At 69.9% G+C, this 172,374-nt stretch carries 155 protein-coding genes, 1 tRNA gene and 2 riboswitches (1 of these 158 cut by a window edge); of the genes, 86 read left to right on the top strand and 70 right to left on the bottom strand.

Annotated elements, in window-relative coordinates; translation table 11 throughout:
- Positions 1-733, bottom strand: a 733-nt coding sequence (locus AC3WLB_RS11920; protein WP_492506192.1) for a PucR family transcriptional regulator ligand-binding domain-containing protein, incomplete at its 3' end; no start/stop codon positions are given.
- Positions 734-858: 125 nt separating this feature from the next.
- Here AC3WLB_RS11920 and AC3WLB_RS11915 point away from each other — a divergent pair.
- Positions 859-2,325 (top strand): NAD-dependent succinate-semialdehyde dehydrogenase, encoded by a 1,467-nt coding sequence (locus AC3WLB_RS11915; RefSeq protein ID WP_492506190.1) that lies wholly within the window; start codon positions 859-861, stop codon positions 2,323-2,325.
- A gap of 18 nt (positions 2,326-2,343) precedes the next feature.
- Here the strand turns inward: AC3WLB_RS11915 and AC3WLB_RS11910 are convergent, their stop codons facing one another.
- Positions 2,344-5,874 carry an aminotransferase class III-fold pyridoxal phosphate-dependent enzyme gene (locus AC3WLB_RS11910; RefSeq protein ID WP_492506188.1) on the bottom strand — a complete coding sequence of 1,177 codons (3,531 nt, stop codon included), beginning with the start codon at positions 5,872-5,874 and terminating at the stop codon, positions 2,344-2,346.
- Between the two features lie 88 nt (positions 5,875-5,962).
- On the opposite strand from AC3WLB_RS11910, the gene AC3WLB_RS11905 reads away from it, so the two are divergent.
- Genes AC3WLB_RS11905 through AC3WLB_RS11895 form a run of 3 tightly spaced genes read left to right on the top strand, consistent with a single transcriptional unit; the run spans position 5,963 to position 7,985 of the window.
- Entirely contained in the window at positions 5,963-6,319 is a 357-nt protein-coding gene (locus AC3WLB_RS11905; protein ID WP_022896010.1) for a GntR family transcriptional regulator, read from the top strand.
- Complete coding sequence (locus tag AC3WLB_RS11900; protein WP_492506185.1) at positions 6,316-7,203, top strand: ABC transporter ATP-binding protein; 888 nt, start codon at positions 6,316-6,318, stop codon at positions 7,201-7,203. Before AC3WLB_RS11905 ends, AC3WLB_RS11900 begins: the two co-directional genes overlap by 4 nt.
- A complete protein-coding gene (locus AC3WLB_RS11895) occupies positions 7,200-7,985 on the top strand; it encodes a hypothetical protein (RefSeq protein ID WP_492506183.1) in 786 nt (261 codons plus the stop codon). The genes AC3WLB_RS11900 and AC3WLB_RS11895 overlap by 4 nt, the downstream gene beginning before the upstream one ends.
- Positions 7,986-8,036: 51 nt before the next feature.
- On the opposite strand, the gene AC3WLB_RS11890 is transcribed toward AC3WLB_RS11895, so the two are convergent.
- Both AC3WLB_RS11890 and AC3WLB_RS11885 read right to left on the bottom strand, forming a co-directional pair.
- Positions 8,037-9,923 carry an ABC transporter ATP-binding protein gene (locus tag AC3WLB_RS11890; RefSeq protein ID WP_492506181.1) on the bottom strand — a complete coding sequence of 629 codons (1,887 nt, stop codon included), beginning with the start codon at positions 9,921-9,923 and terminating at the stop codon, positions 8,037-8,039.
- Positions 9,924-9,963: 40 nt separating this feature from the next.
- Complete coding sequence (locus AC3WLB_RS11885) at positions 9,964-10,179, bottom strand: hypothetical protein (protein ID WP_022896008.1); 216 nt, start codon at positions 10,177-10,179, stop codon at positions 9,964-9,966.
- Positions 10,180-10,262: 83 nt separating this feature from the next.
- Here AC3WLB_RS11885 and AC3WLB_RS11880 point away from each other — a divergent pair, with 83 nt between their 5' ends.
- Positions 10,263-11,315 (top strand): radical SAM protein, encoded by a 1,053-nt coding sequence (locus AC3WLB_RS11880; RefSeq protein WP_492506179.1) that lies wholly within the window; start codon positions 10,263-10,265, stop codon positions 11,313-11,315.
- A gap of 57 nt (positions 11,316-11,372) precedes the next feature.
- Here AC3WLB_RS11880 and AC3WLB_RS11875 read toward each other — a convergent pair whose 3' ends face one another.
- Positions 11,373-12,770, bottom strand: a complete 1,398-nt coding sequence (locus AC3WLB_RS11875; RefSeq protein WP_492506177.1) for an MFS transporter — start codon at positions 12,768-12,770, stop codon at positions 11,373-11,375.
- A 117-nt stretch (positions 12,771-12,887) separates the two neighbouring features.
- Between AC3WLB_RS11875 and AC3WLB_RS11870 the strand changes: the two genes are divergently transcribed.
- The gene (locus AC3WLB_RS11870) at positions 12,888-13,682 is read left to right on the top strand and encodes a PfkB family carbohydrate kinase (RefSeq protein ID WP_492506175.1); all 795 of its coding nucleotides are present in this window, start codon (positions 12,888-12,890) and stop codon (positions 13,680-13,682) included.
- 78 nt (positions 13,683-13,760) lie between these two features.
- Here the strand turns inward: AC3WLB_RS11870 and ribH are convergent, their stop codons facing one another.
- The 5 genes from ribH to AC3WLB_RS11845 form a co-directional block, all read right to left on the bottom strand.
- On the bottom strand, positions 13,761-14,240 hold the full coding sequence (gene ribH / locus AC3WLB_RS11865) for a 6,7-dimethyl-8-ribityllumazine synthase (RefSeq protein WP_492506173.1): 480 nt from the start codon (positions 14,238-14,240) through the stop codon (positions 13,761-13,763).
- A 14-nt stretch (positions 14,241-14,254) separates the two neighbouring features.
- On the bottom strand, positions 14,255-15,577 hold the full coding sequence (ribA, locus tag AC3WLB_RS11860; protein ID WP_492506171.1) for a GTP cyclohydrolase II: 1,323 nt from the start codon (positions 15,575-15,577) through the stop codon (positions 14,255-14,257).
- A complete protein-coding gene (locus tag AC3WLB_RS11855; RefSeq protein WP_492506169.1) occupies positions 15,574-16,200 on the bottom strand; it encodes a riboflavin synthase in 627 nt (208 codons plus the stop codon). The genes ribA and AC3WLB_RS11855 overlap by 4 nt, the downstream gene beginning before the upstream one ends.
- A gap of 4 nt (positions 16,201-16,204) precedes the next feature.
- Complete coding sequence (gene ribD / locus AC3WLB_RS11850; RefSeq protein ID WP_492506167.1) at positions 16,205-17,263, bottom strand: bifunctional diaminohydroxyphosphoribosylaminopyrimidine deaminase/5-amino-6-(5-phosphoribosylamino)uracil reductase RibD; 1,059 nt, start codon at positions 17,261-17,263, stop codon at positions 16,205-16,207.
- 72 nt (positions 17,264-17,335) lie between these two features.
- Positions 17,336-17,492: riboswitch (FMN riboswitch) on the bottom strand.
- 69 nt (positions 17,493-17,561) lie between these two features.
- Complete coding sequence (locus AC3WLB_RS11845) at positions 17,562-18,302, bottom strand: polyprenol monophosphomannose synthase (RefSeq protein WP_492506165.1); 741 nt, start codon at positions 18,300-18,302, stop codon at positions 17,562-17,564.
- A gap of 216 nt (positions 18,303-18,518) precedes the next feature.
- Between AC3WLB_RS11845 and AC3WLB_RS11840 the strand changes: the two genes are divergently transcribed.
- The 3 genes from AC3WLB_RS11840 to AC3WLB_RS11830 all read left to right on the top strand — a co-directional run bounded on the left by AC3WLB_RS11840 (position 18,519) and on the right by AC3WLB_RS11830 (position 21,869).
- Positions 18,519-18,983: a GtrA family protein gene (locus AC3WLB_RS11840; RefSeq protein WP_492506163.1), complete on the top strand. Its 465-nt coding sequence runs from the start codon at positions 18,519-18,521 to the stop codon at positions 18,981-18,983.
- A gap of 57 nt (positions 18,984-19,040) precedes the next feature.
- A riboswitch (glycine riboswitch) is annotated at positions 19,041-19,140 on the top strand.
- A gap of 151 nt (positions 19,141-19,291) precedes the next feature.
- Positions 19,292-20,695 (top strand): L-serine ammonia-lyase, encoded by a 1,404-nt coding sequence (locus AC3WLB_RS11835; protein WP_492506161.1) that lies wholly within the window; start codon positions 19,292-19,294, stop codon positions 20,693-20,695.
- Positions 20,696-20,723: 28 nt separating this feature from the next.
- A complete protein-coding gene (locus AC3WLB_RS11830) occupies positions 20,724-21,869 on the top strand; it encodes an FUSC family protein (RefSeq protein ID WP_022895295.1) in 1,146 nt (381 codons plus the stop codon).
- A gap of 29 nt (positions 21,870-21,898) precedes the next feature.
- Here the strand turns inward: AC3WLB_RS11830 and AC3WLB_RS11825 are convergent, their stop codons facing one another.
- A complete protein-coding gene (locus tag AC3WLB_RS11825) occupies positions 21,899-24,424 on the bottom strand; it encodes an MMPL family transporter (RefSeq protein ID WP_492506159.1) in 2,526 nt (841 codons plus the stop codon).
- A gap of 96 nt (positions 24,425-24,520) precedes the next feature.
- On the opposite strand from AC3WLB_RS11825, the gene AC3WLB_RS11820 reads away from it, so the two are divergent.
- Positions 24,521-25,099, top strand: a complete 579-nt coding sequence (locus AC3WLB_RS11820; RefSeq protein ID WP_492506157.1) for a TetR/AcrR family transcriptional regulator — start codon at positions 24,521-24,523, stop codon at positions 25,097-25,099.
- A 197-nt stretch (positions 25,100-25,296) separates the two neighbouring features.
- Here the strand turns inward: AC3WLB_RS11820 and trpS are convergent, their stop codons facing one another.
- The 9 genes from trpS to AC3WLB_RS11775 all read right to left on the bottom strand — a co-directional run bounded on the left by trpS (position 25,297) and on the right by AC3WLB_RS11775 (position 34,759).
- The gene (trpS, locus tag AC3WLB_RS11815) at positions 25,297-26,313 is read right to left on the bottom strand and encodes a tryptophan--tRNA ligase (RefSeq protein ID WP_492506155.1); all 1,017 of its coding nucleotides are present in this window, start codon (positions 26,311-26,313) and stop codon (positions 25,297-25,299) included.
- 63 nt (positions 26,314-26,376) lie between these two features.
- The gene (locus AC3WLB_RS11810) at positions 26,377-27,213 is read right to left on the bottom strand and encodes an exodeoxyribonuclease III (RefSeq protein WP_492506153.1); all 837 of its coding nucleotides are present in this window, start codon (positions 27,211-27,213) and stop codon (positions 26,377-26,379) included.
- A 55-nt stretch (positions 27,214-27,268) separates the two neighbouring features.
- Positions 27,269-28,570, bottom strand: coding sequence for a YihY/virulence factor BrkB family protein (locus tag AC3WLB_RS11805; RefSeq protein WP_492506151.1), 1,302 nt, complete (start codon positions 28,568-28,570; stop codon positions 27,269-27,271).
- Positions 28,571-28,808: 238 nt separating this feature from the next.
- Positions 28,809-29,729, bottom strand: a complete 921-nt coding sequence (locus AC3WLB_RS11800) for a hypothetical protein (protein ID WP_492506149.1) — start codon at positions 29,727-29,729, stop codon at positions 28,809-28,811.
- Positions 29,730-29,935: 206 nt separating this feature from the next.
- Positions 29,936-30,706, bottom strand: a complete 771-nt coding sequence (locus tag AC3WLB_RS11795; RefSeq protein ID WP_022895302.1) for a succinate dehydrogenase iron-sulfur subunit — start codon at positions 30,704-30,706, stop codon at positions 29,936-29,938.
- Entirely contained in the window at positions 30,706-32,505 is a 1,800-nt protein-coding gene (sdhA, locus tag AC3WLB_RS11790) for a succinate dehydrogenase flavoprotein subunit (protein WP_031281179.1), read from the bottom strand. Before sdhA ends, AC3WLB_RS11795 begins: the two co-directional genes overlap by 1 nt.
- 20 nt (positions 32,506-32,525) lie before the next feature.
- The gene (locus AC3WLB_RS11785; RefSeq protein WP_492506146.1) at positions 32,526-32,981 is read right to left on the bottom strand and encodes a succinate dehydrogenase hydrophobic membrane anchor subunit; all 456 of its coding nucleotides are present in this window, start codon (positions 32,979-32,981) and stop codon (positions 32,526-32,528) included.
- Positions 32,981-33,388 (bottom strand): succinate dehydrogenase, cytochrome b556 subunit, encoded by a 408-nt coding sequence (gene sdhC, locus AC3WLB_RS11780; protein WP_492506206.1) that lies wholly within the window; start codon positions 33,386-33,388, stop codon positions 32,981-32,983. The genes AC3WLB_RS11785 and sdhC overlap by 1 nt, the downstream gene beginning before the upstream one ends.
- Positions 33,389-33,592: 204 nt before the next feature.
- Positions 33,593-34,759 carry a glycosyltransferase family 4 protein gene (locus AC3WLB_RS11775; RefSeq protein ID WP_492506144.1) on the bottom strand — a complete coding sequence of 389 codons (1,167 nt, stop codon included), beginning with the start codon at positions 34,757-34,759 and terminating at the stop codon, positions 33,593-33,595.
- A gap of 138 nt (positions 34,760-34,897) precedes the next feature.
- Here AC3WLB_RS11775 and AC3WLB_RS11770 point away from each other — a divergent pair, with 138 nt between their 5' ends.
- The 9 genes from AC3WLB_RS11770 (at position 34,898) to AC3WLB_RS11730 (ending at position 45,272) form a co-directional block, all read left to right on the top strand.
- Positions 34,898-36,019 (top strand): mannose-1-phosphate guanylyltransferase, encoded by a 1,122-nt coding sequence (locus AC3WLB_RS11770; RefSeq protein WP_492506142.1) that lies wholly within the window; start codon positions 34,898-34,900, stop codon positions 36,017-36,019.
- 190 nt (positions 36,020-36,209) lie between these two features.
- Positions 36,210-37,283, top strand: a complete 1,074-nt coding sequence (locus AC3WLB_RS11765; RefSeq protein ID WP_492506140.1) for a BMP family lipoprotein — start codon at positions 36,210-36,212, stop codon at positions 37,281-37,283.
- A 168-nt stretch (positions 37,284-37,451) separates the two neighbouring features.
- Positions 37,452-38,534 (top strand): BMP family lipoprotein, encoded by a 1,083-nt coding sequence (locus tag AC3WLB_RS11760; protein ID WP_492506204.1) that lies wholly within the window; start codon positions 37,452-37,454, stop codon positions 38,532-38,534.
- 92 nt (positions 38,535-38,626) lie between these two features.
- Positions 38,627-40,165: an ABC transporter ATP-binding protein gene (locus tag AC3WLB_RS11755; protein ID WP_022895310.1), complete on the top strand. Its 1,539-nt coding sequence runs from the start codon at positions 38,627-38,629 to the stop codon at positions 40,163-40,165.
- Positions 40,162-41,463, top strand: a complete 1,302-nt coding sequence (locus AC3WLB_RS11750; RefSeq protein WP_492506137.1) for an ABC transporter permease — start codon at positions 40,162-40,164, stop codon at positions 41,461-41,463. The genes AC3WLB_RS11755 and AC3WLB_RS11750 overlap by 4 nt, the downstream gene beginning before the upstream one ends.
- The gene (locus AC3WLB_RS11745) at positions 41,460-42,800 is read left to right on the top strand and encodes an ABC transporter permease (protein WP_492506135.1); all 1,341 of its coding nucleotides are present in this window, start codon (positions 41,460-41,462) and stop codon (positions 42,798-42,800) included. Before AC3WLB_RS11750 ends, AC3WLB_RS11745 begins: the two co-directional genes overlap by 4 nt.
- Positions 42,787-43,236, top strand: coding sequence for a cytidine deaminase (locus AC3WLB_RS11740; protein WP_492506133.1), 450 nt, complete (start codon positions 42,787-42,789; stop codon positions 43,234-43,236). Before AC3WLB_RS11745 ends, AC3WLB_RS11740 begins: the two co-directional genes overlap by 14 nt.
- An 84-nt stretch (positions 43,237-43,320) precedes the next feature.
- Positions 43,321-44,613: a thymidine phosphorylase gene (locus AC3WLB_RS11735; protein WP_492506131.1), complete on the top strand. Its 1,293-nt coding sequence runs from the start codon at positions 43,321-43,323 to the stop codon at positions 44,611-44,613.
- A 140-nt stretch (positions 44,614-44,753) separates the two neighbouring features.
- Positions 44,754-45,272, top strand: coding sequence for a DinB family protein (locus AC3WLB_RS11730; protein WP_492506129.1), 519 nt, complete (start codon positions 44,754-44,756; stop codon positions 45,270-45,272).
- A gap of 96 nt (positions 45,273-45,368) precedes the next feature.
- Here the strand turns inward: AC3WLB_RS11730 and uriH are convergent, their stop codons facing one another.
- Entirely contained in the window at positions 45,369-46,304 is a 936-nt protein-coding gene (gene uriH, locus AC3WLB_RS11725) for a uridine-preferring nucleoside hydrolase UriH (protein ID WP_492506127.1), read from the bottom strand.
- Positions 46,305-46,352: 48 nt separating this feature from the next.
- Between uriH and AC3WLB_RS11720 the strand changes: the two genes are divergently transcribed.
- Both AC3WLB_RS11720 and AC3WLB_RS11715 read left to right on the top strand, forming a co-directional pair.
- A complete protein-coding gene (locus tag AC3WLB_RS11720; protein ID WP_492506125.1) occupies positions 46,353-47,084 on the top strand; it encodes an IclR family transcriptional regulator in 732 nt (243 codons plus the stop codon).
- Between the two features lie 37 nt (positions 47,085-47,121).
- The gene (locus AC3WLB_RS11715; protein WP_022895542.1) at positions 47,122-48,243 is read left to right on the top strand and encodes an adenosine deaminase; all 1,122 of its coding nucleotides are present in this window, start codon (positions 47,122-47,124) and stop codon (positions 48,241-48,243) included.
- 19 nt (positions 48,244-48,262) lie between these two features.
- Here the strand turns inward: AC3WLB_RS11715 and AC3WLB_RS11710 are convergent, their stop codons facing one another.
- Genes AC3WLB_RS11710 through AC3WLB_RS11700 form a run of 3 tightly spaced genes read right to left on the bottom strand, consistent with a single transcriptional unit; the run spans position 48,263 to position 50,503 of the window.
- Positions 48,263-48,652 (bottom strand): glyoxalase superfamily protein, encoded by a 390-nt coding sequence (locus AC3WLB_RS11710; RefSeq protein ID WP_022895541.1) that lies wholly within the window; start codon positions 48,650-48,652, stop codon positions 48,263-48,265.
- A gap of 13 nt (positions 48,653-48,665) precedes the next feature.
- On the bottom strand, positions 48,666-49,490 hold the full coding sequence (locus tag AC3WLB_RS11705; protein WP_492506123.1) for an ABC transporter permease: 825 nt from the start codon (positions 49,488-49,490) through the stop codon (positions 48,666-48,668).
- On the bottom strand, positions 49,487-50,503 hold the full coding sequence (locus AC3WLB_RS11700) for an ATP-binding cassette domain-containing protein (protein ID WP_492506121.1): 1,017 nt from the start codon (positions 50,501-50,503) through the stop codon (positions 49,487-49,489). The genes AC3WLB_RS11705 and AC3WLB_RS11700 overlap by 4 nt, the downstream gene beginning before the upstream one ends.
- A gap of 61 nt (positions 50,504-50,564) precedes the next feature.
- On the opposite strand from AC3WLB_RS11700, the gene AC3WLB_RS11695 reads away from it, so the two are divergent.
- From AC3WLB_RS11695 to AC3WLB_RS11685, 3 genes are read left to right on the top strand one after another with little or no spacing between them, the layout of a single operon-like run.
- Entirely contained in the window at positions 50,565-51,560 is a 996-nt protein-coding gene (locus AC3WLB_RS11695) for a helix-turn-helix transcriptional regulator (RefSeq protein ID WP_492506119.1), read from the top strand.
- Positions 51,561-51,575: 15 nt separating this feature from the next.
- Positions 51,576-52,052 carry a PTS sugar transporter subunit IIA gene (locus AC3WLB_RS11690; protein ID WP_492506117.1) on the top strand — a complete coding sequence of 159 codons (477 nt, stop codon included), beginning with the start codon at positions 51,576-51,578 and terminating at the stop codon, positions 52,050-52,052.
- Positions 52,053-52,056: 4 nt separating this feature from the next.
- Positions 52,057-52,329, top strand: coding sequence for a PTS sugar transporter subunit IIB (locus AC3WLB_RS11685; protein ID WP_022898203.1), 273 nt, complete (start codon positions 52,057-52,059; stop codon positions 52,327-52,329).
- Between the two features lie 31 nt (positions 52,330-52,360).
- On the opposite strand, the gene poxB is transcribed toward AC3WLB_RS11685, so the two are convergent.
- The 3 genes from poxB to AC3WLB_RS11670 are packed head-to-tail and all read right to left on the bottom strand — an operon-like array spanning position 52,361 to position 56,760.
- Positions 52,361-54,094, bottom strand: a complete 1,734-nt coding sequence (poxB, locus tag AC3WLB_RS11680; protein ID WP_492506115.1) for a ubiquinone-dependent pyruvate dehydrogenase — start codon at positions 54,092-54,094, stop codon at positions 52,361-52,363.
- A gap of 60 nt (positions 54,095-54,154) precedes the next feature.
- Positions 54,155-55,888, bottom strand: a complete 1,734-nt coding sequence (locus tag AC3WLB_RS11675) for a phospho-sugar mutase (RefSeq protein WP_492506202.1) — start codon at positions 55,886-55,888, stop codon at positions 54,155-54,157.
- A gap of 38 nt (positions 55,889-55,926) precedes the next feature.
- Complete coding sequence (locus AC3WLB_RS11670; RefSeq protein ID WP_022898206.1) at positions 55,927-56,760, bottom strand: purine-nucleoside phosphorylase; 834 nt, start codon at positions 56,758-56,760, stop codon at positions 55,927-55,929.
- Positions 56,761-56,861: 101 nt separating this feature from the next.
- Here AC3WLB_RS11670 and AC3WLB_RS11665 point away from each other — a divergent pair, with 101 nt between their 5' ends.
- The gene (locus tag AC3WLB_RS11665) at positions 56,862-58,298 is read left to right on the top strand and encodes an NAD(P)H-quinone dehydrogenase (RefSeq protein WP_492506112.1); all 1,437 of its coding nucleotides are present in this window, start codon (positions 56,862-56,864) and stop codon (positions 58,296-58,298) included.
- A gap of 538 nt (positions 58,299-58,836) precedes the next feature.
- Here AC3WLB_RS11665 and AC3WLB_RS11660 read toward each other — a convergent pair.
- Together AC3WLB_RS11660 and AC3WLB_RS11655 are read right to left on the bottom strand one after the other, a co-directional pair.
- On the bottom strand, positions 58,837-60,624 hold the full coding sequence (locus AC3WLB_RS11660; protein ID WP_492506110.1) for an acetyl/propionyl/methylcrotonyl-CoA carboxylase subunit alpha: 1,788 nt from the start codon (positions 60,622-60,624) through the stop codon (positions 58,837-58,839).
- A 120-nt stretch (positions 60,625-60,744) separates the two neighbouring features.
- Complete coding sequence (locus tag AC3WLB_RS11655) at positions 60,745-61,413, bottom strand: Maf family protein (protein WP_492506108.1); 669 nt, start codon at positions 61,411-61,413, stop codon at positions 60,745-60,747.
- A gap of 31 nt (positions 61,414-61,444) precedes the next feature.
- Between AC3WLB_RS11655 and AC3WLB_RS11650 the strand changes: the two genes are divergently transcribed.
- The 4 genes from AC3WLB_RS11650 to AC3WLB_RS11635 all read left to right on the top strand — a co-directional run bounded on the left by AC3WLB_RS11650 (position 61,445) and on the right by AC3WLB_RS11635 (position 65,914).
- Positions 61,445-62,842, top strand: coding sequence for a class I SAM-dependent RNA methyltransferase (locus AC3WLB_RS11650; RefSeq protein WP_492506106.1), 1,398 nt, complete (start codon positions 61,445-61,447; stop codon positions 62,840-62,842).
- 63 nt (positions 62,843-62,905) lie between these two features.
- Complete coding sequence (locus AC3WLB_RS11645; RefSeq protein WP_492506104.1) at positions 62,906-63,610, top strand: response regulator transcription factor; 705 nt, start codon at positions 62,906-62,908, stop codon at positions 63,608-63,610.
- Positions 63,600-64,853: a sensor histidine kinase gene (locus AC3WLB_RS11640; protein WP_492506102.1), complete on the top strand. Its 1,254-nt coding sequence runs from the start codon at positions 63,600-63,602 to the stop codon at positions 64,851-64,853. Before AC3WLB_RS11645 ends, AC3WLB_RS11640 begins: the two co-directional genes overlap by 11 nt.
- Positions 64,853-65,914 carry a DUF8320 family protein gene (locus AC3WLB_RS11635; RefSeq protein ID WP_492506100.1) on the top strand — a complete coding sequence of 354 codons (1,062 nt, stop codon included), beginning with the start codon at positions 64,853-64,855 and terminating at the stop codon, positions 65,912-65,914. Before AC3WLB_RS11640 ends, AC3WLB_RS11635 begins: the two co-directional genes overlap by 1 nt.
- Positions 65,915-66,137: 223 nt before the next feature.
- Here the strand turns inward: AC3WLB_RS11635 and AC3WLB_RS11630 are convergent, their stop codons facing one another.
- Complete coding sequence (locus AC3WLB_RS11630) at positions 66,138-66,389, bottom strand: acyl-CoA carboxylase epsilon subunit (protein ID WP_492506098.1); 252 nt, start codon at positions 66,387-66,389, stop codon at positions 66,138-66,140.
- Positions 66,390-66,436: 47 nt separating this feature from the next.
- Here AC3WLB_RS11630 and AC3WLB_RS11625 point away from each other — a divergent pair, with 47 nt between their 5' ends.
- Together AC3WLB_RS11625 and galE are read left to right on the top strand one after the other, a co-directional pair.
- Positions 66,437-68,953 (top strand): phosphatidylglycerol lysyltransferase domain-containing protein, encoded by a 2,517-nt coding sequence (locus AC3WLB_RS11625; RefSeq protein ID WP_492506096.1) that lies wholly within the window; start codon positions 66,437-66,439, stop codon positions 68,951-68,953.
- A 43-nt stretch (positions 68,954-68,996) separates the two neighbouring features.
- Positions 68,997-69,965 carry a UDP-glucose 4-epimerase GalE gene (galE, locus tag AC3WLB_RS11620; protein ID WP_492506094.1) on the top strand — a complete coding sequence of 323 codons (969 nt, stop codon included), beginning with the start codon at positions 68,997-68,999 and terminating at the stop codon, positions 69,963-69,965.
- A 101-nt stretch (positions 69,966-70,066) separates the two neighbouring features.
- Here galE and AC3WLB_RS11615 read toward each other — a convergent pair whose 3' ends face one another.
- Both AC3WLB_RS11615 and AC3WLB_RS11610 read right to left on the bottom strand, forming a co-directional pair.
- Positions 70,067-71,485, bottom strand: coding sequence for a M1 family metallopeptidase (locus tag AC3WLB_RS11615; RefSeq protein ID WP_492506092.1), 1,419 nt, complete (start codon positions 71,483-71,485; stop codon positions 70,067-70,069).
- Between the two features lie 492 nt (positions 71,486-71,977).
- Positions 71,978-73,612: an acyl-CoA carboxylase subunit beta gene (locus AC3WLB_RS11610; protein ID WP_492506090.1), complete on the bottom strand. Its 1,635-nt coding sequence runs from the start codon at positions 73,610-73,612 to the stop codon at positions 71,978-71,980.
- An 85-nt stretch (positions 73,613-73,697) separates the two neighbouring features.
- Here AC3WLB_RS11610 and AC3WLB_RS11605 point away from each other — a divergent pair, with 85 nt between their 5' ends.
- The 6 genes from AC3WLB_RS11605 (at position 73,698) to AC3WLB_RS11580 (ending at position 78,920) form a co-directional block, all read left to right on the top strand.
- A complete protein-coding gene (locus tag AC3WLB_RS11605) occupies positions 73,698-74,579 on the top strand; it encodes a biotin--[acetyl-CoA-carboxylase] ligase (protein ID WP_492506088.1) in 882 nt (293 codons plus the stop codon).
- Between the two features lie 11 nt (positions 74,580-74,590).
- Positions 74,591-75,298 (top strand): PH domain-containing protein, encoded by a 708-nt coding sequence (locus tag AC3WLB_RS11600; RefSeq protein ID WP_492506086.1) that lies wholly within the window; start codon positions 74,591-74,593, stop codon positions 75,296-75,298.
- A 32-nt stretch (positions 75,299-75,330) separates the two neighbouring features.
- The gene (locus AC3WLB_RS11595) at positions 75,331-76,467 is read left to right on the top strand and encodes a 5-(carboxyamino)imidazole ribonucleotide synthase (protein WP_492506084.1); all 1,137 of its coding nucleotides are present in this window, start codon (positions 75,331-75,333) and stop codon (positions 76,465-76,467) included.
- Positions 76,468-76,616: 149 nt separating this feature from the next.
- Positions 76,617-77,117, top strand: a complete 501-nt coding sequence (gene purE / locus AC3WLB_RS11590; protein ID WP_492506082.1) for a 5-(carboxyamino)imidazole ribonucleotide mutase — start codon at positions 76,617-76,619, stop codon at positions 77,115-77,117.
- Complete coding sequence (locus tag AC3WLB_RS11585; RefSeq protein WP_492506080.1) at positions 77,114-78,493, top strand: LCP family protein; 1,380 nt, start codon at positions 77,114-77,116, stop codon at positions 78,491-78,493. Before purE ends, AC3WLB_RS11585 begins: the two co-directional genes overlap by 4 nt.
- A 10-nt stretch (positions 78,494-78,503) precedes the next feature.
- Positions 78,504-78,920, top strand: coding sequence for a DUF805 domain-containing protein (locus AC3WLB_RS11580; protein WP_492506078.1), 417 nt, complete (start codon positions 78,504-78,506; stop codon positions 78,918-78,920).
- A 97-nt stretch (positions 78,921-79,017) separates the two neighbouring features.
- Here AC3WLB_RS11580 and AC3WLB_RS11575 read toward each other — a convergent pair whose 3' ends face one another.
- The 5 genes from AC3WLB_RS11575 to AC3WLB_RS11555 all read right to left on the bottom strand — a co-directional run bounded on the left by AC3WLB_RS11575 (position 79,018) and on the right by AC3WLB_RS11555 (position 82,950).
- Positions 79,018-80,157, bottom strand: coding sequence for a glycosyltransferase family 4 protein (locus AC3WLB_RS11575; protein ID WP_492506076.1), 1,140 nt, complete (start codon positions 80,155-80,157; stop codon positions 79,018-79,020).
- Between the two features lie 3 nt (positions 80,158-80,160).
- The gene (gene rfbD, locus AC3WLB_RS11570) at positions 80,161-81,012 is read right to left on the bottom strand and encodes a dTDP-4-dehydrorhamnose reductase (RefSeq protein ID WP_022898316.1); all 852 of its coding nucleotides are present in this window, start codon (positions 81,010-81,012) and stop codon (positions 80,161-80,163) included.
- Between the two features lie 17 nt (positions 81,013-81,029).
- Positions 81,030-82,016 carry a dTDP-glucose 4,6-dehydratase gene (gene rfbB, locus AC3WLB_RS11565; RefSeq protein WP_022898317.1) on the bottom strand — a complete coding sequence of 329 codons (987 nt, stop codon included), beginning with the start codon at positions 82,014-82,016 and terminating at the stop codon, positions 81,030-81,032.
- 93 nt (positions 82,017-82,109) lie between these two features.
- Complete coding sequence (locus AC3WLB_RS11560; RefSeq protein WP_492506074.1) at positions 82,110-82,619, bottom strand: hypothetical protein; 510 nt, start codon at positions 82,617-82,619, stop codon at positions 82,110-82,112.
- A 1-nt stretch (position 82,620) separates the two neighbouring features.
- Positions 82,621-82,950: a helix-turn-helix domain-containing protein gene (locus AC3WLB_RS11555; RefSeq protein ID WP_492506072.1), complete on the bottom strand. Its 330-nt coding sequence runs from the start codon at positions 82,948-82,950 to the stop codon at positions 82,621-82,623.
- An 80-nt stretch (positions 82,951-83,030) separates the two neighbouring features.
- On the opposite strand from AC3WLB_RS11555, the gene AC3WLB_RS11550 reads away from it, so the two are divergent.
- The 8 genes from AC3WLB_RS11550 to AC3WLB_RS11515 all read left to right on the top strand — a co-directional run bounded on the left by AC3WLB_RS11550 (position 83,031) and on the right by AC3WLB_RS11515 (position 92,480).
- Positions 83,031-83,561, top strand: a complete 531-nt coding sequence (locus AC3WLB_RS11550) for a GtrA family protein (protein WP_492506070.1) — start codon at positions 83,031-83,033, stop codon at positions 83,559-83,561.
- A complete protein-coding gene (locus AC3WLB_RS11545; RefSeq protein ID WP_492506068.1) occupies positions 83,561-84,403 on the top strand; it encodes a glycosyltransferase family 2 protein in 843 nt (280 codons plus the stop codon). Before AC3WLB_RS11550 ends, AC3WLB_RS11545 begins: the two co-directional genes overlap by 1 nt.
- Positions 84,400-86,211, top strand: coding sequence for a hypothetical protein (locus tag AC3WLB_RS11540; protein WP_492506066.1), 1,812 nt, complete (start codon positions 84,400-84,402; stop codon positions 86,209-86,211). Before AC3WLB_RS11545 ends, AC3WLB_RS11540 begins: the two co-directional genes overlap by 4 nt.
- Positions 86,212-86,225: 14 nt before the next feature.
- Complete coding sequence (locus AC3WLB_RS11535) at positions 86,226-87,341, top strand: glycosyltransferase (RefSeq protein WP_022898323.1); 1,116 nt, start codon at positions 86,226-86,228, stop codon at positions 87,339-87,341.
- Positions 87,331-88,470, top strand: a complete 1,140-nt coding sequence (gene rffA / locus AC3WLB_RS11530; RefSeq protein WP_492506064.1) for a dTDP-4-amino-4,6-dideoxygalactose transaminase — start codon at positions 87,331-87,333, stop codon at positions 88,468-88,470. Before AC3WLB_RS11535 ends, rffA begins: the two co-directional genes overlap by 11 nt.
- 35 nt (positions 88,471-88,505) lie before the next feature.
- A complete protein-coding gene (locus AC3WLB_RS11525; RefSeq protein WP_492506062.1) occupies positions 88,506-89,117 on the top strand; it encodes a dTDP-4-dehydrorhamnose 3,5-epimerase family protein in 612 nt (203 codons plus the stop codon).
- Entirely contained in the window at positions 89,117-89,986 is an 870-nt protein-coding gene (gene rfbA, locus AC3WLB_RS11520) for a glucose-1-phosphate thymidylyltransferase RfbA (protein ID WP_022898326.1), read from the top strand. The genes AC3WLB_RS11525 and rfbA overlap by 1 nt, the downstream gene beginning before the upstream one ends.
- 88 nt (positions 89,987-90,074) lie before the next feature.
- Complete coding sequence (locus AC3WLB_RS11515) at positions 90,075-92,480, top strand: cell wall-binding repeat-containing protein (protein ID WP_492506060.1); 2,406 nt, start codon at positions 90,075-90,077, stop codon at positions 92,478-92,480.
- Positions 92,481-92,528: 48 nt separating this feature from the next.
- On the opposite strand, the gene AC3WLB_RS11510 is transcribed toward AC3WLB_RS11515, so the two are convergent.
- From AC3WLB_RS11510 to AC3WLB_RS11490, 5 genes are read right to left on the bottom strand one after another with little or no spacing between them, the layout of a single operon-like run.
- The gene (locus tag AC3WLB_RS11510; RefSeq protein WP_022898329.1) at positions 92,529-93,317 is read right to left on the bottom strand and encodes a hypothetical protein; all 789 of its coding nucleotides are present in this window, start codon (positions 93,315-93,317) and stop codon (positions 92,529-92,531) included.
- A gap of 9 nt (positions 93,318-93,326) precedes the next feature.
- Positions 93,327-94,286 carry an NAD-dependent epimerase/dehydratase family protein gene (locus AC3WLB_RS11505; RefSeq protein ID WP_492506057.1) on the bottom strand — a complete coding sequence of 320 codons (960 nt, stop codon included), beginning with the start codon at positions 94,284-94,286 and terminating at the stop codon, positions 93,327-93,329.
- Between the two features lie 5 nt (positions 94,287-94,291).
- Positions 94,292-95,497, bottom strand: coding sequence for a glycosyltransferase family 2 protein (locus AC3WLB_RS11500; protein WP_492506055.1), 1,206 nt, complete (start codon positions 95,495-95,497; stop codon positions 94,292-94,294).
- Positions 95,498-95,549: 52 nt separating this feature from the next.
- Entirely contained in the window at positions 95,550-96,434 is an 885-nt protein-coding gene (locus AC3WLB_RS11495; RefSeq protein ID WP_492506053.1) for a glycosyltransferase family 2 protein, read from the bottom strand.
- On the bottom strand, positions 96,431-97,627 hold the full coding sequence (locus tag AC3WLB_RS11490) for a glycosyltransferase family 4 protein (protein ID WP_492506050.1): 1,197 nt from the start codon (positions 97,625-97,627) through the stop codon (positions 96,431-96,433). Before AC3WLB_RS11490 ends, AC3WLB_RS11495 begins: the two co-directional genes overlap by 4 nt.
- A gap of 237 nt (positions 97,628-97,864) precedes the next feature.
- On the opposite strand from AC3WLB_RS11490, the gene AC3WLB_RS11485 reads away from it, so the two are divergent.
- Positions 97,865-99,247 carry an HNH endonuclease signature motif containing protein gene (locus AC3WLB_RS11485; RefSeq protein WP_492506048.1) on the top strand — a complete coding sequence of 461 codons (1,383 nt, stop codon included), beginning with the start codon at positions 97,865-97,867 and terminating at the stop codon, positions 99,245-99,247.
- Between the two features lie 133 nt (positions 99,248-99,380).
- On the opposite strand, the gene AC3WLB_RS11480 is transcribed toward AC3WLB_RS11485, so the two are convergent.
- The 4 genes from AC3WLB_RS11480 to AC3WLB_RS11465 form a co-directional block, all read right to left on the bottom strand.
- Complete coding sequence (locus tag AC3WLB_RS11480) at positions 99,381-100,463, bottom strand: glycosyltransferase family 2 protein (protein ID WP_492506046.1); 1,083 nt, start codon at positions 100,461-100,463, stop codon at positions 99,381-99,383.
- Positions 100,463-101,677 (bottom strand): ABC transporter ATP-binding protein, encoded by a 1,215-nt coding sequence (locus AC3WLB_RS11475; RefSeq protein WP_492506043.1) that lies wholly within the window; start codon positions 101,675-101,677, stop codon positions 100,463-100,465. The genes AC3WLB_RS11480 and AC3WLB_RS11475 overlap by 1 nt, the downstream gene beginning before the upstream one ends.
- Positions 101,677-102,588: an ABC transporter permease gene (locus AC3WLB_RS11470; RefSeq protein ID WP_492506041.1), complete on the bottom strand. Its 912-nt coding sequence runs from the start codon at positions 102,586-102,588 to the stop codon at positions 101,677-101,679. Before AC3WLB_RS11470 ends, AC3WLB_RS11475 begins: the two co-directional genes overlap by 1 nt.
- Before the next feature lie 114 nt (positions 102,589-102,702).
- The gene (locus AC3WLB_RS11465; RefSeq protein WP_492506039.1) at positions 102,703-105,270 is read right to left on the bottom strand and encodes a glycosyltransferase; all 2,568 of its coding nucleotides are present in this window, start codon (positions 105,268-105,270) and stop codon (positions 102,703-102,705) included.
- A gap of 63 nt (positions 105,271-105,333) precedes the next feature.
- Between AC3WLB_RS11465 and AC3WLB_RS11460 the strand changes: the two genes are divergently transcribed.
- The 5 genes from AC3WLB_RS11460 to AC3WLB_RS11440 all read left to right on the top strand — a co-directional run bounded on the left by AC3WLB_RS11460 (position 105,334) and on the right by AC3WLB_RS11440 (position 111,803).
- Entirely contained in the window at positions 105,334-105,855 is a 522-nt protein-coding gene (locus AC3WLB_RS11460; protein ID WP_492506037.1) for a hypothetical protein, read from the top strand.
- Between the two features lie 83 nt (positions 105,856-105,938).
- The gene (locus AC3WLB_RS11455) at positions 105,939-106,178 is read left to right on the top strand and encodes a hypothetical protein (RefSeq protein ID WP_022898341.1); all 240 of its coding nucleotides are present in this window, start codon (positions 105,939-105,941) and stop codon (positions 106,176-106,178) included.
- Positions 106,178-106,993, top strand: coding sequence for a rhamnan synthesis F family protein (locus tag AC3WLB_RS11450; RefSeq protein WP_492506035.1), 816 nt, complete (start codon positions 106,178-106,180; stop codon positions 106,991-106,993). Before AC3WLB_RS11455 ends, AC3WLB_RS11450 begins: the two co-directional genes overlap by 1 nt.
- Before the next feature lie 15 nt (positions 106,994-107,008).
- Positions 107,009-109,060, top strand: a complete 2,052-nt coding sequence (locus AC3WLB_RS11445; RefSeq protein ID WP_492506033.1) for a glycoside hydrolase family 99-like domain-containing protein — start codon at positions 107,009-107,011, stop codon at positions 109,058-109,060.
- A gap of 82 nt (positions 109,061-109,142) precedes the next feature.
- Entirely contained in the window at positions 109,143-111,803 is a 2,661-nt protein-coding gene (locus AC3WLB_RS11440) for a hypothetical protein (RefSeq protein ID WP_492506031.1), read from the top strand.
- An 18-nt stretch (positions 111,804-111,821) separates the two neighbouring features.
- Here the strand turns inward: AC3WLB_RS11440 and AC3WLB_RS11435 are convergent, their stop codons facing one another.
- Positions 111,822-113,528: a hypothetical protein gene (locus AC3WLB_RS11435; RefSeq protein WP_492506029.1), complete on the bottom strand. Its 1,707-nt coding sequence runs from the start codon at positions 113,526-113,528 to the stop codon at positions 111,822-111,824.
- Between the two features lie 62 nt (positions 113,529-113,590).
- Here AC3WLB_RS11435 and AC3WLB_RS11430 point away from each other — a divergent pair, with 62 nt between their 5' ends.
- Positions 113,591-115,348, top strand: a complete 1,758-nt coding sequence (locus tag AC3WLB_RS11430; protein WP_492506027.1) for a hypothetical protein — start codon at positions 113,591-113,593, stop codon at positions 115,346-115,348.
- Here the strand turns inward: AC3WLB_RS11430 and AC3WLB_RS11425 are convergent.
- Genes AC3WLB_RS11425 through AC3WLB_RS11405 form a run of 5 tightly spaced genes read right to left on the bottom strand, consistent with a single transcriptional unit; the run spans position 115,280 to position 121,026 of the window.
- Complete coding sequence (locus AC3WLB_RS11425; protein WP_492506025.1) at positions 115,280-116,662, bottom strand: hypothetical protein; 1,383 nt, start codon at positions 116,660-116,662, stop codon at positions 115,280-115,282. The two genes, AC3WLB_RS11430 and AC3WLB_RS11425, sit on opposite strands and share 69 nt — an antisense overlap.
- Positions 116,659-117,999 (bottom strand): hypothetical protein, encoded by a 1,341-nt coding sequence (locus AC3WLB_RS11420; RefSeq protein ID WP_492506023.1) that lies wholly within the window; start codon positions 117,997-117,999, stop codon positions 116,659-116,661. Before AC3WLB_RS11420 ends, AC3WLB_RS11425 begins: the two co-directional genes overlap by 4 nt.
- Positions 118,000-118,012: 13 nt before the next feature.
- Positions 118,013-119,038, bottom strand: coding sequence for an NAD-dependent epimerase/dehydratase family protein (locus AC3WLB_RS11415; RefSeq protein ID WP_492506021.1), 1,026 nt, complete (start codon positions 119,036-119,038; stop codon positions 118,013-118,015).
- Positions 119,039-119,068: 30 nt separating this feature from the next.
- Entirely contained in the window at positions 119,069-119,824 is a 756-nt protein-coding gene (locus AC3WLB_RS11410) for a glycosyltransferase (protein ID WP_492506019.1), read from the bottom strand.
- The gene (locus tag AC3WLB_RS11405; protein ID WP_492506017.1) at positions 119,821-121,026 is read right to left on the bottom strand and encodes a nucleotide sugar dehydrogenase; all 1,206 of its coding nucleotides are present in this window, start codon (positions 121,024-121,026) and stop codon (positions 119,821-119,823) included. Before AC3WLB_RS11405 ends, AC3WLB_RS11410 begins: the two co-directional genes overlap by 4 nt.
- A gap of 148 nt (positions 121,027-121,174) precedes the next feature.
- On the opposite strand from AC3WLB_RS11405, the gene AC3WLB_RS11400 reads away from it, so the two are divergent.
- A complete protein-coding gene (locus tag AC3WLB_RS11400; protein WP_492506015.1) occupies positions 121,175-121,756 on the top strand; it encodes a GtrA family protein in 582 nt (193 codons plus the stop codon).
- A gap of 27 nt (positions 121,757-121,783) precedes the next feature.
- Here the strand turns inward: AC3WLB_RS11400 and AC3WLB_RS11395 are convergent, their stop codons facing one another.
- The 5 genes from AC3WLB_RS11395 to AC3WLB_RS11375 are packed head-to-tail and all read right to left on the bottom strand — an operon-like array spanning position 121,784 to position 125,834.
- Positions 121,784-122,101 (bottom strand): hypothetical protein, encoded by a 318-nt coding sequence (locus AC3WLB_RS11395; protein ID WP_492506013.1) that lies wholly within the window; start codon positions 122,099-122,101, stop codon positions 121,784-121,786.
- Positions 122,095-123,750, bottom strand: a complete 1,656-nt coding sequence (locus AC3WLB_RS11390; RefSeq protein WP_492506011.1) for a DUF2142 domain-containing protein — start codon at positions 123,748-123,750, stop codon at positions 122,095-122,097. Before AC3WLB_RS11390 ends, AC3WLB_RS11395 begins: the two co-directional genes overlap by 7 nt.
- Positions 123,747-124,130: a DUF2304 domain-containing protein gene (locus tag AC3WLB_RS11385; protein ID WP_022898129.1), complete on the bottom strand. Its 384-nt coding sequence runs from the start codon at positions 124,128-124,130 to the stop codon at positions 123,747-123,749. The genes AC3WLB_RS11390 and AC3WLB_RS11385 overlap by 4 nt, the downstream gene beginning before the upstream one ends.
- Positions 124,127-124,870: a glycosyltransferase family 2 protein gene (locus AC3WLB_RS11380; RefSeq protein WP_492506008.1), complete on the bottom strand. Its 744-nt coding sequence runs from the start codon at positions 124,868-124,870 to the stop codon at positions 124,127-124,129. Before AC3WLB_RS11380 ends, AC3WLB_RS11385 begins: the two co-directional genes overlap by 4 nt.
- Before the next feature lie 40 nt (positions 124,871-124,910).
- Positions 124,911-125,834, bottom strand: coding sequence for a glycosyltransferase (locus AC3WLB_RS11375; protein WP_492506006.1), 924 nt, complete (start codon positions 125,832-125,834; stop codon positions 124,911-124,913).
- 56 nt (positions 125,835-125,890) lie between these two features.
- Between AC3WLB_RS11375 and AC3WLB_RS11370 the strand changes: the two genes are divergently transcribed.
- Both AC3WLB_RS11370 and AC3WLB_RS11365 read left to right on the top strand, forming a co-directional pair.
- A complete protein-coding gene (locus AC3WLB_RS11370) occupies positions 125,891-127,183 on the top strand; it encodes a polysaccharide biosynthesis protein (protein WP_492506004.1) in 1,293 nt (430 codons plus the stop codon).
- Positions 127,180-127,998 carry a glycosyltransferase gene (locus AC3WLB_RS11365; protein WP_492506002.1) on the top strand — a complete coding sequence of 273 codons (819 nt, stop codon included), beginning with the start codon at positions 127,180-127,182 and terminating at the stop codon, positions 127,996-127,998. Before AC3WLB_RS11370 ends, AC3WLB_RS11365 begins: the two co-directional genes overlap by 4 nt.
- On the opposite strand, the gene manA is transcribed toward AC3WLB_RS11365, so the two are convergent.
- Positions 127,955-129,208 carry a mannose-6-phosphate isomerase, class I gene (gene manA, locus AC3WLB_RS11360; protein WP_022897775.1) on the bottom strand — a complete coding sequence of 418 codons (1,254 nt, stop codon included), beginning with the start codon at positions 129,206-129,208 and terminating at the stop codon, positions 127,955-127,957. The two genes, AC3WLB_RS11365 and manA, sit on opposite strands and share 44 nt — an antisense overlap.
- A 221-nt stretch (positions 129,209-129,429) precedes the next feature.
- On the opposite strand from manA, the gene AC3WLB_RS11355 reads away from it, so the two are divergent.
- Genes AC3WLB_RS11355 through AC3WLB_RS11340 form a run of 4 tightly spaced genes read left to right on the top strand, consistent with a single transcriptional unit; the run spans position 129,430 to position 134,227 of the window.
- Positions 129,430-130,608 (top strand): acyl-CoA dehydrogenase family protein, encoded by a 1,179-nt coding sequence (locus tag AC3WLB_RS11355; RefSeq protein ID WP_492506000.1) that lies wholly within the window; start codon positions 129,430-129,432, stop codon positions 130,606-130,608.
- A 39-nt stretch (positions 130,609-130,647) separates the two neighbouring features.
- Entirely contained in the window at positions 130,648-132,030 is a 1,383-nt protein-coding gene (locus AC3WLB_RS11350; protein WP_492505998.1) for an O-antigen ligase family protein, read from the top strand.
- A complete protein-coding gene (locus tag AC3WLB_RS11345) occupies positions 132,027-133,349 on the top strand; it encodes an O-antigen ligase family protein (RefSeq protein ID WP_492505996.1) in 1,323 nt (440 codons plus the stop codon). The genes AC3WLB_RS11350 and AC3WLB_RS11345 overlap by 4 nt, the downstream gene beginning before the upstream one ends.
- Positions 133,346-134,227 (top strand): glycosyltransferase family 2 protein, encoded by an 882-nt coding sequence (locus AC3WLB_RS11340; RefSeq protein ID WP_492505994.1) that lies wholly within the window; start codon positions 133,346-133,348, stop codon positions 134,225-134,227. Before AC3WLB_RS11345 ends, AC3WLB_RS11340 begins: the two co-directional genes overlap by 4 nt.
- Before the next feature lie 35 nt (positions 134,228-134,262).
- On the opposite strand, the gene AC3WLB_RS11335 is transcribed toward AC3WLB_RS11340, so the two are convergent.
- Positions 134,263-135,219 (bottom strand): GlxA family transcriptional regulator, encoded by a 957-nt coding sequence (locus AC3WLB_RS11335; RefSeq protein ID WP_492505992.1) that lies wholly within the window; start codon positions 135,217-135,219, stop codon positions 134,263-134,265.
- A gap of 187 nt (positions 135,220-135,406) precedes the next feature.
- Between AC3WLB_RS11335 and AC3WLB_RS11330 the strand changes: the two genes are divergently transcribed.
- The 3 genes from AC3WLB_RS11330 (at position 135,407) to AC3WLB_RS11320 (ending at position 140,579) form a co-directional block, all read left to right on the top strand.
- Positions 135,407-135,727 carry a WhiB family transcriptional regulator gene (locus AC3WLB_RS11330; RefSeq protein ID WP_083890240.1) on the top strand — a complete coding sequence of 107 codons (321 nt, stop codon included), beginning with the start codon at positions 135,407-135,409 and terminating at the stop codon, positions 135,725-135,727.
- A gap of 84 nt (positions 135,728-135,811) precedes the next feature.
- Positions 135,812-139,153, top strand: a complete 3,342-nt coding sequence (locus AC3WLB_RS11325; RefSeq protein ID WP_492505989.1) for a glycosyltransferase — start codon at positions 135,812-135,814, stop codon at positions 139,151-139,153.
- Complete coding sequence (locus AC3WLB_RS11320; RefSeq protein WP_492505987.1) at positions 139,143-140,579, top strand: DUF5719 family protein; 1,437 nt, start codon at positions 139,143-139,145, stop codon at positions 140,577-140,579. The genes AC3WLB_RS11325 and AC3WLB_RS11320 overlap by 11 nt, the downstream gene beginning before the upstream one ends.
- Positions 140,580-140,603: 24 nt before the next feature.
- Here AC3WLB_RS11320 and AC3WLB_RS11315 read toward each other — a convergent pair whose 3' ends face one another.
- The gene (locus AC3WLB_RS11315; protein WP_022895393.1) at positions 140,604-141,044 is read right to left on the bottom strand and encodes a metallopeptidase family protein; all 441 of its coding nucleotides are present in this window, start codon (positions 141,042-141,044) and stop codon (positions 140,604-140,606) included.
- A 79-nt stretch (positions 141,045-141,123) separates the two neighbouring features.
- Here AC3WLB_RS11315 and AC3WLB_RS11310 point away from each other — a divergent pair, with 79 nt between their 5' ends.
- Both AC3WLB_RS11310 and ahcY read left to right on the top strand, forming a co-directional pair.
- Positions 141,124-141,327 carry a DUF3499 family protein gene (locus AC3WLB_RS11310; RefSeq protein ID WP_022895392.1) on the top strand — a complete coding sequence of 68 codons (204 nt, stop codon included), beginning with the start codon at positions 141,124-141,126 and terminating at the stop codon, positions 141,325-141,327.
- A gap of 84 nt (positions 141,328-141,411) precedes the next feature.
- On the top strand, positions 141,412-142,896 hold the full coding sequence (gene ahcY / locus AC3WLB_RS11305) for an adenosylhomocysteinase (protein WP_492505985.1): 1,485 nt from the start codon (positions 141,412-141,414) through the stop codon (positions 142,894-142,896).
- Between the two features lie 6 nt (positions 142,897-142,902).
- On the opposite strand, the gene AC3WLB_RS11300 is transcribed toward ahcY, so the two are convergent.
- Positions 142,903-143,784 carry an RDD family protein gene (locus AC3WLB_RS11300; RefSeq protein WP_492505983.1) on the bottom strand — a complete coding sequence of 294 codons (882 nt, stop codon included), beginning with the start codon at positions 143,782-143,784 and terminating at the stop codon, positions 142,903-142,905.
- A 17-nt stretch (positions 143,785-143,801) separates the two neighbouring features.
- Between AC3WLB_RS11300 and AC3WLB_RS11295 the strand changes: the two genes are divergently transcribed.
- Entirely contained in the window at positions 143,802-144,797 is a 996-nt protein-coding gene (locus tag AC3WLB_RS11295; RefSeq protein WP_492505981.1) for a stage II sporulation protein M, read from the top strand.
- A 210-nt stretch (positions 144,798-145,007) separates the two neighbouring features.
- Here AC3WLB_RS11295 and AC3WLB_RS11290 read toward each other — a convergent pair whose 3' ends face one another.
- Genes AC3WLB_RS11290 through AC3WLB_RS11270 form a run of 5 tightly spaced genes read right to left on the bottom strand, consistent with a single transcriptional unit; the run spans position 145,008 to position 150,632 of the window.
- On the bottom strand, positions 145,008-146,315 hold the full coding sequence (locus AC3WLB_RS11290; RefSeq protein WP_492505979.1) for a DUF58 domain-containing protein: 1,308 nt from the start codon (positions 146,313-146,315) through the stop codon (positions 145,008-145,010).
- A 13-nt stretch (positions 146,316-146,328) separates the two neighbouring features.
- On the bottom strand, positions 146,329-147,333 hold the full coding sequence (locus AC3WLB_RS11285; protein WP_492505977.1) for an AAA family ATPase: 1,005 nt from the start codon (positions 147,331-147,333) through the stop codon (positions 146,329-146,331).
- A 49-nt stretch (positions 147,334-147,382) separates the two neighbouring features.
- Positions 147,383-148,615 carry a DUF4350 domain-containing protein gene (locus AC3WLB_RS11280; RefSeq protein WP_492505975.1) on the bottom strand — a complete coding sequence of 411 codons (1,233 nt, stop codon included), beginning with the start codon at positions 148,613-148,615 and terminating at the stop codon, positions 147,383-147,385.
- A complete protein-coding gene (locus AC3WLB_RS11275) occupies positions 148,612-149,292 on the bottom strand; it encodes a DUF4129 domain-containing protein (RefSeq protein WP_492505973.1) in 681 nt (226 codons plus the stop codon). The genes AC3WLB_RS11280 and AC3WLB_RS11275 overlap by 4 nt, the downstream gene beginning before the upstream one ends.
- On the bottom strand, positions 149,289-150,632 hold the full coding sequence (locus AC3WLB_RS11270) for a DUF7847 domain-containing protein (protein WP_492505971.1): 1,344 nt from the start codon (positions 150,630-150,632) through the stop codon (positions 149,289-149,291). Before AC3WLB_RS11270 ends, AC3WLB_RS11275 begins: the two co-directional genes overlap by 4 nt.
- A gap of 200 nt (positions 150,633-150,832) precedes the next feature.
- Between AC3WLB_RS11270 and mtrA the strand changes: the two genes are divergently transcribed.
- The 6 genes from mtrA (at position 150,833) to secA (ending at position 159,559) form a co-directional block, all read left to right on the top strand.
- Complete coding sequence (gene mtrA, locus AC3WLB_RS11265; RefSeq protein WP_492505969.1) at positions 150,833-151,510, top strand: MtrAB system response regulator MtrA; 678 nt, start codon at positions 150,833-150,835, stop codon at positions 151,508-151,510.
- Positions 151,511-151,526: 16 nt separating this feature from the next.
- Positions 151,527-153,215 (top strand): MtrAB system histidine kinase MtrB, encoded by a 1,689-nt coding sequence (gene mtrB / locus AC3WLB_RS11260; protein ID WP_492505967.1) that lies wholly within the window; start codon positions 151,527-151,529, stop codon positions 153,213-153,215.
- On the top strand, positions 153,208-154,890 hold the full coding sequence (locus AC3WLB_RS11255) for an LpqB family beta-propeller domain-containing protein (protein WP_492505965.1): 1,683 nt from the start codon (positions 153,208-153,210) through the stop codon (positions 154,888-154,890). Before mtrB ends, AC3WLB_RS11255 begins: the two co-directional genes overlap by 8 nt.
- 63 nt (positions 154,891-154,953) lie before the next feature.
- Positions 154,954-155,697 carry a ComF family protein gene (locus AC3WLB_RS11250; RefSeq protein ID WP_492505963.1) on the top strand — a complete coding sequence of 248 codons (744 nt, stop codon included), beginning with the start codon at positions 154,954-154,956 and terminating at the stop codon, positions 155,695-155,697.
- Between the two features lie 77 nt (positions 155,698-155,774).
- Positions 155,775-156,491, top strand: a complete 717-nt coding sequence (gene hpf, locus AC3WLB_RS11245) for a ribosome hibernation-promoting factor, HPF/YfiA family (RefSeq protein WP_022895362.1) — start codon at positions 155,775-155,777, stop codon at positions 156,489-156,491.
- 125 nt (positions 156,492-156,616) lie between these two features.
- Positions 156,617-159,559, top strand: a complete 2,943-nt coding sequence (gene secA, locus AC3WLB_RS11240) for a preprotein translocase subunit SecA (protein ID WP_492505960.1) — start codon at positions 156,617-156,619, stop codon at positions 159,557-159,559.
- A 742-nt stretch (positions 159,560-160,301) separates the two neighbouring features.
- Here secA and AC3WLB_RS11235 read toward each other — a convergent pair.
- The gene (locus AC3WLB_RS11235; RefSeq protein WP_492505958.1) at positions 160,302-160,706 is read right to left on the bottom strand and encodes an Rv3235 family protein; all 405 of its coding nucleotides are present in this window, start codon (positions 160,704-160,706) and stop codon (positions 160,302-160,304) included.
- Between the two features lie 360 nt (positions 160,707-161,066).
- Here AC3WLB_RS11235 and AC3WLB_RS11230 point away from each other — a divergent pair, with 360 nt between their 5' ends.
- Entirely contained in the window at positions 161,067-162,560 is a 1,494-nt protein-coding gene (locus AC3WLB_RS11230) for a PAS domain-containing sensor histidine kinase (RefSeq protein ID WP_022895365.1), read from the top strand.
- Between the two features lie 13 nt (positions 162,561-162,573).
- On the opposite strand, the gene AC3WLB_RS11225 is transcribed toward AC3WLB_RS11230, so the two are convergent.
- A complete protein-coding gene (locus AC3WLB_RS11225; RefSeq protein ID WP_077055322.1) occupies positions 162,574-162,822 on the bottom strand; it encodes a WhiB family transcriptional regulator in 249 nt (82 codons plus the stop codon).
- A 189-nt stretch (positions 162,823-163,011) separates the two neighbouring features.
- Here AC3WLB_RS11225 and AC3WLB_RS11220 point away from each other — a divergent pair, with 189 nt between their 5' ends.
- Positions 163,012-163,461, top strand: coding sequence for a hypothetical protein (locus tag AC3WLB_RS11220; RefSeq protein WP_492505955.1), 450 nt, complete (start codon positions 163,012-163,014; stop codon positions 163,459-163,461).
- A 6-nt stretch (positions 163,462-163,467) separates the two neighbouring features.
- Here AC3WLB_RS11220 and bcp read toward each other — a convergent pair whose 3' ends face one another.
- Positions 163,468-163,950, bottom strand: coding sequence for a thioredoxin-dependent thiol peroxidase (bcp, locus tag AC3WLB_RS11215; protein ID WP_022896748.1), 483 nt, complete (start codon positions 163,948-163,950; stop codon positions 163,468-163,470).
- Positions 163,951-164,057: 107 nt separating this feature from the next.
- Between bcp and AC3WLB_RS11210 the strand changes: the two genes are divergently transcribed.
- Positions 164,058-164,130: transfer RNA gene (locus tag AC3WLB_RS11210), tRNA-Lys, on the top strand.
- Here AC3WLB_RS11210 and AC3WLB_RS11205 read toward each other — a convergent pair.
- Entirely contained in the window at positions 164,096-164,422 is a 327-nt protein-coding gene (locus AC3WLB_RS11205; RefSeq protein ID WP_492505952.1) for a helix-turn-helix domain-containing protein, read from the bottom strand. The genes AC3WLB_RS11210 and AC3WLB_RS11205 overlap by 35 nt on opposite strands.
- A gap of 101 nt (positions 164,423-164,523) precedes the next feature.
- Between AC3WLB_RS11205 and AC3WLB_RS11200 the strand changes: the two genes are divergently transcribed.
- The 12 genes from AC3WLB_RS11200 to AC3WLB_RS11145 all read left to right on the top strand — a co-directional run.
- Positions 164,524-164,733: a MerR family transcriptional regulator gene (locus AC3WLB_RS11200; protein ID WP_492505950.1), complete on the top strand. Its 210-nt coding sequence runs from the start codon at positions 164,524-164,526 to the stop codon at positions 164,731-164,733.
- The gene (locus tag AC3WLB_RS11195; RefSeq protein ID WP_492505948.1) at positions 164,730-165,371 is read left to right on the top strand and encodes a helix-turn-helix domain-containing protein; all 642 of its coding nucleotides are present in this window, start codon (positions 164,730-164,732) and stop codon (positions 165,369-165,371) included. The genes AC3WLB_RS11200 and AC3WLB_RS11195 overlap by 4 nt, the downstream gene beginning before the upstream one ends.
- Positions 165,368-165,661 carry a hypothetical protein gene (locus AC3WLB_RS11190; protein ID WP_492505946.1) on the top strand — a complete coding sequence of 98 codons (294 nt, stop codon included), beginning with the start codon at positions 165,368-165,370 and terminating at the stop codon, positions 165,659-165,661. Before AC3WLB_RS11195 ends, AC3WLB_RS11190 begins: the two co-directional genes overlap by 4 nt.
- Positions 165,658-165,948 carry a hypothetical protein gene (locus tag AC3WLB_RS11185; RefSeq protein WP_492505944.1) on the top strand — a complete coding sequence of 97 codons (291 nt, stop codon included), beginning with the start codon at positions 165,658-165,660 and terminating at the stop codon, positions 165,946-165,948. The genes AC3WLB_RS11190 and AC3WLB_RS11185 overlap by 4 nt, the downstream gene beginning before the upstream one ends.
- Complete coding sequence (locus AC3WLB_RS11180; protein ID WP_492505942.1) at positions 165,945-166,262, top strand: HNH endonuclease; 318 nt, start codon at positions 165,945-165,947, stop codon at positions 166,260-166,262. The genes AC3WLB_RS11185 and AC3WLB_RS11180 overlap by 4 nt, the downstream gene beginning before the upstream one ends.
- 66 nt (positions 166,263-166,328) lie before the next feature.
- The gene (locus AC3WLB_RS11175) at positions 166,329-166,697 is read left to right on the top strand and encodes a hypothetical protein (protein ID WP_492505940.1); all 369 of its coding nucleotides are present in this window, start codon (positions 166,329-166,331) and stop codon (positions 166,695-166,697) included.
- Positions 166,678-168,126 (top strand): terminase large subunit domain-containing protein, encoded by a 1,449-nt coding sequence (locus tag AC3WLB_RS11170; protein WP_492505938.1) that lies wholly within the window; start codon positions 166,678-166,680, stop codon positions 168,124-168,126. Before AC3WLB_RS11175 ends, AC3WLB_RS11170 begins: the two co-directional genes overlap by 20 nt.
- 230 nt (positions 168,127-168,356) lie before the next feature.
- Positions 168,357-169,484, top strand: coding sequence for a phage portal protein (locus AC3WLB_RS11165; RefSeq protein WP_492505936.1), 1,128 nt, complete (start codon positions 168,357-168,359; stop codon positions 169,482-169,484).
- Positions 169,481-171,223, top strand: a complete 1,743-nt coding sequence (locus AC3WLB_RS11160; protein WP_492505934.1) for an HK97 family phage prohead protease — start codon at positions 169,481-169,483, stop codon at positions 171,221-171,223. The genes AC3WLB_RS11165 and AC3WLB_RS11160 overlap by 4 nt, the downstream gene beginning before the upstream one ends.
- A 78-nt stretch (positions 171,224-171,301) precedes the next feature.
- On the top strand, positions 171,302-171,622 hold the full coding sequence (locus tag AC3WLB_RS11155) for a hypothetical protein (protein WP_492505932.1): 321 nt from the start codon (positions 171,302-171,304) through the stop codon (positions 171,620-171,622).
- A 2-nt stretch (positions 171,623-171,624) separates the two neighbouring features.
- On the top strand, positions 171,625-171,996 hold the full coding sequence (locus tag AC3WLB_RS11150) for a hypothetical protein (RefSeq protein ID WP_492505930.1): 372 nt from the start codon (positions 171,625-171,627) through the stop codon (positions 171,994-171,996).
- A gap of 6 nt (positions 171,997-172,002) precedes the next feature.
- Positions 172,003-172,374, top strand: the 5' portion of a protein-coding gene (locus AC3WLB_RS11145) for a hypothetical protein (RefSeq protein WP_492505928.1). Its footprint extends 72 nt past the window's final position; the window shows 372 of its 444 coding nt (coding positions 1-372); its start codon is at positions 172,003-172,005; its stop codon lies off the right edge, out of view.

Raw genomic sequence — 172,374 nt, 5'->3', positions numbered from 1 at the left:
CCAGCACGCCCCGGATGCGGCCGGTGCCGCCGAGCGTCTGCGCGATGGCGTGGTCGTCGTCGCCGTCGGTGTCGGCCCGCGAGCGGCGGCCGGCTCGCAGCAGCCGCGTCACCTCGGGCACCAGGTCGCCGAACCGGTCCGATGACCCGCCGGCGCGGCCGGTGGAATCGGATGCGCCGGGCGGTGACGAGACGATCACCTCGGCATCCGGGTCGAAGACCGCGATCGCGCACTCGAGCCGCTCGGCCGCCTTCGCGACCGCCGCCATGAGTCCGCCGTCGCCGAGTGTGGCGAGCGACACGGCGCGCTGTGCTTCCAGCGCCCAGTCGAGGCGGGCGCGGGCGTCGGCGGCTTGGGCATCCGCCACCCAGCGGCTGATGGCGATGAAGGGAGTGCGGTAGGGCACTTCGAACAGCGGCAGGCCCGCCTCGCGGCAGGCGCGCACGAGCGCGGCCGGGGTGCCGCTCTGCACCACGTCGGCCCCGAAGCCGAGGGCCACCACGCCGGCGGCGACGAGGCGGGCGACGTAGTCGTCGATGGGGGTGGGGTCGGCGCCGGAGAACTGGCGGCCGGTCGTGAGCAGGAGCTGACCCGGGCCGAGGAAGGGTGTCGGGTCGTCGAGGTCGGAACCGTGGGCCCAGAGCACCTCGCGGCGAGCGGCGTCGGCCGACGGCACAACCACGCGCAGGCCGAACGCGGCATGGGCGAGCAGGGCGCTGAGCGGGGCGGGCACGCACCGATCCTACGCCGTTGTGCCATGGTGGCATACAGTGTGGTGCGGATTGCCGGATCGGCACCCCACGCCGCGTCGTGTGCGGCGTACGGTCATCCCAGATGACCCTCTCGAAAGGAAACGACATGAGCGCAGCATCCGAGGCCGACGTTCTCGCAGCCGTCCCCGGCCGTCTCTTCATCGGCGGCCAGTGGGTCGAATCGTCGAGCGGCAAGACCATCGACGTCTACGATCCGGCGACCGGTGCCGTGCTCAAGTCGATCGCCGACGCCACTCCCGAAGACGGCATCCGGGCGCTCGACGCGGCCGTCGCAGTGGCCGACGAATGGGCCGCCACTGCCCCCCGTGCGCGCGGCGAGATCCTGCGCGGCGCCTTCGATCTGCTGCAGCAGCGCAAGGACGACGTCGCCCTGCTCATGACGATGGAGATGGGCAAGCCCCTGGCGGAGGCCGCGGGTGAGGTCGCCTACGGCGGCGAGTTCCTCCGCTGGTTCAGCGAGGAGGCGGTGCGCATCTCGGGCCGCTACGGCAGCAACCCCGAGGGCACCGGCACGATGGTGGTCTCGCAGCGGCCGGTCGGCCCCTCGTTCCTCATCACCCCGTGGAACTTCCCGCTCGCCATGGCCACCCGCAAGATCGCTCCCGCGCTCGCGGCCGGCTGCACCGTCGTCATCAAGCCCGCGACACTGACCCCGCTCACCACGCTCTACGTCGTGCGGCTGCTCGAGGAGGCGGGCCTCCCCGCCGGCGTCGTGAACGCCATCACCACGTCCACCTCGAACGCCGTGTCGGCCCCCATCATCGCCGACCCGCGGCTGCGCAAGCTGTCGTTCACCGGGTCGACGCCGGTGGGCCGGGCGCTCATGAAGCAGGCATCCGAGAACGTGCTGTGCACCTCGATGGAGCTCGGCGGCAACGCCCCGTTCGTCGTGTTCGACGACGCCGACCTCGACAAGGCGGTGGAAGGCGCGCTGCAGGCGAAGTTCCGCAACATCGGGCAGGCCTGCACCGCTGCCAACCGGTTCATCGTGCACCGCGCGGTGTCGGCCGAGTTCTCGCGCCGGGTGGCCGAGCGGGTGGCCGCGTTCCGCATCGGTCGCGGAACCGAGGAGGGCGTGAACATCGGCCCGTTGATCGACGACGACGCGGTCGACAAGGCCGACGAGCTGGTTCAGGACGCGGTCTCCCGCGGAGCTACCCTGGTGGCCGGCGGCAAGCGCGTGGAGGGCAAGGGCAGCTTCTACGAGCCGACCGTCGTCACCAACGTGCCCGCCGGCAGTGAGATCCTGCGCGAGGAGATCTTCGGCCCGGTGGTCAGCGTGGTCGAGTTCGACGACGAAGACGAAGCCGTGCGGCTCGCCAACGACACCGAGTACGGACTGGTCTCGTACGTGTTCACCGAGGACCTGGCCCGCGGGAAGCGGATGATCGAGAAGCTCGACACCGGCATGATGGGCCTCAACGTCGGCGTCATCTCGAACGCCGCCGCCCCGTTCGGCGGTGTGAAGCAGTCGGGTCTCGGCCGCGAGGGCGGCTCGGAGGGCATCCACGAGTACCTCTCGACGAAGTACACCCTCATCCCCAACTCCTGAGGGGGCGGGGGCGCGGGGCTACCAGCCGTCGGTGAGTACGGCGTGGAGGGTGTCGACGAAAAAGTCGGCACCCTCGCGCGTCAGGGTGAGGGGCGGCTTGATCTTCAGCACGCACTGGCGGTCGGAGGTGGGCTGCACGATGACGCCGAGTTCGCGCATCCGCTCGCAGATCAGCAGGGTCTCCTCGGGGGCCGGCTCGCGGGTGCTGCGGTCGCGCACGAGTTCGACGCCGAGGTAGAGGCCGAGGCCGTGCACGGCGCCGATCAGCTCGTGCTGCTCGGCCAACGCCTCCAGGCGGCGCTTCAGGTGGGCGCCGACGACGCGGGCGTTCTCCTGCAGGCCCTCGTCGCGCAGGATGTCGAGCACGGTCGTGCCGACCACCGAACTCACCGGGCTGCCGCCGGCCGACGAGAAGAAGTACCCCTGTGACCGGTAGCGCTCGGCGATCGCGCGGGTGGTGATGACGGCGCCGAGCGGATGCCCGTTCCCCATCGCCTTGGCCACGGTGACGATGTCGGGGCGCACCCCCTGCTGCTCGAAGCCCCAGAAGTACTCGCCGAGACGGCCGTAGCCGACCTGCACTTCGTCGGCGATGCAGAGGCCGCCCGCGGCGCGCACGGCGGCGTAGACCGACTCGAGGTAGCCGTCCGGCAGCGGCATCCCGCCCGCGTTGCCGTAGAACGCTTCGGCGATGAAGCTCGCCGGGGCGCGGCCTGCCGCCACGAGCTCCTCGATGGTCGCGACCGCATCGACGGCGTAGCGCGCTGCGTCGGCGCCGCGGTATCGCCCGCGGTACGCGTTCGGGGCGTCGAGGGTGTGCACCCAGGCCGGGCGCGTCGACAGGGCGCCGGGGTTGTCGGCGACGGAGGTCGAGACCGCGTCGGCCGCATCCGACCAGCCATGGTAGGCCTCCCGCACCGCCACCACGTCGCGCCGGCCCGACCAGGCCCAGCCGATCCGGAGCGCGAGATCGACCGCCTCGGTGCCGCTGTTGACGAGGAAAACGGTGTCGAGCGGATCGGGCAGCAGAGCTGCGAGCCGCTCGGTGAGCTCGGCGATCGCGGCGTAATTGAAGCGCGAGTTCGTGTTGAGCAGGGTGAGCTGACGGGCGACGGCGTCGGCGATCCGCGGATGCGCGTGGCCGACCGCGGCGACGTTGTTCACCATGTCGAGATAGGGCCGGGCGTCGGTGTCGAAGAGGTGGTGCCGCCAGCCGCGTTCGATCTCGGGGGGATCGGCGTAGTAGTGCTCCTGCACGTCGGCGAGGTGCCGCTCGCGGCGGCGCAGCAGGGCGGCGGCGTCCTGCTGCGCCGCGGGGGAGTGGGCGGCCGGCGCCGGGTCGCCTGCGTGCACCGCGGGGGCGGAGGTGTGGGTGGCCGCGGCGGCGGGATCGCCGGCGTGCAACGCGCGGGCGGAGGTGTGGGTGGCCGGGGCGGGATCGCCTGCGTGCACCGAGGGGGCGGGGGAGTGGGCGGCCGGGGCGGGATCGCCGGCGCTCGTCGTGACGGCGGGCGCTGTGCCGGCGGTGAGGAGCGGGGTCGGGTCAAGCACGAACGGTCGCCAGCCCGGGAGGAGGTCGGCCGTGGTGAACCAGGGCGTCTCGTCGGGTGCGAGGTCGGGGCGCAGAAGCCGCACGCCGAGCGTGCTCCCGGCCGCCAGTGACCCGAGCACGCCGCCCGCGAGGGTTGCCGCCGTGGCTTCGGCGGACGCGGCGTGGCGAGTGGCGTGCGCCGCGCGCCCGTCGTCGGTGAGGTCGGCGGCCGATTCGGCGGTCGCGGTGTCGGGAGCGGAGTGCGTCCCGATCGCGTTCCCGGCGAGGGCGCCGCCAGCGGGCTCGGCGGTGGCATCACGTTCGGCGGCCGGCGAGTGCGTGGGCGGGTGCAGCCCGCTCAGCTCCAGCACGAGGCCGTCGTCGGACACGAGGCGCAGGACCCCCGCGGGGTGCTTGCCGCGCTCGGTCGCGGTCGGTGCGGCGTCGGGCAGGAGTTCCGGGAGCAACTCGGCCGAGAGCCAGGTGCTGGTGCCGCTCCAGGGTGCGTGCACCGAGAGGGTCGCATCGGCCGTGACCGCCACGCCGAGGGCGGCGCACGGGTGCGGGTGCGGCGACTCTCGGAACGAGCGGGTCAGTCGCCGCTCCGCGAAGCGCGTGCTGACCGCCCGCGCCGAAGCGAGGTGCGCGGCCTCGCTCGCGGCAGCTGCCTCCCCATCGGCCGCGCCGAGCTCGACGGTCCCGACGGGGTTGGAAGCGGTTCCCGCGGTCGACGAACCGCTGCGCGCTGCGGCGTCGGGAGCGGCGCGGAGGGCCTCGGCGACGAGGGCGCGCTCGGCGTCCGGCTCGGCGAAGCGGCCGGCCGCGAGCAGCGGGCTCGTGCTGGACAGGTCGACCGCCACCACGGCGTCGGCGCGCAGCCCCGGCAGCAGCGGATGCGCAGCCGCAGCCGCGACCGTCGCGGGCGCGGGGGCGGCGAATCCGGCGGCCTCCCGCACCAGAGCCGTCATCACGGCAGTCGGCACGCTTGTCGCGACCTCGAAGATGCGGTGCTCGTGGGCGGCGTTCGCGCGGGTGTAGTCGTTCTGCGGGTCGATGGCGGCCGCGTGGTGCGCGCTCACGACGAGGGTTGCGGCGCGCGCCACGATCAGTGGCCAGAGCGCATCGGCCTCGGCGGGAGAGAGCGGTCGCAGCGCGCAGAACGCGCGCACCGCCGGCAGGATGGACACCGCCGACGCACCGCGATGATGCAGCACCGACGAACAGGTCACGGCCAGTTCGGCCACCGCCCAGGAGTGCACCACGTCGCCGAAGTCGATGATCCCGGTCGGGTCGAGCCGCCCGCCGCCCGCCCCGACCGGGCGGCCCACGGTGTTGTCGTCGGTGAGATCGCCGTGGATCACCTGGCGCGGCAGCTCGGCGTCGAGCCCCCGCACCACCTGGTTCGCGCTCGCCGACGCGACTCGAACCCGGTCGGCGAGCGCCGCATCCGTCACCGCCGGCAGCAGGGCGGTCACCAGGGCGTCGGCGTTCCGGAGATCCCACGACAGCGTCCGCTGTGCGCCCGGATGCTCGAATCCGGCCAGCGCGAGCACCGACCGCGCGGCGAACGACCCGAGCGCCGCGACGGCGGCCGGCGCCAGATAGCGCGGCCCGGAGAGCGGGGTGCCCTCGACGAAGTCGAGCATCCGCACCAGGAGCGGGCCGCCCGCGCCCGACACCTCGACCGACCCCACCGACACAGGGTCGCGCGCACCGTCGAGCGCGGCTCGGGTGCGGGGCGTCGCAATGCCGGTCGAATCCCCGACGAGCGCTGCCGCGAGCGATTGGGCGATGAGTTCCTCCGCCGTGGTCGACGGATGCGCGAACTTCAGCAACGCGCGCGGGCCCCCGTCGGCCGGCGTCAGCACGAAGTTGGCGTCGTACTGGCTGCCGAGCGCCTCTGCTCGACCGGCCACACCGAACACGCGAACGGCGACGGCCTCGGCCTCGGCCACCGACACGACGGGTGCCGGAGTGACTGTCTCGGCGAACGACGACGGATCGGGCAGGGCGCTCACGAGCCCATTCTGGCATCGGGACTTGACACCGTACAGTCGACCTGGTTGGTTAGTTACATGAGTAATGAACCAATGAACGGCACGCAGCGTGGATGAGTCGCGGCCGATCTTCGTTCAGATCGCGGAGCAGATCGAGAACGACATCATCGGCGGCAGCCTGCCCGAAGAGAGTCAGGTGCCGTCGACGAACGAGTTCGCGGCATTCCACCGCATCAATCCGGCGACCGCCGGTAAGGGAGTGAACCTCCTCGTCGACGACGGGGTGTTGTACAAGAAGAGGGGAATCGGCATGTTCGTCGCCACCGGGGCGCGGGAGCGCCTGGTCGCCAAACGCCGCGATCAGTTCCAGAACGAGTACGTGAAGCCGCTCGTGACCGAGGCCGGCAAGCTCGGCATCTCGGAGTCGCAGCTGGTCGAGATGATCCGGCGGGAGGGCACCGAATGAGCGCCGTGATCGAGGTCGAGCACCTCACCAAACGCTTCCGCTCCGTGGTCGCCGTCGACGACGTGTCGTTCGGCATCGAGGAGAACACCATCACGGGGCTCCTCGGCCGGAACGGCGCGGGCAAGACCACCGTGATGCAGCTGCTGACCGGGCAGGACTTCGCCACCCACGGCGACATCCGGGTGTTCGGCGAGCGCCCGGTCGAGAACCGGCAGGTGCTGCAGCAGGTGAGCTTCATCAAGGAGAGCCAGAAGTACCCCGACGACTTCAAGCCAAAGCACGTCTTCCGCACCGCGCCGTGGTTCTTCCCGCACTGGGACGCCGAGCTCGCCGAGCGCCTGATCGACGACTTCCGGCTGCCGCTGAACCGCCGCATCAAGAAGCTCTCGCGCGGCCAGCTCTCCGCCGTCGGCGTCATCGTGGGCCTCGCGAGCCGGGCCGCCGTGACCTTTTTCGACGAGCCGTACCTCGGTCTGGATGCGGTGGCCCGGCAGATCTTCTACGATCGCCTCCTCGAGGACTACGCCGAGCATCCGCGCACCATCGTGCTCTCGACGCACCTGATCGACGAGGTGTCGAACCTGCTCGAGCACGTGATCGTGATCGATCAGGGGCGCATCCTGCTCGATGCCGACGCCGAATCACTGCGCGGGTCGGCCACCACGGTGGTCGGCACGCGGGCGCTCGTCGACTCCTTCGTGGCCGGCCGCGAGGTGCTGCACCGCGAGGGCATCGGCGGTCTCGCCTCGGTCACCGTCGGCCGGCTCGACCCGGCCGAGCGACGGGAGGCCGGCGAACTCGGCCTCGAACTCGCCCCCGTCTCCCTCCAGCAGCTGGTCGTGCAGAAGACCGGCGCCTCGACCGGAATCGAGCAGAACGCATGACCGCCCTCGACACCTCCACCCGTCCCGCATCGGCTGCCGCGCACGGCGCGGGCCGCATCCTGCCCGTCGCACGCCTGCATGTCGTGAACCGGCTGCAGGTGCTCGTGATCCCTGCCCTCATCCTGCTGTTCATCCTGGCGGTGAACATGGTCATCTGGTGGCTGATCCTGCGCTCGATCACCGATCCGGCCGATCGCGCCGACGCCCAGGAGGGGCTGCAGTACAGCGGGGCGTCGTTCTACGTGTTCGTCTATGCCATCGTGATCGGGGTGCAGGCGGTCGCCTACGCCTTCCCCTACGCCCTCGGCATGAGCGTGACCCGCCGCGACTTCTGGCTCGGCTCCGCCCTTGCCTTCGTGGGGCTCTCGGCCGTGTACAGCGCGTTCATCACGCTGCTCGCCGTGATCGAGCAGCTCACGAACGGCTGGGGCCTCGGCGGCCGGATGTTCACGGTGCTCTACTTCGGAGGCACCGATGCTCCCTGGTACGAACGGTTCCTGCTGTTCTTCGCCGCGTTCCTGTTCTGCTTCTTCGTCGGGGCGATGGTCTCCACGCTCTACCAGCGCTGGCGCGTGAACGGCATGCTGGTGTTCTTCGCCGGGCTCACCGTGCTCGTGCTCGGGGGGATCGTGCTCACCACCCTCACCGACAGCTGGCCCGCCGTGGGAGCGTTCTTCGTGGCGGCCGGACCGGGTGGCCTCGTCGCCTGGAGCCTCGTGATCACGGCGCTCGCGGCCGTGGTGGGCTTCGTGGTGCTGCGGCGGTCGACGCCGAAGAACTGAGCCCGCGCTCGACGGGAGGGGCGGTCCGCGATGCGCGGTCCGCCCCTCCCGCTACACGAGCAGCTGGTGCTTCGCCAGGTCGCGGTAGAGCGGCGTCGAGGCGACGAGCTCGGAGTGGGTGCCCACGCCCACCACGCGGCCGTGGTCGACGACCACGATCTGGTCGGAGTCGACCACGGTCGAGAGCCGGTGCGCGATCACGATCAGCGAACGGTTCTCGGCCACCGCGTCGATGGCCTCGCGGAGCATCTGCTCGTTCAGGCCGTCGAGCGACGACGTCGATTCGTCGAGCAGCAGCACCGGTGGCGCGGCCAGCAGCGCCCGGGCGATGGCGAGGCGCTGACGCTCGCCGCCGGAGAGCATGACGCCGTCTTCGCCGACCGCCGCATCCAGCCCCTCGGGGGAACGCTCGAGCACCTCGCCGAGGTTCACCGCGTGCAGCACCTCGACGCACTCGGCGTCGGTGGCGTCGGGGGAGCCGAGCAGCAGGTTCTGGCGGATGCTCCCCGCGAGCACCGGCGCATCCTGCTCCACGTAGCCGATCTGCGAGCGGAGCTCGACGCGGTCGAGCTGCCGCACGTCGACGCCGCCGAAGCGCACGGCGCCGGAGGTGGGGTCGTAGAACCGCTCGATCAGGGCGAGGATGGTCGACTTGCCGGCGCCCGACGGGCCGACGATCGCGGTGCGCTTCCCGCGACCGGCCGCGAAGCTGATGCCGTGCAGCACGCCGGTCTCCACCTCTTCGGTCTCCGGATGTTGCTCCGACGAGTCGCCCGGGGCGACCTTCTCGTCGTAGGCGAAGTGCACGTCGACGAACTCGATCGCCGGCGCATCCGCCGAGGTCTGGCCGGGCGCGGCGAGGGCGGCGATCGCCCGGTCGTCCTGACCCTCGACCGGCAGCTGCACGATCTCCTGGATGCGGCCGAGCGCGCCGAGCGCCTGATTGACCGAGTTGATCGCGCCGAAGGCCTGCCCGAGCGGCATGATCATCATGAACAGGAAGAGGATGAACGACACCAGGCTCGCGATCGTGATCGCACCGGATGCCACACGGAAGCCGCCGACCCCGAGCACCACGAGGAACGAGACCTGCAGGGCGATGCCCGCGATCGGTACGACGAGAGCCGAGATCTTCGCGACCCGCACGCCCTGCTCCCACGCGCCCTGCGCATCCTTCTCGATCGCGGCGATCTCGCGCTCGGTGGCGTTCGCGGCCCGCACCGTGCGAATGGCGCCGATCGAGCGCTCGACCGCCGCCGCCAGGTCGCCCACCTTCTCCTGCTGCTTGCGGCTTGCCGTGCGCACCCGACCTGAGATGGAGACGACGGTGACCACCGAGACGGCGATCACCAGCACGGTGAGGCCGAGCAGCACAGGGTCGATGATGAGCATCGCGATCAGGGCGCCGAAGAACACGAGCGAACCGCCGATCGCGTCGACGAGACCCTGCGTGATGACGGCGTAGAGCAGCGTGGTGTCGGAGCCGACGCGCGAGACCAGGTCGCCCGTGCGGCGGGTGTCGAACTGCGAGATGGGAAGGCGGAGCATCCGCTGCACCAGCTGGCGGCGCGCCGAGAGCACCACGCTCGTGCCGGTGCGCTGCAGCAGGTAGTGCTGAAAGCCCGAGATGAGGCCCGAGACCACGACGAGCGCGACGAGGGCCAACACGAGCAGGCCGAGGGGGTTGCCCGCCTGCACCACGGTGATGACCTGACTCACGAGGAGGGGCTGCGCGAGGCTCGTCGCGGCGCCCACGATGCTGAGCGCGATCACCACCGAGAGCACCTTCTTGTGCTCGAACAGGAACGGCAGCAGCTGGCTGAACTTCGCGCGCGGGCCGTCGTCGGGCTTGCCGCCGCGACCGCGGCCGAAGGGGCTGCGGGACCGTGGGGCCGGTCGGGGGTCGTCCTTCGCGGGGGTGGACGTGGTGGTCGACATGGTCTTCTTTCTCTGCGGGGTGACGGATGCGCGGGCCGGCTCAGTGCCGGCCGTACTTCTTGTGCACGGCCTGGCGTGACACGCCCAGGGCGAGCGCGATCAACTGCCAGGAGGCGTTCGCGTTGCGGGCGCGGCGCACGGCGACGGCCTCGATGCGATCGAGCTCGTGCCGGAGCTTCGCCACGGCGCGCAGCGACACGATCGGGTCGTTGCTGCCCGCGTCGGCGGCCAGTGTGTGCACGTCGGTGACATCCATGCTGTCAACCTACGTTGACGCATCCGCTCTGTCAACTTGGGTTGACGCGCGGGCGTGTCGGTGGCGGCGCTTACACTCAGGGCATGAGCGACGCGATGCGGTGGGCGGGTCAGCGCATCGACGCCCTCGCCCCCGGCACGCTGCCCGGGCTCGCGCGGGTGAGCAACCTCGTGCAGAGCGTGCGGTCGCCCGAGTTCGCGGGCATCACGTTTCACGAGATCCTGGCGAAGACCGCGCTCAACCACGTGCCGGCCACGGCGAAGATGCTGCCCGACGAGTGGACCATCAACCCCTACCGCGGCTGCACGCACGCCTGCGTGTACTGCTACGCCCGGCCGACGCACGAGCACCTCGGGCTGAACGCGACGAGCGACTTCGACAGCCAGATCATCGTCAAGACGAACATCGTCGAGGTGCTGCGGGCCGAGCTCGCGAAGAAGCGGGTGCTGCCACCGCGGGTCGCGCTCGGCACGAGCACCGACCCCTACCAGCGGGCCGAAGGGCGCTACCGGCTGATGCCGGGCATCATCCAGGCGCTGGGCGCGGCGCGCATCCCGTTCTCCGTGCTCACGAAGGGCACGCTCATCCGGCGCGACATCCCGCTCCTGGTCGAGGCCGATCGGCGGGCGCACGTCGAGCCGGGGCTCTCCATCTCGTTCGTCGACGCCGAGCTGCAGCAGTCGCTCGAACCGGGCACCCCCACGACGGCGGCGCGGCTGGCGGCGCTCGCCGAGATCCGGGCGGCGGGGCTCGACTGCACGGTGTTCCTGGCGCCCATCCTGCCGCTCCTCAGCGATCGGCCCTGGCAACTCCAGCAGATGGTTCGGCAACTCGCCGAGGCCGGCGCGACGGCGGTGCTGCCGTCGGCGTTGTATCTCAGTTCGACCGTGCGGCCCGGGTTCTTCGCGTGGCTCGGGCGCGAGCATCCGTCGCTCGTGGGCGACTACGAGCGCATCTACGCCGGCGGCTCGGAGGCCGACCCGCGGTACCGCCGGTGGCTCGACGAGCAGCTGCAGCCGCTGCTGAGCCGGCACGGCTTCCCGGCGCCGGATGCGGGGGTGCAGGACAAGTTCGCCCTGCGCGGCCGCCGCGCCGCCCCGCCTCTGGCCGCACCGCCGCCGCCCACCCTCTTCTGAGCCCGCCGCCGGCATCCTGCCCCCGCCGCCCGGAACGACGGAGGTTCGGGTGCCGGGTCAGGTGAGGGTGTTCTCGAAGTCGATGTCGCGGGTCTCGCGGCTGATGATGAGGGCGCCGAGCGTGATCAGGGCCATCAGCGACAGGTAGTTGCCCACGAGCGCGGGGCTGCCGTCGGCGGCGGTCCAGAGCGCCACGGCGATGAACGGCGCGACCGCCGCGCCGAGGATCGACGCGACGTTGTAGCTGATGGCCGAGCCGGTGTAGCGCACGTTCGCCGGGAAGAGCTCGGGCAGTTCCGATCCCATCGGCCCGAAGGTGAGTCCCATCAAGGTGAAGCCGATCACGAGCAGCGCCATCACGCCCACGAACCCGCCGGCGAAGAGGGGCACGAAGAACAGGCCGAAGGCGGCGATGCCGATCGTGGTCCAGATGAGCGTCATGCGGCGGCCGAAGCGCTCGGCGAGCGGGCCCGCGACGAGCGTGAAGATGCCGAAGAACACGCATCCGACCACCAGCATGATGAGGAACTCGTTGCGGTTGTAACCGAGCCCGGGCACGAACGACTCGGGGTCGAACGCCTTGCCGGCGGCTTCGGCTGCGGCCTGCGCCGACTCCACCGACGACGCGGTGGTGCCGAACGTGAGCGTGAACGTCGTCATCAGGTAGAACAGCACGTAGGTGGCGAGCATGATGAAGGTGCCGAGGATGAGCGGCCGCCAGCTGGTCTTGAAGACCCGCGCGAGCGGCAGCTTGGCCACCTCGCCGGCGTTCACGACCTTCGTGAACGCCGGAGTCTCGACGAGCTTGAACCGCACGTAGAGGCCGATGATCACGAGCACGGCACTCGCCAGGAACGGCACCCGCCAGCCCCACGCGAGGAAGGCCTCGGAGTCGAGCGTGGTGCTCAGCACCAGGAACACCACGTTCGCGATGATGAAGCCGATCGGCGCCCCCAGCTGCGGGAAGGTGCCGTACACGGCGCGCCGGCCCGCGGGCGCGTTCTCGGTGGCGAGGAGGGCGGCGCCCGACCACTCTCCGCCGAGCCCGAGGCCCTGACAGAAGCGGAACAGCACCAGGAGTCCGGGGGCGAGGATCTGCCAGCCCGGCGTGAGCCCGGTGGGCAGCGCGCCGATCAGCACGGTCGCGATGCCCATGGTGAGCAGCGACGCCACCAGGGTGCGCTTGCGCCCGATGCGGTCGCCGAAGTGACCGAACAGGATGCTGCCGATGGGCCGGGCGATGAAGGCGACGCCGAACACGGCGAACGACGACAGCAGCGCGATGGTGGGATCGGAGTTCGCGAAGAACAGGGTGGGGAAGACCAGCACGGCGGCGGTGGCGTAGACGTAGAAGTCGTAGAACTCGATCGAGGTGCCGATGAGGCTCGCCAGGATGACGCGACCTCGGGTGTTCGCGGGTGCGGCGGGCGGGGCGTCGAGCGTTGTGGTGGTCATCGGAACCTTCGGTCGGCAGCAGACGGCTGAGTCGGAGCGGAAGAAGCAATTTTACGCTGCCCTAAGATGTCGGGGGTACGTCTTTCGAGGGAGTGGCACGTGGGCAGAGTGGTCGTCGTGGGTTCGTTGAACATCGATTCGACGGTGGAGGTCGAACGGCACCCGCAGCCCGGCGAGACCCTCATGGGCGGCGACCTGGTGAAGTACTTCGGTGGCAAGGGCGCGAACCAGGCGGTCGCGGCGGCGCGAGCGGGCGCCCGGGTCTCGTTCGTGGGCCGGGTCGGCGACGACGCCGATGGCGACGCCTACCTCCGCCGGCTCGCCGGGTACGGCATCGACACCGCGCACCTCTCGCGCACCACGGGCGTGTCCACCGGTCACGCCGCCATCGCGGTCTCGGCCGACGGCGAGAACACGATCATCGTCTCGCCCGGCGCCAACGGCCGCGTCACCGTGGGCGACCTCGCGTCGCTCCGCGAGCTCGGACCGGGCGACGTGCTGCTCGGTTCGCTCGAGATCGACACCGAGGTCGTGGCCGAGGCCGCGCGAATCGCCGCAGCGCGCGGGGCTCGCGTCATCCTGAACCTCGCCCCCTACGCCGCGCTGCCGGGCGACGTGCTCGACCTGGCCGACCCGATCGTGGTGAACGAGCACGAGAACGAGTTGCTCGCGGCTGACGGCTACCACCCTCGCTCGGTGCTCGTGACCCTGGGCTCGAAGGGGTCGCGCTGGGGTGAGCACGAGGTGCCGGCCGGCGCCGTGTCGGCCGTCGTCGACACCACGGGTGCCGGCGACTGCTTCTGCGGCACCCTGGCCGCGGGTCTTGCCGCCGGACTCGGCGAGCGCGACGCGATGGAGGCCGCGAGCCTGGCCGCCGCCGCCTCCGTCGGCTGGGTCGGCGCTCAGCCCTAGCCCGGACTTCGCCAAACGAAACGGCGACCGCCCCTCCCTGAGGGTGCGGTCGCCGTTTCGTTTGGAGAACTCGACGGATTACGCGCCGCGGATGGCGCGGAGCGTCAACGCGGTGGCCACAGCGGCCTCGGCGGCCTCGGCGCCCTTGTCCTCCTTCGAGCCCGGGAGGCCGGCGCGGTCGAGGCCCTGCTTCTCGTCGTCGAGCGTCAGCACGCCGAAGCCGACGGGCTTGCCGGTGAGGATGCTCACCTGCGTGAGCCCGCTGGTCGCGGCATCCGACACGTACTCGAAGTGCGGCGTGCCGCCACGGATGATGACGCCGAGCGCCACCACCGCATCCGCGCCCGCCTCGAGTGCCGCCTTCGAGACGACGGGCAGCTCGAAGCTGCCTGCCACCCGCACTTCGGTGACGGTCACGTTGGCCGCGGTGAGAGCACGCCGTGCGCCCTCGATCAGCCCGTTCGTGATCTCCTCGTGCCAGGTGCCGGCGACGATCGTGATGCTCAGGCCCGTGCCGTCGAGGTCGAGGTCGCGACTCGGGGCTCCTGCTCCGCTCATGGGTTCATGTCCTTTCAGCGCACGGTCGAGGGGAGCACATGCCCCATCCGGTCGCGCTTGGTGTCGAGGTACTTCTGGTTGAACGTGGATGCGCCCACCACGAGCGGGATGCGCTCGGCCACCGTGACGCCGTGCTCTTCGAGCTGGCGCACCTTGTCGGGGTTGTTGGTGAGCAGACGGATGCTCGTGGCGCCGAGATCCTCGAGGATCGCGACCGCCGCGCCGTAGTCGCGCGCGTCGGCGGGGAGGCCGAGGGCGACGTTCGCGTCGAGGGTGTCGAGGCCGTCTTCCTGCAGGCGGTAGGCGCGCAGCTTGTTGACGAGGCCGATGCCGCGACCCTCGTGGCCGCGCAGGTAGACGACCGCACCGCCGTGCTCGGCGATGAGATCGAGCGAGGCGTCCAGTTGCGGCCCGCACTCGCACTTCAGCGAGCCGAACGCCTCGCCGGTCAGGCATTCGGAGTGCACCCGCACCAGGGCATCGGGCGCGGTGGGGTCGCCGGCGACGATCGCCACGTGATCGGCGCCGGTCACGAGATCGCGGTAGGCGCGCATCCGGAGGGCGCCGTGCGTGGTGGGGACGGTGGTCTCGACCTCGAAGTGGACGCGGGGCGCCTCGGCGGGGACGTCGTTGCGCGCGGCGACGGCGACCGCCTCGGCCGAGGCGGGAACGGTCACGGGATCGGCGGACGCGGACGCCGCGGGCGAGGTGGCTGTGCCGCTCACCCCGTCCTGCTCGTTCAGCCACCCGATCAGCAGCTCGATCGTCGTGACCGGGAGCCCTTCGCGTTCGCCGGTGGCGAGCAGCTCGTCCATCAGCATCGCCGAGCCGTCGTCGGCGATCATCTCGCCGATCACGCCGACCGGCGCGAGGCCCGCGGCGCGCATCAGCTCGACGGCGGCCTCGGTGTGCCCGGCGCGCTGGCGCACGCCGCCGTCGACGGCGCGCACGGGCAGGATGTGCCCGGGCCGGATGAAGCTCGCGGGGGTCGACTCCGGGTCGGCGAGCAGGTTCAGGGTGCGGGCCCGGTCGTGCGCGCTGATGCCGGTGGTGACGCCTGAGGAGGCGTCGACGGTGATCGTGTAGGCGGTGCGCCGGGTGTCTTCGTTGTTGACCACCATCGGGGGCAGCGCCAGCCGGTCGGCCAGGTCGCCCGGCAGGGGCGCGCAGAGGTACCCGGAGGTGTGGCGCACCATCCAGGCGATCCACTCGGGGGTGGCGAGGGCGGCCGACATGATGGCGTCGCCCTCGTTCTCGCGGTCGGCCGCGTCGGACACGATCACCGGCTTGCCGGCACGCAGCGCCTCGAGCACCTCGGGGATGGGGGAGAGCGTCATGAGTTGCTCCTTTCGAACTGCTCGAACATCGCGAGCCGCTGCACGTGGCGCGCCAGGATGTCGGTCTCGAGGTTCACCCGGTCACCCACGTCGAGCGTGCCGAGCGTGGTGGCCGCGAGGGTCTCGGGGATGAGCGACACCTCGAACCAGTGCGAACCGTCGGGCTCGTCGCCGATGGCCGACACGGTGAGCGAGACGCCCGAGACCGCGATCGACCCCTTGTCCACGACGAGGGGCGCGAGGCCCGCGTCGAGCGAGAAGCGCAGCACGCTCCAGGCCTCACCCGGGGTCACGCTGAGCACCGTGCCGGTGCCGTCGACGTGCCCCTGCACGATGTGCCCGCCGAGCCGGTCGCCCACCTGGGCGGCGCGCTCGAGGTTCACCCGGTCGCCCACGGCGAGCGACCCGATGGTCGACATCGCGAGGGTCTGCGCCATCACGTCGGCGGTGAAGCTGTCGGCGGTCTGGTCGATGACGGTGAGGCACACGCCCGACACCGCGATCGAGTCGCCGTGCCCGGCGTCGCTCGCGGCCAGAGGGGCGCGCACCGTGATGACGGCGGCGTCCGCCGTGTGCTCGAGGGCGAGCACCTCGCCCAGTTCTTCGATGATTCCCGTGAACACCGGGTCACTCCTTCGTGGACGGCACGCCGTCCGGTCGTGCGACGATCCTGATGTCGTCGCCCAGTCTCGTGAGGTCTGTGATGCGCAGCCGGCGTTGCTCGTCGATGGTGCCGACGCCGAGCTCCGTGAGCGCGCTGCGTGGCCCACCGAGGAGCGTCGGCGCGAGGTAGACGAGCAGCTCGTCGGCGAGCCCCGCCGCGAGGAACGCGCTCGCCACCGTCGGGCCGCCCTCCACGAACACCGACCGCACCTCGTCGGCGTAGAGCTCCTCGAGCACAGCGGCGAGGTCGTGCGTGGCGAACACCCGGAGGGGCTGCGGATGCCCGTGCACCCGTGCCCCGGCCGGCACCGGGCGCGTGCCGATCACGACGGGTGCCGGCTGATGGGGCAGCAGGCCCGCCCCGCCGTCAGCGGTCGGAGCGTCGTCGCGCGCCGTGAGCGCCGGGTCATCGGCGAGCACCGTGCCCGTGCCCACCACGATCGCGTCGGCGTCGGCGCGGCGCCGGTGCACGTCGGCGCGCGCCGCCGGCCCGGTGATCCACTGGCTCGTGCCGTCCGCTGCCGCGGCGCGCCCGTCGAGGCTCGACGCCCACTTCACGGTGACGAACGGGCGGTGCAGGCGCACGGCGGTCAGCCAGGGGCGGATGGCCTCCTCGACGGCCTCGGCACCGAGGCCCTGCTCGACCTCGAGGCCGGCCGCGCGCATCCGCTCGCCGCCGCCGTGCGAGCGTTCGCCCGGGTCGGCCACGGCGTAGACGACGCGGGCGACGCCGGCCTCGATCAGGGCGACGCTGCACGGGCCGGTGCGGCCCAGGTGGTTGCACGGCTCCAGGGTCACGACGGCGGTCGCGCCCTGGGCGAGCGCGGGATGGGGGAGCTTCGACAGGGCGTCGACCTCGGCGTGCGCCGTTCCGGCGCCGCGGTGCCAGCCCTCGGCGATGACCTCGCCGGCGGGGGAGAGCAGCACGCACCCCACCTGCGGGTTCACGCCGTGGCGCGGCCCCCGCAGGGCGAGCTCGAGGGCGCGAGCCATCGCGGCGGCCTCGGTGGTGGTGGCGTTCATCCGGTCCTCGTCTGCTGACGTGGCCCCGGGGGTGCGCGAGAATGCGCCGGCCGCCCCGCGATCGCCGGGCCGCCCGTGCTTCCTCCCATCCGGACTCGACAGGCCTTGCGGCACTGCCATCACCGTCGGTTCTGGAATTCCACCAGATCAACCCGCCCGCTGCGAACAGCGGGACGAGCTCGCGGACTGTCACCGCCGGTTCAGATTCTCACTGACCCCGGAGCACGTTTCTTACAACTGTTATACCGCAACGCGCCCGGAGCGAGGATATTCCCGACCCGGGCAGGGTGAGCGCGGGCTACGGCACGATCCGGGCCGCCGGCAGCGCGAGCGGCGCGGGAGCGCGGCCGACCACGCTCGACAGACCCCAACCGGTCACCTTCGCCAGCGCCTCGACGACGATGCCGGTGGACATCTTCGACACGCCCTCCTCGCGCTCGATGAAGGTGATCGGGAACTCGCCGATCGTGCCACCGGAGCGCTCGAACAGCCAGGCCAGCTCGATCTGGAAGCAGTAGCCCTGCGAGTTCACGGTGCCGAAGTCGATCGTGCGCAACGAGTCGGCCCGGAAGCCGCGGTAACCGCTCGTCAGGTCGTGCAGCTTCGACTGCAGCATGATGCGGGCGTACGCCGTGCCCGAACGGGAGATGAGCTTGCGGTAGGCGGGCCAGTTCTTGATGACGCCGCCCGGAATCCAGCGGGTGCCGATGGCCATGTCGGCGCCGCCCCGAAGGAGGGCGGTGAGCCGGGGGAGCTCCTCGGGCTGGTGCGAGCCGTCGGCATCCATCTCGACCACGAAGTCGTAGTCGCGGGCCAGCGCCCAGCGGAACCCCGCGGCGTACGCGGCACCCAGCCCGTTCTTCTCGGTGCGGTGGAGCACGTGGATGCGCGCGTCGTCGGCTGCCAGATCGTCGGCCAGCTGGCCGGTGCCGTCGGGGGAGTTGTCATCGACGATCAGCACCTCGACACCGGTCTCGGCGGCGAGGACTCGCGCCGTGACACTGGCGATGGAGCCGATTTCGTTGTAAGTCGGTATCACCACGACAGTTTTCGCCATAGTTTCCTCAATCGATCAGGTGCTGCCGGACCGGCGGCGCTGGAAAGCGTATCGATGCTTTCTGTTCATTTTCCCCAGCTACGCTCAGCATTCTCTTGGAAGATACGAAAAGTTCCACTCTCTTAGTTCACATGTAAGAACGGTTTTCTCGCTATGACAAGTGCGCCCGTAACGAAGTCGCGCCTTCGCATTCTCGCTGTGGAATTCGTGCGGTTCGGCCTCGTGGGCGGCGTCGGTTTCGTCGTGGACGTGGGGGTCTTCAACCTCCTGCGCACCACCGTCATGGATCCGTCCCACATGCACGAGGGCCCGGTCATCGCGAAACTCATCTCCACCGCCCTCGCCATCCTCGTGAACTGGCTCGGCAACCGGTACTGGACGTTCAAAGAGCGCCGCCGCGCCGACATGCTCCGCGAGAGCATCGAGTTCTTCGCGGTGAGCATCGCGGGAATGGGCATCGGCCTGGCGTGCCTGTGGTTCTCGCACTACGTGCTGCACTTCACGTCGCTGCTCGCCGACAACATCTCCGGCAACGTGATCGGCCTGGCGCTCGGTGCGGTGTTCCGCTTCGTGCTCTACCGGATGTGGGTATTCGGCGAGCACCGGGTGCGGGTTCCGGATGCCCGGGTCGAGGCCGCGGGGAAGACCACCTCGATCTCGTGAACTGAGTCTGGTAGGTTCGGCAGCAATCAACTGGCACCAACAAATTCAACAAGCCTTCGAACAGCAGCGGGAGAGTCCGCCCGAGAGCCGTCGGGTCGGCGCCGTAGGAGCAATTCCTCTCCGGGAAACTCTCAGGCCCCAGCACCGCTGCCGTTGGGCGACTCTGGAGAGCGAGTTCCGGCGGGGCACTGCCGCCGGCGTTCCACCGACGGGGCAAGCGGCGATCGCCGTGGAATCTCTCAGGTCAGGTACAGAGCGGAGAGGGACACCCAGCGGCGCGACCACGCGCCGACCTCGAATGGAGTCCCGTGACGCTCAGCATCTTCGATCTCTTCTCGGTGGGCATCGGCCCGTCGAGCTCCCACACCGTCGGGCCCATGCGTGCTGCGGCATATTTCGTCGAGGGTCTTCTCGACGGCGGCCGCCTCGAGGCGGTGGAGGCCGTGCGAGTCGACCTCTACGGCTCGCTCGCGGCCACCGGGCCCGGGCACGGCACACCCACCGCGGTGCTGCTCGGGCTCGAAGGGCTGCGACCCGAGACCGTGACGCCGGCCGAGGTGGATGCGCGGCGCGCCGCCATTGCGGCCGACGGCGTCACCCGGCTGGCCGGGCGGCTGCCGATCGCGCTGACCGAGCGCGACGTGGTCATGCATCCGCTCACCGTGCTGCCGCGACACACGAACGGTGTGCGGTTCACCGCGTTCGGGGCGGACGGGGCCGTGCTGGCCGAGGAGACGTACTACTCGGTCGGCGGCGGGTTCGTGGAACGGGAGGGCGATGAGGGCGCGGCCGCACGGGGAGGCGGTGGTGCGGCAATCACGGCGCCCTTCCCGTTCCGCACGGCCGCCGAGCTGCTCGAGCACTGCCGGGTTCGGGGGGTCGGCTTCGCTGACGTCATGCTGGCTAACGAGGTCGCGCTGGCCGGCGGCGGCGGGGAGGGGGCGGCGGCGGAGGTGACGACGCGGCTGCTGGGCATCCGGGACGTGATGGACGAGTGCGTCGCGACGAGCCTCGCGCGCTCCGGGGTGCTGCCGGGAGGGCTCCAGGTGCGCCGGCGTGCGCCCGAGTGGCGGGAACGGCTGCGGGCGGCCGACCCGAACGGTGCGCCCGAGTTCTGGCAGGAGTGGGTGAACCTCGTGGCCCTCGCGGTGAACGAGGAGAACGCGTCGGGTGGCCGCGTGGTGACGGCCCCCACCAACGGTGCAGCGGGCATCGTGCCGGCTGTGCTGCACTACGCCCGCACGTACCTGCCGGAGAACGGGCTCGACGACGACGACGTCTGCGTGCGGTTCCTGCTCGCCGCCGCGGCGGTGGGTGTGCTCTACAAGGAACAGGCGTCGATCTCGGGCGCGGAGGTCGGGTGCCAGGGCGAGGTGGGCTCGGCGTCGTCCATGGCGGCGGCGGGACTCGCCGAAGTGATGGGCGGCACCCCGGAGCAGGTCGAGAACGCGGCCGAGATCGCGATGGAGCACAACCTCGGTCTCACCTGCGACCCGATCGGCGGGCTGGTGCAGATCCCCTGCATCGAGCGCAACGCCATCGCCGCCTCGAAGGCGATCAACGCCGCCAAGATGGCGCTCTGGGGCGACGGCAGTCATCACGTCAGCCTCGACCAGGTGATCACCACCATGCGCGAGACCGGCCGCGACATGAGCGACAAGTACAAGGAGACCGCGCTCGGCGGCCTCGCGGTCAACGTCGTCGAGTGCTGAGCCCGGGGCGCGCGGCTACTGTGGAGGAGTGAGCGCGGGCGGAACGACGGGCGGTGCCGGCGGTATGAGCGACCCCGGCCCGGGCCCCCGTGCACGCTGGCGGTCGGTGGCGCAGGCGTCGATGGCGCCGGTGCGGTCGTTCCAGGCATCCGCTCGCACGCCCCTGCTCCAGGTGCTCAAGACCGCGGCGGCCGCCATCATCGCCTGGGTGGCGTGCTCGTTCATCGCCACCGACGAGCCGCCGATCTTCGGGGCGATCGCGGCGATCCTCGTGGTGCAGCCGAGCGTGAATCAGTCCTTCAGCCGCGCGGTGGAACGCTCGATCGGCGTGATCGTGGGCGTGGTGGTCGCCTACACGGTCGGGCTGATTTTCGGGGCGCCGAGCTGGCTGATCCTCGCGGCCATCGTCATCTCCCTATTGGTGGGATGGGCGCTTCGCTTTCCGCAGTCCTCCACCGTGCAGGTGCCCATCACGGCCATCCTGGTGCTCTCGGTCGGCGCGCAGACGCCCGGCTACGCGGTCGAGCGCATCATCGAGACCGTCGTCGGCGCGGTGATCGGCGTGTTCGTGAACTGGCTGATCGTTCCGCCGCTCGCCGTGCAGCCGGCGCACGACGCCATCGCCGGCCTGGGTCGCGAGGTGGCCGCCATCATGGACAAGCTCGCCGAGGTGCTGACCGCCCCGAGCGACGAGAAATCCCGCACGCTGCTGCTGGTCGAGGCCCGGCTGCTGCGGCCCATGCAGGCCCGCGCGACCGCCACCCTCGAGACGGCCGAGGACAGCCTGCGCTTCAACCCGCGCCGCTCGGCGCACCGCCAGGTACTGACGACGGATGCGGAGCTGCTGTCGATGCTCGGCCGCGTGATCACGCGGACCCTCGGCATGACGCGGTCGATCAACGACCACTACGACGACAGCCTGCGCGACGAGCCGATGGTGACCTCCATCGCCGAGGAGCTCCGCCGGGCCGCGCACGACCTGCGGCTGGTGATGGAGAACGTGGCGCTGCCGGCCGGCGAGGAGGAGCGGCTGAGCGATTCGGAGCCCGCGCTCACGGCGCCCATCCGGGCGCTCTCACCCGATCCGGCGCACTGGATCCTCATCGGCTCACTGCTCGAAGACCTCCGCCGGGTGCGGGAGGAGATCGTCGGGGCGGTCGACGACCTGCACTGAGCGTGAGCACTGAGGGTCTGCACTGAGCGTCAGCCGGCGGTCGGCACACCGCCGGTCTGCACCCCGGGGTGGTCGCGCTCGAGGCTCGCGCCCTCGATGTCGACGTTCGGCAGCACCCGGTCGAGCCAGCGCGGCAACCACCAGGCCGAGCGGCCGAGGAGGTGCATGAGCGCCGGCATCAAGAGCATCCGCACCACGAAGGCGTCGATCAGCACCCCGAACGCCATTCCGAAGCCGAACGAGCGGATGATCGTGGAGTCCGAGAAGATGAAGCCGCCGAACACCGACACCATGATGAGCGCCGCAGCGATCACCACCGAGCGGCCGGCCCGGAAGCCCTGCGCCACCGCCAGGCGGGCGGGCGAGCCGTGCACGAACGCCTCGCGCATGCCGGAGGCGAGGAACAACTGGTAGTCCATGGCCAGGCCGAACAGGATGCCGACGAGGATGATCGGCAGGAAGCTCAGCACCGGACCGGTGTTGTGCAGCCCGATGAGCTCCGCGCCCCAGCCGAACTGGAACACCGCGACGGTGAGGCCGTAGGTGGCGAACAGCGACAGCACGAATCCGCCGGTCGCGATGAGCGGCACCAGGAGCGAGCGGAACACCACGATCATGATGATGAGCGACAGGCCCACCACCACGATCAGGTAGAGCGGGAGCACGTCGGCGAGGGCCTCGGAGATGTCGATGTTGATGGCTGCCTGCCCGGCGACGCCCAGCACGATGTCGCCGGTCGGCCCGTCGACGGCCGGCAGCGAGCGGATGCTCTGCACGAGCTGCTCGGTGCTCGCACTGTTCGGGCCCTCGGCGGGCAGCACCTGGAAGGCGAGCAATGTGTTGTCATCGGCGGTGGCGACCGGCGCCACGGCCACCACGTCAGCCTGATCGGACAGCGTCTGCGCCACGTCGACCTGGGTGCGGAGGAGATCGTCGTCGCTCAGGCCCGCGGGCACAGTGGCGCTGACCAGCAGGGGGCTGTTGGCTCCCGGTCCGAACTGGGACTCCACGATCTCGAACGAGCGGTAGCTGGTCGAGCCCGCCGGCTCGCTCGACCCGTCGGGCAGACCGAGCCGCATCGAGAGGGCCGGGATGGCGACCACCAGCAGCGCGGCGATCGTGGCCACCACGGTCACGACCGCGCGGAGGGTGCTCATCGGCTTCACCGCGACGGTGGCGTGCTTGGCGTGCCCGATGCTCGCCCGAGCCCGCCGGCTGAGCAGGCGCTCGCCGACCCGGCCGAGCACGGCCGGCGCGAGCGTGATCGCCACCAGCACCGCCACTGCGACGCAGACCGCGCCGACCGTGCCCATGAGGCCGAGGAAGGGCACACCCGTCACGTTGAGGGCGAGAAGCGCGACGATCACGGTCGAGCCGGCGAACACGACCGCGGTGCCCGAGGTGCCGGTGGCCAGGCCGATCGACTCGAGCACGGGCACACCGGCCAGCAACTGTTTGCGATGCCGGTTCACGATGAAGAGGGTGTAGTCGATGCCCACGGCGAGGCCGAGCATGACGCCGAGCACCGGGGTGACGGATGCCATGTCCACGAGACCCGAGAAGGCCAGGCTCGCCGTCACCCCGACCCCGACGCCGACCAGCGCGGTCACGATCGGGAGGGCCGCCGCCACGATCGAGCCGAGCATCACGATCAGCACGATCGCCGCGAAGACGAGACCCGCCGCTTCTCCGACCCCGAAGATCTCCGGGATGCCCTGGGCGATGTCGGTGCCGAAGTCGACCGTGGTGCCGTCGACGGGTGAGTCCTCGAAGTGGGCGATGGTGGCCTGCTTGACCTCTTCCGGCAGGTCGAGTCGCGGCTCGGTGAACGAGACGTTCACGATGGCGGCGGAGCCGTCGGCCGAGACGACGCCGATCCCGTCGGCGAGGTCGCTCAGCGTCTGCCCGAGCTCGGCCTTCGCCGCGCCGGCCTCGAGCTGCGTACGCTGCTCGTCGAGGGTGGCCTGCTGCTCGGCGAGTGCGTCGAGCTGCGCGGTGAGCTGGGCCTGCTGGGCGTCGAGGGCGGCGAGCTGCTCGGGCGGCGCGCCGCCGGCCTCGGCCTGAGTTCGGGCATCCGTCAGCTGCTGCTGCGCCGCATCGAGCTGGGCCTTGCCGGCGTCGAGCTGCGCCTGGCCGGCGTCGAGCTGGGTGCGGCCGTCGGCCAGCTGCTGCTGCCCGTCGGCCAGCTGCTGCGCCTGGTCGGCCTGCTGCTGGGCGGCGGCGAACGGGTCGAGCACGGAGGCGACGCCGTCGAGGTCGCCGGCGCTGGCGGCGAGGTCGGAGATGGCCTGCTTCTGGGCATCCGTGAACGGCTGGCCGTCGGTGGTCTGGTAGACGACCGTTCCGGTGCCGCCGGCGGTGTCGGGCAGCTTCTCGGCCAGCTCGTCGATGACCGCGCCCGAGGCCGTGCCGGGGATGTCGAAGCTGTTGCTGAGGGATCCGCCGAGGGTGAGGAACGCGGTGACAGCGAGGCCCAGGATGACGACCCAGGAGGCGATGACCGCCCAGCCGCGGCGGGCCGCGAACGAGCCCAAACGGTACAACAGCGACGCCATCTGATCTCCTCGTTCGGGCGCTCGACGGCGCTCGGTCCGTTCCCGCCCCTGAGCATACGCGACGTCTCGTCTAGAGTCTGACGATATCCTGAACCGATGAGTGACCACAGAGCCGGCCCCACCCGCAGCGCCGCGGCCCGGGAGTCGATTCTCGACGCGACCGCGCGGCTCTTCCGCGAGCAGGGGTACGACCACTTGACCATCGAGGGGATCGCGCGGGCGGCGGGGGTCGGCAAGCAGACGATCTACCGGTGGTGGCCCTCACGCGGAGCGCTGATCGCCGACTGCCTGATCGAGGGCCGCCTGTTCCCCGTGGACTTCGACGTGCCGAACACGGGCGAGCTGATCGCGGATGTCGAGACCTGGCTCGGGCGCATCCTCACCGTCCTCGAGAACCCGGGCGGCAGCGCGCTGTTGCGGTCGCTCGTCGGCGCCGCGGCCGAGGACGCCGCGGTGGGCGACCAGCTCAGCGCGAGCCTCGGAGTGGAGCGCTCGCTCGCGGAGCGGCTCGCGGCCGGTGTCGCCGACGGGCAGCTGCCCGCGTCGACGCCGGTCGAGCCCCTCGGCGACGCCATCCTCGGGGCGCTCATCGTGCAGTCGCTCAGCCGCCGAGGCGACCCCGCGCAGACCCGCGCCCTCGTGCGCCACCTGCTCGCGTCGCCGCCGCAGATGTAGCCGCAGCTGCCGCCGATGGGCGCATCCCGCGGCGGCGGGTCGGCGCAACCCACCACCCCGCACACCGCCCTCGCCGCATCAGCGAGCCCCCCCAGGGCGGAGGGCGTCACCGGGCCAGGGCATGGCGTCACGCCCCCGTAGCGGTCTGAGAATGGCTCGCCTGCTCGCCTGCTCGCCTGCCTGGCGGGCGTATTGGCTCAGCGGTGGCGGGGGAGGAAGCCGACGCGGTCGTATACGGTGGCGAGCGTGACCTCGGCGACCTCGTTCGCGCGGTCGGCGCTCACGGCGAGGATGCGGTCGAGCTCGGCCGGGTCGTCGAGCAGCTCGAGGGTGCGCTCGCGGATGGGCGCCACCGTGCCCACCACCACCTCGGCCAGCGCCTTCTTCAGGGTGCCGTAGCCGCCGCCGGCGAACTCCGCCACCACCTCGTCGACCGAGCGGTCGGTGAGGATGGCGAAGATCGTCAGCAGATTTGCCAGCCCCGGCTTGGCCTCACGGTCGAAGCGCACCTCGCCATCGGTATCCGTCACCGCACGCATGATCTTCTTCTCGGTGACCTTGGGGTCGTCGAGCAGCCAGATCAGCCCCGCACTCGACTCCGCCGACTTCGACATCTTGGCGGTGGGGTTCTGCAGGTCGTAGATCTTCGCGGTGTCTTTCAGGATGTACGGTTTCGGCACGGTGAACGTCTCGCCGAATCGCGAGTTGAAGCGCGTCGCGAGGTCGCGGGTGAGCTCGATGTGCTGCCGCTGGTCTTCGCCCACTGGCACGTCGACCGCCTGGTAGAGCAGGATGTCGCCCGCCTGCAGGATGGGGTAGGTGAAGAGGCCGACCGACGCCGAGTCCTGCCCCTGCTTGGCCGCCTTGTCTTTGAACTGCGTCATGCGGGCCGCTTCGCCGAAGCCGGTGAGCGTGTTCAGCACCCAGGCGAGTTCGGCGTGCGCCGGCACCTGCGACTGCACGAACAGCGTCGACCTGTCTGGATCGATGCCGGCCGCGATGTACTGCGCCGTGGTGCGGCGGGTGTTGGCGCGGAGTTCGGCCGGGTGTTGCGGCACCGTGATGGCGTGCAGGTCGGCGAGGAAGAAGAAGGCGTCGTGCGACTCCTGCAGCTTCTTCCAGCTGAGCAGGGCGCCGATGAAGTTGCCGAGGTGCAGCGAATCGGCAGATGGTTGCATGCCCGAGAGCAGGCGGGGCTTGACGGTGTCAGTCATGGAATGGTTCTCACAGTTCCGGTAGGAATGCTGCGCCGCAGCAGCGGCGGCGCAGCCATGAATTTACAGCTGGTAGTCGACGACGACGGGAGCGTGGTCGCTCCACCGGGCGTCGTGGGTGGCCGCGCGGTCGACGGTGTAGTTCGTGACCGTGGCGGCGAGGTCGGGTGTGGCGAGCTGGTAGTCGATGCGCCAGCCGGTGTCGTTGTCGAACGCGTGCCCGCGCTGCGACCACCAGGTGTAGGGGCCCTCGACCTCGCCGTGCCATCGGCGGCCGATGTCGACCCAGCCGAGGCCGGCGCCGTTGTTGTACGCCGGGTCGCCCTCGGCGCCGAGGAACTTGTCGAAGTAGGCCCGCTCCTCGGGCAGGAAGCCGGCGCGCTTCACATTGCCCTTCCAGTTCTTGATGTCGAGGGTGCGGTGGCCGACGTTGAGGTCGCCCACCACGAGCGAGAGCGGGTTGTGCTCGCGCAGCAGCGGCAGGTGCACGAGCATCGCGTCGAGGAACTTGTACTTCTCGTCTTGCTTCGGGGTGTCAGCGACGCCCGAGTGCACGTAGGTCGACACCACCGTCACCAGCTTGTCGCCCCACTCGTAGTCGGCCTCGAGCCACCGCCCGGCGCTGTCGAAGTCCTCCGGCCCGAAAGTCACGCGGTGGATGTTCGCCCGGTCACGGCTGGCGAGCGCGACGCCCGCCCGGCCCTTGGCGGTGGCGGGGTCGTGCAGGATGTTCCACTCCGGCCCGAGCAGGCCCTCGAGATCGCTCGTCTCGGCGCGCACCTCCTGCAGGGCCAGGATGTCGACGGCGCGGGAATCCAGCCACTCGCCCATGCCGTTCCGGAACGCGGCGCGCACGCCGTTCACGTTGACGGAGGCGACACGGAGGGGCTTCTGGGGCATGCATCTACTGTAGCGGCGGCCACTGACACCGCTGGCGGGTGCGGCCGGGCGCCGGTCAGAGCCTCTTCGAGAGTTTCACCGCATCCGCTCGGTCGAGTCGGTCGAGCCGCTCGAGCTTCTTGCGCACCCGGCGGCGGGTGAGCCCATGACTGCTCGCGAGCTCGTTCTGCAGCCGCTCGCGTTCGGCGGAGACGAGTGTGTCGCGCGCATCCGCCACCCGCTTCTGGCGCTCGATCTCCAGTTGCTCGGGCGTGAGCGCCCGCGGGTCGATGCCGGCGTCGTCCATGCCCACGGCGATCCAGGTGGCCGAGAGCAGGATGACCCGGCACACCAGGTTCAGGAAGATCATGATCCCGATGATCACCGCGAACGACGCCAGCAGCGGATTCGAGCTGGCGCCGCCGAGCAGCTGACTGCCGAGGATCTTCAGCACCCCGAGCCCGGCGCCACCGATCACCGCACCCGCGACCAGCCGGCGCAGCGGGATCTTCACGCCCGAGAGCACCCGGAACGCCACGCCGAGCACGAAGCTGTCGAAGGCGAACACCACGAGCACGCCGACGAGCCACGCGAGGAACAGGGCGACGGGGGACTCGGAGTCGACGCCCACGAGGTCGAACGCGAACGAGAGACCCTGGTTGCTGATGAGGCTCACGGCCGAGGAGAGCACGATGGCCACGCCGAAGCCGAGGGCGAGCCCGAAGTCCTTGAGCTTCAGCAGTACGAAATTCGTGGTGGGCGGGTCGAGCTTGAAGATGCGCCGGATGGAGTCGCGCGTCGACGCGAGCCAGCCGACCGCCGTCAGGACGAGTCCGACGAGGGCGATCGCGCCCGTCCAGCCGAGGATGCGCGCGGACGCAAGGGTGTCCGGGTCGATCGCGCCGTCCTTGCCGATGAGCCCGGGGATGGCGTTGCTCAGCTGCTGCACCACCGCATCCATGAGCGACGGATTCGAGGCCAGCACGATGCCGAAGATGGAGAAGCCCACCCAGATGCCGGCGAAGATGGCGAAGACGGCCTGGAACGACATCCCCGACGCCATGATCTCGCCGCCGCTCGCGCCGAACCGCAGGAACACCCGCACCGGCCGCAGCGCCATCACCCAGGCGATCAGCCGCTGGATGCCCGACTTGGGCTTCTCGGGCGCCTCGTCCTTCTTCGTCACCGCCACGGCCGGCCGCACCCCGCCCCCGCTCCGGGTGGTGGCCCGGTCGTCCGCGACGGCGGTGCCGCGCCGCGAGCCGCCCGGGTCCCGCCGCCCAGCGCCGCGCTCCGTCCCGCGCGGGTCCCGCCGTCCAGCGCCGTGCTCCCCACCGGCAGCAGTGTCCCGTCCCGCCCCGTCCCGCTCCTCACTCATGCCCACGAGCCTAGAACGCCCCCCGCCCCACCGCCCGTCCCCATCCGCGCACCGCCCGGCCCATCCGCGCACCGCCCGCCCCATCCGCGCACGGCCCGCCCCATCCGCGCCTCGCCCGTCCATATCGGCGCCCCGAGCCGTGGCCCGCCCGCACCCGCCCGCCGCCTGGCCCGCCCGTTCGCACCGGACTTGCCGCCTTGCACATGCCCCGTCCCGATTTCAGGAATATGTCCTGTATTCAGGAGCGTCGGGCCTGAAAAGGGGACAGGCGGCTGAGGGAACCTGAATCGGGGACTTGGCCGAGGGCGGCATCGCGGCCTCGGAAGAGCGTCGCCCGCGTCGCCTCCAGCACGGCTGGGCAGTCGAACATGACCTGGGCGTAATCGAAATGCAGCACGCCGAGGTCGAGCAGGAGGAGTTCGGTGTCCCGCCGGTAGTCCCGCGAGGACTGGTCGGCCGAGCCGTGGACTTCTCGGCTGTCGAGTTCGACCACGAGCCATCTGTCGATCATGAGATCAACTCGAATCTTCGACGTGATCCAGACCTGGGTGTCAGCAGCGATTCCCGCATCGGCGAATCGAACCCGCGCGACGGACTCGGTCCCGGATTCTGCCTTCGCATCGACTTGGCGCAGACATCGGGCAAGGTTGTCGGGGCATCCGGCAAACGCTGTGCGGAGCTCGGCCGCGCTGATGGTCCGGCGGTGAAGCGCGGAGTCGAGGGTGGCGATCGTGTGCCAGTGCGGCTCGTGCCGGGCGGCGGTCAGGATGGCCCTCGGCAGGCTCTCTACCGATGGGTCGGCACCCTCGACGCCTCCTCCGCCCCAATGGAGTACCACGTCGTCGCGCCGACCGAGCGGGCGACCAGAGTCGGGGTCGCGGAGCCTGCCCGCGTTGGAGGGAACCCTGACGTGCAAGCGCTCGTCGGGTGGCGTCCAGAGCTGCCAGTGCCGCAGGGCGGTGGTCGATGCCGCGCGCCCACCCAGCCGCACTGCACGCACGAGCTCGCTGGGTGCGCTCGGCAGCGCGTAGTGACCGCGACGGATCGGCACCAGGCTGGCGCTGGTCACCGCGCGACGCAGGGATGACCGGGTGTGTCCGGCGGCGACGAGTTGGGCCGTGGTGAAGATCGACTGGACGGGACGGCGTGAGGCGTGCATCCGTTGACCATCCCGCGTCGGGCGCGAGAGCGGGTAGTGAACCCTGAGACTGTGGATAAGTCAGCGGTAGCTGGAGGATGTGAACGAGGTGGGCGGTTCGCCGTGTTCAGGAGATCCGACGAGAATGTCCCGTTCTCAGGTGGTGGGCACCTGAGAACGGGACATTCGCCTGAAAACGGCAGGGCAGCGCGGCGGGGTGGGGCGGGTTAGGGCTTGCCGCGCATAATGGCCTGCTTCACCTCGGCGATGGCCTGGGTGACCTGGATGCCGCGGGGGCAGGCATCCGTGCAGTTGAAGGTGGTGCGGCAGCGCCACACCCCCTCCTTGTCGTTGAGGATGTCGAGGCGGGTCGACGCCGCCTCGTCGCGCGAGTCGAAGATGAAGCGGTGCGCGTTCACGATGGCAGCGGGGCCGAAGTACTGCCCGTCGGTCCAGAACACGGGGCACGACGAGGTGCACGCGGCGCAGAGGATGCACTTCGTGGTGTCGTCGAAGCGGGCGCGGTCGGCCACCGACTGGATGCGCTCCTTGTCTTTCGGCGGCTCGGTCGCCGACTGCAGGAAGGGCTGCACCTCGCGGTAGGAAGCGAAGAACGGCTCCATGTCGACGATGAGATCTTTCTCGAGCGGCAGGCCCTTGATGGCCTCCACGTAGATGGGCTTCGAGATGTCGAGGTCTTTGATGAGCGTCTTGCAGGCGAGGCGGTTGCGGCCGTTGATGCGCATCGCATCCGACCCGCAGATGCCGTGCGCGCACGAGCGACGGAAGGTGAGCGACCCGTCCTGCTCCCACTTGATCTTGTGCAGCGCGTCGAGGATGCGGTCGGTCGCGTACATCTGCACGTCGAAGTCCTGCCAGCGCGGCTCGGTGTCGACATCCGGGTCGAAACGACGGATGATCAGCGTCACCGTGAAGGCTTCGACCGGCGCCTCGGGTGCCGGTCCGCCGGCGGGGGCTTCGTCAACAACCAGGGACATCAGTACTTCCTCTCCATCGGCTGGTAGCGCGTCACGACGACGGGTTTCCAGTCGAGCCGGATGTGGTCGGCGGCATCACTCGAGTGCGGGTCTCCGGAGAGGTACGCCATCGTGTGCTTCATGTAGGTCTCGTCGTCGCGCTTCGGGAAGTCGTCGCGCATGTGACCGCCGCGCGACTCCTGGCGGTTGCGCGCGGAGTAGACGACGACCTCGGCCAGGTCGAGCAGGAAGCCGAGCTCGATCGCCTCGAGCAGGTCGGTGTTGAACCGCTTCCCCTTGTCTTGCACCTGGATGTTGCGGTAGCGCTCGCGGAGCCCGTGGATGGTCTTCGTGACGGAGGCGAGCGACTCGTCGGTGCGGAACACCTGCGCGTTCTTGTCCATCTCGTCCTGCAGCTCCTTGCGGATGGCCGCGATGCGCTCGGTGCCCGTCCCGTTGCGGAGTGACGCGACGAGGTCGACGATCGCCTTGGCCGGTTCGGGCGGCAGCGGCGTGAAGTCGACCGTCTGCACGTACTCGGCGGCGTTGTTGCCACTGCGCTTGCCGAACACGTTGATGTCGAGCAGCGAGTTGGTGCCGAGGCGGTTCGAGCCGTGCACCGAGACGCAGGCACACTCGCCGGCGGCGTAGAGGCCCGGCACGACGGTGTCGTTGTCGGAGAGCACCTCGGCCTTGATGTTGGTGGGGATGCCGCCCATCGCATAGTGCGCCGTCGGCATGACGGGCACCGGTTCGACCACGGGGTCGACACCGAGGTAGGTGCGCGCGAACTCCGTGATGTCGGGCAGCTTCGTCTCGAGCACCTCGGCACCGAGGTGGGTGCAGTCGAGCAGCACGTAGTCCTTGTGCGGGCCGGCGCCGCGACCCTCCGCGACCTCCTGCACCATGCAGCGCGCCACGATGTCGCGCGGCGCCAGGTCTTTGATGGTGGGCGCGTAGCGCTCCATGAACCGTTCACCGGAGGCGTTGCGCAAGATCGCGCCCTCGCCTCGCGCTCCCTCGGTGAGCAGGATGCCCAGCCCCGCCAATCCGGTCGGGTGGAACTGGAAGAACTCCATGTCCTCCAGCGGCAGGCCCTTGCGCCAGATGATGCCCACGCCGTCGCCGGTGAGGGTGTGCGCGTTCGAGGTGGTCTTGTAGATCTTGCCGAAGCCGCCGGTGGCGAAGATGACCGCCTTGGCCTGGAAGACGTGGATCTCGCCGGTGGCGAGTTCGTAGGCCACGACGCCGCTGGGCTTGTCCACACCGTCCACCGACGTCATCACGAGGTCGAGCGCGTAGTACTCGTTGAAGAAGTTGATGCCGAGCTTCACGCAGTTCTGGAACAGCGTCTGCAGGATCATGTGGCCCGTGCGGTCGGCCGCGTAGCAGGCCCGGCGAACCGGCGCCTTGCCGTGGTCGCGGGTGTGCCCGCCGAAGCGGCGCTGGTCGATCTTGCCCTCGGGGGTGCGGTTGAACGGCAGGCCCATGTTCTCGAGGTCGATGACCGCGTCGATGGCCTCCTTCGCGAGGATCTCCGCCGCATCCTGGTCGACGAGGTAGTCGCCGCCCTTCACGGTGTCGAAGGTGTGCCACTCCCAGTTGTCTTCCTCGACGTTGGCGAGCGCCGCCGCCATGCCGCCCTGCGCCGCACCGGTGTGGGAGCGGGTGGGGTACAGCTTCGAGATGACCGCGGTCTTCGCCTTGGGGCCGGCCTCGATGGCGGCGCGCATGCCGGCACCGCCCGCGCCCACGATCACGATGTCGAACTGGTGGTAGTGCACGCCGTCGATCACGGCGCCGTCTTCGAACTGGGTCACGGACTCACTCACGATAGGGACTACTGGTTGATGGTGCTGCAGAACGAGGGCAGCAGATCGGCGGGCGAACCGGCCGGGCACGGGTCGAAGGTGAAGATGACGAGCGTGCCGAGCACGATCTCGGCCACGACGGCCACGAGGATGCCGCCGAGCAGGATCTTGCGGGTGATCGCCCGGGTGGCGTAGTCGTTCACGATGGTGCGCATGCCGTTGCCGCCGTGGATGAGGGCGAGCCAGAGCATCAGGCAGTCCCACACCTGCCAGAACGGGTCGCTCCATTTGCCGCCGACGAAGGCGAAGTCGATGGCCTTGATGCCGTCGCCGAGCCAGAGGTTCACGAACAGGTGGCCGAAGATGAGGATGAGAAGCACGACGCCCGAGGCGCGCATGTAGATCCAGCCCCACTTCTCCCAGTTCACGCCGCGCGAGCGGCGGACGGTGTGGGGCGCGCGGGGGGAGTCGATCGTGGTGGCCATCAGTGCCCCACCTCGCTGAACACGTTGATGAGCTGACGCGGCGCGAAGCCGATCATCGTGACCACCCACAGGCCGATCACGATCCAGAACATCACCCGCTGGTACTTCGCCCCCTTCGACCACAGGTCGATCAGGATGATGCGGATGCCGTTGAACGCGTGGAAGACGATGGCCGCCACGAGAGCCAGCTCACCGAGCCCCATCAGCGGGTTCTTGTAGGTGTCGATGACCGCGTTGTAGGCCTCGGGGGCGACCCGCACCATCGCGGTGTCGAGCACGTGCACGAGTAGGAAGAAGAAAATCGCGACCCCGGTGATGCGGTGCAGCACCCACGACCACATGCCTTCGCGGCCGCGGTACAGGGTGCCTGCTGGCCGCCGCGGTGTCATCGTTCCCGCCGTATTCATGGCCACGAACAACCCTCCTTGGCTTCAGTAGGATTCGCGATCGCCCGCACGTCGAACGGTGCGCACTCGATCCACGACCAAGTGCAGTCTACGCTCAGAAATGGCCGGATGCTTGTAAGGCGTACCTAATTTGTATACAGCAGGGCGCATCCGTCGCTCCCGCGAAAACACAGGGCGAGAAGGCTTGCGAATACCCGGTTGTATTCAGGCGTGTGAGCCGACCGGAGTGCGCCTGCGCGCCTTCACCGGTGTGCTCACCGAGGCGTAGTGCTGCAGCAGCTCGCTGCACAGAGCCTCCCATGACTTGCCCAGCACAGCCCGCCGCCCGGCCTCGCCCATGCGCGACCGCAGCGCCGGATCGTCGACCAGCGAACGGATGCCCGCCCTCAGGTCGTCGGGGTCGGCCGGGTCGAAGAGGTAGCCGTTCTCGCCGTGCCACACGAGGTCGAGCGGGCCGCCGGCGGCCGGCGCCACGACCGGGAGCCCGCTGGCGTGCGCCTCCTGGAGCGTCTGCCCGAAGGTCTCCTCGGTGCCGGTGTGCACGAAGACGTCGAAGCTCGCGTAGGCGTCGGCGAGATGCTGGCCGGAGAGACGGCCGAGGAAGGTGACGGGCATCCCGCGCAGGAGGGAGCGGATGCGGTCGTCGCTCGGCCCGTCGCCCACGATCGCGAGGTGCAGGTTCGGCAGTCCGCGGAGCGACGCGAGCCGTTCGAGTCCCTTTTCTGGTGCCACCCTGCCGACGTAGCCCACCACGACGTCGCGGTCGGGGTCGCCCGGCCGGCCACCCGCCAGGAGGGTGTTGAGCGCGCGGGCTGCGGGGCGCATCCGGTTGTTCGGGTGGTAGCGCACGAGGTCGACCCCGCGACCCCAGAGCGCGAGGCGCTCGACGCCCGCCCGTTCGAGGTCACGCTGTGAGGCGAGGGAGGGGACGAGGGTGAGGTCGGCGCCGTCGTGGATCCAACGCACGACGCGCCAGGCGAGTTTCGACGCCGAACCGAGGCGGTTGCGCTTGGCGTAGCCCGCGACATCCGTCTGGAAGATGGCGACGGTGGGGATGCCGAGACGGTTCGCGGCCGCGATGCCCTGCGCGCCGAGGAGGAACGGCGACGCCGCGTGCAGCACGTCGGGCGCGAACTTCGCGATCAGCCGCGACACCTGGGCGTTCGGGATGCCCATCGGGAACTGGCGGTAGGCCACCGACGGCACCTGGTGCACTGGGAAGCCGCGGTAGTGCGACGGCGAACCGGCCGCGGGGGCGATCACGATCGCCTCGTGACCGTTGTCGGCGAGGTGATCGAGCACCTTGCAGACGCTGTTCGTGACTCCGTTGACGGTGGGGAGAAAGCTCTCGCTGATGATCGCAACTCGCATCGGTGCCTCCGCAGGTCGGCGTGCGGCCTCATCCGGCCACGACTCGACGGTAGGAAGACGACATGGACCGCCGGTGACATCGAGGTGGCGCGTCGGTGAGCGTCTGGGGGTGTCATCGGCGCTGGGTAGGCTGTGCGCATGAATTCGACTCCCTCCGCCCTCGACCGGCTGTACAGCGTCATCCCGGCCGGGGGGATCGGGTCCCGGCTGTGGCCGCTCTCCCGCGCCGACGCGCCGAAGTTCCTGCACGACCTGAGCGGGTCGGGGCAGAGCCTCCTGCGGGACACCTGGGAGCGGCTCGCCCCGTTGTCGGGCGAGCAGCGCATCATGGTCGTGACCGGCCGCGCGCACCGCGCCGCGGTGGAGGAGCAGCTGCCGAACCTGGCCGACCAGAACGTGGTGCTCGAGAGCGAACCGCGCGACTCCACGGCCGCCATCGTGCTGGCCGCCGCCATCCTCGAGCGCCGTGAGCCCGGGGTCATCGTCGGCTCGTTCGCCGCCGACCACGTCATCACGAACCCCGAGCGCTTCCGCGCCGCCGTGGTGCAGGCGGTGGCCGTGGCCGACGCCGGCTACATCGCCACCATCGGCATCACACCGACGGATGCGGCGGTCGGCTTCGGCTACATCCGCACCGCCGAAGAACTCACGATCGACGGGGCGCCGCAGGCGCTGCGGGTGGACAACTTCGTCGAGAAACCCGACCTCGCCACGGCGCGGCGCTACCTCAAGTCCGGCAAGTACCTCTGGAACGCGGGCATGTTCATCGCCCGCGCCGACCGGCTGCTCGCCCAGCTGGGCGAGACCGAGCCCGAGCTCCTCGCGGGCATCCTCGAGCTGGCGGAAGCGTGGGACACCCCGCAGCGCGGCGTCGTGGTCGACCGGGTCTGGCCGACGCTCAAGAAGATCGCCATCGACTACTCCATCGCCGAACCCGCGGCCGCCGCCGGCGGCCTCGCCGTCATCCCCGGCGACTTCGACTGGGACGACGTGGGCGACTTCGCCTCCATCGCCAAGCTGCACAGCGCCGGGCGGGGGAGCGAACTGGCCATCCTCGGCAAGAACGCCCGCGTGCTCGCCGACTCCTCCAGCGGCATCGTCGTGTCGCAGTCCAAGCGCGTGATCAGCCTCATCGGCGTGCACGACATCGTGGTGGTGGACACCCCGGACGCGCTGCTCGTCACCACGAGCGAGCACGCGCAGCGGGTGAAGTCGGTGGTGGACGCGCTGCGGGCGGGGGGGTCGGGGGACGTGCTGTAGCTGCACTTCTTCGGGCTCGCCCGGCCTTCGGCTGGGCGGGCCCTAACTGCTCGCGCCGCCGCTTCTGCGGCGCGAGGCGACATGTTCGCGTTCGGTCGCTTCGCGGCCGAGCGCTCACCCTGGGTCGTCGAGCGCGGCCCGCGGCCTGCGATCTCGTGCCGTGTGATGTGGGACTGCATAGGATTTGGGTATGGGTAGACGCGGGATTCTTGGGGTGGCAGCGCTCGCTGGTGCGGCGGTTGTGGTGGGGCTGGCGGGGTGTGCTCCTGCTCCGGTGAAGGGGACGGATGCGGCGACCTCGGCGGCGGGGGAGTATTGCGCTCGGATGGTGACGAACTCCGGGGGGCTCGACGACCGGTCGTTCAACCAGTCGAGCTGGGAGGGGATGCAGGCGGCCGAGAAGGAGTTCGGGATCGACGCCCAGGTGCTCGTCTCGACCGCCGAGACCGACCTCGCGCCGAACGTGACCCAGGCGGTCGACTCCGGGTGCGGGTTCGTGCTGACCGTGGGCTACGAGTTGGCCGATGCCACCCTCGCCGCAGCGGGCGAGCACCCCGACGTGCACTTCGCCATCGTCGACGAGACCGTCGACGCCCCGAACGTCAAGCCCATCCTCTTCGACACCGCGCAGGCGTCCTACCTCGCGGGCTACCTGGCCGCCGGCGTCTCCAGGACCGGCAAGGTGGCCACCTTCGGCGGCGGCAACCAGCCGCCCGTCACCCTCTTCATGGACGGCTTCGTCGACGGCGTCGCGAAGTACAACGAGGTGCACGGCACCCAGGTGCAGGCCCTCGGCTGGGACAAGACCAGCCAGGACGGCGTGTTCACCGGCGACTTCGAAGACATCAACAAGGGCAAGACGGTGACGCAGGGCTTCATCGACCAGGGCGCCGACGTGATCCTTCCGGTCGCCGGTCAGGTCGGCGAGGGCGCGGCGAACGCGGCGGCCGAGGCATCCGGGGTGTCGATCATCTGGGTCGACAACGACGGCTTCGACACCCTGCCTGCCGAATACCAGCCGATCGTGCTCACGAGCGTCATGAAGAACACCGGCGACGCCGTCGTCGAGATCATCGGCGACGACCTCGACGGTTCGTTCTCGCCCGAGCCGTTCGTCGGCACGCTCGAGAACGGCGGCGTGGCGCTCGCTCCGTTCCACGACCTGGCATCCGCCGTGCCCGCGGAGCTGTCCACCGAGCTCGACGGCCTGAAAGCCGACATCGTCGCCGGGAAGATCACCGTCGATTCGCCCTCCACTCCGTAGCGTTTCACACGGATGCGGTGGACATTTCGCGCAGATTACGTCGTGATCGCGGCTTTGTAACGCTTGCGACGCGAAGCGCGGTACCCCCTGTCCTGGGGCGTAACTTTCGGTAACGTGTCTCTCACACAGCACCTGCGCACCTTGCAGGGCAGCAACTTGGAGGACATCTTGAGCATCAACCTGCGCCGTGCCACGCTGGCCGGCTTCGCCACCCTCGGGGTGGCAGCTCTTCTCGCCGGGTGCGCATCCGCGCCGTCCGACACGGCGTCGACGAGCGGCAGCGACACCGCGAGCGACTTCGTTCCCTGCATGGTCTCGGACTCGGGCGGATTCGACGACAAGTCGTTCAACCAGGCCGGCTACGAGGGTCTCACCGAGGCCGCTGACAAGCTCGGCGTCGAGCCGGTCACCGTCGAGTCCTCGGCCGACACCGACTTCGCCCCGAACATCGACCAGCTGGTCAGCGGCGGCTGCAACCTCATCATCTCGGTCGGGTTCCTCCTCGCCGACGCCACCAAGGCCGCGGCCGAGGCGAACACCGACGTGAACTTCTCGATCATCGACGACTCGTCGATCGACCTGCCGAACGTCAAGCCCATCGTCTTCGACACCGCTCAGGCTGCGTTCCTCGCCGGCTACACCGCCGCGAGCTACAGCAAGTCGGGCACCGTCGGCACCTTCGGTGGCATGCAGATCCCGTCGGTCACCATCTTCATGGACGGCTTCGTCGACGGCGTGAACTACTACAACCAGCAGAAGGGCACGAACGTCAAGGCCATCGGCTGGGACGTCGCCGCGCAGACCGGTTCGTTCACGGGTGGCTTCGCCGCCGGTGTCGAGGCCAAGACCGCCGCTCAGGGCCTGATCGACCAGGGTGCCGACGTCATCCTCCCCGTCGGTGGACCGATCTTCCTCTCCGCCGGTGAGGCCATCAAGGACTCGGGCAAGGACATCGCGCTGATCGGCGTCGACTCCGACAACTACGAGACCGCCCCCGACCTGAAGTCGCTCTTCCTCACCTCGGTGCTGAAGGGTGTCAAGGCGGGCGTCGTCGACGTGGTCGACACCGCCGCGGCCGGCAACTTCGACGCGGAGCCCTTCATCGGCACGCTCGAGAACGATGGCGTCGGCATCGCGCCGTTCCACGACTTCGAGAGCAAGGTCAGCCCCGACCTGCAGAGCGAGCTCGACGCGATCAAGGCCGGCATCATCGACGGTTCGATCAAGGTGGAGTCGCCCTCCACCCCGTAACATCGCCTCACCATCGGTCGGGGGGACCAGCCTTGCTGGTCCCCCCGACTTCGTTAAGAAAAGACCACTCAGCAGGTAGGTAGATTGACTCTATGAAGCTCGAACTCCGGGGCATCACCAAAAGGTTCGGTGCCCTCACTGCCAACGATCACATCGATCTCACCGTCGAGCCGGGTGAGATCCACTGCCTCCTCGGTGAGAACGGTGCCGGCAAGTCGACTCTGATGAACGTGTTGTACGGCCTCTACCAGGCCGACGAGGGCGAGATCGTGCTGGACGACGTGGTCCAGCACTTCGCCGGCCCGGGCGACGCGATGAACGCCGGCATCGGCATGGTGCACCAGCACTTCATGCTCATCCCCGTGTTCACGGTCGCCGAGAACGTGATGCTCGGTCATGAGCAGACCGGATTCGCGGGCTTCCTCGACCTCAACGCGGCCCGCAAGCGGGTGCGCGAGATCAGCGACCGCTTCGGTTTCGACGTCGATCCGGATGCCCTGGTCGACGACCTGCCGGTCGGCGTGCAGCAGCGCGTGGAGATCATCAAGGCGCTCTCCCGCGACGCGAAGGTGCTGGTGTTCGATGAGCCGACCGCCGTGCTCACCCCGCAGGAGACCGACGAACTGATGGCCATCATGCGCCAGCTCAAGGAGTCCGGCACCTCCATCGTCTTCATCACGCACAAGCTGCGCGAGGTGCGCGAGGTCGCCGACCGCATCACGGTCATCCGGCTCGGCAAGGTCGTGGGCGAGGCCTCGCCCACCGCCACGAACGCCGAGCTCGCCTCCCTCATGGTCGGCCGCGCGGTCGAGCTGACCGTGCACAAAGACCCCGCGCAGCCGGGCGCCCCGGCGCTCGTCGTCTCGAACCTCTCGGTGGTGGATGCGCGGGGCCAGGTGGTGGTGAACGACGTGTCGTTCGACGTGAAGGCCGGCGAGATCCTCGCCATCGCCGGGGTGCAGGGCAACGGACAGACCGAGCTGACCGAGGCACTGATGGGGCTGCAGGAGCGGGTGACCGGTGACATCACCCTCGACGGGAAGTCGCTCCGGGGTCTCTCGGTGCGGAAGGTGCTCGACTCGGGCGTGGGCTTCGTGCCGGAGGATCGCAAGGAGGACGGCCTGGTGGGCGAGTTCACCATCGCCGAGAACCTCATGCTCGACCGCTCGGACGGCGCACCGTTCGTGAAAGCCGGTGGCCTGCAGCTGTCCTACCTCAACAGCTTCGCCGAAGAGAAGTCGAAGGAGTTCGACGTGCGCTCGCAGGGCATCGGCACCGAGGTGGGCCGCCTCTCCGGCGGCAACCAGCAGAAGGTCGTGCTCGCCCGCGAGCTCTCCCGCGGATTGCGGTTGTTCGTGGCCGCGCAGCCCACCCGCGGCATCGACGTGGGCTCGATCGAGTTCGTGCACAAGCGCATCGTCGCCACCCGCGACGAAGGCATCCCCGTGGTGGTGGTCTCGACCGAGCTCGACGAAGTCGTCGCGCTCGCCGACCGCATCGCGGTGATGTACCGCGGCGGCATCGTCGGCATCGTGCCCGGCGACACCCCCCGCGACATCCTCGGCCTCATGATGGCGGGCGAAGTCCCCGCCGGGGTCACCCCTCTCGACCCGGAAGGAGCGGCCGCGTGAGCGACTCGCCCGTCAATCAGCCCGTCGCCCCGGCGTCGTCGGCCGGGCCGGCGCCCGGTGTGCCGGTGGCCGAGCCGCCGTCGCGCTGGCGGCAGACCTTCAACGAGATCATCGGCGGCAGCGTCATGATCTCCATCCTCGCCGTCGTGCTCGCGATGGTGGCCGGCGGCATCCTGATCGCTCTCACCGACGAGAACGTGCAGAAGGCCGCGGGCTACTTCTTCGCCCGGCCCGGGGACACCTTCGCCGAGATCTGGAAGTCGGTGTCGGGGGCCTACGTCGCCCTGTTCCAGGGGTCGATCTACAACTTCAAGCGCCCCGACTTCCTCGACCAGATCAAGCCGCTCACCGAGACGCTCACCTTCGCCACGCCGCTCATCGCGGCCGGCCTCGGTGTGGGCCTCGCCTTCCGGGTCGGCATGTTCAACATCGGTGGCCGCGGCCAGATGCTGATCGCCGCGGCCTGCGCGGGCTGGGTGGGCTTCACGCTGCACCTGCCGTGGGGGCTGCACCTCATCGTCGCGATCGTCGCCGGTGTGATCGGCGGCGGCATCTGGGGCGGCATCGCGGGCCTCCTGAAGGCGCGCACCGGTGCCCACGAGGTGATCGTCACGATCATGCTGAACTACGTGGCGTTCTACCTGGTGTCCTACCTCCTCCGCACGCCCATCCTGCAGGCGCCCGGGTCGAACAACCCCAAGTCGCCGCCGATCGATCCGACCGCGGTGCTGCCCGACATCCTCGGGCCGAAGTTCAACCTGCACCTCGGCTTCATCCTCGTGATCGCCGCCACGGTGTTCGTCTGGTGGCTGCTCAACCGCTCGGCGCTCGGCTTCAAGTTCCGCGCCGTGGGCATCAACCCGAACGCCGCCCGGGTCGCGGGCATCGACGTGAAGAACATGTACGTCTACGCGATGCTCATCTCGGGCGGGCTCGTCGGCCTCGCCGGCGTCTTCCAGGTGCTCGGCACCGTCACCACCGGGTTCTCGTCGGGCATCGACGCCGGCATCGGCTTCGACGCCATCACGGTGGCGCTCCTCGGGCGGTCGAAGCCGTGGGGCATCTTCATCGCGGGCATCCTGTTCGGCGCGTTCAAGGCCGGCGGATTCGCGATGCAGGCCTCGCAGGGCATCCCGATCGACATCGTGCTCGTGGTGCAGTCGCTGATCGTGCTGTTCATCGCGGCGCCGCCGCTCATCCGCACCGTCTTCCGGCTGCCCGACCCGGCCAAACCGCGGAAGCCCAAGGCGCCCAAGACCCCGGTCGTGGCCCCGGCACGAGAGGCGGTGGCGAAATGAGCGACGCACTCCCCGAGAACGTGAGCACCTCGAACCTCGCTCCGACGGGCGCCCTGCCGCCCACCGAGCACAACAAGCCCGACTCGACGCCCGGCCTCACGACCGTGCTGGTGAAGAGCTGGAAGGCGCCGATCGCGTTCGGCATCTTCGCGCTCGGCGCGATCATCCTGTTCGTGGTGTTCGGCCGCGACGGCGAGTCGACGTTCCGGCTGTCGACCGACTCCGACCTCATCCAGCTGCCCGAGGTGGTGCTGCCCACCCGTGCGACCGGCATCGTGGTCTCGATCCTGCTCGTGCTGCTCGCGGCGCTGAGCGCGTGGCTCGTGGCGACCGGGCGCAAGGTGCGGGTGTGGCTGATGGCCGTGTTCGCGGTGCTCTTCCTCGTCGCGTTCCTCACCTGGGCCTCCGCGGGGCAGACCATTCCCCTCCCCGGGCTCCTGATCGGAACCGTCTCGCTCAGCGTGCCGCTCATCTTCGGTGCGCTGGGTGGTGTGATCTCCGAGCGGGTCGGCGTGGTGAACGTCGCGATCGAGGGTCAGCTGCTGGCCGGGGCCTTCGTGTCGGCGGTCGTCGCATCCGTCACCGGCAACCCCTTCGTGGGCCTCATCGGCGCCGTCATCGCCGGCACCCTGGTGTCGTTCGTGCTCGCGGCGTTCTCGATCAAGTACCTCGTCGACCAGGTCATCGTCGGCGTCGTGCTGAACGTGCTCGTCACCGGGCTCACCTCGTTCCTCTACTCCCAGGTGCTCACCGCGAACCCGGACCTGCTGAACTCCCCGCCGCGATTCGACCGGCTGCCGATCCCGCTGCTGTCGGAGATCCCGATCATCGGGCCGACGCTGTTCCGGCAGACGATCGTGGTGTATCTCATGTACATCGCGGTGGCGCTCGTGTTCTTCGGCTTGTTCAAGACCAAGTGGGGTCTCCGGGTGCGGGCCGTGGGTGAGCATCCGCAGGCCGCCGACACCGTCGGCATCCGGGTGAACACCACGCGGTTCTGGAACGTGTCGCTGGCCGGCGCGATCGCAGGCCTCGGTGGCGCGTACTTCACCCTGGGCTCGGTCGGCGCGTTCAACAAGGAGATGACCGCGGGCGCCGGGTACATCGCCCTGGCCGCGGTGATCTTCGGGCGCTGGGACCCCATCCGGGCCACCCTCGCCGCGCTGCTGTTCGGCTTCGCGTCGAACCTGCAGAACGTGCTCGGCATCATCGGGTCGCCGGTGCCGTCGGAGTTCATGCTCATGCTGCCCTACGTGGTGACGATCTTCGCGGTCGCCGGCCTCGTCGGGCGGGTGCGCGGGCCGGCCGCAGCCGGAAGACCGTATGTCGGATCGTAGTTCGGAGGAGACCGTGGTGTCGTCGGAGATCGACTGGGAGTCGCTGCGCGCTCGCGCGCTCGAGGCGATGGAGCACGCGTACGTGCCCTACTCGAAGTTCCCGGTGGGGGTCGCCGCGCTCGTCGACGACGGGCGCGTGATCGCCGGGTGCAACGTCGAGAACGCCTCCTACGGCCTCACCCTCTGCGCCGAGTGCGCCCTGGTGTCGTCGTTGCACATGACGGGCGGCGGGCGCCTCGTGGCCTTCACCTGCGTCGACGGGCACGGCAACACGCTGATGCCGTGTGGCCGCTGCCGGCAGCTGCTGTTCGAGCACTCGGCCGAGGGCATGCTGCTCGAGACGGTGTCGGGCGTGAAGACGATCGACGAGGTGATTCCGGATGCGTTCGGCCCCCGCACCCTCGTCGAGTACCGCGAGGAGTCCCTCGCGGAGTGAATCCTCGCGACCCGTCGTTTTTGGCCCTTCCCCGCGGGTTTTAGGGCAGATTTTGACGGGTCGCGATGCAGTTAGGAGCACCAGATGGCCACTGAAGCGTTCGACGTCGTCGACCTCATCCGAACCAAGCGGGATCACGGGACGCTGTCGACTCCCGAGATCGACTGGTTGATCGACGCCTACACCCGCGGGTACGTGGGCGACGAGCAGATGGCCGCGCTCGCGATGGCGATCCTCCTGAACGGGATGTCGCGCACCGAGATCCGCGACCTCACCCTCGCCATGATCGCCTCGGGCGAGCGGATGAGCTTCGCCGGCCTCGGCAAACCCACCGTCGACAAGCACTCCACCGGCGGGGTCGGCGACAAGATCACCCTGCCGCTCATGCCCCTCGTCGCGTCGTTCGGGGTGGCGGTGCCGCAGCTGTCCGGCCGTGGCCTCGGGCACACCGGCGGCACGCTCGACAAGCTCGAGTCCATCCCGGGGTGGCGCGCATCCCTGTCGAACGAGGAGCTGTTCGCGCAGCTGCGCGACGTCGGGGGCGTCATCTGCGCGGCCGGGTCGGGCCTCGCGCCGGCCGACAAGAAGCTCTACGCCCTCCGCGACATCACGGGCACGGTCGAGGCGATCCCGCTCATCGCGTCGTCGATCATGTCGAAGAAGATCGCCGAGGGCACCGACTCGCTCGTGCTCGACGTGAAGTTCGGCTCGGGGGCGTTCATGCAGGACATCTCGCGCTCGCGCGAGCTCGCGCAGACCATGGTCGACCTCGGCAACGACGCCGGGGTGGCGACCACGGCGCTGCTGACGAACATGAACGTGCCGCTCGGGCTCGCCATCGGCAACGCCAACGAGGTGCGGGAATCGGTCGAGGTGCTCGCGGGCGGCGGCCCGGCGGATGTGGTCGAACTGACCCTCGCGCTCGCCGCCGAGATGCTTCGGCTGGCCGGGCAGCCTGATGCCGACGTGGCGGCCGCGCTCAAGGACGGGCGGGCGATGGACACCTGGAACCGGGTGATCCGCGCCCAGGGCGGCGACCCCACCGCGCCGCTGCCCGTCGCGCGCGAGACCCACACCGTCGTCGCCGAGTCGTCGGGGGTGCTGCTGCGGCAGGAGGCGCTGCCGTTCGGTATCGCGGCATGGCGGCTCGGGGCGGGCCGGGCACGGGCATCCGACGCGGTGCAGCACGCGGCCGGCATCGACCTGCACGCGAAGCCGGGCGACGCCGTGACGGCCGGGCAGCCGCTGTTCACGCTCTCGGCCGACGAGCCGGAGCGGTTCGAACGCGCGCTCGACGCTGTGGCGGGCGCCTACGAGATCGGCCCGGCGTCGGAGTGGGCGGGCCTGGGGCCGCTGGTGGCCGAGCGCATCCAGTAGCCGCCCCTGCTGGGCACGACGGCGGGACGGGGCCAGGGTTCACCCGCATCCGCTCGCCCGGCGCACGACTGGCAGAAAAGCGGGCCCGGGTGACCGTAACGGAGTGGAAGCGCGGTCGCCGTGAGCCGTAGAGTCGGGGCATGGCGATTGTCCCCGACACGAAGAACTGGATGTGGGTGCTCGAACGCGAGTGCCCGGAGTGCGGGTTCGACTCGAGCGCCACGCCCGCCTCGGCGGTGCCGGGCCTGCTCCGCGCGAATGCGGCTGCGTGGCCGGCCGTGCTCGAACGCGCCGACGTCGCGGTGCGGCCGGACGACTCGACCTGGTCGAACCTCGAATACGCCGCCCACGTGCGGGACGTGTTCCGCATCTTCCGGGTGCGGCTCGCCCTCATGCTCGACGAGGACGACCCCGAGTTCGAGAACTGGGACCAGGACGTCACCGCCGTCGAGGAGCGCTACAACGAGCAAGACCCGGCTGTCGTCTCCGCCGAGCTCACGGAGGCCGCAGAAGCGCTGGCACGCGCGTTCGAGGCGGTTCCGGACGACGCGTGGGAACGCCGAGGCCTCCGTGGCGACGGATCGGCGTTCACCGTCGATACGCTGGCGAGGTACATGGTGCACGACCCGGTGCACCACCTCCACGACGTGCGCGGCTGAATCCGCGCGAGCGGCGCGCGATCCGTGCGCCGTGGTCCGAGTGCGTGCAGTCACTCGGGCTGCGGCGGGCGGATCGCGCCGCGGGCCGGGTGCCGCTCAGCCGATGCGCTCCAGCGCGTCGACGATCAGGCCCCAGAACCGGCCGTGGTCGAGATCGACCGCGACCTGCGTGTGGCAGTCGTCGGGGGCGGGTGCACGGAAGTCGGCGACCGTCATGCCGAGCGTGTGCGTGCCGGTGAGCTCGACGGCGAGGGGCGCCCGCCGCACGGTCATGACCGCGGGGTCGATCACCCGCGCCACGGCGCACGCGTCGTGCACGGGCGGATGCTCGAACCCCTGTGCCTCCCGGTAGCTCTCGCCGAAGAACTCCAGCAGCTCCAGCACGAACTGCGCGGGCGCGGTGCCGATGGAGCGGATGCGCTCCACGACCTCCGGGGTCGCCAGCGCCTGGTGGGTGAGGTCGAGCCCCACCATCGTGAGCGGCCACTCCTCGGCGAACACGATGTGCGCAGCCTCGGGGTCGATGATGATGTTGAACTCGCTCGTCGCGCTCCAGTTGCCGCCGTGGTAGCCGCCGCCCATCAGCACCACCTCCTTCACCCGGGGCACGATCCGCGGCTCCTTGCGCGCGGCGAGGGCGATGTTCGTGAGGCCGCCGGTGGGCACGAGGGTGACCGTGCCGGGCTCGTGCGCCATGATCGTGTCGATGATGAGGTCGACGGCGTGACGGACGTCCAACTCGATCTCGGGCTCCGGCAGCGCCGGGCCGTCGAGCCCCGATTCACCGTGGATGTCGGGGGCCACCTCGATCTGACGCACCAGCGGCCGCGGGCAGCCGGCCGCGAACGGCACGCCGGTGATGCCGGCCACCCGGGCCACCGACAACGCGTTGCGGGTGACCTTCTCGAGCGTCTGGTTGCCCACCACGGTGGTGACGGCGAGCAACTCGATGTCGGGATTCCCGTGGGCGAGCAGCATCGCGATGGCGTCGTCGTGGCCGGGGTCGCAATCGAGGATGATCTTCTGAGGCACCATCCGAGCATATATGAAAGCAAGTTTCACCTGTGCAATACTCGTGGCGTGACCTCCGCTTCCGAGTACGCGGTGCCGGCCCTCGAGAAGGCGCTCGACATCCTCGAGCTGCTCGCCGAGGAGCGCACCGGCCTCAGCCAGCTCGAGATCGCGCGCGCGACCGATCGCTCGGCGAGCCAGATCTTCCGAGTGCTCACCACGCTCGAGCGCCGCGGCTACCTGCACCGCGACCGGCAGTCGGGCCGCTACACGTTGTCGCTGCGCCTGTTCGACCTCGCCCACCGTCAAGAGCCGCTGCGCTCGCTCGACGCCGCCGCGCTCGCGCCGATGCGCCGGCTGGCGGAGGCGACCGGCCAATCGTGCAACCTCAGCGTGATCGACGCGGGGCGGGTGCGCGTGATCGCGCAGGTGGAGAGCCCCGGCGACTTCGGCTTCCGCGTGCGGGTGGGCGCGATGTTCCCGCTCGAGACCACCGCCACCGGCGCCGTGTTCGCCGCCTACCTGCCGGCGGATGCGGCCGGGCCGGGTGCGGCCCAGGAAGCGGCCGCGCGCATCCGGCACGACGGCTTCCTCGTGCGGGCCGACCCGCTGCAGCCCTCCATCACCGACGTGGTGTTCCCGATCCTCGGCCGTGACGGCCGTGACGGCCGTGACGGCCGGGCGCTCGCGGCGCTCACGGTGCCCTACGTGGCCACGAGCCTCAGCGCGCTGTCGACGGATCGGGTGCGGGACGCGGCGGAAGCGGCCGCCGCCGAGATCGCCGCCAACTTGGGGCTCTGACCTCTCGCAACGAGGGGCCAGAGCCTAGGCTGGGGGCATGACTGCAGCGCCTGAGGAATACCTCGTCCCCGGAACCGGTATCAGCTTCAACTCCCTTCCCAAAGTGTCCCTCCACGACCACCTCGACGGCGGGCTGCGGCCGGCCACCATCATCGAGCTCGCCGACGAGATCGGCCTCGAGCTGCCCTCGACCGACGCGATCGAGCTCGGCGAGTGGTTCGAAGACTCCGCCGACTCCGGCTCGCTGCCCACCTACCTCGCCACCTTCGACGTCACCATCGCCGTCATGCAGACCCGTCAGGGCCTCACCCGGGTGGCCCGTGAGTTCGTGAACGACCTCGCCGCCGACGGCGTGATCTACGGCGAAGCGCGCTGGGCGCCCGAGCAGCACCTCACGCAGGGGCTCAGCCTCGACGAGGTGGTCGAGGCCGTGCAGGAGGGCATCGAGCTCGGTGTGGAGGATGCGCGGAACGCGGGCCAGAGCATCCGTGTCGGCCAGCTGGTGACGGCGATGCGGCACGCCGACCGCGGTCTCGAGATCGCGGAGCTCGCCGTGCGGCACCGCGACCGTGGCGTCGTGGGCTTCGACATCGCGGGCGCGGAGCTCGGCTTCCCGGCCGCCAAGCAGCTCGCCGCGTTCGACTACCTGGCGCAGAACTTCTTCCCGGTGACCGTGCACGCCGGCGAGGCCGACGGGCTCGAGAGCATCCGTGGCGCCCTGTTCCACGGCCGCGCGCTGCGGCTCGGGCACGGTGTGCGCCTCGCCGAGGACATCGAGATCGAGCGGCAGGACGACGAGAACACCTACGTCTCGCTCGGCCTCCTCAGCCAGTGGGTGAAGGATCGCGAGATCGCGCTCGAGCTCTCGCCGTCGTCGAACCTGCAGACGGGCGCCATCGCCGCCTGGGGCGACGAGCTGGTCGATCATCCGTTCGACCTGCTCTACCAGCTCGGCTTCCAGGTGACCGTGAACACCGACAACCGGCTGATGAGCAACACCACGATCAGCCGCGAGCTGGCGCTGCTGACGGATGCGTTCGGCTACGACCTGGCCGACATCGAGGTGTTCCAGCTCAACGCGGCCGCCGCCACCTTCTTACCGCTCGAAGACCGCGAAGACCTCGCCGACGCCATCTCCGAGGGCTTCGACGAGGTCTGACGCGACCAGTCGCCCGCTATCAGCCCTGCTGGTTCGCGGGCGCCCACTCGGGCAGCTGCTGCAGGGCCCAGGTGTTGCCGTCGGGGTCGCTGAAGTACACGAAGCGACCCCACGGCTGCTCGTCGACCTCGCTGGCCGGCACGTCGTGCGCCACCAGGTGGGCGCGGGCCGCGTCGACGTCGGCAACGACCATCTGCACGCCCTTCTGCGACCCCGGCGCCATGTCGGTGATGCCCGTGCCGATCACGATCGAGCAGGCCGAGCCCGGCGGGGTGAGTTGCACGAAACGCAGCTCGTCGCTGATGGCGTGGTCGTGGTCGGCGACGAAGCCCACCTGGTCGACGTAGAACGCCTTCGCGCGGTCGACGTCAGTCACGGGGACGGCGACGAGTTCGATCTTCCAGTCCATGGTCATGTTCCTTTCAGCGCGATTTCGCCATCGAGCGGATGCCCACGGCCAAGCCCCCGGCCGCAACGACGAGCGCCGCGACGAAGCCCCACAGTACCGCCGGCGAGCCGAGGTCGCCGGCGAACAGCGCACGTTCGGCGCTCACCACGTAGCTGAGCGGGTTGAACGCGGCGGCCACCTTCATCCACTCCGGCACACCCTCGAGCGGCAGCAGCATGCCGGAGAGGATCATGAGCGGGAACACCGTGGCCTGTTGCACGGCCCAGAACATCCAGTCGCGGTTGCGGCTGACGAGCGCCAGAGCGTAGCTGAGCGAGCCGAAGCCGAGGCCGAAGACCGCCAGGAGCACCAACCCCACGAGCATGCCCGCCGGATTCACGCCGAAGCCGAACGGGATCGTGACGAGCGCGATCACGGCCGCCTGCACGATGATCGGCACCATCTCCTTGAGTGCACGGCCGACGAGGAGCGACGAGCGCGCGATCGGCGCCACCAGGGTGCGCTCGTGCGATCCGGTCTGCATCTCGAAGAGCAGGTTCGACCCGGTGGTGCCGGTGCCGAAGAGCGCGATCATGACGAGGATGCCCGGCACGAACCACTGCAGCGTCGCGCTCGCCGGCTGCCCCGAGCTCGCGACCAGCAGCGGCCCGAAGAGGCCGAGGAAGACGAGGGGCTGCAGCAGGCTGAAGATGAGGGAGAACGGGTCGCGCACGAGCGGACGCAACTCGCGGATGAGAACGGCGACGGTGTCGTGCGCGGGAGTCGTGGCGCGGGCGGCGTGCCGCTCGACCGCGGGGGCGCGGTTGTCGGCGGTGGCGGTGCCGGTGAGCGTGGTCATGCGGAGATCCTTTCGGTGGTGTGGGGGGCGTCGCCGCGGTCGCGGAGGCTGCGACCGGTGAGGGCGAGGAAGACGTCGTCGAGGGTGGGCTGCCGAAGGGTCGCGGTGGTGACGAGCACTCCGGCTGCGTCGAGCTCACGCAGCAGCAGCGGGAGCGCGCGCTCGCCGTGGTCGAGGACGAGTTCGAGCGTCCCGTCCGGATTCACGCTCGCGGCCCCGACCGGATGCTCGAGCACCCGCTCGGCGACGCGCCGCGCGCGCTCGGCCTCCTCGCCGACGCCGAGGGTGATGACGTCGCCCGCGAGCGTCGTCTTGAGGGCCGACGCCGTGTCGTCGGCGATCACCCGGCCGTGGTCCATCACGAGCACACGCTCGGCGAACTGGTCGGCCTCCTCGAGGTAGTGCGTGGTGACGAAGATCGTGGTGCCGTGCTGGTCGCGCAGCTCCAGGATGTGCCGCCAGAGGTTCGCCCGGCTCTGCGGGTCGAGACCGGTGGAGGGCTCGTCGAGGAAGAGCAGCGCGGGGGAGTGGATGAGGCCGAGCGCGATGTCGAGCCGGCGCTTCTGCCCGCCCGACAGCCCCAGCACCGTCCGTCTCGCCAGTGGCGCGAGGTCGAGGGATTCGAGCAGCTCGTCGGCGCGCCGGGCGGTGTCGCGCCGCGACATCCCGTAGAACGCGCCCTGGCTCAGCAGTTCGTCGCGAACCCGCTGGTTGTTGCCGCCGCTCGTGCCCTGCCCGATGTAGCCGATGCGCCGGCGCACCCCGGCGGGATCGCGGGCGATGTCGTGCCCGGCGACCACCGCGTTGCCGCGGGTCGGGGGCAACAGGGTGGTGAGCATCCGGAGGCTCGTCGATTTGCCGGCGCCGTTCGGGCCGAGGAAGGCGACGAGTTCGCCGGCCGTGACGTCGAGGTCGAGGTCGGTGACCGCGTCGACCCGGGTGCCTTTGACGGTGAACTGCTTCGTCAGGCCCCGGGCGGTGATGATGGTGTCGAGGTGGCTGGTTGAGGTCATGCGAACACGGTAGGAGCCAATCAGGTCACTTTCTGTCCGGATTGCGGGAGAATATTGCGACATGGCCGAGACGACGTCGCGCATCCTGGCGCTGCTCAATCTGCTGCAGACCCATCGGCAGTGGGCCGGCGGCGAACTCGCGCTGCGCCTCGGTGTGACCGAGCGCACCCTGCGTCGCGACATCGACCGGCTGCGCGAGCTCGGCTACCGGGTGGCCGCCACCCGGGGCGCCGCCGGCGGCTATCGGCTCGAGGCGGGTTCGCAGCTGCCCCCGCTGCTGCTCACCGACGACGAAGCCGTGACCATGGCGATCGGGCTCCGCGTCGCCGCCACCCAGGGCCTGAGCGACGGCGAACAGACCACGCTGAGCGCCCTCGCCAAGTTCGAGCAGGTGCTTCCCGCGGCGCTCCGCCAGCGGGTGAACGCGGTCGCCGGGTTCGTTCAGCCCCAGTCGGCGCGCCCGGACGACGCCCCGGTGTCGCAGGAGCTGCTCGGGCAGCTCGCGCTGGCCTGCCGCGACCGGGAGCGCATCCGCTTCCACTACGAGTCGGCCGGCGGGGTGCCGAGCGACCGGGTGGTGGAGCCGCACACCCTCGTCGCGTCGACGCACCGGTGGTTCCTCGTCTGCTGGGATCTGCAGCGCTCCGACTGGCGCACCTTCCGGGTCGACCGGATGAGCCGCTTCTTCGGCACCCGGGTGCGCTTCGCGCCGCGTGCCCTGCCGGGTGAGGATGCCGCAGCGTTCGTGGCGGGCTCGGTCGCCGCCCTGCAACGGCGGTTGAGCGCCGAGGCGCATCTGCGGCTGCCGCTCGCGACGATGCGGGAGTACTTCGGGCCGTGGGCGAACGACGCCGAAGCGATCGACGCCGAGTGGACGCGCTGGCCGATCAGCGGCGACAGTCTCGAGACCATGCTCGCCGCGCTGGTCTGGATTCCGGCCGGCGTGGAGTACACGCTGCACGGCTCGCCCGAGTTCCTGGCGTTCGCGGCGGAGGCGGCTGAGCGGATGCGCGGCGCGGTTCCAGCCAACTCACCGGTAGCGACGGAGCGCGGCTGAGATGATGGGCGCACGATGACGTTCTCGTTGCCCTCGCTCGACCAGCTGCCCGACCCGGCCATCGGCCTGCAGGTCGAGGCGGCGGATTGGCGTACGGCGGTGCGGGCGGTGGCCGCGGCCCTGACGGCAGCGGGGTACGCGGAACCGACGTACGGCGACCGGATGATCGCGCTGGTCGAGGAGTACGGCCCCTACATCGTCATCGCCCCGGGCCTCGCGATGGCGCACGCGCGGCCTGGCCCGGACGTGCTCGCCCCCGGCCTCGCCCTCGTCACGCTCGCCTCACCGGTGGCGTTCGGGCACGCCCACAACGACCCGGTCTCGGTGGTGCTCGGACTCGCGGCGACCGAGGCCGACCAGCACGTCGCATCCGTCGCCGCCTTGGCGAACGTGTTCAACGACGAGTCGGTGGTGCCGGCGCTCGCCGCGGCCGTCTCGCCCCACGAGGTGCGCCGGCTGCTGGGTGCTGCGGCGGGCGCTGACCTATCCTGATCAGATGAAGATCGTGGCCATCTGCGGTGCGGGCATCGGCACCTCCGAGATCCTGCGCGTCAACGCCGTGCGGGCGCTCGAGCGGCTCGACATCGAGGCCGACGTCTCCGCCTCCGACGTGGCGAGCGTGGGTTCGGCGGCGGCGGATGCCCAGGTCATCCTGACCTCGCCCGAGCTGGTGGGCGCGATCGGGCGCACCAACGCCGATGTCGTGGTGATCGAGAACTACTTCGACCTGGAGGAGATCACGGCGAAGCTCGAGGCCGCCGTCGGCTGACCCGGCTCGGGGCGGGGCCGGGTGGCGCGGCTCAGTCGAAGAGGCGGCGGAAGACGTTCGTGTCGGCCAGATCGACGAGTTCGTCGCCGCGGCCGGACATGATGGTGCGCATCGCGTAGAGCGTGAAGCCCTTCACCTGCTGCGCCGTGATCGCCGGCGGGATGGACAGCTCCTGCCGCGCCGTCACCACGTCGACCAGTGCCGGGCCGTCGTGCGCGAACGCGGCGGTGAGCGCGCCGCGCAGGTCGTCGGGCTTCTCGACGCGCTGCCCGTGGATGCCGAGCGCGTTCGCCACGTCGGCGAAGTTCGGGTTGTCGAGGCCGGTGCCGTAGTTCACGAAGCCCGCGGCCTTCATCTCCACCTCGACGAAGTTCAGCGAGGAGTTGTTGAACACGACGATCTTCACCGGCAGCTTGTTCTGGCGCACCGTCAGCAGTTCGCCGAACAGCATCGCCAGTCCGCCGTCGCCGGAGAGCGCCACCACCTGCCGGCCCGGGAACGCGGTCTGGGCGCCGATCGCCTGCGGCAGGGCGTTCGCCATCGTGCCGTGCGTGAACGAGCCGATCAGGCGCCGCGAGCCGTTCAGCTCGAGATAGCGGGCCGCCCACACGACCGGTGAGCCCACATCCGGAATGAACACCGCGTCCTCCGACGCCAACTCGCTGACGAGCCGGGCGACGTACTGCGGATGGATGGGCGTGCGGTTGCGGTCGTTGTCGGCCAGGTCGTCGAGTTGCTTGCGCGACTTGGCGTAGTGCGCCAGCGACGAATCGAGATGCTTCGTGTTCGTCTTCTGCTCGAGCAGGGGCAGGAGGGCGGCGATGGTGTCGCCCACGTCGCCGACCAGTCCGAGGTCGATCGGCGTGCGTCGCCCGAGCTGTTCGCCGCGGATGTCGACCTGCACGATCGTCGCCTTCGACGGATAGAACTGCTGGTACGGGAAGTCGGTGCCGAGCATGAGCAGTGCGTCGCAGCTCTCCATCGCCCGGTAGCCGGAGGCGAAACCCAACAGGCCCGTCATGCCCACGTCGAACGGGTTGTCGTGCTCGAGGAACTCCTTGCCCCGCAGCGCGTGCACCACCGGGGCGTTCAACCGCCCGGCGATCTCCACCACCGCATCGTGGGCGCCCTGCGTTCCCGCCCCTCCCAGGATCGTGACCTTCTTCGCCTGGTTCAGGATGTCGGCGGCGGCCTGCAGCGACGCATCGGAGGGGCGCACCACACTCTCGGTCGCGACGATCGGCGCCGACTTGGGCCGGCCCGCGGTGTCGGTGAGGAAGATCTCGCCCGGGATCACCACCACCGCAACGCCGCGGCGCTCGATGGCGGTGCGCATCGCGATCTCGAGCACCCGCGGCAGCTGTTCGGGAACGCTCACGAGTTCGGTGTAGACGCTGCACTCACGGAAGAGGTCTTGCGGATGCGTCTCCTGGAAGTAGCCGCTGCCGATCTCGGCCGCCGGGATCTGCGCCGCGATGGCGAGCACCGGCACCCGGGAGCGGTTCGCGTCGAACAGGCCGTTGATGAGGTGCAGGTTGCCCGGCCCGCAGCTGCCGGCGCAGACCGCGAGCGACCCGGTGAGGGCGGCGTCGGCCGCCGCCGCGAACGCCGCCGCCTCCTCGTGCCGCACGTGCTGCCAGCTGACCGCTCCGGCGCGGCGGATCGCATCCGTGAAGCCGTTCAGCGAATCACCCGGGAGCCCGTAGATGCGCTGCACCCCCGCATCCGCGAGGATCTCGACGATGGTGTCGGCGACTGTCGGCATTGCTGGCCCCGTTCTGCTCGATGATTCGTTCTCACGCTACCCGCGCGGGAACACCCCCGCTCAGGAGATGTGGTCGCGCATGCCGCCCTCGAGCTTCTGCAGCAGCTCGACCACGCGGTCCCGCCGCTCGCCGAGGCCGCCCTCGGTGCTCCAGGCGTCGAGGTAGATCTTCAGCTTGGGTTCGGTGCCGCTCGGGCGCACCATCACGCGGGCGCCGGGCAGCACGATGCGCAGCACGTCGCTGGCCGGAACGGCGCCGCCGGGGCGGTCGAGGTCGTCGATGCGCTCGATGCGCAGGCCGCCGATCTCGGTCGGCGGCTCGGCCCGCAACCGGGTCATCACCCGCTCGATCTCCGAGAGGTCGGTCACCCGCAGCGAGATCTGCGCCGAGCCGTAGTGGCCGAAGCGCTCGCTGAACTCGTCGAGGCGGTCGGCGACGGTGCGACCGGATGCGGCGAGTTCGCGTGCGAGCGCCAGGAACGCGATCGCGGCCGAGATGCCGTCCTTGTCGCGCACCGTCTCGGGGTTCACGAGGTAACCCAGGGCCTCCTCGTAGCCGAAGACGAGACCCGGGGCGCGGGACACCCACTTGAAGCCGGTGAGGGTCTCGACCCAGCCGAGGCCGTAGGCCTCGGCCACCACGCCGAGGGCGGGGGAGGAGACGATGGAGCAGGCGAGGGTGGCGCCGGCCGCGCCGCCGGGGCGCGCGGCGGCGGATGCCGCCTGCCAGCCGAGCAGCTGACCGACCTCGTTGCCGGTGAGCCGGCGGTAGCCCTCGGCGGTGGTGGGGTCGGGGATGGCGATGGCGAGCCGGTCGGCGTCGGGGTCGTTCGCCACGATGAGGTCGGCGCCCGCGGCGCGCGCCGTCTCGTAGGCGAGGTCGAGGGCTCCCGGCTCCTCGGGGTTCGGGAAGGACACGGTCGGGAAGGCTGCGTCGGGCGCGATCTGCGCGGCCACGAGCTCGGGCCGCTCGATGCCCGCGGCGTCGAGCACGCGGGCGAACGTCTCCCAGCCGACACCGTGCATCGCGGTGTACACGACGCGCGGGGCCGCGTGCCCGCCGCCGGGGGTGGTCTCCGCGTTCGCCGCGACCGCGCCAGCCGCGGTGCGGTCCGCGTCCGCGGTTCCCCGCGCATCCGTCGCGCCACCAACGGCCAGGGCGGCCGTCGCCGCCACATAGCGGTCGACGACGCTCTCGTCGGCCACCTCGTAGTCCTGCGACCGCGGCACATCGGGCAGCTGCACCTCGGCGGCCACGCGCAGGATGTGGGCCGCGATCTCCGCATCCGCCGGCGGCACGATCTGCGACCCCTCGTCGGCGTCGCCGAGATACACCTTGTACCCGTTGTCGCGCGGCGGGTTGTGCGAGGCGGTCACCATGACGCCGGCGCTCACCCCGAGGTCGCGCACGGCGAACGCCACGAGCGGCGTCGGCAGCAGCCGTGGCAGCAGCACCGCGCGCACGCCGGCTCCCGCCATGATCTCGGCGGTGTCGACAGCGAACACGCGCGAGTTCTTGCGCCCGTCGTAGCCGATGACGATCGAGGGCCGGCTGCCCGGCTGGGTGCGCTCGAGCAGGTACGCCGCGAGCCCGGCCGCCGCCTGCCCGACGAGCACCCGGTTCATGCGGTTGGGCCCGGCGGCCAGCTCGCCGCGGAGCCCGGCCGTGCCGAACGCGAGCCGCTCCCCGAACCGCGACCGCAGCTCGGCCACCGCCCCGGGGTCGCTCGACCCGACCGACTCGAGCAGCGCGCCGAGCTCGGCGCGGGTCTCCGCATCCGGATCCTGCGCCATCCACGCCACCGCCGCTTCGGCGAGGCGCTCGACGTCGTTCACAGCGCGGTCACGACCCGGGCGAGCAGGTCGCCGATCTTGCCCTCGGCGTTCTTGCCGGCTTCGATCACCTCTTCGTGGCTGAGCGGGGTCTTCTGGATGCCCGCGGCGAGGTTGGTGATCAGCGAGAACCCGATGATCTCCATCCCCGCCTGCCGCGCCGCGATCGCTTCGAGCGCGGTCGACATGCCCACGATGTGGCCGCCGATCGTCTTGGCCATCTGCACCTCGGCGGGCGTCTCGTAGTGCGGGCCGCGGAACTGCACGTACACGCCCTCGTCGAGGGTCGCATCCACTCCGCGGGCCAGGTCGCGCAGGCGCTTCGAGTAGAGGTCGGTGAGGTCGATGAAGGTGGCGCCCTCGAGCGGCGAGTCGGCGGTGAGGTTGATGTGGTCGCTGATGAGCACGGGGGTGCCCGGCGTCCAGGTCTCCTTGATGCCGCCCGCACCGTTCGTGAGCACCATGACGGATGCCCCGGTGGCCGCCGCCGTGCGCACACTGTGCACCACCCGGCGCACGCCGTGGCCCTCGTAGTAGTGGGTGCGCGCGCCGATCACGAGCGCGTGCTTGCCGTTCGGCAGCCGGATCGAGCGGAGCGACCCGACGTGCCCCGGCACGGCGGGCTCGCCGAAACCGACCACCTCGGTCGCCGGCACCGTGGCCACCGTCTCGCCGAGGAGGTCGGCGGCCTTGCCCCAGCCGCTGCCGAGGGTCAGCGCGATGTCGTGCCGGTCGACTCCGGTGCGCTCGGCGATCTGGGCCGCGGCTTCACGGGCGACCTCGAAGGGGTCGGTGCCGGGCTGGTCGAGGGGGTTCTGTGCAGGTGTCGCCATCCGTCCACTCTATTCAATCGGCGCGGCTGCGCGGCGGGCGCCCTCGGCCGTTCATCCGTGGTTGGTTTGGCGAGGGTGCGGGCCTACGGGAGAATGGCGGCATGGCCTATGAGTTCGAGCGCAAACAGAGGGTCGCCGTCGTCGGGGGAGGCCCCGGCGGGTACGACGCCGCGATCGCCGGCGCCCAACTCGGCGCCGACGTCACCCTCGTCGAGCAGGTCGGCGTCGGCGGGTCGGCGGTGCTCACCGACGTGGTGCCGTCGAAGACGCTCATCGCCGTGGCCGAGGCCACGAACGCCATCGGCGAGGCCGCCGATCTCGGCGTGCAGTTCTTCAGCCGCAACGACTCCGGCCGGCCGGTGCGCCCCGAAGTCGCGGTGAACCTCTCGGCGGTGAACAAGCGGCTGCTCGGGCTCGCGCGGCAGCAGTCCGAAGACATGCGGGCGAACCTCATCCGCGCCGGGGTGAAGATCGTGCAGGGCCACGGCCGGCTCGACGGGCCCGACTCGGTGATCGTGTCGACGGCCGCCGGCGCCGACGGCACCGACTTCGACCAGGTGGACGCCGACACCATCGTCATCTCGGTGGGCGCGAGCCCGCGCATCCTTCCCTCCGCCGTGCCCGACGGGGAGCGCATCTTCACCTGGACCCAGCTCTACGGGCTAACCGCCATCCCCGAGCACCTCATCGTGGTGGGATCGGGTGTCACCGGCGCCGAGTTCGCCTCGGCCTACACCGCCCTCGGGTCGAAGGTGACGCTCATCTCGTCGCGCGACCAGGTGCTGCCGGGGGAGGACGCCGATGCGGCCGCCGTCATCGAGAACGTCTTCAAGCGCAACGGCATGACGGTGCTGTCGAAGTCGCGCGCCGACTCGGTGGAGCGCACCGCGGACGGCGTCGTCGCGACGCTCTCCGACGGCACGAAGGTCGAGGGATCGCACTGCCTGATGGCGGTCGGCTCCATCCCCAACACGAAGGGCATCGGACTCGAATCCGCGGGCGTCCAGCTGAGCGACTCGGGGCACATCCGGGTCAACCGGGTCGCCCGCACGAGCGCCCCGAACATCTACGCGGCCGGAGACTGCACGACCTTCCTGCCGCTGGCATCCGTCGCGTCGATGCAGGGGCGAACGGCGATGTTCCACGCGATGGGCGACGCCGTGAACCCGACCGAGCTCCGCAACGTGGCCTCGAACATCTTCACCCAGCCGCAGATCGCGACCGTGGGCTGGACCCAGCGGCAGATCGAAGAGGGCATCGCCCAGGGCGACATCTACAAGCTGCCGCTCTCGTCGAACCCGCGGGCCAAGATGATGGGCATCAAGGACGGCTTCGTGAAACTGTTCGCACGCACGGGGTCGGGCACGGTGATCGGCGGGGTCGTCGTGGCACCGAACGCGTCGGAGCTGATCTTCCCGATCGCGCTCGCCGTGGAGCACCGGCTCACCGTCGACCAGGTGTCTCGGGCGTTCACGGTGTACCCGTCGCTGTCGGGGTCGATCTCGGATGCGGCTCGGGCGATGCACATCGTGCTCTAGGCGGTTGTGGGGGCTGGCGGGGAGGGGGCGGATGCTCGCACTCCCGCGTCGGGTTGCTCGGGGGGCTGGCGGGGAGGGGGCGGATGCTCGCACTCCCGCCTAAGGGTTGAGCGGAGCTCAAAGGCGGCGGGAGCACGAGCATCCGCCCCCTCCCCGCCCTTCGGGCGGGATCGGAGGGTTCTGGCGCGCCTTCGACTGGCGGAACGACGGAGTTTGGGGCGGCGGCACGCGAACGACGGAGCGAGACGCCGTCGTTCGGGCGCGACTCCGTCGTTACGGGAGTGGGTGCGCGTGCGGTGTGGTTCGGCGGGAGGTGCGTGCGGGGCGGGTGGCGCTCATCCCACCCTGCGGCATGGGGGACGGGGGCGCGAGCTGCGGGCCGTACTCGACGACCCAGGGTGAGGGTGTGGCCGAACGGTGCGACCGCAGGCCGCGCCGTTCGACCGCGCCCTCACATGTCGCGCGGCGCCGGGCAAGGACCGGCGACGCCGGTGCTGCCCGAGCGAAGCCCGGGCCGCACCGCAACCAGCACAGCCAGCTAGCTAATATCCAGCAGCACGTGCCCCGAGGAGACCGTGCTGCCCACGACGGCGGCGACGTTCGCGATGGTGCCGTCTTTGTGGGCGGTGATGGGTTGCTCCATCTTCATGGCCTCGAGCACGAGCACGAGGTCGCCCTTGACGACCTTGTCGCCCGGCTCGACCGCGAGCTTCACCACGGTGGCCTGCATGGGTGCCTTCACCGAGTCGCCGGTTGCGGTCGCGAGGGCTGCGGCGGACGCGCCGCGGCGCTTCGGGGGCGCACCCGCGGTGCGCGATCCGGCCCCGTGACCGGCGGCACGCGTGCCCGCGGCGACGAGCCGTGCGGGCAGGGCGACCTCGATCCGCTTGCCGTCGACCTCCACGATGACGGTGCGTCGCTCGGCCTCCGGCGCGGTCTCCTCGAGCGATCCGCTCCAGGGTTCGGCCGGGTTCTCGTAGTCGGTCTCGATCCAGCGGGTGTACACCCCGAACGGTTCGCCCTCGGCGGGTGCGAAGGCGGGGTTGCGCACGACGTCGCGGTGGAAGGGCAGCACCGTCGGAAGCCCGGCCACCTCGAACTCGTCGAGGGCGCGGCGGGCGCGCTCCAGCGCATCCTCTCGGCTCGACCCGGTGACGATCAGCTTGGCCAGCAGCGAGTCGAAGGCTCCCGAGATGACGTCGCCGGCCTGCACGCCGGAGTCGACGCGCACGCCGGGACCGCCGGCGGGCTTGAAGACGTGCACCGGCCCGGGCGAGGGCAGGAAGCCGCGGCCCGGGTCCTCCCCGTTGATGCGGAACTCGAACGAGTGCCCGTGCGGTGCCGGGTCGTCGTAGTCGAGCGTGCCGCCCTCGGCGATGCGGAACTGCTCGCGCACGAGGTCGATCCCGGTGACCTCTTCGGAGACCGGATGCTCCACCTGCAGCCGCGTGTTCACCTCGAGGAACGAGACGGTGCCGTCTTTGCCGATGAGGAACTCGCAGGTGCCGGCGCCGAGGTACCCGACCTCGCGCAGGATGGCCTTCGACGACTCGTAGAGCAACCGCGTCTGCTCCTCGGTGAGGTAGGGCGCCGGGGCCTCCTCCACGAGCTTCTGGTGCCGGCGCTGCAGGGAGCAGTCGCGGGTGGAGACGACCACGACGTTGCCCTGGGCATCCGCCAGGCACTGGGTCTCGACGTGCCGCGGCTGGTCGAGGTACTTCTCGACGAAGCACTCGCCGCGGCCGAACGCCGCGATCGCCTCCCGGGTGGCCGATTCGAACAGCTCGGGCACCTCTTCGAGGGTGCGGGCGACCTTGAGGCCGCGGCCGCCGCCGCCGAACGCGGCCTTGATGGCGACGGGCAGCCCGTACTCGGCCACGAACTCGAGCACCTCGTCGGCGCCGGAGACGGGGTCGATGGTGCCGGGGGCGAGCGGGGCGCCGACCTTCTCGGCGACGTGCCGCGCCGACACCTTGTCGCCGAGTTTCTCGATGGCGTCGGGGGAGGGGCCGATCCAGGTGAGGCCGGCGTCGATCACCGCGCGGGCGAAGTCGGCGTTCTCGGCGAGGAAGCCGTAGCCCGGGTGCACGGCGTCGGCACCCGAGCGGCGCGCCACGGAGAGGATCTTGTCGATCACGAGGTACGTCTCGGCGCTCGTCGTGCCGTCGAGGGCATACGACTCGTCGGCCAGTTGGGCGTGCAGCGCGTCGCGGTCCTGGTCGGCGTAGACGGCGACGGAGGCGATGCCGCTGTCGCGAGCGGCACGGATGACCCGGACGGCGATCTCGCCACGGTTGGCGATGAGGACCTTGGTGATACGAGGCATAATCCTCAAGCCTATTGCGGCGACCCATCACCGATTTGGCATGTGCCCACAAAAATCACGCGCGAACCACGCACACTCCCCACAATGCGCTGCGAAGGGTGGTTTGCGCGACCGGCGGAGTTACTCGCGGGGGGCGGGGTGGGGCGCGTCGCGCCAGAGGGTCGTCCAGTCGACGCCGAAGGAGCGGAGGAGGTCGCGGAGGACGGGGAGGGACATGCCGATGACGGCGGAGGGCGCGCCCGTGATGGAGCGGATGAACGGGGCCGCGAGCCCGTCGATGGTGAACGCGCCCGCCACCAGCAACGGTTCGCCCGAGCCGACGTAGGCGTCGATCTCGGCGTCCGTGATGTCGTCGGCGAAGGTGAGGGCGGCGTGGTCGGTGGCACCGGCCGCCCCGCGCCGGGAGCCGCCGCGGTGATCGATCAGCCAGTGCCCCGAGTGCAGCACCCCCGTCCGGCCGCGCTGGGCGAGCCAGCGTTCCCGCGCCACCGCCGGCTGGTGCGGCTTGCCGTACGCGATGCCGTCGAGCTCGAACGCGGAGTCGCCGCCGAGCACGAAGCCGTCGATCGGGGACCCGTCGGGTGCCAGTCCCGTCGCGGCCACCGCCTCGGCCTTCGCTTCGGCGAGCAGCTGCACCATCGCATCCGTCGTCAGCGGCCCGTTCGCGGCGACCGCCCGCTCGACCGCCGCATCCTCGTCGACCTCGGACGGGATGACCACCGGCTCGATGCCGACCTGACGCAGCAGAGCGAGCCGGGCGGGGGAGGTGGAGGCGAGGTACAGACGCACGGGCCGGCCTTTGCTGTGAAATGCTCGGGGGATGGAAGACCAGAACGAGCTCGTCGAGCTGGACATCGACAATGTAGCCCACGGCGGCGTCACCGTGGCCCGGCTGGCGGGGCGCGTGGTGTTCGTGGCCGACGCGATCCCGGGCGAGCGGGTGCTCGCGCGCATCGTCGACGACAGCAAGGCGTCGTTCTGGCGCGCCGACACCGTCGAGGTGCTGCGGGCGTCGCCCGATCGGCGCCTGCACCTGTGGGCGGCCGCCGCTCTCGAGCGCGATCCTGAGGAGCGCGCGGGCGGCGCCGAGTTCGGGCACATCGCCCTCGGGCGCCAGCGCGCCCTGAAGAGCGAGGTGCTGCAGGATGCGCTGCGACGCTTCGGCGGCGTCGAGCGCGCCGTCGAGGTGGAGCCCATCGGGGCGGATGCGGATGCGGATGCGGATACGGAGAGGCCGGATGCGGGCACGCGCTGGCGCACGCGGGTGCAGCTGCACGTGGGGAAGGGCGGGCGCGTCGGCCCGTACGCTGCCCGGTCGCACCGCGTGGTGGAGGTGGACGACCTGCCGCTCGCGACCGAGGCGATCGAGGCCGAGGCGCTCGAGCTGATGCGGGCGCTCCGCGGCGACCCCCAGGGCGCGGCCGCGGTGGAGTTCGTCGAGACCGCCGACGGCGAGCTGCGGGTCTCGCTCGTGGCCGAGGAGCGCTCGAAGACGGGCGGCCGCGGCGCCCGTGGTGGGCCCCGAGGCGGCCGCGGCGCGCGTGGCCCCCGCGGCGGTCGTGGCGGCCGGCCTGCCGGTGGCGGCGGGGACGCGGACGGCACCGCGCGCGGCGGCGCCACCATCGTGGAGCGGGTGGGGGAGCGGGAGTTCCGGCTGGCCGAAGGCGGGTTCTGGCAGGTGCACCGCGACGCGGCGAGCACCCTCACGCGCGCCGTGCAGGACCTCACCCGCGCCGACCTCTTCGACCCGCGCGCCGCCAACCACGACCTCTACGGCGGCGTGGGCCTCCTCGCCGCCGCGGTCGGCGACCGCTTCGGGCAGGCGACCCGCATCACGAGCGTCGAGAGCGACGCCACCGCGACCGACCATGCCGCCGAGAACCTCGCCGAGTGGGTCGGCGCCCGTGCGGTGACGGGGCGCGTCGACCAGTACCTCGCCGACCTCGAGCGGCAGGCCGGCGCCGACGACCGGCGGCGGCTCGAGGCCGCGACCATGGTGATCGACCCGCCGCGCTCCGGTGCCGGCAAGCAGGTGGTGGGCTCGCTCGTGCGGCTCGGCGTCGCCCAGGTGGTCTACGTCGCCTGCGACCCGGTGGCGTTCGCCCGCGACGTCGGCCTCTTCCGCGAGGGCGGGTACGAACTCGACCGGGTGCGCGCCTACGACCTCTTCCCGCACACCCATCACGTGGAGACGGTCGGCGTGCTCGTGCGCAGCTGACCCGCCGACCGGGTGGGAACCGGCCCGCCGTAGACTGGCATCCAGTCTCACGAGGGGTGAACGGTGCACGACGACCACGACGAAGCGGCGACGGATGCGACGGGCGAGCCCGCGCGCCCGGTGCAGATCGCGATCGTCGACGACCACGAGTCGGTGCGGTTGGGCATCCGTGCCGCCGGCCTCGAAGCGGGTTACGACGTGGTGGCCGCCTGCGCCTCGGTGAGCGAGCTCTGGGTGGCGTTGGCCGGTCGCAGCTGCGACGTGATCGTGCTCGACCTCAGCCTCGGCGACGACTTCACCGTCACCGAGAACGTGCAGCACGCGCGGTCGATGGGTGCCGCGGTGCTCGTGCACAGCATCGCCGACCGCGTGGGCCTCGTGCGGGAGGCGCTCGCCGCCGGTGCGGCCGGGGTCATCCCGAAGTCGGCGTCGACGAGCACGGTGATGGGTGCCATCGCGGCCGTCGCGCGGGGCGACGTGCTGAACAATCTCGAGTGGGCGAGCGCGATCGACGCCGACCGCGAGTTCGGCAAGGCGCAGCTCGCCCAGCGCGAGCGCGACGTGCTGCACCTCTACGCCTCCGGCCTCCCGCTCAGCCAGGTGGCGCTGAAGCTCAACATCAAGGTGTCGACGGCGAAGGAGTACCTCGACCGCATCCGCGCGAAGTACGTCGAGGTGGGCCGCCCCGCCCGGTCGAAGGTGGAGCTGCTGCGCCGGGCGGTGGAAGACGGCATCCTCGCCCTCGACGAACGCGGGCATGTCGACTAGCCCGACCCGCATGCGGCGCCGCGGCGGCGTGGCCCCCGCGTGGCGCTCCCCGCTCAGCCGGGCCAGGATCGACTCGACCCTCGCGCGGCTCGAGGGCCTGTTCGGCTTCGTGTTCGCACTGCTGTCGATCCCGGTGCTGAGCGATTCGATGCCGACGTTGCGCCCGGAGTGGGCGTGGGGTGTCACGGCGGTGCTGTTCGGGTCGATCGGGGTCGCTTTCGCGTGCTCCCTCGCCGGGCGGGGCGTGCGCGCCGCCATGGGGGTCGAGGCGGGGGTGTTCCTGGCCACCCTCGTGGTCTGGCCGCTCGCGGTGCGGTCGCCCGAGGCGGCGCTCGGCACGCAACCGTGGCTCTGGTACATCGTCATCGTCGCCATCGGGGCGGCCGCCATCTCGTTCTCCACCTTCTGGGCGGCGGTGTACACGGTGGCGGTGCCCACCATCTTCGCGGTGCTCCGCGTACTCCCCGCAGGCGGTGGCGCGCCGTGGCAGCTCGCCCTGCTCGAAGCCGTCTACGCCCTGCTCCTCGGCTCGTTCGTGCTGGTGGTCGTGACAGCGCTCCGCACGAGCGCCAGCCAGGTCGACGAGGCGCAGAGCACCGCTGTGCAGCGGTACGCGGATGCGGCCAAGCGGCACGCCGCCGAACAGGAGCGCACCCGGGTCGACACGGTCATCCACGACCGGGTGCTCTCCACCCTCCTGGCCGCCGCGCGTGCCGGCACCCCCGACGAGCGCGAGCGGGCGGTGCAGATGGCGCAGCGAGCCCTCGTGTCGTTGCAGAGCGCCGACGCCGAATCGGAGGGGTCGGCCGATCTGCCGCTCTCCGTGCTGGTCGAGCGGTCGCGGCGGCTCGCCGAGACCCTCTCCGCCGAGATCGGGTTCTCGGTCGACGGTGAGCTCGACGGCGTCGTGCCGACCCGAGTGGTGGAGGGCCTGTACTCGGCGACGGTGCAGGCGATCGTGAACAGCATCCGGCACGCCGGCGACCCGGTGGAGCGCACCATCTCGGTGCACGGCCGTGGCGCGCAGGGAGTGACCGAGGGGGTCACCGTCGTCGTCGCCGACACCGGCGCCGGGTTCGACGTCGGTTCGGTCCCGCCCGACCGGCTGGGCCTGCGCATCTCCATCCGGGAGCGGGTGGATGCGGTGGGCGGCGTGGCCGACATCCGTTCGGTTCCCGGCGCGGGCACCTCCGTGGTCATCTCGTGGCCGGCACCGGCGGCCGACGAGGGCGGGGCGGCGTGATGATCTCGATGCCGCGCATCCTGCTCGTCGGACTCGCCGCGATCTTCTCGGCCGACCACGTGGTGCTGGCGCTCTACTCGCTGTCGGTGCCGGAGTCGCCCTGGCCGGCGGTGGTGGCCATGGCGCTCTATGGCGCCGCCACCGCGGTGAGCCTCGCCCCGGCGCCCTCGATCCGCATGCCCAGCGCCCTCGCCGCCACCAACGTCGCCGTGAGCACGGTGGGCCTCATCCTCGTGCTCACCCAGCTCGACCCGCGCGACGACAACGGCTACGCCACCTGGATCATCGGTGCCGTGGGCACCCTGATGACCATCACGGTGGTGCGCCAGAGACCCTGGTTCGCGTGGGTGGGAATCGCGATCATGATCATCACGGTGCTGTTCTGGTCGCGCGACCTTCTCGAGCTGCCGGCACTCGGGGCCATCGGCGGCCCGATCTGGGTGGCGATCGGCCAGGCCACCACGGTGTCGATCGGGCGCTCCTCCCGCGATGCCCGGCTGTTCGAGCTCGCCGAACAGCGCGCCGCCGAATGGCACGCCCAGGAGGAGGCCGAGTTCTACGAGCGCCGGGTGCGCCTGGTGCAGATGAACCGCCTCGTCGAGCCGATGCTGCGCCGCATCGTCACGAGCGAAGGCCGGCTGAGCGACGACGACCAACGCGAGTGCCTGCACCTGGAGGCGGCGATGCGCGACGAGATCCGCGGCCGCCGGCTGCTCGACGACGCGGTGCGGCGAGAAGCGCTCGCCGCACGGCGGCGCGGGGTCGAGGTGACGCTGCTCGACGACGGCGGCATCGACGACCTCGACCGCGAGCAGCACGCCCGCATCACGGCGGTGATCGCCCAGCAGATCGGTGAGAGCCGCGCCGATCGTCTCGTGGTGCGCACCGCCCATCACGACGACGACGTGGCGGTGACGATCGTGGGGCTGCGCGATCCCGACCCGGCGGATGCCGAGGAGGCCGAACTCGATCTGTGGCTCGAGGTGCCGCGCGTCGTTCGCACCGTGGACGCGGGTCGAGCCGCGCATCCCCCCGCAGACGAAGAACCGGGGGCCGAATGACTTCGACCCCCGGAAAGCTTTCGAGTCAGGACGACAACCCGAATATCGCCCTGACTCGCCCCCGGAACGCAAGCCCGCTTACCCTAGTCGGCCTGCATCCGGCGGTGTCCTCCGTGAAGAGGCACACCTAGCGCTACCTATCGTGGCCGGGTTCGAGCAAGCGCACAGTAGGACTTTCGGTGGACATTTCGGCGGATGCATCCAGCCGGCATTCAGAAAAGGTTCAGCGACCGTAGCTCTGCCAGGCTCCAGGGCCCGGCTGCAGCGGGGTGCGGAGCGCACGCTGACTGCGCTCCCATGCCGAGGGGCCGATCTGCACGTCGTCATGCAACTCGGCGAGCTCCTCCGCGACGGCCGCGTCGACCACCGCCGTCACCGCGGCGAGCTCTTCGGGGCTCACACCCGCGGTCAGCACCGTCAGTGCCGGTTCGCCGAGTGCCGGTTCGCCGGCGGATGTCGTAGCCTCGTCGTTCACATCGACGAGGCTACATTAGAACCCTGGCAGCAGAGGGGATCGTCGGCATGCGGAAGTTCTTCATCTTCGCGGGGAGGTATCTCGCGACGATTCCGCTCAGCATCGGCTTCGCCGCGCTGATCCTCGTCACCGCCCTGATCACCGGCACGTTCTTCGGGGCGCCGTCGGAGGCGACGCAGAACGCGTGGTCGGCGGGCGTCACCACCGTCGTCGACCAGGGACATTGGTGGACCGTGTTCACCGCCCTGTTCATCCCGTGGGATCCGTTCCAGCTGGTGGCGGGCATCCTCGCCTCGCTGACCCTGCTCGGGGTGGCCGAGCGGTTGCTCGGGCGGGGGCGGCTCGTGCCCGTCTTCCTCGTCACCGGGGTCATCGGTGTGGGCGTCGGGGTGCTGCTGCAGTGGATCGGCTCGCTCGCCGGCGAGTGGTGGGCCGATGGCACGAGCTACGACCTCACGGTCGACCCGCTCACGCCCATCGTCGGGTCGTTGTTCGTGGCGAGCTCGTTCATGGGCCCGCTCTGGCGGCGCCGGGTGCGCCTCGCCGGCTTCGGCCTGCTCATCATGTTCGCCCTCTACGACGGCGACACCTCGACGGTCTACCGGCTGATCGCGGCCGTCGCGGGCCTCGTCATCGGCCACTTCCTCAGCGTGCGGCGGCGGCGCGGCATGGTGTTCCTCCGCAGCTCCTTCGGCGAGGTGCGGGTGCTGATCGCGACGATCGTGCTGATCACCGCGATCGGCCCGCTGGTGAGTCTGCTCGACCCAGACGGCACCGGCGCGTTCGGCCTCGCGGGCAGCCTCTACGGCGACATCTTCCCGAGCGCCTCCGACATCACGGAGTTCTGCGCCACCGCGACCACCGGGGTGTGCGACGACTTCCGCAAGCTCGGCGCGCTCGGCGGCGTGGGCCCGGTGGTGCAGACCTTCGTGCCGCTCGCGCTGCTGCTCGTCTCGGCCTGGGGGCTGCGACGCGGGCGCCGCTTCGCGCTCTGGCTCGGCATCGTCACGAACCTCGCCATGATCGCGCTCGCCCTCGTCTTCTTCGACCTGGTGCTGACGCTCGCCGAGGCGGTGACCGTCGACGACTCGACGCCGCTCCAGCCGATCGACATCGGCGAGTACGTGGTGTGGGGCGGCTCCACCGTCGCGGTGCCGGCGGCGGTGGCCATCCTGCTGTTCGTGACGCGCAAGCGGTTCGCTCTGCGCGCGCCGCGGGAGGCCTTCATCCGCTTCCTCGTCGTGGTGGTCGGCGCCTTCGTCGTGCTCTCCCTCGTGAACGTCGTGGTGGGAGCGTTCACGCTCGACAGCTACTCGCCGCCCGGCACCACCATCGTCGAGCTGGTGCTCGACCTGCCCCGGCGCTTCCTGCCGATCACCCTGGTGGGCATCACGGGCGACGTGCTCATCCCGGCCGCCGGAGTCGCGCTGTTCGTCTTCCAGTGGATCGGCCCGGTGTTCTGGGTCGTCTTCACCATCGCGTCGGTCCAGTTGCTGCTGGCCAGCGAGCACGCGGTGACCGTGGGCGACCACCAGCGCATCCGTGCCCTCCTCCGTCGTGGCGGCGGCGGGACGCTCGGCTGGATGACCACGTGGCCCGGCAACGTCTACTGGTTCAACGAGGCCCAGGATGCGGCGGTCGCCTACCGCGTGATCAACGACGTGGCCATCACGATGTCCGACCCGGTGTGCCGCGACGGCGACGAGAAGGCCACCGTCGAGGCCTTCGCCGCGTTCTGCGACGCGCACAGCTGGCTGCCCGTCTTCTACAGCGTGCACGAGAAGTACCTGCCGGTGTTCGAGGGGATGGGCTGGCAGCACATGTCGGTGGGCGAAGAGACGCTCATGCATCCGCAGACCCTCGAGATGACGGGCAAGGCGTGGCAGAACGTGCGGTCGTCGCTCAACAAGGGCGTGCGGGAGGGCATGACGACGGTGTGGACCACCTACGACGAGCTCTCCCGCGCCAAGGTGGCGCAGATCAACGCGATCTCCGAGGCGTGGGTCTCTGAGAAGGAGCTGCCCGAGATGGGCTTCACCCTCGGCGCGCTCGAGGAGATCAAAGACCCGGAGGTGGCGCTCATGCTCGCCGTCGACGCCGAGGGCCGCATCGCGGCGGTCACGAGCTGGCTGCCGATGTACCGCGACGGCGTGGTGGTGGGCTACACGCTCGACTTCATGCGCCGGGCCGACGGCTCGATGCCTGGCGTGATGGAGTACCTCATCGCCTCCTCGGCCCTGCACATGAAGGAGCTCGGCGTCGAGGTGCTCTCGCTCTCGGGCGCACCGCTCGCCCAGGCGCCCGTGCCGAAGGGGGCGGAGCCGCCGGCGCCGACGGTGATGACCGAGCTCTCCGAGTTCCTCGCCCGCACCCTCGAGCCCGCCTACGGCTTCTCGTCGCTGTTCAAGTTCAAGGCGAAGTTCAACCCGACCTACTCCACCATCTACATGGCGTACCCGGATGCGCTTTCCCTCCCCACGATCGGCGGCGCCATCGGGCGCGCCTACCTGCCGTCGATGTCGCCCAAGGAGGCCGTGTCATTGGTGCGCACCCTGGTGCGCTGAGCCGCCGGTAGGGTTTTCTCTGGGCATCGATCGAGAGGAACCCATGACCTGGCTAGTCACCGGCGGAGCAGGCTACATCGGATCGCACGTCGTGGCGGCGCTCCGCGCGGCCGACATGGCGTGCGTCGTGCTCGACGACCTGTCGAGCGGCCACGAGTCGTTCGTGCCGGCCGACGTGCCGTTCGTGCGGGGCAGCATCCTCGACGCCGAGCTGGTGCGCTCGACCCTCGCCACCCACGGTGTGACGGGGGTCATCCACATCGCCGGCTTCAAGTACGCAGGCGTCTCCGTGCAGCGGCCCCTGCACACCTACGAGCAGAACGTCACCGGCATGGCGGTGCTGCTTGCGGAGATGCAGGATGCGGGCGTCGACCGCATCGTGTTCTCCTCCAGCGCCGCGGTCTACGGCACGCCGCCCACCGACGTCGTCACCGAGGACACGCCGAAGAACCCCGAGAGCCCGTACGGCGAGTCGAAGCTCATCGGCGAGTGGCTGCTGCGCGACCAGGGCGTCGCGGTGGGCCTCCGTCACACCTCGCTCCGATACTTCAACGTCGTCGGCTCGGGCTCGCTCGCGCTCTACGACACCAGCCCGCACAACCTCTTCCCGCTCGTCTTCGACGCCCTCCTCGCGGGCCGCACACCCCGCATCAACGGCGACGACTACCCCACCCCCGACGGCACCTGCGTGCGCGACTACATCCACGTCGCCGACCTCGCGCTCGCCCACGTCGAGGCAGCGCGGGCGCTCGACGCCGGCACGACGTTGCTCCCCGCCTACAACCTCGGCTCGGGCGACGGCGTCTCGGTGCGAGAGATCATGACCGCCGTCGCGTCCGCGACCGGCATCCCCTTCGAGCCCGAGATCGCCCCCCGTCGCCCCGGCGACCCCGCCCGCATCGTCGCGACGGGCGAGCTGGCGGCACGCGACCTGGATTGGAAGATGCGCCACACCCTCGACGACATGGTCACCTCGGCTTGGCGAGCCCGCGAAGCCGCCTCCTCCGCCTGAACGCAAGAACGAGGGGTGGATGCTCGTGCTCCCGCCGCCTTTGAGCTCCGCTCAACCCTTAGGCGGGAGTGCGAGCATCCACCCCTCGTTCGACCTCGACCTCAGAGACTCGCCGGCTTCGACGTGGAGTACACCCAGGTGTCGAAGAGTTCCGTGAGGTCCTGCCCCGAGACCTGCTGGGCGTAGTCGACGAACTGATCGGTGGTGACGTTGCTGCCGGCGTTCTTGGACGCCCAGCCCTGCACGATGGCGAAGAAGGTGTCGTCGCCGACGGCGTTGCGGAGGGCCTGGAGGGTCATCGCGCCGCGGTAGTAGGTGGCGTTCGCGAAGATGTTCGCCGAACCCGGATCGGCGAGTTCGATCTGCCAGAACTCGTCGTCGGCGGGCCAGTTGGCGTACGCGCCATCGGCCTGCTGCTGCACGGTGGGCCCACCGCTGTGCTCGGCCCACAGCCACTCGGCGTAGGTGGCGAAGCCCTCGTTCAGCCAGATGTCGCTCCAGCGGTGCATCGCCACCGAGTCGCCGAACCACTGGTGGGCGAGCTCGTGCACGACCACGCTCGGGTCGTCGGGGTCGGTGAAGGCCCAGGCGCCGTAGATCGGGCGGGTCTGGTTCTCGAGCGCGAACTGCAGGTCGGGCTGGTCGGCGGCGATACCGCCGGCCTGCGAGAAGGGGTACGGGCCGAACTGCGAGGCGAGGAAGGCGATGACCTGGGGCTCGGCGGCGAAGGTCGTCGCGGCCACTTCGCCGGCGCTCGGACCGGTCGGGTCGTCCTCGTCGGCGGGAACCGCGTAGAGGTCGTGGTCGATGGCGTTCCAGTAGTCGATGCCGTCCTGGCTGAACGAGGTCAGGTCGTAGTTGCCGATCGAGGCGGTGGCGAGGTAGGGCGCCATCGGCTGGTCGGAGCGCCAGGTCCACTCGGTGCGGTCGTCGACCGGCGTCTGGGAGACGAGGTGCCCGTTGCCCACGACGGTGAGCCCGGTGGGCACCGACATGGTGACGGTGAGCGTGGCCTTGTCGGCCGGATGATCGTTGGCCGGGAACCACGTCGCCGCCACCCGCGGCTGCCCCACGATGAGCGCACCGTCGTCGGCCTGGTGGAACACACCCGAGATGCCGTAGGCGTCCTCGATGGTGGTCGGCACGCCCCCGTAGGCGACCTCCACGGTGAACGGATGCCCGTCATCCAGCCCCTGCGCAGGCGTCACCGTCACCTCGGTGCGCGGCGGCGTCGCCTCCCCGTCCCCGCTCCCGGCGACGAGCGGCTGCCCCGTCACATCGCTGATCGGAGTCGTCGCACTGCTCCAGGTCGCCGCCACCCCGTTCACCAGCACCGACGACACACTCAGCCCATCGAGGTCGAGGTTGAACGCCGACAAGTTCTGCGTGGCGGTAGCCGAGATGACCGCCGTCCCCCCGATCGACCCCGCGGTCGGATCGTACGAGAGGTCGAGGTCGTAGTCCGCGACGTCATACCCCCCATTCCCGTCGAGCGGGAAGTACGGGTCCCCGATCCCCACGGCCCCCGCCGTGTAAACCGTCGGCGGCGGCGTAATCGGGTCGGCTCCGCCCCCACCCCCGCCGGGCTGCGGAGGCTCGGCCACGCATCCGGACCCCGCATTCCCCACCGCACCAGCACTCGCGTAACTCGGCGCAGGCGCCCCAGAAACCACGAGCCCCGCGACCAGAACCGGCACAACCCCGAGCAGAGCCGCCCGCTTCTTCCCCTTCCGGGCCAGCACAGCAGCAGTCCCCACCCCGATGCCCGCCAGGGCGAGCCCCGCCAACGGTAGTGCCAAGTCAATTCCGGTAGCAGCAAGCTCGCACGAGGCCACAAAGTCTCCTTCTTGAAGGGGATGGTGGGGAGACTCTATTGGACGCGTCGCCTCTGCCGCCAGCTCGGGAGACTCCACCTGGAATGAGGGGGTGGATATTCGCACTCCCGCCTAAGGGTTGAGCGGAGCTCAAAGGCGGCGGGAGCACGAACATCCACCCCCTCATTCCATCTCGGGTCAGAGTGGGATGTTCCCGTGCTTCTTCGGCGGCAAAGAAGCGCGCTTCGTCTTCAGCGCCCGCAACGCCTTGGTGACGGCTACGCGCGTGGCGGCCGGTTCGATCACGCCGTCGAGCTCGCCGCGCTCGGCGGCGAGGAACGGGGAGGCGACGTTGTAGGTGTACTCGTTGGCGAGCTTCGTGCGCACCGCTGCGACATCCTCGCCGGCCTCTTCGGCGCGCTTGATCTCGCCGCGGTAGAGGATGTTGACGGCGCCCTGGCCGCCCATGACGGCGATCTCGGCGGTGGGCCAGGCCAGGTTCATGTCGGCGCCGAGCTGCTTCGACCCCATGACGATGTAGGCCCCGCCGTACGCCTTGCGGAGGATGACGGTGACGAGCGGGACCGTGGCTTCTGCGTACGCGTAGAGGAGCTTTGCTCCTCGGCGGATGACGCCGGTCCACTCCTGGTCGGTGCCGGGCAGGTAGCCGGGAACGTCGACGAGGGTGAGGATCGGGATGGAGAAGGCGTCGCAGAAGCGTACGAAGCGCGCGGCCTTCTCGCCGGCTTCGATGTTGAGGGTACCTGCCATGGCGCTGGGCTGGTTCGCGACGATGCCGACCGAGCGGCCCTCGATGCGGGCGAAGCCCACCACGATGTTGGGGGCGTAGAGGGGCTGGGTCTCCAGGAAGTCGCCGTTGTCGACGAGGTGCTCGATCACGGTGTGCACGTCGTAGGGCTGGTTCGGGGAGTCGGGGACGAGCGTGTTGAGCTTGCGGTCCGCATCCGTGATCTCGAGCTCGATCTCGCTGTCGTAGACCGGCAGCTCGGCGAGGTTGTTATCGGGGAGGAAGCTGAGGAGGGCGCGGGCGTAGTCGAGCGCGTCGTCCTCGTCGCTGGCGAGGTAGTGCGAGACGCCCGAGACCTTGTTGTGGGTGAGGGCGCCGCCGAGTTCCTCCATGCCGACGTCTTCGCCGGTGACGGTCTTGATCACATCCGGGCCGGTGACGAACATCTGGCTGGTCTTGTCGACCATGATCACGAAGTCGGTGAGGGCGGGGGAGTAGACCGCGCCGCCGGCCGCCGGGCCCATGATGATCGAGATCTGCGGGATGACCCCGGAGGCGGCCGTGTTGCGCCGGAAGATCTCGCCGTACTTGCCGAGGGCCACGACACCCTCCTGGATGCGCGCGCCACCCGAGTCGAGCATGCCGATGATGGGCACGCCCGTCTTGAGGGCCAGGTCCATCACCTTGATGATCTTCTCGCCCGCCACCTCGCCGAGCGAGCCGCCGAAGATGGTGAAGTCCTGCGCGTAGACCGCGACCTGGCGGCCGTGGATGGTGCCGGTGCCGGTGACGACCGCGTCGCCGTAGGGGCGCGACTTCTCCATGCCGAACGCGTGGGTGCGGTGCCGCACGAACTCGTCGATCTCGACGAACGAGCCGTGGTCGAGCAGCTGCTCGATGCGTTCGCGGGCGGTCTTCTTGCCGCGCTTGTGCTGCTTCTCGATGGCGGCTTCGCCCGACGCCGTCACGGCCTCGTGATAGCGGTTCTTCAGGTCGGCGAGCTTTCCCGCCGTGGTGTACAGGTCGGGCTCGGTCGTCGCGTCTTCACTCACGCCGTTCACTCTACCGGCCAGTCCTCGGCGCATCCCGTTGCCGAAACCCTACAAATGCGAGCTGGCTCCTTGTGCACGGATGCCCCGCCGTGCTGCACGCGTCCGGTAGCTTGGCGGCATGGACAAGCCCGCGCATCCGCCCCTCCTGCCGCTCTCGCGAGCCGTCGCGCCGCGACTGGAATGGCTGCCGCAGGCCGGCTCGACGAACGACGTGCTGGTGCAGGCCGCGGCGGGCCCGTCGACCGCCGACTGGCCGGATCTCGCAGTGGTCGCCACCGACGACCAGGTCGCGGGCCGTGGCCGTCTCGGCCGGGTGTGGACCGCGCCGGCCGGCCGGACGCTCGCGATCTCGGTGCTGTTGCGGCCGCGCGACGCATCCGGAGCCCCGATCCCGCCCGAGCGCTTCGGCACGCTGCCGCTCCTGGCCGGCGTCGCGATGGCCCGGGTGGTGGGAGGCCTCGTGCAGACGGCGCGCATCCACACCGCTCACCGCCTGGCGCGCGAGGCGGTGAGCCTGAAGTGGCCGAACGACGTGCTGATCGGGGAACGGAAGGTGTCGGGCATCCTCGGCGAACTGCTGCCGGATGCGCGGGGCCTCGTCATCGGCGCAGGCCTCAACCTCGCCCTCACCGAGGAGGAGCTGCCGACGCCGACCTCGACGTCGTTGCTCGTGGCCGGGGTGGCGCAGCCGTCGCCGGATGCGGTGCTCGCCGGGTACCTGCGCGACCTCGGCTCGCTCTACGAGCGCTGGTGCGCGGCGGGGGGTGACGCGGTGGCGAGCGGGCTGCTGGCAGACGTGACGAGGGTCACGGGGACGCTCGGGCGTGCGGTTCGGGTGGAGCTGCCGGGCGGGGAGTTCCGCACGGGGGTCGCGCGGGCGGTCGATGAGACCGGGCGGCTCGTGGTCGACCTCGACGACGGCGGGGAGCCGCTGGTGGTCTCCGCGGGCGATGTGACGCATCTCCGGCACGACGACAGGGGAAACGGAGATTCCCGGTAAAGAATGGGCTCATGGCCAGGCGCGGAGAGCAGACGGAGTCGTTCGACTCGCTGCTGCGCGGGCCGGCGGCGCCTGGGGTGCCCGGGGCGCCGGCGATGTACCCGCCCGGAGCGCGGCCCGCTCCGTCTGGTCCGCCGTCGCCGGCGTCGCAGCCCTCGCAGCGTGACCCCGCCGCCACCGAGCGCTTCGGCTGGGGCGCGGCCTCGGCCCCCGACGCGGGGTACACCACCTCGGTCGAACCGGTGCGGCCGGCGGCGCCCGAGACCATCCTCCTGCGCATCCGCCCGCACGGGCGACGGCTGACCATCCCGGTGCTCGTCCTGTTCGCCACCGTCACGGCCTACGGCTACTTCGGCGGCCGGTTCCTCGAGGAGTGGCAGAACTGGGCGGCGCTCGCCGCCGCAGCCGGACTGGTCTTCTTCGCCGTGCTGCTGCCCTTCTTCGCCTGGCTCGGGCACCGCTACACCGTGACGACGCGGCGCATCATCGCGCGGCGGGGCATCCTCGTGCGTCAGCGGCAGGACGTCTACCTCGCACGCGTGACGGATGTGCGGCTGCGGCGCACCCCGCTGCAGGCCGCGTACGCTGCCGGAGACGTGCGGGTGGTGGCGGGCCCCGACCTCACCCTCGTGCTCCGCGACGTGCCCTCGGCGCGCCTCGTCGCCGACCTGCTGGGCGAGCTCACCGAGCACCCCGTCCCCGCCGCGCAAGTCCTCTGACCGGGTCGGATGCGGGCAACTAGACTTCTCCCGTGACTTTCGTAGTGGGTGTTGTGGGTGGCGGGCAGCTGGCGCGGATGATGGTGCCGGCGGCGGTGGAGCTGGGCATCGAGATCCGGGTGCTGGCCGAGAACGAGGGCATGTCGGCGGCGATCGCCGCGACCGCGGTGGGCGACTACACCGACCTCGCGACGGTGCGCGACTTCGCCCGCGATGTCGACGTGCTCACCTTCGACCACGAGCACGTGCCGCAGGCGGTGCTGCGGGCGCTCGTCGCCGAGGGAGTGCAGGTCCACCCCGGGCCGGATGCGCTGCAGTACGCCCAGGACAAGCTGCGGATGCGCGAGCGGCTCGCGTCACTCGGCATCCCGATGCCCGACTGGGCCCGCATCGAGACCCCGGAGGAGCTGGACGCCTTCATCGCCGACCACGGCGGGCATGCGGTCGTGAAGACCGCGCGCGGCGGCTACGACGGTAAGGGCGTGCGGGTCGTGACCTCGGCGGCGCAGGCGGAGGAGTGGTTTCTGGCGCTCGATGAGGACGGCCGTGGGGGAGCGCTGCTCGCCGAGGAGCTGGTCGACTTCCGGCGGGAGCTGGCGCAGCTCGTGGCGCGGCGGCCCTCCGGCGACATCACGCTGTGGCCCGTGGTCGAGTCGGTGCAGAAGGACGGTGTGTGCGCCGAGGTCATCGCGCCCGCGCCCAGTGCCGCGGGCCGGGAAGCCGAGATGGCGGCGCGCATCGGCACCACCATCGCCGAGGAACTCGGGGTAACGGGCGTGCTGGCCGTCGAGCTGTTCGAGACGACGGATGAGCGCATCCTCGTCAATGAGCTCGCCATGCGCCCGCACAACACCGGTCACTGGACCATCGACGGTTCCACCACCAGCCAGTTCGAACAGCACCTGCGCGCGGTGCTCGACCTGCCGTTCGGGGCGACGGGGCATCGCGATCCGTGGAGCGTGATGGTGAACATCCTGGGCGGCCCCACCGTGCGCACCCTCGACGAGGCGACCGTGCTGGCGATGGCCGACCAGCCGACCGCGAAGCTCCACCTCTACGGCAAGGAGCCGCGGCCCGGCCGTAAGGTGGGCCACGTCACGGCAGGAGGCGAGGACCTCGACGAGGTCGTCTTCCAGGCGCGCGCGGCGGCCGCCTTCTTCCAGGACTAGGTGTCGAGGCCGTACCGCACCGTGGTGCTCGGTGGGCCGAACACGGTGAGCGACGGGGTGCTCGATCGGCTGCGCGGCTACCTGCCGAAGTAGGACGCTGCGCGTGCCGCTGCGGCCATCTACTCAAACGCACATTTACAGTGGGGGCTATGCCCGAAACCACCCCCGTCGTGGGCGTCGTCATGGGGTCGGATTCCGACTTCACCGTCATGAGCGACGCCGTGCAGGTGCTCACCGACTTCGGCGTCCCCTACGAGGTGCAGGTCGTGTCGGCACACCGCACGCCGGAGAAGATGATCGACTACGGCAAGACCGCCCGGCAGCGCGGCCTCAAGGTCGTCATCGCCGGAGCGGGCGGAGCGGCGCACCTGCCGGGCATGATCGCATCCGTCACCACCCTCCCCGTGGTCGGCGTGCCCGTGCCGCTGGCGCGACTCGACGGCCTCGACTCGCTGCTCTCGATCGTGCAGATGCCCGCCGGCATCCCGGTCGCCACCGTCTCGATCGGCGGCGCGAAGAACGCCGCACTCATCGCTGTCAGCATTCTGTCGACTTCGGATGATGGGCTGGCCGCACGCCTCGACGCCTACCGTACCGAGCTCGCCGAGCTCGTCGACCGCAAGAACTCGGACCTCCAAGCCCGCCTATGACCGCCTACACCGCAAGCGCCAACGCCACGGCCAGCCCCATCCGCTACCCCGACACGTCTTCACCGAAGGCGATGACGGTGCGCGGCTGGTGGCTCGTGGTGCTCAACTTCCTCATCCCGGGGTCGGCGCAGGTGCTGGCCGGCAACCGCAAACTCGGCCGGTTCGGGCTGTATTTCACCTTCGCCATGTGGATCATGGCCGTGCTCGGCCTCGTCATCTACCTCATCTGGCCGCAGGTCATCTTCTCCATCGCCACCAACCCGCTGCCCCTCGGTGCGGTGCAGGTGGTGCTGCTCGCCTACGCGGTGCTCTGGGTGGTGCTGACCCTCGACACGTTGCGGCTCGTGCGCCTGGTGCGCGTCGGCAACCGCGCCCGACCGGCGCTCGCCCTCTTCTCGGTCGTGCTGCTCGCCGTCGCATCGGGCGGGGCTGCGGCCGGCGCCTACTACGCCAACGTCGCGCAGAGCGGACTCGACGCCGTGTTCTCGGCGCAGGCCGCGGCCGAGCCGCCGATCGACGGGCGCTACAACATCCTGCTCCTCGGCGGCGACGCCGGGCCCGACCGCGACGGCATGCGCCCCGACAGCATGACCGTGGTGTCGATCGAGGCCGACACCGGTCGCGCCACCATGATCGGCATCCCCCGCGACCTGCAGCAGGTGCCGATCAAGGAGGGCTCGCCCCTCATCGGCAGTGACTACGCACCCGACGGCAGCTACGACTGCGGCAGCGACTGCCAGATCAGCTTCCTCTACCCGCGGATCATGGCGTACGACCAAGACCTCTATCCGAACGCCGACGCCGAGGGTTCGAACCCGGGCGTCGAAGCGACGAAGGATGCGATCGAGGGCGCCCTCGGCATCACCATCCAGTACTACGTCATGATCGACATGCAGGGCTTCAGCGACCTCATCGACGCGCTCGGCGGAGTCGACATCAACGTCACCGAGGCGCTGCCGATGGGCGGCGACGAAGACGGCAACGAGATCGAGGGCTGGATCTGGCCCGGCGAGCAGCACATGAACGGCTACACGGCACTGTGGTACGCGCGCTCCCGGCACACGACGAGCGACTACGACCGGATGGAGCGCCAGGGTGAACTGCAGAAGGCGATCCTCCAGCAGTTCCAACCGGTGAACGTGCTGACGAAGTTCCAGGGCATCGTCGAGGCGGGTACGCAGGTCGTGCAGACCGACATCCCGCAGTCCACGCTCTCGTACTTCATCGACCTCGCGCTGAAGACGAAAGACCTCCCGATCGACCGCATCGACCTCACGCCCCCGCTCATCGACCCGGAGGACCCGGACTGGGACACCGTCCGCTCCACGGTCGCGAACGCCCTCGTGCTCTCCACCGCCACCGACTCCGCGGGCTGAGGCCTGCTGCATGAGTCAGGCACCCGATGGGCGCGCTCCGAGTATGTCGTTCGGCGCGGCCATCGCGACCGTCGCCCGCAAGTACGCCGAGTTCGAGGGCCGAGCGGGGCTGGCCGAGTTCTGGTGGTGGATCTTGTTCGCCACCCTCGTCAGCGCCGCGCTCGGCTCGATCACCATCGTGACGCAGCCCGGTGGCGAGACGATCGGGTCGGTGCTCAACGGCGTGTGGTCGATCGCCACCCTCGTGCCGACGCTCGCCGTCGCGGTGCGCCGCCTCCGCGACGGCGGCAATCGCTGGACGCAGCTGTTCTGGCTGCTGGTGCCGATCGCGGGCCTCATCGTGATCATCCTGCGCCTGTGCGACCCCAGCCATGACGTCGCGGCCGACCGCCCGCTGCCGAGCGACGCCCCCGCTCCCCGAATCTGACGGGCATCGCGGCGGAGTTCTCCAATCCTGGCCGCGACTGGTGCCCTCCGCGGGCGCACGACCCGGCTCGTTTGGAGAAGTCCGCGGGTGGGCGCGGCTACAGGTCGGCGTGCAGCTGCCACACCTTGTCCGCCGAGTCCCGCCACGAGAAGGCGCGGGCGCGGTCGAGACCGGAGATGGCGAGCCGGTTGCGGAGCGTGGCATCCGTCGTGACGGTGTGGATCGCATCCGCCAGCTGGCCGGGGAACTCCGCTGCCGTCGTGCGCTCCACCACGAACGACGCCCCCGCCGCCACCTCGACGAGCGCCGGGACATCGGCGTGGATGACGGGCGTGCCGAACTTGAAGGCCTCCACCACCGGCAGCCCGAACCCTTCGGCCTGGCTCGGGTAGACGAACACCGTCGCCCGCTCGATGGCGAGCGCGAGGTCGGTGTCGCTGACGAATCCGAGCACGTGGATGCGCGACGCATCCACCCCCGCCGCGGCCGCCACCGAGGCCACGTCGACGTCGCCCCAGCCTTCGGGCCCGGCGATCACGAGCGGCAGATCGGCGACCTGCGGCTCGGCCATGGCGGCGATCAGCGACGCCAGGCCCTTGCGTGGCTCGAGCGTTCCGACAGCGAGCACGTACCGCTCGGGCAGACCGAGTTCGGCGGCCCGTTCGCGCGGCACGAGCGGCAGCCGCAGCTCGTCGCTCACCGCGCCGCCGATCACCCGGATGCGATCACCGAAGGTGAAGTAGCGCGACAGCTCCTCGGCCACCGCGTGCGTCGGCACCACGATCGCGTCGGCGAACTTCGCCGCGCGCTTCGCCATGGCCTTGTGCCACGACACCCCGCGGGGCGTCAACGTCTCCGGATGCGTCCACGGCACCACGTCGTGGATCGTCACCGCGGTCTGCGTGCCGAGCTCTTCGCGTCGGTCGTGCTTGCGCATCGGCGCGAGCAGGCTCGTGGCGTGCACCATCCCGCCGCCCGACGAACCGATGATGCCGTGCTGCCACGCCGCCGAGAGCTCCCGCCGGGGCAAGGATGCGCGGTGCAGCCCCGCGAGTCCGGGCAACTTCGCCTGCACGGCGTCGGCGGTCTCGGTGGGCACCGCTGAGATGATGCCCTCCACGTCGCAGTTGCGCGGCGCGGTGGCGATCAGCTGCTTGGTCAGCTCGAGGGTGTAACGGCCGATACCACCCGGTACGGGGGCGACCAGCTGGTCGATGATCACCCGTAACGTGGCCATTGCTTACTCTCCAAAAACTCCCGAGGTCACCGCGTCATGAAGGGCGGTGCGCCAGTCTCGCATGGGCTCCAATCCCGCTCGGGACCACGCGTCATGCCCGAGCACGGAGTACGCGGGACGCGGGGCGGGACGAACAAACTGCGAGCTGTCCGTTGGCTTGACCTTATCAGGGTCGAGTCCGGCTTCCTGAAAGGTTGCCTGGGCGAAGTCGAACCACGAGGCCTGCCCGGAGTTGGTGCCGTGGTAGACACCGGCGGGCGCATCCGAGTCAGCCAGCAGCACGAGCTGGCGGGCCAGATCGGCGGTCCAGGTGGGCTGACCCACCTGGTCGTTCACCACCGAGACGGTGTCGCGTTCGCGCCCGAGCCGCAGCATGGTGGCCGGGAAGTTCGGGCCGCCGGCTCCGTAGAGCCAGGCCGTGCGCACGACGTAGCCGCCCTCCGGGTTCAGCCGCAGCACCGCCTCTTCGCCGCCGGCCTTGGTGCGGCCGTAGGCGTTCAGCGGGTCGCGCGGCTCGTCTTCGGGGTAGGGCGTTGTGGCGTCGCCCTGGAAGACGTAGTCGGTGGAGACCTGGAAGAGCTTCGCGCCGGATGCGGCGGTCGCCTCGGCGAGTGTCGCCGGCCCGACCGCGTTCACGAGCTGGGCGGCCTCCTCGTCGGTCTCGGCCGCATCCACCGCGGTGTACGCGGCGCAGTTGAAGACCACGTCGACGCCGGCGAGTGCGGCTGCGACGGCGGATGCATCCGTGATGTCGAGGTCAGCACGGGTGAGCGCGACGACGTCGCGCCCGTCGAGCGCGGCGATCAGGTCCTGGCCGAGCATCCCGGCGGCTCCGGTGATGAGGTAACGCGTCATGGCAGCGAACCGGCCGCTCAGACCAGCGCGGCGCGGGCCTTGAGGGGCTCCCACCACTGCCGGTTGTCGCGGTACCACTGCACCACGTCGGCCAGGCCCTGCTCGAACGGCACCAGCGGCTCGTAGCCGAGCTCGCGCTGGATCTTCGAGATGTCGACCGAGTAGCGCAGGTCGTGACCGAGGCGGTCGGCGACGCGATCGACGTACGACCAGTCCTTGCCCGTGGCATCCAACAGCAGCTGGGTGAGCTCCTTGTTGGTGAGCTCGGTGCCACCGCCGATGTTGTAGATCTCGCCGGCGCGACCGTTCACGAGCACCATGGCGATGCCGCGGGTGTGGTCGTCGACGTGCAGCCAGTCGCGGATGTTGTTGCCCTCGCCGTAGAGCGGCACGTGCTTGTCGTCGATGAGGTTCGTGACGAACAGCGGGATGACCTTCTCGGGGAAGTGGTAGGGCCCGTAGTTGTTCGAGCAGCGCGTGATGGAGATGTTCATTCCGTGCGTGCGGTGGTAGCTGCGGGCGAGCAGGTCGCTGCCGGCCTTCGACGCGGAGTACGGCGAGTTCGGCTCGAGCGGGCGGTCTTCGGCCCAGGAGCCCTCGGCGATGGAGCCGTAGACCTCGTCGGTGGAGACGTGCACGAAGCGGGGGAGGTTGTTGCGGAGCGCCGCGTCGAGCAGCTGCTGGGTGCCGAGCACATTGGTCTCGACGAAGATCGAGGCGTCGCGCACCGAACGGTCGACGTGCGACTCGGCGGCGAAGTGCACCACCGCATCCAGTCCCGGGAACAGGTCGTCGAGCAGCTGACCGTTGCGGATGTCGCCGTTCACGAAGGTGAGGCGCGGGGAGTCCTTGACCGGGAGGAGGTTGTCGAGGTTGCCGGAGTAGGTGAGCGCGTCGAGCACCACCACCTCGGCTCCTTCGAGTCCGGGGTAGGCGTCTTCCAGGGTGCGTCGAACGAAATTGGAGCCGATGAACCCGGCGCCGCCGGTCACAAGAATCTTCATGGTGGGGGATGTCTCCTCGCATCAGTGTCGCCGTCGATTCTAACCGGAGCCCCCGACGCCGACCGTGCCCGCTCGCGCTGCGGGCTGCCCCGGTCAGGCGTCGGTGCGGTTGCGCGGGTTGCGCGACGCCAGGATCTCCCGCAGCGTCGGCAGCACCCGCTGATCCTTCGGCCGGTTGGCGGCCTGCTTCGACCGGATGATGTCGGCCAGCGACGCCACCCGCACCTCCACCCCGTGGATCTCGCCCGTTTGCGCGTCGCGCTTCAGATCGTCGTACCCTGTGGTGCCATTGGGGACGAATGAGATGTCGAGTCGTCCGTGCGGCGTGGTCAGATTCCACACACCGCTCGCTCCCAGTGATGCTCCCGTGTGATCGAACGGTAACCCGCGCGGCTCCGTCGGCGTGTAGACGCGGGCATCCAGTTCGCGCAATGCCTGGGAGAGGAGGTCGAGGTTGTTCGCCGAGCGTGACGGAGTGATGTCGATGTCCTGGGTGACGAACGGCGCCGCGTGCAGCACTGCTCCATAGCCACCGATCACGACGAACTCCACCCCGTGACGATTGAGGGTCTGGACGATCGGCAGGGGGTCGAATTGGGGCATATCAGGCGGCGCTCTCATTGAACTGCTGCCGCATGTCTTCGTTCATCGCGTTCCATCGAACGAGTTCATCATGTCGCTGAGATAAACTCAAATGCAGCCAATCCTGCGCCTGCGCCCAGTCCTGGTCGTCGCGCTCGACGAGCATAAAGTCGAGGTCAAGGCCCATCAGGCGCAAGTACCGGATGACGTCGTCGAAGCTCGGTGAGGTGCGCCCGGCCTCGAGTCGAGCGATGGCTGATTGTGTCGTGCCGGCCAATCGGGCCAGTTCGCCCTGGGTCAAGCCGATGCGCCGCCGACCCTCCCGGATCAAGTCGTTTCCCATCCCGTTCATGATCTAAGAATAGCAGAACCGCTATACCTATCGGGGTGTCGTGAGGGTTTCTCGCAGGGTGCGGGGCCTAGAGTGACAGCGTGCAGCAGAGGGACGACGCCACCGAGCGCCCCGGCCTCATCCTCCGCCTGATCAAAGATCAGCGGATCGCCTTCCTGCTCGTCGGCGCTACCAACACCGGCGTCGGGTTCCTCTTCTTCATCGTCTTCGACCTCACTGTGGGCAACTGGCTCGACACGGCGGTCAACGAGACCGTCGGGTCGCTCGCCACCCTCGCCTGCGCCCACGTGCTCGGCGTGCTGTTCGCGTTCGTGATGTACCGCCGCTTCGTGTTCCGCGTGAAAGGGCACGTCTGGCGCGACCTCGCCCGCTTCGAGAGCGTCTACCTCGTCGCCATCGCCATCAACGCCATCATCCTGCCGATCCTCGTGAACATCGGCTGGAACCGCATCCTCGCGCAGTTCTCCATCCTCGTCATCACCACGCTCATCAGCTGGTTCGGGCACAAGGGGTTCTCGTTCCGCCGCGAAGCGGAGGCGGCGACCGAGGTCGACACCGAGGTCGACTCCGAACCGGGCACCGAACCGGATGCGCCACGGGGGAACCGCTGATGCCTCTCCTCTCCGTCGTCATCCCGGCGTACAACAATGCCGACTTCATCGAAGAGGCGGTGCGCTCCGTGCTCGACCAGGACCACCCCGACTTCGAGCTCGTCGTCGCCGACCACTCCTCCACCGACGACACCCGGGCCGTGCTCGAACGCGTGACCGACGGCGATCGCCGGGTGCGCCTGCTCGACACCCCGGCGGGCGGCGGTGCCGAAGCGAACTGGCGCCGGGTCTCCGAGGCGGCGACGGGGGAGTTCATCAAGCTCCTCCCCGGCGACGACCTGCTCTACCCGGGCGCCCTGCGCGCGCACTCGGACGCGCTGGCGGCGCATCCGCAGGTCGTGCTCGTGTCGAGCCCCCGCGACATCCTCGACGCCCACGGCCGCGTCACGATCGCCAAGCGCGGCCTCCAGGGGGTGGCGCGGCGGCAGCAGCCCGGGGTGGCGGTCATCCGGCAGACGGTGCGCCGCGGCACCAACGTGTTCGGCGAACCCGGATGCGTCACGATGCGCCGCGAGACCCTCGAGCAGGCGGGCGGCTGGGATGCCCGGTTCCCCTACCTCATCGACCAGACCAGCTACTCGAAGGTGCTGCTGCGCGGCGACTACCTGCCGATCGACCACGCCTACGCGGGCTTCCGGGTGAATCAGGGCCAGTGGAGCGTCGCCCTGGTGAACGAGCAGGCCGCCCAGGCGAAGGCCTACCATGCCTGGTGCCGGGAGCAGGCGCCGGAGACGATCAGCGCATCCGACGTCTGGATCGGCAACCGCCGCGCCGAGTTCATGGCGCTCGCCCGCCGCGCCTACTACACCCTCAACCGAGCCAGGATGACCGCCGCCGCATGAGCACGATGACTCGCCTCGACCGCTTCGCCGCCCGGCTCGCCGGCTGGCGCTGGCTGCCCTATGCCGTTGCGGCGCTGCTCTCACTGGTGGCCGTGTGGTTCGGACTCGACCTCTGGCACCTCGACTGGAAGGTGCCGCTCTACTACTCGGGCGACGCGCTCGCGGTGGGCTCGCACTTCAAGACGATCATCGAGTACGGCTGGTTCACCCACCAGCCCGACCTCGGCGCGCCGTACGGGCAGTTCTACAACGACTACCCGCAGGCCGACAACCTGCACTTCATCGCCGCCAACCTCCTGCGCGTCTTCACGGGCGACTTCGGCGCGCTGATGAACATCTACTTCGTGCTCGGCTTCCCGCTCGCGGCGATCACGGCGGTCTGGTTCCTGCGCCTCGTCGGCGTGAGCCGCATCCTCGCCACTGCACTCGGTGTCGTCTATTCGATCGCGCCGTATCACTTCATCAAGGGCGAGGGGCACCTCTTCCTCGCGGCGTACTTCGTGGTGCCGCTCGCTCTCGGCATCCTCTACCGCGTGGCGACCGCGCAGCCGCTGTGGTCTCGGCGCATCCTGAGCCGGCGCAACCTCGCCACTGTCGGCACCCTCGCGCTGCTCGGCACGGCGTCGAGCTACTACTCGGTGTTCGTGGCGCTGATCCTCGCCGTCGTGGGCCTCGCGAAGCTCTGGCAGACCCGCGCCTGGCGGCGGTTCTGGGGAGCAGCGGCAGCGGGCGGCGTGATCGTGCTGACCATGGCGATCAACCTCCTGCCCGACCTCCTCTACCGCCTCGCCAACGGCGCCAACGAGGCGGTGCTGGTGCGCAGCCCACCGGAGGCCGAGCTCTACTCGTTCAAGATCGCGTCACTGCTGCTCCCCGTGCCGGGCCACCGCTTCGGCCCGTTCGCGACGCTCCGCCAGCTCTACGACACCTACTACCCGCTGCCGTCGGAGGCGCCGGCGCTCGGCCTGATCGCCGCCGCCGGGTTCGTGGCCCTGATCGTGTTCGCGGTGTACTTCCTGCTCTCGGGCGGCCGAACGCGCTGGCGGGCCCCGAAGTCGTACGTGCGCACGCTCTCGATCCTCGCCGGCATGACCGTCGTCGCCGTGCTCTTCGGCACGGTCGGCGGGCTCTCGACGCTGCTCTCCTTCGTCGACTTCCCCATCCGCTCCTGGAACCGCATCGCCATCCTCATCTCGATGCTCGCGCTCGCGGCGCTCGGGCTCATCCTCGACCGGTTCGTGCGCTGGGTGCTGCGGCGAGGCCGCGCCCGCCGAACGGATGCCCGACCCGCCCGCCGATGGCTCGTCGCGCTGCCGCTCGCCGCCCTGCTCCTCCTCCTCGCGGTCTGGGACCAGATCCCGCCGATCGAACCGGCGGCCCGCGCCGCCACCGTGGCGAGCTTCGACTCCGACGACGGCTTCGTCAAGCAGGTCGAGGCGACCGTCGCACCCGACTGCCTCATCTACCAGCTGCCGTACATCCCGTTCCCGGAGTCGCCGCCGGTCAACGGCGCCACCGACTCCGACGAGCTGCGCCCGTTCCTGCATTCCGACGACCTGCGCTGGTCGGCCGGCGGCATCAAGGGCCGGGAGCCGATCGACGACGTGGGTGCGTACGCCTCCCTCGCGGTGCCTGCGATGCTGATGGCCCTGCACGGCATCGGTGCCTGCGGCATCGTGGTCGACCGCGCTGCCTACGCCGACGGCGGCGCCGACATCGTGGCGCAACTCGAGCGCGCGACCGGCACCGGCGCATCCGCCTTCGACTCGGCCGACGGCCGCTTCAGCTTCATCGCCACCGCACCGTGATAGCTTCTGGACCTGTGGACACAGGCGGCACCGGCGAGACCACGGAGTACACCATCTCCGTCGTCGTGCCCGTGTACCAGGGCGAGCGCACCCTCGCCGCCGTCGTCGCCGAGCTCGAGCCGTACACCCGGCGCACCCGCACGCCCGACGGTGTGGCCTACCGCATCACCGAGGTCATCCTCGTGCACGACAACGGGCCTGACCACTCCGACACGGTGATGCGGGCGCTCGAGATCCAGTACCCGTTCGTGCGCATCCTGTGGCTCAGCCGCAACTTCGGCCAGCACGCGGCGACGATCGCGGGCATGGCCACCTCGACCGGCCGCTGGATCCTCACCATGGACGAGGACGGTCAGCACGACCCCGCGTCGATCGGCGCCTTCCTCGACACCGCCATCCGTGAGCGGGCCGGCGTCGTCTACGCCCGCTTCACGAATGAGCGGCCGCACGGGCTGTGGCGGTCGGCCGCCTCCAAGTCGTCGAAGCGGATGCTCGGGGCCGCCTTCAACCTGCCCGACGCCAGCCAGTTCCAGAGCTACCGCCTGGTGCGCGGTGACATGGGCCGCAAACTCGCGGGCTTCGCCGCCACCGGGGTGTATCTCGACGTGGCGCTCTCCTGGGTCACGAACCGCGTGGCGACGAGCCCGACGGTGCTGCGCACCGCCGACGGGCGCGTCTCGGGGTATTCGTTGCCGGCGCTGTTCGCGTACTTCTGGCGCATGGTGCTGACCAGCGGCACCACCGGGCTCCGGGCCGTCAGCGTGCTCGGCGGCGTCATCGCGTTGATCGGGCTGGCTGTCGCCGTCTACGTCATCGTCTCGCTGGCCGTCGGCAACGACTCCGGCACCGAGGGGTGGGCGTCGCTCATCGTCGTGGTGCTGCTGTGCTCGGGTGCCATCCTGGTCTCGCTCGGGGTCATCGCCGAGTACATCGGCGTCTCGCTGAACGTGTCGATGGGCCGGCCGCTGTATCTCGTGGTCGAGAACCCCGAGACGATCATGCCCGAGGAGGAGTCGGCCGACCCCGAGCACGTGCTCACCTCCGAAGCCCCCACTCTGCCCACCACCCCCGCCGCTCGGCCCGAACCGACCGCACCTCACGGAACGGATGCCCCACCCGGTGCTCGATGAGATCGTCTTCAGCCGCCCCTACCGTTCGCCCGGCGAACTCGCGAACCTCGAGGCGGTGCTGCGCTCCGACCACGCCCATGGCGACGGAGCGTTCACGGCCTCGGCCACCGCGCGCCTGACGTCGCTCCTCGGCGCTCCGCACGCCCTCCTCACCACCTCGTGCACGCACGCCCTCGACATGGCGGCGATCCTGCTCGACATCGGGCCGGGCGACGAGGTGATCCTGCCGAGCTTCACCTTCCCCTCCGCCGCCACCGCCGTGGTGCTGCGGGGCGCGACCCCGGTGTTCGTCGACATCGACGAGTCGACGGGCAACATCGATCCCGAGCAGGTGGCCGAGGCCATCACGCCGCGCACCCGCGCCGTCACGGTGATGCACTACGGGGGAGTGCCGGTCGACCTCGAGTCGGTGCTGCGCATCACGACGGATGCCGGCATCGCCCTGGTGGAGGACAATGCGCACGGTCTCGGCGGCCGCGACGGCACCCGCATGCTCGGCACCGCCGGGGTGCTCGCCACGCAGAGCTTCCACGACACCAAGAACGTGCACTGCGGCGAGGGCGGCGCGCTCGTCGTCAACGACGAGGCACTGCTCGAGCGGGCCGAGATCGTGCGGGAGAAAGGCACCAACCGGGCCCGATTCCTCCGCGGCGCCGTCGACAAGTACACCTGGCAGGACGTGGGCTCGAGCTACCTGCTCAGCGAGCTGAACGCGGCGGTGCTGGATGCCCAGCTCGCCGCCTTCGAGACCATCCAGGCCGAGCGCAACCGGGTCTGGAACGCCTACGCCGACGGCCTCGCCGAGTGGGCCGACGACCTCGACCTGCGCCTCATGTCGGATGACCCGACCCTGCAGCACGCGGCCCACCTGTTCTACGTGGTGATGCCCGACCACGAGGGACAGACCGCCCTGATCGAGCACCTGCGCGGTTTGGGCATCCGCGCCGCGTTCCACTACGTGCCCCTGGACTCCGCGCCCGCCGGCCGCCGCTTCGGCCGCACGGTCGGCGACCGCGAGCTCGACCGCAGTGCCGCTTTCTCGTCGCGCTTGGTGCGCCTGCCGCTCTGGGCCGGGCTCACGGATGCGCAGGTCGAGCGCGTGATCGCGGGCGTGCGCTCCTACCGCTGACTGTGCGGCCAGGCGGCTCCCGTTAGACTCTGTGCGTGCAGATCCGCGAACTGAGCATTCCAGACAGCTACGAGATCACGCCGAAGCAGTTCGGCGACGACCGGGGCGTGTTCCTCGAGTGGTACCGCTTCGACAAGCTGGCGGAGGTGGTCGGGCACTCCATCGACCTCGCCCAGGCCAACACCTCGGTGTCGAAGAAGGGTGTGGTGCGCGGCATCCACTTCGCCGACATTCCGCCGTCGCAGGCGAAGTACGTCACGGCCACCCACGGTGCGGTGCTCGACTACGTCATCGACATCCGCGTCGGGTCGCCCACCTACGGGCAGTGGGACTCGGTGCTGCTCGACGACACCGACCGCCGCGGCATCTACCTCGCCGAGGGTCTCGGGCACGCCTTCGTCGCCCTCACCGACGACGCCACCGTCTCCTACCTCGTCACCTCCACCTTCAACGCCGAGCGCGAGCACGGCATCAACCCGCTCGACCCCGAGGTCGAGCTCCGTTTCCCCGAGGAGGCAGGCGACCTGCTGCTTTCGCCGAAGGACACGGATGCGCCGAGCCTCGCCGAGGCGGCCGCATCCGGTCTCCTGCCCACCTGGGACCAGGCACGAGCGTTCTACGCGGCACTGAACGAGAAGGGCGCCTGATGCGCGGAATCATCCTGGCCGGCGGCTCCGGCACCCGGCTCTGGCCGATCACGAAGGGCATCTCCAAGCAGTTGATGCCGATCTACGACAAGCCGATGATCTACTACCCCCTGTCGACCCTCATGATGGCCGACATCAACGAGGTGCTCATCATCACGACGCCCGAGTACAACGACCAGTTCCGGGCGTTGCTCGGCGACGGCAGCGAGCTCGGCATGCGCATCGAGTACGCCGTGCAGCCCTCGCCCGACGGTCTGGCGCAGGCGTTCATCATCGGTGAGGAGTTCATCGGCGACCAGAGCGTTGCGCTCGTGCTCGGCGACAACATCTTCCACGGTGTCGGGCTCGGCTCGTCGCTGCGCACCAACGGCGAGATCGACGGCGCGCGCATCTTCGCGTACCACGTCGCGAACCCGCGGGCCTACGGCGTGGTCGAGTTCGACGAGGACTTCACGGCGGTCTCGATCGAGGAGAAGCCGCTCCAGCCGAAGTCGAACTACGCGGTGCCCGGTCTCTACTTCTACGACAACTCGGTGGTGGAGATCGCGAAGTCGATCGAGCCGAGCGCGCGCGGCGAGCTCGAGATCTCGACCGTGAACGAGCGCTACCTCGAGCGCGGCGACCTGCACGTGCAGGTGCTCGACCGCGGCACGGCGTGGCTCGACACCGGGACCTTCGAGTCGATGATGCAGGCCTCGGAGTACGTGCGGGTGATCGAAGACCGGCAGGGGTACAAGATCGGCTGCATCGAGGAGATCGCCTGGCGCGCGGGCTGGATCGACACCGACCAGTTGGCGGCGCTCGCGAAGCCCCTCGTGAAGAGCGGGTACGGGGCCTACCTCGAGACGCTGATCGCGTCGGCCGACTGAGCGCACCCGGCGCGGCCCGGAGACCGCCGCGTGGCATCCTGACGCGGCGGAGATCTGCACGTACCGTGTGAGGGTGCAGCAGCAACATGTGTCTTCGACGTCGAGGCGGGGCGCCCGGCGGCGCACGCGTGCCCTCTCGGCTCTCACCGCCGGCTTGCTCGCTGCAGCCGCCGTGCTCTCGGGGCCTGCGTTCGCGGCCAGCGCCGGAGACGAGCCGACGGCTGATTCGGGTGACACGCCGACGACCGACACCCCGCCGATCGAGGTCCCGGCCGCGGAGCTGCCGCGCATGTCGGCGTACTCGGCCGAGCAGTTCGCAGGCGAGGCTGCGGCGCTGCCCGACGAACTGAGCCAGGCCGTCGAGCGCGACCTGGGCGAGACACCCGAGGAGTACCTGGCGCGTGCGGATGCCGCGGTCGACGCATCCGCCGTCGTCGACGCCCTGCAGGCCAGCGGCATGGACGTGCTGGGTTCGCGGCTCGACGGCACGACGCTCGTCGTGAACGTCGGCTCCGACGCCGATGCCGCCGTGGTCGAATCGCTCGGGGCGACGGCCGAGCTCGGTGCGCCTGAGCTGCCCGACTTCGCCGGCCGGCACCTCGACGCGCTCGCCGACATCGTGGGTGGGCAGGGCTTCCAGTTCCTCGTGGCGGGCGAGACGTGGGTGTGCTCGGTGGGGTTCACGGGGCGCTACAAGGCCTACCCCCAGCCGCAGTTCGTGACCTCGGGCCACTGCATCGAGCCGTCGCACGACAGCGGCACCTACTACTACGAGTCGAAGCAGTCGACCGCGGGCGGCACGCCGACGCGCGGCGGCATCATCGGGGCGCCGATCGCCGACCAGTACAAGTTCGGCGGCGGGGCCGACGCGGCAGCCGTCGGGGTGTCACCGTCGTGGGGCACGCAGCCGCAGGTCTCGACCTGGGGCGGCGGCGCCGGGCGACTGACCGACGGCACGCCGGTCACGGTCACCGACATGACCACGGGGGTGGTCGGGTCGCCGATCTGCAAGTCGGGCCGCACCACGGGGTGGACCTGCGGGCAGATCCTCGATGTCAATTACTCCACGCAGGTCTACAATCGCGCCGGGCAACCGGAGATCGTGAATCTCACGCTCACCGACGTGTGCATGCTGCCGGGTGACAGCGGCGGATCGGCGCTCATCGGCACCGCCGCGTTCGGTCTTGGCACCGCGGGCGACTTCACCGGCAATTGCGACCGGTCGAGCCAACCGGATGCGATCAGCGGATTCTTCCCGATGCTCACCAACAACGGGTCGCCGAGCGTGACGACCGCGCTGCCGGGGTTCGAGCTGGGGGTGACGCTCGCGTCGCCGACGTATGTGCGGCCGTCGTTCGTGGGTGACAGCATCCGTGGCACGTTGCCCGGTGCCGGTCCCCGCCATCGCGTGATCGTGACGATCGACAACACCCAGTACTCGGTCACCCCCGGGGCGGGCGGGCAATGGTCGCTCGCCATCCCGACGGCGCTGCAGACGGGCAAGCACACCTTCTCGGTGGCGTCGAAGTGGGGCGACGTGACCTTTTCGCCGGCCGTCACCGACAGCTACCAGTTGCAGCCGAAGCCCGCCGTCGAGCGGGTGGACGGCGCCACCCGGTACGACGTGGCCGTGACGGTGTCCAGGCGCAGCTACTCGGGCACCGCATCCGTCGTCTACATCGCAGCGGGAACCAACTACCCGGATGCCCTGAGCGCCGGCCCCGCCGCGGTGAAGCAGGGCGGTCCGCTGCTGCTGACGCCCTCCGATCAGCTGTTGCCCGCGGTCTCGGACGAGATCAGCCGGCTGAAGCCGGCCCGGATCGTGGTGGTCGGCGGCGTGAACTCGGTGAACGAGTCGGTCGTCGCTCAGCTTCGAGCACTGGTACCCGACGTGGTGCGGCTCTCCGGTTCCGACCGCTATGAGGCGTCGCGAGCGGTGAGCTCCTACGCGTTCGGGCCGGCGAGTGCGAAGTCGTTCGTGGCGACCGGGTCCAATTTCCCCGACGCCTTGTCGGTGGGGTCGGGGGCCGCCTCGCAGAAGGTGCCGATCGTGCTCGTGAACGGGCCGGCGGCAACGGCCGACCAGCCGACGCTCGATCTGTTCCGCACCCTCGGGGTGTCGACCATCACGATCGCGGGCGGCCCGAACTCCGTCTCGGCCGGTGTCGCGGATTCGCTGACGGACGGCGGCCGGGTCGCGGTGAACCGCCTGAGCGGCGCCGACCGGTTCACGGCATCGCTCGCCATCAACCGGGCGGCGTACACCACGAGTTCCACGATCTATCTCGCCACCGGGTACAACTACCCGGATGCGCTGGCAGGCGGTGCGCTCGCCGGCAAGACGAAGGCGCCGCTCTACATCGTGCCCACGGAGTGTGTGCCGCGCGGGGTGATCGCCGACATCGCGACCCTGAAGGCCACGAAGGTCGTGCTGCTCGGCGGCGTGAACTCGCTCAACGCGTCGGTCGCCTCGCTCTCCGCCTGCGCCTGGTGACCTAAGCCCACTCCACCCGGCCCGCCCCGCCCGCCCGGCGGCTCGCGCTCACGCGCGCGGGTACAGTTCGCGGTAGAACTCGCGTTTGAGGTCGCCGAGCGACCAGTGCTGGTTCGTGTCGGCGAGCACGAACTCGATCTCGACCGGCAGCTTCTGCAGCGTGTAGCCGCGCGACTTCGCGAACCAGGTGAACCACAGGTCGTCGAGCAGCCAGTAGCGCTGCGGCAGATCGGTGAAGAACGCGTCCTCGAGGAACATCCCCGAGTCGCAGATCATCCCGCCCGGCCCCACGTGATCCACCGGTCCGCCGACCACGGCGGGTGCGCGGTCGAAGTAGTCGTCGGGGGACACGGTGAAGGCCCACCAGGCGTGCACGGTGTGCGGCCGGTGGTACTCGAGCGCAGTCGCCGCGAAGGTGTCCTGCAGATCCTCGTCGTCGTCGACCACCACGATCGGCCCCGGCCCGTTCTTCGTGGCGAGCATCCGGGCCCAGTAGAAGCGGGCGATCGACCCGAGGTTGTAGGGCGTCTTGACCAGTCGCACCGAGCGCACCGCGCCGGTCGCCTCGAACGAGCGAACCACCTCGCGGTAGAAGTCGTGCTCGACCCGCGCGTTGTTCCAGAGGTACACGGCGATGCCCGGGGTGCCGACCTGGGCATCCAGCTGGCGCAGCATCTCGACAAGTCGCTCGGGCCGGTTCCAGAGGCACATCAGCACCGGCAGCTCGCCGCCTGTCTCGCCCCAGACGCGTGTGTCGGTGGGACGGAAGCGGCCCGCCAGCAGTCGTCGGCGGATGAGGGACTTCGCCAGCCCACGGGCCCGGCTCGAGAATGACACCCCGGAAGCTTACCGGCTCCGCATCCAATCGACCGTCGAGCGCAGCCCCTCCCGGAGCGGTAGGTCCTCGATGCCGGGGAACAGCTGCGCCAGCCGCTCGCCCGCCGCCTGCGAGTGCAGGATGTCGCCGGTGCGCGCCGGCTCGAAGGTGACGTCGAGCGGATGCCCGAGCACCTCCTCCATCACCGCCAGCAGATCGAGGAGGCTGACCCGCACACCGAACCCGAGGTCGACCGGCTCATCGCTCGTCACGCCGCGCACGACGGCGTCGGCGATGATCGCGCCGACGGACTCGACGTAGGTGAAGTCGCGCGACTGCTCGCCCGTGCCGTAGACGATCACCGGCTGACCGGCCACCGCTCGTTCCAGGAAGGCGGGGACCACCGCCGGATACGCCGTGCCGCCGTGCTGTCGCGGGCCGAAGACGTTGAAGAACCGGAACGCGAGCACCGGCAGACCGTAGCTGCGCTGCCAGGTGAGCGCGTAGGTCTCGGCGGCCAGCTTCGTGGCGCCGTAGGGGCTCTCGGTGCGCGGGCGCATGCCCTCGTGCTTGGGCAGCGCGTCGCTGGAGCCGTAGACCGACGACGACGACGCGACGACCGTGTGCACGCCCCCGCCGGCGCGTGCTGCCTCGAGCACGTTGACGGTGCCGGTGACGTTCACGTCGTGGACTTCGCGCGGCCGGTCGAGCGAATCCTGCACCGACGCGATGGCGGCCAGGTGCACCACGGCGTCGGCCTCGGCCACCAGCCCGCCGAGCAGCTCGCGGTCGAGCACGGAGCCCTCGACGACGGTGACGTCGACTCCGTCGAGGTTCTCGCGGGTGCCGGTGGAGAAGTCGTCGAGCACCACCACGCGCGTCGCGGAGCGGGCGCTGAGCTGACGGCAGAGCGAGCTGCCGATGAACCCCGCGCCACCCGTGACGAGCACGGTGAGCGGGCGATCGGCGGGGAAGAACGCTGTGGTCACCCGGCTCACCGCCGCCCGCGACGAGCGAGTCGTCGCAGCCGGTTGCCGGCCCGCACCTCGGGGCGGGCGCTCAACTCCTCGACGGCGGTCTCGAGGCTCTGCACGTGCTTCTGCGTCAGTTCGTTCTCCTGGCGGGCGTGGGTCAGTTGGTCTTCGACCGCTCGGAGCGTTGCGGTCGCTGTCGCCTCCTGTTCCCGGGCAGCGGCCTCGAACTCCTCGCGCTGCGTGCGGAGTTCGTCGCGTTGCGTGCGGAGCTCGGCGCGGTGGCGGGCCTCCGCGGCGGCCGACCGGGCCTCCGCGTCGCGCAACGCCGGGGCGAAGCGTTCGAACGACTCCAGCACCTCGGCATCGAGCGGAACATCGGCGACCGGGGAGGAGAGGGCATCGGCGAGCACTCGGTCTTCGACGAAATACCCGGCGGCGATTCCGGCGGCGAGTTCCGCCGCATCCGGATGCCGCAGCAGGTAGAACGGGAGCAGGGCCCCGGCCTGCAGCCGGCGGTAGTCGCGCATGCCGTGGTGGTTGGGGCTCGGCGTCAGTTCGGGGTTGTCGTCGTAGGCGCGGCCGGACACCTCGACCTTGTGCGAGTACTGGGCCCAGGAGCGCCACGGCAGGTGCAGCACCTCGATGGCCAATTCCTCCGGCGGCAGCCCGTTCGACGCGATGCTCACGAAGTGGTTGCCCTGAATGACCTCCACCTCGGGGTCGCCCACGTGCACGGCGTCGGCGGTCGGATGCGCGTGCAGGCCGGTCGCGAGCAGCAGCTCCTCGGGTCGCTGGTCGCGGTAGACGAGTCGCTGGATGCCCGAGCCGGCGGCCGCGGGCGCACCGGTGAGGTTGGTGACCGGCACGAGGAAGGATCGGATGCCCGGGTCGAGCAGCTCGAACACCTCACGCAGCGTGCGCGACCGATCGACCGGCAGGAAGAACTCGTCGGCGTCGGCGTTGATCACCCAATCGGCGCCGTGCACCGTCGCGGCATCACGCGCCATCGCCGTCACGACCGGGCTCTGCTGCTTGCGATGCAGCGGGTCGTGGCGGAGGTCGATCAGACCGCGATCGGCGTAGCCCTGCAGGATCTCGGCCGTGCCGTCGGTCGACCCGTTGTCGGTCACGATGACGACATCCACCCCCTGTGCGAAGTGGTGGTCGAGCATCGGCCCGATGATGTCCGCCTCGTCGCGAACCATCAGGGTCAGAGCGAGTTTCACCGGGCGGGTCTCCCTGTTCGTTCTCGGTCGGTCGATTCGTGCTCCCAATACCTTAGCCGCTGCGTCCGCCGCCCCGTCGGGCGACGAGAGCCGACCGCAGGGTCAGCCCGAGCGAGAGCAGGGCGCGCACGGGCCAGAGGAGCGGCCCGGCGTACTTCTTCGCCAGGAACCGTTTCGCACTCGCGTGGTGGGCCTCGAGCATCCGCACCGACTCGCCCGTGGTGGAGTGCGCGCCCGTGTGCAATACCTCGGCGGCCGGCTCGTACACGTTGCGCCAGCCGGCCTTGCCGACTCGGTAACCCAGGTCGACGTCCTCGAAGTACATGAAGTACCCGGTGTCGAAGCCGCCGAGCTGGTCGAACACGCTGCGCCGCATGAGGAAGCACGAGCCGGAGAGCCATCCCGCGTCGCGTCGCACCGGATGCTCGCCGACCTCGAGGCGGTACGACCTGGTCCACGGATTGGTGGGCCAGATGTTGGCGAACAGCGCATGCCCGACGCCGTTGCGGATGGATGGCACCGACCGGGCCGAGGGGTAGGCGCTGCCGTCGAGCTCCAGGATCTTCGGGCCCACCACGGCGGCATCGGAGAGTTCGATCAGCGTGTCGGTGAGGATGTCGATCGAGCCGGGGGAGAGCACCACGTCGGGGTTGGTGACCAGCAAGAACTCCACGTCGGCGGGCACGGTCGCCACAGCCTCGTTCACCGCGTGACCGTAGCCGAGGTTCGACGTCATGGGCAGGTAGTGGCCGCCTGCCGCTGCGACCAGGGACTCGATCGCGGGTCGCTGCGGGGAGTCCGGCTTGTTGTCAGCCAGGTGAACGGATGCGTCGGTGCGCGCCGCCGCAGCCGGCACGGAGTCGAGGAAGGGGCCGAGCACGGCGAGCGAGTCGTAGCTCACGGTGACGACGGCGACCCGCGGGCGCGGAGCGGTCACGACGTGGTCCCGGGATTCGCCGTGGCCGGGCCTGCGAGCTCCGTCGGCAGCCGGACCCCGGCCTCTGCGTAGGCGAGGAGGTGTTCGCGGGCGCAGGCGGCCCAGGAGAAGCCTGCCGCGCGGTCGAGGGCGGCTGCACCGAGCATCCGCCGGCGTTCGGGGTCGTCGAGCAGGCCGTCGATCGCCGCCGCGAGGGACGCCGGGTCGGGCTCGGCGTAGGCCACCGCGTCGCCGCCGACCTCCGGGATCGACAGGCGCCGGGTGGTGAGCACCGTCGCGCCGCAGGACATGGCTTCGAGCACGGGCAATCCGAAGCCCTCGCCGAGTGAGGGGTAGGCCACGAGCACGGATCCGCCCAAGAACGCGGCGAGTTCGTCGAGCGGGAGGTAGCCGGCTTCGGCGACACCGTCGCTCGCGGCTGCCCGGTCGAGCATCCGTGCCGCCTCGTCGTCCCAGCCGCGTGCCCCCGAGAGCACCAGTGCGGGGGTGTCGAGGCCGCGAGACTCGCGATCCGCCCGCAGCGTCGCATGGGCCCGCAGCAGGGCGGGCACGTTCTTTCGGGGCTCGATGGTGCCGAGGAAGGCGATCCAGCCGGTGGACGCGTCGAGATCGTGCGTGGCGGCGAAGTGATCGACCGACTCCTGGCTGGGGCGGGTGAAGACGGCCGGGTCGACGCCCAGATAGGCCACGGCGATCGGTGGCCGCACGGCAACGGCGCTGCGTACGGCGTCGGCGGTGGCGCGGCTGGGAGTGACGAGCGCGGCGGCGGAGCGGGCGGCACGACGGATCCATGTCGAGAAGAAGGTGCGCTTCAGTCGTGAGTGCACCGCCGGATCGGTGAAGAAGGTGGCGTCGTGGAGGGTCACCACTCGGGCACGTGACGTGGTCAGTGGGAAGGTGTAGTGCGGCGAGTGGATGGCGGTGACGCCGAGGCGGCGGGCCAGGCGCGGAAGACCGGATTGCTCCCAGGCGAAGCGCACGGGGCGCCTTGCGACCGAGGCGGGGGCGGAGTGGTAGCGGTGGCCCGGTGCGGCGCTGCGCAGACGGTCGACGTCTGCGGGCTTCGCGACGACGTGGACGGCCACGCCGAGCTCGTCGAGACCTGTGAGTAGCCCCTCGATGTATCGTGCTACCCCGCCCCAGGACGGCGGCAGTGAAGTCGCGTCGAGGAGGACGGGGATCTGATGGCTCACTGAGTGATCCTTGAGGTCGGGGCGGGGGTGCGTATCGGCTGCGCTGGGGGCGGCGGAAAGGCAGGGTCAAGCATAGCGAGGGTGTCTGTGTGTCTGAGCGTCTGGGTGTCTGGGTTTCTGGACGCGGAGCGGGGGCTGCCGCGCGCTTCGCGCTTGCCCTCGATGGACGTGGCTGGGTGGGTGAATGGATGTTCGATTGTTTGAGCGTTCGTCATTGATTGATGATAGAATATCAGTATGACTTCAGCTGCTCGACTCCGTGAGATCGCGACCGATCTCCGTGATGTCGCGGGCGCGGTCGGGGTAGGGCTGGGTGGGGTCTCTGACGAGGAGCTGCTGGAGCTGATGGCCGCGTTCGAGGCCGTCGGGCGGGTGGTGTCGGGGGCCCAGGTTCGGGTTGCGGGTGAGGTGGCGGTGCGGTCGCGGAGTGAGCTCGGGGATGAGGGGCTCAGCCGGTCGTTGAACTTCACCAGCCCGGTGAAACTCGTCGCGAACGTGACCGGGGCGTCGGCGCGGGAGTGTAAGGCGCGGCTGGAGCTCGGGCAGCGCCTGCGGGGAGTGATGCTCCTCGGCGGCGGGGAAGGCCCCGCACCCTTCCCCACCGTCGGAGCAGCCCTGGATGACGGCACGGTGAGTGTAGAGGCGGCGGCGGTGATCGTGAAGGAGTGCGGTGCGCTGGCCACTCGGGGATGCGCCCCTGACGTTGTGGCCGGCGCTGAGCAGACCCTCGTCGACGAGACGGTCGCGTTACACCTCACCACCGACGAGACCCACAAGCTGGCCATCCACCTCCGCGAGGTGATCGACCCCGACGGCGCCGAACCCCGCGACGAGGTGCTGCAAGCCCAACGGTCCCTCACGATCGCGCAAGCTCCGGATGGGATGATCCGGGGCAAGTTCGCTTTGACCCCGGAACAGGGCGGAATCTGGTTGGCGAGCATCCAGGCGATGCAAAGCCCCCGCGTCACCGGGCCCCGGTTCCTCACCGACGAGGAAGCCATCGCCGACATGATCATGACCGACATGCGGAGTCAGGCGCAGAAGAACGCCGACACCGTCACCGAGTTGATCGCGCGCGCCGCCGGAGCACCGGACATGCCCCGCCTGAACGGCGCCACCACCACCCTGAACGTGCATATCACTCTCGACGACCTCGAAGCCGGCCGGGGTGTGGGGTGGATCGACGGGATCGACGCCCCGATCCCGGCGTCGACGGTCGCGCAGATGCGCTGCTCGTCCCCTACGGCGGTGACGGTGTTCGGTGACCGGGGCGAAGTCCTTCACCAGGGGAAGATGAAAAGGTTCTTCACCCCGGCGCAGAACCGGGCCCTCGCAGCCCGCGACGGCGGCTGCATCGCCCCCACCTGCGACCGGCCACCCTCGTTCTGCGAAACCCACCACGTCGACGCATGGGAGAACGACGATCACCCGCCGGGCCGAACCGACATCGACAACGGCGTCCTGCTGTGTCACTTCCACCACTCCCACCTCCACCGTGCGGCGTGGAAGCTGGTCATGCACAAAGGCGTCCCCCACCTCATACCACCCAGGTGGATCGACATCACCCAAACCCCCATCCCGACCACCCGACGACGCACCATCAACCAGCCAGCCGCCTAATCCAGCGCGCGATCGGTAACGCAACCACGACACATCGAGGGCAAGCGCGAAGCGCGCGGCAGCCAGTCAACAATCGGAACCCCACCCCCCCGCCGGTGCACGTACGGGCTAGGGGGTGATCAGGCGGGCGCGATCAGTCGTCGACGAGCATCGATGCGATCGCATGACGAGAACGACGCGCCGCCCGCTCGATGCGGCGCCGTTCAGCCAGGTTCGCGGGTGCGAGCCGGAGAGCAGCGGCGAAAGAGCCGAGACGCCGCCGGGCCTCCTCGCCCGTTGACGATCCAGGAGAGCGCACCGCGGCCAGCACCGCCCGGGCTGTTCCCGCGGCCGTGCGTACGACGGCCCGCGCTGCCACGTCGGCGGGAGCGTGCCGGAGGGCGACGAGCATCCGATTGCGCTCGTTCATCGAGCGGAAGAGCGCACTGCCCGTGCCCGACGATGCGGCATGCCGATGATGAGCAGTCGCGCTCGGAGCGTAGCGGACGCTGCCACCCGCACGACGGAGCCGCCACGAGAGCTCGGTGTCCTCGTAGTACATGAACAGGCTCTCGTCGAACAAGCCCACGTCCTCCAGCGCACTGGCACGCAGGGCTGCCCCGCCACCGCCGAAGCCGAACACCTCGCCCGCCGCACGCTCGTCGCCGTCGGGGACGACCGGGCGCAACCAATCGCGATCGCGCCCGTTGCCGGAGCGCGTCACCTCGTTGCCGGTGCTGTTCAGCAGCTCGACTCCGGCCTCGTCTCCGTCATCCACCCGACGCCACCGTGTGCCGTCGAACGCGACGAGCACACTGCTGTCCGTCGCAGGAGCGGTGTCGTCGGCCGCCGTCCAGCGCCCCGCCAGCACCAGCCGCGCTGTGGTCGCCGAGACCGTCGCATCCGTGAGCAGGGGAGTGACGAGTGCCGCCACGAAGCCCGGCGTCGCCTCTGCATCGTTGTTCAGGAGCACGTAGACGTCAGCCGGGCAGGCCCGGATTCCGGCGTTCACCCCGGCACCGAATCCGCCGTTACGACCCGCGTCCACCACGAGGTGCTGCGGATGACGCTGCCGCAGCGTCTCGAGCGAACCGTCTCCCGAGCCGTTGTCGACGATCACGATCGTGAGCTCAAGAGCGTGCTCGTTGAGGCCGGTCTGTGCCTCGAGCGACGCGACGGCCGCAGAGGTGAGATCGGGCTGCCGCCAGTTCACGACGATCGCAGCGACCCGCGTCATCAGGCGCCGAAAGCTCGGATCTCCGGCGCCGCGTGCACGATGCCGACCGCCAGGTCGTAGTACGGCACGTCGAACGAGACGGCCTGCGGAACGTCGGCCAGGTGCACCTTCTCATTGCTCATCAACGTCGAGTTGATGAAGTACTTGCCGGTGCCGAACGGCGCATCGCGGATGATGAACTCCACCGTCTGCGGCGAACGCAGTGTGGGTAGGTGCAGCCCGACACGGAGCGACGACGTGCCGTAGACGGGAACGCCCTGCACGTTGTCGATCTGGATGGCGGCGATCCAGTCGTCGATGCCCGTCGGATGATCGAAGGTGACCTGCACCTGGATGTCGTCGCCCGGCTGGATCGGGTCGCCCACGGCACCGCCCACGGGCTGCACGGTGGTGGCGAGGATGCGCCCGTTGTTGACGGGAATCTGCTCCTCGTGCGTGGCGTTGTGCGCCTCCGCCTCCTCCTGCCGACGCCCCTCGAGCACCTCGCGGAAGTCGCGCACCGCTTCGTGCGGCACGCCGTCGAAGAGCACCTCGCCGCGGTTCAGCAGCACCGCACGGTCGCAGAACTCGGTGATCTGACCGAGCGAGTGGGTGACCAGCACGATCGTGCGGCCTTCACGCTGGAACGAGCGGATCTTGTCGAGGCACTTGCGCTGGAACGCCTCGTCGCCCACGGCCAGCACCTCGTCGACGAGCAGCAGATCGGGGTCGACGTGCACGGCCACGGCGAACGCGAGCCGCACGTACATGCCCGATGAGTAGAACTTCACCTGGGTGTCGATGAAGTCGCGGATGCCCGAGAACTCCACGATGTCGTCGAAGTAGAGGTCGGTCTGCTTGCGCGACAGGCCGAGGATCGACGCGTTGAGGTACACGTTCTCGCGCCCGGTGAGGTCTTGGTGGAAGCCCGCTCCGAGCTCGAGCAGCGCGGCCAGACGACCACGCCGGCGCACCGTGCCCGACGTGGGCTGGATGATGCCGCCGATGGTCTTGAGCAACGTGGACTTGCCGGAGCCGTTCGGCCCGATCAGGCCGATCGTCGAGCCGGACTCGATCTCGAGGGAGACGTTCTTCAGGGCCCAGAAGTCCTCTTTGAACTGCTTCGAGCGGCCGGCGTTCACCAGGCGCTCCTTGAGGCTCTTCTCCTTGCGGATGATGAAGCGCTTCGAGACGTCGTTCACCTCGACGACGGGCACTTGTGCGGTCGTCGCCATCACAGCTCCTGCGCGAAGTCGCCCTGCAGGCGGCTGAACACCCGCTGGGCACCGAACAGAGCGAGCACTCCGATGGCGCCCGCGATGAGCATCCGCAGTGCGAGATGCGGCAGCGGCACGCCGTTCGAGGCCTCGGACCAGAAGGCCTCCTGGAAGCCCAGCACCGCCAGCGTGATCGGACTGTTGACGTAGACCTCGAGGAGCCACTGCGGCAAGATCTGTGCCGCCTGCTGCCAGGAGTAGAGAATGGGCGACGCCCACATGAGCAGCAGCAGCACCACCTCGACCAGGTACTGGATGTCGCGCAGGTACACGTTCAGGGCCGCCAGCAGCAGCGCGATCGCAAGGCCCCAGATGAGGATGAGGACGAGCGCACCGAGCCCGAAGAACAGGTTGACGCTGAGGGTCAGGGTGCCGATCACGATGGCCGCCACGATCAGGATGACCAGTTGCACGGCGAAGTTGAACAGCGCGGAGCCCACCGCGGCGAGCGGGAAGATCTCCCGCGGCAGGTACACCTTCTTCACCAGGCCCGCGTTGGCGATGATCGATCCGGTGCCGGCGCCCACGATCTCGCTGAACAGCGTGTAGATGGTGAGGCCGGCGAAGATGTACACCGCGAAGTTCTCGATGTTGCGGGCCGCGCCGAGGAACTGCCCGATCACCAGGTAGTAGATGAAGAGCTGGGTGAGAGGCTTCGCGAGGCTCCAGAGGAAGCCGCCGGCGCTGTCCTTGTAGCGCGACTTCAGTTCACGCGCGGTGAGCAGGCCGAGCAGCCGGCGCTGCGCCCAGATCTCGCGAACGGATGCGACGGTGCCGGTTACCCCGGAGGTCGCGCCGCCTGCCGTCTGCCACGGTTCCGAGAGGAGCCGTGCCGATCGGTCGGCGGGGGATTCCAGTACGTCAGCCAATCGTGAGGCCTCCAAGACCAGGTTCGCGGCAGCAGGGTGGCGCTGCCGGGATAGAGGATACATGACCGTCGTGGAGGCGGCTCCCAGGCTCGCGCTGCGTGCAGTACAGCCCGGTCAACCCTTCGCGGCGCGATTGTGCTGCAGGCGCGAACGCACTTTGCCCGCCATCGAGGTCAGGCCGCCGTGGGTGAGGTAGTGCCGGGCGAGCGCAAGGTCCCGCCGCCAGCCGTGGCGCCGGGTGGAGATGGCTTGGAACTTCTCCTCCGCCGTCACCGGCCGGCTTCGCCGACCGGCCCCCGTGACGTCGATCGGCGCCGAGAGCGAGCCGAGCACCCGGTCGGCGGCCGGATGCGGGTCGCGGCAGAACTCCACCAGCGGGCGGAGCGTCTCCTCCCAGGTGAACTGCTCCCGCACCCGGGCGACCGCCTGCACGGCCGCCTTCCGCTCGGGTGCCGAGTAGAGCATCCGCTCGAGTGCATCGGCGAGGGCGTCGACATCGCGTTCGCGCACCGCGACGCCGAGACCCTCCTTCTCGACCAGGTCGCCGAAGCTGTCACCCTCGGTGGTCACGATCGGCAGGCCGGCCCAGAGGTAGTCGAGGATGCGGGTGCGGAACGAGAACGTGGTTTCGATGTGGTCGAAGTGGGTGCTGACGCCGAGATCGGCCTCGAGCAGGTAGTTCTGCCGGTCGTCGAGGTCGACCCAGGAGTCGTTGAAGAACACGTTCTTGCCGGTGAGCCCGAGCTCCGCCGCGAGCTGCCGGGTCTTCTGCACCACCGCCATCTCCGGCACATCCGGGTTCGGATGCGCGGTGCCCATGAAGAAGAGCCGCACGTTCTTGCGGCGCTCGGCCAGCTGCCCGACGGATCGCACGAGGGTGAGGGTGTCGAACCAGTTGTAGATGCCACCGCCCCAGATGATGACCTTGTCGGTCTTGCCGATACCCGGCACGACCCCCCGGATGGCATCGCGGGTGTGCCGAGGGGGAGTGGAGTCGAGACCGAACGGAGCGATCGAGATGAGCTCGTCGAGCGAGTCGTCGGCGGCGTAGTTGGCCGGGTTGATGCGGCCGAGCGCGGCCAGCTGCCCGAGCCAGAACAACCGCTGCCGCTCCGAGGCGCAGAGAAAGAAGTCGGCGCGGGCGAGCTGCTGGTTCAGCACCTCGGTGGCGGAGCGCACGATGTTCGTCCAGCGCTCGGTGCCGAACTCGCGGCCCTGCTCGAGCTGCTCGAGGTGCATCGGGTCGTAGATGTCGGCCACCACGATCTTCTGCGACTTCTGCAGCGTCGTGAAGTGGTGCAGGGCGTAGCCCTGGAAGAAGATGACGTCGGCCCACTCCTCGTGCACGCGCATCTGCCGCTCGTTCTGCAGCTGCACGTGTTCGACCTCGAAGCGGTCCGACTGCCGGTTGGCGGCGTTCCAGGTGACCAGGCGCACGTCGTGCTCGGCGCTCAGCGCCTCGCTGATCTTCCAGGCGCGCAGGCCAGGTCCCGCCATCTTCTCGCCGAGCGAGTCGCCGGTGATCACCAGGATGTGCCGGCGGTCGGTCGCGGACTCGATCTCGAACGCATCCACCACCGCGCGGAACCCGGCGAGATAGGACGAGCCGCCGAGCAGCGGGTGGATCATGTTGCCGAAGAGGCGGAACAGCTCGGCGTCGGTGCGGCGGCGGCGGGCCTGGATGTCGTCGCGCGAGACGCTCAGTGATTCGAGCTCCTCCACGAACTGGTCGAGCGCGAACAGGCCGGCGAGCGACTCCTTGGGCACCGGGGTGGTCTCGTCGAACTCGCCCTCCGCGGTGCGGTCGAACCGCCGGATGTCGAACAGCTGCGAATCGAGATCGCTCTTGGCGACGGCGCGACGGGCGAGCAGGGCCATCGCCCCCGGCAGGAACCGGGCGAGGTTCTCGGGAGAGAGGTTCTTGTAGAGGGTGGCGAGCGCGTTGCGCTCGAGGAGGTAGCTCTCGCGGTAGGGCCCGAAACTCCGCATCGAGGCGTGGTGACGGTGGTAGACGACGGATGCCGGCGCGAACCGCACCCGGTACCCGAGCAGGTTGAGGCGCCAGCCGAGATCGACGTCCTCGTAGAACATGAAGTAGCGCTCGTCGAAACCGCCGACCTCGGCGAAGACCGTGGCGCGCACGAACAGCGCCGATCCGGTGCCGTAGAGGATGTCGCGCGGTGCGGCGAAGCGCTCGTCGTCGGGCTCGTTCTCGTGGTCTTTGTAGCCCATGCCGAACCAGCTGAGGCTGCCGCCGACGAAGTCGACCACCTTCCCCTCCCAGTCGAGCACCTTGCTGCCGACGGCCGCGATGGCCGGGCTGGTGTCGAACTCGGCGACGGCGGCACGGATCCAGTCCGGATGCGGCTTCGCGTCGCTGTTGAGGAATGCCACGAACTCGCCGCGGGCGTGCCGGGCGCCCAGGTTGCTGCCGCCCGCGAACCCCAGGTTCTCGGCCGACTCCACCACCCGCACCCGGTCGTCTCCGCGGAACGCGTCGGTGAGCCGGCCGAGGCTGTCGTCGCCCGAACCGTTCTCCACCACGACGATGTCGAGGTCGGCGGCAGGCCAGTCCACCTGGCCGAGCTGAAGCACGCACTCGATGGTGTCGTCGGCGCCGCGGAAGTTGACGATCACCACGGAGACGACCCCGGACTGGGCGTGGGGCGCGGGATTGTTCACCCGATCAGCCTATCGCCGGTGGGTCAGCGGGCATCCGGGAGCATCGTCCTTAGGATCGGAGACATGGCAGGATCGACCTTCTTCCGCGTGTCCGTGAGCTCTGCCGTGGCGGTCGCCGCCCTGCTCGGCGTGTCGGGCTGCATCGGCGGCTCCGGCACCCCCACGCCGACGGCCAGCACGTCCCGGCCCACCACCACCCCGTCGCCGAGCGTCACGCCCACCCCCACGAACACCGGGGTCGTGCCGCCCAGCCCGACGCCGACGCCCACTCCCACTACGCCGGCGGTGAAGCCCGTCTCGGTGCAGATCCTGAACGCCGCCTACGATCCGTCGACCGCGTCCATCGCCGTGGCGGGCATGGTGACCGACCTCGTCAGCGCCACCGGCACCTGCACGGCCACCGCCACGCTCGACGGCCAGTCGGTGTCGGCCCAGGCCGCCGGCATGGCCGACGCCGCGGTCACCTACTGCTCCGGCCTCACCCTCGCGATTCCCGCGGGGGCCACCGGTACCTGGACGGTGGAGCTCGACTTCGCCGACGAGGGGCACAGCGGCTCCGCACAGATCACCGTCGACGTGAGCTGAGCCGCACTCGGGTTCCTCGCAGGCGGCGGATGAGGAAGCTGACTACCATTGACACGTTTCCTTTGTCGAAAGCGGTAGCAGCCATGAACACCGATCCTGAGAGCGAGTTGCGCGAACTGCGCCTCGAGGTGGCCGCGTTGCGCGCCCAGCTCGCCCGCCGCGACGCCGACGTGGAGGAGTACCGCAAGCGCCTGATCGCGAGCCGCAACCAGTGCGAGCGCTACAGCCAGCAGCTGCGGGCGCTGCGCACCTCGACCTCGTGGTCGATCACACGACCCCTCCGCATGCGGCGCCGCAAGGCGCTGAACAACGGCTGGACCTGATGGCGAGCGCCCCCAGCATCCTGGAGCGCGTTCTGCCCGTGGCGCGGATCGAGAGCCCGCGCCGCACGCTCCCGGCAACCGACCGGGTGGCGGTCGTGGCGAGCTACGGTCCCACCGCCGAGGTGTCGCTCTCGCTGTCCTGGATGGTGGCGCGCCTCGAAGAGCAGGGATACGCGGTGGTGGTGGTCCGGGCATCCGACGACACCGCGCCGCTCGACTGGTCGCGCGGGCCCGCGAACGATGCGATCGTCATCCGTAAACCGAACGTGGGCTACGACTTCGGCTCCTGGGCCACCGGGCTCGCGTTGTTCCCCGAGATCCGCCGCAAGCCCTATGTCATCATCACCAACGACTCGCTGGTGGGGCCGTTCGCGAGCCTGAAGCCGATGGTCGACGACTTCGAGGGCTCGTACTTCGACGTCTGGGGTGGAACGTGGACGGCGCAGTACATGCCGCACCTGCAGAGCTTCCTGCTCGGGTTCAAGGGGGGCGTGCTCGACGACCCCGCACTGCGTTACTTCTGGCAGAACCTGCCCGAGCAGTCGACGAAGTTCGACATCATCGACAAGTACGAGCTGGGGCTCAGCCGCCTGCTCTACGGCGAAGGCTTCGTGACGGGCGCCTGGTTCGACTACGAACTGGTCGTGCACTACAGCCAGAACCCCACGATCTCGGGGTGGCGGGGGCTGCTCGAGCACGGCTTCCCGTTCGTGAAGCGGGAGCTGCTGACCAAGCCCGGTATCGTTGCGGATGGTCCCGAGGTGCCGGCCGTGGTTCAGGAGCTGTACGGGATCGACCCGACCGGCTGGCTCTGAACGAAGTCTGAGGCTATGAGAAAGATCACCATCGGCGGCGTGAAACGCCGCACCGGCCGCGTGCTGCAGCGCGTGGGCAGTTCGCTCGCGACCCCGCCACCGGCGCTCGTCAACGACGACTTCCCGGCGAGTTTCCAGAAGTGGGCCGAGAACCGCAGCAACCGCCTCAAGGCGATGTACCCGGGGGAGTGGAAGAAGCAGTTCATCGCCGAGCCCCCCACCTCGCGCGTGGCCGTCGTCGTGCACGTGTTCTATGTCGACCTCGTGCCGCAGATCGTCGAGTCGCTCAGTGCGCTGCCGGTGCCGTTCGACCTCATCGTCACCAACTCCTCGGGTGAGCCCGTCGAGATCGACACCGCCGCCCTGCCGCTGGCCGACCGGGTGCAGGTGTTCGACATCGCCAACCACGGCCGCGACATCCTCCCGCTGATATCGGTGGTGAACGCGGGCCTCCTCGACCCGTACCAGCTCGTGTTCAAGGTGCACACCAAGAAGAGCGTGTGGCGCGAGGCGCACACCGAACTGGGCGGCTCGGGCGACGAGTGGCGGGAGAGCTTCTTCGCCGACCTCGCCGGGTCGGTCGCGAACGTGTCGCGCATCCTGGACGAATTCGCGAGCGACCCGTCGCTCGGCATCCTGACCTCGGCGGGCAACGTGGTGGGCCCGGAGTTCTGGGGCGGCGACCGTGACATCGTGGGAGCACTGCTGCAGCGCATCCAGCTCGACCGCGACGAGGACAGCCTGCGCTTCGCCGCCGGCTCCATCTACTGGGTGCGCGCCTTCCTGCTACAGGGGCTGCGCTCGCTCGAGCTCACCGCAGCCGACTTCGAGGAGGAGGCCGGCCAGGTCGACGGAACGACCGCCCACGCGGTGGAGCGCATCCTCGGCATCGTCGCCCGGGAGGCCGGCTACGACGTTCGCGACGTCACGTCGCTGGCCGGCGGCGACGCGGCGGCCGCGGTCGCGGGCGGCTGGGAGCGTTTCGCCCCCACCTTCGACGCCCGCCCGCGAGCCCGGGTCATCCCGTTCTACCTGCCGCAGTTCCACACCTTCCCCGAGAACGACGAGTGGTGGGAGAAGGGTTTCACCGAGTGGTCGAACGTGGCGGCCGGAACGCCGCTGTACCCCGGCCACATCCAGCCCTTCCTGCCCAGCGAGCTCGGGTTCTACGACCTGCGCACCCCGGGGGTGCGTGACGCGCAGTACGAGCTCGCGACCTCGATGGGCATCGAGGGCTTCATGTACTACTACTACTGGTTCGCCGGCAAGAAGCTCATGCAGATGCCGGTGGAGGAGCTGGCCGCGGGGTCGGGCGACCAGCCGTTCTGCATCATGTGGGCGAACGAGAACTGGACCAGGCGCTGGGACGGCAGCGAGCAGAACATCCTGATCGCGCAGGACTACGACCGGGTGTCGGCGAAGCAGTTCATCCACGACGTGCTCGATCTGATCACGGATGCGCGGTACATCCGCATCGACGGAAAGCCGGTCATCGCGGTCTACCGCATCACCCAGATCCCCGACCACGTCGAGGTCGTCGAGCACTGGCGGCAGGTCGCGGTCGAGGCCGGGCTGCCCGGGTTGACGCTGCTGACGGTGGATGTCGGCACCTCGATGCAGGGCGTGGAGGGCGAGCTCGCCGAGCACGGCCTCGACGCCTACCTCGAGTTCGCGCCGCACAACATGTTCTGGGGGTCGCTGCCACGGGAGAACAGGGGCCTCGACGAGCGGTTCCAGGGCAACCTGCTGAGCTATGGCGCGATGGCCGACCACGCCGAACGGCGCCTCAACTCGGAGCCGCCCGCCCACCGCTACCCGGGCGTCATGGTGAACTTCGACAACACGGCGCGGCGGCAGTGGCAGCCCGACATGTGGTTCGGCTCGAACCCCTACCGCTTCCGGCGCTGGCTCAACACTACGGTCTCGTCGGTGATGGAACGCGACCGCGACGAGCGGGTGGTCTTCATCAACGCGTGGAACGAATGGGCCGAGGGCGCGGTGCTCGAACCGTCGCAGCGATTCGGCCGCACTTACCTCCTCGCGGTGCGCGACGTGCTCATCCGCTGAGTCACGTCAACACGCCGCGCCACAGCTAGTCCCCGGCGTTCTCGCTGCTCCTCCCTACTATGGACGGGTGAGGGGTTCCACGATGACGCGAGGCTTTTTCCGACGAGGTGTACTCGCCGCCGGGCTGAGCGCCGTGCTCGCCCTGGGCGCGTTGACGGCGACGGCAGGGCCGGCGGCGGCTGTTCCTGCTGCTCCCGCCGCGCCCGCCGCACCAGCCACGGCGCCTGCGGCGGCCGCGGTGCCGGCGGCGACCGCGGGCGACTTCGACCCGGGCAACATCATCAGCGACGCCAACTTCTTCAACGGCAACGCGATGTCGGCCGGCGCCGTGCAGAACTTCCTCAACGCCCAGGTGGCGAGCTGCCGCTCAGGCTACACCTGCCTCAAGGACTACAAGCAGTCCACCTGGACTCGACCCGCCGACGCCATGTGCAACAGCTACACCGGCGCCGCCAACGAGTCCTCGGCCACGATCATCTACAAGGTCGGTCAGGCCTGCAACGTCAGTCAGGCCGTGCTGATCGTGTTGCTGCAGAAGGAGCAGTCGCTCGTCACCGACTCCTGGCCGAGCGGCAGTCAGTACACCTCGGCCACCGGATTCGCGTGCCCCGACACCGCCCCCTGCGACGCCGAGTACTCGGGCTTCTACAACCAGGTCTACAAGGCGGCCTGGCAGTACAAGCGTTACTCCAACCCGCCCGGCACCTCGGCGTTCTTCAACTGGTTCCCGGTCGGCAAGTACTCGGCCGTGCGCTACCACCCCAACGCCGCCTGCGGCTCGTCTCCGGTGCTGATCAAGAACCAGGCCACCGCCGGCCTCTACTACTACACGCCGTACCAGCCCAACGCGGTCGCGATGTCGAACGTCTACGGCGCGCAGACCGACGGCTGCTCCTCCTACGGCAACCGCAACTTCTGGCGCCTGTACACCGACTGGTTCGGCGACCCGCGCGGCGCGAACAACCCGCACGGCGCGTTCGACACCGCGGTGCCGGTGGCCGCGGGCATCCAGGTCACCGGGTGGGCGGTCGACCCGTCCACCAGCACACCGGTCTCGGTGACCATCTCGGTCGACGGTCAGACCACCAGCGCCAAGGCGGATGTGCGGCTCGACTGGATCCCGGCGCTCTACCCGAGCCTCGGCGTGAACCACGGCTTCAACCAGATCGTCGGGGCCTCGCCCGGCAAGCACACGGTGTGCGTCGCGAAGGCGAGCGGAACCGACCTCGGCTGCAAGACCGTCACCGTTCCGAACAGTACGGCGATGGGCTACCTCGACGTGGCCGAGGGTGTGGTCGGTGGGGTCCACATCTCCGGCTGGTCGCTGAACACGGCGTCGTCGGCTCCCACCTACATCTGGGTGAACGTCGACGGGTCGGGCAGCGCCTACAAGGTCGACAAGCAGCTGAACTGGACCCCGGGCCTCTACCCGAACACCGGCAATCTGCACGGGTACGACCGAGTCATCCCGGCCACCCCCGGAACGCACCAGATCTGCGTCTACGGCTACGCCTCGGCCCTGCTCGGCTGCAAGGTCGCCTACGTGCCGGCCAACGAAGCCGGTGCGGTCGAGGATGCGAAGGGTGTGCTCGGCGGCATCACCGTGACCGGCTGGAGCCTCGACAAGCGCACGACGACGCCGACGTACGTGTGGATCAACGTCGACGGCTCGGGCGCCGGCTACCGGGCGGCTTCGCCCTCCGCCGCCGCCGGCGCGGCCTACCCCTCGGCGGGCGCGAACCACGGCTACTCCGTGACGATCGCCGCCAAGCCGGGCAACCATCAGGTGTGCGTGTTCGGTACCCTGGAGACGACGAACTACGGCTGTCGCACGGTGACCGTGCCGAACAACGAGGTGGGCAGCTTCGACACGGTCAGCGCGACGATGGGCAAGATCAGCGTCAGCGGCTGGTCGCTCGACCAGCGCAGTACCGTCACCACCTACGTGTGGGTCACCATCGACGGCAGTGGTTCACCGTTGCTGGCCAACCAGGCCCTCAGCTGGATCCCCGGTCTCTATCCGAAGGCCGGGCCCAACCACGGGTTCTCCGGCACCTTCACCGCCAAGGCCGGACCTCACACCGTCTGCGTGTGGGGTACGGCGGAGACCGTGTCGTACGGCTGCAAGACGGTCACCGTCCCGTCGAGCGGTGCGGCGAGCTGGGACACGGCGACCACATCCGACCGCATGATCACCCTCACCGGGTGGGCGGTCGACCGCCTCTCGACGGCGTCGACCTACGTCTGGGTGACCGTCGACGGCGCGGGTGGGCCGTACCTCGCGAACCAGGCCCTGGGCTGGATCAACGCCTACTTCCCGGGCGTCGGCCCGAACCACGGGTTCACGCTGAACATCCCTGCCGCTGCGGGCAAGCACACCGTGTGCATGACGCACAGTTTCGACAACACGAGTCTCGGCTGCCGCGACGTCGACGTGCCCTCGACCGGAGCGACCAGCATCGACTCCGTCACGGGGGTCGCCGGCGGCGTGCGCATCACCGGATGGTCGGTCGACCGGAACTCGACGGCGCGCACCTACATCTGGGTGTGGATCGACGGCGTGAGCAAGGGCCCGGTGGCCGCCGCGCTGCCGCTCGGCTGGATCGACTCGTATTTCCCCGGGGTAGGCCCGAACCACGGCATCGACAGCGTGGTGCCGGCCTCGCCGGGCAGCCACAAGGTGTGCATCACCGCCACCTTCGACAACCGCGACATGGGCTGCAGCACGGTCACCGTGCCGTGACGGCGCGGTGACGCCGGCTCAGCGGGCGCGGAACTCGCGCTCGCGCTCGCGGGCCAGCCTGAGCGGCACGATCAGCAGGAACGCGAGCCCCAGCGCCGCGACGATCGCCGCACTCGGCGAGAAGCGCGCGAGCCACGACTCGTATAGGTCGCTGAAGTACACGGTCACGCAGAAGACGGCTTGCAGCACGAGCAGCACGATGCCCACCCGGGGTGCCCGCTCGAGCACCCAGGCCAGCGGCACCATCGCGAACACGAGCAGCCACGCTTGCGAGCCGTGCGGCACATACGCCTGATTCGGTGTGTACAGCACCAGGGCCCAGATGATCACCGAGAGCATCATGCCGCCGATGAGGATGAGACGTGGCCGCTCGATCTCGTCGAGACTGCGCCAGCGCCCCAGGAGATTGACGCTCATGACGGCCAGGAGCACCGCACCGATGATGCCGGTCGCGAACAGGGTGCTGGTCCAGTCCTCGATCCGCAGGAAGGCGACGAAGGTGTTCTTGCCGTCCCGGATCAGGTCGAACTGATCGGCGCCGAAGATCGTGGACAGGTTCTCCAGCCGGATGCCGATGAATTTCGACAGCGAGAGGGAGGAGTACTGATCGATGAAGGTCTGCAGGAAGGGCCGGCCGTCGATCTCGGTGACCCCCGCGAGATGCCACTTGAGCAGCCGGTCGCCGGGCGGGTCGACGAAGCGCTGGTAGACGAGCCACGGCAGGTAGAGCACGAGCCCCGCGCCGATGCCGGCTCCGATCGCCTGGACGCTGCCGCGGAGCGGCCGACCCCGCAGCGCGTAGAGACCGGTGATGAGGAGCACCGGAATGGTGAAGGCGGCTGCTCCGTGGGCGAGCACGGCGAAGATCGCCGAGACGATCGCGAAGCCGAAGTAGGTGCGGAACCGCTCCGGCGTCTTCTTGGCGGCGAGGAGGAACGCCAGCGCGGAGAGCACGAGGGCTGCGGAGAGGAGCTTCGGCCAGGTGAAGACCGTGTTCACCAGCATGGTCGGAACCACGATCGCGAAGCACAGTCCGCCGATCGCCGCCCAGGGGCGGAAGGAGAGCAGGCGCATCAGGGCGTAGCCCGCCGGCACCCACAGCAGTTCGGGCAGCATGTCGAAGGCGAACGACACCGCCTCCGGGATCGGCCCGGTGGGCGCGTGCCCCGTGATCAGCTCGGCGAGCCACACCACCGGCCGCATCAGGAGCCCGAAGCCCGACTGCAGCGGCGGGCGGTCGCCGCCGTTCCAGTCGCCGAGCATGGCGTGGGTCGACACGCCGTCGACCAGCTTCTGCGCGAACAGGCCGGGAAGGAGGTTGTCGGCCGGCAGCCGGAAGTTGAAGAAGCGGGTGGGCACGACGTTGTAGACGCCGCCGGTCGTGCCCCACAGGTAGGTGAAACCGAGGTAGAACACGATCGCCCCGACGATGAGTGCCCCCACGGGGAGTGCGGCGCGCCAGTGCCGCCAGACGCCGCCGACCGCGAAGAGAACGACGGATGCGACGAGCAGCAGCGAGGCGAACCCGATCCCGATCGCCGGGCTCAGCCAGTAGGCCAGAAAGGTGAACCACGAGGCGACGGCCACGCCGAGCGTGCCGTACAGCGGCGCGACCAGAGGGTTCGCGATCCAGAAGCGCCGCGTCGCGGTGACCCCGGCGCCGAAGACGAGAGCGGTCGGTACGACGAACGCCAAGACCGCGAGAAGGATGACCCAGAGTGACATGTCCGTAGAACTCTACAGGTGTCACCGGGTGGGTCCGGTATTAGGGGGCCTAGTGTTGTGCTGTGGCAGAACTGGTCGTCGGAGCAGTCCTCGCGTTCCTCGTGCTCGGTCTGGTCGCCCTCGTCTCCGCCGAACTCACGCGCCCGCTCTGGCGCTCCAATCCCGCACTCGGCCCCGCCTTCGGCGTCATCGGGGTCGGCCTCGCCGGCTGGCTGCAGTTCCTCGCCTCCTGGGCCGACCCGCTCGCCGGGCGCTACGCCGCATTCGCGCTCGTGCTCGGTACCCTCGTGCTGGCCGGACGATTCCGGGTCTGGCGCACGGTGCGGAGCCACCCCGCCCTGGTGATGCTGCCGGCGGGCATCCTGCTCGCGTATCTCGGATTCACCTTCCTGTGGGCCGCCCCCGATCTCGACGCGTTCTCGCTGACGGCACTGCGGTACAGCTTCAGCACCAGTCCCTACCCGATCGACAACGCCATCCCCTTCCTGCTCGCCAACACCATCCAGGACGGCGGATCGACCCACGCCTTCCTGCTCAGCTGGAACGGCAGCGATCGTCCGCCGTTGCAGTCAGGCACGATCCTCACCTTCCAGGCTGTCTTCGGCAGCCTCGGGCTCACCGGATACACCCTCCCGCAGGTCTCCGGCATGGTGCTGCAGCTCGCCTGGATCCCGGCCGTCTGGTCGATGCTGCGCGTGCTGTCGATCGATCGCCGCACCACGGCACTGTCGATCGTCTTCACAGCGGCCACGGCCACCATGCTCATCAATGCCACCTACACCTGGCCGAAGCTCATCGCGGCGGCACTGGTGATCGCGTGTCTCGCCATTCTCGTGGCCGTGATCAGAGGCACGCTCGGGCTCGCTGTCGGTCTGCCCTTCGCCGCCCTCGCCTTCGCGCTCGGGATGCTCAGCCACGGCGCCGCCGCCTTCGCCCTTCCCGCGGTGATCGTGCTGGCTGTGCTCGCCCTGCTGCGGAACACCGGCCGGCTCCGCGCCGCGGGCGTCTCCGCCGCGGTGGTGCTCGTCACCTATCTGCCCTGGGTCGGCTACCAGCGCTTCTTCGATCCGCCAGGCGACCGCCTCCTCAAGTGGCATCTCGCCGGGGTCATCCCCCTCGACGACCGCTCCTTCGCGCGGGCGCTCGTCGACGCCTACGCCTCGACGTCCCTGTCCGACGTGATCGCTGCGCGCGTGCAGAACCTCGGTGTCGTCGTCGATCCGTTCCTCTACGGCTCACCGCTCGCCAACCCGCTCGTGGTGCTCGACCCTGCGCAGGTGCGCGACGCGATCGGCGCGCAGCGTTTCAACGAGTACTACAGCACCGCGGGTGCCTTGAGCCTCGGGGCGGTACTCCTCGTCGCGCTGGTGCTCCTCGTGGTCGTCGCCCTGATCCGGCGTCGCCCCCTCCGGCTCCCGCAGCTGCTGGGTGTGCTCGCGCTGATGGTGCCCTGCATCCTGCTCTGGTGCCTGGTGATGTTCATTCCCGGCGCGACAGTCGTGCACCAGGGCTCGCACGTGTGGATCGTCGTGCTCCTCGCGGGCACCTTCGCCTGGTTCGCCAGCCGGTGGCGGATACTGGGCGCGGCCATCGTGGTCGCCCAGGTGGCGTTCACCGGATGGTTCTACGCGCCGTTCTTCGGGCACACCGAGTTGCGCCCCTCCGCGCTGCTGGTGGCGGTGTTCGGCATGGCGGTGGTGCTGGCCGGACTCCTGCTGGTCAACCGGCAGGAGCGGCGGCGCACCACCGCATCACCGGTGCTCGAGCACGACCTCGCACGGGATGACGACGTCGTACTTCGGCGGCGGCGCGATCGGTAGCGAGGCATCGGCGCCCGGGTTCAGCTCGCAGAGGTCGTCGGCGTTCTCGAGCGAGTCGGACAGCGGCACGCTGCCGGCCTTGTAGACGGGCGTGCGGAAGTTCGCGATGCCCGGCGCGATGAGGAGCGCGGCCACGACCGCGAGGGCGAGCACACGGAACGTGCGGTGCCGAGTGCCGGCTGCGGGCAGCCACACGCTCACCGTCGCCGTGACCGAGAACAGCAGGAGGAGGATCGGCACCAGCGAGTACCGTCCGCCCCAGTACACCTCGAGACCCAGCGGCTGCTGGCCGTACGACGCCCAGGTGAGCACGGCGACCACCGCGTAGAACACCAGCGAGAATCCCAGGGTCACGGCGGCCGGCCCCGTGCGGCGCCAGCGCAGGGCGATGAAGACGACGAGTGCGAGCAGGCCGCCCGCGGCGATGGCGAGAACGGCTGCGCGCCCCAGCTCGAGGTACAGCCGCTGGCCGTCGACCGGGCCGAGGAAGTTGCCCCACACGACGCGGAGGAGGTAGATGACGCCGAGCGAGCGTGGTTCGAGGCCGGGCGCCCCGCGGTCGCGGTCCGCGCCGATCACCACGAGCAGCTGAACGGCGGCGGCGAGCACGAACACGAGCGACACGATCTGCTCGCGCGTGCGCGGCAGCCAGAGCATCCGCGCGAGCACGAGGGGTGCGAACATCAGTGAGAGGGGGTCGCTCAGCACGGCCGCAGCCACCATGGCGGAGGCGAAGATCACGCGCGGAAGACTCGGGCCGGTGCGTGCCAGCAGGGCCATCACCAGGCCGAACATGAGGAACCAGTGCGAGTTGGCGACGTTGGTGGCCACCTCCATCGAGCCGATCGGCACGATCAGCACCAGCAACCAGAGCAACCAGCGCAACGGCAATTGCATGCGATCCCGGGTGAAGACGAAGGCCGCCAGGGCGACGGTCGACCACACGGCAGCGCCGAAGAGGTTCATGCCACGGCCGAGTTCGTCGAGCGGGACGAGCCAGGCCACGAGTTGTGCGGCCGTCCGTGGCACCAGATGCATGTAGCCCGCGTAGGGGGTGAACAGGTTCGACAGGTAGCCGTACCGGAAGGCGTCGGTCAGGAAGTCGCGCCCGTCCTCGGCCCACAGCACGTTCCGTTGATCGGCCGGGAGCCGATAGGTGGTGACCAGGATGCCGACCGCCAGCATCACGACGATCGTCGCGATCGTGCGCAGCGGGAGCCGCCGCCGCTCCAACACCGGACCGAAGAGCCACTCCGCCAGGAGCGCACGCCGCGGTGCCGTGGTCGCCGTGGCCACGGCGGTAACGGTGGTCACGGCCCGCTCGCCGTCGCCGGCACGATGTTCGTCACGGCCAGATCGTACGCCCGCTGGTCGTAAGCTCCCACGTCGAGGTAGCCGGCCTCGACCAGGCCGCGCAACTGGTGCACGGTGAGGGTCGGGGCGTAGAGGGGCTCGACCAGGGCGTCGTCGTCCACCGTCACGGCGGGGTCGGAGAGGAGCGCGGCCGCTGCGAAGATGACGTCGCGCGTGGGCAACTCGATGCCCGCCATCTCCGCGGAGTGCTGACGGATGCCCAGGGCGCCCCAGACGGCGACGGCAGCGCCCACGACGAGCACTCCCGCGAGCACGGCACGGCGGCGACCCCAGAGGGCCGTGAGTGCCACGCCGAGGAGCGGGAGCGTGAGCGCGGCGATCATGTAGAGGTAACGGCCCGAGGTGGCGAGCTCGGGCCCGATGTTCAGGCGCGAGAATCCGGTGAGCAGGCCGAAGGCGATGGCGGCCAGCGCGAACGCCAGCACCATCGGCGCCTGCCGCCACTGGCGGCGCACGGTGATGGCGGCGAAGGCCAGCAGGGCGAGCCCGACCGCAAGCCCCAGGAACGGCACCGGGGTGAGGCCCTGGAAGGCGCCCACGATCATCCGGCCGGCGTACAGCGGAACGTCGAGCAGCAGCTGCCCGGCCGAGTTCGGCTGCCACTGGGTCGGCATGGAGTACGCCGGATTCGCCTTCGCGAAGAGGTACCAGCCGAGGTAGACGAGGGTGGGGGCGCCGGCCACCGCGACGGCGCGCAGCAGGCCGACCCGGCGCAGGGCGAGCAGCGCGAGCGCCGCCACGAGCGGCACCGCGGTGCCGGCGAACATGAGGCCGAGCAGCATGACGGCGGCAACGACCGGGGCGCGTCGCCAGAAGTTCGCACGGGTGAGCCGGTCAGCGAGCAGCACGGCCACCGATCCGCAGAGGATGCCTCCGACGAAGCCGAACTGGAACGCCCACAGGATGTTGTCGGCCCCGGCGCCGTAGAGCACGAAGACGAGGGCCAGCACGGTGGCGATCCATGGCTGGACGCCCACCGCGTTGAGCACCCGCCAGAGCACGTGCGCGAGCCCGAAGTGCACCAGGATGACCAGGATGAGGTACGGCCAGTAGCTGTGCAGGCCCACCGTGTGCACGAGGGCCTGGGTGGCGAGCATCGGGATGGTGCTCCAGTGGCCCACGTGCGGCGCGAGCAGATCGACGCCGTCAGCGGTCAGGAAATCCCACTCGTCGTAGTAGAACCACTGGTCGCGGCCGTAGTAGCAGATCCACGCGAACGCCAGGACCAGGGTGGCGTAATGGGTGTGCGCCGGCGTCAACCACCGGCGCACACCCATCGGTCGCGTGTGATCAGATGGTGCCGTCGGCGACGGCATTCTTGATCCACGGGATGACCTCGTCGAGCATGTCCTCGAGCGTGGTCGTTGCCTCGAAGCCGAGCAACTCCTTGGCCTTCGAGACGTCGGGCACGCGCTTGGCGACGTCGTACTCGAAGCCGGGGTCGCTCGTGAGGTTGAGCGGAACATCCGGGCCCTTGATCTTGCGCCAGATGACCTCGGCGAGTTCCTTCACCGAGTGACCCTCGGCGGTGGAGACGTTGAAGTCGTTGTTGAGGGCCGCCGGGTGGTCGAGCGAGAGCACGATGCCGCGAGCGAGGTCGCCGCCGTAGGTGTAGTGGCGCACCTGGTCGCCGGAGCCGAGGATGTGCAGCGGGTCCTGGCCCTTCAGCACCTTCTGCACGAGGTCGGGCACGACGTGGCTCATGGCGAGCTTCACGTTGCCCGAGTCGATCTCGACGTCGCCGAGGGCGCGGCTCTCGCCGATGCCCACGCAGTTGAAGGGGCGGAGGATCGTGTAGGGCAGCTTGTACTGGTCCCACGCGGCGCGCGCGAAGTACTCGACGGCGAGCTTCTGGAAGCCGTAGGACGACAGCGGCGGCGGAACCTCGCGCTCGTCGCCTTCCTTGGAGGGCCAGCGGTCGGTCGACTCGAACACCATCGAGCTCGACATGTAGGTGACCTTCTCGAGCCGGCCGTTCTTGTGGGCGGCGATGGCCGCATCCACGCTCGAGGCGATGATGCGCTCGTTCTGCGCCAGCAGGTCGTAGGCGTAGGTGTGGAAGTAGGAGATGCCGCCGATGAGGGCCGCCCCGGCGATGAAGTGATCGACGTCGGAGAGCAGGCGCGTCATCAGCTCCACGTCCTGCACGTCGCCGACCACGAGCTCGTAGTTCGGGTTGTCGTCGTAGGACTTCTTGACCGGGCCGTACTTGGAGTAGTTGTCGACTCCGACGACCTGGTAGCCCTTGGCGAGCAGCTCTTCGACGATGTAGCCGCCGATGAACCCGGCGGAGCCGGTGACGAGGACCTTCTTCATGGATGCAGTTCCTTTGGTGGGGGGAGGGGTTCAGGGGGTGGTGATCTTGGCGGCCAGCGCCTGCAGCTCGTCGATCGTGAGCTTGCGGCCGAACGCGAAACGGTACCAGCGCAGGTACTTCGGAATCCACTTCGCGAGCTTGAAGTTCGACTCGCCGAACGCGCGGTCGAGCCAGATGGTGGGGATCTCGGCGACCGGCCGGCGCAGCCGCCTGGCTTTGGCGGTGAGCTCGAGACCGATCTCGAAGCCGTCGCGGGAGTCGATGCCGACCTCGCGCACGAACTCGGCGTTGTAGGCCTTGAAAGAATTCGTGGCGTCGCGGGTGCCGGCGTTGGTGAACAGCTGCAACGTGATGCCGGCCGTGCGGGAGAGGAAGCTCTTGAACCGCGGGCCGCCCACCTGCTGCCCGCCCGGCATGTACCGCGAAGCCGCGGCCACCACCACACCGCGCTCGACGAGCCGCACGAGGTCGTCGATCTGGCGTGGGTCGTCGCAGCCGTCGGCCATGGTGACCACCACGGTCTCGCTGGCGGCGTGATCGATGCCGTACCGGATGGCGTAGGCCGGCCCGCGCCCGTAGTCGTTGATGAGCACCCGCAGATTCGGCCGGCCGGCCGCGGCGTACCGCTCCACCACGGGCACGGTGGTGTCGGTGGTGGCGTCGACCACCACGAGCACCTCGGACTCGAGGTGCACGGCCTCGAAGATGCGGTCGAGGCCGGGGACGATGTCCTCCCCCTCGTTGTACGCGGGGATGACGATCGAGGCGCGGAGGCCCTCGGTCAAATCACGACCCCCTGGCCGAGCAGGTTCCAGACGTCGGCGACCGGCTTGTCGGTCACCAGCTCGCGGTACTCCGCGTGCGGGGTCGCGACGATGAGGATGTCGGCCTTCTCGAGCACCGCGTCGAGCGGCAGCAGGGTGTCGTCGGTCTCCTCGCTGACGTAGGGGTCGGTGCCGATGACCGCTTTGGCTCGGAACTTCAGCACCCGCCGCAGCTTGTACGAGAGGGAGGAGCGGATGTCGTCCGACCCCGCCTTGAACGACATGCCGAGGATGCCCACGGTGAGGTTCTCGAGGTCGAAGCGCTTCTCGAGCTGCGTCACGATGTAGAGCGGCAGCCCCTCGTTCACGAGCATGGCCGAGTGGCCGAGCGAGAACTTGTTGTCGCTGAAGGCGGCGAGCTGCATCGTGTCCTTGAACAGGCACGGGCCGGCCGCGAAGCCGGGCCCCGGCAGGTCCTTCGCCCGGGGGTAGTCGTGGGTCAGACCCTTGCGGATCTTCTCGAAGTCGAGCCCCCGGTCGTTCGCCATCATGTAGAACTGGTTGGCCGCAGCGAACTTGATGTAGCGCCAGGTGTTGGTGAACAGCTTCGCGAGCTCGGCCTCTTCGGGCTCGAGATCGACGATCTGGTCGGTGAGGGTGCGGAACAGAGCGGATGCCCGTGCCCGCCCGGTCTCGGTGCGGCTGGAGACGATCTGCGGCAGCGTGAACAGCTCCTCCATCGCCTTGTGCTCGGCGATGCGCTCGGGGCAGAACGCCACCTCGGTGGCCAGGCCCGCGGTGCGCAGCTGCCGCTCGACCAGCGCCGTCACGCCGGGGTAGACGGTCGACCGCAGGATGAGCAACTGGTCGTCGCTGAAGTACGGCAGGCAGGTCTCGAGCGCTTTGGGGATGGCGTTCGGGTCGGGGTTCAGGTGCTCGTCGACCGGGGTGCCGATCACCACGATCACGTTCTCGGCGGTGGCGACCACGGCGGGATCGGTCGAGGCCGTGAAGCTGCCGTTCGCGAGCACGCGCTGCAGCACCGGTTCGGCGCCGGGCTCGCTGAAGGGCATCCGGCCCTCGTTGATGCCGGCGACCGCGCGCTCGCTGACGTCGTAGACCACGACGCTCGAACCCCGGTCGGCGAGTGCGATGGCGAGGGGGAGGCCGACGTGGCCGCCTCCGCCGATGACGACAACATCCCTGTCGAATTTGGTGGACAAACGCCTGACCTCTGAAGTAGTGGAAGATCGGATGGGCGACAACTGTCGGATTTACGGCAGTTGAGCAAGGGTAACAATACAGGGCCGGTTATTCTTTTGAAGGCTCGGCGCGCGAGCCGAGAACCGCGAGCGAGGAACGGCGTCTTACGTGAAGAAGATCTGGGACTACCTCTGGGAACGATTGGTGCGCTACGCACTGAAGTTCGGGGTGGTCGGGCTGGCCGGCTACGCGATCGACGTCGGCGTGTTCAACGCCCTGCGGCTCGGTGTCTTCGGCGATGAGGGCTGGTTCTCCGGGCCGATCGGCGCCAAGGTGGTCTCGGTCACCCTCTCCACCCTCGCGACCTGGTTCGGCAACCGGTACTGGACCTTCCGCGAGCACCGGCGCAAGAACTTCGTGCTGGAGCTGGTGGAGTTCAGCGTCATCGCCGTGCTCGGCCTCGGCATCGCACTCGGTTGCCTCTGGGTCTCGCACTACCTGCTCGGCTTCGACAACCTGGTGGCCGACAACATCTCGGGCAACGTGATCGGCCTCGTGCTGGCCACGGCGTTCCGTTTCGTGCTCTACCGCTACTGGGTGTTCGCCCCGCACCGCTCCGACGGCTTCACCGCCCTGCAGAACGCGCGCCTCGAGGCGGACGCCGCTGCGGCGATGGCGGCGGCGGGTGCCGCACCGGGCGAGGCGGCGGACGCGGCGGCGCTCCACCCGAACGAACCCGCCGCCGGCTGACGCGAGCGGGGCCTCAGGCCCCCGTGCTCAGGACTGGCCGCCCACGTGCGGCTCGCCCACGAACTCGTGCGCCTCGCCGGCGAGCTCGGGCCAGAGCTGGCGGTCGGTCACGCGCACCCAGTTGCGGTCGGCCTCGCCGTCGCTCTCGTAGGGCGACGCGACCCCGCGGGTGAGCAGGTCGCGGGTGCGCTCCTCGGGGAGGTGGACGATGAGGTCGTCGCCGTCGAGGAAGGCGAACAGCTTGCCGTGCACGAGGAGCCCCTCGGGGGACACCGCGAAGCCGTCTTCGTTGCGGAGGGAGACCGTGAGGTTGTCGTAGGCCTGGGCGGACAGGTCGTTCACCATGGGAATGCCTTCTGTTCGGGGGTGTGGGGGTCGAAAGACTGAGCCTGCTGAGGGGCGTGGGGTGCGTAGCCGACCGCGACCGGCTCGACCGCGGGCACGCGGCGGTCGCGCCCGGCGACCACGACGTACACGGCGAAGCCGATCGTCGCGAGCGTGAACAGGCCGATCAACGGGAACGCGCCGAGCGGCGGCACCCAGGCGCCGGGCTCAAGCATGGCCGGCCAGTCGGTGACGTAGCCCGAGGCCATCCGGCGCATGGTCGTGGCGAAGGCATAGGCGACGGTGTACGTCCAGCCGCCCGCGGCGAGGATGGCCACGATGAGGAGGGGCACCGTGCTGCGCCGCCAGCGGAGGAAGCGGTCCGATGCCGCGATGCACGCGGCCATGCCGAGCAGCAGCGCCATGAGCAGGATGAGCGTGTACCGGCCCTGCCAGATGAACCCGCCCTTGGTGACATACGCCGCCTGCACGAGTGGCGGCAGGAAGAAGAAGGCGGCGGCGAGCAGGATGACGAAGACGAGCTTGCGCCCGCGCACGAACACCACGACGCCGAGCACGAGCAGCAGGAAGAGCCCGTAGGCCACGAAGTACACCACCGGGTGCAGCGTGGTGTCGAGCCAGCCCAGAATGCCGACCATCTGCCGCAGCTGCCCGTAGAAGTCGCCGATCAGGCCGAAGAAGCCCTCGATCGGGCTGAGTCCGACGCCCTTGTTGGTGGGCACCACGTCGGGCCCGGTGCTCGGCCCGGTGCCGAGCGAGTTGCTCTGCAGGGTCCACCAGCCGCTCACCAGGGCCGTGATGGCGATGAGCAGGATGCTCACCCACACGCCCGGGCGCTTCAGCAGCGCCCCGAGCTGCCGGCCGGTGAGCAGCACGAGCGGGAGCACGAGCAGCACCGCCACCCAGAGCGGCGAGATACCGCGGGTGTTCGAGACGAGCGCGGCCGAGATCACGACGAGCGTGAGCCGGCCGCCGAGCAGCCGGTCGTTCGGATGCAGCACGATCGAGAGCATGCCGGCGAACAGCGCCAGCCCCGCCGTGAACTCCAGCGCGTTGGGGTTCACCGTGCCCATGAGGTAGGTGACGATGGGTGTGATGCCGATCATCACGCCGAGCGTGGGCACCCGGCGGGAGCGCCAGGAGCCGATCACCCAGAAGCACACCGCGAGGAAGAAGGAGGTGAGCACGGCGCTCACGATGCGCATCGCGTAGATGCCCGAGATGTCGGGGAGGGCGAGCGAGGGCCAGCCCACCAGCCAGTAGTAGAGCGGGTTGTAGAGGCTGGCCGAGGAATAGGTCTCGACGATGTCGGCCGGGTCGCCGGTGAGCGGCGGGGCGCAGGAGGCCGGGGTGTCGGCGAAGAACGCGAAGCAGCCCTGCGAGTACTCGTAGGCGAACGCCGCCGGAACGTGCACCACGCCGCCGCTGGCGATCATCGACTCCGGCAGCAGCTCGCCGCGCACCACGGAGGCCGCTTTCACGACGTGGGCGGGTTCATCCGGCGACCCGCCGATCGGGGTGGCGAGCGCCCACAGCGAGCCGAGGATGGCCAGCAGGAGCCACGGCAGCAGGAGCGACGTCCACACGGTGCGCGGCGGTGCGACGGGTGCCGTGGCGGGTGCGGCGACGGCGGGCGGGGCGAGGGTCATGGGTTCCTTCGGGACTCGAGCGCGTCGGCCAGGGCCTTCTCGAGTTCTTTGATGCGCAGGTCTTGCAGGGCGACCGATTCGGCCAGGGTGCGGGTCTCGCTCTCCAGCTCGGTCAGCTCGCCCGAGTGCTGGATCGACACCAGGAAGAGCACCGCGATGCTGAGGAAGAACACCAGGTTCGTCGGCACCGTCACTCCGACGAGCCCGGCGGCCCAGCCGAGCAGCTGCGGGAAGACGCCGATGATGAGCGCCACGATGCCGGCGGCGAGCCACCAGATGGCGTGCCGCTCACGGAGGTGGTGGCGGCGCAGCGACTCGATCACCACCGCCAGCACGATCAGGGCGGCGACGATGCCGAGGATGTAACTCGCCGTGGTCATGCGGGAGACACCGGTTCGGTGAACGGCACCACGACCGGCGGCCGGATGAGGGCGACGAACAACGCCATGGCCGCCCGGCCGAGGTACACGGCGGCCTTGTACGGGTTGTGCGAGGGCACCCCGCCGGCGCGCGGCCGCATGGCCACGGGTACCTGGGTGACCCGCAGCTTCGAGCGGGAGGCGATGACGAGCGACTCGACGGTGTCGCCGAGGTACTCCGAGGGGTAGTGCTGGGCGAACAGCGCGACCGCGCGCGGCCCGCTGGCGCGGAAGCCGGAGGTGGTGTCGGTGAGCTTCGTCTTCGTCAGCCGGCTCAGGATGCCCGAGAGCACCTTCATGGCCCATTGCCGCGGCCCGCGCACGGCGTAGTCGCCGACGCCCGCGAACCGGGCGCCGAGCACGAGGTCGTAGTGCTCGAGCTGGGCCACGAGTTCGGCGATGCCGACCGGGTCGTGCTGACCGTCGGAATCGACCTGCACCACGTTCGCGAAGCCCTTCGAGAGCGCGTACTTGAAGCCCGCGCGCATCGCGCCGCCCACGCCGAGGTTGATCGGGAGCTGCAGCACGGTGGCGCCGGCGGCGGCCGCCTCGCGCGCGGTGGCGTCGACCGATCCGTCGTCGACGACGAGGCAGGACACCCCGGGTGCCACCCGCAGCACCTCGCGCACGACGGCGCCGACCGACTCCTCCTCGTTGTACGCAGGCATGACGATCAGCGTGCGTTCGAGGGCGGTCGGCATGGCCCCCATCATAGCCACTGGGCCTTCGGGAGCCCGGGTGTCAGCGCCCGGCGATCCGGCTTTCCAGCGCGGCCGGGATGCGCCCGGCGCGGCCGGCCCAGCCGTCGCGGATGCCCGCGATCATCGCCCGGAGCCGGCGCAGCCGACCGGGTGCCACGACGAGCACGATGGCACAGTGCCGCAGGTCGGCGAGGGTCTCGCGCACCGACCAGGCGCGGTTGCGGCGGCCGTGCATCCGGTTCAGCAGCACCCGGTTGCGGAGGAGGTAGTAGTAGCGGAACGGCTTGCTCACGACGAGGGCGAGCGGCCGGCCACCGAGACGCACCGGGCGGCCGAACAGGGTGGGGGTGAAGCGATCGCCGAGGCTGTGCCCGAGGGTCGTGCCGGTGGCGAGCACGACCGCGAGACCGGCTCGGTGCACGCGCAGGGCGTAGTCGGTGTCGACGCCGTCGATGAAGAGCGGCTCGGCGAAGGCGCCGACGCGGTCGAGGGTGTCGACGGGAATGTAGAGACCCGATTGGATGGGCGTGCCGCCGAGCGCGAACCCGCGGTCGTAGCCCGTAGCGGGGGAGGGGAGGCCCTCGACGCCGGCGGGCGCGACGAGGCCGACCCGGAGCCCGGCGGCGCGCGCATCCCGGGCCGTGGCGTCGAGGCGGGCCACGAAGCCGGCGTCGACCGCGGAGTCCTGGTCGAAGGTCAGCACGGCGGTGACGGGCGTCGCGGTCGCGGAGCGGGCAGCGGCGATGCCCGTGGTGAGGGCGGCGGCGATCCCGCGGTTCGTGTCGTGCCGCACCACCTCGGCGCCGGCCGCGGCGGCCTGTGCCAGCAGCGCGTCGGCAGCCGGCCCGCTGCCGTCGTCGACCACCACCACGCGCTCGGCCTGCGCGACGAGGCTCGTGACCAGCGGCACCAGCCGCGAACCGGGCCGGAATGCGGTCACCACCGCCGCGACGACGTCGCTCACACGCACCTCTCCGCCCCGCGGTGCATCCTCGGGAGCGACTACTATGCTTGCACCCCATGACGGATTCGCCCGCGGAGACACAGCCGGGCGACGACTCGGGGGCGCACGCACCCACCATCGGGCGGCGCTCCTTCGTCGGCGTCGGGGCGGCCTCGCTGGTGTCGGCGGGCGTGGGCTTCGCGGTCGTCATCATCGTGCCGAAGGTGCTCGACAAGCCCGACGCCACGCTCTTCCTCACCTTCTGGTCGTTGCTGTTCGCGTTCTTCGGCATCCTCGGCGGCCTCTCGTCAGAGACCACCCGGGCGGTGCACGCGAGCGACCGCGACCCCCGACCGGCGGCCGAGCGACACGAACCGCGGATGCTCCCGGTGGGGCTCGGGGTGGGCGTCGTGCTCGGCCTGCTGCTCTGGGCAACGAGCTTCTGGTGGGGGCCGCTCGTGCTCACACCGGGCACCGCGTTCCTCGCGTTGCCGCTCGGCTGCGGGGTGGCGCTCTACGCGGGGCACGCCACCATCGTCGGCATCCTCGGCGGGCGGTTGCAGTGGCCGACCTACGTGCGGCTCGTGATCGGCGACTCGCTGCTGCGCATCCTCCTGGTCGTGGTGGCGGCGGTGGTGGCCGCATCGGTCGCCGGGTTCGCGGTCGCCGCGAGCGCGTCGACGGTGGCGTGGCTCGTGGGGCTGCTGTTCTCACCGACGCTCCGATCGGCGGCCGGCGCGCGAGCGGATGCGGGGCTCCGCGACTTCCTGCGACGCGTCGGACACGCCTGCCTCGCGTCGGGATCGAGTGCGGTGCTCGTGGTGGGCTTCCCGGTCATCCTCAGCCTCACCTCGTCGCACGACGCCTACGTGCTCGCCGCGCCGCTGCTGGTCGCGATCACCTTCACCCGCGCCCCGCTGCTCATCCCTCTCAACGCGTACCAGGGCGTCGCGATCGCGCACTTCGTCAACAACCGCTCGGCCGGGCTGCGCGCGCTGGCGCCGGTGGCCCGGCTGCTGGCGCTGATCGCCGTGGTGGGCGCGATCCTGGGGGCGCTGCTCGGGCCGTGGCTGCTCGTGCTGGTCTACGGCGAGGACTACTACGTGGGGCCGTGGACGATCGCGGGCCTCGTGATCGCGGCCGGGATGCTCGCCCTCGTCACCCTCACCGGCGCCCTCTGCCTCGCCGTCGACAAGCACCGTGCCTTCTCGCTCGGCTGGATCGCCGCGACCGTGCTGGCCGTCCTCATCCTGCTGCTCCCGCTCGACCTCGAGCTGCGCGCGGTGCTGAGCCTCTTGATCGGGCCCGTCGCCGGGCTCGTCGTGCATTACTTCGCCCTGCGGCCCCGGCCCCGGAAGGAGACCTCGTGAGCGACGACATCCGAGCCAGCGTCTGCATGGCCACCTACCGCGGTTCGGCCTACGTGGCCGAGCAGATCGAGTCGATCGTGGCGCAGCTCGGGCCCGACGACGAGCTCGTGATCGTGGACGACTGCTCGCCCGACGACACGATGGCGGTGATCGTCGCGACCATCGACCGGCTGGGGGAGTCGCGCGTGTTCGTCACGCGCACCAACGAGAACGCCGGCTACGTGCGGGCGTTCGAGGCGGCCATCCGGCGCGCCCGGGGCCGCTACGTCTTCCTCTCCGATCAGGACGACGTGTGGACTCCTGGGCGGCACGAGGCCATGATCGACGGGCTGCAGCGCTCCCTCGTGGTGGCCGGCAACCACTCCATCCTCGGGCGCGCGGGTGCACGTCTGTGGTACCCGCCGCTCCGGGCGGCCACCTCACGGCAGCACCTGCTGAACCTGTTCGCCATCATGATCGGCTACCGGCCCTACTTCGGCTGCGCGATGGGGTTCCGGCGGGAAGCGATCGAGGGGGGCATCCTGCCCATCCCGGCGTACGTCAGCGAGTCGCACGACGTGTGGATCGCCATCACGGGCAACGTGCGGCGGAGCATCCGGCACCTCGACGCGGTCGTGGTGGAGCGCCGGCTGCACGACGCGAACCAGACGCCACTCGGCATCCGGGGCCTCCCCGCCATCCTCCGCGCCCGCTGGATGTTCGTCCGACTGATCGGGGAAGCGCTCCGTCGTCGCCGCGCAGCCCTCGCGGCACGCGGCGACGGCGGGCGGGCTACTCGCCCGGGGCAGCCAGGAAGAGCTCGCCCGCGCCGGTGAACGTGAGCTCGCCCTCCTGTGGCGTCACGAAGACCGCATCGCCGCGCGAGAGGGTGACGGAGCCCGTGCCGCCGGCGACGGTGACCGAGCCCGCGACGCAGATCGCGATGGCCGCACCGCGCGGCGGGTAGGCGACCGACGGCACCTCGTCGCCCACCGTGATGCGGGCCAGCACGAAGTCGTCGACGTCGGGCTGGAACAGCTGCAGCCCCGGCACGGGCGACGTGGGCACGAGGTAGGGGACGGGCAACGACGCGAAGTCGAGCACGTCGAGCAGTTCGGGAACGTCGATGTGCTTGGGCGTGAGCCCGCCGCGCAACACGTTGTCCGACGCGGCCATCAGCTCGACGCCGAGCCCACGGAGGTACGCGTGCACGTTGCCGGCGGGCAGGTAGAGCGCCTGCCCGGCGGTCAGGGTCACCCGGTTCAGCAGCAGCGAGATGACGATGCCCGGGTCGCCCGGGTACTCCTCGTTCAGCTGCACGACGGTCTCGAGCGAGGGGGTGTACGGGTCGGTGAGGTGCGCGTGCGCCGGGTGCAGCGCCTTCTCGGTGGTGCGCACCAGGTGCCCGATCAGCGCCTCCACCTCGGGGCCGCCCTCCAGCAGCCACTTCACGACCGACTCGAGCACCTGCTCATCCGTCTCGTGCAGGGTCACCGAGTCTTCGAGCAGGTGCACCATCGGGCCGTAGAGCTCCCAGCGCGGCGCGGTCTGCGAGCCGTCGATCATCACCAGCAGGTCGACGATCTCGCGCACCTCCGCGAGCGGGCGGAAGCCGCACAGCGCATCGAAGGTGGGGCTGAGGGCGACGATGATCTCGGGCTTGTGCAGCGCATCCTTGTAGTTGCGGTTCGACGCGGCGAGCGGAACCCCGGCGGCGTTCTCGCGCTCGAAGCCCTCCCGGGCGCGGTCGAGCGTGGGGTGGGCCTGCAACGACAACGGATGCGCGGCCGCCAGGATCTTCAGCAGGAACGGCAGCGTGTCGCCCTGCCCGAGGGCCGTGGCCGGGTCGGCGGCGATCCAGGCGGCGAGGTCGGCCGCGCCGCCGGTGAGGGCGGGATCGAGCACGCGGCTCGGGCTGCCCGGGTGCGCACCGAGCCAGAGCTCGGCCTGCGGATCTCCGGTCTCGGGCGTGCCGAGCAGTTCCGGGATGGCGGTGGTGGAGCCCCAGGCGTAGTCACGCGGGGTGTTGGCGATCGGAACGAACATTGATCTGACCTCATTCTCACGACCGGGCTGGGGCGCCCGATTAGCAGCGACCTACAAGCGTCGACTCTGGCGGCTTCCGGACGATTAGACCAAACTACCAAGCGGCGGAGCCCGCCCCGACACCGGCCGCTAGGCTCGCCCCGCCGATCCACCGGACACGCACCACCACGAACACGCACCACCACGAACACGCACCACAACGAACACGCAACGGAGCAGCCATGACCTTCGAGCCCCTCGCCAGCGACTTCTACGGCTACGAGAACCTCCTCACCGATCAGGAGCGCGAGGCGCTGGCGCGCCTGCGCGACTACCTGGCCGCCGAGGTGAAGCCGATCGTCAACGAGCACTGGGAGAACGCGACCTTCCCGCACGAGATCGTGAAGGGCCTCGCCGACCGGGGCGTGTACAGCTTCGCCTGGGAGGAGACGAAGCCGTTCGAGAACTCGGCGGTGTTCCGTGGTTTCGTGGCGCTCGAGCTGGCGCGGGTCGACGCATCCGTCGCCACCCTCGTCGGCGTGCAGAACGGTCTCGCGATGGGCGCGATCAGTGTGACGGGGTCGGCCGAGCAGCGCGCGGAGTGGCTGCCGAAGATGGCCCGCGGCGAGGTGGTGGGCGCCTTCGGCCTCACCGAGCCGCAGTCCGGCTCCGACTCGGCGCAGGGCCTCCGCACGATCGCGACCCGCGACGGCGACGAGTGGGTGCTGAACGGCTCGAAGCGCTGGATCGGCAACGCCACCTTCAGCGACATCACCGTGATCTGGGCGAAAGACGCCGCCGACGGGCAGGTGAAGGGCTTCATCGTGCCCACCGACACCCCCGGCTACACGGCCACCAAGATCGAGGGCAAGCAGAGCCTCCGCATCGTGCAGAACGCCGACATCACGCTCGAGGACGTGCGGGTGCCGGAGAGCCTGCGCCTGCAGAACGCCAACTCCTTCCGCGACACCGCGAAGGTGCTGCGGCTCACCCGTGCCGAGGTCGCGTGGGCGGCGGTCGGCAACTCGGTGGGCGCCTACGAGGCGGCGCTGCACTACACGAAGGAGCGGGTGCAGTTCGGCAAGCCGATCGCGAGCCACCAGCTCGTGCAGGACCTGCTGGTGAAGTCGATCGGCAACATCACCGCGAGCCTCGGCATGGTGGTGCGGGTCTCGCAGATGCTCGACGACGGCACGCAGCGCGACGAGCACTCCGCACTCGCCAAGGCCTACACGACGGCACGGATGCGCGAGACCGTCGCCTGGTGCCGCGAAGCGCTCGGCGGCAACGGCATCGTGCTCGAGTACGACGTGGCCCGCCACTTCGCCGATGCCGAGGCGCTCTACTCCTACGAGGGCACCCGGGAGATGAACACCCTCATCGTCGGCCGCGCGCTCACCGGCTTCGCCGCGTTCGTGTAGCGGGGCGATCCGCCGGTCGCGCTCGATAGGATCGACGCCATGCGCTACCCGACCGACGCCGCCGCCCGGGCGCTGGCGGTGCTCATGCTGTTCACCCTGTTCGCGGGCGACTTCTGGCGCAACCTGATCGGCTGGTGGGGCTATCTGGCTCTGGTCGCCCTGATCGCCGCGCTCGCGGCGGTGCTGATGACCCGGCGGCGGCTCTGGTCGAAGCTCGCCATCTGGCGGCTACCGCGCACCCTCGTGCTGTTCGGCCTGCTCGCGGTCGCGTCGCTCGCCTGGTCGTTCTACCCCGGCGCGACCGCGCTCGGCCTGCTGGCTCAGGCGGCGACCACCCTCGGGGCGCTGTTCCTCGTCACGGCGCTCAGCTGGCCGCAGCTGATCGCGGCCCTCTCGAGCGCGCTCACCTGGATCCTCGGCCTGTCGGTGCTGTTCGAATTGATCGTCGCCCTGTTCGTGCGAGCGCCCGTGCTCCCGTTCTGGACCGACTACAGCGGCCAGACCGTGCCGAAGGCCTTCTACTGGTCGCAGGGCGCACTGTTCACGGGCGACCCCATCCAAGGCATCCTGGGCAACCGCAACCTGCTCGCCTTCGTGGCGCTGCTCGCGCTCATCACGGTGGGGGTGCAGCTCGCCCAGGGCCTCCGGCGGCGGAACCCCGCCATCGCCTGGCTCGTCGTCGCCGTGCTGGTGCTGGCGCTCACGAGATCCGCCACCGCCATCGGTGCTCTCGTCGTCACCGCCGTGGTGCTCGGTGCGCTGCTGCTCGCCCGTCGTGTCGGCCCGGGCAGGCGGATGGCCGTGCTCGCCGGCCTCGTGGTCGTCACCGCCGGCGCGATCGTGCTGGTCAGCACCTTCTGGCAGCAGCTCCTCGCCGTGTTCGGCAAGTCCGACGACCTCACCGGCCGCGTCGACATCTGGAACGCCGTGGCCTCGCTCGCCGCGCAACGGCCCGCCTTCGGCTGGGGCTGGGTCAGCTATTGGGCGCCGTGGGTGGAGCCGTTCAACGACCTCGCGGTGCGCAAGGGCGTCACCTACCTACAGGCGCACGACGCCTGGCTCGACGTGTGGCTGCAGCTCGGTGTCGTGGGGCTCGTGCTGTTCATCGCCCTGGTGGTGGGCACCTGGTACCGCAGCTGGTGGTTCGCCGTCGGGCGGCCCCTGGATGCGTTCGGCCGCCCGATCGCGCACGTCGCGCTCACCCTCGCCCCGGCACTCGTGCTCACGGCCATGATCGCGCAGAGCTTCGTCGAGAGCCGGATGCTCTCCGAGGCGGGCTGGGCACTGCTCGTGGTGTTCGCGGTGAAGTCGAAGCTCGACCACGGCGCCGTCGCGATCGATCTCGCCAACGGCGCCGGCCGCCCCGACGCCCTCCTCGCGCGCACGGCCGGCCCGGCCCGAACGGCGGCGCTGCGCCGATGACGGCGCTGCCCGACCGGCCCCACCGCCGCCCGGCCGTCCCCCTCCGGGTGGTCGAGTTCTTCGGCGACACCCGGTTCGTCAAGGCGCTCACCCTGAGCATCCTGGCCACCGCGTTCCTGTCGTTCCTCATCCGCTCCACGCTCGGCTGGCCCGGGCTCATCGGCATCGTCGCCGCGCTCGTCGTGTTCGCGGCGCTCTCCTTCGCCGGGCGCTGGCGCGACCTCGACTGGCACGGGCTGCTCCCGGTGTCGCTCCTGGTCTTCCTCACCTGGTGCGTCATCACCCTGGTCTGGAGCAAGTACCCCTCGACGTCGTGGAACGGGCTCGCGTACCTGCTCGCCTACGCCTTCCTCGGCGTCTACATCGCGGTGGTGCGCGACCTCATCCAGATCGTGCGGGCGCTCGGCGACGTGCTGCGGGTCGTGCTGAGCCTCTCGCTGGTGCTCGAGATCGTGTCGGGCGTGCTGCTCGACGTGCCGATCCGGTTCCTCGGCATCACCGGTGGACTGCCGTTCGGGGGCCCGATCCAGGGCGTGCTCGGCACGAGGAACGCTCTCGGCTTCGTGGCCCTGATCGCCGTCGTCACCTTCGCGGTCGAGTTCGCCACCCGGTCCATCCGTCGCGGCACGGCCGTGTACAGCCTGGTCGTCGCGGTGGTGTCGGTGGTGCTCTCCGGGTCGCCGGTCACGGTGGGCGTGGCGCTCGTCACCGCGGTGGCGGCGCTCATCCTCCTCGCGCTGCGCCGAGCGGCACCCGAGACGAGGCGCGGCTGGCACTTCATCCTGCTCGCCCTGTCGCTGCTCGTGCTCCTCGTCGCCTTCCTCACCCGGGGCCGCATCCTCGAGGTGCTCTCGACCCGGCGCGAGTTCACCTACCGCCTGGAGATCTGGCGGGAGCTCTGGCGCCTGATCGAGCTGAACCCGCTCGAGGGCTGGGGTTGGGCGGGCTTCTGGCGCCCGAGCGTGTCGCCGTTCTTCGCGCTCGACGTGATCGGCAACCGCTCGCACACCTCGGCGCTGAACGCGTTCGTCGACGTGTACTTCCAGACCGGGCTCGTCGGGTTCGTGATCTTCGCGGGCTTCGTGGGCCTCGCCTTCGGCCGCGCCTGGGTGCTCGCGGCCGCACGCAAGAGCATCGTCTTCCTCTGGACGGCGCTCGTGCTCGTCGTGCTCCTCGCCACCTCGATGGCCGAGAGCTTCATCCTGGTGGAGTACGGCTGGCTGCTGCTCGTGATCTGCTCGGTGAAGGCCGCCCGAGACCTCAGCTGGCGCGGCCGCCTCCGCCGCGCCGACGAACCCCAGGCGGTGAACCCCACGTGACGCTCGACATCATGATGCCCTTCTACGGCCGCTTCGACCATTTCCGGGAGGCGGTGCACAGCGTGCTGGCGCAGCGCGATCCGGAGTGGCGGCTCGTCATCGTCGACGACGTCTACCCCGACCCGGCGCCCGGCGAGTGGGCGGCCGCCCTCGACGACCCGCGCGTGCACTACCGGCGCAACGCCACGAACCTCGGCGTCGGCGGCAACTTCCGTGAGTGCGTACGGCTGATCGAGGCCGACCGCGCGGTGCTGATGGGCTGCGACGACCGGATGCACCCGGGCTACGTGGAGCGCGTGCGCGAACTGGCGGGCGCGCACCCTGAGGCCTCGATCATCCAGCCGGGGGTCGACGTCATCGACGCCGAGGGCGTGGTGCACCGGCCGCTGGCCGACCGGGTGAAGGCGCTGCTGCGCTTCAGCGGCCACGGGCCGCGACTGTACGCGGGCGAGCGTCTGGCGGCGAGCCTGCTGCGCGGCAACTGGGCCTACTTCCCGTCGATCGCGTGGCGGAGCGACGAGCTGCGGCGATTCGGCTTCCGGCCGGGGTACGACGTGGTGCAGGATCTCGACCTCATGCTCGAGATCGTGATGGCGGGCGGCTCGTTGCTGCTCGACGACGAGATCGTGTTCTCCTACCGACGGCACGCCGGCAGCGTCTCCGCGGTGACGGGGCCCGACGGGGCGAAGTTCGCGGAGGAACGACGGCTGTTCGACGAGACGGCAGAGCGGATGCGCGCGCTCGGCTGGCCACGTGCCGCTCGCGCGGCCCGCCACCACCTCACCTCCCGCCTGAACGCGCTGAGCGAGCTGCCGGCCGCTGTGCGGGCGCACGATCCGGCCGGGCGTCGCGCGCTCCTGCGCCACGCGCTCCGCTGAGGGGCTGACGGGCTGACGGGCTGACCGGCTGACCCTCAGGCGAGGGCGCGCACGCTGAAGGCACGGCGGTAGGCCGCGGGCGTGGTGTTGAGGGTCTTCGCGAAGTGGTGGCGCATCACCGCTGCGGTGCCGAAGCCGCTCTCCGCGGCCACCGCGTCGAGGCCGAGCGCGCTCTCCTCAAGTAGCATCTGCGCGCGCAGCAGACGCTGGCGATTGAGCCAGGCGCCGGGCGTCGCACCGAGGTCGGCCTTGAATCGGCGGGCGAAGGTGCGCGGCGACATCAGGGCGCGGCGCGCGAGGTCGTCGATGGTGAGCTCCTGGTCGAGGTGTTCGAGCATCCAGTCGGTGACCTCGGCGAAGGAATCGTTCTGGCTCGCCGGAATGGGGGTGGCGATGTACTGCGCCTGCCCTCCCGCACGCTGCGGGGGCACCACCATGCGCCGCGCCACCACGTTCGCCGCGGCGGCGCCGAGCTCCGAGCGGATGAGGTGGAGGCAGGCGTCGATGCCCGCCGCGGTGCCGGCGCTCGTGATGATGCGGCCGTCCTCCACGAAGAGCACGTCGGCGTCGACCTCGATGTCGGGGAACTCGCGGGCGAGGCGGTCGGCGTGCATCCAGTGGGTGGTGGCCGACCGGCCCGAGAGCACGCCCGCCTTGGCGAGGGTGAAGGCGCCGCTGCAGACGCTGAGGAGCCACGCGCCTCGGGCCGCCGCATCCTGGATCACCGCGGCGATGGCCGGATGCACGTCGCTGTCGATGTCGTGCGCCGGCACGCACACGAGGTCGGCGTCGGCGGCCGCGGCCAGCCCGTTGGGAATGGTCATGTCGAAGCCCATGCTGGTGGGCACCGGACCCGGCTCGGCGGCGACGATGGTGAAGTCGAAGACGGGGCCGCCGTGCTCGGAGCGGTCGATGCCGAAGGCCTCGCAGACGACGCCGAACTCGAACGGGGCGACCCCGGGGATGGCCAGCAGAACGACTTTTCGCAACATGCTGGCAGGATATCGACGATCACCGAGAAAAGTCGAGGCGAACTGACGGCTGCCGTGCCGTGTCGCAACCCTCCACGGCCGGTTGAGGGTTTACGATCTGCGACTTGACGTGAGCGAACTACACCGATGTAATTAGGGAACGGGGTTTTCGGCAGGTCGCAGAGTGGTTCAGAGGGTGGAGCGTGATATGGCAATGTCAGACTATCGCTCGGGCGTTCCGGACGACTGGTTCATCGACCCGGTCAACCTCGGCGTTCCCGGTGTCCGTCAGCCTGACGCGGAGGAGAATCCGCTCGCCTGGCAGGCCGACTCCCTGTGCGCGCAGACCGATCCCGAGGCGTTCTTCCCGGAGAAGGGCGGCTCCACTCGCGACGCCAAGCGCATCTGCACCTCGTGCGAGGTCAAGGCGCAGTGCCTCGAGTACGCGCTCGCCAACGACGAGCGGTTCGGCATCTGGGGTGGCCTGAGCGAGCGCGAGCGCCGCAAGCTGCGCAAGAAAGCCGTGTGACCGCGTTCACACGCGATTCATAAGAAGCCCGGCACGCCGGAGCGCTGACGATGAATGGTGACGGCCGCGCTTAGAGTCGTTGCGATGCACGCCCGAGTCACTGCCGTCCTCGTCGCCTCGAACGGCGCCGAACACCTTCCGCGAACCCTCGAGGCCATCGCGGCGCAGACCAGAGCGCCGGATGCGCTGGTCGTCGTCGACTGCGCATCCACCGACAACTCGGCCGCACTGCTCGCCGCCGCCCTGCCCACCCGCTTCATCTCCGCATCCACCCGGCTGAGTTTCGGAACCGCCGTCGCCCACGCCCTCGGTGTGGCGCCCCCGCCGTCGTCGGAGAACGAGTGGCTCTGGCTGCTCGCCCACGACTCCGCCCCCGCCCCCGACGCCCTGGCGGCGCTGCTCGCGGCCGTCGAGGTGAACCCCTCGGTCGCCGCCGCAGGCCCGAAGCAGACCGAGTGGGACGACACGGCCTACATCGCGGAGTTCGGCGAGACCATCACCCGGTTCGGCGCGAGCGTTCCCCTCGTCGAGACCGAACTCGACCAGGCGCAGCACGACCGCATGAGCGACGTGCTCGGGATGGGGGCGGCCGGCCTCCTCGTGCGGCACACCGTCTGGAACGAGGTCGGCGGCTTCGACCCGGCGCTCCCCACGGCCGACAACGCACTCGACTTCGCCATCCGCGTTCGCCTGGCCGGGCACCGCGTGCTCGCCGTGCCGGCCGCGCGGCTCGCCACCGACGGCGACGGCTTCTCCGGCCCCGGGCGCTCGATCCGGGGCAGTGCCCGCCGCAAGCGGCAGACCGCGCGTCGCGCCGCCCAGTTGCACCGCCGGCTGGTCTACGCGCCGCCGTTCGCGGTCGTGTTCCACTGGCTCTCGCTCGTGCCACTCGCCGTGGTGCGCTCGCTCTACCAGCTGGTGCGCAAGCAGCCCGGCGCCATCGGCGGCGAGTTCGCCGCCGCGTTCAAGACGGCGTTCGGATCGAAGATCGGCGAGTCGCGCCGGCGGCTCAAGGCGGCCAAACGGGTGGGCTGGAAGGCGATCGCGCCGCTCCGGATGCCGGGCGACGAGGTGCGCCGCCGGCGGTCGCTGCAGCGCGAGATCGCGCTGACCTACCTGCGCGGATCGCGGGACCGCATCCAGTTCATCTCCAGCGGCGGCGTGGCAACGGTGCTCGTCGTGGCCCTGATCGGGTTCATCGTCTTCCTCCCGGTGTTCGGCGCGGCGGCGATGACCGGCGGCGGAGCCCTGCCGCTCGAGACCACCGTGGGCGGGCTCTGGAGTCAGATCGGCACCGGGTTCCGCGACATCGGTCTCGGCTTCGTGGGGGCCGCCGACCCGTTCGCCACCGTGCTCGCCGTGCTCGGCTCGATCACCTTCTGGTCGCCCTCGTTCGCGATCGTCTGTCTCTACCTCGTCGCGCTGCCACTCGCGGCGCTCGCCGCCTGGTTCTGCGCGGCGCATCTCACCGAGCGGCCGGTGCTGCGCACCGCCGCCGCCGTGCTCTGGGTGCTGGCGCCGCCCTTCCTCGGTGCCCTCGACTCCGGCATGATCGGCCCGGTGCTCGCGCACCTGCTGCTGCCCTGGCTCGTGCTGGCAGGTCTCTCCGCCCCCAAGTCGTGGTCGGCGTCGGCCATCGCGTCGATCTTGTTCGCGGGCGTCCTCGCCGTCGCGCCCTCGCTCTGGCCGGCCCTGATCGTGCTGTGGCTGGTCGCGACCGTGGCGAGCCGGCGCAACGTGGCGCGCCTCATCGGCATCCCCGTGCCGGCCCTGGTGCTGTTCGGCCCGCTGGCCTGGAACCAGTTCCAGCGCGGCACACCGCTCGCGGTGCTCGCCGACCCCGGGCTGCCGAACTGGCGGCCGCCGGTGCCGGTCGTCGATCTGCTGATCGGGCTGCCGCAGACCGGTCTCGCGGGCTGGGAGTCGCTCGCCGGCACCTACGGCGTCGACGCGGGGGTGGTGCTGCTCGTGCTGGGCCTCCTCGCCGTCCCGCTGGGGCTGCTGGCGCTCGCTTCGCTCTTCCTCCCCGGCTCCTACCGCGCCGTGTTCGCGGTCGTCGTGGCGATCCTCGGCTTCGCGACCGCGGTCGCCGCCGGGCAGCTCGCCCTCGCCACCAGCGGATCGCAGGCGGTGGCGATCTGGCCGGGCTCGGGCCTCAGCCTGTACTGGCTGGGCCTCTCGGGCGCTGCCATCCTCGGGCTCGCCGCGCTGCCGCGCCTCGCCGCGCTTCCGGCGGTGATCGCGTCGGTGGCGGTCGGGATCGTGGCGCTGCCGATGGGTCTCGGCGTGCTCTTCGGCACCGCAGAGGTCGCGCCGGGCAGTGGCCGTTCGTTGCCCGCGTACGTGACGGCCGAGGCGTCCAGCACGCCCCGGGTGGGCACGCTCGTGCTCGAGCCGCAGGCCGATGGCGGCCTCGCGGCGAACGTGGTGCACGGTGCGGGCGCCACCCTCAACCAGCAGTCCACCCTGGCCTCGACCTCGGCATTCGCCGGTGTGACGACGGATGCCCGGACCGCACTGGCCTCGCTCACCGGCAACGCCGCATCCGTCGGCACCGCCGACATCGCCACGACGCTGACCGGCCTCGGCGTCGCCTTCGTGCTGCTCGAGCCGGCCGAACCCGCACAGGCGGGCGCCGCGGCCGACACCATCGCCGCGCGGGCCTCGAAGGCGCTGGGCAGCAACGCCCAGCTGACCTTCATCGGGAAGACCTCGGTGGGCGAACTCTGGCAGGTGGCCGGGCAGGAGACGCCCGCGAGCCTGCCGGTGCCGGTGCCCACGAACACGGGAACGCCGCTCGGAGTGCTCGTGCTCGTGATCCAGGGCTTCGTGTTCGGCGTGGCGCTGCTGCTCGCCCTCCCGGCCGGCCGGCTGCAGGTGCAGGGCAACCGAGCGGTGAGCGCCACCGCCCACGTCGCCCCCGCCGATTCGGTCGAAGAAGAGCTGGCCGAGGAGAAGCTCGACGAGTTCGACGACGACGTGCCCGTGGGGGAAGAACCCGAGGCACTCGAGGTCGTCGAGGAGCGTGACGTCGCCGATGCCGAGGCCGCGGAGGTGCCCGCTGCCGCGGAGGAGCCCGCTGCCGCGGAGGAGCCCGCTGCTGCAGAGGAGCCGGCGCCTACGGCGGAGCCCATCGTGGTGGAGACCGTGACGACGGCCGAAGCGGACGACGAGCTCGAACCGCCCGGCGTCGATCCGCTGATCGAGACGAGCGTGCCCGTCGAGGCCACCGTGCCCGACGAGGTGGCCGTGCCCGACGAGGGGACCGTGCCCGATGAGACGGCTGTGCCCGGCCAATCTGCTGCGCCCGATGAGACGACGGGGCTGCGACCGGAGCTCGACGACTACGATCCGAACGACGAGACCGTGATCAGTGTGCGCGACGCCATCGCGCACGACGAGGAGGGCCGCACCGATGGCCGCTGACCGCCGACTGCTCGCCACCGGAGCCCGCGTCGTCACCGGAGTCGTCGTGGCCGCCGCTGCGGTCGTGGCCGCGGGTGCCGCGCTCGCCCTCCCGTTGCCCACCGTGACCGCCACGCCCGCTTCCTTCACCGTCGATCCGGCGCCGGCCGACTCGGTGCGGGCCTGCACCGGGCCGCTCGTGCGCCTCTCCGACGACACCGGTCAGGATGCGACCGCCATCTCGGGTGTCGGCTCCGCGACGGTGGTCGCGTCAGCCACGGGCGGAGCCGAGGTGCTCGAGCGCAGCGCGCTCGCCTCACCCGACGACGTCATCTCCTCCGACGGCACCGCGCCCGCCCGCATCGCCCTGCCCGCCGCGGAGACCGCGGACGACGCCCTGTTCGGCGCCGTGCAATCGCAGACCATCGCGTCGGGCGATCTCGTCGGCTACGCCGCCACCGCGTGCGGCGAGGCCGACTCCGACAGCTGGCTCGTCGCCGGCGCCACCACGGTCGGGCGGACGAGCTTCGTGCTGCTGTCGAACCCGGGCGACGTGCCCGCGGTCGTCAACCTCTCGATCTTCGGCGATGCCGGCGCCGTCGAGTCGCCCGGTGCCAAGAACCTCGACGTGCCCGCACGTTCCACGCGCATCCTCTCCCTCGCCGGTCTCGCGCCCGATCTCGCGGCGCCCGTCATCCACGTCGAGAGCTCCGTCGGTGCGGTGTACGCAGCCGTGCAGCAGAGCGTCGTGCGCGGCCTCGAAGCCGGTGGCGTCGAGATGGCCGGCCCCACCGCGCCACCCGCCACCTCGCAGACGATCACCGGCGTGCAGGTGGCCGGCACCTCGACCATCGCCGAGCGCCTCGGCAGTCCGGACGCGACCGACCTGCAGAGCGTGCTGCGCCTGTTCGTGCCCGGGACCGACCCCGCGTCGGTCACCGTGCGGATCTCCGAGGAGAAGACGGGCGGCCTCCAGACCGAGTACCAAGTTGGGCTCACCCCGCAGGTCGTCACCGAGTTCCCGCTGCAGGACGTCCCCGACGGCATCTACACCGTCGAGATCGAGAGCGACCAGCCGCTCGTCACGGGTGCCCGCACCTCCACCATCGCGAACGACGCCCTCGACTTCGCCTGGTACCAGGCGGTGCGGCCGCTCGGGCCGACGTTCTTCGTCGCCACCGCCGACGGCCCGAACCCGCGCCTGCACATCGTGAACACCACGGGGGCGGATGTCGCGGTCACCCTCACCACCGTCGGCGGCGTCGTGCAAGACGTCATCATCGTGCCCGGTGCGCGTTATGTGCCGCTCACCGCGGGGGAGTCCTACACCGTCACGAGCTCGGCACCGGTGTCGGCGGCCGTGACCGAGTTCGGTCCCGGCTTCTCGTCGTCGTACCCGATCGTGCCGCCGAACCCGGCAGCGGCGCCCATCGTCGTCTACCCGTAGAAGGCTGCAGCGCGTCCCGTGCGCTCAGAAGTGGTGGAACCGGTCCGGCGCCAGATCCCAGGGGTCCTTGCCGAGCAACTCGGCGACGGCCCGGAACACGCACGACTCGATCGCGAGCCGACGGTGCACCTCGTCGTCGCGGTGCAGCCGAGACATCCGCTCGATCGGCAGACGGAACATGATCACGCGGTTCTTCGTCACCGACCAGCGGTCGACATGGTCGGGCGAACCGAACTGCCCGAACGGCATCGTGGCCACCTCGAAGCTCACGTTCGCCAGCTCGTTCGGCCACATGCTCCGCAGGTACTCGGCCGTGGAGGCGACGGTCTGATCGAAGAGGTCGATGCGCGACCGGAGGAACGGCAGGTGGGGGCCGGCGGCCGAGGAGCGCAGATCGCGCCCGTGCCGGTTGCGGGTGCGGGCCCGGATCGTCGCCGCCCGCGGCGCCCTGCGAGAACGAGCCATGCCTCAAGTCTACGGCCGAGCGGCGACACGGGGTGCGGGTGACCGGATGCGCACGGGAGCCGCGCTTAGAGTGGAACCGATGACGACCAGGGAATGCTCGCGGCCCTCCTGCCGCGGTGAGGCCACGACGACCCTCACCTACGATTACGCCGATTCGCTGATCGTCGTCGGCCCGCTGAGCCCGCTGCCAGAACCGCACAGTTACGACCTCTGCGAACGGCACACCGACCGGCTCTCCGCCCCGCAGGGCTGGCAGGTCATGCGGCACGTCTACGTCGAGTGAGCCTGCGCCCAGGCGCCGGCGCGCAGGGCTGACAACTCCACGAGCATCCGGCCGCCCCGCCGCGCGGTCTGCGACAATGGAGGCATGAGCATCGCTTCCCCCACCGCCGTGTCCGTGCCCTACCGAGTCGCGAATCTCGCGCTCGCCGAAGCCGGCCGGCACCAGATCCGCCTCGCCGAGAACGAGATGCCGGGCCTCATGGCCCTGCGCGAGGAGTTCGGGCCCACCCAGCCGCTGGCCGGGGCGCGCATCATGGGTTCGCTGCACATGACGGTGCAGACCGCCGTGCTGATCGAGACGCTCGTTGCTCTCGGCGCGCAGGTGCGCTGGGTGAGCTGCAACATCTTCTCCACGCAGGACGAAGCGGCGGCCGCGGTCGTCGTCGGCCCGCACGGATCGGTCGAGTCGCCGGCCGGTGTGCCGGTGTTCGCCTGGAAGGGCGAGACGCTCGAGGAGTACTGGTGGTGCACCGAGCGCGCCTTCGACTGGTCGACCGAGGCGGCGGCCGCCGGTGCGTCGTTCACCGGCCCGAACATGATCCTCGACGACGGTGGCGACGCCACCCTCCTGGTGCACAAGGGCGTCGAGTTCGAGGCAGCGGGCCGGGTGCCGGATGCCACGGCCGACGACAGCGACGAGTACCGCATCGTGCTGGGCGTGCTGCGCGACTCGCTCGCGAACGACCCGGGCCGGTGGACGCGCATCGCCGCCGACATCCGCGGTGTCTCGGAGGAGACGACCACAGGCGTGCACCGCCTCTACGAGCTCGCCGCGGCCGGGCAGCTGCTCTTCCCCGCCATCAACGTGAACGACTCGGTCACGAAGTCGAAGTTCGACAACAAGTACGGCATCCGGCACTCGCTGCCCGACGGCCTGAACCGCGCCACCGACGTGCTGATGGGCGGCAAGGTCGCCTTCGTCGTCGGCTACGGCGACGTGGGCAAGGGCGCCGCCGAGGCGCTACGCGGCCAGGGCGCGCGCGTGATCGTGTCCGAGGTCGACCCGATCTGCGCGCTGCAGGCGGCGATGGACGGGTTCCAGGTCGCTCGGCTGTCGTCGGTCGTGGGCGAGGTCGACATCTTCGTCACCGGCACCGGCAACGTGAACGTGATCGGGGTGGAGGACATCCTGGCCATGAAGCACCTCGCCATCATCGCCAACGTCGGTCACTTCGACAACGAGATCGACATGGCCGGGCTCGCGCGCGTCGAGGGAGCCGTGAAGGTCGAGATCAAGCCGCAGGTGCACGAGTGGCGGCTGCCGAACGGCCGCAGCGTGCTGGTGCTGTCGGAAGGGCGGCTGATGAACCTCGGCAACGCCACCGGGCATCCGTCGTTCGTCATGAGCAATTCGTTCACCAACCAGGTGCTGGCGCAGATCGAGCTCTTCGCGACGCCGGAGAAGTACCCGGTGGGCGTGTACGTGCTGCCGAAGCATCTCGACGAGAAGGTGGCCCGACTGCACCTCGACGCGCTCGGCGTCGAGCTCACCACCCTCCGCCCCGAGCAGGCCGCCTACATCGGCGTGCCAGTCGAGGGCCCGTACAAGGTCGACCACTACCGCTACTGACCTCGATCAGCGGTCGGGGAAGCCGTTCGGGAGACCTCGGAGGATGGGGTCGACGCGGGCGAGCCGCTCGCGTTCGAGCATGAGTCCGCGGTACTCCCGGTCGCGTCGGATCACCGACACCCCGAGCAGGAACGCGTGCGGATGCACGTTGGGCAGCGGTGACACGAACGGCGCCGCCTCCCGTGCCAGCTCCTGCGCGAGGCGCTCGCGGGTCTGCGGGGTCATGCGGTCGGCCTGGGTGAGGAACTGCACGATGCGGCGGGAGAGCCGGTCGGGCAGCTTCGCGACGTCGGCGGTCTGCGCCCACACCAGGAGCTCGGGTGGCATGGTGGCCGAGAACGGGAGCGGCCGCGGCACCCGCTCGTGCTGGCTGTAAGTACCGGCGAGCAGGTCGCCGAGCCGCTTCGACCGGCCGTTCAACAGCGACACCACGAACGCGAGGATGCCGAGGGTAAGGTAGATCTCGAGGAAGCCGAGCAGGCCGCGGATGACGGAGTGCCGCAACGAGATCGCACCGCCGTCGTCGCGCACCATGCGGGCGCCGATGGCGAGCTTGCCGAGCGAACGGCCGCGGGAGGCGACCTCGACCACGACCGGCGCCACGACGAGGAACGCCACGACAAGGCTGAGCGAGAGCGCCTGGCCGAGCGCAGGGTCGATGCCGGAGTCGGCGAGCAGACTGGTGACGCCGAGGATGGCGAGCAGGAGCGAGCCGAGGTAGACCGCCAGGTCGATGGCGCCGCTGGCGCTGCGCAGCAAGAAGCTCGCCGGCCGCACGTCGAGGGCCACCGCCTCGCCGGTGAGCAGCTCGTCGTCGCCCGGAGCCGAGACGGCGGATGCGCCGGCGCTCGATCGAACGCCGGTTTCCACCCCGAACGGCTGCGTCATGAATATCATTTAAGCAGATGGACCTCGACGCCTACTCAGCCGCGCATCGAGACGAATGGGATCGTCTCGATGAACTCGGCCGACGGCGCGAGTTCTCGGGGCGCGAGGCCGATGAACTGATCGAGCGCTACCAGTCCGGGTCGACCCAGCTCTCGGCCATCAAGACGGTGGCGGGTTCCACCGCTCAGGGCGACCGGCTCTCGGTCGCGCTCTCCCGGGCGCGGTTGCGGTTCACGGGCGCGGGCACGAACATCCTGCGCCAGCTGCCCACCTTCTTCGCCAACCAGCTCCCGGCGGCGCTGTACCGCATCCGCTGGCTCACCCTGGCGGTGGCGGTGGCGACGGTCGTCATCGCGAGCCTCTACGCGATCTGGATCTCGCAGAACCCGGCCGTGCTCGCCGCCCTCGGATCGAACGAGGACTTGAAGAAGCTCGCGGAGGAGGACTTCGTCGACTACTACTCCGAGAATCCCGCGGCGTCGTTCACCGGCCAGGTCTGGACGAACAACGCCTGGATCGCGGCGCAGTGCATCGCCTTCGGCATCCTCGGCATCTTCGTGCCCTCGGTCATCTTCCAGAACGCGCAGAACCTCGGCGTGAACGCGGCGGTGATGTTCGAGTACCAGCACGGCGACATCTTCTTCCTCTACATCCTGCCGCACGGGATGCTCGAGCTCACCGCGATCTTCGTGGCGGCCGCGGCGGGCCTCCGCATCTTCTGGGCCTGGGTCGCCCCGGGCGCGAAGACCCGCGGGCAGTCGCTCGCCGAGAACGGGCGCGCCCTGTTCACGGTGGCGATCGGCCTCGTCTTCGTGCTGCTCGTCTCGGGCATCATCGAAGGCTTCGTCACCCCCGCGCCGTGGCCGTGGTTCGTGAAGATCGGCATCGGCGCCCTCGCGCTCGCCGCCTTCCTCTTCTACATGCTCTTCCTCGGCCGCCGCGCGGCCCGCGCGGGCGAGACGGGCGACCTGGCCGAGTTCGAGGCGGGCGCCAAGCAGCTCGTAGCCGGCTAGAAGAGGAGAGGTTGCCCCGAGCAACCTCCGCGCCTCGACAGACGCAACAGGCCGTACTCGACGACCCAAGGTGAGGGCGTGGCCGAACGGTGCGTCCGTAGGCCGCGCCGTTCGACCGCGTCCTCACATGTCGCGCGGCGCCGGGCAGGGACCGGCGACGCCGGTGCAGCCCGAGCGAAGCCCGGGCCGCGCCGCAGCAGGCACAGCGTTTTAGAGCCTTCCCGCGGCTTTCAGGGCGATGTAGCGGTCGGCGAGGGCGGGGGGCAGGTCGGCGGGGGCTCCCGTCACGACGTCGGCGCCGAAGCGCTTCAGCACCGTGGTGACCCGGGCGACGTCGAGGAGCGCCCGCTCGGCGGCGGCAGCGCGGTAGACCGATTCTCGGTCGCCGCGGTCGAGCACGCCGGCCGCGACATCCGGGTCGGTCACCGACGACACCACGACCATGTGGTTGCGGGTGAGCTGGGGCACGATCGCCATCAATTCCCGCGAGATGCCGGGGGCGTCGATGGCCGTCGCGAGCACGACCAGGGAGCGCTGGGTGGTGACCTGGCGCACCAGCCCGGGCACCGCGGTCCAGTCCATCTCGATCAGGTCGGGCTCGATCGGCGCCATCACGTCGACCATGCGCGAGAGCAGCTCCGGCCCGGATGCGCCGTGCACCCGCCCGCGCAGCCGCCGGTCGTAGAGCACCAGGTCGACCCGGTCGCCCGCCCGCGTGGCGAGCGCTGCGAGCAGCAGCGCGCTCTCGAACGCGGTGTCGATGCGCGGTTCGTCGTCGATGCGCGCCGCCTGGGTGCGCCCGGTGTCGATCACGATCACCACGCGCCGGTCGCGCTCCGGCCGCCACGTGCGCACCATCACGTCGCTGTGCCGCGCGGTGGCGCGCCAGTCGATCGAGCGCACGTCGTCGCCGCGCACGTACTCGCGCAGGCTGTCGAACTCGGTGCCCTGACCTCGGATCATCACGCTGGTGCGCCCGTCGAGCTCCCGCAGCCGCGCCAGGCGTGAGGGCAGGTGCTTGCGCGCGTTGAACGGGGGGAGCACCCGGATGTGCCCCTGGGCCACCAGGGTCGCTTGCCGCGCCGCGAGCCCGAGCGGCCCGAACGAGCGGATGGTCACGCGTGCGGTGCGGCGTTCGCCCCGGCGGAAGGGGGTCAGGGTCGTGCTGACGGCGCGTCGTTCGCCGCGCGGGATGCTCACGCGTGCCCGTGCGGAGGCCGGCCCCGCCGAGGGCTGCCAGGCGTCGCGCACGATGCCCCGCAGCATCCGTGACCCCGTGTTGGTGAGATACAGCGTGCTCGTGACCGTCTCACCCAGGCGCACCCGCGCCGGCAGCGCCCGCTCGATCGCGACCCGCCGCGGTGACGCCGCCGTGACGAGGTCGATCACGACGAGGAGCACGACGAAGCCGATCCAGCCGAGCAGGGCGGCGTAGGCGGCGTCGTAGATCTCGCCGATGACCACCACCGGGATCACGCCGAGCGCCAGGAGGGCGACCAGCCGTCCCGACAGACTCACGAGTGCGCCCGCATCAGATCGGCACTCGCACCTGGGTGAGGATCGACCGCAGGATGGCGTCGACCGAGACACCCTCGAGCTCCGCCTCGGGCCGCAGCTGGATGCGGTGCCGGAGCACCGGCAGCACCATCGCCTGCACGTGGTCGGGCGTCACGCCCGGGTAGCCGTTGAGCCAGGCCCAGGCCTTCGACGCGGCGAGCAGGGCGGTGCTGCCGCGGGGCGACACGCCGAGCTTCACCGACGGGCTCTGCCGCGTCGCCCGCGCGAGGTCGACCATGTACGCGAGCACGTCGGGCGAGGCCTGCACGGCCGTGACCGCCTGTTGCGCCAGCGTCAGCAGCCGGGCGTCGAGCACCGGGGTCACCCCGGCCGCGGTGAGGTCGCGCGGATTGAAGCCGGCGGCGTGCCGCGTGAGCACGGCCACCTCGGTGTCCCGCTCCGGCAGGTCGAGCACGAGCTTCACGAGGAAGCGGTCGAGCTGCGCCTCGGGCAGCGTGTAGGTGCCCTCGTACTCGATGGGGTTCTGGGTGGCCGCCACGAGGAACGGGTCGGGGAGCTTGCGGGTCACGCCGTCGGCGCTGACCTGCCGCTCCTCCATCGCCTCGAGCAGTGCCGACTGGGTCTTCGGTGGCGTGCGGTTGATCTCGTCGGCGAGCAGGATGTTCGTGAACACCGGCCCCTGCCGGAACGAGAACTCGCCCGCCTTCGCGTCGTAGATGAGCGACCCGGTGACGTCTCCCGGCATCAGGTCGGGCGTGAACTGCACCCGCTTGGTGTCGAGGCTGAGAGCCTGGCTGAGGCTCCGCACGAGCAGCGTCTTCGCCACGCCGGGCACGCCTTCGAGCAGCACGTGCCCGCGGGCGAGCAGGGCGATGATGAGCCCGGTGACGGCGCCGTCCTGCCCCACCACCGCCTTGCCCACCTCGGTGCGCACGCGGGCGAGCGCCTGACGGAGCTCACCGGCGGTCGGCGTGGCGGCGGAGTCGGGCGCGGCTGCGGGCTGCGGCTGGTCGGTCATCCGGTGTTCCTCTCTCGGTTCGAAGAAATGGTGCGAGTCTCGGGGCGGCTCAGCGCAGGTCGGTCGCCCGGTGCACGTCCTGCTCGAGCACGAGCAGGCGGTCGGAGAGCGCGAGGAGCTCGGCCTCGTCGCGCGGCATGGCGCCCACGAGGGTGTCGTGCACCTCATCGACGTTGCGCCCGGTCACAGCGGCGACCGCGCGGCTCACATCGGCGACGGATGCGTGCCGCGGCAACGCGAGGGCCGTCGTCAGCCGCGAGATGGTGCCGATCCGCAGGGCGTCGAGCGCCCGGGCGTGCGCACCCTGCCGGGCGTAAAGGCGGGCGCGGCCCTCCATGGTCTCGCTCGCGCGGACGGTGACGGGCAGGTTCTCCACCACCACCGCGCCGAAACGCCGGCCGCGCCAGATGCCGGCGGCGACCGTGACGAGGATGAGCAGCAGGATGACCGGGGTGACCCAGCCCGGAGTGAGCTCGCCGATCGTGGCGGCCCCGCCGCCGTCGGGCAGGTCGTCGGGCCCCGGGATGTACCAGACCAGGGTGCGGTGGGCGCCGAGCAGGCCGAGCGCGAGCGCGGCGTTGCCGTCGGTCGCCGCGAACTCGTTGGTGAGGGCATCGCCGGCGCCGAGCACGGTGACGGTGCCGGCCGCGTCGCCGGTGCCGCCCGCGCGTGGCCGCTGTACGAGGGCGTATGCGTCGTCGTACGACCGGAAGCACGCGGAAGCCGCGCTGGACTGGGGGCCCTCGAGCACGCGATAGGTCCAGGTGGGCTGGGAGATGTTGCCGGCGCGCTGGGCGGCCGGAACTCCGCAGGCGGAGCCCGCCGCCACCGAGTCGGCCTCCTCGGCCGCGCCGGCGTTCGCGATGCCGGGCGCGAGCGCGTCGAGTTCGTCGGTGCCGGGCTCGACGAGCACGAGGTCGGTGCCGAGGCCGGCGAGTTCGTCGAGGCCGTCGGAGTCGAGGAAGCCGAACGGATCGGTGAACAGCACGGTGCTGTCGTCGCCCGCCGCTGCCCGGGCCTCGTCGAGGCTGCCGGCCGCCACCACGTCGACGCCTTGGGCGCGCAGCACCTCGGCCACGGCGCGGCTGCCGGACGGGCCGGCGTTGCCGATGGAGTAGCGGTTCGTGTCGGGGATGCCGGATGCGGTGGCCAGCACCGTCGCGACCGCGGCGAGCACCGCGATCACCACCACGACGATCCAGAACAGCCGGCGCCGGAGCGTGGTGCGCAGGCGCGGCGTCTCGGCGGGGGCGTCGCGCACGGCGGGAGAGGTCTGGGTCACCGCAGCACCACGCTCTCGATGCGCTCGAGTGCCTCGGGTCGCTCGGACTGCATCCGCCGGTCGAGGGCCGTGACGCGGTCGTAGCCCTCGCGGGTGCCGGGTTCGTCGAGATAGCGCACGCCGTCGAACAGGCGGGCGCAGGAGGCGAGCTCGTCGCGCCGGGGCGGGAACGCCGCTCCCGCGCGCACGGCGAACTCGTGCGCGGTGGTGCCGGGTGAGGTCGTGACGATGGTGCGCTCGGCGAGTTGACGGGCCAGGGCGCGGAACGCCTCCTGCACCGCCACGGCGAAGTCGCCGCGTTCGGCGGCACGTGCCGCCGAGGCGCGCAGCTTGGCGGCCGAGCGGGTGTCGTCGGCGCCGAACAGGGCGCCCGGCTCCACCTGGCTCCGCCGGTTCAGCCGAGGCCGCCCGAACACCAGGAACGCGACGACGATCACGATCACGATGCCGACCACGATCGCGAGCGGCACGAGGCCGCTGAGCCCGGAGCCGTCGGGCACGCGCAACGAGTCGAGCCAGTCGCCGAACGCCTGGGACAGCTGATCGAACCAGGTGGGCCGTGCAGCCTGGTACGGCGGCTTGCTCAGTTCGTCGATCAGCCACTGGCGTGCTTCGTCGGCGCCGGGCTCGACGGGGATGTCGGTCACCAGCGCGACGGCTCCGATCGGTGTCGTCATCCGCGTCGCTGCGGCAGGTAGGGGTCGGGCCAGGAGTCGTCGCCGACCTGGCGCGACTCCACGAACCGGGCGAGCTCGATGTCGAGGCCCTCGGTGCGCATCCGCAGATCGATGTAGACGACGGCGACCGTCGCCGCCTGCACGACGCTGGTCAGGGCACTCAACACGACCGTGAAGGCGAGGAAGAGCAGGTAGAGCACGCCCGCGCCGATGAGCCCGGAACCGGTGTTGTTCGGGTCGATCAGGCCGATCGCTATCGGCATGAGGAACGAGAACGGCACCGAGAGCAGTTGTGACGCGAAGTACAGCATGACGTAGACGAGCGCGATGACGCCGAAGGTACGCCAGAAGTTGCCCTTCGTGAGCCGCCAGGAACGCCGGATGGCGGCGAACACGCCCATGCGCTCGAGCACGATCACGCAGGGCACGAGGGCGAGCTTGGTGCCGAGCCAGACGCCGAGCACGATGGAGCCCAGGGAGAGCAGGATGCCGGCCACCACGGCGAGCACGACGCCGGGCTGGCCCAGCATGGTCGCGCCGATGATGATGAGCACGACGAGCCCCACGTCGACGACGACCGCGGCCGCGACCAGCGCGTACCAGCCGGTGAGGGGGAGGATGCGCCGGAACGCGGCCTTCCACAGCTCGCCGAGGCGTCGCTTCTCACCGAGCGTGGCGCGCGCCACCTCCACCACGAGCACGGCCTGCAGCAGCGCGGAGCCGAACAGGGTGAGGGCGAGCGGGATGAGGAAGGAGAGGAAGACGATGGCGATGCTGCCGGCGGCCACGGTGTCCTGATCGGCCGAGCTCGCCGAGATGCTCCGCTGGATCGCCCAGAACGCAGCCGCGCCGACGAACAGGACGGTGACGAAGCCGATGACGACCTGCACGATGAGGCCGCTGCCGAAGGTGGCCTTGGGGTTGCGGCGCACCACCTGGAACGGTGCGCCCATCAGGGTGCCGAAGCCGAGCGGACGAAGCGGGATGAGGCCGGGCTTGGGCGGCGGCGCCCAGCCGGTGGGGCCGGGCGCGGCGTAGCCCGCGGGCTGATGCGCCCAGTACGGCGTGGCGCCGGGGGCGGCGTACTGCCCGTACTGGGGCGGCGGTGGGGGCGCGTATTGCCCGTACTGGGGCGGGGGTGGCGGTGGCGGTGGGTACTGCCCGTACTGGGGCGGGGGTGGCGGTGGGTACTGCCCGTACTGGGGCGGCGGTGGCGGTGGGTACTGCCCGTACTTCTGCGCGGCCGGCGCGGGGGCGGCCGGCGCGGGTTGCGGCGGCTGCTGCTCGTCGGGGCGCGCTGCCCCTTCGCCCGGCGGCGCCCAGCTGTCGTTCTCGCTCATCGCTGTCTTCCAACCCCCAGCACTGGTGTCCCGACCCGCCGTACCCCGTCCATGCTTCCATACTCCTTCAGAGTTTTCTCGGCATCCGTCGAGAAGGCCGCAGGCAGGCTCGACTACTCTTGTCGCAATGACAGCCTGAATCGGCGGATGCGCGGCAACGGTGCACGTGATCCGTCCGGTGGAAGCGGAAGAATCAGCACATGGACCCACGCATCCTCGTTGTCGACGACGACACCGCCCTGGCCGAGATGATCGGTATCGTGCTGCGTTCCGACGGCTTCGAGCCCGTGTTCTGCGCCGACGGGTCCGAGGCGCTCGCCGCCTTCCGGGAGACCCGTCCCGACCTCGTGCTGCTCGACCTCATGCTCCCCGGGCTCGACGGCATCGAGGTGTGCGGCCTCATCCGGGCCGAATCGGGCACCCCCATCATCATGCTGACCGCCCGCACCGACACCTCCGACGTGGTGAAGGGCCTCGAATCCGGTGCCGACGACTACGTCGTGAAACCGTTCAATCCGAAGGAGCTGGTGGCGCGCATCCGCACCCGACTGCGCCCCACGCCCGAGAACACGCCCGAGGTGTTGCAGATCGGCGACCTGCGGCTCGATGTCGCGGGCCACGAGGTGAAGCGGGGCGACGAGCGCATCAATCTCACGCCGCTGGAGTTCGACCTCCTGCTGGCCCTCGCCACCAAGCCGCAGCAGGTGTTCACCCGCGAGATGCTGCTCGAGCAGGTCTGGGGCTACCACTACAAGGCCGACACGCGCCTCGTGAACGTGCACGTGCAGCGCCTGCGCGCGAAGGTGGAGGAAGACCCCGACAACCCCAAGATCGTGATGACGGTGCGCGGCGTGGGCTACCGCGCTGGCACCGCCTGACCGACGCCGCCACCCCATGACCTCGTCGCCCGGAGCACGGAGGACACGTCTCGGTCCCACGCTGCTCACCGCCGCGCGTGACTGGCGTGCCTGGCCCCGACGGGTGGTGGGCGCATGGCGGCGCTCGCTGCAGTTCCGCACGGTGGTGATCACCGTCGGCCTCTCGGCCATCGCCGTGGTGGCCACCGGAACGTACATGTCGATCTCCATCGGCAACGACCTCTTCCAGTCCCGGCTGAACCAGGTGTTGATCGAGTCGAAGAACGCGGCCACGGCGGCCCAGAGCATCTTCGACTCGGCGGATGCGTCGGGTGAGGCCTCCACCATCTCCCTGTTGAGTTCGGCCAAGTCGGCCATCATCGCCTCCTCGTCGAGCCGCCTGATCGCGCTCTACGCCACGCCGGGGGAGACGACGAACTCCACCACCGTGCTCTCGTTCGCGAGCCCGGAACTCGCCTCCGACGGGGTGATCAGCGACGAGCTCCGTGACGAGGTCACCAGTGATCCCGACGGCGTGCAGCAGTACTGGCAGTCCGTCCCGCTGGCCAATGAGGGCGGAGGCACCGACCCGGGCATCATCGTCGGCTCCCCGCTCACCATTCCGGGCGCCGGCAGCTTCGAGCTCTACATCGGCTACAACCTCGCGGAGGCCGAGCAGACACTCGTGTTCGTGCAGCAGACGCTGTGGCTCGGCGGGTTGGCCCTGGTCATCCTGATCGGACTGGTGGCGGGGCTCATCGTCCGGATCGTGGTGCGCCCGATCCGGGTGGCGGCCGATACGAGCGAGAAGCTGGCGGCAGGCCAGCTCGAGGTGCGCATCCCGGAGCGCGGTGAAGACGTCATCTCCACGCTCGCCCGCTCGTTCAACGGCATGGCCGACAGCATGCAGTCCCAGATCACCCAGCTCGCCGAGCTCTCGCAAGTGCAGCAGCGCTTCGTGTCGGATGTCTCGCACGAGCTGCGCACACCGCTCACCACCATCCGCCTGGCCGGCGACGTGCTCTACGACCAGCGCGAATCCTTCCCGCCGGCCACGGGGCGCACCGCCGAGTTGCTGCACACGCAGACCGAGCGGTTCGAGCTGCTGCTCAGCGACCTGCTCGAGATCAGCCGGTTCGACGCGGGATCGGCGCATCTGGACACCGAGCCGACGAACCTCGTGCGTCTGGCCGAGGACGCGATCGACCAGATGCAGTCACTGGCCGAGAAGGCGGGCTCGCAGCTGCGGCTGGTGGCACCCGGCGGCTATTTCGAGGCCGAGGTCGACGGGCGGCGCATCCGTCGGATCGTGCGCAACCTGCTCGGCAACGCCATCGAGCACGGGGAGGGCAAGCCGATCGTGGTGAGCGTCGACAGCGACCAGCACGCGGTCGCGCTCTCCGTGCGCGATTACGGCAGCGGCATGAGCGAGGCCGAGGCCGAGCGGGTGTTCGACCGCTTCTGGCGGGCCGATCCTTCGCGGAAGCGCACCATCGGCGGCACGGGCCTCGGCCTTGCGATCTCGCTCGAAGACGCCACCCTGCACGGCGGGGCCCTGGAGGTGTGGTCGCGGCCCGGGGCGGGCAGCTGCTTCCGGCTCACGCTGCCCCGGGTGCAGTCGGAGCCGGTGGGGGAGTCGCCGCTGCCACTGCAGCCCCAGGACGCGTTCGGTCCGGCACCCGCCGTCGCCGAGCTGCGGCCGCCCGCGGGGGTGGACCATGCTTAGGCGTCTGCTCACCAGCGCGCTCGCCCTGTTCGGAGTGCTGCTGCTCGCGGGGTTGGCGGCATGCAGCGGCATCCCTCGCTCGGGGCCGGTGGAGGCCGGTGACGCCATCGGCACCGACGACGACATCGACGTGATCTTCCTCGCCGCCGACCCGGTGAAGGGGGCGACGCAGCAAGAGATCCTCAACGGCTTCATCCTCGCCGCGAAGAGCCCGCAGGACGACTACCAGATCGCGCGTCGCTACCTGACGAAGTCGGCCGCCGATTCCTGGAAGCCCAACGAGGGCGCCATCATCGACACCGGTCCCCGGCCCACCGCCGCGCTCAGCGACACCGAGTTGCAGATGAACGTGACGCCGGTGGCCGACGTCAACTCGAACGGCGCCTACACCGAGAGCACGTCGAGCGCGCCCCTGCCGCTCACCTTCAGCTTCGAGCAGGTCGACGGGGAGTGGCGCATCGACCAGCTGGCCGACGGCATCGTGATCGAGGACCTGTTCTTCGACCAGGTGTTCAGCTCGCACGCGCTCTACTTCTACGACCCCACCTTCACCTACCTCGTGCCGGATCTGCGCTGGTTCCCGTCGTCGACCGCGGTGGGCACCCGGGTGGTGAAGGCGCTGCTCGCGGGCCCCTCGGCGTGGCTCGGCGACGGTGCCGTGGTGACCGCGTTCCCCGACGGCACCGCGGCGACGGCGGTGGTCACGACCGCGGGGCAGACCCAGGTCGAACTCTCCAGCAACGTGCTGCAGGCCGACGCGAACGACCTGCAACGGATGCAGTACCAGCTGCGCGCGAGTCTCAGCGACCTGGCTTCGGCCTCGAACGTGGCGATCTCGGTCGATCAGAACATCGTGCCCATTCCCGGCTCGAACGTGCCGGTGCCCGATTCGGCACCGCGGGTCGATTCGCGGCCGCTGGTTGTGCGCGACGGCTCCTTCGGTTACGTGGCCGGCACATCCGTCGCTCCGATCAGCGGCATCAGCGACGGCGTGGAGTCGCTCGACCCCGCGTCCGCGGCCTACTCGGCCACGGCCGAGACGGCCGCCGTGAAAGCCGGCAACGGTCAGGTCTACGCGGTGCGCACCGGCGACGCGCCCGCGCTGCTCGATCAGCGCGCCGGGCTGATCGACCCGGCGGTCGACCCCTTCGGCTACGTCTGGGCGGTGCCCGCGGGCGCCCCGACCTCTGTGACCGTCTACGGCGGGGACGGCGCGGGCACCACCATCCCCACGAGTTGGGACGGCGCATCCACCATCACCTCGCTCGAGATCTCGCGCGACGGCACCCGGGCGCTCGCCTTCCTCTCGGTCGACGGGTTGCCGAAACTCGTGGTGGCGGCGGTCATCCGCAACCAGAGCGGGGTGCCGCAACGGCTCGGTCAGCCGGTCGAGCTGTCGACGGGCCAGGGCGCGCCGGTGGATGCGACCTGGGTCGATCAGCTGACCGTCGCGTCGGTCACCGCCCTGCCTTCGGGTGAGGACCGCGCGGTCGCGCAGGTGCTCGGTGGGCGCAGTTCGAGCCTGGGAGCTCCGAAGGGCGCGGTGTCGATCGCGGGTGGCAACGACCTCGACGGACTGCGCGTGCTCTCGGGCGACGGCGGGCTCCAGCAGCAGCGGGGGAGCGCGTGGCAGGCGACCATTACCGGGATTTCGCGGCTGGCTGTGCAGAACTGACATCCTCTCCACAGATTCTGCTGTGACCCCCTGCCCGGGGGCGGCTCGGGGGAGCATCGCTGCATGCAGAAACTCTCGTCGGTCTCCGATCCTCCTCACCGTTCCGCCCTCGGCGACTGGCTCGCCGATGCGGCGACCCTGCTCCTACCCGTCTGTTGCGCGGGCTGCGGGATCGCCGACCGGGCGGTGTGCCCCGCGTGCCGTACCGCCCTGGTTCCCGACCTGGCGGTGGTGCGTGCGGGTCCCGTGCCGGTGCCCGTGACGACCGCACTCGACTACGGCGGGGTGGTCGCGCGCGTGCTCTCGGCGGTGAAGGAGCACGGGCGAACCGACGCGGTCGCTGCGCTCGCCCCGGCCATGTCCGCCGCGCTCGCCGCGGCAATTCGGTCGGAGGTGATCGATCCCGGGTCCCAGCCGATGCGGGTGGTCACGATGCCCTCGGCACGGGCGGCCGTGCGGCGGCGGGGCTACCGGCCGGTCGATCTGCTGGTGCGGCGCTCCGGTCTCCGCACGGTGCGGGCGCCCGCACTCGTGCTGGGGCGGGCGATCGCCGATCAGGCGGGCCTCGGAGCCGACGAGCGCCGGGCGAATCTGCTCGGGTCGATGCGGGCATCCGGGAGCCTGCGCGGGCAGCGCGTGCTGCTCGTCGACGACGTGCTCACCACCGGGTCGACGCTCGCCGAGGCGTATCGTGCCGTGACCGCGGCCGGCGGTGTCGTCGTCGCCGCGGCGTGTCTGGCGTACACAGCCAAACGGAAGGTGACCGGCAGGGAATTAATCGGTGACAGTCGAGGGTTCGCCCCGTAGGGTGATCTGCACAAGGCGCGAACGATCCCGACCTTGAGCCGGGGGTTTCGCCATTCATATCTGGCTAGGAGGTCTCCATGGAAATCAACATCACTGGACGAAACCTAGGGATCACCGATCGATTTCGGGATTACGCGACCGAGAAGGCCGAGAAAGTCGGTCACCTCGCCGACAAGGCACTGGCGCTCGAGATCAAGGTGCTCCGCCACAACTCCGCGAACGGCACGCAGAGCGGAGACGACCGGGTCGAACTGACCCTCATCGGCCCAGGGCCGCTGGTGCGGGCCGAGAGCTCGGCCTCCGACAAGTACGCCGCGTTCGACCTCGCGCTGGCGAAACTGATGCAGCGGGTGCGCCGCGCCAAAGACCGCAAGAAGGTGCACCGCGGCCAGCACCGCCCGGTGTCCCTGCACGAGGCCACCACGGGCGGGTTCAGCGTCATCGACCTGCAGCCGGCCGACGCCGAGGTGATCGCGGGGCGTGAGCCGCTGTCGGCGCCTGAGCCGGTTCCTGGGGCGGCGGCCGAGGTGTCGCCCAGTGACGACGACGAGGTGTACTGCCCCGTCGTCATCCGCAAGAAGGTCTTCGGGGCGACCCCGATGACCGTCGACGACGCGCTGTACCACATGGAGCTCGTCGGCCATGACTTCTACCTGTTCATCGACTCCGAGTCGGGGCGCCCGAGCGTGGTCTACCGTCGGAAGGGCTGGGACTACGGGGTGATCGGCCTCGACCCGGACGCCGATGCGGTCGCAGAGCAGGAACCGGCCGTCGCGGGGGCCGCCGCGCGCTGACCGCCGCTCCTCGAGCACTCCCACTGCAGCCGCAGCGGATGCGCCGCCGACGCTCAGGCACGAACAACTAGTATGGCTTGTGCTTGCGCGAACAGCGCAGCAACGACTGCAGTGGGAGAAGCTCCGTGGCCTCAGTTCTTGAAAAGGTCCTTCGCGTCGGCGAGGGCCGCACCCTTCGCAAGCTCCAGAACTACGCGAAGGCGATCAACGCCCTCGAAGAAGACTTCCAAGCGCTGTCGGACGAGGAGCTCAGGGACGAGACGCCGCGTCTGCGGGAACGGTTCGAGGCCGGAGAGAGCCTCGACCACCTGCTGCCCGAGGCCTTCGCTGCGGTGCGCGAGGCCTCTACTCGCACCCTGGGGCTCCGGCACTTCGACGTGCAGCTGATGGGTGGAGCGGCCCTGCACCTCGGCAACATCGCCGAGATGAAGACCGGTGAGGGCAAGACGTTGGTGGCCACCACGGCCGCCTACCTCAACGCCATCGCGGGCAAAGGCGTGCACGTCATCACGGTGAACGACTACCTCGCCGGCTACCAGAGCGAGCTGATGGGGCGTGTGTTCCGCGCACTCGGCATGACGACGGGCGTCATCCTCGCGGGCCAGACCCCCGCCGAGCGCCGGGTGCAGTACGCGGCCGACATCACGTACGGCACCAACAACGAGTTCGGCTTCGACTACCTGCGCGACAACATGGCGTGGCAGGCGTCCGACATGGTGCAGCGTGGACACTACTTCGCCATCGTCGACGAGGTCGACTCCATCCTCATCGACGAGGCGCGCACACCGCTCATCATCTCCGGGCCCGCATCCGGCGAGGCGAACCGCTGGTTCAACGAGTTCGCCCAGCTGGCCACCAAGCTGGTGCCCGAGGTCGACTACGAGGTCGACGAGAAGAAGCGCACCGTGGGCGTGCTGGAGCCCGGCATCGAGAAGGTCGAGGACTACCTCGGCATCGACAACCTGTACGAGTCGGCGAACACCCCGCTCATCTCCTTCCTCAACAACGCCATCAAGGCGAAGGCCCTGTTCAAGAAGGACAAGGACTACGTCGTGCTGAACGGCGAGGTGCTCATCGTCGACGAGCACACGGGCCGCATCCTGGCGGGCCGCCGCTACAACGAGGGCATCCATCAGGCGATCGAGGCCAAGGAAGGTGTGGCGGTCAAGGCCGAGAACCAGACCCTGGCCACCGTGACGCTGCAGAACTACTTCCGGCTCTACGAGAAGCTCTCCGGCATGACCGGTACGGCCGAGACCGAGGCCGCCGAGTTCATGTCGACCTACAAGCTGGGTGTGGTGGCCATCCCCACCAACCGCCCGATGCAGCGCATCGACCAGCCCGATCTGGTCTACAAGAACGAGCAGTCGAAGTTCGACCAGGTGGTCGAGGACATCGTCGAGCGGCATGAGAAGGGCCAGCCGGTGCTGGTCGGCACGACGAGCGTGGAGAAGAGCGAATACCTCTCGCGCCTCCTCGCCAAGCGCGGGGTGCGGCACGAGGTGTTGAACGCCAAGAACCACGCTCGTGAGGCGGCGATCGTGGCCCAGGCCGGACGCCTCGGCTCCGTCACCGTGGCGACGAACATGGCCGGCCGTGGAACCGACATCATGCTCGGTGGCAACGCCGAGTTCTTGGCCGTGGCCGAGATGAACGCGCGTGGCCTCAGCCCCGCCGAGACCCCGGATGAGTACGAGGCCGAGTGGGACGACGTGTTCTCGAAGGTCAAGGCGGAGGTGCAGGCCGAGGCCGACAAGGTCGTCGAAGCCGGCGGCCTCTACGTGCTGGGCACCGAACGGCACGAGTCGCGCCGTATCGACAACCAGCTCCGCGGCCGTAGCGGCCGTCAGGGCGACCCGGGCGAGAGCCGCTTCTACCTCTCCCTCACCGACGACCTGATGCGCCTGTTCAACGCCGGTGCCGCCGAGAGCCTGATGGGCCGGTCGAGCGTGCCGGACGACCTCGCGATCGAGTCGAAGGTGGTCTCCCGCGCCATCCGCAGCGCCCAGTCGCAGGTGGAAGGCCGCAACGCCGAGATCCGCAAGAACGTGCTCAAGTACGACGACGTGCTGAACCGGCAGCGCGAGGCGATCTACTCCGACCGCCGGCACATCCTCGAGGGCGACAACTTGCAGGATCGCTCGCAGAAGTTCCTCGAAGAGGTGATCGAGGAGATCATCGCCGATCACGCGGCGACGGGCAGTGGCGACGACTGGGACTTCGACGCCTTGTGGGCCGAGTTGAAGACGCTCTACCCGATCTCGATCACGATCGACGAGGTCATCGCCGAGGCCGGCAGCAAGGGGCGCATCAACCGCGAGTTCGTGACGCGGGAGATTCTCTCCGATGCGAAGCTCGCCTACAAGCGGCGTGAGGAGACCCTCGGCGAGGCCGCCATGCGCGAGCTCGAGCGGCGCGTGGTGCTCTCGGTCATCGACCGCCGGTGGCGCGACCACCTCTACGAGATGGATTACCTGAAGGACGGCATCGGGCTGCGCGCCATGGCGCAGCGCGACCCCCTGGTGGAGTACCAGCGTGAAGGATTTGCGCTGTTCCAGTCGATGATGGGCCAGATCCGCGAGGAGACCGTTGGCTTCCTGTTCAACCTCGAGGTCGAAGTGAATGCGTCGCCGACCGCGGTCGGCGCCCCCACCGTCGAGGCCAAGGGTCTGGCGCAGCCCACCGCGACGGCGGAGAAGCTGAGTTTTTCGGCACCGAGCGACTCGGGTGGCGTCGAGGTGCGCAACCAGCGTGGCCAGATCGAGCAGGCGGCCAGCGCCCGGGCACAAGAAGCGGAGGAGCGCTCGGCTCCTGTGGCGAGCGCGTTCTCCCGCGGCGGAGCCGCACCGTCGGCCGGTGGAAGCGCCGCGCGCCCGTCGAACGCGAAGACGAGCGGCCAGGCCCAGGGCTCCGGCTCGGCCTCGGGCACCGGCACGGGAGCGCAACGCCCGGCCGCCGGCGGCCAGCGTCCCGCGGCCGGTGGTCAGCGGCCGCAGGGCGGTGCATCCTCGGGTGGCGGCTCCGCGAACCGTGCCCAGCGCCGCGCCCAGGGCAAGAAGAAGCGCTAGCACCCGCTCCTGCGCCCTGCCCTGTGTGGCGCGGTCTGTGCGCGAGCGCCCTGCGCCTCGGTCGGGGACGCTTGTGGGTAACAGGCACGTTTGAAGTCCCTCCATGCGGGGTGCCGGCTCGCGCCACGTTACGCAACGACGGAGTGTGCGACCGCATCGTGCTGGAGGCACCGTCGTTCGCGTGAAACGCGCCTGAGATCCGTCGTTGTGGCACGGTCAGCACTCGCCACCACGTCCCAGCCGGTGTAGACCGCGCGGCGCATCCATGTCCGCCCCGCATCGACAGGGGGTGGCCGGATGAGCGCAGCGCCGCGCCGTCCCCACAGGCTGGCGGTCGTGACGTGACGCGACGCGACGCGCCGACCTTCTGGCGAGCGCCGCCACCGTGCAGTCTTCGTGGTGAGGGTGCTGACGCCGTTCAGGCAGGGCCGCGGGCTTGGTGACGCGGCTGCTGGCGTGTGGCGTCGCGGACAGCGGGCGGTGGCTGCTGGCGTGGTGGGCTCGCGGAGAGCGGGCGGCCGCCGGTGTCTACTGACCCGTGGCAGGCGATCTGATGCCGCATAGTAGGCCCACCTCGGCGCGCATCGCTCGCCGGGGATTGGCGCCCGTGCCTGCACAGCACCGACTGCGGCACGTTGTCGCACCCGGCACTACCGATTCACCTGTTTGTGACGGCTGGCACGGTTCGGTCTCGGGGCGCGGCTGTGTCGCGACTCGCGGTGTGACGGGCCTCCGAGAATCGTCAGAGGACGTGGACGGCGCTGGCACGCCAGCGGGCGTCGAGGGCCTCGAGGCGGAGCGCGACCGCCCGCGAGCGCGCCCGGCCGTGCACCACGACGACCGCCTCGACCACACCGTGCTCGGGCTCGCACAGCACCGTCGTGCCGATCGTGAAGTTCGGCCGGCTCGGTGACTCCCCGCGATTCTGGCGTGCCCTGGTCGACAGGACCACGCGCTTCAGCAGGTGCGCATAGACATCCGCCGAGAGCCAACGCGAGATCTGATCGAGATCGCGCGTGCCGGCGAGAATCTCGACCACGCACCGCGCCAGGCTCTCGGCGATCGGGCGTGGATCGGAGAGCCGACGCTCGGTGGCCGGGACGGGTGGATGCGGGGCGGTCGCCATGGTGTGCATGCGCGCGGTCACAGGAGCTCCTTCGTAGGGTGCCATCAACAGAGAAATGCTCATGAAAGCATCAGCGGCTTACTCAACCAGTGTCGACGGTACGTGTCCAGATGTGTTTGTGCCCTGTGGAATCCACCGCGACGCCCCTCGGCCGTGAGTGGAAATTGCTCATAACACCCCCGGGGCCGCAGCTGGTGAACTGTCTTCACACACCGAACATGAGACTTCCGGCCGGGATGCCCGTTCCCCCGACCTGCCGCACTCTCGGCCGGAATCACACGGCTCCCGTGGTCGTTTCGTAGGGAAACACGGCCACGGGAGTCACCCCTTCACCCTGCACGTCGAGCACCCGCGCAGACCGAGCACCGTAGGCTAGAACGCGTGTCAACACTCAGCGATCTCGTCACCGCACACGGCAGCTCCACGGAAGCCGACGTCGAGTGGCTGCACCTCCTCGTCAGCGACTGCCAGCTCCTCGCCGACCTCGCGTTCGCCGACATCGTGCTCTGGGTACCCACCCTCGACGGCACCTTCGTCGCCGTCGCCCACTCGCGCCCCTCGAGTTCTGCCACCCTCTTCTACCGCGACTTCGTGGGCCAGACGATCAAACCCGAATGGCGCAAGCAGGTGACGGATGCGTTCGAGAGCGCCCAGATCGTCGACACCGCCGCCCCGGACTGGTACGAAGAGACCCCCACTCGCGTGCGCGCGGTCCCCGTGCTGCGCCGGCTCTCCGTCTCCGAACAGACCACCACCGACCGCCCCATCGCCGTCATCACCCGCCACACGAACCTCAGCGAGGCCCGCACTCCGAGCCGCCAGGAGCTGACGTTCAACGAGTGCGCCAACGACCTCTTCGCCATGATCGCCGCGGGCGACTTCCCCGACCTCGGAGCACCGACCGGTCCGCGACGCGGCGCACCCCGCGCATCCGATGGTCTGATGCGGCTCGACGTCGACGGCATCGTCACGTTCGCGAGCCCCAACGGCCTTTCCGCCTTCAACCGGATGGGATTCGCCGGCGAACTCGAAGGCCAGTCGCTCGCCGAGGTCACCACGGGGTTGCTGAGCGGCCGCCTCATCGTCGACGAGTCACTACCGCTCGTCGTGACCGGGCGCGCACCGTGGCGCACCGACATCGAGGCGAAGGGCGTGACCGTTTCGTTGCGCGCGATCCCGCTGCGCACCCACGGACACCGCTTCGGCGCCATCGTGCTGAGCCGCGACGTCACGGAGTTGCGTCACCAGGAACGCGAGCTGATCACGAAGGATGCGACGATCCGCGAGATCCACCACCGCGTGAAGAACAACCTGCAGACCGTGGCGTCACTGCTGCGCATCCAGGCCCGTCGCACCCACAGCGACGAAGCGCGGGACGCGCTCACCCAGGCCATGCGCCGGGTCGCCGCGATCGCGGTCGTGCACGACACCCTCTCGGAAGGCCTCAACCAGCGGGTCGACTTCGACACGGTGTTCGACCGGGTGCTGCTGCTGGTCGCGGAGGTGGCGTCGGCACACAACACGACCGTGCATCCGAAGTCGTCGGGAAGCTTCGGGGTGCTCCCGAGCGAGTATGCGACGCCGCTCGCGCTCGCACTCACCGAGCTCGTGACGAACGCGGTGGAACACGGGCTCGCCGGTCAAGAGGGTGAGGTGGAGATCGTCGCCACCCGCTCGGAGGAGACGCTCACCGTCGAGGTGCGCGACAGCGGCACCGGTCTGCCGGAGGGGAAGGTGGGCTCGGGGCTCGGCACACAGATCGTGCGCACGCTGATTCAGGGTGAACTGGGCGGCACCATCGACTGGCACACCATGGTGGGTTCGGGCACCGTCGTGACGATCGAGATCCCGTTCCGCTGGTTGAAGAAGCCCTGAGGCGTCGGCGGGTCTAGGAGGCGCGCCGTGCGCGGGCAGCGCGACGCTTCAGAGCGCGACGCTCGTCTTCGCTGAGCCCGCCCCACACGCCGGAGTCCTGACCGGTCTCGAGCGCGTACTGCAGGCACACCTCGGTGACGGAGCACCGGGCGCAGACGGCCTTTGCCTTGTCGATCTGGTCGACAGCCGGACCGGTGTTTCCCACGGGGAAGAAAAGTTCCGGGTCGGCAGTCAGGCAGGCGGCTTTGTCGCGCCAATCCATAGCGGGAGCTCCTTTGGATGCGGTGTGCTTCAGTCGATAGGCTGAAGACTTTCGGGTGAAGGCCAATGGCACGTGACGCTGCACCCAAGAGGAGGATGCACCCGCTCACGTCACTGTGAGCAACATTGACCTCAAATATGGTCGCATACTGGTATTTGCAAATCAAGGGTTTTCTGATGGAGTACGGCAGTGAGTGACGAGACGAACGACACCCCAACTCCGGGTGAACGGGAATCCGTCGACCGGCCGGAACTGCCGAAACGACCGGCCCTGCTCGTGCTGCTCGCGGTCATCGTGGGCGCTGAAGCGCTCGTCATGGCGGGCGTGGTGCTGTGGCTCGTCGTCGAGATGCTGACGGTCCGGCCGTCCTCGTTCGAGACCGCCGTGGCCATTCTCATCCTGGCCGCGATCGCCGCCGTCTTCCTCGGCTTCGTGGCCGTGCACACGCTGCAAGCCCGGCCGTGGACGCGCGCCGCGACCCTCGTGTGGCAATTGCTGCAGGTGGTCATCGCGATCGGCTGCTTCCAGGGCATCGTGGCGACCCCGACGATCGGCTGGTACCTGCTCGTCCCGGCTGTGCTCGCGCTCGTCCTCCTGTTCACGCCGCCGGTCGTGGCGGCGACGCGACGCGACGTCTGAGCGAGGCTAGGCGTCGACGCCGAGCTTCTTGCGCAGCGACGCGACGTGCCCGGTGGCCTTGACGTTGTAGAGCGCGAGCGTCACGACGCCCTCCTCGTCGATGACGAAGGTCGACCGCAGCACGCCCGTCACGACTTTGCCGTACAGCTTCTTCTCTCCCCAGGCGCCGTAGAGCTGGTGCACCGCGACATCCGGATCGGACAGCAGAGTGAAGTTCAGGTTCTCTTCGTCGACCCAGGCGCGGAGCTTCGCGGGCAGGTCGCGCGAGACGCCGAGCACCGTGTAGCCGGCGCTCTTCAGCGAATTGAGGTTGTCGCGGAAGTCGCACGCCTCGGTGGTGCAACCCGGAGTGCCGGCCTCGGGGTAGAAGTAGAGGATGACGCGCTGCCCGCGGTAGTCGGAGAGCGAACGGGATGCGCCATCCTGGTCGAGGAGGGTGAATTCGGGGGCCGTCTGGCCGGCTTCGATGCGGCCGCTCGCGTCTGTCATGAACCCAGTATTTCGCATCCGTGGCGCCGTTCGCCTGCACGTCGTGGCCGGTTCGCGTTCGGCGCGGAGAGCATGCTAATGTTGACGACTGGCTCGCCTAGAGCCGCGCACCTCTAGCTCAATCGGCAGAGCAACTGACTCTTAATCAGTGGGTTCTGGGTTCAAGTCCCAGGGGGTGCACTTCATCCGGCCCCGGTCCTTCTGGATCGGGGCCTTTGTCGTTTCCGCTCTCGCCGCTGGTCAGCCACTCGTAAGGCGCGCCGGTGCGCAGCGCCCACGCCATGAGCACGGTCTTTCGCGGCTTCACGCGGCCATTGATCCACGTGCCCACCGCCTCGCGACTGACGCCCAGATCCTCCGCGATCTCAGCGACCGTGATCCCGGTAACGCGCAGCGTGCGACGCATGCGATCGGCCACGTCCCACTCTTCAAAGCGGGTTACTGAATTCGGGATCTGCCGGGGTTCACTCATGCACTAATCATTGCGTAAGCCCTACAGCTTTGCAACGACCTGTGCGACGCGCCGAATTACAATCTTGTAATTCACCCGGTTGTCGGTAATGATTCCCGATTATGGACACCACGCAAAGCGAGCCCAACTGGGAGCCGCGCATGATCTGGCCCGGTCAGCTGGTCGGCTCGAAGACCGCGTGCGATCGCTACGGCATTGACCGGTCGACCCTCACCCGCCGCATTCAGGCCGGCGCGATCGTCCCGCTCGCCACCCTCGACGGCGCGGCCTACGTCTTCGACCTCAGCGACCTGCCGGCGGAGCACAAGTGAGCGTCGAGTCGATGGCGATCGCGCTGCACCACTCGCGCGCCAAGGGGGCAGGAAAGCTCGTGCTGCTCGGCATCGCCAATCACGACGGCGACGGCGGCGCATGGCCGTCCGTGGCGACCCTGGCGAAGTATGCCGGCGTCACGCCTCGCCAGGTGCAGAAGCTGCTCGGCGAGCTTGAACTGAAGGGCGAGATCCGCCGCCACGTGAGCGCCGGCGGCGACCACTCGACGGCCGACCACCTGCGCCCCAACCTCTACGAATTCCGCCTTCAGTGCCCCATCGGCTGCGACCGCACACGCAAGCACAAGGTCAAGGGCGAGACGATCCCAGACGAGTTGTTCACAGGGGTGTCGTCAGCGACACCGGGTGTCTTTCACGACGGGGGAGGGGTGTCCCCCACGACACCCAAACCATCCACTAACCAAACAACAAGAGATCAAGAAGAGAGCCGGCTTATCGCGCACGCGCGAGTCGAGAGGCCGGCTGACCCCGACCTCTATCGCCGGCTGATCCTCGCCAAGTGCGAGCGATCGCGGAACGGCCACCACCGCTATGAGCCGTCGGGCTACTGCCTCTGGTGCTCCGAGCACCAGTCAGCCCACACGCTCAACACCACGACAGGAGAGATCGCATCATGAACGCACACTTCGTCGGCTGGGGCATCCGCCAGCCAATCCCGCCGCTCTCGATGCGGATCGATCAGGCGGCGTTCTGGCACCGCTTCTCGACGGATCGTCGCGACCTGCTCGCAGCACAAGAGCAAGCACGGATGGATGAGGTACACGCCTCGCGTGCATCACGTCGCGCCGAGCCTATGGTCAGCAACGACCACACCCCAGACCTGTTCGACGACGCCCCGCCCCCGACCGCCAGCCGCAAGGCGAAGCGTGAGTGGGCACTGCGCCGAGCGATGCGAGTCGAACTGTGAGCGATCGCCCGCCCTTCCTGCCCGTCGTGCTGGTGGCGGTCGATATGTCGGATGCCGCTGACTATGGATTCCCGCACACCCTGCGGCCGGCCGCGATCGTCACCGTGCGTTCGGTGAACCGTGCGCGTGGGATGCGGGCCGAGCGCATCGAGGTCACCCCGCGCGCTGCTCGGCATCCGAAGGTGGCCGGCCTGCTCGCCGTCGTGTCGCCGTGCGTCGCCACCGCCAGCCGAGCAGTGACCCCGCTCGACGTCGCGATCATGCTGCGCCGGCTGCGTGCCGCGTGACTCAGCTTCGCATCCTGGCCGGCGAGGGGGCTCTCGCCGACCCTGACCTGCCCGAGCAGAAGTGGGGCGGGCGCAAGGCGCAGCAGTACGTGCGCCTCACGCTCGAACACTACGGCCACGTGTGTTGGCTGTGCGGGTTGCCAGGTGCGAACACCGCTGACCACGTGATCCCGCGATCGCACGGCGGCGCAGTCTACGAGCTAGCCAACCTCGCGCCGGCTCACAAGAAGTGCAACGAGTCACGCGGAAACCGCGAGGCATCCGGCCCCCAATTGATCATCGAGAGCGGCCTCGACTTTTTTAGAGCGGCCTAGCTGGACACCCACGCGCAGCCTTGTCCGTTTCTCCCCACCTCCCCACAAAAAACCGGAGTTTTCAAAATGTCGCACGAGTCACAAATCGAACTGCCCGGATTAGAACTCGATCCGGAAAACGGCGCTAAGCCCTCCGCTCTCCGCACCGCCGTAGTGCAGACGATCGCGGCTCTGAACGATGAGAAGTTGCTCGAGCCCCGGCACGCCGCCATGTGTCAGCTTGCCCTCGAACTCGCCGACGCTGTGTCGTCGGGCCGGCGGTCTGGTCGCGCCTCCGCCGCCGCCATGGCTGCAGCGCAGCTGCGCGAGACACTCGAAGCTCTCCCGCAGCCAAGCGTCGCCGGCACCGAAGAGAAGTTCGCCCGCTGGATCGAAGAGCTAGAGCGCGCCGCAAACGCCGAGCGTAAGTCGGTTGATGCTGACTCCGCCGAGTAACCCGAAGTACTGGACGCCGCGCGACCCCTCTGCGCCGTCTGACGGGGCTCGTATCGCCCTGATCGCGGCCGGCATGGGCAAGCCCCTGTTGCCCTGGCAGCGGTTCGTCGTCGACGTCGCTACCGAGCGCACGCCGGCCGGCGGGCTGAAGTACGAGCTAGTCGTGATCACCGTGCCGCGCCAGTCGGGGAAGACGACCGTCGTCGGCCCGGTGCAGATCGACAGGCTCGTGCACAACCCCGACGCGAAGGCGTTCTACACCGCGCAGACGGGCAAGGATGCCCGCTCCCGGTTCGGCGATCTCGTCAAGCTCGTGAAGCGATCACCGCTCGAACACGTGGTGAAGTTCCGCTACTCCGCCGGCGACGAAGGGATCACCTTCCCGAACGGCGCAGCGCTGAAGATCTTCGCGCCCACGGAGTCGGCGATCCATGGCGAGACTCCGCCGCTCGTGACGCTCGACGAGATCTGGGAGTTCGACGAAGCGCTCGGCGACGCCATGCTCGAAGACGCCATCATCCCAGCGCAGATCACCCTCTCGGGCAACCGCCAGGTGTGGATGATCTCGACCGCCGGCACGGCCCTGTCGACCTTCATGCGCAAGTGGGTCGAACGCGGCCGCAAGGGCGACTGGCCCGGCCTCGCTTACTTCGAGTGGGGACTGCCCGACGGGGCGGACCCCTACGACCGCGACACGATCGCCGCGTTCCACCCCGCCGCCGGCCACACGATCACCGTCGACGACCTGATCGCGACGTCGAAGAAGACCAGCCGGCCCAAGTGGCTGCGATCGTTCTGCAACGTCTGGACCGAGGCGGCGAACACGGTCATGCCGCTGGAAGACTGGGATGCCCTCGCCGGCGTGCCCGACTACGTGCCGCTGCGCTCCGAGATCGTCATCACTTACGAAGTCGCCCCCGACAACGAGTGCGCGGCCGTCATGGCGACCTGGCGCGACGAGAAGGGCGAAGTCTGGACGCGGGTGCTGCACGCCGCTCCCGGCACCCTGTGGCTCGTCGACTTACTCGTGAAGCTCTACACCGAGTGGAAGCCAATCGCGATGGGCGCCGACGACGGCGGCGAGACGCGCGCCGTCACCGACGAGTTGCGCCGGCGGCTCGTCGACGCCGGCCTCGTCGACGCTGACAGCGTGCGCGAACGCATCCGCACGATCAGCGCGACCGACTTTGGAACGGCGTGCGTCGCGTGGCTGAAGCTCGCCCGCGACGAGAAGACGCTGCACCACGACGGATCGAAGTCGCTGCGCTTCGCGATCGCCTCGCTCGTGCTGCGCAAGTACGGCGACCTGACCCGATTCAGCCGCAGCCACTCGACCGGGCCGATCGCCGCCGCGATCGCATCCGTCGTCGGCATGTGGATCTACGACCACCGCGACGCACCCATCGGCAAACCCGAACTCCACTTCTGAAAGGCTCACATGCTGAAGCTCGATTACACGCAAATCTCCGTCGTCGTCGTCTGTGACGTATGCCCCTGGTGGCATGGGTTCGGGTTCGATCGCCTGCAAGGGTGGATCGTCGCCGCGCGCCATGAGCGCGACTTTCACGCCGGCGTCGTGCAGGCCCGGAAAGCGCTAGATTGCGCGGTTCGGAACGCCTCAGATTTCGAGAGACGAAAGCACTCCGCAGAGTTGCAAGCGTGGGAATCATCGATCGCGCAGCCCGAGCCCTTGGCTACAAGCTAGCCGCCGACGTCGCGATTGCGACCCCGTGGGAAGACTCCGGCGACCAGCTGTACCGAGCCACCCTGGAAGACCTCTACGGGATCGCACGCGGCATCACCATCACCCGCGACCGGGCAATGAAGCTCGCCCCCGTCTCGAAGTCCCGACGGGTGATCGCCGGCACCATCGGCCGAATGACGCTTACCAGCGTGAAAGGCGCGCGGCCGGCCCCGGTGCAGATGTCGCTGCTCGCCCAGCCCGAGCGCGACCGCAGCGCGTCGAACACCCTGACGTGGTTGGTCGATCAGCTGATGTTCTATCCGCGAGCCTGGTGGATCGTTCAGGAGCGCGACTCCTACGGCTGGCCCACCTTCGTCAAGATGCCCGACCGCGGCGAGGTGCAGATCGACAGCGACGGAAAGCTCACGCACGCATTCGGCAAAGAGGTCGCACCGCGTGACGTGATCCAGTTCGACTCGATCGACTCCGGCGCGCTGCACGACGCATCCGAGACGCTGCAACGGGCGATCGCGATCAACCGGGCAGCGGCCCTCGCCGAAGACAACCCGGTGCCCTCCGTCGACCTCCATTGGGACGGCGACAAGATCGACAAGACCGAGGTTGACGATCTCATCGAGCGGTGGGTCACCGCACGCAAGACCCACGGCGTCGGGTTCTCGTCCAAGGGGCTGACCGTGAACGCGCTCGGCATCTACCCCGAGCAGCTGCTGATCGAGGGTCGCAAGGCGATCAACCTCGAAATCGTGCGTCACCTGGGCATCCCGGCCTGGGCCGCTGACGTCGTGCTCGAAGGCTCGTCGCTGCACTACGAGAACCGTGCGTCACGGAACTGGGAACTGATCGACCTGGCGCTCTCGCCCTACATGACGGCGATCACCGACCGGCTCAGCATGCCCGACGTGACCCCGCGCGGGTGGGCCGTCAAGTTCAATACGGACGACCTGACGAAGCCCGATCAGAAGACCCGATTCGAGACGTACAAGCTCGGCACCGACGGCGGGTTCATCACGAACGAATGGATCGCCGAGCAAGAGGGCTGGGACAAAGCCGCCCCCGAGAAGTCAGGAGACACGACCAAATGAACCGCGCCCAACTCGACGCACTGCTCGCCGCCGGCCTCATCGACGAAGCGGCCTACGTGACCGCGATCGTCACCCTCGCCGGCGGCACCGCGCCCGCGCCGGCGATCGACCTGCACGTCATGACGCCGGCCGTGCGTCTCGACGTCGAGTCGGACTCCGAAGGCGCGCCGACCGGCGGCGTGCTGCGCGCCGACACCGTGACCCGCTACGACGAGTTGATCGAGTCGCACAACATGATCATCCACGCCGGCGCGCTCGTGCCCCGACAGCCGCTCGTGAAGAACAAGATCCTCCGCGACCACAACCACGCCGAGCCCGTCGGTTACATGCTCGACGTCGACGACGCCGGTCAAGCCGCATCCTGGCAGATCGCCTCGACCGAGATCGCCCGCGTTCAGCAGGAGTTCGACGAGCACCTGCGCGACGGCCTCAGCGTCGGGCTCACCATTCACGAGTACGAGATCGATGCCGATTGGGTGCTCCACGTCTACAGAGGCGACTGGTACGAGACCAGCCTCTGCGCAATCCCCGCCGTCCAAGAGGCCGGCGTCGCATCCGTTGCCGCCGCTTTGGCAACCGCACGAAAGGAAAACCACACCATGAACCGAGCCCAGCTCGCGGCGGCCCTCGCAGCCGGCCGCATCACCCAGGAGCAGCATGACGCCGCTCTGGCCGCGCTGACCGTCACCGAGACGCTGGCGACCCCGCCGGCCCCCACGGTGCCGGCCGAACTCGCAGCCGGCCCCGCCGACTCGCCGGCCCCCACCGGTCGCGCCCACACCCAGGAGCGCGGCCTCTCGCTCTCCATGGCGGTCGACCGGATCGTCGAAGCTGCGACCACGCCCGGCGCATCCGGCAGCGCGGTCGCTCTGGCGATCGAGCAGATCACCGGCACCAGCGGCAACGCCGACGACGCCGGCGAGGCGTTCACCCGGCCCGAGTGGGTCGGCGAGGTCTGGCAGGCCGAAGCCGAGGGCCGGCCGTGGATCGACTCGCTCGGGCCGGTGAAGCCGCTCACCTCCCAGGAGATCGAGGGCTATGCCTGGGACGAAACCCCGGTGCCCGAGAAGTATGACGGCGATCTGACCGAGGTTCCCTCGAACGGGTTCAGCACCCGCAAGGTCACCGCCGAGCCCGACCGCTGGGCATGGGCCGCGCGGGTCGATCGGATCTTCCGGGATCTCGGCACGCCGGATCTCGCCGCCTCGCTGCTCGGCAAGTGCACGAAGAACTACGAGCGCGTCTCCGACTTCGACGTCGCTGCGAAGGTGCTCGCCGCCGCGACCGTGCCGACCGTCGGTCAGCCCGGCGCGATCGCCACGCCGCACACGAGCGTGCTCGGCGCGGTCGGCGCGATCGCCCGCGACTTCCGCACCATCGGCGCGAAGCTCGATCAGATCTGGCTCGCCGAAGATCTCTTCGAGGCGTGGTCGGAGATGAAGATCGCCGACCTGCCGGCGTGGCTCGCGCTCTCGCTCGGCGTCAGCCTCACCGAGGGCAAGTCGATCGCCGGCAACCTGACGATCGAGGCCGACGCGAAGATGACCAACGGCACGATCGCCGGCTACGACAAGCGGGCCGTGTCGGTCTACGAGAAGGGGCCGATCACCCTCGAAGCCCTGGTGATCCCGAACGGCGGGATCGACATCGGCTGGTTCTCCTACGGCGGCATCCTCGTCAACGACAAGCGCGCGATCGAGAAGCGCTACGTCGACCTGACCGAGCCCGTCGAGGCGTAGCCGGCAGCGGGCCGCGCGGTCTTCCCCTCCGCGCGGCCCGCTTACCACCACCCACCGACACCCAAGAGAAGGCGCAGCATGGCTGACTGGTACACCGCAAACAGCGCGAAGGCCGTCGACAAGAATCTCGCGACTCAGCCCGAGCCGCTGTTCTCGCAGATCGTCGACGTCGCCCGCGAGCAGGTTCTCGAATATGCGCCGGTGCTCGCCGAGGGGGCCGAGATCCCGACCCGCTATGTGCTCGCCCAGCTGATGCAGATCCAAGCGCTCGTGAAGGCGCAGAAGGCCGGCCCCGGCGACGTGACCGGCCCCGACGGTTACACCGTCCGCGTGTTCCCCATGGACTGGAACATTCGCAACGTCATCCGGCCCAAGTCCGCCGGCCCTCAGATCGGCTGACCGTGCCCGACTCCACCCGCAAGCAACTCGCCGACGCGCTGCGCGAGCTACTGCCCGGCACGTGGGAGGTGCACCACTACCCGAAGAGCCTCAACGTCATCGGCGATCTCGCCGACGGCACCGTCGTCGTAGAGCGGCGCACAGTCGCGCCGGCCCCCACGACGGGCAGCTTCGACGAGACGTTCTGGATCTGGGTAGTTACGGGTGTCGACGACGAAGAGCTAGCCGAAGACGCACTAGACGCCGCGCTCGAAGAGGTTCAGGGGGCACTCGCCGAAACCACCTGGTGCACCGTGCCCACTGCCACCCGCGAGATGTACGGCGACCTGCACGCCTACCGCCTCGAAACCGCCATCAAGACAACCAAGGAGTAGAAAGCCATGACCACCAAAGCCCTGAAAGGCCGGCCCCAGAAAGACATTCGCGTCCAGCTGGGCGAGGACAACTGGGAGAAGTCCGTTTCGAACTGCGAGTTCCCCGACCCCGCCGGCACCACGATCCGGTGGCGCGGCGGCACCCCTGACGCTGTGCTCGCCGACACGGCCGCGAGCGAGAACGTCTGCAACCTCACGATCATTCAGGCGTGGGATGACGACGACTCGATGTGCAACTTCATGTTCGAGCACGCCGGCGAAACGGTGGTGCTGAAGTACAAGCCGCACGGCGACATGACGTGGGCGTTTCAGTCCACCGTGACGCTGGTCGCCCCGACCATCGGCGGCGCGGTCAACCAGTACAACGAGTCGACGCTG

It is taken from the genome of Herbiconiux sp. FW305-C-125, from assembly GCF_058783455.1.
This window is presented reverse-complemented; position numbering and strand designations above follow the sequence as displayed.

Excerpts from the sequence above, each read along its gene's own strand:
- AC3WLB_RS11915 (WP_492506190.1), top strand. The coding sequence starts at position 859 with ATGAGCGCAGCATCCGAGGCCGACGTTCTCGCAGCCGTCCCCGGCCGT.
- AC3WLB_RS11900 (WP_492506185.1), top strand. The coding sequence starts at position 6,316 with ATGAGCGCCGTGATCGAGGTCGAGCACCTCACCAAACGCTTCCGCTCC.
- AC3WLB_RS11895 (WP_492506183.1), top strand. The coding sequence starts at position 7,200 with ATGACCGCCCTCGACACCTCCACCCGTCCCGCATCGGCTGCCGCGCAC.
- AC3WLB_RS11890 (WP_492506181.1), bottom strand. The coding sequence starts at position 9,923 with ATGTCGACCACCACGTCCACCCCCGCGAAGGACGACCCCCGACCGGCC.
- AC3WLB_RS11885 (WP_022896008.1), bottom strand. The coding sequence starts at position 10,179 with ATGGATGTCACCGACGTGCACACACTGGCCGCCGACGCGGGCAGCAAC.
- AC3WLB_RS11880 (WP_492506179.1), top strand. The coding sequence starts at position 10,263 with ATGAGCGACGCGATGCGGTGGGCGGGTCAGCGCATCGACGCCCTCGCC.
- AC3WLB_RS11875 (WP_492506177.1), bottom strand. The coding sequence starts at position 12,770 with ATGACCACCACAACGCTCGACGCCCCGCCCGCCGCACCCGCGAACACC.
- ribH (WP_492506173.1), bottom strand. The coding sequence starts at position 14,240 with ATGAGCGGAGCAGGAGCCCCGAGTCGCGACCTCGACCTCGACGGCACG.
- ribA (WP_492506171.1), bottom strand. The coding sequence starts at position 15,577 with ATGACGCTCTCCCCCATCCCCGAGGTGCTCGAGGCGCTGCGTGCCGGC.
- ribD (WP_492506167.1), bottom strand. The coding sequence starts at position 17,263 with ATGAACGCCACCACCACCGAGGCCGCCGCGATGGCTCGCGCCCTCGAG.
- AC3WLB_RS11825 (WP_492506159.1), bottom strand. The coding sequence starts at position 24,424 with ATGGCGTCGCTGTTGTACCGTTTGGGCTCGTTCGCGGCCCGCCGCGGC.
- AC3WLB_RS11820 (WP_492506157.1), top strand. The coding sequence starts at position 24,521 with ATGAGTGACCACAGAGCCGGCCCCACCCGCAGCGCCGCGGCCCGGGAG.
- trpS (WP_492506155.1), bottom strand. The coding sequence starts at position 26,313 with ATGACTGACACCGTCAAGCCCCGCCTGCTCTCGGGCATGCAACCATCT.
- AC3WLB_RS11810 (WP_492506153.1), bottom strand. The coding sequence starts at position 27,213 with ATGCCCCAGAAGCCCCTCCGTGTCGCCTCCGTCAACGTGAACGGCGTG.
- AC3WLB_RS11805 (WP_492506151.1), bottom strand. The coding sequence starts at position 28,570 with ATGAGTGAGGAGCGGGACGGGGCGGGACGGGACACTGCTGCCGGTGGG.
- AC3WLB_RS11800 (WP_492506149.1), bottom strand. The coding sequence starts at position 29,729 with ATGCACGCCTCACGCCGTCCCGTCCAGTCGATCTTCACCACGGCCCAA.
- AC3WLB_RS11795 (WP_022895302.1), bottom strand. The coding sequence starts at position 30,706 with ATGTCCCTGGTTGTTGACGAAGCCCCCGCCGGCGGACCGGCACCCGAG.
- AC3WLB_RS11785 (WP_492506146.1), bottom strand. The coding sequence starts at position 32,981 with ATGGCCACCACGATCGACTCCCCCCGCGCGCCCCACACCGTCCGCCGC.
- sdhC (WP_492506206.1), bottom strand. The coding sequence starts at position 33,388 with ATGAATACGGCGGGAACGATGACACCGCGGCGGCCAGCAGGCACCCTG.
- AC3WLB_RS11775 (WP_492506144.1), bottom strand. The coding sequence starts at position 34,759 with ATGCGAGTTGCGATCATCAGCGAGAGCTTTCTCCCCACCGTCAACGGA.
- AC3WLB_RS11770 (WP_492506142.1), top strand. The coding sequence starts at position 34,898 with ATGAATTCGACTCCCTCCGCCCTCGACCGGCTGTACAGCGTCATCCCG.
- AC3WLB_RS11765 (WP_492506140.1), top strand. The coding sequence starts at position 36,210 with ATGGGTAGACGCGGGATTCTTGGGGTGGCAGCGCTCGCTGGTGCGGCG.
- AC3WLB_RS11755 (WP_022895310.1), top strand. The coding sequence starts at position 38,627 with ATGAAGCTCGAACTCCGGGGCATCACCAAAAGGTTCGGTGCCCTCACT.
- AC3WLB_RS11745 (WP_492506135.1), top strand. The coding sequence starts at position 41,460 with ATGAGCGACGCACTCCCCGAGAACGTGAGCACCTCGAACCTCGCTCCG.
- AC3WLB_RS11740 (WP_492506133.1), top strand. The coding sequence starts at position 42,787 with ATGTCGGATCGTAGTTCGGAGGAGACCGTGGTGTCGTCGGAGATCGAC.
- AC3WLB_RS11735 (WP_492506131.1), top strand. The coding sequence starts at position 43,321 with ATGGCCACTGAAGCGTTCGACGTCGTCGACCTCATCCGAACCAAGCGG.
- AC3WLB_RS11730 (WP_492506129.1), top strand. The coding sequence starts at position 44,754 with ATGGCGATTGTCCCCGACACGAAGAACTGGATGTGGGTGCTCGAACGC.
- AC3WLB_RS11715 (WP_022895542.1), top strand. The coding sequence starts at position 47,122 with ATGACTGCAGCGCCTGAGGAATACCTCGTCCCCGGAACCGGTATCAGC.
- AC3WLB_RS11710 (WP_022895541.1), bottom strand. The coding sequence starts at position 48,652 with ATGGACTGGAAGATCGAACTCGTCGCCGTCCCCGTGACTGACGTCGAC.
- AC3WLB_RS11705 (WP_492506123.1), bottom strand. The coding sequence starts at position 49,490 with ATGACCACGCTCACCGGCACCGCCACCGCCGACAACCGCGCCCCCGCG.
- AC3WLB_RS11700 (WP_492506121.1), bottom strand. The coding sequence starts at position 50,503 with ATGACCTCAACCAGCCACCTCGACACCATCATCACCGCCCGGGGCCTG.
- AC3WLB_RS11695 (WP_492506119.1), top strand. The coding sequence starts at position 50,565 with ATGGCCGAGACGACGTCGCGCATCCTGGCGCTGCTCAATCTGCTGCAG.
- AC3WLB_RS11690 (WP_492506117.1), top strand. The coding sequence starts at position 51,576 with ATGACGTTCTCGTTGCCCTCGCTCGACCAGCTGCCCGACCCGGCCATC.
- AC3WLB_RS11685 (WP_022898203.1), top strand. The coding sequence starts at position 52,057 with ATGAAGATCGTGGCCATCTGCGGTGCGGGCATCGGCACCTCCGAGATC.
- poxB (WP_492506115.1), bottom strand. The coding sequence starts at position 54,094 with ATGCCGACAGTCGCCGACACCATCGTCGAGATCCTCGCGGATGCGGGG.
- AC3WLB_RS11675 (WP_492506202.1), bottom strand. The coding sequence starts at position 55,888 with ATGGCGCAGGATCCGGATGCGGAGACCCGCGCCGAGCTCGGCGCGCTG.
- AC3WLB_RS11670 (WP_022898206.1), bottom strand. The coding sequence starts at position 56,760 with ATGGCGACACCTGCACAGAACCCCCTCGACCAGCCCGGCACCGACCCC.
- AC3WLB_RS11665 (WP_492506112.1), top strand. The coding sequence starts at position 56,862 with ATGGCCTATGAGTTCGAGCGCAAACAGAGGGTCGCCGTCGTCGGGGGA.
- AC3WLB_RS11660 (WP_492506110.1), bottom strand. The coding sequence starts at position 60,624 with ATGCCTCGTATCACCAAGGTCCTCATCGCCAACCGTGGCGAGATCGCC.
- AC3WLB_RS11650 (WP_492506106.1), top strand. The coding sequence starts at position 61,445 with ATGGAAGACCAGAACGAGCTCGTCGAGCTGGACATCGACAATGTAGCC.
- AC3WLB_RS11640 (WP_492506102.1), top strand. The coding sequence starts at position 63,600 with ATGTCGACTAGCCCGACCCGCATGCGGCGCCGCGGCGGCGTGGCCCCC.
- AC3WLB_RS11635 (WP_492506100.1), top strand. The coding sequence starts at position 64,853 with ATGATCTCGATGCCGCGCATCCTGCTCGTCGGACTCGCCGCGATCTTC.
- AC3WLB_RS11625 (WP_492506096.1), top strand. The coding sequence starts at position 66,437 with ATGCGGAAGTTCTTCATCTTCGCGGGGAGGTATCTCGCGACGATTCCG.
- galE (WP_492506094.1), top strand. The coding sequence starts at position 68,997 with ATGACCTGGCTAGTCACCGGCGGAGCAGGCTACATCGGATCGCACGTC.
- AC3WLB_RS11610 (WP_492506090.1), bottom strand. The coding sequence starts at position 73,612 with ATGCGCCGAGGACTGGCCGGTAGAGTGAACGGCGTGAGTGAAGACGCG.
- AC3WLB_RS11605 (WP_492506088.1), top strand. The coding sequence starts at position 73,698 with ATGGACAAGCCCGCGCATCCGCCCCTCCTGCCGCTCTCGCGAGCCGTC.
- AC3WLB_RS11600 (WP_492506086.1), top strand. The coding sequence starts at position 74,591 with ATGGCCAGGCGCGGAGAGCAGACGGAGTCGTTCGACTCGCTGCTGCGC.
- purE (WP_492506082.1), top strand. The coding sequence starts at position 76,617 with ATGCCCGAAACCACCCCCGTCGTGGGCGTCGTCATGGGGTCGGATTCC.
- AC3WLB_RS11585 (WP_492506080.1), top strand. The coding sequence starts at position 77,114 with ATGACCGCCTACACCGCAAGCGCCAACGCCACGGCCAGCCCCATCCGC.
- AC3WLB_RS11580 (WP_492506078.1), top strand. The coding sequence starts at position 78,504 with ATGAGTCAGGCACCCGATGGGCGCGCTCCGAGTATGTCGTTCGGCGCG.
- AC3WLB_RS11575 (WP_492506076.1), bottom strand. The coding sequence starts at position 80,157 with ATGGCCACGTTACGGGTGATCATCGACCAGCTGGTCGCCCCCGTACCG.
- rfbD (WP_022898316.1), bottom strand. The coding sequence starts at position 81,012 with ATGACGCGTTACCTCATCACCGGAGCCGCCGGGATGCTCGGCCAGGAC.
- rfbB (WP_022898317.1), bottom strand. The coding sequence starts at position 82,016 with ATGAAGATTCTTGTGACCGGCGGCGCCGGGTTCATCGGCTCCAATTTC.
- AC3WLB_RS11560 (WP_492506074.1), bottom strand. The coding sequence starts at position 82,619 with ATGCCCCAATTCGACCCCCTGCCGATCGTCCAGACCCTCAATCGTCAC.
- AC3WLB_RS11555 (WP_492506072.1), bottom strand. The coding sequence starts at position 82,950 with ATGAACGGGATGGGAAACGACTTGATCCGGGAGGGTCGGCGGCGCATC.
- AC3WLB_RS11545 (WP_492506068.1), top strand. The coding sequence starts at position 83,561 with ATGCCTCTCCTCTCCGTCGTCATCCCGGCGTACAACAATGCCGACTTC.
- AC3WLB_RS11540 (WP_492506066.1), top strand. The coding sequence starts at position 84,400 with ATGAGCACGATGACTCGCCTCGACCGCTTCGCCGCCCGGCTCGCCGGC.
- rfbA (WP_022898326.1), top strand. The coding sequence starts at position 89,117 with ATGCGCGGAATCATCCTGGCCGGCGGCTCCGGCACCCGGCTCTGGCCG.
- AC3WLB_RS11485 (WP_492506048.1), top strand. The coding sequence starts at position 97,865 with ATGACTTCAGCTGCTCGACTCCGTGAGATCGCGACCGATCTCCGTGAT.
- AC3WLB_RS11480 (WP_492506046.1), bottom strand. The coding sequence starts at position 100,463 with ATGACGCGGGTCGCTGCGATCGTCGTGAACTGGCGGCAGCCCGATCTC.
- AC3WLB_RS11475 (WP_492506043.1), bottom strand. The coding sequence starts at position 101,677 with ATGGCGACGACCGCACAAGTGCCCGTCGTCGAGGTGAACGACGTCTCG.
- AC3WLB_RS11460 (WP_492506037.1), top strand. The coding sequence starts at position 105,334 with ATGGCAGGATCGACCTTCTTCCGCGTGTCCGTGAGCTCTGCCGTGGCG.
- AC3WLB_RS11455 (WP_022898341.1), top strand. The coding sequence starts at position 105,939 with ATGAACACCGATCCTGAGAGCGAGTTGCGCGAACTGCGCCTCGAGGTG.
- AC3WLB_RS11450 (WP_492506035.1), top strand. The coding sequence starts at position 106,178 with ATGGCGAGCGCCCCCAGCATCCTGGAGCGCGTTCTGCCCGTGGCGCGG.
- AC3WLB_RS11445 (WP_492506033.1), top strand. The coding sequence starts at position 107,009 with ATGAGAAAGATCACCATCGGCGGCGTGAAACGCCGCACCGGCCGCGTG.
- AC3WLB_RS11440 (WP_492506031.1), top strand. The coding sequence starts at position 109,143 with ATGACGCGAGGCTTTTTCCGACGAGGTGTACTCGCCGCCGGGCTGAGC.
- AC3WLB_RS11435 (WP_492506029.1), bottom strand. The coding sequence starts at position 113,528 with ATGTCACTCTGGGTCATCCTTCTCGCGGTCTTGGCGTTCGTCGTACCG.
- AC3WLB_RS11420 (WP_492506023.1), bottom strand. The coding sequence starts at position 117,999 with ATGGGTGTGCGCCGGTGGTTGACGCCGGCGCACACCCATTACGCCACC.
- AC3WLB_RS11415 (WP_492506021.1), bottom strand. The coding sequence starts at position 119,038 with ATGAAGAAGGTCCTCGTCACCGGCTCCGCCGGGTTCATCGGCGGCTAC.
- AC3WLB_RS11395 (WP_492506013.1), bottom strand. The coding sequence starts at position 122,101 with ATGGTGAACGACCTGTCCGCCCAGGCCTACGACAACCTCACGGTCTCC.
- AC3WLB_RS11390 (WP_492506011.1), bottom strand. The coding sequence starts at position 123,750 with ATGACCCTCGCCCCGCCCGCCGTCGCCGCACCCGCCACGGCACCCGTC.
- AC3WLB_RS11385 (WP_022898129.1), bottom strand. The coding sequence starts at position 124,130 with ATGACCACGGCGAGTTACATCCTCGGCATCGTCGCCGCCCTGATCGTG.
- AC3WLB_RS11380 (WP_492506008.1), bottom strand. The coding sequence starts at position 124,870 with ATGCCGACCGCCCTCGAACGCACGCTGATCGTCATGCCTGCGTACAAC.
- AC3WLB_RS11370 (WP_492506004.1), top strand. The coding sequence starts at position 125,891 with ATGACGGATTCGCCCGCGGAGACACAGCCGGGCGACGACTCGGGGGCG.
- manA (WP_022897775.1), bottom strand. The coding sequence starts at position 129,208 with ATGTTCGTTCCGATCGCCAACACCCCGCGTGACTACGCCTGGGGCTCC.
- AC3WLB_RS11355 (WP_492506000.1), top strand. The coding sequence starts at position 129,430 with ATGACCTTCGAGCCCCTCGCCAGCGACTTCTACGGCTACGAGAACCTC.
- AC3WLB_RS11350 (WP_492505998.1), top strand. The coding sequence starts at position 130,648 with ATGCGCTACCCGACCGACGCCGCCGCCCGGGCGCTGGCGGTGCTCATG.
- AC3WLB_RS11345 (WP_492505996.1), top strand. The coding sequence starts at position 132,027 with ATGACGGCGCTGCCCGACCGGCCCCACCGCCGCCCGGCCGTCCCCCTC.
- AC3WLB_RS11335 (WP_492505992.1), bottom strand. The coding sequence starts at position 135,219 with ATGTTGCGAAAAGTCGTTCTGCTGGCCATCCCCGGGGTCGCCCCGTTC.
- AC3WLB_RS11330 (WP_083890240.1), top strand. The coding sequence starts at position 135,407 with ATGGCAATGTCAGACTATCGCTCGGGCGTTCCGGACGACTGGTTCATC.
- AC3WLB_RS11325 (WP_492505989.1), top strand. The coding sequence starts at position 135,812 with ATGCACGCCCGAGTCACTGCCGTCCTCGTCGCCTCGAACGGCGCCGAA.
- AC3WLB_RS11320 (WP_492505987.1), top strand. The coding sequence starts at position 139,143 with ATGGCCGCTGACCGCCGACTGCTCGCCACCGGAGCCCGCGTCGTCACC.
- AC3WLB_RS11315 (WP_022895393.1), bottom strand. The coding sequence starts at position 141,044 with ATGGCTCGTTCTCGCAGGGCGCCGCGGGCGGCGACGATCCGGGCCCGC.
- AC3WLB_RS11310 (WP_022895392.1), top strand. The coding sequence starts at position 141,124 with ATGACGACCAGGGAATGCTCGCGGCCCTCCTGCCGCGGTGAGGCCACG.
- ahcY (WP_492505985.1), top strand. The coding sequence starts at position 141,412 with ATGAGCATCGCTTCCCCCACCGCCGTGTCCGTGCCCTACCGAGTCGCG.
- AC3WLB_RS11300 (WP_492505983.1), bottom strand. The coding sequence starts at position 143,784 with ATGACGCAGCCGTTCGGGGTGGAAACCGGCGTTCGATCGAGCGCCGGC.
- AC3WLB_RS11295 (WP_492505981.1), top strand. The coding sequence starts at position 143,802 with ATGGACCTCGACGCCTACTCAGCCGCGCATCGAGACGAATGGGATCGT.
- AC3WLB_RS11285 (WP_492505977.1), bottom strand. The coding sequence starts at position 147,333 with ATGACCGACCAGCCGCAGCCCGCAGCCGCGCCCGACTCCGCCGCCACG.
- AC3WLB_RS11275 (WP_492505973.1), bottom strand. The coding sequence starts at position 149,292 with ATGACGACACCGATCGGAGCCGTCGCGCTGGTGACCGACATCCCCGTC.
- AC3WLB_RS11270 (WP_492505971.1), bottom strand. The coding sequence starts at position 150,632 with ATGAGCGAGAACGACAGCTGGGCGCCGCCGGGCGAAGGGGCAGCGCGC.
- mtrA (WP_492505969.1), top strand. The coding sequence starts at position 150,833 with ATGGACCCACGCATCCTCGTTGTCGACGACGACACCGCCCTGGCCGAG.
- mtrB (WP_492505967.1), top strand. The coding sequence starts at position 151,527 with ATGACCTCGTCGCCCGGAGCACGGAGGACACGTCTCGGTCCCACGCTG.
- AC3WLB_RS11255 (WP_492505965.1), top strand. The coding sequence starts at position 153,208 with ATGCTTAGGCGTCTGCTCACCAGCGCGCTCGCCCTGTTCGGAGTGCTG.
- AC3WLB_RS11250 (WP_492505963.1), top strand. The coding sequence starts at position 154,954 with ATGCAGAAACTCTCGTCGGTCTCCGATCCTCCTCACCGTTCCGCCCTC.
- hpf (WP_022895362.1), top strand. The coding sequence starts at position 155,775 with ATGGAAATCAACATCACTGGACGAAACCTAGGGATCACCGATCGATTT.
- AC3WLB_RS11225 (WP_077055322.1), bottom strand. The coding sequence starts at position 162,822 with ATGGATTGGCGCGACAAAGCCGCCTGCCTGACTGCCGACCCGGAACTT.
- bcp (WP_022896748.1), bottom strand. The coding sequence starts at position 163,950 with ATGACAGACGCGAGCGGCCGCATCGAAGCCGGCCAGACGGCCCCCGAA.
- AC3WLB_RS11205 (WP_492505952.1), bottom strand. The coding sequence starts at position 164,422 with ATGAGTGAACCCCGGCAGATCCCGAATTCAGTAACCCGCTTTGAAGAG.
- AC3WLB_RS11200 (WP_492505950.1), top strand. The coding sequence starts at position 164,524 with ATGGACACCACGCAAAGCGAGCCCAACTGGGAGCCGCGCATGATCTGG.
- AC3WLB_RS11190 (WP_492505946.1), top strand. The coding sequence starts at position 165,368 with ATGAACGCACACTTCGTCGGCTGGGGCATCCGCCAGCCAATCCCGCCG.
- AC3WLB_RS11175 (WP_492505940.1), top strand. The coding sequence starts at position 166,329 with ATGTCGCACGAGTCACAAATCGAACTGCCCGGATTAGAACTCGATCCG.
- AC3WLB_RS11170 (WP_492505938.1), top strand. The coding sequence starts at position 166,678 with ATGCTGACTCCGCCGAGTAACCCGAAGTACTGGACGCCGCGCGACCCC.
- AC3WLB_RS11160 (WP_492505934.1), top strand. The coding sequence starts at position 169,481 with ATGAACCGCGCCCAACTCGACGCACTGCTCGCCGCCGGCCTCATCGAC.
- AC3WLB_RS11155 (WP_492505932.1), top strand. The coding sequence starts at position 171,302 with ATGGCTGACTGGTACACCGCAAACAGCGCGAAGGCCGTCGACAAGAAT.